Source organism: Schinkia azotoformans, from assembly GCF_035811335.1.
Lineage (GTDB): Bacteria > Bacillota > Bacilli > Bacillales > Bacillaceae_J > Schinkia > Schinkia azotoformans.
In genome coordinates this window covers 57,672-230,157 of the sequence record NZ_JARSMD010000010.1, presented here as the reverse complement: position 1 = coordinate 230,157, position 172,486 = coordinate 57,672, and the positions used below count along the sequence as shown (strand labels likewise).

Annotated in this window: 150 protein-coding genes, 3 pseudogenes, 3 riboswitches and 1 other annotated feature; of the genes and pseudogenes, 93 read left to right on the top strand and 60 right to left on the bottom strand. The window is 36.8% G+C overall.

From position 1 onward, the window contains the following. The 3 genes from P9E47_RS06250 to P9E47_RS06240 all read right to left on the bottom strand — a co-directional run. Positions 1–209, bottom strand: a 209-nt coding sequence (locus tag P9E47_RS06250) for a VTC domain-containing protein (protein ID WP_326162869.1), incomplete at its 3' end; no start/stop codon positions are given. A gap of 184 nt (positions 210–393) precedes the next feature. After that, positions 394–1,689, bottom strand: a complete 1,296-nt coding sequence (locus P9E47_RS06245; RefSeq protein ID WP_003330618.1) for a sensor histidine kinase — start codon at positions 1,687–1,689, stop codon at positions 394–396. Further along, positions 1,682–2,368 carry a response regulator transcription factor gene (locus P9E47_RS06240; protein ID WP_003330617.1) on the bottom strand — a complete coding sequence of 229 codons (687 nt, stop codon included), beginning with the start codon at positions 2,366–2,368 and terminating at the stop codon, positions 1,682–1,684. The genes P9E47_RS06245 and P9E47_RS06240 overlap by 8 nt, the downstream gene beginning before the upstream one ends. Before the next feature lie 184 nt (positions 2,369–2,552). On the opposite strand from P9E47_RS06240, the gene P9E47_RS06235 reads away from it, so the two are divergent. Continuing rightward, complete coding sequence (locus P9E47_RS06235) at positions 2,553–3,095, top strand: HAMP domain-containing protein (RefSeq protein WP_003330616.1); 543 nt, start codon at positions 2,553–2,555, stop codon at positions 3,093–3,095. 26 nt (positions 3,096–3,121) lie between these two features. Then, the gene (locus P9E47_RS06230) at positions 3,122–5,287 is read left to right on the top strand and encodes a carbohydrate-binding domain-containing protein (RefSeq protein WP_003330615.1); all 2,166 of its coding nucleotides are present in this window, start codon (positions 3,122–3,124) and stop codon (positions 5,285–5,287) included. An 85-nt stretch (positions 5,288–5,372) separates the two neighbouring features. On the opposite strand, the gene P9E47_RS06225 is transcribed toward P9E47_RS06230, so the two are convergent. After that, entirely contained in the window at positions 5,373–5,939 is a 567-nt protein-coding gene (locus P9E47_RS06225; RefSeq protein ID WP_003330614.1) for a thioredoxin family protein, read from the bottom strand. Between the two features lie 446 nt (positions 5,940–6,385). On the opposite strand from P9E47_RS06225, the gene P9E47_RS06220 reads away from it, so the two are divergent. The 5 genes from P9E47_RS06220 to acsA all read left to right on the top strand — a co-directional run bounded on the left by P9E47_RS06220 (position 6,386) and on the right by acsA (position 11,539). Further along, on the top strand, positions 6,386–6,511 hold the full coding sequence (locus P9E47_RS06220) for a hypothetical protein (protein ID WP_268869816.1): 126 nt from the start codon (positions 6,386–6,388) through the stop codon (positions 6,509–6,511). 176 nt (positions 6,512–6,687) lie between these two features. Next, positions 6,688–6,794, top strand: a riboswitch (SAM riboswitch). Positions 6,795–6,879: 85 nt separating this feature from the next. After that, positions 6,880–6,988: riboswitch (SAM riboswitch) on the top strand. 186 nt (positions 6,989–7,174) lie between these two features. Continuing rightward, complete coding sequence (locus tag P9E47_RS06215; protein ID WP_003330613.1) at positions 7,175–8,194, top strand: aliphatic sulfonate ABC transporter substrate-binding protein; 1,020 nt, start codon at positions 7,175–7,177, stop codon at positions 8,192–8,194. A 37-nt stretch (positions 8,195–8,231) separates the two neighbouring features. Continuing rightward, positions 8,232–9,071: an ABC transporter permease gene (locus tag P9E47_RS06210; RefSeq protein ID WP_326162868.1), complete on the top strand. Its 840-nt coding sequence runs from the start codon at positions 8,232–8,234 to the stop codon at positions 9,069–9,071. 13 nt (positions 9,072–9,084) lie between these two features. Continuing rightward, a complete protein-coding gene (locus P9E47_RS06205) occupies positions 9,085–9,816 on the top strand; it encodes an ABC transporter ATP-binding protein (RefSeq protein WP_003330610.1) in 732 nt (243 codons plus the stop codon). Positions 9,817–9,829: 13 nt separating this feature from the next. After that, complete coding sequence (gene acsA / locus P9E47_RS06200; protein ID WP_003330609.1) at positions 9,830–11,539, top strand: acetate--CoA ligase; 1,710 nt, start codon at positions 9,830–9,832, stop codon at positions 11,537–11,539. A gap of 70 nt (positions 11,540–11,609) precedes the next feature. On the opposite strand, the gene P9E47_RS06195 is transcribed toward acsA, so the two are convergent. Beyond that, complete coding sequence (locus tag P9E47_RS06195) at positions 11,610–12,296, bottom strand: YjjG family noncanonical pyrimidine nucleotidase (RefSeq protein WP_003330608.1); 687 nt, start codon at positions 12,294–12,296, stop codon at positions 11,610–11,612. A gap of 185 nt (positions 12,297–12,481) precedes the next feature. Here P9E47_RS06195 and P9E47_RS06190 point away from each other — a divergent pair, with 185 nt between their 5' ends. Further along, on the top strand, positions 12,482–14,323 hold the full coding sequence (locus tag P9E47_RS06190) for an SLC13 family permease (protein WP_326162866.1): 1,842 nt from the start codon (positions 12,482–12,484) through the stop codon (positions 14,321–14,323). Positions 14,324–14,341: 18 nt separating this feature from the next. On the opposite strand, the gene P9E47_RS06185 is transcribed toward P9E47_RS06190, so the two are convergent. The 3 genes from P9E47_RS06185 to P9E47_RS06175 form a co-directional block, all read right to left on the bottom strand. Then, entirely contained in the window at positions 14,342–15,493 is a 1,152-nt protein-coding gene (locus P9E47_RS06185) for an AbrB family transcriptional regulator (RefSeq protein WP_326162865.1), read from the bottom strand. 149 nt (positions 15,494–15,642) lie between these two features. Continuing rightward, on the bottom strand, positions 15,643–16,977 hold the full coding sequence (gene brnQ / locus P9E47_RS06180; RefSeq protein WP_003330605.1) for a branched-chain amino acid transport system II carrier protein: 1,335 nt from the start codon (positions 16,975–16,977) through the stop codon (positions 15,643–15,645). A gap of 51 nt (positions 16,978–17,028) precedes the next feature. Then, positions 17,029–17,270: a binding site (T-box leader), on the bottom strand. Between the two features lie 46 nt (positions 17,271–17,316). Beyond that, positions 17,317–18,687, bottom strand: coding sequence for an amino acid permease (locus P9E47_RS06175; RefSeq protein ID WP_326162864.1), 1,371 nt, complete (start codon positions 18,685–18,687; stop codon positions 17,317–17,319). Between the two features lie 114 nt (positions 18,688–18,801). Next, a riboswitch (glycine riboswitch) is annotated at positions 18,802–18,880 on the bottom strand. Between the two features lie 309 nt (positions 18,881–19,189). Between P9E47_RS06175 and tcuA (P9E47_RS06170) the strand changes: the two genes are divergently transcribed. Together tcuA (P9E47_RS06170) and tcuB are read left to right on the top strand one after the other, a co-directional pair. Beyond that, the gene (gene tcuA / locus P9E47_RS06170; RefSeq protein ID WP_003330602.1) at positions 19,190–20,566 is read left to right on the top strand and encodes an FAD-dependent tricarballylate dehydrogenase TcuA; all 1,377 of its coding nucleotides are present in this window, start codon (positions 19,190–19,192) and stop codon (positions 20,564–20,566) included. Continuing rightward, complete coding sequence (gene tcuB, locus P9E47_RS06165; protein ID WP_003330601.1) at positions 20,556–21,752, top strand: tricarballylate utilization 4Fe-4S protein TcuB; 1,197 nt, start codon at positions 20,556–20,558, stop codon at positions 21,750–21,752. The genes tcuA (P9E47_RS06170) and tcuB overlap by 11 nt, the downstream gene beginning before the upstream one ends. Positions 21,753–21,848: 96 nt before the next feature. Here tcuB and P9E47_RS06160 read toward each other — a convergent pair whose 3' ends face one another. Beyond that, the gene (locus tag P9E47_RS06160) at positions 21,849–22,709 is read right to left on the bottom strand and encodes a LysR family transcriptional regulator (protein WP_003330600.1); all 861 of its coding nucleotides are present in this window, start codon (positions 22,707–22,709) and stop codon (positions 21,849–21,851) included. A gap of 182 nt (positions 22,710–22,891) precedes the next feature. On the opposite strand from P9E47_RS06160, the gene tcuA (P9E47_RS06155) reads away from it, so the two are divergent. From tcuA (P9E47_RS06155) to P9E47_RS06130, 6 genes are all read left to right on the top strand, one after another. Beyond that, positions 22,892–24,409 (top strand): FAD-dependent tricarballylate dehydrogenase TcuA, encoded by a 1,518-nt coding sequence (tcuA, locus tag P9E47_RS06155; protein WP_003330599.1) that lies wholly within the window; start codon positions 22,892–22,894, stop codon positions 24,407–24,409. Positions 24,410–24,721: 312 nt separating this feature from the next. Further along, positions 24,722–25,801, top strand: coding sequence for a DctP family TRAP transporter solute-binding subunit (locus P9E47_RS06150; RefSeq protein ID WP_003330598.1), 1,080 nt, complete (start codon positions 24,722–24,724; stop codon positions 25,799–25,801). Positions 25,802–25,862: 61 nt separating this feature from the next. Next, positions 25,863–26,369, top strand: coding sequence for a TRAP transporter small permease (locus P9E47_RS06145; protein WP_003330597.1), 507 nt, complete (start codon positions 25,863–25,865; stop codon positions 26,367–26,369). Continuing rightward, a complete protein-coding gene (locus P9E47_RS06140; RefSeq protein ID WP_003330596.1) occupies positions 26,347–27,627 on the top strand; it encodes a TRAP transporter large permease in 1,281 nt (426 codons plus the stop codon). The genes P9E47_RS06145 and P9E47_RS06140 overlap by 23 nt, the downstream gene beginning before the upstream one ends. Before the next feature lie 78 nt (positions 27,628–27,705). After that, on the top strand, positions 27,706–28,794 hold the full coding sequence (locus tag P9E47_RS06135) for an isocitrate/isopropylmalate dehydrogenase family protein (protein WP_003330595.1): 1,089 nt from the start codon (positions 27,706–27,708) through the stop codon (positions 28,792–28,794). An 85-nt stretch (positions 28,795–28,879) separates the two neighbouring features. Further along, positions 28,880–30,019, top strand: coding sequence for an MFS transporter (locus P9E47_RS06130; protein ID WP_326162863.1), 1,140 nt, complete (start codon positions 28,880–28,882; stop codon positions 30,017–30,019). A gap of 51 nt (positions 30,020–30,070) precedes the next feature. Here P9E47_RS06130 and P9E47_RS06125 read toward each other — a convergent pair whose 3' ends face one another. Further along, the gene (locus P9E47_RS06125; protein ID WP_326162862.1) at positions 30,071–31,207 is read right to left on the bottom strand and encodes an AbrB family transcriptional regulator; all 1,137 of its coding nucleotides are present in this window, start codon (positions 31,205–31,207) and stop codon (positions 30,071–30,073) included. A 175-nt stretch (positions 31,208–31,382) separates the two neighbouring features. Between P9E47_RS06125 and yyaC the strand changes: the two genes are divergently transcribed. Next, on the top strand, positions 31,383–31,940 hold the full coding sequence (gene yyaC, locus P9E47_RS06120; protein WP_003330592.1) for a spore protease YyaC: 558 nt from the start codon (positions 31,383–31,385) through the stop codon (positions 31,938–31,940). A 79-nt stretch (positions 31,941–32,019) separates the two neighbouring features. Here the strand turns inward: yyaC and P9E47_RS06115 are convergent, their stop codons facing one another. Then, positions 32,020–33,339 carry a CitMHS family transporter gene (locus P9E47_RS06115; protein ID WP_326162861.1) on the bottom strand — a complete coding sequence of 440 codons (1,320 nt, stop codon included), beginning with the start codon at positions 33,337–33,339 and terminating at the stop codon, positions 32,020–32,022. 185 nt (positions 33,340–33,524) lie between these two features. After that, positions 33,525–34,403 (bottom strand): LysR family transcriptional regulator, encoded by an 879-nt coding sequence (locus tag P9E47_RS06110; protein WP_326162859.1) that lies wholly within the window; start codon positions 34,401–34,403, stop codon positions 33,525–33,527. A 144-nt stretch (positions 34,404–34,547) separates the two neighbouring features. Here P9E47_RS06110 and P9E47_RS06105 point away from each other — a divergent pair, with 144 nt between their 5' ends. The 7 genes from P9E47_RS06105 (at position 34,548) to P9E47_RS06075 (ending at position 43,025) form a co-directional block, all read left to right on the top strand. Continuing rightward, positions 34,548–35,675 (top strand): 2-methylaconitate cis-trans isomerase PrpF family protein, encoded by a 1,128-nt coding sequence (locus tag P9E47_RS06105; RefSeq protein ID WP_326162858.1) that lies wholly within the window; start codon positions 34,548–34,550, stop codon positions 35,673–35,675. 127 nt (positions 35,676–35,802) lie between these two features. Further along, entirely contained in the window at positions 35,803–37,404 is a 1,602-nt protein-coding gene (locus tag P9E47_RS06100) for a sensor histidine kinase (RefSeq protein ID WP_326162856.1), read from the top strand. 1 nt (position 37,405) lies between these two features. Beyond that, positions 37,406–38,101, top strand: a complete 696-nt coding sequence (locus tag P9E47_RS06095; protein ID WP_003330586.1) for a response regulator — start codon at positions 37,406–37,408, stop codon at positions 38,099–38,101. A gap of 142 nt (positions 38,102–38,243) precedes the next feature. Beyond that, positions 38,244–39,284 carry a Bug family tripartite tricarboxylate transporter substrate binding protein gene (locus P9E47_RS06090; protein WP_003330585.1) on the top strand — a complete coding sequence of 347 codons (1,041 nt, stop codon included), beginning with the start codon at positions 38,244–38,246 and terminating at the stop codon, positions 39,282–39,284. 179 nt (positions 39,285–39,463) lie between these two features. Next, positions 39,464–39,919 carry a tripartite tricarboxylate transporter TctB family protein gene (locus tag P9E47_RS06085; protein WP_003330584.1) on the top strand — a complete coding sequence of 152 codons (456 nt, stop codon included), beginning with the start codon at positions 39,464–39,466 and terminating at the stop codon, positions 39,917–39,919. Positions 39,920–39,931: 12 nt separating this feature from the next. Further along, complete coding sequence (locus P9E47_RS06080; protein ID WP_326162855.1) at positions 39,932–41,458, top strand: tripartite tricarboxylate transporter permease; 1,527 nt, start codon at positions 39,932–39,934, stop codon at positions 41,456–41,458. Between the two features lie 118 nt (positions 41,459–41,576). Beyond that, positions 41,577–43,025, top strand: a complete 1,449-nt coding sequence (locus P9E47_RS06075; RefSeq protein ID WP_326162854.1) for a DEAD/DEAH box helicase — start codon at positions 41,577–41,579, stop codon at positions 43,023–43,025. A 26-nt stretch (positions 43,026–43,051) separates the two neighbouring features. On the opposite strand, the gene P9E47_RS06070 is transcribed toward P9E47_RS06075, so the two are convergent. After that, entirely contained in the window at positions 43,052–44,614 is a 1,563-nt protein-coding gene (locus tag P9E47_RS06070; RefSeq protein WP_326162853.1) for a sensor domain-containing diguanylate cyclase, read from the bottom strand. A 131-nt stretch (positions 44,615–44,745) separates the two neighbouring features. Then, positions 44,746–46,503 (bottom strand): aminodeoxychorismate synthase component I, encoded by a 1,758-nt coding sequence (gene pabB, locus P9E47_RS06065; RefSeq protein ID WP_326162851.1) that lies wholly within the window; start codon positions 46,501–46,503, stop codon positions 44,746–44,748. 308 nt (positions 46,504–46,811) lie between these two features. Between pabB and P9E47_RS06060 the strand changes: the two genes are divergently transcribed. From P9E47_RS06060 to P9E47_RS06045, 4 genes are all read left to right on the top strand, one after another. After that, entirely contained in the window at positions 46,812–47,426 is a 615-nt protein-coding gene (locus tag P9E47_RS06060) for a TetR/AcrR family transcriptional regulator (protein ID WP_003330578.1), read from the top strand. 20 nt (positions 47,427–47,446) lie between these two features. Continuing rightward, positions 47,447–47,857: a transcriptional regulator Spx gene (gene spx, locus P9E47_RS06055; protein ID WP_003330577.1), complete on the top strand. Its 411-nt coding sequence runs from the start codon at positions 47,447–47,449 to the stop codon at positions 47,855–47,857. Between the two features lie 293 nt (positions 47,858–48,150). Further along, positions 48,151–48,795, top strand: a complete 645-nt coding sequence (locus tag P9E47_RS06050) for a PilZ domain-containing protein (protein WP_003330576.1) — start codon at positions 48,151–48,153, stop codon at positions 48,793–48,795. Positions 48,796–48,970: 175 nt separating this feature from the next. Next, entirely contained in the window at positions 48,971–51,400 is a 2,430-nt protein-coding gene (locus tag P9E47_RS06045; protein WP_003330575.1) for a Lon protease family protein, read from the top strand. An 80-nt stretch (positions 51,401–51,480) separates the two neighbouring features. Here the strand turns inward: P9E47_RS06045 and P9E47_RS06040 are convergent, their stop codons facing one another. Next, positions 51,481–51,660 carry a sulfurtransferase TusA family protein gene (locus P9E47_RS06040; RefSeq protein ID WP_035196371.1) on the bottom strand — a complete coding sequence of 60 codons (180 nt, stop codon included), beginning with the start codon at positions 51,658–51,660 and terminating at the stop codon, positions 51,481–51,483. 84 nt (positions 51,661–51,744) lie between these two features. Further along, a complete protein-coding gene (yedE, locus tag P9E47_RS06035; protein WP_003330573.1) occupies positions 51,745–52,989 on the bottom strand; it encodes a selenium metabolism membrane protein YedE/FdhT in 1,245 nt (414 codons plus the stop codon). A gap of 184 nt (positions 52,990–53,173) precedes the next feature. On the opposite strand from yedE, the gene P9E47_RS06030 reads away from it, so the two are divergent. Both P9E47_RS06030 and P9E47_RS06025 read left to right on the top strand, forming a co-directional pair. Next, the gene (locus P9E47_RS06030) at positions 53,174–54,427 is read left to right on the top strand and encodes a dicarboxylate/amino acid:cation symporter (RefSeq protein WP_003330572.1); all 1,254 of its coding nucleotides are present in this window, start codon (positions 53,174–53,176) and stop codon (positions 54,425–54,427) included. A 187-nt stretch (positions 54,428–54,614) separates the two neighbouring features. Further along, positions 54,615–55,901 carry an MFS transporter gene (locus P9E47_RS06025; RefSeq protein WP_003330571.1) on the top strand — a complete coding sequence of 429 codons (1,287 nt, stop codon included), beginning with the start codon at positions 54,615–54,617 and terminating at the stop codon, positions 55,899–55,901. 630 nt (positions 55,902–56,531) lie between these two features. Here P9E47_RS06025 and P9E47_RS06020 read toward each other — a convergent pair. Beyond that, complete coding sequence (locus tag P9E47_RS06020; RefSeq protein WP_003330569.1) at positions 56,532–57,428, bottom strand: sulfite exporter TauE/SafE family protein; 897 nt, start codon at positions 57,426–57,428, stop codon at positions 56,532–56,534. Between the two features lie 182 nt (positions 57,429–57,610). On the opposite strand from P9E47_RS06020, the gene P9E47_RS06015 reads away from it, so the two are divergent. Beyond that, entirely contained in the window at positions 57,611–58,021 is a 411-nt protein-coding gene (locus P9E47_RS06015) for an RrF2 family transcriptional regulator (protein ID WP_003330568.1), read from the top strand. A gap of 39 nt (positions 58,022–58,060) precedes the next feature. Here the strand turns inward: P9E47_RS06015 and P9E47_RS06010 are convergent, their stop codons facing one another. The 5 genes from P9E47_RS06010 to P9E47_RS05990 all read right to left on the bottom strand — a co-directional run bounded on the left by P9E47_RS06010 (position 58,061) and on the right by P9E47_RS05990 (position 63,153). Then, positions 58,061–59,971 (bottom strand): FtsX-like permease family protein, encoded by a 1,911-nt coding sequence (locus P9E47_RS06010; RefSeq protein WP_003330567.1) that lies wholly within the window; start codon positions 59,969–59,971, stop codon positions 58,061–58,063. Continuing rightward, positions 59,946–60,716 (bottom strand): ABC transporter ATP-binding protein, encoded by a 771-nt coding sequence (locus P9E47_RS06005; RefSeq protein ID WP_003330566.1) that lies wholly within the window; start codon positions 60,714–60,716, stop codon positions 59,946–59,948. Before P9E47_RS06005 ends, P9E47_RS06010 begins: the two co-directional genes overlap by 26 nt. A gap of 76 nt (positions 60,717–60,792) precedes the next feature. Beyond that, a complete protein-coding gene (locus P9E47_RS06000) occupies positions 60,793–61,785 on the bottom strand; it encodes a sensor histidine kinase (protein ID WP_326162850.1) in 993 nt (330 codons plus the stop codon). Next, the gene (locus tag P9E47_RS05995; RefSeq protein WP_003330564.1) at positions 61,786–62,484 is read right to left on the bottom strand and encodes a response regulator transcription factor; all 699 of its coding nucleotides are present in this window, start codon (positions 62,482–62,484) and stop codon (positions 61,786–61,788) included. Between the two features lie 69 nt (positions 62,485–62,553). Continuing rightward, positions 62,554–63,153: an undecaprenyl-diphosphatase gene (locus tag P9E47_RS05990; protein WP_003330563.1), complete on the bottom strand. Its 600-nt coding sequence runs from the start codon at positions 63,151–63,153 to the stop codon at positions 62,554–62,556. Positions 63,154–63,364: 211 nt separating this feature from the next. Between P9E47_RS05990 and P9E47_RS05985 the strand changes: the two genes are divergently transcribed. The 4 genes from P9E47_RS05985 (at position 63,365) to P9E47_RS05970 (ending at position 67,108) form a co-directional block, all read left to right on the top strand. After that, positions 63,365–64,171: an amino acid ABC transporter substrate-binding protein gene (locus P9E47_RS05985; protein ID WP_003330562.1), complete on the top strand. Its 807-nt coding sequence runs from the start codon at positions 63,365–63,367 to the stop codon at positions 64,169–64,171. Between the two features lie 65 nt (positions 64,172–64,236). Further along, a complete protein-coding gene (locus tag P9E47_RS05980) occupies positions 64,237–64,896 on the top strand; it encodes an amino acid ABC transporter permease (protein ID WP_003330561.1) in 660 nt (219 codons plus the stop codon). Between the two features lie 14 nt (positions 64,897–64,910). After that, entirely contained in the window at positions 64,911–65,657 is a 747-nt protein-coding gene (locus P9E47_RS05975; RefSeq protein ID WP_003330558.1) for an amino acid ABC transporter ATP-binding protein, read from the top strand. 149 nt (positions 65,658–65,806) lie between these two features. Next, positions 65,807–67,108: a putative bifunctional diguanylate cyclase/phosphodiesterase gene (locus P9E47_RS05970; protein WP_003330557.1), complete on the top strand. Its 1,302-nt coding sequence runs from the start codon at positions 65,807–65,809 to the stop codon at positions 67,106–67,108. Between the two features lie 19 nt (positions 67,109–67,127). Here P9E47_RS05970 and P9E47_RS05965 read toward each other — a convergent pair whose 3' ends face one another. The 5 genes from P9E47_RS05965 to P9E47_RS05945 form a co-directional block, all read right to left on the bottom strand. Beyond that, positions 67,128–67,727 carry a response regulator transcription factor gene (locus tag P9E47_RS05965; RefSeq protein WP_003330556.1) on the bottom strand — a complete coding sequence of 200 codons (600 nt, stop codon included), beginning with the start codon at positions 67,725–67,727 and terminating at the stop codon, positions 67,128–67,130. 11 nt (positions 67,728–67,738) lie between these two features. Beyond that, positions 67,739–68,860, bottom strand: a complete 1,122-nt coding sequence (locus tag P9E47_RS05960; RefSeq protein ID WP_003330555.1) for a sensor histidine kinase — start codon at positions 68,858–68,860, stop codon at positions 67,739–67,741. Positions 68,861–68,976: 116 nt separating this feature from the next. Then, on the bottom strand, positions 68,977–70,008 hold the full coding sequence (locus tag P9E47_RS05955; RefSeq protein WP_326162849.1) for a fatty acid desaturase: 1,032 nt from the start codon (positions 70,006–70,008) through the stop codon (positions 68,977–68,979). A gap of 250 nt (positions 70,009–70,258) precedes the next feature. Further along, on the bottom strand, positions 70,259–71,167 hold the full coding sequence (locus tag P9E47_RS05950; protein WP_003330553.1) for an EamA family transporter: 909 nt from the start codon (positions 71,165–71,167) through the stop codon (positions 70,259–70,261). 121 nt (positions 71,168–71,288) lie between these two features. Further along, complete coding sequence (locus P9E47_RS05945) at positions 71,289–72,206, bottom strand: ketopantoate reductase family protein (RefSeq protein WP_326162847.1); 918 nt, start codon at positions 72,204–72,206, stop codon at positions 71,289–71,291. A gap of 280 nt (positions 72,207–72,486) precedes the next feature. Between P9E47_RS05945 and P9E47_RS05940 the strand changes: the two genes are divergently transcribed. Both P9E47_RS05940 and P9E47_RS05935 read left to right on the top strand, forming a co-directional pair. Then, positions 72,487–73,812 (top strand): hemolysin family protein, encoded by a 1,326-nt coding sequence (locus tag P9E47_RS05940; RefSeq protein ID WP_003330551.1) that lies wholly within the window; start codon positions 72,487–72,489, stop codon positions 73,810–73,812. Positions 73,813–74,191: 379 nt separating this feature from the next. After that, a complete protein-coding gene (locus P9E47_RS05935; RefSeq protein ID WP_003332360.1) occupies positions 74,192–75,166 on the top strand; it encodes a proline dehydrogenase family protein in 975 nt (324 codons plus the stop codon). A 43-nt stretch (positions 75,167–75,209) separates the two neighbouring features. Here P9E47_RS05935 and P9E47_RS05930 read toward each other — a convergent pair whose 3' ends face one another. Together P9E47_RS05930 and P9E47_RS05925 are read right to left on the bottom strand one after the other, a co-directional pair. Then, the gene (locus P9E47_RS05930; protein WP_326151204.1) at positions 75,210–75,497 is read right to left on the bottom strand and encodes a YxcD family protein; all 288 of its coding nucleotides are present in this window, start codon (positions 75,495–75,497) and stop codon (positions 75,210–75,212) included. Next, positions 75,485–75,940 carry a hypothetical protein gene (locus tag P9E47_RS05925; protein ID WP_003332362.1) on the bottom strand — a complete coding sequence of 152 codons (456 nt, stop codon included), beginning with the start codon at positions 75,938–75,940 and terminating at the stop codon, positions 75,485–75,487. The genes P9E47_RS05930 and P9E47_RS05925 overlap by 13 nt, the downstream gene beginning before the upstream one ends. 213 nt (positions 75,941–76,153) lie before the next feature. Between P9E47_RS05925 and ftsH the strand changes: the two genes are divergently transcribed. The 3 genes from ftsH to P9E47_RS05910 all read left to right on the top strand — a co-directional run bounded on the left by ftsH (position 76,154) and on the right by P9E47_RS05910 (position 79,537). Continuing rightward, the gene (ftsH, locus tag P9E47_RS05920) at positions 76,154–77,971 is read left to right on the top strand and encodes an ATP-dependent zinc metalloprotease FtsH (RefSeq protein WP_326162845.1); all 1,818 of its coding nucleotides are present in this window, start codon (positions 76,154–76,156) and stop codon (positions 77,969–77,971) included. A gap of 219 nt (positions 77,972–78,190) precedes the next feature. Further along, positions 78,191–78,667, top strand: a complete 477-nt coding sequence (locus P9E47_RS05915) for a YjdJ family protein (protein ID WP_326162844.1) — start codon at positions 78,191–78,193, stop codon at positions 78,665–78,667. Between the two features lie 105 nt (positions 78,668–78,772). Further along, positions 78,773–79,537 carry an enoyl-CoA hydratase-related protein gene (locus tag P9E47_RS05910; RefSeq protein ID WP_003332366.1) on the top strand — a complete coding sequence of 255 codons (765 nt, stop codon included), beginning with the start codon at positions 78,773–78,775 and terminating at the stop codon, positions 79,535–79,537. A 45-nt stretch (positions 79,538–79,582) separates the two neighbouring features. Here the strand turns inward: P9E47_RS05910 and P9E47_RS05905 are convergent, their stop codons facing one another. Beyond that, entirely contained in the window at positions 79,583–80,488 is a 906-nt protein-coding gene (locus P9E47_RS05905; protein ID WP_326162843.1) for a TetR/AcrR family transcriptional regulator, read from the bottom strand. 189 nt (positions 80,489–80,677) lie between these two features. Between P9E47_RS05905 and P9E47_RS05900 the strand changes: the two genes are divergently transcribed. From P9E47_RS05900 to P9E47_RS05885, 4 genes are all read left to right on the top strand, one after another. Continuing rightward, positions 80,678–82,216, top strand: coding sequence for a DHA2 family efflux MFS transporter permease subunit (locus P9E47_RS05900; protein WP_326162842.1), 1,539 nt, complete (start codon positions 80,678–80,680; stop codon positions 82,214–82,216). Between the two features lie 510 nt (positions 82,217–82,726). Next, a complete protein-coding gene (gene dctA / locus P9E47_RS05895; protein WP_003332369.1) occupies positions 82,727–83,998 on the top strand; it encodes a C4-dicarboxylate transporter DctA in 1,272 nt (423 codons plus the stop codon). A 128-nt stretch (positions 83,999–84,126) separates the two neighbouring features. Beyond that, positions 84,127–85,752 (top strand): DcuS/MalK family sensor histidine kinase, encoded by a 1,626-nt coding sequence (gene dcuS, locus P9E47_RS05890; protein ID WP_326162841.1) that lies wholly within the window; start codon positions 84,127–84,129, stop codon positions 85,750–85,752. Then, entirely contained in the window at positions 85,730–86,443 is a 714-nt protein-coding gene (locus P9E47_RS05885; protein WP_326162840.1) for a response regulator, read from the top strand. The genes dcuS and P9E47_RS05885 overlap by 23 nt, the downstream gene beginning before the upstream one ends. A gap of 305 nt (positions 86,444–86,748) precedes the next feature. On the opposite strand, the gene P9E47_RS05880 is transcribed toward P9E47_RS05885, so the two are convergent. From P9E47_RS05880 to P9E47_RS05870, 4 genes and pseudogenes are all read right to left on the bottom strand, one after another. After that, positions 86,749–87,357, bottom strand: a complete 609-nt coding sequence (locus P9E47_RS05880) for a copper amine oxidase N-terminal domain-containing protein (RefSeq protein ID WP_326162839.1) — start codon at positions 87,355–87,357, stop codon at positions 86,749–86,751. Between the two features lie 356 nt (positions 87,358–87,713). Continuing rightward, complete coding sequence (locus P9E47_RS05875; protein ID WP_326162838.1) at positions 87,714–88,112, bottom strand: hypothetical protein; 399 nt, start codon at positions 88,110–88,112, stop codon at positions 87,714–87,716. A 54-nt stretch (positions 88,113–88,166) separates the two neighbouring features. Further along, a pseudogene (locus tag P9E47_RS22915) lies at positions 88,167–88,379 on the bottom strand (lipase family protein); the annotation flags it as partial. A 21-nt stretch (positions 88,380–88,400) separates the two neighbouring features. Next, entirely contained in the window at positions 88,401–90,926 is a 2,526-nt protein-coding gene (locus tag P9E47_RS05870; RefSeq protein WP_326162837.1) for a vWA domain-containing protein, read from the bottom strand. A gap of 317 nt (positions 90,927–91,243) precedes the next feature. On the opposite strand from P9E47_RS05870, the gene P9E47_RS05865 reads away from it, so the two are divergent. From P9E47_RS05865 to P9E47_RS05845, 5 genes are all read left to right on the top strand, one after another. Further along, entirely contained in the window at positions 91,244–91,927 is a 684-nt protein-coding gene (locus P9E47_RS05865) for a phosphoribosylaminoimidazolesuccinocarboxamide synthase (protein ID WP_003332374.1), read from the top strand. A 236-nt stretch (positions 91,928–92,163) separates the two neighbouring features. Next, positions 92,164–93,690 (top strand): acetyl-CoA hydrolase/transferase family protein, encoded by a 1,527-nt coding sequence (locus P9E47_RS05860; RefSeq protein WP_326162835.1) that lies wholly within the window; start codon positions 92,164–92,166, stop codon positions 93,688–93,690. A gap of 214 nt (positions 93,691–93,904) precedes the next feature. Then, positions 93,905–94,624, top strand: a complete 720-nt coding sequence (locus P9E47_RS05855) for a YebC/PmpR family DNA-binding transcriptional regulator (protein ID WP_003332377.1) — start codon at positions 93,905–93,907, stop codon at positions 94,622–94,624. Positions 94,625–94,838: 214 nt separating this feature from the next. After that, complete coding sequence (locus tag P9E47_RS05850; protein ID WP_003332378.1) at positions 94,839–95,048, top strand: hypothetical protein; 210 nt, start codon at positions 94,839–94,841, stop codon at positions 95,046–95,048. Between the two features lie 405 nt (positions 95,049–95,453). Beyond that, positions 95,454–95,858: a GyrI-like domain-containing protein gene (locus P9E47_RS05845; protein ID WP_326162834.1), complete on the top strand. Its 405-nt coding sequence runs from the start codon at positions 95,454–95,456 to the stop codon at positions 95,856–95,858. Positions 95,859–96,026: 168 nt separating this feature from the next. On the opposite strand, the gene P9E47_RS05840 is transcribed toward P9E47_RS05845, so the two are convergent. Beyond that, complete coding sequence (locus P9E47_RS05840; protein WP_326162833.1) at positions 96,027–96,164, bottom strand: hypothetical protein; 138 nt, start codon at positions 96,162–96,164, stop codon at positions 96,027–96,029. Between the two features lie 178 nt (positions 96,165–96,342). After that, positions 96,343–96,714 carry a hypothetical protein gene (locus tag P9E47_RS05835; protein WP_326162831.1) on the bottom strand — a complete coding sequence of 124 codons (372 nt, stop codon included), beginning with the start codon at positions 96,712–96,714 and terminating at the stop codon, positions 96,343–96,345. A 976-nt stretch (positions 96,715–97,690) separates the two neighbouring features. Between P9E47_RS05835 and P9E47_RS05830 the strand changes: the two genes are divergently transcribed. Both P9E47_RS05830 and P9E47_RS05825 read left to right on the top strand, forming a co-directional pair. Then, entirely contained in the window at positions 97,691–98,296 is a 606-nt protein-coding gene (locus P9E47_RS05830; protein ID WP_326162830.1) for a methyltransferase, read from the top strand. A gap of 128 nt (positions 98,297–98,424) precedes the next feature. After that, entirely contained in the window at positions 98,425–99,447 is a 1,023-nt protein-coding gene (locus tag P9E47_RS05825) for a hypothetical protein (RefSeq protein ID WP_326162829.1), read from the top strand. A 170-nt stretch (positions 99,448–99,617) separates the two neighbouring features. Here P9E47_RS05825 and P9E47_RS05820 read toward each other — a convergent pair whose 3' ends face one another. Continuing rightward, positions 99,618–100,034 carry an Hsp20/alpha crystallin family protein gene (locus P9E47_RS05820; protein ID WP_003332384.1) on the bottom strand — a complete coding sequence of 139 codons (417 nt, stop codon included), beginning with the start codon at positions 100,032–100,034 and terminating at the stop codon, positions 99,618–99,620. Between the two features lie 345 nt (positions 100,035–100,379). Here P9E47_RS05820 and P9E47_RS05815 point away from each other — a divergent pair, with 345 nt between their 5' ends. The 3 genes from P9E47_RS05815 to P9E47_RS05805 all read left to right on the top strand — a co-directional run bounded on the left by P9E47_RS05815 (position 100,380) and on the right by P9E47_RS05805 (position 107,420). Next, positions 100,380–101,828 (top strand): tryptophanase, encoded by a 1,449-nt coding sequence (locus P9E47_RS05815; RefSeq protein WP_326162827.1) that lies wholly within the window; start codon positions 100,380–100,382, stop codon positions 101,826–101,828. Positions 101,829–103,035: 1,207 nt separating this feature from the next. Then, positions 103,036–105,720 carry a YhgE/Pip domain-containing protein gene (locus P9E47_RS05810; protein ID WP_326162826.1) on the top strand — a complete coding sequence of 895 codons (2,685 nt, stop codon included), beginning with the start codon at positions 103,036–103,038 and terminating at the stop codon, positions 105,718–105,720. Positions 105,721–105,815: 95 nt separating this feature from the next. Beyond that, a complete protein-coding gene (locus P9E47_RS05805) occupies positions 105,816–107,420 on the top strand; it encodes a DUF5050 domain-containing protein (RefSeq protein ID WP_326162824.1) in 1,605 nt (534 codons plus the stop codon). A 64-nt stretch (positions 107,421–107,484) separates the two neighbouring features. Here the strand turns inward: P9E47_RS05805 and gdhA are convergent, their stop codons facing one another. Beyond that, a complete protein-coding gene (gdhA, locus tag P9E47_RS05800) occupies positions 107,485–108,870 on the bottom strand; it encodes an NADP-specific glutamate dehydrogenase (RefSeq protein WP_326153161.1) in 1,386 nt (461 codons plus the stop codon). A 172-nt stretch (positions 108,871–109,042) separates the two neighbouring features. Here gdhA and P9E47_RS05795 point away from each other — a divergent pair, with 172 nt between their 5' ends. Continuing rightward, complete coding sequence (locus tag P9E47_RS05795) at positions 109,043–109,945, top strand: LysR family transcriptional regulator (RefSeq protein ID WP_003331397.1); 903 nt, start codon at positions 109,043–109,045, stop codon at positions 109,943–109,945. Positions 109,946–110,470: 525 nt separating this feature from the next. Here the strand turns inward: P9E47_RS05795 and P9E47_RS05790 are convergent. After that, positions 110,471–111,826 (bottom strand): radical SAM/SPASM domain-containing protein, encoded by a 1,356-nt coding sequence (locus P9E47_RS05790; RefSeq protein WP_326162823.1) that lies wholly within the window; start codon positions 111,824–111,826, stop codon positions 110,471–110,473. A 132-nt stretch (positions 111,827–111,958) separates the two neighbouring features. Here P9E47_RS05790 and P9E47_RS05785 point away from each other — a divergent pair, with 132 nt between their 5' ends. The 6 genes and pseudogenes from P9E47_RS05785 to P9E47_RS05760 all read left to right on the top strand — a co-directional run bounded on the left by P9E47_RS05785 (position 111,959) and on the right by P9E47_RS05760 (position 119,736). Next, a complete protein-coding gene (locus P9E47_RS05785) occupies positions 111,959–112,189 on the top strand; it encodes an excisionase family DNA-binding protein (RefSeq protein WP_003331394.1) in 231 nt (76 codons plus the stop codon). Between the two features lie 131 nt (positions 112,190–112,320). Continuing rightward, a complete protein-coding gene (locus P9E47_RS05780; protein ID WP_326162821.1) occupies positions 112,321–113,520 on the top strand; it encodes an MFS transporter in 1,200 nt (399 codons plus the stop codon). A gap of 126 nt (positions 113,521–113,646) precedes the next feature. After that, positions 113,647–115,212 carry a peptide chain release factor 3 gene (locus tag P9E47_RS05775; protein WP_326162819.1) on the top strand — a complete coding sequence of 522 codons (1,566 nt, stop codon included), beginning with the start codon at positions 113,647–113,649 and terminating at the stop codon, positions 115,210–115,212. A gap of 138 nt (positions 115,213–115,350) precedes the next feature. Beyond that, positions 115,351–116,045 (top strand): annotated as a pseudogene (locus P9E47_RS05770) (pseudouridine synthase). Between the two features lie 78 nt (positions 116,046–116,123). Continuing rightward, positions 116,124–117,869: a WG repeat-containing protein gene (locus P9E47_RS05765; RefSeq protein ID WP_326162818.1), complete on the top strand. Its 1,746-nt coding sequence runs from the start codon at positions 116,124–116,126 to the stop codon at positions 117,867–117,869. 175 nt (positions 117,870–118,044) lie between these two features. Further along, on the top strand, positions 118,045–119,736 hold the full coding sequence (locus P9E47_RS05760; protein WP_003331389.1) for a formate--tetrahydrofolate ligase: 1,692 nt from the start codon (positions 118,045–118,047) through the stop codon (positions 119,734–119,736). 53 nt (positions 119,737–119,789) lie between these two features. Here the strand turns inward: P9E47_RS05760 and P9E47_RS05755 are convergent, their stop codons facing one another. Continuing rightward, the gene (locus P9E47_RS05755; protein WP_003331387.1) at positions 119,790–121,346 is read right to left on the bottom strand and encodes an ABC-F family ATP-binding cassette domain-containing protein; all 1,557 of its coding nucleotides are present in this window, start codon (positions 121,344–121,346) and stop codon (positions 119,790–119,792) included. 411 nt (positions 121,347–121,757) lie between these two features. On the opposite strand from P9E47_RS05755, the gene P9E47_RS05750 reads away from it, so the two are divergent. After that, positions 121,758–122,861: a PRK06851 family protein gene (locus tag P9E47_RS05750; RefSeq protein WP_326162817.1), complete on the top strand. Its 1,104-nt coding sequence runs from the start codon at positions 121,758–121,760 to the stop codon at positions 122,859–122,861. 52 nt (positions 122,862–122,913) lie between these two features. On the opposite strand, the gene P9E47_RS05745 is transcribed toward P9E47_RS05750, so the two are convergent. Both P9E47_RS05745 and P9E47_RS05740 read right to left on the bottom strand, forming a co-directional pair. Next, positions 122,914–123,135 carry a DUF1128 domain-containing protein gene (locus P9E47_RS05745; protein ID WP_003331383.1) on the bottom strand — a complete coding sequence of 74 codons (222 nt, stop codon included), beginning with the start codon at positions 123,133–123,135 and terminating at the stop codon, positions 122,914–122,916. 108 nt (positions 123,136–123,243) lie between these two features. After that, positions 123,244–124,599, bottom strand: coding sequence for an alanine/glycine:cation symporter family protein (locus tag P9E47_RS05740; RefSeq protein ID WP_003331382.1), 1,356 nt, complete (start codon positions 124,597–124,599; stop codon positions 123,244–123,246). Positions 124,600–124,854: 255 nt separating this feature from the next. On the opposite strand from P9E47_RS05740, the gene P9E47_RS05735 reads away from it, so the two are divergent. Both P9E47_RS05735 and P9E47_RS05730 read left to right on the top strand, forming a co-directional pair. Further along, positions 124,855–125,178, top strand: coding sequence for a YtxH domain-containing protein (locus P9E47_RS05735; protein WP_003331381.1), 324 nt, complete (start codon positions 124,855–124,857; stop codon positions 125,176–125,178). Positions 125,179–125,200: 22 nt separating this feature from the next. Further along, a complete protein-coding gene (locus P9E47_RS05730) occupies positions 125,201–126,040 on the top strand; it encodes a YihY/virulence factor BrkB family protein (protein ID WP_003331380.1) in 840 nt (279 codons plus the stop codon). A gap of 339 nt (positions 126,041–126,379) precedes the next feature. On the opposite strand, the gene P9E47_RS05725 is transcribed toward P9E47_RS05730, so the two are convergent. Both P9E47_RS05725 and P9E47_RS05720 read right to left on the bottom strand, forming a co-directional pair. After that, positions 126,380–128,311 (bottom strand): heavy metal translocating P-type ATPase, encoded by a 1,932-nt coding sequence (locus tag P9E47_RS05725; RefSeq protein WP_407697170.1) that lies wholly within the window; start codon positions 128,309–128,311, stop codon positions 126,380–126,382. 386 nt (positions 128,312–128,697) lie between these two features. Next, positions 128,698–128,859 carry a BH0509 family protein gene (locus P9E47_RS05720; RefSeq protein ID WP_003331378.1) on the bottom strand — a complete coding sequence of 54 codons (162 nt, stop codon included), beginning with the start codon at positions 128,857–128,859 and terminating at the stop codon, positions 128,698–128,700. 246 nt (positions 128,860–129,105) lie between these two features. On the opposite strand from P9E47_RS05720, the gene cax reads away from it, so the two are divergent. From cax to rlmD, 6 genes are all read left to right on the top strand, one after another. After that, complete coding sequence (gene cax / locus P9E47_RS05715) at positions 129,106–130,164, top strand: calcium/proton exchanger (protein WP_003331377.1); 1,059 nt, start codon at positions 129,106–129,108, stop codon at positions 130,162–130,164. A gap of 138 nt (positions 130,165–130,302) precedes the next feature. Further along, positions 130,303–131,070 (top strand): YfkD famly protein, encoded by a 768-nt coding sequence (locus tag P9E47_RS05710; protein ID WP_407697171.1) that lies wholly within the window; start codon positions 130,303–130,305, stop codon positions 131,068–131,070. A 126-nt stretch (positions 131,071–131,196) separates the two neighbouring features. After that, positions 131,197–131,379 (top strand): SE1561 family protein, encoded by a 183-nt coding sequence (locus P9E47_RS05705; protein WP_003331375.1) that lies wholly within the window; start codon positions 131,197–131,199, stop codon positions 131,377–131,379. 188 nt (positions 131,380–131,567) lie between these two features. After that, on the top strand, positions 131,568–133,115 hold the full coding sequence (locus P9E47_RS05700; protein WP_003331374.1) for a fumarate hydratase: 1,548 nt from the start codon (positions 131,568–131,570) through the stop codon (positions 133,113–133,115). 320 nt (positions 133,116–133,435) lie between these two features. Then, entirely contained in the window at positions 133,436–134,263 is an 828-nt protein-coding gene (pdaA, locus tag P9E47_RS05695; RefSeq protein WP_326162815.1) for a delta-lactam-biosynthetic de-N-acetylase, read from the top strand. Positions 134,264–134,480: 217 nt separating this feature from the next. Continuing rightward, positions 134,481–135,953: a 23S rRNA (uracil(1939)-C(5))-methyltransferase RlmD gene (gene rlmD / locus P9E47_RS05690; protein WP_326162813.1), complete on the top strand. Its 1,473-nt coding sequence runs from the start codon at positions 134,481–134,483 to the stop codon at positions 135,951–135,953. 360 nt (positions 135,954–136,313) lie between these two features. On the opposite strand, the gene P9E47_RS05685 is transcribed toward rlmD, so the two are convergent. Continuing rightward, the gene (locus P9E47_RS05685) at positions 136,314–137,387 is read right to left on the bottom strand and encodes a hypothetical protein (RefSeq protein ID WP_326162810.1); all 1,074 of its coding nucleotides are present in this window, start codon (positions 137,385–137,387) and stop codon (positions 136,314–136,316) included. Positions 137,388–137,880: 493 nt separating this feature from the next. Between P9E47_RS05685 and P9E47_RS05680 the strand changes: the two genes are divergently transcribed. The 3 genes from P9E47_RS05680 (at position 137,881) to P9E47_RS05670 (ending at position 139,905) form a co-directional block, all read left to right on the top strand. Then, positions 137,881–138,486, top strand: coding sequence for a TetR/AcrR family transcriptional regulator (locus tag P9E47_RS05680; RefSeq protein ID WP_326162809.1), 606 nt, complete (start codon positions 137,881–137,883; stop codon positions 138,484–138,486). 47 nt (positions 138,487–138,533) lie between these two features. Next, positions 138,534–138,650 carry an anti-repressor SinI family protein gene (locus P9E47_RS05675; protein ID WP_003333170.1) on the top strand — a complete coding sequence of 39 codons (117 nt, stop codon included), beginning with the start codon at positions 138,534–138,536 and terminating at the stop codon, positions 138,648–138,650. A gap of 292 nt (positions 138,651–138,942) precedes the next feature. Beyond that, a complete protein-coding gene (locus P9E47_RS05670; RefSeq protein WP_326162807.1) occupies positions 138,943–139,905 on the top strand; it encodes a tRNA dihydrouridine synthase in 963 nt (320 codons plus the stop codon). Positions 139,906–139,929: 24 nt separating this feature from the next. On the opposite strand, the gene P9E47_RS05665 is transcribed toward P9E47_RS05670, so the two are convergent. After that, positions 139,930–140,115, bottom strand: coding sequence for a hypothetical protein (locus P9E47_RS05665; protein WP_003333172.1), 186 nt, complete (start codon positions 140,113–140,115; stop codon positions 139,930–139,932). A gap of 392 nt (positions 140,116–140,507) precedes the next feature. On the opposite strand from P9E47_RS05665, the gene P9E47_RS05660 reads away from it, so the two are divergent. Next, entirely contained in the window at positions 140,508–140,888 is a 381-nt protein-coding gene (locus P9E47_RS05660; protein WP_003333173.1) for a DUF6933 domain-containing protein, read from the top strand. 80 nt (positions 140,889–140,968) lie between these two features. Beyond that, positions 140,969–141,958, top strand: coding sequence for a zinc-dependent alcohol dehydrogenase family protein (locus P9E47_RS05655; protein WP_003333174.1), 990 nt, complete (start codon positions 140,969–140,971; stop codon positions 141,956–141,958). A 152-nt stretch (positions 141,959–142,110) separates the two neighbouring features. Here P9E47_RS05655 and P9E47_RS05650 read toward each other — a convergent pair. Beyond that, a pseudogene (locus tag P9E47_RS05650) lies at positions 142,111–143,418 on the bottom strand (APC family permease). Between the two features lie 25 nt (positions 143,419–143,443). After that, complete coding sequence (locus P9E47_RS05645) at positions 143,444–143,854, bottom strand: DUF2000 domain-containing protein (protein ID WP_326162805.1); 411 nt, start codon at positions 143,852–143,854, stop codon at positions 143,444–143,446. A gap of 138 nt (positions 143,855–143,992) precedes the next feature. On the opposite strand from P9E47_RS05645, the gene pdxR reads away from it, so the two are divergent. The 6 genes from pdxR (at position 143,993) to P9E47_RS05615 (ending at position 148,489) form a co-directional block, all read left to right on the top strand. After that, a complete protein-coding gene (gene pdxR / locus P9E47_RS05640) occupies positions 143,993–145,390 on the top strand; it encodes a MocR-like pyridoxine biosynthesis transcription factor PdxR (RefSeq protein WP_326162803.1) in 1,398 nt (465 codons plus the stop codon). A gap of 544 nt (positions 145,391–145,934) precedes the next feature. Next, positions 145,935–146,207, top strand: a complete 273-nt coding sequence (locus P9E47_RS05635; protein WP_003333180.1) for a hypothetical protein — start codon at positions 145,935–145,937, stop codon at positions 146,205–146,207. 57 nt (positions 146,208–146,264) lie between these two features. After that, positions 146,265–146,624, top strand: coding sequence for an HIRAN domain-containing protein (locus tag P9E47_RS05630; RefSeq protein WP_003333181.1), 360 nt, complete (start codon positions 146,265–146,267; stop codon positions 146,622–146,624). Between the two features lie 169 nt (positions 146,625–146,793). Next, positions 146,794–147,162: a hypothetical protein gene (locus tag P9E47_RS05625; RefSeq protein WP_003333183.1), complete on the top strand. Its 369-nt coding sequence runs from the start codon at positions 146,794–146,796 to the stop codon at positions 147,160–147,162. A 142-nt stretch (positions 147,163–147,304) separates the two neighbouring features. Beyond that, positions 147,305–147,886, top strand: coding sequence for a DUF4256 domain-containing protein (locus tag P9E47_RS05620; RefSeq protein ID WP_326162802.1), 582 nt, complete (start codon positions 147,305–147,307; stop codon positions 147,884–147,886). A 102-nt stretch (positions 147,887–147,988) separates the two neighbouring features. Beyond that, positions 147,989–148,489 (top strand): YehS family protein, encoded by a 501-nt coding sequence (locus P9E47_RS05615; protein ID WP_326162800.1) that lies wholly within the window; start codon positions 147,989–147,991, stop codon positions 148,487–148,489. A 67-nt stretch (positions 148,490–148,556) separates the two neighbouring features. Here the strand turns inward: P9E47_RS05615 and cysK are convergent, their stop codons facing one another. Next, positions 148,557–149,474: a cysteine synthase A gene (gene cysK / locus P9E47_RS05610; protein ID WP_326162797.1), complete on the bottom strand. Its 918-nt coding sequence runs from the start codon at positions 149,472–149,474 to the stop codon at positions 148,557–148,559. 134 nt (positions 149,475–149,608) lie between these two features. Between cysK and P9E47_RS05605 the strand changes: the two genes are divergently transcribed. Genes P9E47_RS05605 through P9E47_RS05595 form a run of 3 tightly spaced genes read left to right on the top strand, consistent with a single transcriptional unit; the run spans position 149,609 to position 152,154 of the window. After that, the gene (locus P9E47_RS05605; RefSeq protein WP_326162794.1) at positions 149,609–150,394 is read left to right on the top strand and encodes an ABC transporter ATP-binding protein; all 786 of its coding nucleotides are present in this window, start codon (positions 149,609–149,611) and stop codon (positions 150,392–150,394) included. Beyond that, entirely contained in the window at positions 150,378–151,142 is a 765-nt protein-coding gene (locus P9E47_RS05600) for an ABC transporter permease (protein WP_326162792.1), read from the top strand. Before P9E47_RS05605 ends, P9E47_RS05600 begins: the two co-directional genes overlap by 17 nt. Positions 151,143–151,146: 4 nt before the next feature. Then, complete coding sequence (locus tag P9E47_RS05595; RefSeq protein WP_326162791.1) at positions 151,147–152,154, top strand: ABC transporter substrate-binding protein; 1,008 nt, start codon at positions 151,147–151,149, stop codon at positions 152,152–152,154. 125 nt (positions 152,155–152,279) lie between these two features. On the opposite strand, the gene P9E47_RS05590 is transcribed toward P9E47_RS05595, so the two are convergent. Both P9E47_RS05590 and P9E47_RS05585 read right to left on the bottom strand, forming a co-directional pair. Next, on the bottom strand, positions 152,280–153,491 hold the full coding sequence (locus tag P9E47_RS05590) for an MFS transporter (protein WP_003333191.1): 1,212 nt from the start codon (positions 153,489–153,491) through the stop codon (positions 152,280–152,282). Positions 153,492–153,495: 4 nt separating this feature from the next. Beyond that, the gene (locus P9E47_RS05585) at positions 153,496–153,882 is read right to left on the bottom strand and encodes a MarR family winged helix-turn-helix transcriptional regulator (protein WP_081585791.1); all 387 of its coding nucleotides are present in this window, start codon (positions 153,880–153,882) and stop codon (positions 153,496–153,498) included. A 285-nt stretch (positions 153,883–154,167) separates the two neighbouring features. Here P9E47_RS05585 and P9E47_RS05580 point away from each other — a divergent pair, with 285 nt between their 5' ends. The 6 genes from P9E47_RS05580 to P9E47_RS05555 all read left to right on the top strand — a co-directional run bounded on the left by P9E47_RS05580 (position 154,168) and on the right by P9E47_RS05555 (position 162,688). Beyond that, positions 154,168–155,415 (top strand): EAL and HDOD domain-containing protein, encoded by a 1,248-nt coding sequence (locus P9E47_RS05580; RefSeq protein WP_003333193.1) that lies wholly within the window; start codon positions 154,168–154,170, stop codon positions 155,413–155,415. A gap of 259 nt (positions 155,416–155,674) precedes the next feature. Next, a complete protein-coding gene (locus P9E47_RS05575) occupies positions 155,675–158,050 on the top strand; it encodes a polyprenyl synthetase family protein (protein WP_326162790.1) in 2,376 nt (791 codons plus the stop codon). 68 nt (positions 158,051–158,118) lie between these two features. Further along, the gene (locus P9E47_RS05570) at positions 158,119–158,310 is read left to right on the top strand and encodes a YwbE family protein (protein ID WP_003333195.1); all 192 of its coding nucleotides are present in this window, start codon (positions 158,119–158,121) and stop codon (positions 158,308–158,310) included. Positions 158,311–158,364: 54 nt separating this feature from the next. After that, positions 158,365–159,369: a carbohydrate kinase family protein gene (locus P9E47_RS05565; protein WP_003333196.1), complete on the top strand. Its 1,005-nt coding sequence runs from the start codon at positions 158,365–158,367 to the stop codon at positions 159,367–159,369. 69 nt (positions 159,370–159,438) lie between these two features. Next, the gene (locus tag P9E47_RS05560; protein WP_003333197.1) at positions 159,439–160,572 is read left to right on the top strand and encodes a zinc-dependent alcohol dehydrogenase; all 1,134 of its coding nucleotides are present in this window, start codon (positions 159,439–159,441) and stop codon (positions 160,570–160,572) included. A 139-nt stretch (positions 160,573–160,711) separates the two neighbouring features. After that, positions 160,712–162,688: a methyl-accepting chemotaxis protein gene (locus P9E47_RS05555; protein WP_326162788.1), complete on the top strand. Its 1,977-nt coding sequence runs from the start codon at positions 160,712–160,714 to the stop codon at positions 162,686–162,688. Positions 162,689–162,753: 65 nt separating this feature from the next. On the opposite strand, the gene P9E47_RS05550 is transcribed toward P9E47_RS05555, so the two are convergent. From P9E47_RS05550 to P9E47_RS05540, 3 genes are read right to left on the bottom strand one after another with little or no spacing between them, the layout of a single operon-like run. Further along, positions 162,754–163,848 (bottom strand): Ger(x)C family spore germination protein, encoded by a 1,095-nt coding sequence (locus tag P9E47_RS05550; RefSeq protein ID WP_326162872.1) that lies wholly within the window; start codon positions 163,846–163,848, stop codon positions 162,754–162,756. 22 nt (positions 163,849–163,870) lie between these two features. Then, positions 163,871–164,953: a GerAB/ArcD/ProY family transporter gene (locus P9E47_RS05545; RefSeq protein WP_326162787.1), complete on the bottom strand. Its 1,083-nt coding sequence runs from the start codon at positions 164,951–164,953 to the stop codon at positions 163,871–163,873. 8 nt (positions 164,954–164,961) lie between these two features. Then, on the bottom strand, positions 164,962–166,431 hold the full coding sequence (locus tag P9E47_RS05540; RefSeq protein ID WP_003333203.1) for a spore germination protein: 1,470 nt from the start codon (positions 166,429–166,431) through the stop codon (positions 164,962–164,964). A 204-nt stretch (positions 166,432–166,635) separates the two neighbouring features. Between P9E47_RS05540 and P9E47_RS05535 the strand changes: the two genes are divergently transcribed. Next, the gene (locus P9E47_RS05535; protein ID WP_003333204.1) at positions 166,636–167,439 is read left to right on the top strand and encodes an enoyl-CoA hydratase/isomerase family protein; all 804 of its coding nucleotides are present in this window, start codon (positions 166,636–166,638) and stop codon (positions 167,437–167,439) included. Between the two features lie 18 nt (positions 167,440–167,457). Here the strand turns inward: P9E47_RS05535 and P9E47_RS05530 are convergent, their stop codons facing one another. Next, positions 167,458–168,267 carry a hypothetical protein gene (locus P9E47_RS05530; RefSeq protein WP_003333205.1) on the bottom strand — a complete coding sequence of 270 codons (810 nt, stop codon included), beginning with the start codon at positions 168,265–168,267 and terminating at the stop codon, positions 167,458–167,460. Between the two features lie 146 nt (positions 168,268–168,413). On the opposite strand from P9E47_RS05530, the gene P9E47_RS05525 reads away from it, so the two are divergent. Together P9E47_RS05525 and P9E47_RS05520 are read left to right on the top strand one after the other, a co-directional pair. Then, entirely contained in the window at positions 168,414–168,980 is a 567-nt protein-coding gene (locus P9E47_RS05525; RefSeq protein ID WP_326162786.1) for a cupin domain-containing protein, read from the top strand. A 771-nt stretch (positions 168,981–169,751) separates the two neighbouring features. Beyond that, the gene (locus P9E47_RS05520) at positions 169,752–170,522 is read left to right on the top strand and encodes an SIMPL domain-containing protein (protein WP_326162785.1); all 771 of its coding nucleotides are present in this window, start codon (positions 169,752–169,754) and stop codon (positions 170,520–170,522) included. 117 nt (positions 170,523–170,639) lie between these two features. On the opposite strand, the gene P9E47_RS05515 is transcribed toward P9E47_RS05520, so the two are convergent. The 5 genes from P9E47_RS05515 to P9E47_RS05495 form a co-directional block, all read right to left on the bottom strand. Then, the gene (locus P9E47_RS05515) at positions 170,640–171,248 is read right to left on the bottom strand and encodes a transglutaminase-like domain-containing protein (RefSeq protein WP_003331343.1); all 609 of its coding nucleotides are present in this window, start codon (positions 171,246–171,248) and stop codon (positions 170,640–170,642) included. A 157-nt stretch (positions 171,249–171,405) separates the two neighbouring features. Next, positions 171,406–171,642, bottom strand: coding sequence for a spore germination protein (locus P9E47_RS05510; RefSeq protein WP_003331342.1), 237 nt, complete (start codon positions 171,640–171,642; stop codon positions 171,406–171,408). Positions 171,643–171,670: 28 nt separating this feature from the next. After that, positions 171,671–171,901: a hypothetical protein gene (locus P9E47_RS05505; RefSeq protein WP_003331340.1), complete on the bottom strand. Its 231-nt coding sequence runs from the start codon at positions 171,899–171,901 to the stop codon at positions 171,671–171,673. A gap of 13 nt (positions 171,902–171,914) precedes the next feature. Next, on the bottom strand, positions 171,915–172,172 hold the full coding sequence (locus P9E47_RS05500) for a hypothetical protein (protein WP_003331339.1): 258 nt from the start codon (positions 172,170–172,172) through the stop codon (positions 171,915–171,917). A 21-nt stretch (positions 172,173–172,193) separates the two neighbouring features. Then, the gene (locus P9E47_RS05495; protein WP_003331338.1) at positions 172,194–172,421 is read right to left on the bottom strand and encodes a hypothetical protein; all 228 of its coding nucleotides are present in this window, start codon (positions 172,419–172,421) and stop codon (positions 172,194–172,196) included. Positions 172,422–172,486: the final 65 nt, after the last annotated feature.

The window sequence follows — 172,486 nt, the reverse complement described above, 5'->3', positions numbered from 1 at the left end:
AAATACCCTTCTTTTTTCTGAGTTAAAACTTTATTATCAAAATTATCAAAGTAAACGCTACGAATCAGATACTTTCCATCGTGATCGGCATGGGGATCGATTTCCATCACATGTTTCAATTTACTGCTAAGCAGATAACAATCCATCTGAGTAATCTCATGTTTTAATTCATGTCGACCTTGGACACCATTTAAACTCATAGTTTTCATGCTGATAAGCCTCCTTTTTAACAGGTTGATCAACTCCTTGATTCACATTATTAGGGGCAAACCTTAAACAAACCTTAAAAGGACTTGGAAAAGCGGAAGCGCCTTGCTCATCGCCGTACAAACTGGAGGCGCTGGAGCTAGACAATGATGCACAATATTAAAAGAGGCCGCAGCATTGCGACCCCTACTTTGGGAATTTTACTATAAAGGTTGTTCCTTTTTGTTGATTTTTCAAAACTGAAATTGTTCCATGGTGTTTTTCAACAATCCATTGAGCAATGGATAATCCTAAACCAACACCACCAGTTTCTCTCGAGCGGGCTTTATCTTCTCGATAGAAGCGCTCAAAAATATTTTGGAGATTTTCTTCTTTTATGCCAATACCAGTATCAGTTACTTCAACAACAATCTGTTGATCTTCTATATAGGTTTTAACACCGATGCTATCATGTTCATTTGTGTATTTTAAGGCATTATCTAGCAAAATAACTAATAGCTGATGCAAGCGTTCTTTGTCTGCCTTTATGTTTATTTTACTGTTTAAACTTAACCAAAAATGTTTATCCTGTGACTCTGCGATTTCTATATAGGGCTCACTAACCTTTTGAACAAAATCATCAAATTGAAAGGACTCGAGAACTAACTGTGTTTCCGCTGAATCAGCCCTCGCTAACGTTAATAAATTTGAGGTGAGCTTAGATAAGCGTCTAGTTTCTGATAAGCTAAGTGCAATGCTTTCAAACTTATCGGCAATTTTTTCCTGCGGTGTCCTTAAGAGCAGCTCCAATTTATTTTGGATAACAGTTAATGGCGTTCGCAATTCGTGTGATGCATTTTCAACAAATTCAGCCTGTTTATTCCATGCAGCGATAATTGGTTGCATCATTTTTTTCGATAAGATGTAGCTGGCAGAAATGGAAAGGATAATAAAAATTAGCGAACAAATCATAATGAGTTTCCCAAAATTATGAATGATGGTTTGTTCAGCATCCGTGTTCATTAATAATTGTGTATAGGCAATATCATCATTATCATTACTATCTTCAAAGAGAAGATAACGAAAATGGTATTGCTCATTAATGGTGATATTTGTGATTGTATCCAAAACTTTTTCATCAAGTTTGAAATCTAGTAAATAATTTTCGTATAGCAATGTTCCAATTTCGCCTTGATTCACGATTTCTCCATCTTTATTCCAATGTAATACAATTATCCGAGGATTAGGTCTTTGTTTTTCTTTAGGAGCACCGTTTCGTTCAAATTCTTTATTGGGGGGATGGGGTTTTGTCTCCCAAAATAGATTTTCGGCAAGCATCTTATTTTTAAAGCCGATCAGTTCTTCGTCAGTTTTTGAAAATAATGTATTTTGTACTTGGCTAAAAATAATAATGCCGAAAATAGAAAAAATAATGGTAAAAGCAACTAGGTTTAAAACCATAAATTTTAGTTGTTGTTTTCTAAAAATCCTCCGTCTAGACATTTTCATCACCGTTTTCTGAAAGCATATAACCTAAGCCCCGAAAGGTTTTGATATATTGATCATAGCTCCAGCTTTTTAAATTTTTGCGCAAATTACTCGCGTATACCTCTACGACAGTTGTGGACGTATCTGATTCAAATCCCCAGATTCTATCAAATATTTGTTCTTTTGTAAGAATGGTATTTTTATTGTTAATAAGGTATTCTAGCAGGTCAAATTGCTTACCATTCAATTTTATAAGGTCTTCTCGAATGTGCACCGTTTTACTTTTAAGGTTCATTTTTAATTCTTTGAAGGTAAGGACGTTTTCTTTAAACTCTCCTCCAGCCCTTCTAACGATGGCCTCCAAGCGGAGTAGCAGCTCTTCGCGGTGAAACGGTTTTACTAAATAATCATCAGCACCAACCTTAAAGCCTTTTATTTTATCATCAATCCCACCTTTAGCTGTAAGCATTATGACCGGTGTCGAAATATTTTTGTTCCTTAAGTTTTGTAATACATCGTAGCCATTCATACTAGGCAGCATTATATCCAAGATAATTACGTCAAAAATATTTTGCTCGGCTAAAAACAACCCTTCCTCCCCGTCAAAAGCTTGTTCCGTTTCAAACAATTCTTGTGTGATTTCCTTTATTGTTTCAGAGATGAATTTGTCATCTTCGATAATTAATAGCTTCATCACAAGCTCCCCTTCTAAGTTTCCAAGTATCCATCATTCGATATGTTCGATTATAGGACGATTTGTCGTAATTGCAACTTATTTTCTATTTTAAGGTTTTGTTAAGGTTGATAATTTAATGTAAAACAAGCAAGCAGTGGAACAAGTACATAACCCAAATTATAAGTAAAAGGTGGATAAAACAATGAGGTTTACCATTAGAAAAAAATTAATGTTCAGTTATTTATTATTAATTTTTCTATTTGTTGCAAGTAATTTTATCGTAAATTCTAATTTGATAGCGGTTACGAATGACTCAAATCAAGAAATCATTGAATCTGTTCGGAGTTCTATTGATGATTTTACATATATTACGATTATTTTAGGCCTAACAATAGCCCTTGTAACCTCACATCTCATTAAGAAATCAATTAATGAATTTTCCATTGCCATTCATGCGATGGCAGAAGGGGATTTTACAGGTGATGATATCAAAATCAAGCAAAAGGACGAGTTTGGTGAACTTACTGAATCAGTAAACTATATGAAGAAAAACCTGAAGAATTTGATTTCCCAGGTAAATGAGACGGCTGAACAGGTTTCAACCATGTCAATTCAACTCTATGAAGGTGCAGAACAAACCAGTGTGGCCACGAAGGACATCGTTACCTCTATCCAAACTGTAACAGTAAATACGGAGGATCAATCAAGAAGGCTACAGGAATTAGTTTCACAATTTAAAGTTTAATTCACTAAGAAAAGGAGTTCAGTAAGATGACTAAGAAAACAAAATATTTTAAAGCTGCAGCAATTTTAGTGAGTACGTCACTCTTGTTTGCTTGCAGTAACAATTTAGATTCAGAGGCAGTTGAAGGTGCTCAAACTGAAAATGGGAGTTCTAGTGTTAGCGTTGTAAACGTTAGTGCTTTAATTAGTGAAAAGGTAAAGTATGATAAAGGCGACTTTTACAATGATTGGGAAAACGAAAATCCCATTCTAGTTAAATTGAATGGGACTGATGTTAGTTACGATTCAGCAACACCTGTGATTTATGATAATAATAGACTTACAATAAAAACAGGCGGCACTTATGTGATAAGCGGTGAATTGCTGGATGGGCAAATTGTGATTGATGCCGAAGATAAAAGTCCAGTTCGGCTCGTATTAAATGGGGCAAAGATTAACTGTAGCAATAGTTCAGCCATTTATGTAGCCAAGGCTGAAAAAACAGTGATCTCTTTACCGGAAGGCACAGAAAATTATCTTTCGGATGGACAACAATATGTTTTCGATGACTCATCAGAGGCTGAGCCTAATGCAGCACTGTTTAGTAAGGATGATCTTACTATTAATGGTACAGGAAAGTTAATTGTCCAAGGAAACTATAATAATGGAATTGCCAGCAAGGATGATTTGAAAATTACAGGCGGTGACCTTCACATAAAAGCTGTCGATGATGGGTTAATGGGCCGTGATTTACTTGCCGTCAAAGAAGGGAATATAGTGATTGAAGCAGGTGGCGATGGAATAAAGTCCACGAATGATAAAGATGCTTCTAAAGGAATAGTTGCGCTTGAAGGAGGTACATTTGACATAGCATCAGGTAATGATGGCATACAGGCGGAAACATCATTATGGATTGCGGATGGTTCTTACAAAATTAAGAGCGGCGGTGGAAGCCCAGAAGTGATAAATAATTCTGAAGAAAAAGCGAGGGGGCCATGGGGCGGCAGTGCTGTGCCTGTTAGCACGGAGGATACTGATTCAGAAAGTGCAAAAGGTTTAAAAGCAGGTACGGCAATTGCTGTAGGGGGTGGGTCCTTTACCATAGATTCTCTAGATGATGGTGTGCATAGTAATGATAGCATTGAGATAGGAAATGGTGACTTTATGATAGCAACCGGTGATGATGGTATTCATGCGGATTCATCGATTGTAACAACTGGTGGAAAAATAACAATTACAAAAAGCTATGAAGGGATAGAAAGCCAGCTCATCACGGTTAATGATGGTGAAATTCATGTAACAGCCAGTGATGATGGAATTAACATTGGCGGTGGTAATGATGGTTCAGGATTTGATGTGCCTCCACAGATTGAAGGGACAAGAGGGCCTGTTGGTGAAGCGAACAACGAGAATGCATCAAAAGCTAGCTCGAATAATGAAACAAAAACTGCTTCAGAGGAAAACAAGCTTACAATCAACGGTGGATATATCACAGTTAACGCAAATGGTGATGGACTTGATTCAAATGGATCAATAGCTATGACAGGTGGAACAGTTATTGTAAACGGACCGACATCTAATGGAAACGGACCTCTTGATTATGACAACAGTTTTGATATGAGTGGTGGATTTTTGATTGCAGTTGGAAGCTCAGGGATGGCTCAAGCAGTTTCCGAGGAGTCATCACAATACTCTTTATTAATGACCTATCCTGAAACACAGAAAGCAGGGGCGCTTGTTCATTTGGAGGACAGTAAAGGGGAGTCAATCGTAACGTTCGCACCTGAAAAAGACTATCAATCTGTTTTTATTAGTTCACCCAAACTAGAAAAAGGCTCTTCCTACACGCTATTCACCGGTGGGGCTTCAACTGGAAAAGATATTAATGGACTGTATAGCGATGGTGATTATCAAGGTGGAACAAAGGTTGTAGACTTTACCATTTCAGACTCTGTCACTTGGCTAAATGAAACAGGGATAACAACTGCCAGCAGTCATGGGCCTGGAGGATTCAATCCAGGTGGAGGTCAAAATCGACCAGGCGGATCAGGAGACAACCCGGGTGATATATTTAAGGATTTGGATGAAGCAACGATGGAAAAAGTAAGATCAATTATGGATCAAGAAAGAGCTGGTAGCATTACAAGAGAGGAAGCACAAGCTCAATTAACAGAACTAGGTGTGGAGTCCCCTAAAAGAGGGCCTAGACAATAAAAAACGATTAAGGGGAAGGTGCTTTTGCGTTATTGTTTAACCAAAAGCACCTTCCCCTTGCTTTAAGGATATTATTCTATAAAATTTACTGACATATTCGTGTTTCCAATCTTTTTCGAACATCTGAAACAACGGATTGCCAATACCTAGGCTCAGTTGTTACTGTTTTTTTGAATGATGCAAACATCGCTTTTTGTTTATCAGGAAAATCCGGAGCATCCTGTGGTGGCAATTCAGTTCTTTTTTCAGATACAAATTGTTGGACCTCCGGTGACCTTGGACCCCAAACAGCTTGTTCTTCACCCTTTTCATCAATAAAAATAAAGATTGGAATAGAGCGGGATGTCCCATTTGTTAAATATTGATCCATTAGCTCCAAATTTTCATCTCGAATAAGAAATCTCGTCTCGATTGAGGCAACTTCAGCCAGCCTTTGCAAAACAGGTACACAAAGTGCTGCATCTCCACACCAATCGGCAGTTAGAGTAATGATTCTAAGGTTCTTATTTTTTAACTCCGAAAAATACTGAACATCTTCGTGGTTTAGTTCTAATTCTTTATATACTCCCTCTAACTCAGGCCGATTTACTTGCATGTAATTCACGTATTCTGTAAAAGTCATTCCTTTTGAAAACCAATTGTTTAATGACATAAAAGACCCAATCCTCCTCGGAATTCCGGTTTTTCCCATCTTACCATATTATTATTAATTCCTAAATTTTTGTGCTCAAGGGAACACTTTTTGAAAATTTAGTGAAAGTGAAAAATTACCACCTTTATTTTACTAAAACTATATTGTGAAAATTCGATTAATTTAATATAATTTCACTAATACCTTCTTCTTTTTTATCTATGGGTTAGTTTCCAAATTGCACATTGTACGTAATGGTAGTCGTTATCGTTGAATATGTAGACACAAAACTTTAGAGACAAAACTGTATAAGTTAAGCAAGCCAGTATCGAATACTCCCGACGGAAGTTTTCAGAGGAGGAATGTAGGTTGGGTGTTTGTAAAGAATGTTCTTTAGAGATTAATGGTAACAGCAAGCAAGGAAGTAAGTTAACAAAATACCATAGATGAAAATTGGAGGAGAGAAGATGACAAAAAAGAAATTAAATAAGCGAGTTATTAAAATGATTAAGTCACATATGAAAGAGCAAGAACAAAAACAAGTAAATTGGCAAAAATCCGTATTACGTGAGGAAAACATAAGTTTCAAATAATTGTATTTGGAAAGCCCTTTCAAGGCAGATGAGTACAAGTTGATAAAGAAGAAGGTTGGACAGTTCACTCATTCTGGAGTGAACTGTTTATTTTTTTATTTATATAAAAAAGGTTGACGGTGGAAATAAATTACTCTATAATCCAAATTATCATAATTTTAAAAAATAAATAAATTTACTTATCAAGAGTGACGGAGGGAACAGGCCCGAAGAAGTCCGGCAACCACAAGCGATGCTTGTAAGGTGCTAAATCCTGCAGACAAAATTGTCTGAAAGATAAGGTTGAATGAGGCTACAAAACCCTTCTTCCTTATCGGATGAAGGTTTTTTTGATTTTGATTCAAATGAACAATTGAATAAAAGTAAATCTCTTATCAAGAGTGACGGAGGGAACAGGCCCGAAGAAGTTCGGCAACCACAAGCAATGCTTGTAAGGTGCTAAATCCTGCAGACAAGATCATGTCTGGAAGATAAGAGGAGGTGGCTCCTCTTCTTATGGAGAGGGGTTTTTCATTTTACAGAAAACCCCTCCCTTAGGCGTATAAATCTAAGTTTATACATCGAAATAGGAGGTAATAAAATGGCGAAAAAACATAATTGAAATAAAAATCTAACGACATAATCTTGCATCTAAAATATGACAAATGAAAAGAGGAAGAGAAAATGAAAAAACTAATTGGAATTATATTAAGCACATTATTATTGATTGGAGTTGTTGGTTGCTCAAGCAGTTCAAGTTCGTCAAATAATACCGGTGCTGAAGGTGAGAATAGTGGGGGAGAAGCCAAAAAGCCGAAAAAGATTGTTCTCGATTATGCTTACTATTCACCAACAAGCTTAGTACTTAAAGAATTCGGTTGGGTTGAAGAAGCATTCGCCCAAGATGATATAAAAATAGAGTTCGTATTAAGTCAAGGAAGTAATAAAGCACTGGAGTTTTTAAACAGTGGCAGCGCGGATTTTGGTTCGACAGCGGGTGCGGCAGCCTTAATGGCAAAAGCGAAAGGGGCTCCAATTGAATCCGTCTATATTTATTCAAAGCCTGAATGGACAGCATTAGTTACAGGTAAAGATTCAGCAATAAAATCTGTTGAAGAATTAAAAGGTAAAAAAGTAGCGGCAACAGTTGGTACAGATCCTTATATTTTCTTACTTCGTGCATTAGATGAGGTTGGGCTAACAGCAAAAGATATTGAAATCGTGGCTTTACAGCATAGTGACGGTGCTTCAGCGTTAGCAACGAATCAAGTGGATGCATGGGCAGGACTTGACCCACATATGGCAAGAGTTGAGGTTGAAACAAAGGCAAATCTGTTTTACCGAAATGTAGATTTCAATACGTACGGAGTTCTAAATGTTCGCAGCGAATTTGCAAAAGAATATCCAGAACAAGTGAAAAAGGTTATCGAAGTTTATGAGAAAGCAAGAAAATGGGCAATTGAAAATCCAGATGAATTAGCTGAAATCCTTGTAAAACATGCCCAAATTTCACCAGAGGTAGCGAAGAAGCAATTAGAGCGTAATGATTTCTCTGAACCAGTACCAGGAGAGAAGCAAATTGAAGCATTAAATGCTGCCGGAATAGTATTGCAAAAGGGAGACATTATCGATAAGAACACAGATGTATCAACGCTTGTTAATGAATTAATTAATCCTGAATTTGCGAAAGAGGTTATTAAGTAAAGGGTCCGACACCCACAAGAAAGGGGAATTCAATAAGATGGAAAGAAATAGTGCTTCAGTTGTTGGGAATATTGGAATAGGGAAGAAAACGAAAAAGTCCGTCCAACGATCAGGTAAACTGCAGCCCCTTATTTGGGGAAGTATCCTGCCGGTAATATTAATCATAGCTTGGGAGTTTTTAAGTAAGATCGGTGTTTTTCCAAAGCATTTATTACCTGCTCCGACGATTATTATTAGTAAGATTATTGAAATGGGACAGGATGGAACGCTTTGGGGCCATCTAGGTATAACGCTATACCGTATTTTCTTCGGATTTGTACTTGGCGTAGGGTTTGCAGTTGTCCTAGGAGCTATTGTTGGCTATTTGAAAAAAGCAGAGCTTTTACTTGATCCTATATTCCAGGCATTTCGTTCTATTCCATCGTTAGCATGGGTTCCTCTATTTATTTTATGGATGGGGATCGGGGAGCCATCTAAAATTGCGTTAATTGCAGTTGGGGTATTTTTCCCGGTTTATTTAAATATTGTTTCCGGGATTCAAGGTGTTGACCGCAAAATAATTGAGGTAGGGCGTATCTATAATTTTACAACCTATCAATTGATAAAAAGAATCATTTTACCTGCATCATTGCCATCATTCTTAGTTGGTATCCGCAGTGGTTTAGGATTAGGCTGGATGTTTGTCGTTGCCGCAGAATTAATGGGTGCAAGTAAAGGCATTGGATATTTATTAGTTTATGGACAAAATACGTATTCACCAGAGTTAATCATCGCTAGTATCGTCCTATTTGCAATAATGGGAAAACTAACAGATTCCCTTCTAAAAGGGCTCGAGGGAAAAGCACTGCACTGGCAAGACTCTTTTGTGAGGAATTGAGGGTGGAAAAATTATGTTAGCAATTGAGAATGTAACAAGAACGTTTGAAAATGGAGCAGGTTTTAAAAATATCGATTTGACAGTAAATGAAGGCGAGATTATTGGAATCCTTGGAACAAGCGGTTGTGGGAAAAGCACTTTGCTAAGGGTTTTGTCTGGTTTGGACCAAGGCTATAAAGGAACGATCAAAATTAATGATGAGGTTATCACTTCAGTTCACAAAAAAATTGGAATGGTGTTTCAGGAAGCAAGGCTAATGCCTTGGTTAACTGTTATTGAAAATGTTGGTTTTGGATTAAAAGTAAAGGATCAATCAGAACGGAAGAAAAAAGCGCAACAATTAATTCAATCCGTTGGGTTAACAGGTTTTGAAAATCAGTATCCAAAGGATCTATCAGGTGGTATGGCACAAAGGGTGGCAATTGCGAGGGCGCTTGTATCAGCTCCGGAAATATTGCTTTTAGATGAGCCCTTCAGTGCATTAGATGCTTTTACGAAAATGAAGCTGCAAGATTTATTGCTTTCAATTTGGAATGAATATAAATCTACATTTGTGTTAGTAACACATGATATTGATGAGGCATTATATCTTTGTGATCGGATTTTAATATTAAGAGGGCAGCCTGGCATTGTGTATGAAGAATTGAAAATTGAGGCGCCAAGACCAAGAGCCCGTGGAGATTTATTGCTTGCACAGCTAAAAGACAAAGTTTTAAGTCACTTGGACTTATCAAAACAAGAGTAAGGGGATTATAAAATTGATTACATCTTTAGTAAAATATCTAAATCCTGCCCGGGGAGACTATAATCTTTCTAATTATCAAAAGGTTCGTGAAGAGTTTTCTTGGGAGGAAGTGAAAAAGAATTTCTCCTGGTACAAAACGAACAAAGTCAATATGGCTTACGAGTGTATTGACCGTCATGTGGCGGATGGGTTCGGTGAAAAAATAGCCATTCATTATGTTAACGGGGAAGAAGAAATTAAATATACATTTAAAGAGGTTAAAGAGAAAACAGATCATTTGGCTACAGTTTTAAAGAAGCATGGGATTCACAAAGGTGATATTGTCTTCGTTTTTTTACCTAAACATCCTGATTGTTTAATAGCTACTTTGGCAGTGATTAAACTAGGTGCAATCGTAGGGCCACTATTTGAAGCTTTTATGGAGGAAGCAATCAAAGATAGAATTTCAGATTGTGAGGGAAGGTATCTCATTACCAACTTGGAATTAGGGATTCGTGTTCCAAGGGATGAACTGCCAACTTTAAAAAAGATTTTTTACACAGAAGATGTGGATCAATGCTTGAATGGAGAAATTTCATTAGTGGGGGAGTTAAGGAACACTGAAATAGATAACAACGTTTTGGAATGGGTCGATTTTGAACATGGTTTAAACATCCATTATACAAGTGGCTCAACAGGAAAACCGAAGGGGATCATCCATGCGCACCGGGCAATGATTCATCAATATTTAACCGGGAAATGGGTGCTCGATTTAAAAGAGGATGATGTGTATTGGTGCACGGCCCATCCAGGTTGGGTAACCGGAACTGTATACGGGATTTTTTCCCCATGGTTAAATAGAGCGACGATTGTCATTAATGGAGGACGCTTTGATGCGCATTCTTGGTATAAAGCGATTGAGCGAACTAAGACAACAGTTTGGTACAGTGCTCCAACAGCCTTTAGAATGTTAATGGCTGAGGGAAATGATCTTGTGTGTGAGTATGATCTTTCTTCATTGCGACATTTGCTGAGTGTTGGTGAGCCTTTGAATCCTGAAGTGATTTATTGGGGTCAGGAGGTATTAGGGAGAAGAATTCATGATACATGGTGGATGACTGAAACCGGTGCCCAGTTAATTGTGAATTTACCATCTGAAGTGATCAAGCCTGGTTCAATGGGGAGGGCTTTTCCTGGAATTGAAATTGCCGTGTTAGATGATGACGGCGAGCGCCTCCAGCCTGGTGAAGTTGGTCATTTGGCAGTAAAAGCGCCATGGCCAGGAATCATGAAGGAAGTATGGAGAAATAAAGAGAAATATGATTCCTATTTTAAATTTGATGGCTGGTATATATCCGGAGATTTAGCAACGATTGATGAAGATGGCTACATCTTTTTCCAAGGCCGCAGTGACGACATGATCAACTCATCAGGCGAAAGAATTGGCCCATTTGAAGTCGAAAGTAAATTGATCGAACATCCAGCTGTTGCTGAAGCGGGTGTCATTGGTAAGCCAGACCCACTTCGTGGTGAGATTGTAAAAGCATTTATTGTGCTGAGAAAAGGGTATGAAGCTAGCGCACATTTAATAGAAGAAATCCGTCTTTTTGTAAGACAAAAGCTTGCCGCCCATTCAGCTCCCCGCGAAATTGAAGTCTTAGATGAATTACCAAAAACAAAAATAAGCGGGAAAATCTTAAGAAGAGAGCTTAAACGATTAGAGCTGCAAAGATTAGGGGAATAAAATAGGAAGCAGGGGGTTCTCCTGCTTCCCGGGACAGAGGGACGGGTTCTCTGGTCCTTTTGTATATTTATTAGCTTAATATTTTATAAAGCTCATTAAGCTTCCTAATTTCATAGGTTGGCTTAATGGTTGTTTTATTCGGATTCTTTTCCGGGTTAAACCAACAGGAGTCGAGTCCCGCAAGTTCGGCTCCTTTTATATCAGAACCTAATGAATCACCAATAACTAAGCTTTGTTTTTCGGTGAATTTAGGAATCCGTGAAAAAACATAATCAAAGAATTCTTTCCTTGGCTTTTGATAACCGATATCATCCGAAACAAAAACATTCTTAAATAGAGGATGTAGCCCCGAAGCACGTAAACGTTTATCCTGAGTTTCGGACACTCCATTTGTGATAATATACAGATCAAATTCCTTCTCCAAGTCTTTAATCAATTCAAAGGCTCCATTAATTAGTTGGTACCCTTCCCTTAAGTAACTTCGAAATCTCTTTTCTAACAATATTCCATCGACTTCTTGACCGTATTCCCTAAAAAACTTCGAAAAGCGGGAATTCAGTAATTCATCCCGGCTGATCTCACCAGCCTCATAAGACCACCAAAGTCCTTTGTTGAATTTTTTGTAATGGGATTCTATTTCTGGCGTTAAGGTTAATTTCTGCTCCTTAAATAATTGACGCAATGCCGCACTTTCCGCAGCACCAAAGTCTAAGAGTGTATCATCAACATCGAATAATAGGGTTTTGTACCTTTTCAATATGCTCACCTCTGGATGGTTTCCTTTATGTTTTTACCTATTGTACTATCATTTGAAAAGAAATGGCTATATTATGACTTATTTTGATTTACAATGGATTAAACCTCAGAAGTTTCATACAATGAGGGGGGGATCTTCAACAAGTATTAATTGTTGCCCTAAAATCTTGGAGGAAAATTATATCAATGCAACTTATAATTACGTTTTTAATTCTGGGGATTACGATCGCCCTTTTCATGAGCAATCGAATTCGTGCTGATTTTGTTAGTTTGTTAGCTTTGTTAGCTCTTGTTTTGACAGGAATATTGGAACCAGCAGAGGCTTTGGCTGGATTTTCAAACTCAGTTGTTATCATGATTGCCGGTTTATTTGTTGTAGGAGCAGGTATTCTTCGTACAGGCCTTGCACAAAAGGCTGGTAATCTGCTTTTAGATTGGTCCGGTAACAGCGAGAAAAAATTATTTGTTTTACTATTATTAATAGTGATTTTTGTTGGGTCATTTATGAGTAATACCGGAACAGTTGCGATTATGCTGCCGGTTGTGATCAGCATTGCGATAAGTATTAAAAAAGATGTTTCAAAGTTTTTAATCCCACTTTCTTATGCAGCAAGCTTATCAGGGTTAATGACATTAATTGCTTCTCCACCCAATTTGATAATCAGCCAAACGTTGGTGGAGCATGGCTTTGAACGTTTGAAATTTTTTGATATAACCCCAATTGGGATTATTGCAGCGACAACAGGGATTATTTATCTTTTTTTAGTAAGAAATATATTGCTGCCGAATGGGCAAAACAAAAAGCAAACAGAAAACAATCAATTGTCCCCTAAGGATCTTATTCAAAACTATCATTTAGAAGGAATTTTACATCGAGTTCAAATTACGGAAGGATCTCCGATGGTAGATAAATTGTTGTCAGATTTAAAGATCCCGGCACAATATCAGCTATGTATTTTGAAAATTGATCGAAAAGCCGGAGAGGGCAGAAGTCTTTTGCCGATTACATATCAAGAGATGGCTGGGCCAGCAAGTGTAATCCATGCCAAGGACATTCTTTATATTCAAGGTTCTCGTGCGCAGGTTGAAAAATTAGTGAATGATTATCAACTCATATTAGAAACAGAAGAGCTTGAAAGTGATCATCTCGTATCTAGCCAACTTGGGGTTGCAGAGGTACTTTTAACTCCTTATTCAAAATTAATTAACAAAACGATTCGTGAAATTGACTTTCGGGAAAAATATAATTTAAATATTATCGGGATTAATCGCAAAGGTACATATATATTAAAAGAAATGTCGAATGTCCACCTTCGATTCGGTGATGCCCTTTTGGTGCAAGGATCGTGGGACGAAATTGACTTACTTTCTAAAGAAACAAAAGATGTTGTTGTTGTTGGTCAGCCGAAAGTGCATGCAAGTATGGCTTCCGCTAGTGGAAAAGCACCAATAGCCGGAATTATTCTACTTTTCATGGTCGTTTTAATGATTTTGGAAGTCTTTGCTCCAGTCATTTCAGTGTTAATTGGTGCCGTGTTAATGATCATTACTGGATGTTTGCGGAATATGGATGACGCCTATGGTCAATTAAACTGGGAAAGCATAGTCTTAATCGCTTGCATGCTTCCTTTAGCTACAGCATTAGAAAAAACAGGCGGAATGGTGTATCTGTCCGAAGGGATTATTCGTTTGCTCGGTGATTATGGACCGACTGGCGTATTGATTGGTATTTATTTAGTCACCATGGTGTTTGGGCAATTTATTAGCAATACGGCAACAGCTGTTTTGTTTGCTCCAATTGCGATGAATGCCGCAGTTGGTATCGGCGTTAGCCCGTATCCGTTTTTGATTGCAGTTGCGGTTGCAGCCAGTATGGCCTTCGCTACACCAGTTGCATCACCGACGAATGCGTTGGTCATGACAGCAGGTGGCTACAAATTCAGCGACTTTGTGAAAATCGGTATTCCAATGCAAATTGTCATGTTTATCGTAATGATGCTGGCAATTCCAATGATTTTTTCATTTTAAATAGAGGCTGACCTTAGGTCAGCCTCTTCCACTATGATTTTGAGCCAAAGAACCCGACCCTGTGTCCCGTTTTTGCTTTCTTCGATTATGTTGTAGTAAGACCCATTTAAGTATGGGTGGTACGGCGAAATAAATAAAAAACAATCTGAACAATTGATAGCCGGTTACCATAGATAGGTCTGCGTTCACCTCATGAGCAATGATGGCCATTTGTTCCATTCCACCAGGGGCTAGACTTAAGAAGGCTGTCGCGAGTGAAAATTGGTAGAAGTGCATAAATATAAAGCTAAGGGCAAAAGAAGCGCCAACCATTACCACCCCGTTTAGAAGGGCTAATGGAATGATTTTTGCTTTGTTTTGCAATTTTTCTGGTTTCAATAATAATCCAATATACCCGCCAATCATTAACTGGGAAAGATCTAATAATGAAGAAGGGGCTGCTGGCCCTCCAAAGCCCAAAACATTTAGGATTGCCGTGCCCAGAATAGGACCTACTAGATAGGCAGTTGGTAACTTAAGCTTTTTACCCATTTTGGCAAAAATGAAAGATAGGAACAAAAAGAAAACGAGTAATGTTACTGGAAATTCCTTAAGTGTCACTTCATTTAGAAGTGTTCCAGATGTTACTGGAATTTCTCCCATAGGAAATAAAGGGGAGAAAATAAGTAATGGAACAAAAATAACTATCATGAGCATTCTTGTAACCTGAAAGAAGGTGACTGTCGTTATATCAATCCCTTTCACCTCTTCCGCAAAAATAATCATTTGGGTAAGTCCACCAGGAATACTCCCGGTTAAAACGGTGGGGTAGTCCACCCCTGAAAGTCTAGAAACCAAGTAAGCACCAATGGCTGCGATGATGGTGATTGTCAAGGTTATTAGAAGCATGGAAGGAAGTTTGACAATCATTTGTAGGAGAGAGCTTTGGGTAAAGGATAAACCAATTGAATAACCAACTATGATTAATCCAGTATCTCTAATCCATCTTGGCCAAGTTAAAAATTGAACTGACCGGAAGCGAGATGTAATTAAAATAGCCGTCATCGAACCCAATAACCAAGGTATGGGCAATCCAAATAGGGTAAAGATGAACCCACCGATGCTTGCGATTACAAGTGTACCTAAGAATTGTATTGTTTTATGATTCGTCCGTAAACGCAATGTTGCCATTATAAAACCTTCTTTGTTGTAAGATACTTATATTATAAAATTATAATACAAGTAAGTGAATTGAACTACGAATAGGATTTCCCAATTCAATAGAAAATGGGCCGGAGAACCCGACCCTGTGTCCCAAAACCCCGACCTCTGTGTCCCGCTTATGAAGCCTTCGCCTCTAAATTCTCAACAACCTGAGGTTTTGCCCCGAATTTGTCTAATACTAACCCCGTAACAGTACCAACAAGAGCGGGAACAACCCATTCCATTCCGACAGAGGAAAGAGGAAGCATTTCTTTCATCGTTTGCAATGGTCCAAGATCAAGGCCGAATGCATTTAATCCCCCCATTACAGCAACAATTCCTGTAAATAACATCGCGCTGCCATAAACTTTTCTTTGGCTTCTATAGTAGCGGCTGAAGAAGGTTAATGTGATCAATACAATAGTCAACGGATAAGCCGTTACTAAGAATGGAACCGAAACTTTCAAGATTTGATTTAAGCCTAAATTTGATAATGTAAAACCAACCAATGTAACAACCAAAATAACTGTTTTATAATTGGCTTTCGGAATTAATTCTGAAAAATAATGGCCACATGCAGTAGTTAATCCAACAACTGTAGTAAAACAAGCAAGTGTAAAAATTAAGCCAAGTAACATCGTACCGTTTTGACCTAATAACAAAGTTGCAGCAGTAGAAAGAATTTCCGTCCCATTTTCAAATGTTCCTGTTCCAGCCATTCTTGCACCAATTACACCAAGACAAACATAGATCATTGATAGTAAGATTCCTGCAATTAAACTTGCTTTTAAAGTATAGTTTCTTAATTGTTTACTGTCTTTTACACCGCGTTTTTTGATTGCCGAAAGAATTACAATCCCAAAAGCTAGAGCAGCAAGGGCGTCCATCGTGTTATATCCTTCAAGAAATCCTGTGAAAAAGGCACCTGATGTATATTGCTCTGTTGGGTGTTGAAATGGCGAATCAAGCTTAACAAAGCCGACTACACATAATACAACCATTGCAAGAAGTAGAGTCGGGGTAATAAAACGACCCATATACTTTTCCATTTTAGTAGGATTTAAACTAACCATATAGACAAGTGCGAAAAATAATACAGAAAACAATAATAAAACTAATGTCTTATTCATTGATCCACCCATATAAGGGGCAAAACCCATTTCAAAAGCCACATTTGCATTTCTGGGGATTGCTAAGAAAGGTCCGATACATAAATAAACAGCAACTGTAAATACCGTACTAAAAACAGGATGTACCCGATTTCCTATTGTTTGTACACCGCCCTTTACTAATGAAATAGCTAAAAGAACGATGAAAGGAAGACCGACTCCTGTTACGATAAAACCTGCCATTGCCAACCAGTAGTTCACTCCCGAACTTGCACCAAGCACTGGTGGAAAAATTAGATTTCCAGCTCCAAAGAACATTGAAAATAGCATAAATCCGATAAATAAAGTATCCAGTTTTTTCATCATCAATCTCTCCTTTTGTTATTTTTAAAAAACAAAAAGACCCGTCCCAAAAATAGGGACGAGTCTATAGCTCGCGTTACCACCCTTATTCCGTATATATAAATATACGACACTCAGTCAACGTACCATCATACGTGTTCCATCGTAACGGCGGACAACCCGTCAAAGCTTACTGTTTTCAGCTTTGCATCTCAGAGATGATTTTCGGATAAAGCCTGAACGTCGATTTTCACCAAGCATCGACTCTCTGGGGAACGGGGATTTTATCTTACTCTTCTCGTCATTGATTTTCTTGTTTGATAGTATATTAGCAAAACTTTAAATTATTAGTCAATAGTTTTATTTAAATTTTTTCATTGGGACAGAGGGTCGGGAACTATGGCACGAATTGTAGATGAATGTCAAAATAATAAACCAAAGTGGTGTTAATAATAATGGAATTCGTGTATCCTTTGCAAAGAGCATAACTACTAAAATAAATGCAAATAAAGCTAAAACAACATAATTAATAAACGGTGTTAATGGAGCTTTAAAGGTTGATTTCGCTCTTAAATCTGGACGACGCTTCGTATAGCGTATATGTGAAATTAGAATAATGCTCCAAACCCAAATGAAACAGATGGCGCTGATCGTTGTAACGATCGTAAAAGCTTGCTCCGGTACAACCTTGCTCAATAGGGCACCGACGGAAAGAACAATCGCTGACGTAACTAAGGCATTGCTTGGAACATGATTCTTATTCAAAATCGTAAATTTGTGATGTGCCAATTTATTGGAACTCAAATTATATAAAATTCTGCTCGTTGAAAATAAACCACTATTGCACGCAGATGCAGCAGATGTCAACACGACAAAATTGATAATACCTGCAGCAACCGGGATACCAATCAATGAAAATACTTCTACGAAAGGGCTGCTTGATGCACTCAACTTATCCCAAGGATTAATACAGAGAATAACAAAAAGTGCTCCAACATAGAAAAGTAGAATCCGAACAGGGATTTTATTAATTGCGGATGGTATACTTTTTTGCGGATTAGCTGTTTCTGCAGCTGAAACGCCTACCAACTCCACGCCGACAAAAGCAAAGACTACCATTTGTAATGAAAATAAGAAACCCGTTACTCCGTGTGGGAACATCCCCCCGTGGCTCCAAAGATTTGTGACCGAAACAGTTCCAGTATTCGTTTGAAATCCTATAACTAATAGGACAATTCCAACAATAATCAAAGCAATGATGGTGATTACTTTAATGATCGCAAACCAAAACTCTAATTCTCCGAACAGCTTAACGGTTAATAAATTGAAACCTAATAAAATAACAAGACAGATAAGAGCAGGTACCCATTGTGGGATGTCAAACCAGTATTGCGTATAGACACCGACTGCAATAATATCCGCCATTGCGGTCATAATCCAGCAAAACCAGTAGGTCCAACCAGTTACAAAGCCCGCCCAAGGACTGATATAGTCGGTAGCAAAGTCAGTGAAAGACTTATAACCGGAATTAGATAAAAGCAACTCTCCCAGAGCCCTCATAACAAAAAACAATGCAATACCGACAAGTAAATAGGTGAAAATAATCGATGGACCAGCCAGTTGGATTGACTTTCCTGATCCTAAAAATAAACCTGTACCGATCGTGCCCCCAATTGCAATAAGCTGGACATGACGGTTTTTTAAATCACGTTTTAATTCCTTTGTAGCCAATTTTTACGCCCCCTGTAGATACTATTTTGATATTATTCACAAGGACATTAGGCAACAAAAAATGAGATTGGATACTTCCAATCTCATAGAATAGCAGAATAACAATTTTATTGTCGTTACTCTTCTGTTCTTTTGCCTGAGATTGTGAATCCTTCGGCGCTGTACTAGGTACAGTCTCTCCAGAAGCCGCTCCAACTATAGTGTTATCCATAGCTTTCATCGCAAACTAGTATTTAGTTTATATTGATATATTATATTTTAAAAATATAACAGAAATTTTAGCACTTATAGCTTATTTCGTCAATGCACGAATAAATAGATGTATCTTTTTGCCTTGAGTAAATTTTTTTGGTTTGAATTAGGTGCCTTTTCAATAATACTGTAAAACTAAGAGAAACATAGAATTATTTTATTGACATATATAAATTATTGATATTTCTTTTATTGATTAAAATATATTATTCTTATTTCAAGAGAATTATTGAAAGGAGCCCTTATATATATGGAAACAGAAGTTTTAGTAGTCGGTGGCGGAAACGCCGCTATGGCAGCTGCCCTGTCAGCCCGTGATCGCGGTGCAAAAGTGCTAGTGATTGAACGTGCTCCTCACTTTTACCGTGGAGGAAATAGCAGACTTACTCGCGACTATAGATGTATGCACTTGGAGGAAAGCGAGTATATGCAGGGCCAATATACGGAAGAGGAATTTATGGACGATTTAAAACGTGTGGCCGGAGGAGAAATAAATGAAAGTCTTGCTAGATTAATAGTAAGAAAATCGGCAGAGCTTCCTGATTGGTTAGAGAGTCAGGGTATTCGTTGGCAGCCAACACTTTCCGGAACACTTCATTTAGGTAGAACGAATATATTTCAGCTTGGCGGTGGGAAAGCCGTAATGAATTCTTATTATCAGACAGCCAAGAAAAAAGGTGTAGAAGTATTGTACGATGCCAAGCTTGAAGATGTGGTTATAGAAAATAATGAGTTCAAGGCTGCGAAGGTACTTATAGATAATAAAGTAGTGATAATCAAAGCAAAGGCGATTATTTTTGCGTGTGGTGGTTTTGAAGCAAATATTGAATGGCATAAGCGCTATTGGGGTGAAGCTGCTGATAATTTCATTATCCGTGGAACCCCATATAATACTGGTAATGTCCTTGAAATGCTATTAAATAAAGGGGCTGCCCAAGTGGGTGAAAAGGACGCATTCCACGCAGTAGCTGTTGATGGTAGAGCGCCTAAGTTTGATGGTGGTATCGTAACACGTCTTGATAGTGTACCGTTTGGAATTGTGGTTAACAAGAATGGTCAAAGATTCTATGATGAAGGGGAAGACTTCTGGCCAAAACGTTATGCAATTTGGGGTGGATTAATAGCTAGACAACCTGATCAAGTGGCCTACTCAATTATTGATAGCGAAGCCCGAATGAGATTCTTGCCTTCCGTTTGGAAACCTGTTGAAGCACCAACAATTAAGGAATTAGCTGGGAAGCTAGGCCTTAATCCGGAGGCTGTGGAGAAAACGGTGAAAGATTTTAATAACGCATGTCGTCCTGGAAACTTTAATCCTGCAGAATTAGACGATTGCAAAACAGAAGGTCTAACACCACAAAAGAGTCACTGGGCATTAAAAATTGAAAAGGGTCCGTTTTATGCTTATCCACTTAAAACGGGAATTACCTTCACATATCTTGCAGTGAAAGTGACCGAGGAAGCAAGAATGGTCATGGATGATGGAAGTGTTACTAAAAATATGTTTGCTTGCGGAGAAATTGCCGCCGGAAACGTACTGAGACGAGGCTATTTAGCCGGATTTGGACTTACAATGGGAGCTAGTATGGGAAGAATAGCAGGGGAGGTAGCAGCGAATGCAATCTAACGATTCTAAAGATTTAGATTTAGTGGAAGATGGAAAACGCCAAATGGAATTATGTAACGCTTGCCGCTATTGCGAAGGCTATTGTGCTGTATGGCAGGCTATCGAATGGCGTAGGGACTTCAGCGATACCGATATGACTTATCTGGCAAATTTATGTCATGATTGTCGGGATTGTTACTATGCATGTCCATTCACAACTCCTCACGAGTTTGGTATAAATCCGCCACAATTATTTGCAGGTTTACGTGAGGAAACTTATCGAAAATATGCTTGGCCTGGTAAATGGGCAAAGGCATTAGGGGATAGTGTTGCAGGATTTTGGGCAACTTTTGTTTTCGCAATAATATTTGTAATAGGTTTTGTTTTTGCGAATAGTGGATTTGATGGATTATTCCGCCCGCAAACTGGTGATGGTGCATTTTATGTATTTTTCCCAGAAAATTTAATGATTGGTGTATTTGTTGCATTAGGATTATGGATGGTTGCAGGATGGGGTATTGGAGCTAACAGATTTTGGAGTGATATACGATCTACCAAATCTGAAAAAGACAGAGTATTATTCAAGGATATTAAGAAGGCTACATTATATGCAGCAAGTCTCAAGTACTTAGATGGTGAGGGCGCGGGTTGTACTTATCCATCAGAAGAGCCGGCTAAGGCTCGCAGAACGTTCCATCATCTTGTAGGCTATGGATTCCTACTTGATTTAGCATCTACAACGCTAGCATCCTTTTATGCACACTTTTTACACATTCCAGCACCATATCCTTTATTACACCCTGTTGTAATATTAGGATCAGTTGGAGGAATTATGCTTATCATCGGTCTTTGTGGACTTCTTTATCTTAAATCAAAAAGTGATAAAGAAGTTAATGATGAAAAGGCTGTTAAGACAGGATCTGCTTTTACATGGGCATTGTTGCTTGTTGCGGTAACAGGAATGGTGCTATTAGCATTCCGTGAAACAGGTGCAATGACAATGTTATTAGCTATCCATTTAGGTAGTGTCGCTGCATTATTCTTCACAGCACCATATTCTAAATTCTCTCATTTTGTATATCGCTATTTATCCCTTGTTAATTTTGCACAAGAGGAACGTGTAGCGCATGAGGCAGAAGTAGCTCAAAAAGCGAAACCTGCTAAAAAACCTGTTGCTATCGCTGGGGGAATTGCAAGCAAGAATTAATAAATTAAGTGTTCCCAATCCTTTCCCCAAAGGATTTATTATAATAGAGTTTTTAGAAAAGAAGGAATCGTCATGATTCCTTCTTTTCTGCTTAATTCAATCGCAATAATCGCTTAAAAAGTCAATAAAAGCTTTAACATATGCTAATTGCAAGGTGTTTTCTCGATAGATAATCCAGGTTTTTCTTAACAGTGGTTTACCATCACTGGTTATTATAGGAGCCATATAAAGGGGTTCTTCCTCCTTCACACAAATACTTGGAAGAATTGCATATCCGAGACCGTTCAAAACCATTTGTTTACAGGTATCTATCCTATCCACCTCCATTGAAATTCTTGGTGGAACTTTATACTTTTCTTGCCACCAATTGTCAATAAGGCTTTTCAAAGACGGGTCTGTTTGATAATTGATTCTTGAAAGTGTAGGTAATTCGTCAAAGTCAATAGGATTTATCGATGCAATACAAATTTTTTCCTCGCGAAATAAAACCTTGTTTCCTTGCCAGTTATAATCACCACGAACAATTCCAAGATGCACTTCTTCTTTATGGAGCATTTGATTTATTTCAGAACTCCACCCGGTTTTTAAATTAATATCAACATTAGGGTATCGATAGAGAAAATTTTTCATAATGAAGGGCAATTCATAACGAGCGAACATCCCGGAAACACCAAGTCTTAATGTCCCTTTAATTGTATCTTCTAAATTTAGGATATACTCCTTTGCTTTCTGTAGTTGCATAAGCATTTCTTTTGAGTATTGAACAAGATACTCACCCTGAACTGTAAATTCTACGCCTTTTTGACCCCGAGAAATGATCGTAGCGTCAAATTCCTTTTCGAGTTGTTGAATCCTATATGTGAGGGATGGTTGAGAAGTGTACAGTCGTTGGGCTGCTTTTGTTATATTTCGTTCTTCATATAATGTCTGCAAAATATTCCAATCTTTTTCATCCAAAGCTTTTTCCTCCTTTCCAAAAAGTAAAGAATTATTTTATTAATTTAAAATGTAAAACAATATATGATATTTTTCAATAAAAATTTTTTATCGAATTATATAAAACAATGATATTTTATTTATTTATGAAATTTTAATAGGATAAAAGGAAGGTCATAATAAATAATCTTAGGAGGGAAAATATGTCTGAAAATTATTTATATGAAACAGATGTGATTGTTATCGGTGCCGGTAATGCAGGCATGTGTGCAGCATTGTCTGCAAAAGAAAATGGTGCGGATGTAATTGTATTAGAAAAAGCACCTAAAAAGGAACGAGGAGGAAACAGTGCATTTTCTGCTGGTACTATGCGCTTTGCTTATAACGGAATAGAGGATTTATTAAATGCAGTTCCAAATCTTACTAAAGAAGAGATGGCGAACTCAGACTTTGGAACCTATACGACAGAGCAATTCCTAGATGATATTACTAGGGTTACACAATCTCGCACAGAAATGAGTTTAGCTAACATACTAGTCCGTGAAAGCTTAAATGCAATGGTGTGGCTGCGTTCAAAAAAAATTAGATTTGTCCCGATTTATGGTCGACAGGCTTTTAAGGTAAATGGGAAATTTACGTTCTGGGGTGGATTAGCAATTGAGGTTGTTGGAGGAGGTCCTAAGTTAATAGAAACTCTTCATAAAACTGCTGAAGAAGAAGGGGTAAAAATTTTATACGATGCTGAAGCGACCTCAATATTACATAACGATGACACTATATGCGGAGTAGAACTAAAAATAAAGGGCAAGACAGTGAGGATAAAAAGTAAGGCAGTTGTCTTGGCTTCAGGTGGGTTTCAAGCAAATACCGAAATGAGAACACGTTACTTAGGTGCAGGCTGGGAGTTAGCAAAAGTTCGTGGAACCCGTTATAACACAGGTGAGGGAATCCAGATGGCCTTAGCAGTTGGAGCAAGATCCTACGGCCATTGGTCCGGATGTCATGCAGTTAGTTGGGATTATAGTGCGCCAGAGTTTGGTGACTTGGCAATAGGTGATGGTTTTCAAAAGCACAGTTATCCGTTTGGAATTATGGTTAATGCAACAGGGCAAAGATTTGTTGATGAGGGGGAAGATTTTCGAAACTACACTTATGCAAAGTATGGAAGGGTAATTTTGGAACAACCAGGACAATTTGCGTGGCAAATATTCGATCAAAAAGTTGTCCACTTATTAAGGGATGAATACCGGATTAAGCATGTGACTAAAGTTAAGGCTAAAACAATTGAAAAGCTAGCACAGAAATTAGACGGTGTTGATTCTGCAGAATTTTTGGAATATATAAAAAGATACAATGAGGCAGTTCGATTAGAGGTTCCATTCAACCCGAATATAAAGGACGGACGAGGAACAGTAGGGCTTGAGGTTCCTAAAACTAACTGGGCAAATACAATTGATGAAGGACCATTTGAAGCTTATAAGGTTACTAGTGGAATTACCTTTACGTACGGTGGGGTAAGAATTAACGAGAAAAGTGAAGTAATAAATACTTTTGAAAAACCAATTTCAGGATTATTTGCTGCGGGAGAACTTGTGGGTGGTCTTTTTTACTTTAATTATCCAGGTGGTTCTGGGCTAACAGCTGGCTCTGTCTTTGGTAGGATCGCAGGGGAAAATGCTGCGAAATTTGCAATTGCAAGAATGGAAGAAGTTACGGTTTAAACAAATTTAATAGTTTGTTTTTACTATAGCGAATGATGTTATATTAAGAAAATTTTTTATTTACTTATATATTTTTAAACTTTATCATATTAGATATATATTTTGTTTAAATATCTACCTTTACCATACTAATATAGCTAGCGAAAATATTTTTTAACTATTATAACTATACAGAAAAATTGAATCATTAAAAATTTTTATGGTAACAGATAAACAACTAGTATTTTTGTTATGGTACAAGCGGTGATAAAATCAGTTTTGTAGTAAGTTAATTTAAAAGATTTGCAATTTTAAGTAAAGGGGAGAAAAAAGTTGAGAGGAATTGAAAGGGGTTTCACCAAGAATAAAAAACTAATGAATATAGCGAAAATGTCGCTACTTTCATTAGCACTGCTATTTCCGTTAGCTGGTTGCGGAGGTAATGAAGCAAGTTCTACAGAAGCTGCTAAAGGAGATTCGGATGCAGGTTATCAAAAACTATCAATTAAATTGTCACACGTTGCATCAGATAATACTCCTAAGGGATTAGCGGCTCTTAAATTCAAAGAATTAGTTGAATCAGAAAGTGGCGGTAATATCGAAGTTAAGGTTTATCCTTCCGGTCAGTTATACGGTGACAATGATGAGATTGAAGCAGTTCAAGCGAATAACGTTCAGATCATCATACCTTCAGCTGCTAAGTTAAGTGGTTTCGAGGAAACATTTGAGATTTTTGACCTACCATTTATGTTCAAAAACGAAGAACACCTTCGTGCCTTTGAAGATGGTGAAGGTGGACAAGAGCTATTAGCTACACTAGACGAGTATGGTATGAAAGGTCTTTCATTCTGGCCTAATGGTTTCAAACATATTACAAATAATAAAGTAGCTGTTGATGATCCAAGCGATGTTAAAGGATTAAAAGTCCGTACACATGGTGGACAAATCATCAATGAAGTGTATGAGACAATGGGAGCTTCTTCAACAAAGATTGCATTCAATGAAACATATCAAGCGCTTCAATTAGGAACAATTGATGGTCAAGAAAATAGCATTGTTAATATTGAAACTCAAAAATATGGTGAAGTCCAAAACCATTTGACACTTACAAGTCATGCTAGATCTGAATACGCTGTTGTTACAAATAAACAATGGTGGGATGGACTTGAGCCAAAAACACAAGAGTTATTAACAAAGGCAATGAAAGAGGCTACTAATGAAGGTAGAAATCAAGTAGAAAAGCTTGAAACTGAAGCAATTGAAAAAATTAAAAGTGAAGGCAAAATGGCAATAGTTGAATTAACAGATGAACAAAAAGAAGCATTTAAACAAGCTATTCAACCTGTTTTTGATAAGTGGGCACAAAAAATGAACCAAGATATTATTAACAAAGCTATTGAAGCTGGAAATTAAGAAAGAGAGTTTACCTCTCTTTTTTAATAAATTAAAAGGTTTTCTGGAAGGTGGTTAGGGTATGAATGCTATAAAAAAAGTCTATTCATTTTTAGAGGATTTCTCCTCCGGGATTTTCTTTATTACTGGTCTTTTGTTAATGTTTTATGAAGTACTAATGCGCTACGTCTTTAATTCTCCAACGACGTGGATAAACGAGACTGCTAGTATAATAGTAGTCTGGGGAATTCTGTTAGGTTTATCTATCGGACTTCGTGATAATCATCATATTAGTGTTGATATTTTTTATGCAATACTCCCAAAAAAAATGCAAAAGTTCGTTGATATTTTCGCTAATCTTGTCGGAATTAGCTTCTGTATATTCTTTATCTATAATGGAATTGTTTTAGTCAATCATACTTTTGCAAGTGGCCAAGTGACAATGGATACGAGGATGCCATTTTGGATTTATTATCTAGTTATTCCTATCTCAGGACTAACATTTTTGATTCGTTTTATTGAAAGGATAGTAAATATAATTAAAAATAATGACGGGGGGCAACTAGATGGCAACCATTCTGCTTTTTAGTTCATTTGCAATTTTACTACTTCTCAGAGTCCCGATAGCTGTTTCATTAATAGCTGCAACAACATTTGTGTTTTGGATGGATGGAAGTTTTAGTATGTGGACAATTCCACAAAAAATCTTTACAAGTATGAACTCTGTTACATTAATGGCGATCCCGGGCTTCGTCCTAGCTGGAACAATTATTGCCAAAGGTGGGATTGCTAAATATTTAATTGAATGTTTAAGATCTTGGATTGGCCACGTATCTGGTGGTTTATCTGTAGTAACGATTGTGGCTTGTATGTTCTTCGCTGCGATTAGTGGTTCAAGCCCTGCGACAGCAGCTGCGATTGGATCTATTATGATTCCAGCTATGGTAAATGCAGGATATAGCAAGAGATATGCAATGGGGTTGGTTGCGTCAGCAGGTACACTGGGTATCCTAATTCCCCCTAGCATCCCTTTAATCGTATACGGAGTTGTAACAGAACAATCCATTGGAGCGTTATTCATGGCTGGTGTAATTCCAGGAATTGGATTAACAATATGTCTTATTATCTACGCAATAATCTACGCTCGTATTAAAGGCTATGGGAAATTAGAAAAAGCGAGCTGGTCCGAAAGAATTTCAAGCTCGAAGAAAGCTATATGGGGTGCATTTTTACCTGTATTAATATTAGGATGTATATACTCCGGTGCAACAACACCGACTGAAGCATCGATCGTATCTTCTGTATATGCCGTCATTATTTCATTATTTGTATATAAAGAAAGATCACTTCAAAAATGGAAAGAAATCCTTAATGAGAGTATTGGCATCACAGCAATGATAATGCTAATTATCGCAGGAGCAATGACGTTCTCATTGTTCATGACACAAGAACAAATTCCTCAAGCACTTGCTGCTAAAATGATGGCTATGGAATCACTTGATGTCGTTCTATTCTTTGTACTAACAGCAATTTTATTCTTTATTTTGGGTATGTTCTTAGAATCATCGTCTATTATGCTTATAACCTTGCCATTGTTGTTACCAATCATGATAACATTGGGCATCAACCCAATTCATTTTGCGATTGTCATGATTATAAATATGGAGATTGCACAAATTACTCCTCCGGTTGGTTTGAATTTATTCGTAATTGGCGGTATTGCTAAATCTAAATTAGATGAGGTATTTAAGGGAGCCTTTCCATTTATTATAGTTATGATCATCTATATGATCATAGTTATGGCATTTCCGGAACTCTCGCTTTGGTTACCAAACAGGTCAGTATAATTTAGCGTGATTGAGCAATAAGAAAGTGGAAAAACATCCACTTTCTTATTTTATTCTAAAAACTGAGGGGGATTACTTATGGCAAACTATAAAATTGGGGTTCTGAATGGTGATGGAATAGGACAGGAAATTACAAAGGCGACTGTCGAAGTAGTAAAGGCAGCAACAAAACTGGTAGGTTCTACACAATTTGAATTTATACAATTACCTATGGGATGGGAAGCAATTGAAAAATATGGTGAACCAATGCCGCAAATTGTTAAAGATACATTAGCGGAGACGCATGGATGGATCTTGGGTCCACACGATTCTTCATCATATCCAAAAGAACACAAGTTAAAACGTAATCCGAGTGGAGAACTACGACATTATTTTGATTTGTATGCGAATGTTCGTCCAGCAAAAACAATCACAGGGATAAATGGGGTTGTCAAGGAAGCGGACTTGGTTATTTTCCGCGAGAATACAGAAGGTTACTACCCAGATAGAAATATGTTCGTAGGTGAAGGAGAATGGAAGATAACGCCTGATGTTGTTATTTCAGCGGGTGTATTTACTAGAAAGGCTATTGAAAGAATAGCACATTCTGCTTTTCAAATGGCAGAAAAAAGGCGGAAAAAGGTAACGATTGTTCATAAAGCGAATGTCATCAAATTAGGCTCAGGTCTATTCTTAGATGTTTGTCGTGAGGTGGCTCAGAATTATCCAGATGTCAAAATAGATGATTACCATATAGATGCGATGACTGCTCATTTAGTGCGGCGGGCAAAGGATTTTGATGTAATTGTAACAGAGAATATGTTTGGGGATATTTTATCTGACTTAGCCGGAGAACTAGTTGGTAGTTTAGGGCTTGCGCCATCAATCAATAATAATGAAAATATGGCAATGGCTCAAGCAGCACACGGCTCGGCACCGGATATTGCAGGGAAAAATATCGCAAATCCAATGGGAATCATGTTATCAACGGTTATGTTATTAGATTGGTTAAGTAGTAGACATGAAGAACCGCGGCTTTCTGAAATTTCGCACATGGTTGAGAGTGGAATATTGAATGTTATTAATGATGGAATCAAAACAAAGGATTTGGGTGGTTCCGCGTCTACTACGGAGTTTACTGAGGCTATAATTGAGAGAATTCAACTCAAAGATAGGTTTGAAAGATAGTTTTGAAAAGCTAAAGGTGATTAGACATAGTTTTTAAGGTTGTTTTAATTATTACTGCTTTCTCTAATTAGTTGAGGGGATGAATATGATCTTACGAATTGTACTGATTATGATATTTGGATATATGACGATTATTAACCTTACAAGACCAGTAGTCACATTATTTGCAACAGAATTGGGTGCTTCTGTTTTTGAAATCGGCATCTTAACAGCCGCTTTTGCCTTTTTTCCACTCATCTTTGCGATTCATGTTGGGAAAATTGCTGATAAAATTGGAGATCGGCTGCCGGTTTTATTAGGATTTATTGGTTTAACAATCTCGATGGCTATTCCTTATTTTTTTCATACGATGTGGGCTTTATATTTAAGTCAAATTATTGTTGGAATAGCCAATATATTTTTAGTAGTATCCTTGCAAAATGTTCTAGGGAATGCATCAACTCTCGAAAATCGTGATAGTTATTTCAGTTGGTTCGGAATGGCGACAGCTTTAGGCGTACTAGTAGGACCTATTATTGGAGGTTATATTTCAGAGCATTTTTCATATGCCGATGCTTTTCTAGTTTCGGTATTTATTAGTATTTTTACGATGTTATTTTCTTTTAAAATACCAGTTATTATAAAAGAAAATAACACTGTAAAAGCTGGACTCTTGTCCTCCATTGGCCTCTTAAAAATGCCTTTATTACGAAGCGCATTATTTTCAAGTGCTTTAGTCCTATACTCAAGAGATATTTTTGTAGCATATTTTCCTTTATATGCAAAACAATACGATATTTCAGACTCTACAATTGGATGGATCATAGCTGTACAAGGGTTAGCCATGTTATTTATTCGATTTGCCCTGCCCAAAATTACATCCTTATTAGGAAGAGATAAAGTATTAAGCATTTCGATTATCGTTGCTGGAATCGCCTTTTCTCTAATGCCCTTTACAGGCAATATACTATTGCTAGGCTTTTACAGCTGTTTGATGGGCTTTGGTTTAGGCTGCGGTCAGCCTCTGTCGATGTCGACCACCTACAGCGCATCACCGAAAACCAGAACCGGTGAAGTACTTGGCCTAAGGGTTTCTACAAACCGTCTTTCTCAACTGATAGCTCCTCTCTTTTTTGGTCTCATCGGTACTTGGATGGGGGTAATATCTGTATTTTTAATTAGTGGAATATTTTTATTCGGTGGAACATATTTTCTTGGATTAAAAGATTTTAGTGAAGAACAATAATAAAAATTGACCAGGGGTCTCATTGGGGGCTCCCTGGTCAATTTTCCATTACTATGCCGAAATTTGGGTATGTGAATTCTTCTTTAAATCCCAGTAATTTAAAAGCTTAAAAACAGGAGGTAGAGTTACACATACAGCGATTATCCGCAGTACTTGCACGGCCACGACAAATGTAGGATCCCCTTTCAGGACAACGGCTGTAGTGGTCATTTCAGCGACACCACCAGGCGCAAATGCTAAGGCTGAGGTGATAAATGTTATCCCGGTTATAGTTGATACAATATATGCACAGACAAGTATAGAGAAAATGAGAATAATTGTGCACAAGGAAGATATAATTAAAGTTTTCTTTATCCCAATAAACATACTTTTAATGAAACGAGAACCTATACTTGCACCGATGAAAATTTGAGAAAAAATAATCAATTCATGAGGCCACCATGCCAAAAGATCGTGACCAAAAAATAGTGGGCTAAATGATTTGAAGATAGCTACACTTACCATACTCCCAATCAACCATGGAGCTGGGAATTTCAAATATTTTCCTAAAAAATACCCAACAACTGCTACAAGTACTAATATTATTGTCATTAATATTTGATTAGGCTCAAAACTGATAGTTTCACTAGAAATGATATTGCTAAATTCTGTGTTTACCTGATTGCTAAACCAAGATGATAGAAGAACAGGTATCGTAAGAATAACTAAAAATACACGGACTGTCTGAATGATACTAACAACCCCAGTGTTGGCACCTACTTCATCCGCAATGCCAGGCATCGTAGACATTCCTCCAGGTGCAGTAGCGAAAAAGCTAGTTAGCATATTCAAATTACTATATTTCCATAAAATAAACCCTGCAAGCAAGGAGAAAGAAATAGACAGGAGAAGCATGATAGAAATAGCCAGCCCATTATCTCTAAAAGTAAATAATACAGTGGTATTCATTTTCTGTCCTAGTTCAATTCCTAAGATACATTGCCCTATATATAGCCAATATTTAGGGATGCCTGCCTTATTATTGGGTATGCTCAAAAACTTCGGTCGTGTAAAAGAAAGAACAGTCGCCATAATTAATGTACCAATCATCCAACCGATTGAGAGGCCGGTGAGGGATAGAAGGAACCCACCGGCCCCGCTTAAGACTACAAATAAAAATATTCGTAAAAAACCTTTGCTGCCTTTCACTTACTTTACCTTCTTTCAAAACAATAGTTTAAGAAACCATTACTTTTTTCTGATATATAACAAAATGTTATTACACATATTGTATTATTTGGTCTATATTTAAAATATGGTATTAATTTTTTAACAAACACCATGTATGCTAAATTCCGATTCCAACGTAAAAAGGAGAATGAGGATGAGTCAATACAATAGAGAAGAGATACAGATATATTCTGTAGATTCCAATGATAAAAGTACTGAAAATTTAGCTTTAATAATGAAAGAGCTTATTCGCTCTTCTGGTTATAAAATAGAAGATATTATCATTCTCTGCATCGGCTCTGACCGGTCTGTCGGGGACTCGCTTGGTCCTCTAGTTGGAACTATGCTTAAAGAACATAAAGTACCATATCAAGTATATGGTACTTTAGAAACCCCTGTTCATGCTTTTAATTTGAAAGATACGTTAAAGGACATAAAAAAACAATTTAAGAAAACTCTTATTTTTAGTATAGATGCATGTTTAGGTGAACAAAACCAAGTAGGCCATGTTTTATTTAAGGAAGGACCACTTGTTCCAGGTAAAGCTCTAAAAAAAGTTTTGCCAGAAGTAGGGGATTATCATTTTTCAGGAGTAGTAAACTATATAGATCCATTACCAACTATGCAATTTCTAAATGATACCCGTCTATATACAGTTATGAATCTGGCCAAGAAAATTGTAACCATAATTGTTCAATCAGCAAATGAATAGATTGGATGAGGCTGACCCTTTAAGAGTCAGCCTCATCGCCAATATATGGAAGCTTATAATTATTTGACTAATTTATTTATTAAATAGCCCCTGTTAAGAAAGCAACTATAATAATGGCTAACGAGCATAATATAGCCCATTTAAATGCATATCTCTGCATTGTTCCGAAATCTGTTTTTAACATACCAACAAGTAAAAATGTTGATGCTACAAGTGGACTTAAAAAGTGAACCGGTTGTCCTAAAACAGAAGCTCTTGCAACTTCTAATGGATCAACACCATAAGCAGCTCCTGCTTCAGCCAAAATCGGCAAAACTCCAAAGTAATAGGCATCATTGGATAGAACAAAAGTTAGTGGCATACTCGTTAAAGCAACAACGGTAGGGAAGAATCCACCTAAGGACTCTGGAATGATAGATACCATGGAATTGGCAATAGCATCAACCATCTTTGTACCGGAAAAAATTCCTGCAAAAATACCAGCAGCAAATACTAATATTACAACAGTAATAGCGTTACCTGCATGTGAGGCAATGCGCTCGCTTTGTTTCTGTATACTTGGGTAGTTAACCATGGCAGCGATTACAAACCCAATTAAAAATATTACTGCTGCAGGTAATATTCCTGCAATTAAAACAACCATAACGGCAACTGTTAAAAGAAGATTGAACCAAATTAATTTAGGACGTTTAATATCATCCTGTACAGTAGCAGCTGCTGTTACTGCCGCTTCAGCAAAAGCAAAAGAATTCTTCTTAGCAGCAATATCTAAATCAATAACCCCAAGTCTTGCACGTTCCTTTTTCCCGATTAAAAAAGCAATGAATAGAATTGAAGCCATACCTGCTAGCATAGTAGGTAGAATCGGTACGAAGAATTCATTGGCATCTAAGCCTAAAGATACGATTGCTCTTGTTGCCGGTCCTCCCCAAGGAGTCATCCCACTCATGATACTGACAGATAGCAAAGAGATTGTAGCTAGTCCAAGTGGATTCATACCAATCCGCATATAAAGCGGTAACATAGCGGAAATCGTGATCATATGAGTTGTTGTTCCGTCACCATCTAATGCTACAGTCATTGCAATAATGGCCGTTCCTATCGCAATTTTGACAGGATCCCCTTTAACGATAGTTAATATTTTTTTAATAAGTGGATCAAATAGACCCGCATCGATCATAATACCGAAAAATAGAATAGCAAATAATAATAGAGCAGCTGATGATGCAACAGTTTTTATCCCATCGGCCATCATATCCCCAAGTTCTGCAATACCGAAACCGCCGAATAATGCAAAGATAATCGGAACGATTACAAGCGCCGCAACTGGTGATAAGCGCCTAGACATAATTAAGTAGGTAAATACAATTACCATTGAAGATCCTAGAAAAGTAAGCATAATGAAAAAATCCCCTCCTGTATCGAAATCGCTTACAAATAAGGAATAAAAAATAAAATAAGAAACCTACGATTTCTTGCATTATTTCTTAACTTCCTGTTTACTATTTTTAGAATATTATAAACCTACTGATAAGTGAAATAGATATTTTTTTAAGTTTTTTTAAAAAAAATTTTATAATCCCTTTATTCTACATCACCATTAAGATTGGTATGGTTGTTTAAAAAATTAACGAAAGTCTTTACAGAAGAGAGATTTAAAGAATCCTGGCTATACATTAACCATGTATTTCTTAATACCGGTTCCCCGTTTTTATAAGATAATCCATAAGTATACAAGTTATCAGAAGGCTGCATGCATATTTCAGGTAAGATGGAAACACCAAGATCATTTTTTACCATTTCCTTGCAAGTCTCTTGTCGGTCTGTTTCCATGGTAATTAAAGGGGGTTCTGGAAAACGGTCCTGCCACCATCCGTTTATTAAACCTTTTAGTGAACTGTCTGTCTTATAATTGATAAATGGAAGGTTGGGTAAATTACTTATCTGGACCTCTTTTTTTGAAATTAAACAGAGTCTTTCCTTGTGGAGAAGCGTTTTTATTCCATACCATTCATAATTTCCCCGTAATATTCCTAAATGAACTGTCCCACTATCAAGTAGCTGCATAATTTCCGTACTCCAACCTGTATTGACATTAAATTGTACATGGGGATATTTTGTTGAAAACTTCTTTAATATTTTGGGAAGCTTATATTGTGCGAAGTTACTAGATACACCTAGACGTAACGTTCCCCGCACTTCCTTTTGCATATTTAACATATAATCCTTCGTTTTTTGAAGCTTTTGAATCATTTCTTCAGCATAGTTTGCTAAATGTATACCTTCAGAGGTAAACTCTATGCCTCCTTTTATTTTATAAAAAATACTTGTTCCAAACTCTTTTTCTAGGTTTTTTAGTCGATAGGTTAAGGCCGGCTGTGAAATAAATAAACGCTCTGCTGCCCGGCTGATATTTTTTTCTTCATACAATACGCTAATTGCTGTCCAGTCTTTTTCATCCATATTTGCAGTTCTCCTTTTATTAGGTTATAAGTATTTTTTTAGATTTTAGTTAAAAAATATGTATTTCACTTATGATTGGAGCTATCATACTATATTTTTAAAGGAACTACTAGTGAGAAATTCCGAGCAAAGGTGGTTAGCGATATGAAAGTACCAGTAGTAATTATGCGTGGGGGAACAAGTAAAGGGGTTTTTATAAATTTTGAACATATGCCTGCAAACCGATTTCATTGGGAAGACTTCTTACTTGATATCATGGGCAGTCCGGACCGTAGACAAATCGATGGTCTTGGGGGGGCTAATTCCTTAACGAGTAAGGCAGCCATTATTAAGAAGTCAGATTCACCTGAATATGACGTCGAGTACACTTTTGCCCAAGTAAGTATTGATAATCAAATGGTAGATTTTAAGGGAAACTGCGGTAATATATCATCTGCAGTGGGCCCATATGCAATCGAACAAGGACTTGTAGCTGCTAAGGAACCAATTACAATCGTAAGGATTTTTAATACAAATACACAAAAGTTAATTACAGCGGAAGTTGAAGTTGAAAATGGACAAGTGAAGACAGAAGGAAGTTGTTCTATTCCTGGAGTTCCTGGGACAGGGGCACCTATTTATCTATCTTTTAATCGGGCTGAAGGTGCTGTAACAGGTAAACTATTACCAACTGGAAATCCAATTGATATGATCAAAACAAAGGATCGTCTGATTCCTGTTTCCGTTATTGATGCGGCTAATCCTTTAGTTTTTGTAAGAGCTCAGGACGTTGGTTTAATTGGAAATGAGTCACCTTCTGACTATACTGAAGAAAAACTTAATGAGTTAGAGGAGATCCGTTCGATTGCGGCTGAAATGTGCGGATTTGCTGATCGGAAATCTGCAACACTGAAATCCCCGGCTGTACCGAAAATGACGATAATTGCACCTCCAATGGATTATATTGATATTACTGGAACAAAAAGAAATGCTTCAGAAATGGATTTAATGATTAGGATGATGTCAATGCAAAAGCCACATCAAGCTTTGGCAATCACAGGTGCAATTTGTACATCGACAGGGGCTTTTTTGAACGATAGCATTCTTTCAGATATGATAAATATTAAGCATGATGTTTTGCGATTAGCACACCCAGGTGGAATTATGGAAACAAAGGTAGAATTTCTTGGAGGTCATATAAGTGCTATTAAAGTTGTACGAACCGCAAGAACGATAATGGAAGGCTATGTTTATACGAAAAAGAGTCATAAGTTCTCTTATCAATTAGCTTAACAGTGTAATAAACAACTACTAGAAAATGGACTACTCGCTCAGAGTGGTCCTTTTTTTAATCATTGAAATTTTCATACAACAGTATCTATAGTATAATTTAACTACTTCCGACTTAAGGATGGGTAAAATGAAAACGCTAAAAAACATAAAACTTCAATATCGAATTACAATTTTTACACTTACCCTAATTCTTTTTATAATTATTTTAACAAGCTTGTTATTCTATAAAATATTTTCTGAATCATTTGAACAGGAGCTTGGAGAAGATGCATTGCATGTAGCTACTACAGTTGCGTCAATGCCGGAAATTCGTAATGCCTTTGAAACAAATGAACCATGGAAGATCATTCAACCTGTGGTTGAAAAAATACGTATAGAGACAGACGCTGAATATATTGTCGTTGGTAATAATGAAGGGATCCGTTATTCACATCCAATTCCTGAAAGAATCGGAAAAAGGATGGTGGGAGGGGATAATGATAAAGCGTTAATTTATGGGGAGTCATACATATCGAAAGCAAAGGGATCCTTAGGATGGGCAATTCGTGGCAAGGCACCCATTAAAGACGATAATAATAACATTATTGGAATTGTTTCAGTTGGGTTTATGATGAACGATATCAAAAATGATGTTAAAGGTTATGTACCTTTTATTATTCTTATAGCTTTAGCTGGCTTGATCATAGGTACGGTAGGTTCAATCTATATTGCTAACAGAATTAAGAAAGGTATGTTTGGGCTTGAACCAGAGGAAATTTCAGCTCTGTATACTGTTCGTAATGCGGTCATTCAGTCTGTTCGTGAAGGAATTATTGTGGTTAATAAAGAAGGAATAATCGTAATAGTCAATCGTGTGGCTTATGATATTCTTTCACTTGAAAAGGGAAAAGTTGTCGGAAAACCCGTGTGGGAGGTTATTCCAACTACGGCGATGCTGGAAATCTTAAGTACTGGAGAAGAAAAACTCGATAAACAAGTGGAGTTTAATGGGAAAAAATTAATTGTCAATCAATTGCCTGTCAAGGTGAAAGAGGACGTAATTGGTATTGTTTCAAGCTTCCGATTAAAGTCGGAGATGGACCAATTAACAGAAGAATTATCACAGGTCAAAAGGTATACGGAAGCCCTTCGAGCGCAAACCCATGAGTTCAATAATCTTTTATATACAATATCAGGTCTATTACAGCTGGAAGCTTATGATGAAGCAATGGAACTGATTCATAAAGAAACAACTGTTCAACAAGGCATTGCCAAATTCATTATGGAAAAATTGAATGATCCTTGGTTAGGTGGAATTTTAGTAGGTTTTTATAATCGTGCCCGCGAATTAAAAGTTGATTTTATTTTGGACCAGGAAAGTAGTATAGAGCAAATGCCAAGCCATATAGACCAAAGCGATTTAGTTTCCATTCTCGGTAATTTAATAACCAATGCTTTTGAGGCAGTTGCAAAAAACGGTCCAACAAATAAAAAAGTAAGGCTTTTTATTACCGATATTGGTGATGATTTGTTGATTGAGGTGGAAGACTCGGGTCCTGGAATTGAAGATCATATGATATCCAGTATTTTTAAAAGAGGCTTTTCAACGAAGGAAGGCGGCAACCGTGGATACGGTCTGGCGAGGGTAAAAGAATTGGTTGAAGACTTAAATGGAACGTTGGCTATCGAAAGAGGGGACTGGGAGGGTGCTCTATTCATTATAGCAATACCGAAGGAAAGGTTGGAGTAAAATGTCCGATTTAATTGAAGTGTTAATTGTCGAGGACGACCCACGAATTGCAGAAATTCATCGTCGTTTTACGGAAAAAATAGAGGGGTTTAAAGTGATTGCAACAGCAACAACAGGGGAACAGGCAAAAGAGTGGTTAGAGGTTGTGCAGCCACATTTAGTCTTGCTTGACGTTTATTTGCCTGACATGAAAGGCGTTGAATTGATTAAGTTTATTCGCCAAAATTTTCAAGAAATTGATGTCATTATGATTACCGCTGCATCTGAAGTTGACATTGTCAGCCATGCTTTACGTGGTGGTGCTTTTGATTATATTATTAAACCTTTAACCTTTGATCGTTTTAAAGAAAGCCTTGAAAACTACCAACATAAGATAGCAAAATTAAAAGGAAATCAAGAGCTGACACCTGAACAAATTGAGAGTTTATGGAATACAAGGACCAAAGCCGGGACGAGTGAAGCAAATGATTCTCCAAAGGGAATTGACCCTTTAACATTAGAAAAAATTCTAAGATGTATTGAATCGATTGGTAAAGAAGGAATCACGGCAGAAGCCTTAAGTGCGGAGTCTGGTGTAAGTCGTTCAACGGCACGACGCTACCTAGAATATTTAATATCTAAGAAAAGTGTTTATGCGGAGCTTATTTACGGAAATGTTGGCCGTCCTGAGCGGAGGTATTTCCGTGTTCATTCGTGATTTTTATGAACAAAATGAAGTTTAAGTGGTTTATATAACTTATGACCTAATACTTCTAATATAGATAATGTTCTGATAATTTTAAGACAGCGCTTACAACGCTGTCTTTTTTCGATAAAAAAATACAAAGGGGGATTTAAAAATGAAGCTTAAAAAATTTTCTGCAGTATTTCTTTCAGGTATGTTGGCACTAAGCCTAGCCGCTTGTGGGGGCGGGGGAGAGAAAGCAAGTACAGACACTAAATCCGAAGGGGCTCCTGCAGCATCCGCTTATCCGGAAAAACCAATTACAATTGTTGCGCCATCTGGTGCAGGTGGAGGCTGGGATTTAACTGCACGTGCAGTTGCTAAAGTTCTTGCTGAAACAAAATTAGTAGATAAAACGATGACAGTCGAGAATAAACCCGGTGGTGGCGGCGCTGTTTATATGGCAGAGTACGCAACACAGGAAAAGGCTAATCCGTACAAGTTAATGGTAAGTTCACCACCAATCCTAATTAACAATGATAAGAAAGAAGGAAATAGTCCATATGGATATAGGGATACAACTCCTTTAGCACAATTAACTCGGGATTATGGTGCGATTGTTGTAAAAGCAGATTCTCCATATCAAGATTTAAAATCTGCTCTTGATGCAATTAAGGCGGATCCAACAAAAGTAACTGTTGCTGGAGGTTCAGCCCCTGGTTCAATGGACCACCTAGTGGCAGTTTTACCAGCATTTAAATATGGAATTGATCCAAAAGCAGTGAAGTATGTTTCCTATGATGGCGGTGGTGAAGCCATTGCTGCATTACTTGGCGGAAATGCCGACCTTATTGGAACAGATGCATCATCAATTACAGAGTATTTAAAGGCTGGTAAAGTTCGTGTCCTTGCCGTTAGTTCTACTGAGCGTTTAGGTGGAGATTTAGCTGATATTCCAACGTTTAAAGAAGAAGGAGTTGATGCTGAATTTACAATCTGGCGTGGAATTTTTGGACCGAAAGAAATGAAAGAAGAAGAATTGAAATTCTGGGATGAAAAATTAAAAGCTTTATCTGAAAATGAATTATGGTTAAAAGAGCTAGAAGCTAATGGTTGGGCAAGCGAGTATAAAAACTCAGCAGACTTCACGAAATTCTTAGAAGAACAAGATCAAGACATTATTGAATTATTGACAGCACTTGGAATGCAAAAATAATACGCCAAGGCGAATTTGATTAAACCAGGGGAAGAGATTGTCCTCTTCTCCTAATCTTTACTTTAAAGTAAAACCTCCGGCGGATGCCTCAGATTTTTAGAGGTAGTTTTTCGAGCAAGCTCGAAAAAATCTGGGCGCAAATACGCCAAGGCGCATTTGATTAGGTGGTGAGTATGAAGATGAGTAAGACATTTGATCGTTACTCCAGTATTATCTTCTTAGTATTAGGAATTGGAATTATAGTTGAAAGCACTAAGATTTCTACGTCTTCTTATGGAAGTAATGTAGGACCGGATGTTTTTCCGAAAGTTTTAGGAGCATTATTAATTATATTAAGCTGTCGGCTTTTCTATGAAACTTTTAAATATGTAAATAAGGGAAAAAATAAAGAGTCTCTTGATTATAAAAGATTTCTTGTTATTTTAGTTTCTGCGATTCTCTACGCTTTATTACTTGAAACATTAGGGTACGTCATTACGACCTTCCTATTCCTAACAATTAGTTTCCAAGTGATGCAGAAGGGTGGGTGGTTGAAAACACTATTAATTTCAGGTGCATTCTCTTATGGTATTTACTTCCTCTTTGTAGAGGTTTTAGAAGGTACATTACCGGGGTTTCCAACATGGTTCAGCTAGGGGGTGGAAATAATGGAAACGTTGCAATTTCTAGGTGATGGTTTTGCCCTTGCTATGCAGTGGCATAATCTGGTATTTGCATTTTTTGGAGTATTAATTGGAACAGCAGTAGGTGTACTACCGGGAATTGGTCCGATGAGTGGGGTTGCTTTATTGATACCGGTAACAGCCACTATAACATCGGGACTTGACCCGGAATCAGCTGCGACAAGTTCTATTATTTTATTAGCTGGTGTATATTATGGTGCGATGTATGGGGGTTCAACTACTTCCATTCTATTAAACACGCCAGGTGAGTCTTCGTCTGTTGTAACGACATTGGACGGCTACCAAATGGCGAAAAATGGCCGGGCTGGTGCGGCATTGGCCATTGCGGCGATTGGCTCTTTCGTTGCTGGGATTGTTGCATTAGTTGGACTTGTTATTTTAGCCGAGCCGTTGTCAAATGTCGCTTTATCCTTCGGTCCTGCTGAGTACTTTTCACTAATGATTCTCGGTCTTTGTGCCGTTAGTGGACTTGCCGGAAAGTCAATGACAAAGGCACTTATTATGACAATTGTGGGCTTGTTGCTTGCAACGATCGGTATGGATAATGTCTCAGGGGTAGCCCGTTTTACGTATAATATTCCGGTATTATATTCAGGATTAGAATTTTTAACAGTAGCGGTAGGTTTATTTGCTTTAGGAGAAGTATTTAAAACGATTCTCCACAAGGAAGATGATGATGGAGAAATTGCAAAGGTTGGACGTGTTTTTCCTACGAAAAAAGATCTTAAGGATAGCACAGCTCCGATTCTGCGTGGATCTTTACTAGGATTTTTTATCGGCGTTCTTCCCGGGGCTGGTGCAACATTAGCTTCTTTCTTCTCTTACATTACTGAGAAAAAGGTGAGCAAAAATCGTGAGAATTTCGGAAAAGGTGCGATTGAAGGGGTAGCTGCTCCTGAATCAGCTAATAATGCGGCATCGGGTGGAGCGATGATTCCATTACTAACATTAGGAATCCCCGGCTCAGGTACAACAGCAATCTTAATGGGCGCCTTGATTATGTATAATATTCAGCCAGGTCCATTACTATTTACAGATCATCCAAATGTTGCTTGGGGATTAATTGCCAGTATGTTTATCGGTAACTTGATGTTACTTGCATTAAATATGCCACTTGTAAAAGTATTTGCAAAAATTATTGAAACTCCTAAGAAATACTTACTACCGTTTATAATTGCAATTTCCATTTTTGGGGTATATGCAGTCCAATTTACTACATTTGACCTTTTGCTTCTTCTTGGCTGTGGTGTTGCTGGATATTATTTGACTAAGAATGACTTCCCGGTTGCACCGCTTGTATTAGGACTAGTATTAGGTCCAATGATTGAAAACAATATGCGTCGAGCATTGACGATTTCAAACGGTGATTTCATGATCTTTTTACAAAAACCGTTATCTTTAAGCTTCCTAATTATAGCAGTATTGTGGATGGTAATTCCAATGATTTTAAAAATGAGAGGAAAAAGTGTCATTATAAATGAAGAAGGTTGATCCTAAGGAAGAGGAGATGAGAGAAATCATCTACTCTTTTTCTATGCCTTGTTTTTGCTGATAAAATAGATTACCTTTATTTAATAGAAGAACACTGACGAATAGGGGTCTATAAATAATGGCGATAAATAAAAGCTTTAAGGACTATCAAATAAGTGAAGAGATTGTAAGAGCACTTGAAAGCTTGAACTATAAAAACCCGACTGAAGTTCAGGTTGAAGTAATACCGATTGCATTAGAAAAAAAAGACCTGATAGTAAAATCACAAACGGGTAGTGGTAAAACGGCCTCTTTTGGTATACCCCTTTGTGAGATGGTAGCGTGGGAGGAAAACAAGCCTCAAGCACTAATTCTTACACCAACCCGCGAACTGGCTGCTCAAGTGAAAGAGGATCTAACGAATATTGGTAGGTTTAAACGGATCAAAGCTGTTGCTGTATATGGAAAGCAGTCGTTTGCAAAACAGAAATTAGAACTAAAGCAAAAAGCACATGTAGTAGTTGGTACTCCTGGGCGGGTGCTAGATCATCTTGAAAAAGGTACACTTGTGGTGGGACAGCTGAAATTTCTAATTATTGATGAGGCAGATGAAATGCTAAACATGGGGTTCATTGATCAAGTTGAAGCGATTATTAAGAAACTGCCAACAGAGCGGATGACTTGTGTTTTTTCAGCTACCTTACCTGATGATATCGAAAATCTCTGCCATAAATATATGAAAAATCCAATCAAGATAAATATCCAGGATAAAGGGGTTACTATAGATAAAATTGATCATTCACTTTTAATAGTGGAGCGGGAAGAAAAACTACCCCTTCTTAAAGAAGTAATTACAGTTGAAAACCCAGACAGCTGTATTATTTTTTGCGGAACTCAAGAGGAAGTAAATAAGGTTCATAAGCAACTAAATCGATTTAAATTCCCATGTGAAAAATTACATGGAGGTCTGAACCAAGAAGAGCGGTTTGCAGTTATGAATGATTTTAAAAGAGGGAAATTCCGGTATTTAATCGCTACAGATGTGGCAGCTAGAGGAATTGATATTGAGAATATTACTCTAATAATTAATTATAACATGCCACGTGAAAAAGAAACCTATGTACACCGCACTGGGCGAACAGGGCGGGCAGGCAAGGTGGGAAAAGCGATAACATTTATAGATCCACTTGAAGAAAAGTACTTAACTGAAATTGAAAAATATTTAGGTTTTGAATTACATAGAAAAGATCCGCCTTCAAAGGAAGAAGTTAAGCTAAAAACGGCAGCGTTTAAAGCGAAGATTAACGAAAAACCTACGCTAAAAGAAGATAAAAGTGCAAAATTAAACAAAAACATCATGCGGTTATATTTTAATGGTGGCAAGAAAAAGAAGCTTCGGGCTGTAGATTTTGTAGGCACTATTGCAAAGATTGAAGGTATTAGTGTGGATGATGATATTGGAATTATTACGATCCACGAAAACGAAACCTTTGTTGAAATATTAAATGGCAAGGGACCACTCGTTTTACAAACAATGAGGACAACCACGATAAAAGGAAAGCTATTAAAAGTTCATATAGCCAAATAAGCGGGACATTAATTTGCCCCGCATTATTATGAACGGTAGATGGTAGTTCTATTTCTTCCATTATGCTTAGATTGATAAAGGGCTGTATCAGCTCTTTTTATGACCCTTTCAGGTAGCTGGTCTTTCTTATAGTATGAAGATATTCCCAAAGAGATATTGATAGCTTTTCCGATAGGGCTCGGCGTTTCCGCTATTTTAATCCGCAATCGTTCTGCTAGAGCAAAGGCTTCTTCCTCATTTTTTTCTTTAATGATGATTGCGAACTCTTCACCACCATAGCGATAACACAAATCTTCTCCCCGAATTATGTCAAGCATGATCGAAGCAAGAAATCTTAACACATCATCTCCAACTAAATGACCATGTTCATCATTAACTTCTTTAAAATGGTCGATATCAGCCATAATTAATGAAAATGGGATTTGTTGATCTATTAGTTTTTGGATATCTTGATCAAAAGCCCTTCGATTGGCTAATCCAGTTAGACCATCTTGATGGGCTTGATTCGTTAATACTTGAAAATGCTCTTGAATATGCTTTAACAACTGACGAACTTCATATATATATGCTCTCATTTCAATCAGACGAATGGATTTAGTGTCTTTATTAGGAAGAATGGCTTCTTCTGAAAATCTTGCTAACTTATTAATTGGACTAGTAATGTGACTTGAAATAATCCATCCAAGTACTAAAACGACTAATAAAAGCGGAAGTGATTGAATAATAGTTTTTTTTGTTAAGATGCGAAGCGATTCTTCGATAACAGAAGTGGGCGTTTGTGCAATGATTCCCCAACCAGTGTTTTCTACAAAGGCATAACCAGAAAAATATTCAGTGCCCCTGTTGTTAATAATTTGAGCAGAACCACTTTTCCCCTTCATGATATTTTGGACAAGAGGATGATCAGCAATGGATTTATTGATTTGGCCAGGATCAGGATGATAAATAATAGTCCCTGAACGATCAACAACAAAAACAGAGGACTTGTCCAAAAACTCATGATGATTTAGTAGTCTTTTAAGAGAATTATTACTTTCGAGATAGATTGTGCCGTCTACAACACCTTTATAAATTCCTTCGTCACTAAAAATCGGATAGGATATTAGCACCATTAAGTTCCCGGTTTGTGCCAAATAAGGATTTGAAATAAACGGTTTTTTCTCTTGTAAAGCCTGCTCCATAAGTGTAGATTTAATTTTCGTTCCAGGCTGTACTCCGCCCTTATTGTTTGGAACCGCCTGAGGGCTCATTAATTGAACAATACCGTTTGCATCTGTGATAAATAGTGAATTATAATAACCACTATTGCCGGTCCTCCAATTATCTAAATCAGTTTGATTGAATTCTTGCTGACCAATAATTTTAGCTAATGTACCAAGATTATGCTGAATATCATCAAGTAAAACATTTGTATTTATGGAAACCTTCTGTGCATAACGATAGTTATTTTCTAAATGATTTGCTGTTAAAGTATTTTTCAAGTCTTGATTTGATAAATACCAGTTTATGAGGGTAGTGCTAAAGACAGTAAAAACCACTAATAGACTTATCGCAAAGTTCAATTTTATCCCTTTTTTTAGTATAGTCATAATGATTTCCCCTTTTGCGATAAAAGTGAAGATCTTCATTCTAGTATAATTTTACCATATCAGTAAAATAATAATAGTTCTTTTGGCATATGTTCACTAAATAGCCATGGGGCGAGACCTTGTGGCTCACCCTAAATGATTTTGACCTCGACCCATTTGCGTACACTGTTTATAAACCACAGCTTGGTACATTTCTTTAAATCAGATAATGTCAATGACCTTTCTTGAATTTCTCCTTTATCGATTAATGATTCCCGAAAAGTGCCAGCTAATAGGCCGCTAGTAATCGGTGGTGTCCATAGTTGGCCATCCATTTCCAGAACAACATTGCCGTTCGTAAATTCCGTTAATTCCCCGGATTCATTCCACAAAAGGACATCGAAGACATCTGGGAATTTCTTTTGGAATTGAGTATATACATCTCTGTTCGTTGTTTTATGATACGAGAATGGATTATCTATTGTTATAGGTTTGTCAGCTAGCTTTACCTTCAATGGTTCTTCCGGTTGGATGATGGGGCTAGCTTCAATTGTCATCTTTCCACTTTTCGGTAAGAGGAAACGAACCTTCAACCTTCCTATATTATTTTCCTTTGCAAAGGCTTGCAGTACTTTTTGAATAACCTCTTTATTAAAGGGAAATCCACCAAAGTATTGAGCCGAATTTTGTAAACGATTGAGATGTTTCTCTAATAAGAAATACTCTCCGTCTATTAATAATAAACTTTCAAGTAGTTGAAACTCTGGGCGCTCCACCTCAAGGAAGCTAGCTTTCTCAAGTATTTCATTATACTCTCCCTCCACAGTTGAATCCCATGTTACACCACCGCCAACCCCGTAGATTGCCTCACCAGACCCTTGTTCAATTACAACCGTCCTTATCGGTACATTAAAGATTGCTTCTTTATGCGGTGTTATAAAGCCGATAGCTCCACAATATACTTCGCGTGGAGTTGATTCTAAGTCCTTAATAATCTCCATTGTCCTGATTTTCGGTGCGCCAGTGATGGATCCGCATGGAAAAAGTGCTTTAAAAATATCGACGAGAGTAGTGTTTTCAGATACCTTTGCCGTGATTGTTGATGTCATTTGATGAACGGTTGGGTATCGTTCAATTTCGAAAAGCTTTGGAACATGAACAGATCCAGATTCAGCAATCATTCCTAGGTCATTGCGAAGTAAATCGACAATCATGACATTCTCAGCACGGTTTTTTTCTGAATGATAGAGCCACTTGGCTATTGCTTCATCTTCTGTTATAGAATTCCCGCGTTTAGCCGTCCCCTTCATTGGACGTGTAATTATCCGATCTTCTTTTAAGTGGAAAAAAAGTTCAGGTGAAGCAGAAATTATACTATGTTCTCCTGTATTGATATAAGCGCAATAATTTGAAGATTGGGCCTTTTTTAATTTTTCAAAAAGGGCGATATCGTCTCCTTGAAATTGGGAGGTAAGCCGAATCGTATAGTTGACTTGATACGTATCTCCGCTTGCAATAAATTGCTTGATAGCTGAAATTGCAGTCTGGTAATCATCCATACTAATGGAAGGCTGCCATTGCGTGTGATTGTATGAGCCTGAACTGCTTAACGAAGAATGCTGGGGCTCAGAAAATAAGCCAAACCATAAAAGCGGCATAGAATGTCCTTCACTTACATTTAAAGCTTTATCAAAGGCTGGCGCACTTTCGTAGGATAGAAATCCTGCAGCATAGAATCCTTTGTTAACCGCATCCTGTACTAGTTGCAGGCTCGTTAACACTTCATCCATTGTATGGGCAACAATGATCTTTTGTGGATTGCAAAACGTAAGTGGTTGTATTTCACCGGAAGAATCAACATATTCAAAGGATAAAAGGGGTCCCAGTTTTGCTTTATTTTCTATTTGCATGTAGTTAGTTCCTTTTCATTAAATTTTCATTAAAGTTTTGTTTCTAATAATAACACATTTGAATCTGGGACAGAGAACCCGATCCTCTGTCCCAGGGGCAGACCCTATGGCTCAAAGTAAATGACATGTTGTCATTTATTTGTTGACTTGTGACATAGTGTCATTTAAAATTAAGTATAAAGGGCATGACAAAGTGTCATAATAATGAATAGAATAAAGAATTCAAGGTTTCGACATCGTTAGGACACATTTGTATATTACTATTAATGGAAAGGGTAAATAGTTCCGAATGAACAGGAGGTATTATTTTGCCCAAAATTACTTTTTTTAATTTGGCAAAGGATAAGAGACAATTATTGATTGAAGCACTTGAACAAGAGTTTTCCAGAGTTCCATTATATAATGCCTCAATTTCTAATATTGTTAAAGCGGCGAACATACCGAGAGGGAGCTTTTATCAATATTTTGAAGACAAAGAGGATGCGTACTTCTTTCTATTAAAAGAACAAATACTTAAAAATAAAGAGAATTTCATTTTGTCCTTGCAAAAGTGTGATGGTGACTTATTTGATACGATGACTGAATTGTACGGATTAACGGTAAGAGAACTATCAAAAGGTGAAAATATTAATTTTTTAAAAAATGTCTTTTTGAATATGACGCATGAAATTGAAAATAAATTTAATGAAATTTTTCATGCAGACGGTGATATCGAACATTTTAAAAAAATAAGCTTGCTTATTAAAAGAGATGATTTAAATGTTGCCAATGATCAAGAATTACTTCATCTAATGAAAATAGTCATAACGATTACACTACGCAATCTAATTGAAAAATTTGCACAAAATTTATCTGAAAAAGAAGCTATGAATAATTACTTAATTGAAATTGAATTATTGAAAAAGGGTTTAAAGAAAATCTAAGGCAGAAGGGATGTTGGTTGATGACTGTAACAATTTATGGATCCCCGTGTGAGTCGTTTCGAAAGGCGAAAGAATGGTTTGAAAAACATAGTATTCCCTATGTTGAAAGGAATATTTTTAAGAATCCATTAACAGTCCATGAACTTCAAGAGGTACTGTCATTAACATCAGAAGGAACAGATGAAATTATCGCAACTAGATCAAAAATCTATAAAGATCTTGATTTAGATTTTGAGGATCTTTCTCTAATGGAATTACTAAATTTAGTTGAAAGTCATCCTGGCTTATTACGAAATCCAATCATCATTGATAATAAAAAAATGGTAATTGGCTATAACGAGGATGATATACGGAAATTTCTTCCTAGAAAAGTTCGTAAACGCCAATGGCTTCAATTATATACGCAGCAATTATCGATGGTGGATGGTTAACAATGGTTGATCGTCCGCTTTTTTTTGTCTAGCTCCAGCACCCAGCGACTAGTAAACTTCGCCCACCTCCCTACGATAAGTCAACATCGATTCGCTAATGGCTCATCGTGTTTCCTTTACCTCAGTCGATGTGCTCCAGTTTATACGTCGCTGAACTAGCTTTAAGCTTTTCTATTTTGTCACGCAATGTCCATAATATGATACAGGAATATGAGTTTTCAAGATGAATTTATAATATAAATAGATATGATTTATAGCTGAAATCTCCATTTTATCGATAGGGGGGAAAACTAATGAGTTATCATTTGGAACCTCATCTTCTTGGTGAAATCTGCACTTTAAAGCATAAACATGAATTATGGATTGGTCAAATTGTGCTAATTAAGGATGAACTATTTGAGCTTCAATTATTGGAGGAAAAGGTAAAGTCCGTTCCCCTCGGAAAGCAGCCGTTATGGATTACAATTGAAACCATTGACCATGAGATTCATTTGTTGGATGTAGAAATAGTATCGGATAGTCTACGAGACAATGATCGAATTTTACTGTTGAAGGCGGTTTCTGATCTTAAGTTTCAGAGTAAGCGGCAAGATACTCGATTACCGATTGCAGATGAAATTGAAATGTTTTACCGCGAATTTCCACCAAGATACTACAAATGGGAGAAAGGCAGCTTTTTAAATATTAGTTTAGGAGGAGCACAGTTTACCGGAAGTAAGTATATCTCACAAGGAAATTTAATCGAAATAAAATTAGGCCCCCCTTTCTTTGGCGATGACGATGATGAAGTTGTGATTAGCCGTAATGTTCATGCTACTAGTGAAAATGGCGATTACATTTTTTCAGTTCAATTCTTAAATTTAATTGAATCGCATCAAACACAATTGAAGAAATACATTGAAAATATATATTCAGGATTGAAAACTCCCACTTTCTGATTCTAGGAAGTGGAATTTTTTGTATTTTGTACTGATAAGTATGTATTTTTATTGAAATCAGTATAAGAAAAAACATCGAAATTTGCATTAGTGGGCAAATTTCGTGTTTTTCTAAACAAATATCGATATTAAATATGATAGAATTTGGAAAAGACGGTAAAGCGAGGGGTTAAATATGAACATACAAGAATATGAAAATGTTTTATCGATTCACCGGGTACCTGCATCAAAACTTTGTTCTGAGTTTGAATCAGAAAATTTTTCATTTGAGACAACAGATGATCTTGAGAAATTGCCAAATGAAATGATAGGGCAAAAACGTGCTGAGAAGGCAATGAATTTTGGACTAGCCGTTGAACAATCAGGATATAACTTGTTCGTAGTTGGCCCTGCAGGTACTGGCAGGATGACGTACGCCTTAGATAGTGTTTCAAAGGTCGCAGAGCTGCGAGCAGTACCAACTGATTGGTGTTATGTCTATAACTTTGAAAATCCGGATATGCCGCTTGTGATCCCTTTTCCAGCTGGCATGGGGCAGAAATTTCAACGGGAAATGGAAGTATTATTAATTGATATTGAACGACTTATCCGCTCGTCTTTTACTAGTGAAGTATTTGAAAAAGAGAAACGGAGAATACTAGATGAATTTCGGGATGAAATAGAAGATCTTTGGGAACAGACTGATGCCTATGCCCTGGAAAATCAAATTAAAATAGAACGGACTCCAACAGGAATTGAAACCATCCCACTATTTTTTGGCCGTCCAATGGAAATAAAGGAGTTTGAACAACTAGCCGATACGAACAAAAAGATGATTAAGGACAGAGAAAATCTAGTTGAGAATAAAATTGATGAAACCATCTACCAAATTCTAAAAATAGAGGACCAACTAAAGAAAAAGGTAAATCAATTTATGATGGAAACAGCTGCTAATTCCATTCAGGAGCTTTTTCAACCACTTAGAGAAACCTATAAGGAGAGCAAAAAAGTGCTTGAATACCTTGAAGCCTATTTCCACGATGTAGTCACTCATTTTTCATTTTTCATCGAGGATAAGCCGCAAGATGAGCAGCAAAATATTATGAATGCTTTGATGGGTTCCAAGGAACAATACCTCCGTCGCTACACGGTCAATTTATTTGTTAGCCAAAGAAATTTGAACGGGGCACCAATCATTTATGAAACAAATCCAACCTACCATAACTTATTTGGAAAAGTAGAATACCATGGTTCATTGGGAAGCTGGGATACAGATTTCACTTTAGTGAAGCCGGGGGCACTGCATCTTGCTAATGGTGGTTACTTAATCCTGCAAGCAACAGAACTTCTGCAGCATCCAAATGCTTGGATTCGACTGAAGCGAGCCCTGCAAACGGGCAGTATTCAGATTGAAAATTTAAATGAGGACAATGTAGTGATTCCTACAAGCGGAATTAAACCGGAGCCGATTCCATTGAATCTAAAGGTTATTATTATTGGCTCCTATTATCTTTATGACTTTCTGGCAGAATTCGATGAAGACTTTCATAAGCTTTTCAAAGTAAAAGTGGAATTTGTTACGCTAATGGACAAGGATCAAGAAAACAGCTGGAAAATGGCACGATTCGTGAAAAACTTCGTGGACCAAGAAGGGCTGCTCCCATTCCACCGCCGGGCGATTGCAAAGGTAATCGATTACAGCTCCCGATTAGTGGATGAACAATCGAAGCTATCAACGAATTTTCATGAAATCACAAAGGTTTTAGTGGAGTCTAGCTATTGGGCGAAATTAGACAATGAATCTGTTGTTGATGGCCTGCATGTTGAAAAAGCATTATCTGAGAAGGCGCTTCGCTCTAATCATGTAACAGAACAGTATCGAGAAATGATCAATAACGGCACGATCATGGTTGAAACAGACGGTTCACGAGTCGGACAAATTAATGGTCTAGCTGTTCTAGGTACAAGGGATTCAGTATTTGGAATTCCAACGAAAATTACAGCTCAAACCTACGTTGGCAAAAGCGGGATTATGAATATTGAAAGAGAAGCTGCCCTAAGTGGTCAAATTCATAATAAAGGTATGATGATTTTAACAGGTTTCCTTTCCGGAGAATTCGCAAAAAATCGTCCAATTCCATTATCAGCAAGCATTACCTTCGAACAAACGTATTCAACAATTGATGGTGACAGTGCCTCCAGTACGGAATTATATGTTTTACTCTCATCTCTTGCTGAGGTGCCCATTTACCAAGGTATAGCGGTAACGGGATCAGTAAACCAATGGGGAGAAATCCAATCCATTGGCGGCGTAAACGAAAAAATTGAAGGCTTTTACCATATTTGTAAAGAGCGAGGCCTAACCGGTAAACAAGGCGTGATCATTCCAAAACAAAATATTCAAAATTTAATGCTTGAAGATGATGTTGTGGAAGCAGTCAACAAGGACCAATTTCATATTTGGGCAATCAGCCATATTGCTGAAGGCATTGAAATATTAACAGGCGTCAGTGCAGGAAATGTACGGAACGAAAAAGGAAAATATCCTTCCAATACAATTTTTGCAAAAGTTGAGGAACGTTTTAACAAAATGTATGAGTCAACGAAAAAAACAAAAAATGAATGAACCAGAGGGTCGGGAACTGTGGCTACTCTGAGTGAAGATATTTAAAAAGGCGGTTCACATTGACCGCCTTTTGTTTTTATCTATTTATTTACACGAATATAAAAATATAAATCCGGTCCTTGTTTTTCCGGTTCTTTCATCAATTCGTAGCCGTGCTTAACTACTTCCTCAGGCACGCTGATGAAAGATTGCGGACAATCGGCGATTACTTGTAATGTTTCGCCAGTTTTCATTGTTTGTAACGCATCCAGCGTATACATGACTGGATACGGTCAAGGTTCACCACGGATATCTAAGATAAAGTCTATTGCTTCTTCGTTCATGTTTTTTCACCCTCAATATCATTATTGTTTAACAGCAGGTTTTACAATATAGGTATCTTTTTCTGGGACTGTCAAACCTTTTCCATAACGATAATGCTTTTCCCACCAATTGGACAAGAAGAACCATGCAGCAAGCATAGCCATTGTGCCAAACAGTGCCTGATAAGGTCCCCATGCCTCGATTAAGTTCAATTTAGGCCATCCTTCTGTTAAAACGCTGTAAAAACCAAGATGATCCCAAGCATATGCGAGTATTGTTGCTCCTGTAATATTTCCTAAACCGACAACCCAAAAGAGAACTTGCCCTTCCATTGCACGGTACATCCATCCTGTTTCACAACCACCAGCAAGAACGATACCAAGTCCAAATAAAAGACCACCAATAAAAGTACTTGGTGCAGCTGGTTTAATAACAGCTTCCATTCCAGATTGAAGGAAGATAAATGTAAGAATTACACTTATGCCTACCCCTACAGCCAATGCTTTGGTCATAGTGGCACGTCCACTGACCCATAAATCACGAAATGCAGATGTAAAACAAATTTGTCCTCTTTCTATTAGAATACCAAATCCAGCTCCAAATAAGGCTGCAGCTGCTAATAACGCTTTACCATTTGCAACATATGAAACTAGTATAATAGCAAAAATGAAGGCAATGCCAATTCCAAGATAAACTTGAATATTACTATTTTTGGCTTGTTTTGGTACGGCATTACTTAAAGTAGGTTTCTTTCTTTGAAGATTTGGCTTTCCGCGCCACCATGTTGTATTAATAACTTTTACTCCTAAGTATGTTCCAATCCCAGTTGTCACCATGAAAATCCATGAGTGGAAAGAAAACTGTGGGATTCCTGTGAAAAATGCCGCTAAATTACAGCCTAAAGCTAAACGTGCACCAAATCCGGCAATAAGTCCACCGATGAAAGCTTGAACTAAACGTCGTTTTTGTTGTGGAACACGAATTTTAAAATTTTTACCTAGCAAAACGGTAATTAAGGCACCCACAAACATTCCAATGATAATCCAACCATCGGTGCGGGTAAAGGTTGTTCCATTCATGGTGACGAGATTAAAATATGCCCAATCAGAAATATCGACACCGAAAAATTGAAGTAGATGGCCTCCAAATCGGGTAAACTCCCCTGTGACCGCCCAAACAGTTCCGGTCAAGGCAAAATAAAAAGCACTAAGTACTCCGGCTAATCCAACTGCAACATATGGATTCCAGTAATTCACAAAGACTTTTGTATAAAATGATTTAAACACTTAATTATCACTCCTTGCGCTATTCCTAAGTCCTAATCTAATTATATGATTATTAACATACCTTATAATTATAATTAATAATTTTAATTTGTCGAATTAAAGAATTTTCCATGCTCCCTCTTTTTGGCTTGTATCCTTATGGTGTATTATTATCTTAAGATAAAAAATGGGGGAAGTGGCAATCTTGGGAAGATTGTTATCAAATTATAAGTTAACGATTTTATTATTGGCTGCGATCGTGATAGGTGGCGCTGCCGGAATTATTTTTGGTCCGAAGGCGACAGTTGTCAAACCGTTTGGGGATTTATTTTTAAATTTGATGTTTATGATTATTGTGCCTTTAGTCTTTTTCAGTATTTCTTCGGCTATCGCCCATATGGGCGGCATGAAAAGGCTAGGAAAAATTATGGGAAGTATCGTGATTGTCTTTCTCATAACGGCTCTCATTTCAGCAGTTTTGGGATTTATCGGGATATCTATTTTTGACCCTTTAAAAAATGCCGATGTTGAGTCGATTAAGAGTTTAATGGCGGACACTGGAGGAGACGAAGGGGCTGAAGAATTAACCTTACTTGGTCAGCTTGTAAAAACATTCTCCGTTTCCGATTTTAATTTATTGTTTTCAAAAAGTAATATGCTGCAGTTAATTGTGTTTTCGATTTTATTCGGTTTAGCTACAGCGCTTGTTGGCGAAAAAGGGAAGCCATTCGCTACTGTGTTATCTGCTGGTTCAGCTATCATGATGAAATTTGTAAAGATCATTATGTACTATGCTCCTATTGGACTTGGATGTTATTTTGCAACGATTATCGGTGAGCTTGGGCCACAAATTTTGGAAGGATATGCTCGTGTTTTCGCATTATATCTTGTTATTACTCTTGTCTATTATTTTGGTTTCTTTACACTTTATGCTTTTATTGCTGGAGGAAGAGAGGGTGTAAAAGTATTTTGGCAAAATGCAATTACCCCTTCCGTAACAGCAATCGCAACATGCTCAAGTGCAGCGTGTATTCCTATTAATCTTGATGCAGTGAAAAAAATGCGCGTACCGAATGATATAGCTGAAACAATTATTCCGCTTGGTGCAAATACACATAAGGATGGCTCTGTTTTCGGTGGAGTTTTTAAAATAGTTTTCTTGTTTAGTTTGTTCGGAAAAGATATGACAAGTATGTCGAGTATTCTAGCGATTTTAGCAGTTTCGTTCTTGGTTGGGGCTGTGATGGGGGCAATTCCTAGCGGCGGGATGATTGGTGAAATGCTGATTCTAAGCGTTTTTGGATTTCCTCCTGAAGTACTGCCAATTATTGCTGTAATCAGTACGATTATTGATGCACCAGCAACCTTGTTGAATTCTACTGGAAACACGGTTTGCGCGATGATGGTCAGTAGATTGGTGGAAGGAAAGAATTGGTTAAGACATGCTTTTACCAATTAAAAATTTTAATCAAGGAATCTGGAGGCTCTGCCTCTAGATTTTTTTTGTACTATAAGTATAAGGTTTTATAGATTAAAGTATAAGAAAATAGGGCCTTTAGGTACATCGTAATTTGCCATTATGGGCAAATTACGTGTTTTTCTTAGAGTATAATTAAGAAATATTATGAAACAGGAGTAGAGGTAAATTGGAAGATAGAGAGAACAGTAATTATAGATGGGTTGTTTTTTTAGCGGTATTATTCACATACTTTTTGATTGTTAGTCAAAGAACGGCGCCGGGATTAATCACGGATCAGTTAATGATAGATTTTCGAATTTCCGCTTCCGTTATCGGTTTACTGACAAGTATTCAATTTTTAGCTTATACGGGGCTGCAAATACCGATTGGGATTTTATCAGACCGTTTCGGTCCTAATTATTTTCTGATTGTAGGAACGCTTCTTAATGGAATCGGAACGATTGTCTATAGTATAGCTCCCAATGAATATGTCCTTATTTTTGCAAAATTATTGGTGGGCATTGGTGACTCTACGATATGGGTGAATTTGGTGGCGATCTTAAGCCAATGGTTTAAGCCTAAAGAATTTATTAAATTAATAGGGTTCGCTGGAATGAGCGGCAGTCTGGGATTTTTATTGGCAACCGTACCATTTTCAAAATGGATTGCTTTGACAGGATGGAGACCACCGTTTTTAACTGTAGGAATCATTTTATGTATTTGTGGACTCCTATTATATTTAATTCTTATAAAAAAATCAGAGCAAATTGGAAAAGATAATCCCGTCGTTTTTCCTAAAGCAGTTAAGCAAAATCGTGAAAAAACTTCGAGCCTTTTATTACGGGTTTGTAAAAACAGGCAGGCTTGGGCCGTGTTTCTATGTCACTTTGGATTAGTGGGAACGTATGTTGGATTTATTGGCTCGTGGGCAGTTCCTTACGGTATGGATGTCTATGGGTTAACGCGTTCTGGAGCGAGTCAGCTTGTCATGCTTGGTGTTTTTGGTGCCATAATCGGTGCACCATTAACAACTTGGGTTTCTGGGCGTCTTAATTCTATCAAACAACCATTTGTATTTATCTATTCGATTGTTTTGGTTGTTTGGCTAGCTTTAGTAGTATTAAATGGAAAGCCGTCTTTTTCTCTATTAATTATTCTTTTCTTTATATTGGGCTTCGGTAATGGTGCAAGTGCATTAACATTTGCAATCGTCCGCGAATCCTTTCCTGTAAACGAAGTTGGCGTAATATCAGGTTTTGCCAATACTGGGGGATTCCTAAGTGCCGTTTTACTTCCAAGCCTTTTCGGAAGGGTATTAGATCATTTTAGTATAACTGCAAGTAATGTTGGCTATCATTACGGATTTATAATTCCGGTAGCTTTTACGTTGTTGGGGTTAATTGGTAGTCTCCTAATAAGTAAAGAAGAAGAGAAAACAAGTAGTTACCCATCATCAAATCGTGCTGAGATATAATTTGGTGCAGGATAACTGCGTGTTATCTACCATCAAATGGCTCCCGAGCTCCGTTTGGTGAGGATAAAATCAAGTTATCTATCATCAAACGTCTCCCGAGCTCCGTTTGGTGAGGATAAAATCAAGTTATCTATCATCAAACGTCTCCCGAGCCCTATTTGGTGAGGATAAAATCAAGTTATCTATCATCAAACGTCTCCTAAGCTCTGTTTGGTGAGGATAAAATCGAGTTATCCATCATCAAAACTAGCCAATTCCCGACTCGGTTATAGAAACCGTAACCGGACTTATCATCAACAACAATCCCACCTCATTTGTCTATGGTCACCTTTTTGAATATCTGGCAAAAAGAAACGTTCAACAAATTACAAGTGCAAAAGTAGTTGAAATTAAAGAAGATAAAGTAATCCTTGAAGATCGTGAAATTCCAGTCAATCATGTCATTATTGCGGCTGGATACACACCAAACAATCATTTTATTGATGAATTAAAAGCAAAATACAATAATGTACAAACAATCGGAGATGTAAATCAACCGAGACGTATTATTGACGCCACCGCTGAAGGATTTTTAGTTGGGGCAACAATATAAAAAGCAAGGGAAGAGAAATAATGCCGGAGACGACTAAATCATAATGATTTTAGTCGTCTTTGTTGATTGCTGTAACTATTTTTCCTTATCTTCCAAACTACATTTCCTACAGCGATCATCCAAAGTGCGGCAAGCACAATGTAGGTGTAAAGGCTCCCTAAATAGGATACGTCTAATGCTGCTAATAATGTCCTAATATTAGTAATAATAATAATTCCGCCCACGAGAGTGCCTAATAGATTAGTCGGAATAATCTTTACTAACCAAGCAGCAATTGGGGCTGCAATAATCCCGCCGATAATTAAGGCAATAACCCATTGAATATTGATCTGTGACCATCCTAAAGTTATTAAAAATCCTAATGTGGAGGATACAGCAATGGCAAATTCGCTTGTATCAACGGAACCGATTACTTTTCTTGGTTCCATCCTGTTACTCGTTAATAACACCGGGGTAGCAATTGGCCCCCATCCACCTCCACCGGTTGCATCAAAAAAGCCCGCTATAAACCCTAAGGGTAAAAAATGTTTTTTGGGCATCGTTTTCTTTGATAGCTGCTGTGCGGGATTAAATTTAAAGAGGAACCGGTATATTACAAAAACGCCTAACAGTAGTAAAAAGAAGGATACATATGGTTTAATGACATCCCCGGGTATACTGCCCAAGAAACAGGCGCCTAGAAAAGCCCCGATGGAACCAGGTATTATTAATTTATAGACAACCTGTTTATCGACATTTCCAAAGCGGATATGGGAGACACCAGATGCAGCAGTTGTTACTACCTCTGCCATATGAACGGATGCCGAAACAACCGCTGGTGCAATTCCAAACATAAGCAGTAACGATGAGGATGTTACCCCATAGGCCATTCCTAAAGAACCATCAACTAATTGTGCTACTAAACCAATTAATGCGAGTAAAACTAACCTTCTCAAAATTTATCTCTCCTTTTTTTTACATAACCGAATAGACTAGAAATAAGATGGGGTAAAAACTCCTTAATTGTTGATTAAACTAATCAAGTTTCTAAATCTACAGTATGATGAATCCTATGGGTGGGTTCTTTAATTAACAAAAAAGGGCTACTATCACAAGGCCAACTAAGGGAGAGTGTGACATGAAAATTTCAAGTCGGGGAGAATATGCTTTGCGTGCTTTAATATATTTGGGCACAAAACATAATGAGGTTATTACAATCGAGGAAATTTCTGATAAAACACTAGTACCAGTCAATTATTTAGAACAAATTCTTTTACAATTAAAACGAAATGGATACGTACAAAGCAGAAGAGGTGTGAATGGAGGTTATAAATTAAGCAGAAGTCCTGATGAAATAAACATTGGAGAGGTTATTCGGAATTTAGAGGGCCCACTTGCTCCGATGGGGTGTGTAAGTGTTACTTCATATGAAAGTTGTCCGATTGAGGCGGGTTGTTTATTAAAACCTCTATGGGCCCTTGTAAGAGATACAGTTGCCAATTTATTAGATCATACTACTTTAAATGATTTGCTAAAGGGCGATCTATAGAAAAAAATCCATTCTCACAGAAGCAAGAATGGATTGCATTTAGATGATTAACGAATTTCTAAGACTTTGTAGATATCGAAATCGCATCACGAAAAAGTATACAAGCTGAGCAACTAGAAAGCTACCAAGTACAACCGCCATCTCCCCAGCAATTGATAATGTGTAAAGACTTTGCAATGCCATAAAGGCAAAAGAACTATGGACAATTGCTACAATAACCGGGATAAAAAACAGTAAGGCTAATTGGCGGGTAATGATTATATTCAATTCTTGGTCGGTTAAGCCCACTTTCTTAATCGTTAAATAATGGCGCAGATCATACTCTAAATCAGCATAAAGTCTAAAGTATAAGAAGCTTCCTGCCGCAATAAAGAAGACGGCGCCAATTAAGAAGGCAACAAATAGCATCATTTTATACATGTTTATTTGAATTTCGTAAATCGTTCCGCTGACAGTCATGGCAAAAGGGTTTTCTTTTGAAAGAAAGGCTCTTCCGTTTTCCGTAAGATTTGCTCCTATTCCCGCAGTGGCTTTAAGATCATTGGTATAAAAGCCGGTGAGTAAACCGGTCTTAACAGCCGAAAGCTTTTCAAATAACTCATCACTTACAATAAGTCCATCGTCCTGAATGATTGTAAATGGAGTGGTCACATGTTTTGAAAGATTCGTTGTTTGAAGCTGAAATTGGTTTTGCTTTAATGTATAAGTCGATGATTTAAAGCGTTCAAGTGTTGCTTGCCGCATAGCCAAAGCCTCCTCGGCAGCAGGTGGTTTTTCAGAATATCCGCCGTAGCCCGCCGCTTCCGAAATCTTTTTATAGCTAGAAAAAGAAAGAACAGCCAGCTGCTTCGAAGGATAAGCATTTGTTGTGGATGCAAACTCGATAAATTTTACCGGTACTTGATTGGTTGTGAACTCAATATTTTTATTAGTCAACTCATCTTCAATCTGCTGTAAATGTTGCTTGTGAACCGGTTGATCATCCATTGCCAGATATGTGACAGCAGCCGGATATTCACTTGCAATTTGCTTGTTCATCACATTCATAGATGCTAGAGCACCAACTGCACAAAAGGCAACGGTGGAAACAATAGTGACCATGAAAAACATTCGGGCATTATCCTTTAAGCGGTACGCTAGACTGGAGATTGTAAGTAAGTTTGTTTTTTTCCAAAACACCATCCGGTTTTTTTGTAGCATTTTTGTAATGAATACGGACAGTTGTGTGTAAAAGAAATACGTACCAATAACCGTCATCGTGATAACAGGCAACATGAGAAAGAATAAGGTCTGCAATGTGGCTGTTGCCGCTAAAATATAGCTGATTGTAAGTAAGAATGCTGAAAGAATCGATAGGAAAGTGGATACTTTCGGTTCTTTTTTTGGCCTTTCATTCGCTTGGAATAGATCAATTAACTTATTTGTTTTTACAAGGAATGTAGTGACAAATGAAATAGTTAAGAATAAAATTACAAATGCACAGATCGTAAGAAGTAGTGCTTTACCTGATAAATAAAAAGGTAAAGGTGGTATTCCGATCATCCTTGCCCCTATCATTAAAAATAGTTTGCCAGTCAACATGCCTGCGCCAATGCCGGCAACAATGGCCCCGATCCCAATTAACATATTTTCCAAAAAGACCATGGCATTTAATTGGCTTTTTGTCATCCCGTGTATCATCAGAATTCCAAATTCCCGTTTTCGTGATTTTAAAAAAGTGCTGACAGAATATAGAACAAACAAGAAAGAAAATACATACATAATGACTTCTGCTATTATCATTAACTGTATGGCAAGTGCCTGTGTAACCCCCTCTTTAATATCAGGGTGGAAAATAAAAAGGGCATAAACAAAGAAAATCAAGACAGAAAAGGCACTGCTAAAGAAATAGGCAGCATAAGTTCTTTTATTACGGCTGACATTTCTAAAGACGAACTGTGGAAAGGTCAAGACTATCCCCTCCTAATAGAGCCAGCATATCAATAATCTTTTGGAAAAATGCTTGGCGGTTATCGCCTCGGTAAATCTCGTTATAAAGCTGACCGTCTTTTATAAAAATGACACGGTGACAATAGCTGGCAGCAACAGCATCATGGGTTACCATTAAAACAGTTGCCCCATCCTCTCTATTAATAGAAGAGAGGGTTTCCATTACATCTTTGGATGCTTTTGAATCCAAGTTCCCTGTAGGTTCATCCGCCAAAATAAGCGAAGGATGATGAATAATCGCCCGTGCAATGGCCGTGCGCTGCATTTGCCCGCCGGAAATTTCATATGTCCGCTTTTTTAATATTTGCTCAATCCCCAGCTTTTTGGCTATGGTTTGTAATCTTTGTTCCATCTCACTAATCCTCTCCCCATCCAGTGTTAGTGGAAGGATAATATTTTCCTCAATCGTTAAAGTTTCTAACAGATTAAAGTTTTGAAAAACAAAACCAAGTTCATGTCGTCTAAACAAGGCGGTTTCTTTTCGATTTAAAAGATGAGGGTTTTTTCCGTTAATTACAATCTCTCCTGCAGTTGGTTGATCGATTGTTGCAATAAGATTCAGTAAGGTCGTTTTTCCACTACCCGAAGGCCCCATAATGCCAACAAATTCACCCTTTTCAATTGAAAAATTGATATTATTTAAAGCTTTATGGGCAACCTTGCCTTCATAAATTTTTTCGATATGCTTTACAGCTAAAATTGACAAACTCATCACTCCTAAAACCGTTTCTATCTTCATTTTATCCAGTGCAAGGAGGAACAACTATTTCTTAAACTTACAGTTAGCTTACAACTTTGTAAGAATTAAAATTTAGTTTTACAGTGGTCCCTTCATTAGGAGCCGATTCAATGTCGATATTAATTCCGAGTTTGTCGCATATTTGCTTAGTTAAATAAAGTCCCATACCCGTTGACTCTTGAAAATTCCGCCCATTCTCACCAGTAAAATAGGGGGCAAAGATTCGAGGCAAATCGCTTTTGGGAATCCCTACACCCTCATCTCGTATTTCTAAAATGACTTGGTTATTTTGTTTGTAGCCACGAAAATGAATTTTTTGATTCTCATGGATTGTATATTTAATAGCATTCGTAATAATTTGTGTTAAAACAAAAGAAAGCCATTTTTCATCGGAAGCAACCGTAATTTTTTCATCAAAATGGATGGACGGGAAGACGCGTTTGCGAATAAACAGACGTTTTTGATCGGAGGTGACAGAACGAACAATGGCCTCGAGATCAAGCGATTCCACATAAAAGTCGTGTTCAAAGGAATCCAAACGAGCAGTATACAATGCCATTTCCAATCCCTTCTTCAATTTGTCCAGTTCATCCCCAATTATCGTAAAGCGGGAATCATCTTCGTCTTGGATCAGCAGATGGATGACGGAAAGAGGTGTCTTCATTTGGTGGACCCACTGATTGATAAATTGGATATGGCCTTCTAACTTATATTTATAACGATGAATATCAGTTTTATAAAATCGAAATTGACTTGTCAGAAGTTGGTGCAAGCTTTTAGACAGCGGTGTTTTTTCCACCTTTTCAGGAAATTCATCCAATGATGCTAATGGTGTTTCAAGTCGTTTGTAAAAAAAACGATGTGTACGATAACGGATAAAAAGATAGAAAACGAGTAAAATGATGCTCAATAGGGCAGCATATAAGCTTATTTTTAAATTTTCGTAGCCATCTAGCCAGTAAACCCCTGTTATAATTCCGATTTGCATGAAATATACAAAAATAAATGGAAGTTGGTCACGAATAAAAAGCTTCATCTATTCTTCCTCCCAGTTTGGAAGCAGCCGATAGCCTTGGCCTCGAATGGTTTGAATGGCATCGTGAATACCTAATGACGTCAATTTCTTCCGAACACGTGTAATATAAACATTTAAAGTGTTGTCATCCACGAACACTTGATCATCCCAAATTTTTTCTAAAAGACGGTCCCGGCTCACAAGTCGTTCAGTTTTTTTCATTAATTCATCTAAAATTTTCGCTTCCGTATGGCTGAGCTCAATTTCATTCTCTTGTAGTGAAAGCTTCATTTTCTCCACATCAAGCTTCAATCCATTAACAGTCGTTGTTCTTTCATTATTGGATATCGCATAAGAACCGTAGGCCCTTCTTAGCTGGCTATTAATTTTTGCAATGACAATCTCATATTCGAATGGTTTTGTTATATAATCATCCGCTCCGTTTTCCAGAGCCATGACTTGGTCCATCTTACTATCCCGGGCAGAGATGAATAGAATCGGACATGTCGAGATCGTCCGAATTTGGCGGCACCAATAAAAGCCATCAAAATTAGGGAGATTGACGTCTAATAACACAAGATGGGGTTGATATTGTTCAAATTGTGCTCTTACTGTTTCAAAATCATCTACTGATTTTGTTTCAAACCCGAATTTAGTTAAATTATTATCCAATAAGCGTACAAGCTGTTTGTCATCTTCAACAATGAATATTTTAAACATGTGCATTCTCCTCATAGTTCCTTCTTTAAAAGTTTACCAAAAAAAGCTGGACAAAAATCATCCAGCTACTTAGAAATCTTTTGTTTTTATTTTTGGACGTGATACATAACGCTCGATTTTTTCATAGAGTTCAAGAGCATGATTGATAAACGTTAACTTCGGTAAAGTGAAGTAGACAACGATCGTAGAGAATATGCTAATCACTGCCCCAACGATAACGTCAGCCGGATAATGAACGCCGACCCAAATTCGAGAAATACCAACTATAATAGCAAGAAGCAACCATAGAAGTCCACTTCCTTTTTTGAATAGCCAAAATGTCATACAAAATGAAAAGAACAAAATCGTATGATCACTAGGAAATGAATTATCTACTGCCTTTTCTATTAATTGATTCACATTTGGCAGCTCGGAAAAGGGTTGATAGTTTGAATGAATTTTTCCAGCTATCTTTCCAATCATTTCAGAAACGATAAAAGTTGAACCGGCACATATGACCATTATTCTACTATGTTCGTTACGTCTAAACCAAAAATAGATAACAGACAATGCAAGGAAATAAACCATGTATTCGGCAATAAACACGAAAGACGAGTTAAAATGTGGATACTGTTTCCCTAAGTCATTGATTAATCTAAATAGATAAATATTTGCTTCTGAAAGAGCCATTTAGTTGTGCCTCCCCATTTCAATATATGATTCATTTTATTTTGGTTGAAACAAAATAAACATCGCTTTCCCTTACATAAACTTACAATTTTGTAAGGTTGTAAGATTCATGGTAATGATATTGTTTTATACGATATTATAGTGTTATAATGTGGTAGTGTATTAAAGCGAAATAATAAAAAAATAAACATAAAAAGGTGGTTTACTGAATATGAAGCGTTTTGCGTCTATTATTCTAGTAATGGCAGCAGTATTTTTAATTGTTACAGGTTGCTCCTCTAATACAGGTTCAACTACCGAAGAGAAAGAGGGAACTCCTGAACAAGAAACAAAACCGTTGGTGATCGGTATTGATGATAAATTTGCACCAATGGGATTCCGTGACGAGAAAAATGAAATTGTTGGTTTTGATATTGATCTTGCAAAAGCAGCAGCGGAAAAAATGGGACTAGAACCAAAATTCCAACCAATTGATTGGAAAACAAAAGAATCTGAGCTTGCCAGTGGACGTATCGACTTAATTTGGAACGGATACACTATTACTGATGAGCGTAAAGAGAAAGTTCTTTTCACAAAGCCATATTTAGCAAATGCACAGGTTGTTGTTACATTGGCTGATTCAGATATTGCAACATTAAATGACCTAGAAGGTAAAGTAGTTGGACTTCAATCACTTTCATCTGCATCTGATGCTTTAAGTGCGAATCCGATTGCGGAGAAAATTAAGACAGTAACAGAGTTTGCTGATAATGTGCTAGCATTGAATGACTTAAGAAGTGGACGTCTGGATGCAGTAGTTATTGATGAAGTTGTAATTGATTATTACATGGCTGAACAAGAGGGTACATTTAAAGTACTTGATGAAACGCTAGAACCTGAAGAGTATGGAATCGGTGTGAAAAAAGGGAATGAAGAGCTTTTAGAGAAACTTCAAAAAGCACTTGATGAAATGAATGAAGATGGTACAGCAGCAGAAATCTCAACTAAGTGGTTTGGAGAAGATAAAGTTCTTAAGTAATTTTGAATAAAAGCTAAAAAGGGCAGTCTACCTGAGACCGCCCCTTTTTTTGGAGGAATCCTTTCATGTCTTTAGATTATTTAATTACAATACTAAAGCCAATGCTCGAAGGGGCACAAATGACAGTCCTGTTGTTTTTTATTGCTATTGTTACTTCAATCCCGCTTGGGTTTGCTTTAACATTAGCTGTAAAAAGTAGATTCAAGCTTGTTTCATGGTTGGCTCATGCCTACATTTATGTTATGCGCGGAACACCGCTATTGCTTCAACTTTTGCTAATTTGCTTCGGACTGCCAATGCTGCCTGTCGTAGGTGAATATTTAGTATTAGACCGGTTCGTGGCTGCATGTCTAGGCTTTATCCTGAACTATGCCGCTTATTTTGCCGAGATCTTTCGCGGAGGACTCCTTGCTATTGATAAAGGACAATACGAGGCGGCTCAAGTTCTAGGATTGAATAAATGGCAGACAACTACGCGGATTATTTTACCGCAAATGTTCCGAATTGCTCTTCCGGCTGTAGCAAATGAATCCGTGACACTTGTTAAGGATACAGCACTTTTATACGCAGTTGCGGTACCGGAGTTATTGCACTTTGCCCAGACTGCCGTTAACCGGGACTTTACAATCGTTCCATTCTTCGTTGCTGGTATCATTTATTTAATTATGACACTACTATTAACATTGTTCTTTAAACGACTTGAACAAAGGTTTAAGTTTGAATAGGGAGGGGTGATGATATGGCAATCATTGAAGTATCCAACCTCAAAAAGTCGTATGGCACTTTAGAAGTACTAAAACAAATTACATTTGATGTAAATAAAAACGATGTTGTGGCCGTGATCGGACCTTCAGGTTCAGGTAAAAGTACAATGCTCCGCAGTCTTGTTCATCTTGAGGAAATAAATGGTGGCAGTATTTGTGTCGATGGGGACTATTTAGTAAAAGACGGTCAATATTCAAGCCCCCAAGAATTAAAAAGAATTTCAGCCAAAATGGGGATGGTCTTCCAGCATTTTAATCTATTCCCACATTTGACTGTGAAAGAAAACTTGGAAATGGCGCCACGTTTGTTAAAAAAAGAGTCGATTCAAGACATTCAAAAGAGAAGTGTGGAACTTTTAGAGAAAATAGGTCTTACAAATTGGGCTCAGTCCTATCCGGCGAGACTTTCCGGCGGCCAAAAACAAAGGGTGGCGATCGCCAGGGCGCTGATGATGAATCCTGATATTCTGTTATTTGACGAGCCAACCTCTGCTTTAGACCCAGAATTAACAGGCGAGGTTCTTCAAGTAATGAAGGATCTGGCAAAAGAGCATATGACCATGATCGTTGTAACGCATGAAATGGGATTTGCAAAAGAGGTAGCAAATCGCGTTGTTTTCATGGATAATGGCGAAATCGTTGAATCTGCCCATCCAACAGAACTATTTGAAAATCCTAAACATGAAAGAACGAAAGCGTTTTTGAATCGCAGTTTGAAATAAATATTAACATCAAACTCCTTATTGTTTTATTAAGGAGTTTTTGTGTTGAATTTTATATATTTAGTTTTCAATATCATTTAATATGTAGTTATAGCATGTAAAATATATAAAAATTAATACTTTTACCTATATGTGGGGTGAAGATTCTTGTGCTAAATAGGATTCATGAATTAGATGGTTTTGACCAATTAACAGGTCTGTTAAATAGAGAAAGATTTGAAAGTTACTTAAGAAAAGAATTATTCAGTACTAATGAAAATTTAACAATCATGTTTGTTGACTTAAAACGTGTAAAATTTATTAATGATGCCTATGGTTTTACTGTTGGTGATGTAGTTATAAAAAAAGCGGCAGAGCGATTAGTATACTGTGTTGGGGATGAAGGGATTGTTGCAAGACTGCATGGCGATAATTTCGGAATCCTTTTATTTAAAGAAAAAAATATTGAACAAATCGAATTAATCGCAAATAGGTTAGTTTTTAACTTTAGAGACCCAATTGAGGTATACGATGATTTACACTTACATGTGTCAATCAGTATCGGGATTAATCGCTGTGCAGCATCAGACAACCATGATGTTGAAACGATATTAAAAAATGCACATTTAGCCTTAAGCTTTGCCAAGGATAATCTCAGTAATGAGTTTTGTTATTATAATTCTTTTCTAGATAAAATTGCCAAAAAAGCAATAAGACTTGAGCTAGATATACAGAGGGCGATTGAAAATAATGAACTGCTTTTAACCTATCAGCCTAAAGTAAATTTGCAAAATAATAAACTCGCCGGAATTGAAGGATTGATAAGATGGAATCACCCATCTTATGGAATCGTATCACCAGGAGAATTTATTCCGATCGCTGAGAATACAAAGGAAATTATTCCAATTGGCAAGTGGGTTATTAATGAAGGGTTTAGACAAGCTAAAGAATGGAATAAACAAGGGGTTCATTTTAAAAAATTGGCATTAAATGTTTCCCCTCTGCAATTTTACACTTCCAATTTTGTCGATTTTATTAAAGAAATGCTTGATCTATACCAATTAGATCCGGAATTAATTGAGTTAGAAATTACTGAAAGCGTTATGAATAATATAGGCAGAGCCCTTGATATGATTAGCCAGTTGAAAGCGATTGGCATTACAGTAGCATTAGATGATTTCGGTACAGGTTTTTCATCATTAAATGTTTTAAATCAATTGCCTTTTGATTGTTTAAAAATTGATAAATCATTTGTCAAACAAGTTCTTACTGATAGAAAAACTGGGATTCTAACAAAGATGATTGTTCAAATGGGAAAAGAATTGGATATGGAGTTAGTTGCAGAAGGAATTGAAAGTAAGGACCAATTGACTTTTATGAAACAATGCAATTGTAATATTGGGCAAGGCTATTACTTTAGTAAGCCATTATCAGTGAAAAATATGGAGGCATATTTACGACTCCAGTGCTGAAAAAAGGCTGGAGTTTTACTTATTTAAACCAGCCCTTTTCCTTTGATTGCTTAATTGCTTCTATTCGATTTTTTACTTCAAGTTTATCAAGAATCGTTGAGATATAATTGCGAACGGTTCCTGCTTTTATGCTTAATTCATCGGCAATTTCCTTTGTGTTTTTTCCGTCAGCAACGAGGCCAAGGACTTCGATTTCCCGATCAGTCAGCGGGTTTCCTTCGCCATAAGCAACTTCGATTAACTCAGGTGCGTAAATCCGTTTACCTGCGACAACGCTGCGGATTGAGTTGGCTAATTCCTCGCTTGGGCTGTCCTTCAATAAATAACCATTTACACCTGCTTTTAAAGCTCGCTGAAAATAACCTGTTCGGGCAAAGGTAGTTAAGATAATAATTTTACAATCGGAGCCCTTAAGCTCTTCAGCTGCATCCAGTCCTGTTCTACCGGGCATTTCAATATCCATAATACAAACATCTGGCTGGAATTTACGAACAAGTGCTATTGCCTCGTCGCCATTTGAAGCTTTTCCGACGACCTTCATATCGTCTTCAAGTTCGAGTAAAGATCCGAAAGCTCCAAGTAATAGCTGCTGATCCTCTGCAATAACAATATTTATCATCTTCACCCCTCCTAATCGACCTGTTTTACATCATTAGGGACACGAATAATTAAAGTTGTCCCTTTGTTTTTTAAAATTTCTAGACTTCCGTTCACAAATTCCAGACGTTCCTTCATTCCGGCTAACCCGGACCCTTTCACTTCTGATTCGCAAGGTTCTTTAAAAGTGCCATTATCCTTTACCGTCATGATGATTTCCTTCCATGTTTGTTCAATCGAAATGGAGCATATCGTGGCACCGCTATGTTTAACAATATTCGTTACCGCCTCTTTTAAACACATACCTAAAATATTTTCGGTCAATAAATTTACATTGGTCAGCTTAAAATGGTTGACACCTTCAAAGTCAATTTTAGCAGCATTTAAAATTTGTGTAACTAATACAATCTCATCTTTTAAACTAACGACTCTCATTGAGGAAACTAATTTACGAACTTCATTTAATGCTGTCCGTGCAGTTTGTTGGACATCCTTTAGCTCTTTTCGAGCCTGCTCGGGATTTTTATTGACTAATTTTCGTGCAAGGTCACTTTTAAGGCCAATTAATGATAGCTTTTGTCCAAGTGTATCATGGAGGTCTCGGGCGATTCTTTGACGTTCCTCTATTTTACTTAGTTCCGCTAATCTTTTATTAGCATCCTGGAGCTTCTCTTCCAGCTGACCTCTCTGATTTTTATTGTGAATATTAAAGGGCAGAAGAATGACACTGATCCACACAATAATGACAAACGGCAGCTGCTTTAGAAAAAGACTGCCATGCTGTGTAATACTAAAATAAATCGAAACGGTAGTGCTTAATAGATGAACGATGTAGAGAATAAGGAATGTTGATTGTTTTTTTATATTTCCGATAAAATGTACCAAAAAAAAGGCGAAATATATATAGCTAAAGAAGCTAGTTGTGACCCCTGAAATCCCAATTAAAATAATAGTCCATATGTAGACGAGCCATCCTTTAGAATAAAAGGCAACTTGATAGATGGCAAAAAACAAGACCGTAAGTAATATACCAACAACTATTTCAGTAGTAGAATCTAATTGAAAAATATAATAAAACGGTAAGACATATAGAATTGTCCATATGTAAGGTGACATACCATGATTTTTGTGAAAGGTAATATACCTTTTGAACATAAAATAAACCTCTTGTCCTAAACTTATTTGATATTAGTATAATCCTATCATAAAAATCCTCAACTACTTACAAATATCTTTATGATAAGAAGTAGGAGAGGACATTTTTAACGAAACTATTTAGATTGAACGGAAATCTGATTTATTTTTGTTTTAGGCAAAGTCCTAAGATGTTTAAAAGAGACGAATCTTTTTCCTTGCTCATCCCAAAGGTGAAATTTTAAACAGCTAAGACTTGTTGATAATGTAATCGTTGGGACGTTTTGCAAAGCTTCAGTATTATTATGGGCCTCTTCAAGATGATAATTTGGAACCTTTGGGCTTAAATGATGAACATGATGAAAGCCGATGTTCCCTGTAATCCATTGTAAGACCTTAGGGAGTTTGTAAAAAGAACTGCCTTCTACTGCGGCTTTTACATAATCCCAATGCTCATCCGGCTCAAAGTAGGAATCCTCATAAGTATGCTGGACATAAAAAAGCCAAATTCCAGCTACCCCTGAGATAAAAAAGATAGGGCCCTGTACTAAGAGGAAGCTTTGCCATCCAATCGTAAGGCAAAATACTGTTACAATTGCTGCAATCGCAATATTTGTAATGTAAGTGTTCAGACGTTCCTTTGCTCTTGCATTTCGATGGTTAAAACGATTTTTTAGTAAAAAAACATAGATTGGGCCAAGAATTAGCATAATAAATGGATTTCGATAAAGGCGATAAGAGATTTTAGTCCATGTAGATGACTTTAAATATTCATCGACCGTAAGAACTGAAATATCACCCACACCGCGTTTATCTAGATTACCACTCGAAGCATGGTGAACAGAATGATCATGCTGCCATTTTCGATACGGGAATATTGTAATAATTCCCGTAATAGTCCCAAGAATATCATTGGCTTTTCGACTTTTGAAAAAAGAATAGTGACAACAGTCATGAAATATTATAAAAATTCTTGTTAATAGACCTGCACCAATAATCGCAAGTGCTAGAGTAAGGAAATAGGAAATGGATAAGCTTTTGTAAGCCAAAAACCACACTAGGAAAAACGGTAAAACTGTGTTTAATATTTGAAAAATACTCTTTTTCATTTCTGATTTCTCATAAGGAACCATTTGTTTTCTTAGCATCATTTGATTTTGTTTTGCCATTATTTTATTCCCTTTCCATATTTTTTGATTTAGTAATTATAATAATAAGGTCTTAAAAGGAGTTTGTGCAGACATACCTGTCATGTGGCAGATATGACAAATGTCATATTGCATGAAACTATTAATTGGGGGACAAATTAAAATTGTTATCATACGGAATTTGGATAAAGCGGAAGAAAGGAATTTAAAATGAAAAATACAGCCTGATTAAAGTAAGGATGCTTTCCAAAATACTTTAATCAGGCGTTTTTCATAGTTCATCTGCAATCCCGAGCAGAATAATTCCAAGCATCACAACGACAATAACTGCATAGTGCTTGTTGCTAAGCTTTTCCTTAAGAATCATTCGTGACAATATCACAGAAAAAATGCTATAAGAGGCAATAAGTGGCGCTGCAATAATAGCGTTTTTTGCCATTGCAAAAACATAGAAAAACTGCCCGGTTGTTTCTAAAATGGCCGCTAGCCCCTTATCACGTTCTTTAAAAATATGAAACTGCACCTTTTTAAATCCTTTTAAAAATATAAATGTAAAGACAGCACAAATGAAAAAGGTAAATTCGTAGGCAAGAAGAGCCGCCTCCTCACTTATCAGCTTCATTTCATCAAGATAAATTCCGTCGGCAAACGTTCCTAAACCATCTATAACACAATAGATAATTGGGAAGGTAATGGCCAAAAAGCCGATTTGATATTTTTTATCAATTTGAACGGCACTTAATTTGAGCGCCTCACCCTCTGCTTTCTTTTCTAAAAAGGCGAGACCAACGACGCCAAACGTTATGATTACAATTCCTGCAATATCAAAGAACCCGAGGTCCTGTGGAAAAAAGATAAATAATAAAATGGCAGTAACAGCTCCAGAAGAGTTTTGTACAGGAGATGCAATGGAAAGCTCAATATATCTTAAACCAATGTAACCGATGGTCATCGATAAAATATAAAGTCCGGAAACAGGCAAGTATCTTACCATGTCCATTGGATCGAATGTGAGGTCTTTAATAAGCATGTACCCAGTACCATGTACCCCCATCACTAAACCAACAATAGCTACGATTTTAAGATGACTGTATTTATCATGGCTATCGGATCCTTTTTTATAAAATAGGTCAGCACCGCCCCATGCTAATGCTGTTAAAAGTGCAAAAACAAACCACATAAATTGATCTCCTTGTGATGTATTTTCTGTTTTTTGAAAACAAAAATGGTGTGATATAAAATGGTGTGATATAAATCACACCTAATTATAAATGGAAAAATTGATTATTTCTATAACATGGTTAATATTCACTTTCAATTTTTGTAATCCTATCATAAAGCTCTTTATTTACAGGCGTGGGAATATCGTATTTCTTACCCAACTCCAAAACTGTTCCCGCAAATAAATCAACTTCACTGAAACGTCTAGCTTCAACATCCTGCGCCATTGATGGTTTTCCTTCAGGGCTTAATTTACTTAATACATCTAGCCAATATGTAATGTCATCTTCCGTTAAGGTGATCCCTTCTTTTTCAGAGAGCATAGCAACTTCTCTCATAGCTGCGATCATCATATCTCTTGCAGGGCCGTCCTTTTGAATTTCACCATAATTGCTCTCATAAACGGCAACTGTTTGATTGACCCCGACATTCAGCATGAATTTCCCCCACAATTTCTCCTTCATATCAGTCAGAACCTCATGGGCGAATTCCGTTTTTTCAAAAAACGCCTTAACTGCTTTTACTTTTTCAGAAATAATTCCCGGTTCCTGGTCACCAAAAACAAGCATTCCCATATTTGCATACGTAAGCTTGTTCCCTACCTTAACTGCATCCATGCCTTGGGCGACACAATATAACACTTTGTCCGTTCCATAAGCATCGCCGATTACTCCTTCACTGGAAATCCTATTAAGTGCAGAAATGATGATAGTATTTTCCCAAACATGATTTTTCACAGCCTTAATGGCATCTTGTAATCTATTAAACTTAACTGTAAAAATAAGCAAATCGGCTGGCTCGCAAGCCTCTTCTGGGGAAATATAGTTGAAATCACAGCGTTCATCATTGCAATACACACCATCGGTTTGGTATTTTTGGATTCGGTTTTTATCAGCGATAATTCTTAAATCTTCTTTTGGCATTCTTTTCGATAAATGATGTCCAAATAAAATTCCCAATGCACCTAAACCAATAATTGAAACTTTCTTGATTTCCATGGCAATTTCAAACCCTTTCTTTGTAATGTTGTTATGAAAATCTTATCATGAAATTATCAATCATATAAAATAAGTTGATTATATACATCGAAAGAAGGTGTAAATACATGGAAAATTAAGATGTTTTTGAAATAAGTCAACTTGCTATCCATATTAGAATGATAAAATTTTAAAAGTAAACACTAAAAGTAGTTATTTTTCGAAGTTGTCATTATACAATTTTACGTAAATCTGATAAAGTATTATTGATTACATTATACATTACCTGGAGGTAGATTATTTGGGCACCGAAATATTGGTACTCATTGTACTGATTCTTTTGAATGCATTTTTTGCAGCGTCAGAAATGGCACTGGTTTCCTTGAACGATAATAAAATAAAGTTGATGGCAGACAGTGGACATAAAAAGGCGAAAATGGTACAAACACTTTTAAATGAGCCAAGCCGTTTTTTAGCAACGATACAGATTGGTATTACACTTGCTGGATTTTTAGCGAGTGCTTTTGCAGCCGGTAGCTTTGCAGGAAGGCTTGCGGAATTTCTATATAATTTAGGGTTGCCGCTCTCGCAATCAACACTTGCGACGCTTTCTACAATCATTATTACATTAATCCTATCTTATTTTACATTAGTGCTAGGTGAACTTGTTCCAAAAAGGCTCGCATTACAAAAGGCTGAGCAAATCTCGTTTTTTGCCGTATCACCATTAACAGTGTTATCAAAAATTACATCACCTTTTGTAAAGTTCTTAACCTTGTCTACAAACTTAATGGTAAGAATGCTTGGGTTCGACCCAAATGCAGATGAGGAAGATGTAACGGAAGAAGAAATTAGAATGATGGTCGATGTTGGACAAGAAAAAGGAACCATTCTAGAAACAGAAAAACAAATGATCAATAATATCTTTGAGTTCGATAATAAAACGGTCTCGGATATTATGACTCATAGAACGAATATCGTTTCGATTCCTGTTGAAACGACTTTAAAAGAGGCACTACATGTTGCCAATGTGGAAAAATATACGAGACTTCCTGTATATGATGAAAAAATAGATAATATCGTCGGTATTTTACATGTTAAAGACCTGTTTCAATTTATTGAAAGCGGAGACAGGGAGAGTTTCAATTTACGTGAACTGGTTCGAGAGCCGTATTATGTGTTGGAATCAATCAAAATTGACCAACTATTTAGAGACATGCAGAAGAATAATGTCCATATGGCGATCGTAATTGATGAATATGGTGGAACGGATGGAATCATCACAATTGAGGATTTAATTGAGGAAATCGTCGGAAATATTTTCGATGAATATGATGAACCTGAGATGGACGTAGTAGAGATTGAAGAAATTGATGAATATCATTACATTATGGCAGGTACGACAAATCTTTATGAAGTTGAGGACATTCTGAATATTGATCTCCCGATACAGGATTATGATACATTAAGTGGATTTATGATTGGACAACTAGGCTATATCCCTGGCGTTGAGGAACGTCCTGCTATCGAATACAAAGACATTATTTTTGCAGTAGAGGAAATGAATGACCGAAGAATTGTCAAAGTAAAGGTAAGTATTAAGGAAAATGTTCCGGAAGAAGCATAGAAAAGCGGAAGCGCCTTGCTCATCGCCGTACAAACTGGAGGGCACAACGACAGCGATAAAGGAAACTTGAATTGCGTTAGCAATTCCTAGTTGACTTAGCGTAGGGAGGAGACCTGAAGTTTGCTAGGCGATAGGCGCTGGAGCTAGACAGTGGTGTAACAAAGGCAACTATACACATAGTTGCCTCTTCATTTGGTCTAAAGTAATATTGTGAATTCTCCACAAAAAATGACAGATATTTTGGTTGATTGTTACAAAGAAATTTCAAGTAAAATTTAATATAATAATAAGTGAAATATAAACTCTGGTTGACAACGGAGAAAATTGTCGAATATCGGGTTCATATATTCGAAAAAATTACGGTGGAGGGGTAATCGCTATGTTATTAAAAGATTTTTTCATTGGTCTTTCTCAAAATCAATTTTTAAATAGTGCTGCTAAAAAGTATGGATTAAAAATGGGGGCACAAAGTGTCGTAGCGGGTACAAATATTCCTGAAGTAATCAAAAGTATTAAAGAGCTAAATGCGCATGGCATTTCTTGTACGGTAGATAATCTAGGCGAATTTGTTTATCAAAAAGAAGAAGCAACTGAGGCAAAAAATAATATTCTTGCTGTAATCGAAGCTATCCACGAAAATAATGTAGACGCTCACATTTCATTAAAACCAACACAATTGGGATTAGACATTGATTATGATTTCGCACTGCTAAATCTTAAGGAAATCCTAGAAAAAGCAAGCGGTTACAATATGTTTGTTAACTTTGACATTGAGGATTCAGGGCACTTACAGCCTGCTTATGACATTCTTGATGAGTTAACAAGGGAATTTGATAACGTTGGAACGGTTATTCAGGCCTATTTCCACCGTGCGCAGGAATTTGTTGAAAAATATAAAGATATGCGTGTACGTATTGTAAAAGGTGCTTATAAAGAGCCTGCAGAGCTTGCATACCAAGATAAAAAAGAGATTGATGCTAACTTTATTCGTATTACAGAGTGGCATCTATTAAATGGAAAGTTCACTTCCATTGCCACACATGATCACCATATTATCAATCATTTGAAAAAGTTTATTAAACAAAACAATATACCTAAAGATAAATACGAATTCCAAATGTTATATGGCTTCAGAAGAGAGCTGCAATTAGAGCTTGCCAAAGAGGGCTATAACTTCTGTACGTATGTACCATTTGGTAAGGACTGGTATGGTTATTTCATGAGACGTCTTGCTGAAAGACCTCAAAATTTAAACCTTGTTGCCAAAACAGTATTTAATAAGAAAACAAATACAGTGTTGGGCTTAACAGCAGGTGCCTTTATTTTAGGAAGAATGTCAAAGAAGAAAAAATAAGAAAAGAAAACAAAGCCCCGTTTTGATTGAAACGGGGCTCCTTTTAATTAATTAATGCAATAATACCTTCTTCATCATCAAGAACCAACTGAATGCCTGCATATGGATCTCTGTTTAAAAACTCCTCAAGCCATAATCGCAAAGCTTCAATTAAATTTCCGTGGGTCAGTACTTGCTTTCGGTCATTTACAAAAACTTCTGCAGAAAAGCCATAGTCATCATCAAACATTAATTCAACTTCAACATCTTCCGGTTTTACTTGCCTTTTCCGAGCAATATAAATGCAGGTCGCATTAATAATATCCTGCTCTGTTAGTACTAGCTCCGCCATGGATTAACATCCTCTTTTTTCTTTTTGTTTTTGAAGTAAGTAAATATACCACGAACTAGTGAAATTAATACAATAATGGCTAGTACATTAATCATCAAACCAAGGATCTCACCTAAAAATCCCATGTTACCAAATAAGCCGCCAAATAGTAAACCGGCAAGACCACCAATCATTAATCCCTTCATTAAACCGCCTGAGAAAAATCCGCCTTTTTTCTGTGTATTTGGTGTAGCAGTAGATTTATTGGTTGTGTTTTGATCTGCTTTTTTGTTTTGAAATAAGGAATTGTTGTTTTTCTGTGTGTTGTTATTGAAGTTAAATCCTTTCTTACCTGAACTATACCTTTTGGCGTCAACCGTTGTAGGTTGGTCTTGGAAAATAGCTGTTCCAATCGGCGTAAACAAAAGTGCTGCAGTAATCACAGCTGCGAATAATTTTTTCATTTAATAAATTCCCTCCGTATTTCTTTTTTAATAGTTATATTTCATTCTATAGTATTTACGTTGGAAAATAAAATAAGTTTCACTTATGAATTATTTTTTTTATATACAAGATTTGTAAAAGGGTTCACATAAAGTACAAGTTTTTTGTGAGGTTTAGACTATTAAGAGTGTTAAAATATGGGTTAAAGAAAAGGCTTGAAGGGAGAACCAATAATGAAAGTACAAAGAAATTCTCGGAAGCCCATGATTTATTATTTCCTGATTGCAATGAGTGTTGTTATGCTTCTGAACGCATTTATCATGCCGCTGATTACGGAACAAAAAATAACGGAAGTTGATTATGGGACATTTTTAACAAAAATTGAGAAGGGGGATATTAAAGCGGTAAAGATTTTGCCTAATCAAATCACTTTTACTGCTAGTAACGAACAAGGAAATGAAGCTGCTTTTGTGACGGGACGTATGGATGATCCAGATTTAGTGAACCGTCTGTATAAAGCCAAAGTCCCTTTTACCTCCACGATTCAAAGCGATAATTCCTCTTTCATCAATTTTATTTTAACTTGGATCCTCCCACTGATTCTTTTTATTTGGATCAGTCAAATTTTCATTAGGAAAATGCAAACGAAGGTAGGAGGGGGAAATCGTACATTAAGTATTGGGAAAAGTAATGCCAGAATTTATGTGAAAGCAGAAACAGGGAAATCCTTTAAAGATGTCGCTGGTCAGGATGAGGCTAAAGAAGCATTGCAGGAAATTGTTGATTATTTACATAATCCAACGAAGTATCGATTTATTGGTGCTAAGATTCCAAAGGGAGTTTTGCTTGTGGGACCTCCCGGAACGGGGAAAACACTGCTTGCAAAAGCATTAGCAGGCGAATCCAAGGTACCATTCTTCTCGATATCTGGTTCTGAATTTGTGGAGATGTTTGTCGGAATGGGGGCTGCGAGAGTCAGGGATTTATTCAAACAGGCACAGGAAAAAGCTCCTTGCATCGTTTTTATTGATGAAATCGATGCGATCGGTAAAAGCCGCAATTCAATGGGGATCAGCAGCAATGATGAAAGGGAGCAAACATTAAATCAACTTTTGTCAGAGATGGATGGGTTTGATGCCGGTAAGGGGGTCGTTATTTTAGCGGCTACGAATCGACCGGAAACCCTTGATAAAGCGTTGCTTAGACCTGGAAGATTTGACCGTAGAATCCCGGTGGAATTACCGGATTTGCAGGGACGTGAAGCGATTTTGAATGTCCATGCCGGCAAGGTAAGAATGGGAGACGATATTGATTTAAATGCAATTGCAAGAGCAACACCAGGTGCGTCTGGGGCGGATTTGGCCAATATTATTAATGAGGGTGCATTGAGAGCGGTGAAAGAAGGCCGTCATCACGTAAACCAAAGTGACCTCGAGGAGTCTGTAGAGGTCGTTATTGCTGGATATCAGAGAAAAAATGCCGTGATTCCGATGAAAGATAAATTAACGATTGCCTATCACGAAATAGGCCATGCTCTAGTTGCGGCCAAACAAAACCACTCAGCACCCGTTCATAAAATAACGATTATTCCGAGAACCTCGGGGTCGTTGGGTTATACGATGCAGGTGGAGGAAGGGGAACAAGTACTGCTTACAAAAGAGCAAGTCATGGATAAAATCACCACCTACATGGGCGGCCGAGCTGCGGAAGAGATAGTTTTTAATACGATCACTTCAGGTGCAGCGAATGACATCCAACAGGCGACTAGGATAGCCAGAGATATGGTGACAAGATTTGGTATGAGTGACGAATTCGATATGATGGCTTTAGAAACGGTAAACAATCCTTACTTAGGTAGCGATACTACTCTGTTAGTATCTCCTGAGACATCCGCGAAAATAGATGCGGAAGTACTAAAAATTATTAAAATTGCTCATCAAAGGGCTATTGAAATACTTGAAGAAAATAAAGATAAACTACATGAATTGGCAAAATACTTGGTGGAGAAGGAAACGATCACTGGGGGAGAATTTATGGAGTTTTTAGCTTAAAAAGCAATCGCTGAATCTATGGGCTCCAATTCATAGATTTGGCGATTTTTTTGAATAAAATTATAATATTGCATATTGACTTAAATTACCGGAGTGGAGACTATAAGATGAGATATTAAGTAAAACACAGTAGGATCCATAAATGGTATATTCAGGTAATTAAGGCAATTTGCGGTGTAATTGTAAAAATGATTAATTAAAAAAAGAGAGTGATTTATTATGGTTTATATTTTACAATATTGTATTTTTATTACCCTATTTCTTTTTTTTACACTATTGGCTTGGTATGAGGGTAGTGCACTATTGGACGTACAATGGGAGTGGAAATATACTGCCTTTTTTTCAAATGTTATAAATGGAGCTGTTAAAAAAGAATCGGATATTTCACAATTAGATTTTTTTATATATGCTGCAAAATTTAGACCAGTATTCCCCATATTTATGGTCCTCACTTTAAGTTATATAGTAACCATATCAGCAAAGTTAGTTTTAAAAAACAGTTATAAAAAATTAATACTTTTTTATAGTCTTTTTGGGTTGCTTTTCTTTTTTCTAACTGTTTTCGTTTCTGATTCACCGACAATCGGAGGAAAATATTTTACTATTCTTTTTATCATTTTATCAATCATTAATTTTACAATATCGCTTTATCACTACATATTTAGAGTAAGAGGTATGGACAATACCAAAATGTGATAATGTTGCTGTTGACTAAAGTTAGCTGAACATTCAAACTATAATTATGACAGCAAGAAATTAGCAAGGGTTTTTGATAAAATCACTAAATGGGGGAGTTGGAGGATGGAGTTTTTATCAGTAAGACAAACAGAGGACATTGCTTATATTACTTTGGAAAATATTAAAGAGTTTAACACTTTAACATTGCAGGTTCTTCGTGAAATGGATCAATTGTTAAAAGAAATTGGTACGAAAAGAGAAGTAAAAGTCGTTGTGATCGAGGGATCTGAGCGAGTATTTTGTGCAGGACATAGCTTAAAAGAAATTGAAGCAAAAAATGAAACGGAAGTATTGGCGCTTTTCCGAGAATGTTCGACGATGATGCGGACGTTACGCGAGATTCCGCAGATCGTTATTTCAAAAGTTCGCAGTGCAGCTGTAGCTGCCGGATGTCAATTAGTTGCCGCTAGTGACTTAGCGGTTGCTAGTGATGTCGCGAAATTTTCAACACCTGGAATAAATAGCGGGCTATTCTGCAGTACGCCAGCTGTATTTTTAAGTAGAAATATTGGACGGAAAAAGGCTGTAGAATTACTATTCACTGGTAATTTCATGTCAGCACAAGAGGCGCTGTTGCATGGCCTAGTCAATAAAGTTGTCCCGGTTGAGGAGTTAGATGCCGAAACGGAAAAACTGGCTAAAGATATTACGAAACAAAGCCTAAACATTATCGAAATAGGAAAGCGTCAGTTTTACCAACAAATTAATATGGAAGATTTCCAAGCCTTAAATTATTCAACAGAAGTTATTTCTTTAAATAGTAAACATCCAGATGCCCAAGAAGGAATCCGTGCCTTTATTGAAAAAAGAAAGCCAGTTTGGGATTGAAAGAGAAAAATCGGAGTATGAGTCATAAACATACTCCGGTTTATTTTATATTTTTTCGGCATTTTCACCGGGGGCTAAATATTCCAAGACAAGCTTTTCAAATAATTGCATTTCCTCGTTTTCTGAAAGCGCAATGTCTGTTTTTAATGAATGAAGTGCACTCTCTATAAGAAATTTCCGCGGTTCACGTGAATGCAATACTTCATCCAAAACAAAGTTAAGTAATTCAAGTGGTTTCGTTTGATCAACACTATCACTTAAGGTCATTTTAATTTGGAATACAGTATGACAAAGTTTTTCTTTTAAAGTCTTATCTGTTTTATTGCTTGGCAGCCAGTTTTCTAATACTTCGGGTCTTATTAACTGATCTTCTGCTGCCGAAACCTCCTCGACGATTTTTACAATCCGCTCTACACTGTATCGAACAATCCTCTGAATACTGGTGTTTTCCTCTTCATAAGCCATTGCGTTAAATTTAAAGTTATGTTGGAGAATTCCTAAAAACATAATTGCGCAATCTAATAAATAAGGTTTTTTCTCGTCCCCAAAAAGATCAAGAAATCGAGTATATACCCAATCAATGAACAGGAAATTGCCACGTTTCATGAAGTTGTTGAGTTCAGGATCATTTAAGACAAGCACTTCTTGAAATAGAGACAATAGTTTATTTCTTTTGTTCGTATTCATATGTAATTCAACTTGTTTTATAAAAACCTTAACATCAGAGGGGTCTTGGCCAATGAGCAATTCATTTCTCTCTTGTTCGAGTTTTTTAAAAATGGATTTAAATAATGCCATTAATAATTCACTTTTTGAGGAAAAATAATTATAAAATGTTCCCTTCGAGATCCCGCTGCTTTCTAAGATATCTTGAATAGATGTAGCTTGATATCCTTTTTCAATAAATAATTGATGAGCAATATTTAATACTTTTTGTTTCCTAATGTTCATAATTATCACCCGGAATTTTATTGGACTGCTTGTATAAAAATCATAGTACATTAATTTTTCGAAATATACAAACCTTTTAAAATAGGGAGTATTTATCAATTGAAATATTTAAACTTATGGTATAAGATATAGTTCATCTGAAATGTAAGTATAAATAATTGAACTTAGTGTTCATAGGAGGAAAGATCAATGAATCAAGACGTTAAAGAGACACATCGTCCACCCTATGGGATAATTTCAGTCTTAATGATTGGAGCATTTATCGCATTTTTAAATAATACATTATTAAACATTGCCTTACCTTCCATTATGACAGAATTAAAAATTGAGCCGGCAACTGTGCAATGGTTATCAACAGGATTTATGTTAGTAAACGGGATTCTAATTCCAACTACTGCATTTTTAATTGAAAAATATTCGGTACGCCGCTTGTTTTTAGTGGCAATGGGGTTGTTCACAATTGGGACTATCATTGCCGGTGTAGCCCACGTCTTCCCGATTTTATTAACCGGTCGTATGGTTCAAGCAGCAGGGTCGGCCATTATGATGCCGCTTCTAATGAATGTCATGTTAGTAAGCTTCCCAGTAGAAAAAAGAGGAGCAGCGATGGGCGTGTTTGGTCTAATATTAATGGCCGCACCAGCGATTGGTCCAACATTATCAGGTTGGATCATCGAACATTATGATTGGAGAATGCTTTTCCATTTCGTTACACCCATTGCAGCCGCAGTATTAATAATTGGATTTTTCTTGCTTAAGGATAAAAAAGAAAAGGTTAATATCCGTCTCGATGTCGTATCACTTTTATTATCAAGCATCGGTTTTGGCGGTTTAATGTATGGTTTTAGTTCTGCCGGGAATAAAGGCTGGGATAGCCCGCAAGTGTATGGAACAATTATAGTTGGAATTATTTCATTCGTTTCCTTTGTTATTTTGCAATCAAAAAAAGAGCGTCCGATGCTAAACTTCTCTATATTTAAATATCCAATGTTTGCTTTATCATCTGCCATTACAATGGTTATCAATATGGCGATGTTTTCCGGAATGATTCTTTTGCCAATCTATGTGCAAACACTACGTGGAATCTCTCCAATGGATGCAGGGTTAATGCTTCTTCCAGGAGCATTAGTAATGGCCTTTATGTCTCCTATCACTGGGAAATTATTTGATCGGTTTGGCGGCCGTATATTAGCTGTAATAGGGCTTACTATTTTAACGGTAACAACCTATTATTTCAGCAAACTAACGTTGGAAACCGGGTATACGCACTTAATGATCTTACATGCGATAAGGATGTTCGGCATGTCTATGGTCATGATGCCTGTATCAACAAATGGTTTAAATCAATTACCGGCTCGTTTCTACCCACATGGTACAGCGATGAACAACACGTTAAACCAAGTGTCAGGCGCTATTGGAACTGCACTATTAATTACAATTATGACGAATAAGACAGAATCAACTGCAACGAAACTTACACAAGAAGCTATGAGTCATGCAAGTGCAACAGGAGGTCAACCAACTGGGGCTGCAATAGCGGCTATTAAACAACAAATTGCAGCGCAAGCGATGTTGGAAGGAATTAATTTTGCTTTCTTAGTAGCGACTATTTTCTCTGTTATTGCCCTTGTCCTTGCTTTATTTATCAAAAGGGCAGCACCAGCAAAAGACCCAATCGAGCAAAAAGTGACTTCTCCAAAAGTTGCACCTAAATTAGCGGAAAATTAATTATGAAAATTACTTCAAAGTGAGAGGCTGCATGATGGGCCTCTTCTTTTTCGTTTTCAAGTCTAGAATTGCCTGCTTAAATAACTTTCAAAAGCCTCTATTAAAAACAAAAATATCACTTGAACCTTCCAAGAATATACGATTTTGGTCAATAAGTTTTTTGGTTGCTCCGCGTTTCTGATATACTATACTATTTCATTCCGCCAATTGTTATATAACATATTAAAGGTAAAAAACCTTTTAAAATCAACTATTACCGATCAATTTTCAGTTGGTGTACTAATAGAAAACGCTTACCTGTATACACCCTTTTGAATAGTAAAAATAATAAGAGTAAATAGATTATTTTTGAATATAACTCTTAATTTAATTACAAAATTATTTTATATAGTTACAAAATATATCAAAATCCGACAATAGTTCATATAATGTTCACATAAAGACAAAATGATTACGCTTTCAATTAATGAAATCTTTCTAAGAATTTTAAGAATAAGAAGGGGTGGAAAAATGAAAAAGTTTTTAAATTTTAAGAGTTTAACATTTCAGGTTATTAGCGGTATTATCCTCGGTATTATTTGTGGAGCATTATTTCCAAAGTTCGGTGCAGAATTAAAGGTTTTAGCAGATATTTTTATTAAAATGATTAAAATGATCATCGCACCAATCATCTTCCTAACAATCGTTGTTGGTATTGCTGGTATGGGTGATATGAAGAAGCTTGGTCGTATCGGTGGTAAGGCATTACTTTACTTTGAAATCGTTTCAACCATTGCTTTGGCTATTGGTATCACAGTTGCAAACGTTTTTAAACCAGGTAAAGGCTTTGATACAAGTGCTGCTTCAGCAGATGCTGTTGCCCAATATACGAAAGCTGCAGAAGAGACAAGCCATGGCTTAATGAACTTTATCTTATCGATTATTCCTGATACATTTTTAGGTGCTTTTACAAATGGTCAATTATTGCCGGTATTATTCGTTGCTATTCTTTTTGGAATTGCTCTTGCTCAATTAGGTGAAAAAGGACAGCCAATTTTAAACTTTTTTGAAAAAATTTCAGAAGTTATGTTCGGTATCGTAAACATTATTATGAAGGTTTCTCCAATTGGGGCATTTGGTGCCATGGCTTATACAATTGGTAACTTCGGTCTAGGTTCTCTAGTTTACCTTGGTAAGTTAATGGGTTCTGTTTATACAACTATGTTCCTATTTATCGTCCTAGTTCTTGGTGCAATTGCTAAGTTTTATAAATTCAATATTTTTAAATTCATTGCTTATATAAAAGAAGAAATTTTCCTAGTAGTCGGTACTTCTTCATCTGAATCCGCTTTACCACCAATGATGAAAAAGCTTGAAAAATACGGTTGCTCAAAATCAGTAGTAGGTCTTGTTCTTCCGACTGGTTATTCTTTCAACCTTGATGGAACCTCTATTTACTTATCAATGGCAGCATTATTTATCGCACAGGCCTTTGGTGTGGATCTATCATTAGGTGATCAGTTATTGCTTCTTGGTGTATTAATGTTAACTTCTAAAGGTGCGGCTGGTGTAACTGGTTCAGGTTTCGTAACTTTAGCTGCAACTTTAGCAGTGTTCCCATCAGTACCAGTTGCAGGTCTAGCGTTAATTCTAGGTGTTGACCGCTTCATGTCAGAAGCTCGTGCCGTTACGAACTTAATTGGTAATGGTGTGGCAACAGTAATCGTTTCAAAGATGGAAGGAGAGTTCACTCCACAATTACAAGGGGTTCCTTCAAAGAAAGACGAGGAAGTTTCAGCTTAATATAATTCAGCATAATAGAATATAGGAAATATCGATTGCAAAGGCTGTTCTACTAGAATAGCCTTTTTTGCATTATAATAGAAATATTGGAATCGGAAATACGACCATGCAATTATTGGAGTGAGTTTATGTTTTTGCGAAAACTGAAGCTAAGTACGATGATTACTGCGCTAGTCTGTCTAGTTGTCCTCGTCTCGTTGCTCATTACTGATATATTATTTAATTCAACTATTAAAGATACTATTGAGGAAAATCTGGAAGAGCGAGCAATCATTCTTTCTAATATTGTCGCAAGGTCAGACGAGGTCATTAATGGATTAAAAAATGAAGAACATGTTGACGATATTCAGGAATATGCCAATGAGATTCTAGAGGCAACGAACGTTCTGTATGTTGTAGTTATGGATATGAACGGTATACGTTTATCGCACCCGATACCTGAGAGGATTGGTGGGCTCTATAGTACAGAGGATCACAAGGCAGTGTTACACGGAAAGCAATATGTTTCTGTTTCTAAGGGTACGATGGGGAATTCTTTAAAAGCATTTACTCCTATTTATGATGAAAATAAGGTACAAATTGGGGCGGTTTCAGTAGGAATTTCTTTAGAACGAATTGATGATGCTGTCAATCAGGGACGTAAGAACATCCTTATTGCAACAAATTTTGGTTTATTAGTAGGGATTGTTTGCGCCTATTTTGTGGCAAGGTTTATTAAACAAATATTGTTTGGGCTTGAACCCCTCGCGATTGCAAAAATCCTTGAGGAACGTAATACCATGCTGCAATCTGTTCGTGAAGGGGTCATAGCGGTTGATCAGGATTCAAAGATTACACTCGTCAATAAATCGGCAAAACGAATGTTTAAGAAGGCAGGTTTGTCTGAAATTCCAATTGGATTGTCTATTCAGGAATATATGCCTTCGTTTAATGTGGAAAATGTTTTGAAAACCGGGAAGTCCGAGTTGGACGAGGAGTATAGCATCAATGGTGTTTCGATTCTATTAAATAAAGTACCTCTTATTGTAAATAAAGAAGTTGTTGGGGCGATTGCAACCTTTAGAGATAAGACAGAAATTAATCAATTGGCCGAGCAATTAACAGGTGTTAAAGCTTATGCAGAAGCATTGCGGGCCCAATCGCATGAATTTATGAACAAGCTTCACGTTATCCTTGGTATGGTCCGAATGGGGATGTATGAGCAGTTAACAATGTTTATCAATACACTCGTAGATCATCGCAATCATGAAGTGGGAAATGTAACTAAAAATATCAAGGACCCAGCATTGGCCGGTTTCATAATGGGTAAACTTAGTTATGCCAGAGAGAAAAAAGTAGACTTGTCCATTGAAATTGAGACAGTTCTACCTGAACCGAAAAGTTTAAGCGCAACCCATGAAATTATTACTATTTTGGGGAACCTAATTGATAACGCAATAGAAGCGATGGAGGACTCTCCGACAAAAGAGATAGAAGTCCTACTAAACTACTTTCATAACTCATTGAAAATTATTGTTTCAGATACGGGCCCTGGCATTTCCAAAGATGTTACCCGGCATGTCTTTGAAAAAGGCTTTTCAACAAAAGGACAAAACAGGGGCTATGGGCTATACTTAATACGGCAAAGTGTTGACCGGCTAGGCGGAGAAATCAATGTCCATTCAAGATTAAATAATGGAACAGAATTTGTTGTTGTAGTACCTTTTGAAACGAAAAAAGGGGATGATGCTCATGATCAGAGTTCTAATAGTTGAAGATGATCCAATGGTGGCCGAAATTAATAAAAGGTATCTCGAGGAAATTGCGGGTTTTGCACTTGTGGGTGTAGCTCATTCTGTCAATGATGCTCTAACATATATTGATAACGAACAAATTGATCTAGTTTTATTGGATGTATATATGCCCGGGAAAAGCGGGATAGAGCTGCTTACCTATATAAGAGAGCGAGAAAAAAGCATTGATGTCATCCTTATTACAGCTGCATCAGATGTAGAGAAAGTACAAACGGCCTTACGATTTGGAGTAGTTGATTACTTAATAAAGCCATTTGAATTTGAACGGTTTAAAGCAGCTATCTCTTCTTACAGCGAACAATTTACGTTGCTACATAATCAACGTCATGTTAATCAAAAAGACATTGATGAAATGTTGCTCAGTAAGGAAGCGAAGTCATCTGGCGCACCTGTTCACTCACTACCAAAGGGCTTAACAAAAAGCACACTACAAATCGTTGTTTCGGCAATTGAAGAAATGGGAAAGACCCCATTTTCAACGGAAACGATTGCGGAAAAAACGGAAATTTCTAGGGTCTCAATCGGGAAATATTTGAAGTTTCTAAAAGAAATAAAAGTTTTGGAAGAGACGATTACATACGGGATTGGAAGGCCTGTTTCTTTGTATATTTATAAAGAAGTGAACCGTTCTATTCTAAATAATTTGTTATAGGGACAGGGGATGGTGCTCTGCTTCCTTCTTGTTATTTCGGGGGAATATTCCATAAGAGGATTTTGCCTCCTAAAGTAATTGGACATTACATTGGATAATACTTACAGCAAGTCTCTAAGCAGACACGAATGAACATCTGAATATTTCAAGAAGTGAGACTACTTTCGTGTTTTTCCGCATAGAGACTTGGAATTCATTTAACAATTATTTTTGGTACGGCGTCCAATCATACTTGATCGCACTAATCACTTATGGAATAAATACTATTGCTAGAAAGGGGTATCCTAAAGAAATATTAATAATGGTCAAAGTGTAATATAAACTGAATTTGTTCCAATTTCTTTTTCAACTGTCTTATTGAATAGTTTACCAATCCATTCAATTGGAACAATAACCTCTGAATCCATTACTTGAGCAGGAACCTCCATTCTTATTTCTTTATTATTGTAATATGCAATATTTGAACCAATTTCTATTTCTAGTCTTTGCTCATCCTTAACTGCAATAATCTTATTATTTTCTTTATCCCATTCTGCTTCTGCACCAAAAATTAAAAATGTTAATTTGTAAGGGACTAAAGTATAATCTTTAGCTACTATTGGAACAAGATTAAATGTAACTTTGTCATCGTTAACATAGACAGTACGTGAAGTGTCTTTTACCAAATTAAGACTTTCTACTTCAGTAGTTATTGTAATTACATCTTCTGTTGTTACTTTTGATAATTCTTTAGTCTCCTCATAAATTAATGTGTCATCTTGTGTTTCCTTTTCATTAAAAGGCATAACCATCTCTAAATTATTAGGTAATTCATTAATTTTGGCTGAATCATTCAATACTTCTATTGCCGAAACCATAGAAGAATGGATAAAAACTAAGGCAATAAATAAACTAATCATAATTTTTAAATTCATAATTCTCCCCCTATATTAAATCAAATTAATTAATGTTAAATCTATTAACTAAACAAATATGGCGATAAAAGTAATCAGACAAATTGTTATTAATAAAAACAATTTTAAATTTTCCCTTTTGTCAATTTTTAATAGGTCACTAAAAAAATATAACACAGTAAATAATAATAAATTGGGACTAAGAGTCATTAGATAAAAATTTAAATAATCCCAAATTCCCCCTGATTTGATCTTTATTATCTCGTTAAATGTAATTCCTATAAAAACAAAAATATACAATGGGGATAAAAGAAGATTGAAAATGATATATGTTAGGTAAACTTTAATAAAATCTCCCCCATAAATAGCTTGATTTTTTATTTAATGTTTTCAATATAATCATAAAAATGGATTAAAGAATGAGCATTATTTGCATCAACTAGTCTTTTATCAAAGATTTCTTTTCTACTTTTAAGATTTTGATCCGTTGGAGCTACGTTATTTATAGCATCATTTAATTGAGCAGCAACATAAACTCTATTTTTATCAGAAATTTCTCCAATTTCTTCCTCATACTTTTGTATTGCGTCAACTAGAAATTGAAAATCGAAATCTGTTGGTGTTAAATTTTTGTAATAAAACGTATAACCCGCTCCTTCAGCACCAAGTTTAAATGCATCCTCATTTAAATGATGATCCAGAAGGTATAAAATATCAAAAGACATTGCATTATTAAAAATCTTATCATCATAACTAGAACTCGTAGCGACATTCAACGGGACTACTGGATTCCTTGAAGTATCAATATTTATCCCTATCTTTCGTAATGCTTTTGTTCCAAAAAATGGAGCTGCGTTGAATGTCCTTGTGTATTGATAATTTCCAATATTATTATTCTCTAAATGATAAGAAGCTACTTGTGCTAGCCACCCACCTAAAGAATGACCATTAATAAATATTTTTTTCTTTGGATACTTCTTAGCAATACTTTCTGCAAAACTTTTTGCATATGTCGCTTGCTTACTATTTCCTTCAAATAGTATTCCGTTAAGATTACCAAAAATTCAGTCGTTAATTAGATTTAGTGATAAAATATTATCTGAGCCTCTAAAAGTAATAACAATTTTATCTCCATGTAATACAGCAAATGCTCCAAACCCGCTATCAATCCAATTACTATCTTCGGCGCTAATCAAATACCAATCATCAAGTTTATTTCCATAAGTATCACTTTCATAATGAAAGTTTCCATTATTAATCTGAGCTCTTTTTGTATAAATGACATTTTTAAAATCTATACTTTTTGATTGAGTTCGGCTCATGCTTTCTAAATCATCTACATAAGATAGTTCTGACAACATTAATGCGTGCTCTGGTGTAAAATCATATACCAATGGATCATATTTAGTTCTTTGACTGCTTACTGAATTAATCGAAAATAGATTTATTGGGTCAGAATTATTATGTCTGACTTCATTAAAATCGCTTAATCCATCTCCATCTGTATCAATCACTGTAGGATCTGAGATCATTGTAAAATAAATTTTGTTTTCTAAACTTTTATATTGCACTAAAATTTCTTCACCATCTAATAATCCATCACCATCTGTATCACTATTATTTGGATCCGTTTTAAAGAGTGTTCCAGCTCCATTTCTTATTCCTTCAATTTCCAAGTAGTTAGGAATGCCATCTTTATCATCATCCAAAGTATAATCAACTGTATCACTAGCAGTATTTTTTAGTGCTTCTTCAAGTTTATTTGCATCTGTTGCAAAAAAGTACTTTCCACCTGTAGTTGTTGCAATTTTCTCCAGTAATGTTTTGTTTACCCCATTTCCTAATCCTACGGTATAGATACTTATTTTGTTTTCATTTGCAAGTTGTAAAACACTATCACTCCAAGATCCATCTCCATCTGTCAAAAAAATAATATACTTTGAATGATCTGTCTTACCGTTAGCCACTATTTCATCAATGGCTGCCTTAACACCATTATATAAATTTGTTCCTCCAGAACGATCAATAGAATCAATTGCATCTTTTATTTCTTGTTTATTTGTTGTTAAATGTACAAGAATTTTAGCTGTATCATCAAAATCCACAACTGCAGCTCTATCAGCATCACTCAATTTCTCTACAAAGTCTTTTGTAGCTTGTTTTCTTAAATCATAAGGATCCATCCAACTCATACTACCGGAGGAATCAATAGAAAAAACTACTTCGATATTTTTAATCTGTCCATTTTGATCCAAATCCGGTGGTCTTATATCTTTTTCCCATGCTTTTTCATATTCTTTTCCATTTAATAAAATATACTTACTAAAATGATTAACCGTTCCGGTTACTGTTCTACTATTTGGATCATGAACTTGATTATTAATTTCCTCTAATCTTTGCTCTTCTTCATTAAAGTAGTATATTTTTGGCTCAAAATCTTCAGATATTAATGATGAATCATAGCTAAATACTATCGTTGCTTCAGAAAATTGTACATCCGTTTCAAATTCATAAGCTTCACCTAGATATCCTGGAATTTTTTCATTCAAAATTCCGTTTCCCTTTAAACTTGTAACTGTAGTGGTAGAGGCTTCTGAAGCTATTGTATTAAGAGTAACGCTGGCGTTAACCATACTTTCACTATCTTCCATAATCGGGACCGTTGTAACAGGAATAACTTCATCACCATCGATTATTCCATTACCATCAGTATCAGTTAATGTAGGATTAAAACCTAGGTCTCCTTCTTCTCCATCTGATAATTTATCATTATCAGTGTCATATTCAAATGGATTAGTTTTTTGATTTAATTCATCACTATCACTTAGTCCATCAAAATCCGTATCATATAAATTAGGGTCAGTACCTATTTCGAGTTCTTTTATATTTGAAAGATTGTCCCTATCCATATCTTCCTCTGAATCATTAATTCCGTTTTTATCAGAATCAATTATTAATGGATCAGTTCCAGTTGCAAAGATTTCATATTGATCTGGTAATCTATCATCGTCCGTATCAGATTTTAAAGGATTAGTTTTATACATTAATACTTCTTCTCCATCACTTAAACCATCCTTATCAGTATCACTAATTGAAGGATTCGTACCAAGATTCATTTCCTCCTGATCTGTTAATCCATCATCATCGCTATCAGACATTGGATCTAATACTTTTATGATATATTCTTCACTTTCTGAAACGTAACGGCGATTTTCACTAGAAGGTTTTGGCCATAAAATTCTCACTTTAACTTTATGATCTCCAGGTTCACTGATTTTAGCAGTAAAGTTAAACTCAATTCGATCATTTGGTTTTAAATTCCCAAATATATAATGATCTAATTCGGTATTATCAATTAATAACGTAGCTACTAACCCCTTATTACCGGAGTAAGACGGGACATTTTGATAAATAACATTAATGTCAAATTCTTTATCTATAGTGGCATTTACTGGTAATTTTATTGTAGTGTTTGGAATATTGGGTGTTTCCTTTGTTTTACTTTGTGCAGACGTTGAAAGTGGATGAAAGATTGTTGTAAGAACTAATAAAATAATAATTAAAAGATTTCTATTTTTTAAGTTAACCAATTAAATCACTCCCTTATTATCCACTTTGCCATTTCCCATAAATTTACCTATTATGGTGGGTAATGGGTTATATGTAAATTTTAGTTGTTTCTTGATTATAGGTAAACAAAATATTGAAATATTCACGGGAATGTAACAAAATGGATAATTGATTTAAAAGGTTATAATTTTAGAAGAATTATAATTTATAAGAAGCAGCGATATCTTCCACTTCTGTTTTTTCATTTTATATAAAAAGCTTTTATTGATTTTTTCGGAAAAATCAATACATAATAAAGGTAAGTAATAGAAAACTTTACTAGGAAAGGAACAATGATATGAAACTCATTTATACTGGGAAAACGAAAGATGTTTATGCTCTTGAAGACGGAAATTATTTGCTGCAGTTCAAAGATGATGTAACAGGTGAAAATGGAGTCTTTGATCCAGGTGCCAATACTGTAGGTTTAACAATGGAAGGTGCTGGAAAAGCGGGACTAAGATTAACGAAGTTCTTTTTCGAAAAATTAGCAGTGGCTGGAATTCCAACTCATTATATCGATGCCGACATTGAAAAAGCGACAATGACAGTAAAACCAGCAACTGTATTTGGTCAAGGTCTTGAAGTCATTTGCCGTTACCGTGCTGTTGGCAGCTTCCTACGTCGTTACGGTATGTACGCTGAAGAAGCTCAGCCACTCGATGCTTTTGTAGAAGTTACAATTAAGGACGATGCACGTCAAGATCCACCAATCAGCGAGGACGCACTTGATATGCTTGGAATCCTTACCCTCGGCGAATACAAAGAATTAAAAGAGTTGACTCAAAAAATAGCAGCGATCGTAAAGGATGAGCTAGCTAAAAAAGAAATCGAGTTATATGATATTAAATTTGAGTTTGGCAGATTAGCGGATAAGCAAATCGTACTCATTGATGAAATTTCAGGCGGAAATATGCGTGCCTACAAAAAAGGTGAATATATCGAGCCATTAAAACTGGAACAATTAATGCTTGAAGATTAATTTTTTATTTATTAAATAAGAGCGAGCACCCACACTGGAACGTATTGTGTGGGTGTTTTTTTCTATTTTTTGAACCGCTCTGAATTGTTTCTATAACAGTGCCTAGAAAAAATATCTGCTTTAGTACAGGATTTAGCTTGTTTGTCACAAAGTTTCGTTTTTTGTCGTAAAATAAAATTTTTGTCCAATTTTGAATATATAATTAATTTATAAAACCATTAAGGTGGGGTAGAAATATGAAAACACATATAGAGAGAATTAGAGACCCAAGATTACTGGATCGTGTAGTTACAGCAGAAGAAGCGGCATCGTGGATACAGGACGGAATGACAATCGGAATCAGCGGTTTTACTAGAGCTGGCGATGCCAAGGCGATTCCATTTGCATTGGTGAAACGTGCCGAAACAGAATCTTTTAAAGTAAATTTATTTACTGGAGCCTCCATCGGTTCAAATATCGACAAAATGTTTACGGAAGCTGGGATTATTAGAAAACGTCTGCCGTATCAGGCTGACAAAACGATGAGAGATGGAATTAATAAAGGTGATGTATTATTTGTAGATGCCCATCTTTCACATGTGGCTGAATTAGTACGGAATAAGGCATTGGAGCCCATAGATTTTGCCGTTATTGAGGCACTCTCTATTACTGAAGATGGAATGATCATCCCGACAACATCAGGTGGAAACTCACAGGTTTTTGCTAATCATGCAAAAAATATCATCATTGAGCTTAATGCTGCATTTCCATTGAGCTTAGAAGGTTTACACGATTTTTATGACCCAGGTGAACAGGGGAAAAGACAACCAATTCCATTAACAAAGCCATCTGATCGAATTGGAATGATTGGAATTCCATATGATCCAGATAAGGTAAAAGGAATCGTATTTACTCATTATCCAGATACACCTTCACCAATCGTACCACCAGATGATGAAACTGTAACGATGGCCAATCATTTGCTAGACTTTTTACGCAATGAAATTGCTGCTGGTAAATTGCCTGAAAAACTGCCAACTTTACAATCAGGAGTGGGTTCAGTAGCGAATGCTGTTCTTCATGGATTACTAGAATCAGAATTTGAAGATTTACAGCTATATTCGGAAGTACTTCAAGATGCAGTTTTTGACTTAATGGATGCAGGAAAGGTTACATTTGCTTCAAGCTGCTCGTTAGGTTTATCAGAAGCTAAAATGGATGAGGTATATTCCAACTTTGATAAATATCGTGATCGTATCATGTTACGTCCACAGGAATTATCGAATAATCCGGAAATCATTCGTCGTCTCGGCTTAATTTCTATTAATGCAGCATTAGAATTCGACATCTATGGCAATGTAAACTCCACCCATGTAATGGGAACAAAAATGATGAATGGAATTGGTGGTTCTGGCGATTTTGCGAGAAATGCCCGTTTGGCTATCTTTGTCACAAAATCAATCGCAAAGAATGGAAAGATTTCAAGTATCGTGCCTTTCGCTTCACACATTGACCATACCGAACATGATGTAGATGTAGTAGTAACGGAACAAGGTTATGCAGACCTTCGCGGCTTAGCACCACGTGAGCGGGCAGAATTGATTATTCATAACTGTGTACACCCAATGTATCGAACTCAGTTGTGGGACTACTATACAGAAGCTTTAACAAGAGGCGGCCAAACACCTCATATCTTGGAAAAAGCTTTATCATGGCATATTAATTTACAAAAATACGGAACAATGCAACCAAAGGTCGAAGAAAAAGTAAAAGAAACTGTTTAACTATTAAATACGGCTGTTTAAACTATTAAGTTTAGCAGCCTTTTTTTATTTCAACGAATTTTAATCTTGACTTTTTTCAAAGGCTATTTTTAAATTCGGACTTTCCATGTATAATAATAGAGTTATACGATACAAATTATACTATTGGGTATAATAGTGAAATGAATGATGTTTGCATTTTTTTAGATTCAATGTTGAAAGAGAGTGGAACAAAATGGGTCGTAAGTGGAACAATATTAAAGACAAGAAAGCATCAAAGGATGCCAATACTAGTCGAATTTATGCGAAATTTGGCGTAGAGATTTATGTGGCAGCTAAACAGGGCGAGCCTGATCCAGAGTCTAACCAAGCTTTAAAGTTTGTTCTAGAACGGGCAAAAACATATAATGTACCAAAACATATCATTGACCGCGCAATTGAAAAGGCAAAAGGCGGATCAGATGAAAACTATTCCGAGCTTCGTTATGAAGGCTTTGGACCAAGTGGTTCAATGGTAATTGTTGATGCACTAACAAATAACGTAAACCGTACTGCTTCAGAAGTTCGTGCAGCGTTTGGTAAAAATGGCGGAAACATGGGTGTAAGTGGCTCTGTTGCCTACATGTTTGATCAAACTGCTGTTATCGGTGTTGAAGGAAAATCTGAGGAAGAAGCACTTGAAATTCTGATGGAAGCTGACTTGGATGTCCGTGACATTATGGAAGAAGATGATTCAGTGATTGTTTATGCACTACCTGACCAATTCCATGCTGTTCAAGAAGCGTTCAGAAATGCAGGTGTAACTGAATTTACAGTAGCTGAAATCACAATGCTTGCACACAACGAAGTAACTCTAGATGCAGACGCACAGGCTCAATTCGAAAAAATGATTGATGCAATTGAAGATTGCGACGATGTTCAACAAGTGTACCATAACGTTGATTTAGGAGAATAAGTGGGATAGAGGACAGGAAAACCCTTGGTGTTTCAGCATTTTTCGTCCAGTGGTAAGTCTTTTGATTGTCAAAAATCTGGAATGTTTCAGTGGTTTTTCTAGTGAACGATGATAAACATGTTCATTTTTTACCGAAACTACTGTGATATACCTTCAAGTACCAATTAACTCACTTTTTGTATGGGAAATTAATTCATGCAAGGAGTGATTTTTTTTGTTATTAGAAGACATTTACAAGGAATTTTTATTTGATTTGGAGATTAAAAACTATTCTATTCGCACTATTAAAGGCTACAGAAACAACAATCAAGCATTTTTTTCGAAAGCAATGGATGATGCAAAACTTGCAGACGAAATTATCAAACTGCAATTTTGGATTATTCATTATGAAAAAATAGGATACAGATTTGCTTTACCATGTTAATTATTATTTAACGGTTGCAGATCTAATAATAAGTTTCTTTTGGGAAGGTTATTTGGATTCAACTAATGTCTTTGATGTACTATTAAATATCATCATAGATGTAACTTACTTTTTATGGATAAATTTTCATTTTAAAAAGATAGCTTCTACAGAATAAAGTTTTCATCTGATTCTGTAGCGTATAGGTGGAGGTAACGATAATATTTGATGAATATGAACGAGAAAATTGGGCGTCTAATGGACAACTTCATTCAATAAAATTTGGTGATGGCTTTGGTAAGCAAGGAACACAATGAACTTAATATAATATTTTACTGGGGGATAGTTTTTGCTGAATAATAATATCTCACTAGTGGGTAAATCATGGCTAGGAAATAAAAGAATTGTTGAAAGGGATGACTAATTTTGAAACTGTATTTAATCAACAGCATTAGAACAAATAATTTTAATGATGAGCAAATGTTGGGGAAAATCAAAACCTTGTGGGGAGAAGCCACTCGCAAACTAGAAAACCACCAAAATAGTGTATATGGAATTTATTATGATTATGAAGATGACTATAAAGCTGATTATTCGTTAAGTGTTGCAATTGAAGATAATAATGGGAACACTTTTATTGAGATACCGAATAACGAGATATATGAAGTCTTTAAAGTAGATACTACTGACGAACAAGGTATCATTAAAGCTTGGAGTAAAATATGGGAACAAGAAGAAGCAGGCTCTTTAAAGAGAGCTTACTCATATGATTTTGAAAAATACAACCCTAATGGGGAAATTGAAATTCACATAGCAATTAAGCAATCTTAAAGACAATCTACAAGATTAATTAACATAGCCTATTTTGAGATAAAATAAGAGTTTCATCTACAGCACATAGGCTATTATCGTTAATAGCCAAAATTAAGGGAAGCCCATATTTCAAAGGGTTTCCCTGTCCTTTTACAAAATTTGCGCTTCTGTTTACTGGTGGAAATATTAGTCTTTATCTCTTATTTCCTCCAATACTTTTATTATTTGGTTATTTTGATTCTCTATAGATTTCAATCTTTTTTCAACTACACTGGAAGAAGAAAACAATATAAGTATAATAGCAATTCCGATGATGATTTCCAACCTAATTTCCCTCCCACTATTTTCTTTATTTAAGCACACCTGTTAGTTCATCAAAGAAAAGGTGTTTTCCAAAAATTTAAGAGTTAGTTTTCAAATAAATGACTGGGCATGTTCCGCAATCGTATCCATGTGAAAAATTCTACCTATTGGGCAAACAGATATAATAAATAATTTTCCATCAAACTTCATTAACTTTGTTTTTGAGTTTTTTAGCAAAATTAGTAGCGAGAAACTGAGGAATCAAATTTAAAAAACTAACCAAGATTAATAATTGATATGGAGTTAATGGCTTAAAATAGCCACTCCAATGTTCGTTCCCCACCATTCCGTTGATAAAATAAAATGAAATTATTACAGATAACAAATTGCCGATAATAGGAAATAACGAATTGATAAATAGTTTTCCGAAGAAAGCAAGAAGCGAAGTGGCTATTATCATAATTAAATAGCCAAGCATTGAATGGTTGGCATAATCTTGATACATTGAAATATAAACAAAAGGAAAGCAGTACAGACAGATTATTACAATACCGATTCCTATTTTCCCCATTCTACCACCTCTTTTACTTATAAAACCAGTAATAATAACTCAAGATTAAAATGCTTATTATCATTATAATTCCAAAGTGTTTTTTCCTTGGCTTTTCCGCAGAACTACTTCCACCAAAGAAGAAATACAGTGAGCCAAGAACGAAAATTATGTAGGCTAATATTTTTAGAAAAAAGTCCATAGTACCTCCTTGTTTCCCATTTGGAACTATACACCAAGCAAGTTCAATTTCACAATATGGAGTGCTTTTCTCAAAAACAATTTGACTATTGAAATGAAAAAATACACGATTAACACTATCATGCCAAAATTAACCCAAAATATTGCCCACCAGTCCTTATTTCTTATTGGATAAAACTTCAAAAGGAATAGATTAACTATTTTTCTCTTATTTTAATCACCTTTTTTAAATATTTATTTAAGTAAAATTAACACAAGTCCCTTTAAATGGTAACACATATTTCCATATTTATGTTATTTTACAGTTAAATTGTCATTTAACGTTAATCCAGAAATTAAAAAAGAGTACAACTACAAATGTACTCTTTATGCAAATCCTTTGGTAATTCATGAAGGAATTGTTTTAATTGTGGTTGGAAAAGAATATGTTGTAAAAAAAGAATGAGTTGAATAGTAAAAATTTGGTTGATTAATAATAATAAAGCAAAAATAAGAGTAGAGGTGTACATTTTTGAACTTTAAGAAAGTCATATTAAATATACTTTCTCTTTCGATCCTATGGGGTTACGGATTGTATTGTCTAATTCACAAAAATGATGATGTGATGGCAATACTATTACCCGTTTTCACATATATGTGGTTTAGAAAAAAATAATAGTAAATAACCCATATATCCCGCTTAAACAATGATGTACATAGACTGAGTTATGGTAAAATGCACAAAAATATAGTATGATATGCTAATAATTTCATATTTTATGTACGGAATGTGGTTATCAAATAGGAGATAGATCCCATGAAGGAACATTATTACGATAAATTGCTCAACATAAATACAAGGGGAAATCAAAAAGAAACCAGCGGGTCGATCCACTACCATCGCTATGAACCAACCCAATACATCGCGCTAGAAGCATTATTTAACGAATATAAATTAAAAAGTAGTGACCATGTCGTTGACTTTGGGTGTGGTAAAGGGCGATTAAACTTTTACATACATTATTTTTTTCATGCATCCGTTGTCGGGATAGAAATGAACGAAGTATTTTATAAAGAAGCCATTCAAAATAAAACGAGTTATCAAAAGAAACATAAGAGAGATAGAGATAAAATTCAATTCCAATGTTGCTTAGCGCAAGATTATGAAATTAATCCATTGGACAATCGATTTTATTTCTTTAACCCATTTTCGATACAAATTTTTATTGCTGTGCTTATAAATATTATAGTTTCGGTTGGAGAAGCCGATCGGGAAGTTGAACTAATTTTGTATTATGCGTCCGAGGATTATGTCTATTTTTTAGAAAATCATACTGGATTTGAATTAAAAAAGGAAATTATTGTACCTGGTTTATATGAAAATGACCCGTATGAGAGGTTTTTAATCTATCAATTGGGATAAGGGGGCGGAGGTTCTTTTGACCCAAAGTGAGCCAGAGTTCCCGACCCTGTGTCTCCTGCTATTAATCTGAAAATACTGACAACGATTCAGCTAAATGATATATTGATAGGGAAGGGGGCAATAGAACTATGGAATTTAGAAGAGAAGAAGAATGGTTTACGTTTTATGATGTTCAAGGGAATTTGATCGAACGGAAGACGGAAGTGCGGTTTGACCCATTGACTGGGGAAACTTCCCGGCTTATTTTTGATCCGGGAATGCCAATTACACCGCCTGATTATAGTGAATTAGCTGAACAGACTGGTGGGGCAAAATGTCCGTTTTGTCCGGAAAATCTATACAAGATGACACCGGTTTTTCCAAAAGAAATTTCTCAAGATGGTAGAGTGGCACAAGGAGAAGCGGTGGCATTCCCTAATCTATTTCCATATAGCAAACATAATGCTGTGGTTATTTTTTCGGGTCAACATTATGTGAGATTAGAAGAATTTACGGTGGAAATGATTAAGAATGCGTTTATGGCTGCGCAAACCTATACTCAAAATGTAATTGTCGTAGATCCAAATGCACAGTATGCTTCTATTAATTGGAACTATTTACCTCCATCTGGGGGAAGCATCCTACACCCACATATTCAGGTGATTTTGTCCGAGTCAGCAACGAACACTCAAACGTTGATAAGTGAAAAAGCGAAGACCTATGAAGAAGAACATGGCAAGGAATATTTTACGTCATTATATGAAACTGAAAAAGAGCTTGGCGAAAGATGGATTGGTGAGTTAGGAAATGTGGCTTGGATGCATGCCTATGCACCGAAAAGCCATAATGATTTTGTGGCAATCTTTACAGAGTCCCGTTCTATTTTTGATATTACTGAACAAGATTGGTTGAACTTTGCAACAAGTATCAAAGCCATTTTTGCGACGCTTTCTGAACAGGGATTTGCAAGTTTTAACCTACTGCTTAACGCATCAATTGATCGTGACTCAAAGCAGCCTGTACATATTCGACTCATACCCCGGATTACAATAGGGGCTCTGAATACCAGTGATATCAACTCTTTCCAAGCTTTACATCAAGAACCGCTTTCATTGAAAATACCGGAAGAGGTAGCAGACAAGGCTCGGAAGCATTTTGAAAAAATAAAATAATTGATTAGAAAAACACGTAATTTGCCCATGATGGCAAAATACGATGTACCTAAAGGTATGACCTGTGGCCCTTTTTCTTATACTATAATCCATAAAATCTTATATTTTATAGTATAAAAGAAAAGGAGAGTAAGACACCACATATCCGGCGGTGTTGCTCTCCTTTTAGCTTATTCTATTGGAATATGTTTACGATCCGGCAATGATGGATTTTTCTTTTCTAAAGTAATTGTTAGAACTCCATCTTCATATTTTGCTTTGGAAGAATCACTAATTACTTCAGCAGGAAGTGGAATCGTTCTTTCTACTTTTCCATAAGAACGCTCCTGCTTATAATACTTTTCGCCTTTTTCTTCTTTTTCGGCGGTACGAGAAGCCTTAATAGTAAGAGAATATTCATCTAAAGCCAACTCAATTTCATCTTTGCTGAATCCAGGAAGATCTGCATGAATCGTGATTGTTTTTTCATTTTCTTTTACATCCACATCAAACATCTTGCTCCATGGCCATGGATTATCAAAGAATTCCTCCAGCTCCTGACTTCTCTTGTTCCAAAATCTAGGTAGTAAATCATGTAGTGTTGCCATAATGATCAACCTCCATTTTGAAATATTTAACTTCCACATCTATTTTAATACATTTTATTAGAGTTGGGCACATTTTCCATTACTGTTCATGGAATTGTAAAAATTACTTTTGAACATCAAAAAAATATTATTCTATTTTTCGTGTTTTAATTTTTAGCATTTTACCGCGAAAAAGCATTATGGCGTTAAATTAATAAAACCTAGCAAAATTTCACCCACTTTTACAAATATTGTTGTCTTTTGTCGAAATAGTCTGTATAATCCCTTTAATCAAAAATGAAGATCCAATCTGTGTTGGATTCTCGGAAATTATATTTAAAAAGCATTTGAAGGAGTGGTTGTAAAATGTCTACTGTTAAGTTTTTTTATGGTGAAAATATCCCGTTAGAGATGCACAAAGCCCGTATTGTCCAAAAAATTAATCTTCAACCAATTGAGCGCCGTTTGGAAGCGATAAAAGAAGCAGGATACAATACATTTTTACTAAAAAATACAGATATTTTTATGGACATGCTGACTGACAGCGGTGTAAATGCGATGAGTGATAAGCAGCAGGCGGCGATGTTGGAAGCAGACGACAGTTATGCAGGATCTGTTACTTTTACTAAATTGGAGAAAAAAATTAAAGAGATTTTTGGGAAAGAATATTTTTTGCCCGCTCACCAAGGTCGTGCTTGTGAAAATATAATATCGCAAGTCTATGTGAAACCAGGCACAATCGTTCCAATGAACTATCATTTTACAACTTCTAAGGCACATGTTGTTTTAAATGGTGGTACCGTAGAGGAAATTTTTACAGATGAAGCTTTGAAGATTGATAGTGATGTTCCGTTCAAGGGGAATATGGACACTGGTAAATTAAGAGATTTAATTGAAACAAATGGTGCAGATAAAATTGCTTTTGTGCGTCTTGAAGCAGGTACCAACTTAATCGGGGGCCAACCGCACTCCCTTGAAAATATGCAGGAAATCCGTAAAGTGTGTGATGAATATGGAGTCATGCTAGTATTTGATGCGAGTTTACTAGCGGATAATTTATATTTTATAAAAACACGCGAAGAACAATGTAAGGATATAAGCATCCGTGATATAACGCGTAAGCTTGCTGATTTAGCTGATATTATCTATTTTTCGGCTCGGAAATTAGGTTGTGCTCGTGGTGGCGGTATTTGTACAAACAGTAAGGAAGCCTATTTGAAAATGCGCGAGTTAATCACTTTATATGAAGGCTTCCTAACTTACGGCGGGATGTCAGTTCGCGAAATGGAAGCGATGGTCGTTGGATTAGATGAAACAATGGACGAACATATGATTAATCAAGGGCCGCAATTTATTGAATATATGGTAAATGAGCTTGTGGAAAGAGGAGTTCCAGTTGTTACACCGGCAGGCGGATTAGGCTGTCATATTAATGCGATGGAATTTGTTGGTCATATCCCACAGGAAGAATACCCTGCAGGTGCGCTTGCAGCAGCATTTTACCTAGTCAGCGGTGTCCGCGGCATGGAGCGAGGAACATTATCGGAACAACGCGACGAAAACGGCAATGAAATTTTATCACATATGGAGCTATTGCGCTTAGCCATGCCCCGTCGTGTATACTCACTTTCACACGTAAAATATGCAGTAGACCGTATTACTTGGCTTTATGAAAATCGCCACTTAATTGATGGCTTGAAATTCGTTGATGAACCAAAAGTATTGCGTTTCTTCTTTGGAAAACTTGAATCAACAACGGATTGGGAAACAAAGCTTGTTGAAAAATTTAGAGCGGATTTCGGTGATAGCTTGTAATTAACGTAAATAAGGTAGTAAAAGTCAGGGACCGCAAACTAAGTAGTTCAGTTTTGGAGTACAAATTTTTAATTTACACTCCAAAACGGACTGCTTTTTTTATTATCAAATCGTTATATTGTTCAAGCAACAAATCATAAGCATTTTGAAAGGTATTTTCGTTTTCCTGCAGAATCCTCAATATGATGTAGTATTATTTGTATATGCTCTTTTCAGCGAAGAAAGCAGAATACTGGAACAAGACAGAAGAAAATATACTTTTGCTTAATTCGCAATAGAGTTAAATTCCGCTGTAAACATAAAATGAAGACCAAAACACGCGAGGTTTTCGATATTGCGGACAGGAAGTGTGGATTCGGCCCTTGGTGTGGCCGCATTTTTCGGTTTTGCGGACAGGGAGTGAGAGTTCTGCCTTTGGCGTGGCCGCATTTTTTGTTTTTGCGGACAGGGAGTGAGAGTTCTGCCTTTGGCGTGGCCGCATTTTTCGGTTTTGCGGACAGGGAGTGAGAGTTCTGCCTTTGGCATGGCCGCATTTTTTGTTTTTGCAGACAGGGAGTGCGGGTTCCGCCTTTGGCATGGCCGCATTTTTCTTTTTTTGCGGACAAGGAGTGTGGATTCGGTCCTTGGTGTGGCCGCACTTTTCAGTTTTGCGGACAGGGAGTGTGGGTTCCAACCTTGCTGTGTCCGCATTTTTTGGTTTTGCGGACAAGGAGCCCGGGTTCCGCTCTTGCCATGGCCGCATTTTTTATGAGAGTAGAAGAAATGGTCTTCACACGTGTTCTATGATTCCCGTTTTCTTGGTCTTCCTCAGGTTTCGGGAATCATACACCTTCTATGATTCTCGTTTTGCTGGTTTTCCCGAGATTTTGGGAATCATACGCCCTCTTTGATTCCGATTTACCTGGACTTCCTTAGATTCCGGGAATCATACACCCTCCATTGATTCCCATTTGCCCAATCTTAGACATCCCCATGGAAATCTAACGCACATTCGCCCCCAATTGTGAAAAGGTTGCACTTAAGGAAACAGAAGCCTTAGTAAGCAACAGGAAGCAATTCCCGACAAATGGGGACAGGCACCACTGAAGGCACCGCTGAATGCACAACTGAAGTACCAAAAAATAATTAAATCCCACAAAGCACATACTAACATTTAGCAAACCTACATAAATGACGAACTAAAATCTATTTGTGATGTGGTGATTCCATGAAGAATATTTTACATATTTATAAAACAGATTGGCTGAATATATTTAAGGTTCCAATTGCAACTATGTTGATTATCGGATTAATGGTATTGCCTTCCTTGTATGCATGGGTCAATCTGATTGGAGCCTGGGACCCTTATGGAAATACATCACGTGTTCCGATTGCGGTAACAAATGAGGATGAGGGAACCGTTTTAAACATTAGGGATATTCATAAAGAAATAAAAATTGGGGACGAAATCGTTAATAATTTAAAGGAAAATACGAAATTGGATTGGACATTTGTTTCGAAAGAAAAGGCTGAAAAAGGTGTAATTCACGGTGATTACTATGCAAGTCTTTTGATTCCAAAGGATTTCTCTGAAAAAGTCGCCACGATTATTAGTGATCACCCAATTAAGCCAGAGATTCAGTATACCGTTAATGAAAAAGTAAATGCCATTGCACCTAAAATAACTGCAAGCGGTGCCTCTGGAGTTGTAGCGCAAGTAAATGAAAATATTATTAAAACAGCTTCTGAAGCAATTTTTACAGTTTTTAATAAGGTCGGGATTGAACTTGAAAAAGAACTTCCTACTGTTAGAAAAATTGAACATCGTATTTTAGAGCTTGCCCAGCATATACCTGAAATCGATCAGGCAGCAAACAAGGCACTTGAAATCGAAAAAAAGATGCCCGAAATTAATGAAAAGGCTAATAAAATTGTCGAGGTTGAACAATATCTGCCAGAGGTTGAAGCGGCCGGCGACAAAATCCTTTTATTAGAAGAGAATATTCCAAAATTGAAAACTATCGGCGATGAAATAGTCGCCATTCAAAAAAGACTACCTGAAATCGAAAAGGCTGCTAATCGAGTAGTTGAAATCGATCAAAATTTTTATAAGGTAGAAAAGGAACTAAACACGGCTTTAGCTGATGCAAAAAAAGCGGAAGAGATCATTAATGAAGCGATCACGGCATTACCAAAGATTGAACAAATTACGGATACAAGCTTAAAGTATATTAATGCCTTAAATAATTTTTTAACAGAAAATGAGGGTGCTTTTGATCAAATCGCTCCAGTTATAAAACAAAATTTGTATCTTTTACAGCAAACAGCGGATGCAGTAACACAATTTACAGAGGTGTTAAAACAGGTTAATTTCGATCCAGAGTTAGCTGCAAAAATGCTCACCATCCTCCAAGGTCAATTGACAGTGGGAGTAAATGTAATAGATCATACCGAAAGTTTGCTAACATCATTAAATAATTATGTACCGAATAAAACTCTTACCAATAATATTGATGCTTTAAATAAGCTAAAAACAAATTTTATTAATCAAAAAAAGACATTAGCGGGGCTGCAAACTGTAATTGAAAACGGAGAACGACCCATTTCAACCGCGATTGAAAATGTAAATGAACAGGCCAAGCAAGCAAGCAATATCCTTGGGGGCATTATAGCGCGCTATGATACAGAAATTGTACCAAAAGTGAATCAAGCCCTTGATGACATTAGATTAACAGCCCAAAATTCGGCAGATGTTCTTGAAGGAGCCAGAAACAGATTACCTGATATCGAGAAAATATTGACTGATTCAGCAAAAGTAGCATCTTTTGCCGTCGACCAATTGACAGAGCTCCAACAGAATTTACCGGCAATTGGTGCACGGCTTCACGAAGCAGCCACAACAATTCAGTCAAAAATGGGAGATTTGACGAAAGCGGTCAATGAAGCCGTTAAATTTGTACAAAATGATTTTCCAAAATTAGAACCGAAAATACATCAAGCAGCTGACTTCGTTAGAAATGACCTTCAAGGCGTGGAGGATGATATTCACAGGGTTTCAACTTTTGTCCAAACACGTCTCCCGGAGATAGAGGATCGTATTCACAAGGTAGCTAATTTAATCCGAGAAGATTTACCTGGGCTTGAGGATGCATTAGCAAAAGCAGCGAGGGAAATTCGCCATTTTCAACAAACAGGCGATATTGGTGAAATTATTAAGCTTTTGAAAAATGACATCCAAGAGGAAAGTGACTTCTTGGCTCATCCGGTGCTTATGAAGGAAAATAAAATGTTTCCGATCCCAAACTATGGGTCGGCGATGTCGCCATTTTATACGACACTTGCTTTGTGGGTAGGTGCTTTAATACTAGCTTCCTTACTTCGCTTTGATGTGAAAAATCAGGAGCAATTTAAAAGCTATGAAGTTTATTTCGGAAGACTTTTTACGTTCATGACGATAGGAATTTTTCAGGCGCTGATTGTCACATTGGGCGATATGTATTTGCTTGGGACTTATGTTGCCGACAAGCTACTGTTTGTATTGTTCGGTATTTTAATAAGCCTAGTATTTATGGCGATTATTTACACATTTGTTTCAGTGTTTGGAAATATTGGGAAGGCATTGGCTATTGTTTTTCTTGTTCTTCAGTTATCGGGTTCAGGAGGAACTTTTCCGATTCAAGTGGCACCACCTTTTTTTCGTCTTATAAATCCGTTTTTACCATTTACGTATGCGATTAGCTTGATGCGCGAAGCGGTAGGTGGAAGCATTTGGGACATCGTCTTGCATGATCTTACTTTCTTAGTGCTGTTCCTGTGCTTAGCATTTATAATTGGCGTCCTTTTGAAGAAACCGCTAAGCCGATTTGTCGAACGGACCGCACAAAAGGCGAAGGAAAGTAAAATCATTCATTAAATAGGATTACAATTATTTTACATTTTTTCAATTTCTCTCTTTTCCGTCATAGTTTAAAGTAAAATTAAACTAATGGGCGAAAGGAGAGGATTTTTTTGATAAAAGCGTTTTTAAAATTAACTATTGCCATGGGGCTTTGTCTTAACATATTATCCGCACCAGTTGGTCATACTTTTGCGGCGGATAAAACGGTACGGGTTACGTTGCCAAACTTCACAGTGCAGTTAAATGGAAACAAGGTTGACAATCAATATCGGCAATATCCACTGATCGTGTACAAAGACATGACATATGTACCAATGACATGGTTCGATTCAAGATTGTTAGGATTAAAAACGGGATGGTCCGAAAAGGATGGATTAACAATCTCGGAAGATAAGGTAACTACATCATACGAACCATACAAAACGAAGCAAAAAAATTCAAAAAGCCAAAATGCAACAATACCAACATTCAAAATCACAGTGAATGGTAAACGAATTAATAATTCAAAAGAGGAATTCCCACTCTTGAATGTTAGAAATGTAACGTATTTCCCACTCACATGGAAATTTGCCCATGATGAATTTGGTTGGGAATATGTTTGGGATAAATCGAAGGGGCTAATTATTAATTCGAACAACCCTAAAGTACAAACCGTAAATCTACCTTCCTATGCGGGGGAGAATGATGTCGCGCTGTTTGATGGTTATTATTACTTTGTGGAAACAACGAAAGACAAAAATAACATATACAGAGTACCCGAAACTAATCCAACGAAGAAACAACTAGTCTATTCATATAATGGAGAGAGCACCTATGGTTTTCCAAAATGGGTGAACTTTGAAGTCAGGGATAATGCGCTTTGGTTATCATACCATGTGGGCGGGGCGACAATGGGATATGATATCTATGCTAGAATAAACGCTGATGGAAAAGCGACCGTCGAGCAATCCGGTTATCGTGATTTTAAATATTCACCAAAAGGAACGCTCATTATTAATCAATCTGTGCCACCAGGGGGCAATAATCTAACGTTTATTCCAAACGGACAGGCAGAAGAAGCTGGTATACAGATCGGGGATCCAAATCTTATTTATGGTTGGTACATTAAAAAGGACAAAGAAAGCACCGGTTATGGGCCAGTACAATCCACGACGATACTCGGTGATGATGTTTATGTACTTGCATCATCAAGTGAAATAGAAAACAATGACCTTAATAAAATTTACAAAATAAATTTAAACACAAATGAAACAACGCAAATTACAAATTTTTCGGTAAGAAACTTTAAAATCAGTGGTAACAAGCTTTTTTATGTAAAAAATAGCGATCAAATCCTGTACTCCTCAAATTTAGATGGATCAAGTGAACAAAAATTATCGGATAACAACAAAGTCGGTTGGTTTGGCGAAATCGAAGGGAATGTGTTTTATACATCTGAGGTCGCTTCAGGACAATATAAGCTTTATAAAGTCGACACGACAAAAGAAGATACACTTATTATGAAGGAGCCGGTTGCGTTGATTCAAATCGCGAACGGTAAAATCATTTGCCAGCTTCCACTACAAGAAGACTATGGGGTTAAAGTATTTAATAAGTCCGGGCAGCTTGATTTAGCAATAGTCGATCATACTGAAAACCTATTTGTTCATAATGATCAAATTCTAATCATCTCCGCCAAGGACAAAACCATTAAGACAATTCACTTGGAAAAATAAAAAAATGAGTGGCTAATCAACGTAGCCACTCTAACTATATGTTAATGGAAGGATCATGTATCAATTAGATAATGCCATGGAACAGCATTGCATCGGCAACTTTTAAGAAGCCTGCAATATTTGCACCATAAACAAGATTTCCAGGGTGACCGTACTCAACAGATGCTTTCATGCTTTGTTGGTAGATGTTAATCATGATTTCATGTAATTTTGCATCCACTTCTTCAAATGACCAAGAAACACGTGCACTGTTTTGAGCCATTTCTAATGCTGATACAGCAACACCACCAGCATTGGCGGCTTTAGCTGGGCCGAATAGTACGTCACTGTTTAAAAATACATCAATTGCTTCTAACGTTGAAGGCATGTTTGCACCTTCACCAACTGCGATAACACCATTGGCTACAAGTGTTTTTGCACTTTCTTCATCAATTTCATTTTGAGTAGCACAAGGTAATGCAATATCACATGGAATGGACCAAATTCCTGAACAACCCTCGTAATATTCAGCATGTGGATGTTCTTTCACATATTCAGAAATTCTTTTTCTTTCAACTTCTTTTAAGCGTTTAACAGTTTCAAGGTTAATGCCATTTTTATCATAAACATATCCGTTGGAATCACTACATGCAACAACAGTTGCACCGAATTGATGTGCTTTTTCGATTGCATAAATTGCAACGTTTCCTGATCCAGACACAACAATTGTTTTACCTTCGAAGTCTAATCCTTTATCCTTAAGCATTTCGGTTACGAAATATACTGTACCGTAACCAGTAGCTTCTGTTCTTGCTAAGCTTCCACCGTAGCCAACACCTTTACCAGTTAAAACACCAGCTTGGAATTGGTTCTTGATGCGTTTGTACTGTCCAAATAAATAACCAATTTCTCTGCCGCCGACACCAATATCACCTGCAGGAACATCAGTATCATGATCAAGATGTCTGTATAACTCTGTCATAAAGCTTTGGCAAAATCTCATGATTTCATTATCTGATTTGCCTTTTGGATCAAAATCAGATCCACCTTTACCACCGCCGATCGGCTGGCCAGTTAATGCATTTTTGAAAATTTGTTCAAAGCCTAAAAACTTAATGATACTAGAGTTTACAGATGGGTGGAATCTTAGTCCGCCTTTATATGGACCAATGGCACTATTGTATTGAACACGGTAGCCGCGATTAACGTGTACTTTTCCGTTGTCGTCAACCCATGGTACTCTAAACATAATTTGACGTTCAGGCTCAACAAGTCTTTCTAAAATTCCCGCTTCCATATATTTAGGCTGCTTTTCAAAAACTGGAACAAGTGAATCAAGAATTTCTTTGATGGCTTGGTGGAATTCCGGTTCATTAGGATTACGCTTTTTAACCGTCGCAATTACCCCATTCACGTAATCCTTTGCGACCTGTGTCTGTGTATCACTTGGTGTTGGTTGTAAAATTGTCATATCTCTCAATCTCCTTTAATATAGTTTTTTATTTTAAAATTTTGTTTGTTATCAATTTTGAATATTTTAATTTGTTAATCTTATTGTATACTCGAAAACCAATCTGTTCCAATATATAATTTAGATAATATCAATGCCAAAATGATATGATTAAAGAAAGAGGGTGATTTTTATGGAATTGAGACAGCTGCAATACTTTATAGAAGTAGCGAAACGGGAACATGTTACGGAGGCTGCTAATGCTCTCCATGTTGCCCAGTCTGCTGTAAGTAGACAAATTTTTAACCTTGAGCAAGAGCTAGGGATCGACCTATTTGTTCGTGAGGGCCGAAATGTTCGATTGACGCCAATCGGCGAGGTGTTTTTAAAGCATGTGGAAGATGCGATGATGGTTTTGGAAAAGGCAAAAAGGGAAGTAGATGAATTTTTGGACCCGGAGCAGGGGACGGTCCGAATTGGTTTTCCAAGTAGTATGGCTAATTACACACTACCGACATGCATTTCTGCCTTCCGTGAGGAGCACCCGAAGGTAAAATTTAAGTTTCGCCAAGGGTCTTACCACTATTTAATTGACGCTGTAATAACTGGAAAAGTGGATATGGCATTAATTGGACCGCTGCCAAAGGATAATAATAAAGTAAAAGGCGAGATATTATTTTTAGAAAAAATTGTAGCATTACTGCCGGAGGACCATCTACTTGCAAGTCAAAAAGAAATTAAATTGAATCAGCTGCGCAATGATCCATTTGTATTATTTCCTGTGGGCTTTGGCTTACATGATCTTGTAGTAAACGCCTGCCGCCAAAATGGTTTTGATCCCGATGTCGCCTTTGAAGGGAAAGACATTGATGCAATTAAAGGCTTAGTATCAGCGGGACTTGGTGTTACGCTAATACCGGAGATTAGTTTGATAGATAGCAAGCCCCGTGCTACAAAGAAAGTGTTCATCGTGAACCCCGAGGTTACGAGAACGGTTGGAATTATTACTCCAAGTGATCGGGAACTCTTGCCGACTGAAAAAGTTTTTTATGAATTTCTAAAGGACTTTTTCAAAGTTTTAGACGGATACTATTAACTTTATTCAGCGGAAATCCCTCATATTCATAAGTGGTGGGATGAATATGCAACTGGTATGCAATTCAAAGGCGGTTTACCCCCCAACTGAATAAAGTTAAAGCCTCCGGCGGATGCCACAGATTTTCAAAGGTAGTTTTTCGAGCAAGCTCGAAAAAATCTGGGCACAAATACGCCAAGGCGCATTTGATTTTAATTACCAAACCTAGCTTCATATGATTATGAAAAACGTAAAAAGGCTCTCGATCCATTTTGGATTGAGAGCCTTAATATTAGTTTGTGCATCATTGTCTAGCTCCAGCACCCAGCGACTAGCAAACTTCACACTCCTTCACTACGATAAGTCAACATCAGCTCGTACCTCGCTGTGTTTCCTTTATCTCATTGCGGAGTGCTCCAGTTTGTTCGTCGCTGAACGGGTGCTTGCGCTTTTCTTACTTTAAGCTTCCAGGAACTGATTTTGAAATTCGACCTGAATTTGTAGCTTGTTGTGGTGAAATTGCTGGTTTCAATATACGCATTTTTATCAACTCCTTTCAATAGGTTCCAAGTCTTCAAGTTTCGTGTTTTGCTTCCAAATTAAACGAAGCACCTGCTTGATTTTCTTTTTCTCGAATGTACAAGGACGTTTGCCTGTTCTTATTCTATATAATGGACAATGATTTCCTTGGCAGGCAGGACGGAAGAAGCAGGCCTGACAGCCGGTATCTTTGTCCTCACCGCCAGTCACCCAAAAGGCAACCTTATCATAATCTATATCCATAGTACCATCAGGTAATAATTGTCCTACATGGTTAAATTCTTCATTAAAAGAACACGTACATTTATAAAGTTGACCATCCGCACCAATGACAAAAGAATGTGGTTTGGCTGCATAACAAACCGAACCTGAAGGCATAATGGCCGATTCAATAATCGAGCTCATCCCAAGTCCCTTGTCTAAACCGTATTCAGTGAATTCCCAAATTTTCGTTTCGGCCACACGGTGGTCGCAGATTGGTAAATCATCGTCATTTTCTCCACCCCAACGGCCGACCGGACGACAAAATGTTTGGAAACGGGAATCATGCCCAAACTGATCACCAAGAAAATCAAGAAATGGCTGGATATTACCAAGATTATCCTCATCGAAATTAATACGTATATAAATCTCGAATTCTTCATCAATCTCTTTCATAGCTTTTAAGTTTCCGAGAATTGTATCAAATGTTTCTCCACCGCCAGCCAAGAATCTGCGGGAATCATGGAATTCTTTCATACCATCAAGAGTGATCATAAAGCGGCGAACATTCCAACTTAATAAAGAACGGAACTTTTCCGGTGTTAGAAAATAACCATTTGTCGTCATTTCGGCTGTATAAGAAATATTATGTTCTCGAACCGTGTCTAGAATTGATTTACTTAATTCTCCGATGACATCAAATGCTAGCATTGGCTCTCCGCCAAACCAACTAATACTTAAATTCTGCAATGAATGGCCTTTTTGGGCGATAAATTGTTTGACCCCTTCCCGTATTTCTGGTTTCATATTGCCTTGGGGAAAGGTTTGGTAGCAATAGGTACAACGAAAATTACAAGCCTCTGTTGGCATTACAATAAGGTGCATTGTATCTGTCCGATGAAGAGATTGGTGTAAAAAACGTGCCCTGGCATCTTCATCTACATTATCACCAACGAGAAATCCAGATTCAACCAATGGTTGTAATGTCTCAGTTAGATCCCCCGAAACACCCTCCCGTTTTAACGCCGACAATACGATCGGTTTTTCATCTACGGTAAAAGAAGCGATTGCCCCTGAATAGCTATTGTATAAAATAAGTTCTCCATTATCTGCCTGTGACATCGCATTATAGCGGGAAGGAAGCCATCGTTTTGTTTCCATTCTCTGCACCCTCTCCTTTTAATCCGCTTATTTCATTTAGCAGGTTAATTATATATAATTAGGCTAGAATTAGCAATTGGAGACAAACTATAATAATATTATTTGATTATCATATTTAAGGAGAATAAAGTGATGTATTTATCCATAAAAGAAACAGCAGACCTGCTATCGATGACAGAATCACATATAGAAAGTTTAATATTGCAAAAGAGAATTCGAGCTATTCACGATGGGCAGCAATACCTAATTAATAAGGAGCAGTTTAATACACATTTTGAACAATTAGAAAAGGTTAAGAAACTAATAGAGGAAATCAATAATGAACCAATACCTGAAGATATTGATATTAAAGATGAGGATTAGGTTGAAACATACTGCTGTAGAAAAGGTCTTAAACCATTAGGTTTAGGGCCTTTTATTTTATGAAATGGTTTCAATATGCTAATATGTAAGGATGCTAAATATATAGTTATAGTGTAATTTGGAGGAAACTTATGAACCCAAAAAGTAAAGAACAACTATGGTCGAGATCCTTTGTTTTATTAATGTTCGGGAATTTTTTCTTATTTATGTCTTTTCAAATGCTTATCCCCACTTTACCCCCATACATTAAATCAATAGGTGCTTCGGGTTTAGAGATTGGTTTAGTTACAACCTTATTTTCGGTTGGGGCCGTTTTTTGTCGGCCATTTGTAGGTTATATGCTTCAGTATAAAACAAGGAAACCACTGGTGCTGACTGCTGCTGTGGCGCTGCTTTTTTTCACCCTACTTTATCCGTTGACACAAATTGTTGTACTGTTTTTGGCTATTCGATTGTTTCATGGTATCGCATGGGGGTGGTCGACTACAGTAAACGGTACCGCTGCAGTTGATGTTGTTCCGAATTCCCGGATCGGAGAAGGAATGGGGTATTTCGGACTTTCAACAACAATTGGAATGATCATTGCCCCGAGTCTAGGAATTTATCTATATCAGGTTACAGAATTTAAATATTTAATATACATATCAGGTTTATTAGGTGTAATCGCAGTTGTTCTGTTTGCAGCGGTTATCTATCACACTCCGGATGCTGTAAAAAATGCGAATAAAAAAGAACTGAAATTTTCTTTTTTAGATTCATTAATAGAAAAGACAAGTTTTGGTCCGGCGTTGATTATGTTAATGGTTACTTTTGGTTATGGTACAATTGCAACCTTTATCGTTATTTTTAGTGAGGAACGTGGAATCGATAAAGTTTTCCTCTTTTATTTATGTAATGCTATTATGGCGACAATTTGCAGGCCGGTAACAGGAAAATGGTTTGATAAAAATGGTCCAATAGGACTTACGTTATTTTGTATATTTTTTACCTTCGCAGCAATTTGGGTCCTTTCATTGGCGCATTCAAATTTCTTAATTGCAATCTCCGGCATTCTATTTGGAATTGGCTTTGGGTCTTTGATTCCAACTCTGCAGTCCTGGGCGCTTTCGTTGACACCACCTAGCAGGCGCGGCGTTGCGAACGGTATGATTTTTTCTTCGTTGGATTTAGGAATAGGACTTGGTGGGTTAGTGTTCGGATTTTTAGCTGAGTTTTTTGAACTTGGGATTCTTTTTCAAATTTCCAGCTTATTTTTAATAGTAGCTTTTGTAATAGCCTTAATTGAAAAGAAGAAGGCAAGAGAAAAACGCCGGCAGCTGCCAGTGGCGTAATACAGCTTAATTGCAAATTTACCTGATTTACCTAGTTTCCAAACGATTGCTCCAGTATTTGCTCTTTTCCTCCTTATTTTGAGTGTGATATAGTAAGAAAGTGAAAAATAAGAGGGGATATGAACGATGAGTGTAAAAGAACAAGTTAATAATAGACGAACATTTGCAATAATCTCCCATCCGGACGCAGGGAAAACAACCATGACTGAAAAATTGCTCCTTTTCGGTAACATTATTCGTGAAGCGGGTACTGTTAAAGGGAAAAAGTCAGGCAAGTTCGCCACATCTGACTGGATGGAAATTGAGAAAAAAAGAGGAATCTCTGTTACATCAAGTGTAATGAGCTTTCCATATAAGGATTACTACGTAAATATTCTAGATACCCCTGGCCATGAAGACTTCAGTGAAGATACGTATCGTACATTGACTGCAGTTGATAGTGTTGTGATGATTATCGATTCAACTAAAGGGGTTGAGCCGCAAACGATTAAGCTTTTTAAAGTTTGTCGGATGAGAGGGATTCCAATTTTTACATTTATTAATAAGCTTGATCGCGAAGGAAAAGACCCGCTTGAGCTGTTAGCAGAAATTGAAGATGTTCTTGGCATTGAATCTTATCCAATGAACTGGCCGGTTGGAATGGGGAAACGATTTGAAGGGATTATTGACCGTTTTAACAATCAATTTGTTCGTTTTCTAGGTGATGAAAAAGAAGAATTTACGCCACTTGAACAATTGGATAAAGCCGGAAATCCGACAATCAAATCTGTTTTTGATGAGCTTGAGCTTCTTGATGAAGCAGGAAATGAATTTAGTGAAGAGCGTGTTATGAAAGGTGAGTTAACACCTGTCTTTTTTGGAAGTGCACTCGCAAACTTCGGTATACGGACATTTTTTGATACGTTTATTCGTTTTGCGTCACCACCAAAACCTAGGAAAACAGATGATGGTCTTGTCAGCCCTGATTCCGAAACATTTACAGGCTATATTTTTAAAATTCAAGCCAATATGAATCCGGCCCATCGTGACCGCATTGCTTTCTTAAGGATTTGTTCTGGAAAATTCACTCGCGGCATGAATGTGCGTTTAACAAGGACAAATAAAACGATGAATCTTAATCAAACCCAGCAGTTTTTGGCGTCTAGCCGTGAAACGGTAGACGAAGCCTATGCTGGAGATATTATCGGACTATATGACCCGAATATGTATCAAATTGGAGATACAATCACAGCTGGGAAAGAGGACATCCACTATCGTGAGCTGCCGCAGTTCCCACCGGAAATGTTCCGAAAAGTACGTGTGAAAAACGTAATGAAATCCAAGCAATTTAAAAAAGGTATTGAACAGCTTGTGCAAGAAGGAGCAATCCAGCTCTTTAAACAAGAATCAAATGATGATACCATTCTAGGTGCAGTTGGACAGCTGCAGTTTGAAGTATTTGAATATCGAATGAAGGCTGAATATAATGTTGATATCGAGTTTACACATCTAGGTGACCGGATTCCAAGATGGCTTGCTGAACCACCAAAGGACCTCCGATTATTTGATTCAAGAAGCTTACTTGTAAAAGACCGTTACGACAGATATGCCGTTCTTTTTGAAAATGATTTTACACTTCGTTATTTTAAGGATAAAAATAAAGATGTGGAACTTATTGATTTGTTTGAGGCAAATGATTATAAAAGTGTATAAATAATTTAAAATAAGGGGATTCAGTTGTAGAGACTGGGCCCCCTTTATTTTTTGGTAGTTGGATAATATATAATTGAAACTGGATAATATATTAGCAAAATCGGTCTGATCTAAACCAATTATAGAAAGGAACAGCCAATGAGGATTAATAAATATATAAGTAATTCAGGGTTTTGCTCTAGAAGAGAAGCGGAACGCTTAATTCGGGCAGGGAGAGTAACTGTTAACGGGGAATCACCAGAACAAAATTATATAGTAACTTCAGATGATGTGGTCTTTATCGACGGAAAGCCATTACCTTTTAAGAAGAGTGACCTCTCCTCTATATTGCTCTTAATAAACCAGTTGGGGTCATTTGCACAAACGCTAAATCAGTTAAAAATAATATTGCAGATTATATGAACTACCCCGAAAGAATTTTTGCAATAGGAAGGTTGGATAAGGATTCCGAGGGGTTGATACTGCTTACGAATGATGGTGAAATTGCCCATAAAATACTCTATTCAGAGCACGAACATGAGAAAGAGTATATTGTTACAGTTGATAAGCCGATCACAAATGCATTTATCAACGAAATGAAACAAGGCGTTGAAATATTAAATACGATTACAAAGCCATGTAAAGTCCAGCCAATTAACGAAACGACCTTCAGAATTATTCTGACTCAGGGATTAAACCGACAAATTCGGAGAATGTGTAAACAGTTAACTTATAAAGTTGTTCGTCTCCAACGAGTACGAATCATGAATATTAACATAGATGAACTTGACTATGGAAAGTGGCGGAACCTGACAGATAGCGAGGTTTTCGAACTTAAATCACAGCTAAATTAATCCTACAAAAAGAACGGCACAACTCCAATCATTTCCCATACTATAATGGTAAAAATGACCAGGGAGAATGCTGTTAATATGAACATTTGGATTAGTGAAGGACTATTTAACCAGATCATGACAAGCCTTTATCCAGTGTCGTCGAAAACGATACCTGGTGTGAAATGGGGCTATATGAATCCAAGAGGGAAGATTCAAATTAAACTAATATTTGATGATGCCATGGAATTTCAAGCGAACGGCTTAGCGGTTGTCGGATTAGATGGGAAGTATGGCTTAATTAATCATGGAGGCAACTTTGTTGTCCAACCTATTTATGATTCGATTTCGGAGTTTTCTGAAGGGCGTGCCCAAGTTATTGGTAAAGAAGGGTTTAAGGTAATAGGTGCAAGTGGAAAAGTACTTACTTCCAAGGCTTATAGCTTTATTGGCTCATTTGAAAATGGGAGAGCATTGTTTGGTGAGTTTTTGGAAGATAGTCAGTATCTTTATGGGTATTTAGACCGCCAAGGGAAAGAGGTTGTTCCAGCAACATTTTTGACGGCAAATGAATTTCAGGATGATAAAGCTGTTGTCCAATTTCAGTCAAAGGAGTATGCATTAATAAATAAAAATGGCAAAGCTTTGCAAAAGTACCCCTATCCGTTTGTTGGAAATGTGGGGGAAGGGTTATTAGCTTTTAAAGAAACTGAGGATGGTAAATTTGGTTATATAGATGTTAAAGGTACAATTGTTATACCACCAAAATTCACTTCAGCGATGCCTTTTGAGCATGGAAGGGCAATAGTCAATATGGCTGAGGACTATGGGAACGAATATGGTCTTATTGATAAGGAAGGAAATTTTATCTATCCTCCGGTTTATAACGATATTCATCATTTAGGAAAAAATAGGGTAGCAATTGGAATGGCTATAAAGGAAGGGTCCCCGTTTTATGGATCCAACTATGCACTAGGAATGACCGATGGAACGGTTTTAACTGAATTCAAGTATTTAACAATCCTAAATTTTAAAGAAGGAGTTGCATCAGCCACAACGGGAAAAGAAACTTATTTTATTAACAAACTAGGAAAAATGGCAAAAGGATTGCCCATCGTAAATGGAGAAGGGACATTAACACTTGAAGGTAATTTAATAAAAGCAAATATCGATCAGCGAATTACGTATTATGATGGTTCCGGAAATATTGTGTGGAGACAAAATAAAATCATTCCTATTAGTCAACGATATAAAGTAATTGAGAAAAAATATAAGCCAAACAAGGATTATCTTGTCTATTATCCGCAAATAGAGGGCATGTTCGATTTAGGTGCCAAGCAAAAGGTAAATGAAGAGTTAAAGTCTCTTTCTCAAGTGAAACCGGTCCAGTCAGGTATTCAATTAGAGTCAAGTTATACTGGGGATTTTTCAATTAAATTTTACAAGGACCAATTACTTGTAATCGAAATAGAAGGCTATGATTATCCATTTGGTACAGCACACGGCATGCCTTATCGAGTGTATGCCCATATCAATTTAATAAATGGAGCCATATATATACTTGCAGATTTGTTTAAAAAAGATAGTGATTATGTAAAAGTTTTGAGTGATATTATTGCTAAACAAATTAAAGAGGATGATCAATATTCCTATGTTTTCCCTGATAGTTATAAAGGGATCAGCGTGGATCAACCATTTTTTGTAGATAATAAAACACTATATATTTATTTTGAGCCTTATGAAATTGGTCCATATGCTGCGGGATTTCCGACTTTTAAAATACCATTAGACGAGATCATGGATATTATTAATACGGAAGGTGAATTTTGGAAATCCTTTCATTAATTTACAGCACTAATAATAAAGAAGGCTGGAGTCGCATTGGATCCTGTCTTCTTATATGCTTGTAAAAAATTTGTCGTAAAAAGTTGAAATTTTATTAACATTTTCTAAAATTGGATGTGTTTATAAAAAATTTCCTTTAAAATAATAATAATAAATAAAAACTAGGAGACCGAAAATGAGCGTACAATCAAAAAAGGTAAAATCAGATATTGAGATTGCCCAAGAGGCGGTCATGAAGCCTATTAAAGAAATTGCTGAAGGGTTGAATTTACGCGAAGATGAATGGGAGCCATTTGGACATTATAAGGCCAAAATTTCTTTAGATGTCATGAAACGACTTCAGAATGCACCGGATGGAAAAGTAATTTTAGTAACGTCCATTAACCCAACTCCTGCCGGGGAAGGGAAATCTACGGTCACAGTCGGACTTGGACAAGCGTTAAATAAGATCGGCCATAAAACCATTGTTGCATTGCGGGAACCATCATTAGGACCAACGATGGGAATTAAAGGTGGTGCCAGTGGTGGAGGCTACTCACAAGTCATGCCAATGGAGGATATCAACCTTCATTTTACAGGTGATTTCCATGCAATTACTACAGCAAACAATGCACTTGCAGCATTTTTAGATAATCACATTCATCAAGGTAATGAATGCCAAATTGATACGAGAAGAATTACGTGGAAGCGGGTCGTGGACTTAAATGATCGTGCATTAAGACAAGTTGTTGTTGGACTGGGTGGACCATTACAAGGGGTACCAAGAGAAGATGGCTTTAATATTACGGTTGCCTCTGAAATCATGGCCATTCTTTGCTTAGCAAAGGATCTAACTGACTTAAAAGAAAAGCTGTCCAATATCGTTGTGGGCTACAGTTTTAATAAGCAGCCTGTTACGGTTAGAGATTTAGGCGTTCAAGGTGCCTTGACATTATTATTGAAGGAAGCGGTTAAGCCGAATTTAGTGCAGACATTAGAAAATACACCGGCGATCGTTCATGGCGGTCCATTTGCCAATATCGCCCATGGCTGCAATAGTATTATTGCAACTAAATTAGCTAGCAAGCTGGGCGACTATGTAATTACTGAAGCTGGCTTTGGTGCAGACCTTGGCGCTGAAAAGTTTTTAAATATTAAATCCCGCTTAGGTAATATCGATCCTAAAGCGGTTGTCATTGTTGCAACGATACGTGCTTTAAAAATGCATGGCGGTGTTGATAAAGCTAACCTCACAGTGGAGAACTTAGATGCATTAAAAACAGGCATGCAAAATTTACAAAAGCATATCGAAACAGTCCAAAGCTTTGGACTGCCATTTGTTGTGGCTATTAACCGATTCATCACCGATACAGACAAAGAAGTTGAGTATATCGAGAAATGGTGTGAAGAAAAAGATTACGATGTTGCTTTATCTGATGTATGGGAAAAAGGCGGAGAAGGTGGAATTGACCTAGCTGTAAAACTATTACGGGTTTTAGAAAAACAGGAAGGCAACTTTAAACCATTGTATGAGTTAAATGATTCAATTGAAGCTAAAATTGAAACAATTGCTAAAAAAGTATATGGTGCAGTAGCTGTTGATTTTATCCCTAAAGTAAGAAAACAAATTGAAGAATACAAGTCTTTGGGATGGGATAAACTTCCGGTCTGTATGGCGAAAACACAATATTCACTATCTGACGACCCGGCAAAGCTTGGAAGACCAGAAGGATTTACGATTACAGTAAGGGAGCTTCGTCCATCTATCGGAGCGGGATTCTTAGTTGCTCTAACAGGTGATGTGATGACAATGCCAGGTTTACCGAAAAAGCCGGCAGCATTAAATATGGATGTTGACGCTGATGGTAAGGCGATAGGATTGTTTTAATTTTATTTCGATAAAAAAGGGAGCTCCCTAAATTGGAAGTTCCCTTTAATAAATTAAAACACCTTCGTTGTCCAAGATTCACAATTCCATACGTCTGTGGCTACTTCGTTATAAAATTCAGGCTCATGGCTGATTAATAAAATGCTGCCTTTATAAGCCTTAAGTGCACGCTTTAATTCTTCTTTTGCGTCAACATCAAGGTGGTTTGTTGGCTCGTCCAATACAAGTAAATTCGTTTCGTTATTAATCAGCTTGCATAATCGAACTTTAGCTTTTTCTCCACCGCTCAATACTTCTACTTTACTTTCAATATGCTTCGTAGTCAGGCCACATTTCGCAAGGGCAGCACGAATTTCATATTGATTGAAATGAGGAAACTCATTCCAAATTTCTTCAATACATGTGTTATTATTGGAAGATTTTACTTCTTGTTCAAAATATCCGATATATAAATATTCGCCGCGTTCTACAGTTCCTGAAATTGGCTTAATTTCTCCAAGAATGCTTCGTAACAATGTTGTTTTACCAATACCGTTTGCACCAACGAGGGCAAGCTTTTGGCCACGTTCCATTTTCAAATTTAACGGTCTTGAAAGTGGTTCATCATAACCAATAATAAGATCCTTTGTTTCAAAAATAAGTTTGCCTGATGTACGAGCTTCTTTAAAATTAAATTCGGGCTTTGGTTTTTCTTTTGCTAATTCAATAACTTCCATCTTATCCAGCTTTTTCTGACGGGACATCGCCATGTTTCTTGTGGCAACACTTGCTTTGTTACGAGCAACAAAGTCTTTAAGCTTTGCAATTTCCTGTTGTTGCCTTTTATAAGCAGATTCTAATTGTTGCTTCTTCATTTCATAAACAGACATGAAATTATCGTAATCCCCGACATAGCGATTTAGCTCTTGGTTTTCCATATGATAAATCAAGTTAATGACGCTATTAAGGAATGGAATATCATGAGAGATTAGGATGAACGCATTTTCATATTCTTGAAGGTAACGTTTTAACCATTCGATATGCTGCTCATCCAAATAGTTTGTCGGCTCATCCAATAGCAAAATGTCCGGCTTTTCAAGCAATAATTTGGCGAGTAGGATTTTTGTTCTTTGGCCACCACTTAAATCGGTAACATCACGTTCAAGGCCGATATCCTGCAATCCAAGACCACGTGCAACTTCTTCAACCTTGGCATCAATAATATAAAAATCATTATTTGTTAAAAGGTCTTGAATTGTCCCAACGTCTTCAAGCAATTTTTCAAGCTCTTCAGGTGTAGCATCCGCCATCTTTTCATAAATTTGGTTCATTTCAGCTTCAAGGTCAAACAAATATTGGAATGCACTTTTCAGTACATCACGGATCGTTAATCCTTTTTCAAGCACTGTATGTTGGTCAAGATAGCCAACACGAACATTCTTCGACCATTCCACATCCCCAGCGTCTGGTTCAAGTTTTCGAGTAATAATATTCATAAAGGTGGATTTACCTTCACCATTTGCACCAATTAATCCGATATGCTCTCCTTTTAAAAGACGAAAAGAGACATCATTAAAAATGGCACGGTCTCCAAAGCCATGGCTTAAGTTTTTGACAGTTAAAATACTCATAATTTCCTCACTTCCGGTCAATTAATATTTTATTTATGTCTAGCTCCAGCGCCCAGCGACTAGAGGACTTCGCCCGCCTCCCTACGATAAGTCAACATCGACTTCGACTCATTTCTTTCGTCGTGTTTCCTTTATCTCAGTCGACGTGCTCCAGTCCTTACGTCGCTGAACGGGCGCTTCCGCTTTTCCTTTAAAACACATATTTTGATTATATATGACACAGCGAGCGGATGAAAGAAAACTTTTTTCCATATCGAGACAGATTGCTTCTATATAATACGCTATTTCCCGGGGAATCGACATTTAATAGCTGCTTCCTTTCTAGTGTTGGGCATTCACCTATCTGCAACTGTTAACATATGGTATTAAAGGAATATTTCCAAATCCGTTTGTAGGGAGTGTAAAAAGAATATGGCTGGAACTGTTAAAAATTATTATGCTGGAGGAAATACAGCTAAAGGCTTCCATAATTTATTTGATTCAAACCTAAAAGACTTGGAACGGTTATTTATTTTAAAGGGTGGTCCTGGAACGGGGAAATCATTTTTAATGAAAAAAATTGGGGAAGAATGGCTAAATAAAGGTTTTAATATTGAATACATCCATTGTGCTTCCGACAATAATTCAATTGACGGTGTCATTATTAGAGATTTGCAGGTTGGAATTGTTGATGGAACAGCTCCACATGTGATCGAGCCAAAAGTACCGGGTGCAGTTGAGGAATATGTGAATTTGGGAGATGCTTGGGATTCCAAAAAACTTGCTTTCCATAAAGATGAAATTGTGAAACTATCAAGGCAAATTTCCGACTCCTTTCAAACTACCTATTCATTATTTGCCGAAGGGTTAAAAATTCATGATGAGTGGGAAGTGTGTTATATAAAAAATATGGATTTTGTTGCGGCCAATAAATTGACTGAAGAGCTTATTGAACAATTCTTCGGTGGAGTAAGCTTGAATAAGAAGAGTGACATCATCCATCGCTTTTTAGGTGCAGCTACACCGAAAGGTCCAGTTGACTTTATTCAAAATTTAACAGCAGATATCGAAAATCGCTACTTCCTTAAAGGGCGCCCTGGTTCAGGCAAATCAACAATGCTGAAAAAAATTGCAGCAAATGCAGAAAAATTAGGGTATGATGTGGAGATTTACCATTGTGGTTTTGATCCGAACAGTCTGGACATGGTCCTTTTTAGAGAAATTGGTGTTGCCATATTTGACAGCACTGCCCCACACGAACATTTCCCTGATAGAGAATCTGACATAGTTGTAGATATGTACACAAGAACAATCAAACCAGGTACGGATGAAAAATATGCTGATAAAATTAATGACATCAGAGAAAGATATTCAGCCAAAATGAAAGAAGCCACTTCGTACCTTGCTAAGGCGAAAGAACTACACGATCAATTGGAGCATATTTATATCGCGGCAATGGACTTCAGCACCTTGGATAGAAAGTATGAAGAAATAAATAATGAAATTACTAGTTTTGCAAAAATAAAAGAAATGTAAAAATCAATGGTAAAAAATGCTTATGAGGATGGACCTCATAAGCATCTCCCGTTTACTTTCTAATATTCCCCAACTCTGCGGCAATGGCTTGCATTTCACTTATGCTGAATGTTGTTTTAGTTTTAACAAGATCATAAATGTCTTTTAATTCCTCATACATTTCTTCATTAAAATTGTCAGCCTTAAACGCATCGACATTAGCCATGCGCAGTTTATCTTTGATTGCTTCTACCATATATACGATATTTTCTTTTGATTTTTTTGTTAAGTCCATATCCGTCTCCCTTTCAAAACTTTTCGAGTTCATTTATTAACCATCGTACCATATGAAAAAAAGAGATTGCAATTTTGCAATCTCGATATTGTTTTTCCGCTTTCTCTTTTAAGCCCCGACGTTCGGAGATTTAGCTTTTTCTTCTTGCATAACCTTTTTAAATCGTCTTGTTTCAGCCACAACTACACCTGAAAGTCCAAGTAACCCAATTAAGTTAGGGAAGGCCATTAGACCGTTCATGATATCCGCAATTCCCCATACAGCATCAAGGGTTGAAACTGCTCCTACAAAAACAGCTAAAACAAATACAACGCGATAATATTTGATTGCTTCATTACCAAATAGATAGGAGAAGCATTTTTCTCCATAATAGGCCCAACCAAGAACCGTTGAATAGGCAAAGAAAATTAATCCGATAGCAACGATGATTGGTCCTGGTGCACCGATTAGTTTTTCGAAGGTCGCGGTTGTTAATTCTGCTCCTTTAAGTCCATCGTGGTAAATACCTCCCATAACAAGAGTTATGCCAGTAATTGAGCAGATGATAATTGTGTCGATAAAAACCTGTGTCATGGATACTAACGCTTGACGAGCAGGAAAGTCTGTTTTTGCAGCTGCAGCGGCAATTGGAGCAGAACCTAAACCAGCTTCGTTAGAGAATACCCCGCGTGCAACCCCCCAACGAATCGCAGCTCCGATTGCACCTCCTGCAGCAGCATCACCTGTAAAGGCTTGTGAGAAAATTAGACTAATAGCCGCTGGGACTTCATTAATGTTGGTAACCATAATGACTAAACCAGCGATTAAGTAGAAGATGGCCATGACTGGTACGAAGTAAGCTGTAACTTTACCAATGCTCTTGATACCTCCTAGAATTACAAGAGCAGTAAAAATAGTTAAAACAAGGCCTGTTACCCAAGTTGGTACATGGAATGTTGCATCAACTACGGAGGAAATCGAGTTTGACTGCACCATATTTCCAATTCCAAAGGCAGCGATTGCACCGAAGAAAGCAAAAAGCATCCCTAGCCACTTTTGACCTAATCCACGCTCCAAGTAATACATTGGACCGCCGGCCATTTCACCGTTTTTATCCTCTACACGATATTTTACGGCAAGAATAGCCTCTGCATATTTAGTCGCCATACCAAATAGAGCAGAAAGCCACATCCAAAAAACAGCACCAGGTCCACCCAAAACAACGGCAGTAGCAACCCCAACAATGTTACCGGTTCCAACTGTTGCTGCTAAAGCAGTTGTTAAAGCTTGAAAGTGAGATATATCCCCTTCAGAGGTATTATCCTGCTTTTTGCTAAAAGCTTGCTTGAGAGCATAAGGTAGGGCTGTAATTTGGAGAAAGCCCAGTCTAATAGTTAAATAAATTCCGGTTCCAACTATTAAAATTAATAACGGAGGTCCCCAAATCCAATCGCTGACGGTACTAATCACATCTAAAAAAGTCATTCATTACCCTCCTATTTTGAAATATTACTATTATAACAATAATATAGAGTATTCAGAAAACTAGGTCAATCAAATTAAGGAAAAAGTAGGATAATTTATAATATTGGTATAGCTTATATACAAAAATATTAAATTTGGAAATAAAAAATAAATATGGTAACAAGTTCTCACAACTAGTTTCAGTTGGCTATAATAAGGTAGAAGTTGGTTTTTTATACAATATAATGGGTATACATATAAAAAGGAGCGTATCAGATGGAAAAAAATAATAAACTAATTAAAGGGATCCTATACGGTGCTTTAGCCGGCGCGGTCATTTCCTTATTAGACCGTGAAACAAGAGAAAACACGGTTAATCAGGTAAAGGATTGTGGAAGAACTGTATGGCATTATAGTAAAAATCCTACTGAATTAATCGAGGGCGTTTCCGATAAAATTTCCGTTGCAAGACAAAAAATAGAAGAGGTTACGGAAGATATAACGTTTATTGTTGAAAAGGTAAATGATATTAGGCAGTCAAGTGATAAGCTGCTCTTATCCAACAATATCGAAGAGGGAAGGGAATTGGACGAAATATAAGAACTTTTAATGGGGGTTAAAAATGGCACAAACCGATATCTCAACATTAAAAGGTTTTATTAAAGAATTTTATTATCGTTTTATGCATGATGAAGTTGTAGGCTTATCTGCACAATTAGCTTATTTTTTCCTATTGTCTTTATTTCCGTTTTTAATTTTCATCATTACACTTATAGGTTATTTGCCCATTTCTTTGGATGATCTTTTAGGACTGGTAAGCAAGTTTGCACCTGGTGAAACAATGCATCTGATCGAAACGAATTTACGGCAAATACTTGATGAACCTAGGGGTGGTCTGCTTTCATTTGGTGTCATTGCTACTATTTGGTCAGCATCAAATGGAATCAATGCAATCATTCGGGCGTTAAATCGCGCCTATGATGTTCATGAAAATCGATCTTATATCATATCACGACTAATCGCTATTTGTTTGACAGTTGCTATGATTGTCGTGATCATTATAGCGTTGTTATTACCAGTATTCGGTAAGGCAATCGGTCTTTTTCTATTTACTCATTTCGGTATATCAAAGTCATTTATGGCAATTTGGGACTTTATCAGAATTTTTATTAGTTTTTTTGTTATGGTTGTCGTATTAGCGATGCTGTACTATTTTGCACCAAATAAAAAACTACGTATAAGTGAAGTGTGGTATGGGGTCTTTTTTGCAACAATCGGTTGGCAGCTTGTATCGCTTGCTTTTTCTTATTTTGTATTGAACTTTGGTAATTATACTGCAACGTACGGTAGCCTTGGGGGAATCATTGTTCTTATGATCTGGTTTTATTTATCAGCGATGGTTATCATTTTAGGTGGAGAAATTAATGCAATCTTGAGGATGGCTAAAATGACTCGTAATTAATGCCAAGTTTGGTTGACTTTAATAAAAATATATTAGACCTGTCGAACCCATACTATGTTTGAAGAAGGCGTTAAGCTTTCATCCTGTAAAGGAGGGGTCAACAATGGGCAAAACTAAACAAAAGAAAAGTGGTTCTAATCCTAAGCAAAAAACATCTAGTGGTGCTAATAAATCGAATAGCTATCACTAACTAGAAAAGCGGAAGCGCCCGTTTAGCGACGGATAAACTGGAGCTCATCGACTGAGATAAAGGAAACACGACGAGTAAATAGAGTCGATGTTAACTTATCGTAGGGAGATGAGTGAAGTTTACGAGTCGCTGGGCGCCCTTCAGAATATTTACTTTAACAATCGCAATCCATTTAATATTACTAATAATGTACTTCCCTCATGGCCGATAACCCCATACGGAAGGTCAAGCACTTGAAGAAAATTCGAAGCAATTAAGAGCATAATCACTAAGATGGAAAAAACAATATTTTGTTTAATGATTTTGTTCATTCGATTTGATAATGAGATCGCATCAGCAATCTTTGTTAAATCGTTTTTCATTAAAACAACATCTGCAGTTTCTAATGCAACATCTGAACCTTCCCCCATTGCAATTCCAACACTTGCAGTAGCGAGTGCTGGGGCGTCATTGATACCGTCTCCAACCATACCAACATTTTGGTACTTTTCTTGAAGCTGTTTCAAGTGTTCAACCTTAGTCTCAGGCAAACATTCCGCAATAAAATGATTAACTCCACTTTCTTTAGCAATAGACTGGGCTGTGGTTTCGCTGTCACCGGTAAGCATGATCGTATGAATACCGATTGAATTTAAAGTGTGGATCGCTTGCTTTGAAATATCACGGACAACATCCTTCAAAGCTAAGATTCCAGCGATGCCCTCTTCATCTTTAACGTAAACAATCGTCTTCCCTTCTTCTGCTAATGTCTTTGCAATATTGTTTTGAAATCGTTTGATCTCATCTAAACCAATGAAATCTTTTTTACCTATTTTCCATTGTTTATCAAGTAAAGAAGCTTCAATCCCCCAACCAGGAACATCCTTAAATTGAGAGGGTTTTTCAAAAGTTATTGAATATCTTTCCTTCGTATATTGCACAATGGCTTGTGCTAATGGATGGTTTGAATGGCTTTCAATGGAGGCTGTTATTAATAAAAACTCTTCCTCCGTAATATCAGGGCGAATGATAATGTCAGTAATTTCCGGTTTTCCTCTAGTTAATGTTCCAGTCTTATCAAAGGCTATCGCTCTAAGGGCATTCAGATTTTCAAGATGAACACCACCTTTGAAAAGGATCCCCTGTTTGGCACCATTTGAAATCGCTGATAGTGTCGCCGGCATGATGGCAGCCATTAAAGCACATGGCGATGCGACAACTAATAAAATCATGGCACGGTAAAAAGTTTCCTGCCAGTTCCAACCTAACAGATAATGAGGAAGAAACATCATTAAAATAACGACAGCTAAAACAACCTTTACATAAGTTCCTTCAAATTTTTCAATGAATAACTGTGATGGTGCTTTTTCACTTTGGGCATTTTGAACAAGATTAATAATCTTCTGGAATAAAGATTCGCTGCTCTTTTTTGTGATTTCAACAATGATGGAGCCGTTTAAATTTACAGTCCCAGCAAAAACATCATCTTTATTCCTTTTACTAACGGGCATGGATTCACCTGTGATCGCTGCTTCATCCAGTGTTGTTTCCCCGCGAATGATGATCCCATCAGCGGGAACACGTTCACCCGGTTTTACTAAAATCTGATCGGCGATTTCCAACATGGAAACATGCACTTTTTCTTCTCTACCATCAATAATACGCAATGCTTCTTCGGGCTGAAGAGTCATTAAGCTTGAAATTTCCTTTTTGCTTTTATTCATTGTATAAGTTTCAAGAGCACCACTTAAGGCAAATATAAAAATTAAGATGGCACCCTCGGCCCAGTAGCCGATTATGGCAGAGCCAATAGCTGCAAAAACCATTAACATCTCTACATTAAGGTCTTTCTCCTTTAAAGTTTCTGTTATACCTTCTTTGGCTTTAGCGTATCCTCCAATTAAGAAAGCTAAGACGAAAATCGTTACCGATGTGGATTCCATTCCGTATTTTGAAAAAACCCAAGCAGCAACAATAAGAACACCACTAAGTAAGGCGGCGATTAATTCCCAATGCTCAGTCATTTTATAGATAAAACTTGATTCTCTTTGGTTTTCATCTAATTGAGAATTTTTCTCTATTACTTTAGCTTGAAGTTCCAATTTATATCCCTCCCGATAAAAGCAATTGATAATGAAAATCAGCTATTATTCTTAAATTCTTAAGTAGTATATGCTTTGTTTCCCTAAAATTGTTTAAAATTATTTTTACTATAAGATTAAAATAATTCTAAATAAATTATAACATGGAAACAGGAAAGTTCAAAGAAAGAGTTATTTATTTTTAAAAATATAATTGGAACTTTTTTGTTGGAGGCATAAAATCAGGGGTTGAATCCTTGTACAATATGAGGGGAAGAGGACATATCGGGGGCAGAGAAGTTTTTACTACAAAGGCAGAAAAAACGCCCCTGTATCATAACAGAGGCTACTTTACTCTATTCCATTGTTAGTCAATGAACTTCAACCCCTGCGTCATCTTATTCTAATTACTGGATAATATTGTCTTCGATAAATTCCTCGAAATAATAGTATGTGCTGTTGTAAATGTGCTCAATTTCTTCATCTGTCATATACATAAGATTTTCGTTATCAAACCTTCTGTTTCTAGTAATAAACTCAATCATGTTTCTCCGTTCTTGTCGACTCATTTTAAAAGCCCCCTAAAATTTTATTTTTCTGTAGTATTACAGATGTTTAATTGTTAATTGTATTATATAACAGTAGTGTTAATTTGGTCAATGAATTTTAAAAAAATTTTGTAAAAAGGGGCGGATGCGGAATTGAGCCACAGTTCCCGACCCCGTGTCCCACGGCCTTGTGGTTCGATTACTTTTGAATGAATTTGGAAACTATAATGAGGAAGTTCATTTTTGTAGAAGGGTTGGTTTATTTATATGGTAAATAAAATATTCCTCATCATGGCTGTGATTGGGGTGCCTTTATCTGTAATTGGAAGTTTGCTTCATTTCCCAACAATAATTATGTTTGTCATATATTGTTTAACGATTATCGCGTTAGCAGGCTTTATGGGTCGAGCAACAGAAAGTTTAGCAGTTGTTGCTGGGGAGCGAATTGGTGGATTGTTGAATGCGACCTTTGGAAATGCAGTGGAATTAATCATTTCAATTTTCTCATTAAAAGCCGGGTTAGTTGGTGTTGTCCTTGCTTCTTTGACCGGTTCGGTTTTAGGTAACTTATTGTTAGTCGCCGGCTTATCCTTTTTTGTTGGCGGTGTAAGGTATAAACGCCAGAAGTTTAATGTATATGATGCTAGGCATAATTCAGGACTTTTAGTTTTTGCGGTAATCGTAGCATTCGTAATCCCGGAAGTATTTACCCAAGGGATGGGTGAGGGGCATAAACTTGCTCTAAGTTCAGGAATTTCAATTATATTAATTCTCCTTTATTTAGCTGCCCTATTCTTTAAGTTGGTTACTCATCGTGGTGTATACCAGTCTACCTCTGAGGGGGCAAGTGAACATGAAGAGGTAGCGGAGTGGGGGATGGGTAAAGCCCTTGCTGTTTTACTTATAGCAACACTTGCAGTTGCTTATGTATCGGAAAAACTTGTACATACATTTGCAGAGGTGGCAGAAACCTTTGGCTGGAGCGAATTGTTTATCGGGGTAATCATCGTTGCCATCGTAGGTAATGCCGCAGAACATGCATCTGCCATTATAATGGCTTATAAAAACAAAATGGGGGTGGCTGTTGAAATTGCAGTTGGTTCTACCCTACAGGTTGCGATGTTTGTTGCACCAGTTTTAGTATTGATATCGCTGTTTTTCGAAAAGTCAATGCCATTAGTATTTACAATGCCGGAACTGATCTCCATGGTGACAGCAGTATTACTAACGATTGCAATTGCGAATGACGGTGAAACAAACTGGTTCGAAGGCGCAACGCTCCTTGCTGCTTACATGATTATGGGAATTGGGTTTTATTTGCTGTAGACATCCATAAATTTCCAATATGGTCTATGGATAAACAAGCAATTCTTCGAAAAAAATACAAATAAGTATTTCGAAGGAGGTCTCTATGTGAAAGCGCTAAAAAGTACATTAGTAATAGTAGCTACACTTGTTCTAACATTGTTCAGTTTTCAAGGATCTATAGGCGCGGAAAATACAAAACAAGCTAAAACACACAAAATAAAAGTGCCAGACGCTGTCCTTGATATTTCGAAAGAGAATACGTATCCCAATCCAACTCAGGATTTGCCGTATCTTCAACCAAGTGACTTAGCAAAAACATTGCTCGAAACTGCGGATGTGCCAATTCAAAACCCGGACCTTATACGTATACTGAATGAATCTTCCATTAACACAACACCAACTGCAGTTGGTTTCCGGGCTACAATTTATCTAGGGCAGTGGCCATTAAGCTACGAGTCGACAGAAACCAATATAAATTGGGAGTATAAACCTGCCAATACGAACAAGTTTGATAACCGGGGCGGAAAAACTCCTCAAAAAATCCATTATCAACAAGAAGAAGAAACGGTGATCAAAGGCGGTCTAACCTCAAGAATCAATAATGCGGAAGAAGTTCAAAAAATGATGATGCTAACAGCTATGAAGAAAACAGAGCTGCCATTAGCATTTGATACAGTAATAGGACAAGGCACGAAAAAGGAGCATGTGTATAATGTAACTCCTAAAAAGCTTGGTTACTTATATGCATTTGCCCCAGCTGTGAATGAAAAAGGGAAGGTCACATTTGGTGAAGTTTATCTGGAATTCAAAGGCAGCAAAGCTAAGCTCAAAATTAAAAACGTAACTCAGCAAGGGATTGGGGCATGGATCCCGGTTCAAGATCATTTGTCATTTAAATTCGTTACAACTGATACACCTAAATGAATAACAACAATACAAAAGGACTTGTAGTGGATTTTAATATTCGATACAAGTCCTTTTATTTTTCTATTTGTCAAAATATCGGCAATTGGATTAAGATTAAAAGCAGATGAGAAGGGAGCTAACAATATGGGAAATGCGATACATGACAAAAAACAACAGATCGAATATTTAACGAATCGTCTAAATCTTTTACTAAAAGTATTGGACTCACTTGATCCGGAAGAGGCGGATGTAAATGATATTGATCGACTTTTGGAAATGCTGGATGATCTTCAAGGGAAAATAAATCAATTTAAACCGGATTGGTAAGCGAACTGGCTCTGTTTCCTTTATCTCAGTCGAAGCCCCTCCAGTTTGTACGGCAATGAGCAAAGCGCTTACGCTTTTCTTATTATAGGGTTTCGAAAAAATAGGACTAGTATTATAATGGGGAGTGGAAGTTAATTAGCGTATTCAGAATTGTTTATTTTTCAAAAAAGAGGGGAATGGGGAACAGTATGAATCAATTATTTGAAAGCATGTACAATTTAGTTGTTGAAACATCAACAAAGCTGCCAAAAGATGCTCGTCGCGCTATTTACCAAGCTAAACTAAGCGAAAGTGCCGGTACAAGAGCGGCGATGTCTTTAGACACGATTTCAAATAATATTGTGATGGCTGAGGAGAATATTTCACCGATTTGTCAGGACACAGGTCTTCCTACTTTTAAAGTTAAGACTCCTGTTGGTGTTAATCAGTTAGAAATTAAAGAGGCAATCCGTAAAGCGGTTGTAGAAGCAACTAAAAACGGAAAACTTCGTCCAAACTCAGTTGATTCATTAACTGGCGCAAACAGTGGGGACAACCTTGGTGATGGAGTACCAGTTGTTAAATTTGAACAATGGGAAAAAGATTATATCGATGTTCGCCTCATTTTAAAAGGTGGCGGCTGTGAAAATAAAAATATTCAATATAGCTTACCATGTGAATTAGAAGGTCTTGGACGTGCAGGACGTGACTTAGACGGTATCCGTAAATGTATTATGCACTCTGTATACCAAGCACAAGGTCAAGGCTGTTCTGCTGGATTTATTGGAGTTGGAATCGGTGGAGACCGCAGCTCAGGATATGATCTTGCAAAAGAGCAACTGTTCAGAAACGTTGATGATGTAAATCCAGTTGAAGATCTACGTAAACTTGAAGAATATGTAATGGCAAATGCCAATAAGCTTGGTATCGGAACAATGGGCTTTGGCGGAGAAACAACATTATTAGGCTGTAAAGTTGGTGCTATGCACCGTATTCCTGCAAGCTTCTATGTATCAGTTGCTTATAACTGCTGGGCATTCCGCCGTCAAGGTGTGAAAGTTGATCCTGTAACTGGCGAAATTAAAGAATGGCATTACCAAGAAGGTGATGACGTTGATTTTGCAAAAGAAGTCGGGCAGGAAGTTGCTGCTGCATCTGAAACTGCAAGTGAATCACGTGAGGTAGTTCTTCAAGCACCAATTACTGAAGAACAAATCCGTTCACTAAAAGTTGGTGACGTTGTAACAATCAATGGCAGAATGTACACAGGCCGTGATGCGATTCATCATTACTTAAATGAGCATGATGCACCAGTTGATCTAAATGGTCAAATCATTTATCACTGTGGTCCAGTAATGCTTAAAGATGATGAAGGCAAATGGCATGTTAAAGCTGCAGGACCTACAACAAGTATTCGTGAGGAGCCTTATCAAGGCGACATCATGAAGAAATTTGGTATCCGTGCTGTTATCGGTAAAGGTGGTATGGGGCCGAAAACATTGAAAGCATTAGAAGAGCATGGCGGTGTATACTTAAATGCTATCGGTGGTGCTGCTCAATACTATGCAGATTGCATCGAATCTGTTGACGGCGTAGACTTAACACAATTCGGTATTCCCGAAGCAATGTGGCATCTAAGCGTTAAAGGCTTCAAAGCTGTTGTAACAATGGATTCACACGGAAACAGTCTACATCAAGACGTTGACAAATCATCTCTTGAAAAGCTTGCACAATTCAAAGAAAAAGTATTTAACTAAAATACATTTTAAAGGAAGGGTATCTTTTTCAAGGTACTCTTCTTTTTTTTCGAATTCGAGCCAGAGGTCGGGTTCTCTGTCACGGTTCTATGTCTAGCTCCAGCGACCAGCGACTAGTGAACTTTGCCCACCTCCCTACGATAAGTCAACATCTAATCGCTTCGCTCTTAGTGTTTCCTTTATCTCAGTCGATGTGCTCTAGTCCATACGTCGCTAAACAGGTCGCCTCCGCTTTTCTAATGGAAAATGATGTTTGGTATGAAAGTATCCACCTTTCAAAAAATATAGATATAGATTTGCCAAATAAGGAGGCATTTTTAATGAAAGGTGCAAAAAAAGCTGCATTCCAAATCGTTACAATTATTGTATTTCTTTTTGGTGGTTTTAATACGATACAGGCTGAAACACCTCCAAACAACCCGATACATTGGGGGATGAAAAAAAGCCGCAACCATGAACCTGCAGATGCGGGTGAATTTTTTAAATCCATCCTTGCAAAATATGGATCATTCTATTTAGGGGATACATCAAAAAAAGACATTTACTTAACCTTTGACAACGGCTATGAAAATGGATTTACAGCCGATATTTTAGATATATTAAAAAAGAAAAAGGTGCCAGCAACGTTTTTTGTTACAGGTCATTACTTAACTGAAAATGCCGATTTAGTAAAAAGAATGGTGAATGAAGGCCATATCGTTGGAAACCATTCTTGGCACCATCCTGATTTAACGCAAGTTAGTGATATTCGCTTGAAAAAAGAATTACAGCTCGTAGAGGAAGAATATAAAAAAATTACTGGAAAATCAGATATGATGTACCTACGTCCACCAAGAGGAATTTTTAGCGAAAGAACATTAAAGCTTTCAGGTGACCACGGATATGTAAACGTATTTTGGTCGTTAGCCTTTGTTGATTGGCATATAAATAATCAAAAAGGTTGGAAATATGCTTATGATAATATCGTGAATCAAATCCATCCTGGGGCGGTTATCCTTCTGCATACAGTGTCTGAAGATAATGCCAAAGCGCTGGAAAAAGTGATCGATACCCTCCGCCAACAGGGCTACACTTTCAAAAGTCTAGATGACCTAATGCTAGAGAAAAGTATGCCAAAACCGTTATTGTATCAGAATTATATGGACTAAATTGGGCCGCGGGGTCGGGTTCTCCGTCCCATGAGCCAAGCCACGGGGTCGGGAACTCCGGCTCAGTGTGCCATAGGATGATGTTCTTTGTCCCATTATTGAAACCAGTACTAGGCATGAACCTAATGCTGGTTTTTTGCATTTTATCCAACCATTTGCCTGAATGCAAAAAATAAAACATAATAGGAACTGAGAATATTGAAATGGAGTAAAAAAAATGGCTAACCAAAAGCAAAAACATACCCAAAATAAACAAAAAGAACCAAGATTCCAAAATCAAAGCCAAAGCAATCAACGAAACGATCAAAGATCAGATAAAACGTCCCAACTACAAGTCGGGCAGGAATTTCCGCTCACAATTAAAAGACTTGGAATTAACGGGGAAGGTGTCGGCTTCTTTAAAAAGCAAACCGTATTTGTCCAAGGTGCATTACCTGGGGAAATCGTCGTAGCAGAAGCAACAAAGGTTCAAAAAAATTTTGCCGAAGCAAAAGTGAAAAAGATTCGTCAAAAATCCCAATATCGGGTCCAACCATTATGTCCGATTTACGAAGAATGCGGTGGCTGTCAGCTTCAACACTTAGATTATAAGCAGCAGTTAAAAGAGAAGCGAGATATTGTGATCCAAGCCCTCGAAAGACATACCAACCTAAATATTGAACAGCTTGATATTCGTGAAACGATTGGTATGGAAAATCCATGGGGATACCGCAATAAAAGTCAGCTCCAGGTTGGTCGTGATGAGCAAAAAGTGTTGGCAGGTTTATACGGCTTAAATTCCCATAAGTTAATAGATATATCTGACTGTATGGTTCAGCATCCGAGTACAAATAAAGTGACTCAAATTGTTAAACAAATTTTGGAAGACTTAAATATTCCAATCTATAATGAAAAGAAACGGAAAGGCTTTGTTCGTACAATCGTAACAAGAGTGGGATTTGCGTCTGGACAGATTCAATTAGTCCTTGTTACGACAAAACGAGAATTTCCTGAAGTGGATAATTTCATTGCGGAAGTTAACAAACGCCTTCCAGAAGTAAATTCAGTACTTCAAAATGTAAATGGGGATAAGACCTCAATAATCTTTGGTGATGAAACGATTCATCTGCAAGGCGAAGAATTTATTCAAGAAACGTTAGGAGACCTATCGTTTGAACTTTCTGCCAGAGCATTCTTTCAATTGAATCCGGTTCAAACTGTGAAACTCTATAATGAGGTCAAAAAAGCTGCACAGCTTACTGGAAAGGAAAAATTGGTAGATGCATACTGTGGTGTAGGAACAATCGGACTTTGGTTGGCGAAAGGTGCATCTGAAATTCGCGGGATGGATACGATTGAAGATTCTATTGTCGACGCTCGCGAAAATGCTGCCAAACATGACTTGGAAAATACTTATTATGCAGTTGGCAAAGCGGAATACTGGCTGCCAAAATGGGAAAAAGAAGGCTGGCACCCGGATATCATTGTAGTTGATCCACCACGAGTAGGTTGTGATCAAAAATTTCTAGAAACAGTTTTTAAAATTAAACCAAAACGAATGGTCTACGTATCCTGCAATCCATCAACACTTGCTAAGGATATACAGTTTTTAAGTAAAGCATACAAGGTAGAATATATTCAGCCGGTAGATATGTTTCCGCATACGGCTCATGTGGAGTGTACAGTGTTGTTAAAATTAAAGTGTAACTAAGCAATAGAAACTTTCCATTTATAAAATAAACTTTTTCCACAACTTATCAACAATTGGAATAAAGTTTGTACAAAAAAAGTAGGAAAAACAGCCTGTCAGGGCTGAACCACTGAACCATCAATATTTGTGAAAAAGGCATGAGGGAAACAGTCTTTTTTAACTTGATCAAAAACATGAAAAAATCTGTGGAAAAAACCTGAAAATATTTGATGAACCTATTTATTTGATCGTTCACTGCACAAAAAACTCATGCTGTAAAAGAAAAAGATTAAACCACTTGTATTTTTTCATAAACTGAAATATGTCAAAGGAATGAGCAGGGATCTACTAGTATCCCTGCTTTAAATATGAATCCCAATATTATTTGGGTTTGGGATAGAAGGCACCATTATTAAATTCGAATTGTTTCCCATTTAGCAGAAAAGGTATACTTAAATCAAGACCTATGTTAACTGCGAATTCTTCAAAGTGCTGGCTATATTGCGATTGGTTCAAGTAATCTGTTGTTACTTTTCCGTTTGCAAGATCGTACAGAACACTGAAAACACTCGTCCTTCGTTGTGCTTCGTTATGTTCTTCTTTAGAGTAAGACAGCTTTATTTTTAGTGAATTTATTTGTTCGGGGGTAACCTGTTCGCCAAAATTCGGACCTTTAAATATTTTAGGTCTAAAATTGCTCTCAATCCCTCCTCCTTCCATCAATAGTGCTTGTAATGGTTTTCCGTTAATATTGCCTAAAGCATACGAGATCCCTTTTAATATTGTAATTGAATTTTCGTTAATATTAACCAACTCAATAGGTTTTGCATCCAATATAATTGATGAATCTGATTTGACAAACTCATCTACTTGTTCTAAAAGGGTAGGGTTGGGGTTTTCTTCACCCCATTTTGTAGCTAAAGGATTATAATAATTAGGACCTATATTTTGAATAGGATGCTTGGAATCAATTTTCAAGGGATGCTCTCTCCTTTCTTTTAACTTCTTGTTATTCAAACCTTTCCCTTCTGAATAATGTTGTTTTTTGTTAGAAGCAACTTCAATCGTTCCGCTTTGTAGACTTTCAGGATCAAACCAAGTCATCGTCAAGGTTGGTTGGATATAACTTAATGCCTGCAAAGGCTGAGTTACTAGAAAGCTTGTTGTCCACAGTTGCTTTATTGGCTCACCCCTAAAGCTGTAGTTTAAAATACCTGAATCCAGCCACTCTCCATTTCCGTTCCGATTAAACAAGGTTGCATATATATTGGAAAAATCCAATCTATTATTTTGGGGAAAGTTCCAATGTATTCCTACTGCTTCAACAATTGCACTATTAGGAATAGATTCTGCTTTAGTAAAATCCCAATTTTCTTCTTGAAACCAATTATTTGTTACATATGCTGGATCAATCGAAGATGAACTTGAATCAGTTTTGAATATTGAAGAAAGCATAGTATTATTTGTACCCCCTCTTCCGAAGTTTTCCTTATACTACTAATATCGTACATCCCTTTAAAGAATTGAAGCACATGAACCATTTCTGGGCATTATATATTGTTATGAGTGTTAATTACCTTTAAGACGAAAGTAATATACTTTTGATATTGAAGTAAATCCCAAGGCGGTGATTCAGCAGGGAACACCTAAAATACCTATTCTGTATAGGAGTAATAATTTAACTGAAACTACCTTTACCTGTATTTCTTAATTCATCTTTGTTTTTCCTATTTCACTATCAATTGGTAATTCAAAATACATGGTTCAGGTGTCGATTAAGAAAAGCATAGACTGCTTTCCCTTTCTAGGAGGTAGTCTTTTTATATTGTTGAAGTTTGTCATTTTTTATAGAACGAAAAAGAAGCCGGACCGCTTGACGGTAGCTAATTTCCTATAAGATAATACTGGTTAGTAATATAATGATTATAAAGTCAAGGGGCGGCATATAATGGGACAGCGGGGTAGACGAAAAGGGTCCATTGGGATCAAAAGCAAAGAAGCAATCCTTATGGTTGCAGCAGAAGAATTTGCGGAACATGGATTTCATCAAACAAAAATTAGTACCATTGTCAAAAGGACTGGTTTAACACAACCAAGTTTTTATCTTTACTTTTCCGGTAAGGAAGCTATCTTTCAAGAACTTGTACATACGTTCCGCAACGAATTAATCAATCTAACGAAAGATAGTAGACTCGAATCTAGTCTGGATAATAGTGTACTTCCTTCCAACATTGTTAGTGGTCTAATTAAGCTTTTTGAATTTTTTTACAACCATCAGCACTTGACGAGGATAGGCTTTTACATTGCGGACGAATCTGAAGAAATTAAACAGGCGATGAAAGAGCATTTAACTGAGAATTTATTAGCGGAACAACGAGATAACTACTTTCGAGAAGACTTGGATATGGAAACTGTTGCAGAGTGTATAATCGGTGCCATTGGACGACTCATCATCAAGAAGCTATTTACAAACGAAAAAAGTCCTCAACAACTAGCAAATGAAATTGTAGATATCTATTTTTATGGCTTGCAAAACCGCGAAACTATGCATTAATTTATCGGGAGTTGAGGAAAATTAATACAGTAAAAAAGTGCAATCTGGTGGATATTGATGAGGAATGGGTAAAATTAATCATTGAAGCTAAAAACATTGGTTTAAAACTTGAAGAAGTGAGAGATTTTTTGAAAAATGGAATGAAAGATAGAAACAATGAGTAGAAAGTGAGTAAGTTATTTTGGGGCTACAGAAATTCACTTTCTTAATTCATCTTACCCCTATCTGTAATCACATCATGATGTAAAAGACACTTTGCATATGCGGTTAAACCTAGTCAAATATTAATTTTGACTTATCAAGAGAGGATGGATGAAAGCCTCGACGATTAAATATTGATTTGAGAGGTCCATAATAAGTTATTATGATATAAGTGTAAAAGAAGTGGAATATTTGGCTTTATATTTCTTGGAAGAGAGTTTAAAGTTGTATACATAATGAGAGGATTTGAGTTTAATGGTAGATAATTTTTGGCGTGATTTACCACGACCATTTTTTGTACTTGCACCTATGGAAGACGTGACGGATGTTATTTTTCGTCACGTAGTAAGTGAAGCTGGTCGACCGGATGTATTTTTCACAGAGTTTACAAACTCGGATAGCTATTGTCATCCGGAGGGCATGGAAAGTGTGCGTGGCCGTTTGGTTTTTACAGAAGATGAACAGCCCATGGTGGCACATATTTGGGGAGATAATCCCGAATATTTCCGTCAAATGAGTATGGGCATGGCAAAACTAGGATTTAAAGGCATCGATATTAATATGGGCTGCCCTGTACCGAATGTAGCATCGAGAGGGAAAGGTAGTGGTCTTATTCTACGTCCACACGTTGCGGGAGAACTTATTCAAGCAGCAAAAGCGGGCGGATTACCTGTTAGCGTGAAAACACGACTTGGCTATAATGATGTAAAGGAGTGGGAGGAGTGGCTAACGCATATTTTAAAACAGGATATTGCGAACCTTTCTATTCATTTACGTACGAGAAAAGAAATGAGCCAAGTAGATGCACATTGGGAGCTAATTCCTGAAATCAAAAAATTACGTGACGGTATTGCACCCAATACGCTACTAACAATCAATGGTGACATTCCTGACCGTCAAACTGGGCTGCAGCTTGCTGAACAATATGGTATTGATGGCGTTATGATCGGGCGAGGTATTTTTAAAAATCCTTTTGCTTTTGAAAAAGAGCCAAAAGAGCATAGCAGTAAAGAATACCTTGATCTTTTAAGACTACAGCTTGATCTTCAAGATCAATATGCGGAAGTACTGCCACGTTCGATCACAGGGCTTCATCGCTTTTTCAAAATTTATGTTAGAGGTTTCCCTGGAGCTGCTGAATTAAGAAATCTATTGATGAACACGAAATCAACAGATGAAGTGCGTGCATTACTTGATAACTTTGGAAAAGGCAACTAACCCATTGGGCGTTGCCTTTTTGCGTTACTTTGGAGCAAATAGCATAATATCATTTTTAATAAATCCAGAAGGAGGAGTTTTTGCGCGTTCAGCATATTCCTCGTCTATTTCTTGATGTTCTTCTTCACTTAATTTTTCTGGATCTTGATCAGCTTTTTTTATAAGGTTAACGGACAGAATATCTCTAACCGATTTTAAAAGGAGGGCCATTTTTTAAAAATCGGATTGATTTAAACTACTAATTAACATCCATTAATTCAATCTTACTTTCTTTTTCTAAGGCATCTATAAAACGATCTACCTTGTCTACCGTCTTCGTATATCTCACCTCACCCTATTGTTTTTCTTATTTCATTTTACGGAAGGTATTGACTTTTAAAAAACTTCCGGTCATAACGGTGACTGGAGGTAGAGCTCTAATGTATAATATATAAATATTATAAAATAATGTTAGTTATCAATAAGAGACTTAAAATATGTCAAAGCAAGGGAATTAATAAAAGTGGTTTGGCGATTGCAAAGGATAAGATGGATATTGAAGCAATAAAAGACAGGCTTGAAGATATTATAGAAAGAATTGTAAAAATGATAGGGCGATTCTAATGTTAATTCAATGTACAAAGGCTTTGCTTGATAGGATAGGAATAAAGGGAAGTGAGTTGGCCTCCCCTGAAGACCATGAGCAACTCCCAGATAGTTTAGTGGCCTGGCATGCCAATTTTGGCATTAACAGAAGAAAGGCTATCATTTTGATGAATAATGAAACAAGATATCCTATCGTTATATATCGTCCGAGTATAAAGGACTTTTCTAAAATAAAGGAATTAATTCGTGAAGCAATTATGGAGGCCTTACGTATGGAAGGTGTCCGTAAAGAAGTGATTGAAGCTTATTTGGCTAAAGCCGGGGAGATTTCCTTGTGTGAAAGGTTAGGTAAACACTACTACATCAATATGTCTGTGATCAACACTCAAGCCGCGTAGAAAATGTTGCGTTGTTGGAATTAATAGATGTTTTTTTTCTTCCATAAATAAAACTTAATTTTTAAAGGAGACTTATTGTATTGGAGGCAACATGTATTAAATTTTATGAGTTCGGAAGTCCAGAAAGTGTTTTAAAAGTTGAACGTAAAAATATACAACCACCTACGAACGGAGAAGTTCTAGTTCGTATGAAAGTTCGCCCTATCAATCCATCTGACTTAATACCAATTAGAGGGGCATACTCCCATCGGATTTCGTTGCCTAATATTCCTGGCTATGAAGGAATTGGAATTGTAGAAGACGTAGGGGCTTCTGTTTCACAAGAACTGATTGGTAAACGTGTTTTGCCTTTACGTGGGGAAGGGACTTGGCAGGAATTTGTTAAAACATCTGCTGAATTTGCAGTGCCAATTCCGAACTCCATTGATGATTATACAGCTTCACAGTTATACATAAATCCGGTAACAGCATGGATTATTTGTACAGAGGTTTTAAAGCTGGCACCAAATGATGTATTATTGGTGAATGCTTGTGGTTCTGCCATTGGTCGTATCTTTGCTCAATTATCTAAAGTTCTCGGTTTTCGGCTTATTGCTGTAACGAGAAACAACAATTATACAAAAGACCTGCTCCAACTTGGTGCTTCCTATGTAATCAATACATCAGAGACAGCATTACACGATACTGTTATGGAATTAACGTATGGACTGGGTGCAACCTCGGCAATTGATTCAATTGGAGGTATTGATGGTACTGAATTAGCATTTTGTGTTCGCCCTAATGGGCTTTTTTTAACTCTTGGTTTATTATCAGGAACGCCTGTAGACTGGCAAAGAATTTCACTACAGGCAAAAGTGAATACTAAGTTATTTCATTTACGTTATTGGAATCAACAAGTATCAGTGCAAACTTGGCAAGAAACATTCCACCGATTGATTACGCTCATAAATGATGAAAAATTAACACTTATGCAGAAAGACTCTCAATACGATTTGTTGCAAGTAAAAGAAGCTGTTCTTTTTGCTGAATCTTCTAAAAAAAATAAAGGGAAAATATTTTTAACAAGCTGAATAGGACTATAGTTAAATAAGCTAAGAATTTAAATGGACAATGGAAAGTAGTTTTTCGTCCTTCTCTAACGAATTCTGCAATTCCTTCAAGAGATAAACTTATAGAAATAAACTGATGTTTTCATAAAGGCAGGTTCGACATTTGAACCTGCCTAAGAATTTGTTGCTTGATTACTAAGATTAACTTTTTCAGTATTTGTAATAACTCTTAATCTTAGTAGATAGATACCTATTCCAAAGGATAGCCATAGGAGTCCTGTTAAAAAACCAGACTTCCCAACGGGTATCAGTAATCCTAAACAGATAAGCAATGCCGAAATTGGAATGAAAGGATAAAAAGGAACGTAAAATTGTGCCTCTTTGTCTTTTATAGTAGCTCTTTTTCTTGAGATGAAAAAGGCAATTATCGTAAAAATAAAAGTTAATAGATATAAAAATCCTGTAGCTGTTACAGCAATATTTATCGAACTTATCAGTGTAAATGCAATTTGAATGCCGACCCCAAGTGTAATCGCCCAAATAGGTGTTTGAAAGCGTGGATGAATATAGGCTATCTTCTTCGGTAATAAGCCATTTCTTCCCATCGCAAATGCAGTTCTCGAAATCGTAATGATAAATGCATTGCATGTAGCTGGTAATGCCAAAACAATGATTAAACTAATAAAGATTGGACCAAGGTCTCCTAAAAATTGTTGACTGGCTAAAGCTACAGGGACTTCAGAAGCTCCGAACTCTTACCAAGGAATAACCCCAATGGAGACAAATAAAAGCCCTAAATAAAGAAATAAAACAACCATTATGGAAGTAATAATGGCTAATGGTATCACCTTTTTTGGATTTCGTATTTCCTCTCCAGAAGCAACAATTGCATCCCAACCGACAATTGATAGAAATCCCACTAAGGTTGCTTCTAATATTCCAGAAAACCCATTAGGAGAAAAAGGTTGATAATAAGAAAAATTAACGTTTTTAAACCCGAAAATGAAAAATCCTATGAGTACAGCAATGACTGTACATACAATACCTACTTGAAGTTTTCCACTGAATTTAATTCCAACTATATTTAACATTCCTAAACCAATAAGTAAAAGCACTGCACTTAACTTTGGGGGAGCACCAGTAAGAGCGTTCAAATAATGTCCAAACCCTTGTGAGACGAAGCTGCTGGCGGCCAACCAAGCTCCCCAGTATGCCCAGCCAACAATCGTTCCAATGAAACCTCCCATCGTTTCTCGTGCATATTCATATGAACCACCAGCCCTTGGATATCGTGAAGCTAACTCACCATAACATAGCCCCAATAATATGGCGAGTAAAGAGGCTAAAATAAAAGAAACCATAACTGCGGGTCCTGCCTTGCCTGTTGCAACCCCACTAAGAACAAATATCCCTGCTCCGACCATTGCACCAATTCCAAGAGAAGTCGCTTCTTTCCAACCTAATGTTCTTCGTAACTGCATTCAAATGCCCCCTCAAATTATCAGATTATCGTAAAAGCGGAAGACTCCCAGTTAATTTGTTAACGTGTTTTTTATTTCCGTAAACCGCAATCCCCAGGTATTCAAAATCATTAGAAGTAAATGAAGCTATCTTATTCATATATTCATCGTAGTTCTTAGTGATTTGAGCCACATTGGAAAAATCGACAAGAAATAAGTCTGGATAATTGGAGGATATAGTTTCCCTTAATTCTTTAATCATAGCTCCTGAACCTTTTAATATTGGGATAGGAGTAGTTGTTATCCCTTCATGAGTTTGACTATCTCCATCGACTACAACAGAGCCAATGATTCCCTCAATTTTCTTCCCTAAAGTTAAAGCTAACACTGCTGAAGTATTGGCAATTAACCCAAGTGGCAGTTCTGAGTCAATTACCATTACACATTTTTTCTCCATGATTGTTATGTACCCCCTATAATGTGTTCAATCGTTTTTAATTTGTCATGCACCTTTACGGTATCATGATAAAATGGTTAGAATAAGAGCCAATTTAGAGTGATTTTTTGAGTACCAATTTTAAGGGAGGGAAAATGAATGCTTTGGATTCCAATTGATCGTACACTGGATATTCCTTTAAAGAGACAAGTTTATGAATACATACGAAAGCTAATTTTAAATGGAGAGCTAAAAGCAGGAGAAAAGCTACCAGCTACTCGTGAATGTGCTTCCCAGTTGGGAATCTCACGCAATGTTGTAATTGAAGCGTTTGAGCAATTATTGGCGGAAGGATATATTGTTGGACAGCAGGGTTCAGGTACTTTTGTAGCTGAAGGAGCATTTTTGGAGCAAATACAGGATGAACGAACGACAACCTTGGAAATTTCAGAAGAGTGTATCCAGGAAAAAGGTGTGATTGATTTTCGTTCAGGGATACCTGCCTTAGATATATTTCCAAGAAAGGATTGGGGCAGATTGGCAAAAGACGTATGTTTAGAAGCTCCTGATTATGCCTTTGGATATGACCATCCTGAAGGGCGTTTGGAATTAAGAAAGATTCTTTCACAATATCTAAGAAGAACAAGAGGGGTAAATTGCCATGCAGACCAAATTGTCATTACATCAGGAGCAACTCAAGCCTTTTCTTTAATAACGAAGCTACTGCTTTTGCAGGGAGATAAGGTGATTATTGAAGACCCCATTACAAATGAAATTCAAACTATTTTTACATCGACTGGAGCTACTTTAATTCCGATTCCTGTTGATGAACAAGGGATGCGAACAGACTTGCTTTCAGATGGGGAAAAACCAAAGTTTATTTTTGTAACACCATCCCATCAGTTTCCATTAGGCAGTATTTTGCCTATTCAGCGGAGAATTCAACTCATTCAGTATGCAAGAGTAAACGAGTGTTATATTGTTGAGGATGATTACGACAGTGAATTTCGTTATGATGGCGAACCTATCAGCTCCCTTCAAGGATTGGATTCTGAAAGAGTCATTTATGTTGGAACATTTAGTAAAAATCTTTCTCCAGCCTTACGAATGGGCTATCTGGTGCTTCCGCAGGCTCTCATTGAGCGTTGTAGAAGCCTTAAATGGTTTCATGACCTTCATACTCCATCACTGAATCAAATGCTCCTTGCGCGTTTTATTGAAGAAGGTCTGCTGGAACGTCATATTCGCAAAATGAGAAAAGTTTACATGAAGAGGCGGGAAGTATTAAGGGAAGCGTTGATTCGTGAGTTTGGACATTCAGGAGAAATTTCGGGTGATTCTACTGGTCTACATCTCATAGCGGAATTTAAAGGAATTGAGTTTACAGAGGATTTAATAGAAAGACTCTATCAAAACCATGTAAAGGTTTATCCTGTAGAACATCACACCATTCATAAAGGCAGACATGTAAATAAGGTGATACTCGGTTATGGAAATTTAAGAGAACAAGAAATTGAAGAAGGGATTCGTAATTTACGTAAAGTATTAGGAAATTGAAAAGTGACTTGCCTAAATGATTAGGATTTTACAATACATATTTGGTTAATTCATGTGCTTTGGAGGTGTTTAAGTACAATAGAAATTTATCCTAGCACGTAATTAATCAGAGGGATTTATCATCTATTGTCGAATAAAGACAGTGGGGGTTATGAGATGAACAAAGTTTTGTTTTTTACTGATATTGACAAACAAAATTTTCTTATCAAAAAAAAGCTACTTTACTCATATTATCCCTAAACATAATGAGATATCATTAGAAATCATTGAAAAGGTTCTAATTTTACCTACTTATATTTTTAAGCCTTCTAAAAGTAGCAAGGATTTTTATTACGAGAAAAATATAGATGGTAAAGAGTATAGGGTAGTTGTGACTTCAAAAAACGTGACAAGCGATATTTTAATAGAGTTAGAATAATTACGGCGTATAAAATAGCAACCCAATATATAACAGATCTAAGAAGAGTATATTGTATTTATAATGAAAATGAACCTTATATTAGTAAACAAAAACAATTACAATCGGAATCTGAAAAGGAATACTTTGAAATCATTTTTTCAGATTGATGAAATGATATCTAAAGAAAAAGCGAAGTATGGAAAACAGTTTTGGCGCCTGTTAAACCGTTTGAAAAATCCAGAAGAACTTGAAGTTGAACGGCCTGATTCATTACAGGCTGAATTAAGAGACTATCAGAATTATGGTTTTCAGTGGCTCAAAACACTTCATTATTATCATCAAAAACTATTTATAACAAGGGACCAACTTCTCCCTGAATTCATGTCAGGTGAAACTCACGTACTATTAGAAGACTAGCGTTATTAGGTAAAAGTGTGGCTTGATAAAGTTCTTTTGATTAGGGGTTGGTGGGTATTGTATGAGGAAGTGTTTGTCACGATTGTTGGCAGTAGACATTATAAAGGTTCGGAGATTTTTCGTGTCGGACAAATTGTAAGATTAGTGAAGGATTTTGAAAATTCCTATGATGATGAGGCAATTGCGGTGGAGTTGGAGCCTTTCGGAAAGGTTGGCTATGTTGCCAATAGTACGTCGACAGTGGCACGCGGAACGAAAAGTGCAGGGCGTATTTACGACTCATTTGACGATGAGCGGTACGGATTGATTCGTTTTATTTTAAAAGGAGATGCAATCGTTCAGCTCATTGATTACCATGAATTTTCACTGCTACAAGGAGAGTACAAAGTAATTGCTAGTTTTTTTAATCTCCCTTAATGGGTTCTTTTTCTTTCAATCATTACTGTTAAATATCAAATAAAAGATTACTACAAACATTGTAAACTTTCATTATTACAGTTGAATCAATCTCATACAAAAGATGTAAAAAACTTCTATGATAAGGATAGGAAGGTATGCAGGTATTTAAAGGAGGCGGGAGAGGAAAGTGAACCTTGTTCTTACATATATGGTAAATGTAGTTGTGATTGCAATGTCTATCTTTTTTTTACTTTATTTTGGCTCTGAACGAAAGCGGAAATTTGAAGAAAAAAATGCGATGGCTTCTTTTCATATATGTAACGTGCTTTTTATCATAATGACCTCTTCTGCGGCACATGTTGTAATGACGGTATATATCATTGAGGATATGAGTAAAATAATCTTTCAAATAGCCTTTCTTCTTTTCATAACACTATCACTTTATCTTTTGGGGAATATAGTATTTGAACATTATAAATTCATGCTAAAAAGATACGTAAAAGCTGAGAATGGGAAGGTTCTTGTTCTTAACAAAGCGTATTTAAAAAGAAAATAACATTTCTTATTGTAAATTTGTTACCTTTTAGATAAATATAATAAATACTATTCGATTATCTTGTGAGGATACGTGATAAACTGAGACATGATCGGGTAAGCTTTTACTATTACGAGTAAAAATATTTAAGGGAGATATTAACATGAGCAAGGAAAGTAAAACTAGCAATAGTAAAGAGTTGTCACCGGAACAACATGAAGAAATACTCGGAAAATTAAAGGCTCGGTTCGAGAAAAATATGGATCGCCATAAAGATCTTGAATGGGCTAACATACATGCAAAACTCGAAGCAAATACTGAAAAACTGTGGTCGCTTAGTGAAATGGAAAGAACTGAAGGTGAACCGGATGTAATTGGTCATGATAAAGAGACTGATGAATACATTTATTGTGATTGTTCAAAGGAAAGTCCAAAAGGTCGCAGAAGTGTTTGTTATGACCGTGAAGCGCTGGAGTCAAGGAAACAACATAAACCAGAAAATACTGCTATTGATATGGCTGCTGACATGGGGATTGAGATTTTAACGGAAGAACAATACCGGGGGCTGCAGAAACTCGGCAATTTCGATTTGAAAACATCGAGCTGGGTGAAAACCCCTGATAATATTAGAAAACTTGGAGGGGCTATCTTTTGTGATCGTCGTTACGATACTGTCTTTGTATACCACAATGGAGCAGAATCCTACTACGCAGCCAGAGGCTTTCGTGGCTCGCTAAGGGTCTAATTTTTTTGTGTAATATATGATATAGTTGACAAAGCATCTACAAACGTAGATGCTTATTCAAATTGTACGAATTAAGCGACAATTAAAAAAGGAGATTCAATAATGGACAATAACGATATATTAATCCGATTAAGATACGCGCTAGAAATAAAAAATAAAGAAATGGCGGAAATATTTAAACTTGGCGGCGTGGAAGTTTCAGTGCCGGATGTAATTAAGATACTTACAAAGTCTGCTGAGGATGAAGACGAGTATAGCGATCAAATTAAATGCAATAACAGTATGCTAGATTCATTTTTAAATGGTCTTATCATCTTCAAAAGAGGGAAACAAGAGACTAAACCAGGGCAGCCTGATACACCATCAGAACCTTCAATAAATAAAAGCGCCAATGTTAATAATCTCCTATTAAAGAAGGTTAAAATAGCTCTGGCATTAACGACAGAGGATATGCTTGAAATATTTGATGAAGCTGGAATAACGGTAACAAAAGGAGAACTTGGTGCTTTGTTAAGAAAAGAGGGACATAAAAACTATAAAGAATGCGGGGACAAGTTTGCCAGAAACTTCTTAAAAGGACTTGCGATCAAATATAGGGGATAGTTCTGATATGATCAATACTCCCCCGCCTCAAGCTATTTGGCTAGTGGGGGAGTATTATTTACAGTTATCAAAATAAATCAGTTGATAAGTAACGTTCCCCTGTGTCTGGGGCTATACAAAGAACATTTGCAGATGGATCAAGGTTTTTTGCTACCTGAACTGCAAAGTGGGCAGAAGCTGCTCCGGATGCTCCGACAAAAATTCCTTCTTCTTTTGCAAGCTGGCGTGCCATAAATTGGGCATCAGCATCATCTATGAGTAAAATTTCATCGTAAATAGTAGAATTTAATATTTTTGGAATAAATCCAGGTCCGGTTCCCGGGATTTTATGGGGGCCTGGTTTTCCGCCTGATAGAACAGGTGACCCTTTTGGCTCTACTACATAAATTTTAATATTGGGTATGTGTTTTTTTAATTCTTCACCAACTCCTGTGACAGTCCCGCCTGTTCCTGCAGTTAATACAAAGGCATCTAGTTTTCCATCAAAAGCTTTGATGATTTCTACAGCGGTGGTTTTCCTATGCGCATCAGGGTTTGCGGGATTTTCGAATTGCATAGGTATAAAGCTATCGGGAATCGTGCTTGATAACCTTGATGCTTCATCAATCGCGCCTTGCATACGTAAGCTTGCGGGCGTTAAAATGACTTCTGCTCCATATGCCTTTAAGATTTTTACGCGCTCCTCTGTCGCATTATCAGGCATTGTAATCATACATGGATACCCTTTTGCAGCACTTACCATGGCAATCCCGATACCAGTGTTACCTGATGTCGGCTCTATGATTGTACTTGTCCCCGGAATCAGCTTGCCTTCTTTTTCTGCACGTTCGATCATATGAAGGGCTGCGCGGTCTTTCACACTTCCTCCAGGGTTGAATGATTCAAGTTTAATAAAAACATTCCCGCCGTTTTCATCTGGTAGTTTATTTAGTTTCACAATCGGTGTTTTCCCAATTAAATCAAGAATTGAGTTATAAATTTTCATTTTCAATCCAACCTTTATTGTACTTATTTTCAAAAAATTGTGTTGACTTTCCATATCTTAGTAATATAATAAACTATAATTCCGATTAAAACAATGTGAATTATATAAATTGAAATTAAAGTTGGGGTGAACTTATGTTTCTTCATATATCCAATATACAAAAGAGTTTTAAAAATCATGGGAAAGTGGAGCAAGTGTTAAAAGATATTGATTTGCATGTGAATGAAGGTGAATTTGTTTCTTTTTTAGGTCCCTCCGGATGTGGAAAATCGACTTTACTATCAATTATTGCTGGTCTAGTGAAACCAAGTGAAGGAAGTGTTTACCTAAATGGTCAAAAGATAACGAAACCCGGAAAGGATCGAGGGATGGTGTTCCAAGCGGCTGCTTTATTCCCATGGTTGACAGTGGAAGAAAATGTTATATTCCCATTACGAAAAGAAGTCAAAAAGAAGGAAGCGAAAGAAATTGCTCAAAAATATTTAAAACTCGTACAGCTAAGCCCTTTTACCAACCATTACCCCCATGAATTATCAGGAGGAATGCAGCAAAGAGTTGCAATTGCGAGAGCATTGGCAATGAATCCACGAGTTTTATTGATGGATGAGCCATTTGGTGCATTAGATGAACAAACAAGAATGCGTCTTCACCTTGAACTTGAAACCATTTGGCTGGAAACACAAAAGACTATTCTTTTTGTAACCCATAGCATTCAAGAAGCGTTAAAATTGTCAGACCGCATTATTGTGATGGGAACCCATCCAGGCGTTATTTTGGCAGATATTCAGCTAAAAATTGAACGGCCACGTGACAAACATATTCACCAGCTTACAATGTATGAAAAAACGATTATGGAACTGCTTAAAGCTGAAATTGACAAAGTAGTAGATGAGGAGCAACGGTATGCGGCTAGCTATTAAACGAATTGTTTTTTTTGCTTTATTATTTGGGATTTGGGAACTTGTCGTTCGATTGTTTAACATACCAAAGGTACTTATGCCTGCTCCAACAGATGTTGTCTTAAGTTTACAGGAAAGTTTGGCAGATGGCTCATTATTACATGATTTGAGAGCAAGTTTTACTCGCTTATTAATTGGACTTGTGATTGCGCTCATCATTGGGGTTTTGCTTGGTGTCTTTCTTGCTAAGTCAAAAACAGCAGATGAAACACTGGGGGCCTTTATCTTAGCTCTGCAAAGCATCCCAAGTATTGTCTGGTTGCCGCTAGCGATTATGTGGTTTGGGTTAAATGAAAAATCGGTTATTTTTATCGTCGTTTTAGGTGCCACCATTGTCATGACAATCAATATGAGAATAGGAATAAAAAATGTTTCTCCCCTCTATATTAAAGCAGCGCAAACGATGGGATCAAATGGATTGGATTTGTTTTTTCGAGTTGCTTTTCCGGCATCAATCCCTTATGTCGTAACTGGAGTAAGGTTGGCATGGGCGTTTGCATGGCGGGCATTAATGGCCGGGGAATTATTAAGTACGGGACCTGGTCTTGGGTATACATTGAAATTTGCTTCTGACTTTGGCCGTATGGATATCGTTCTAGGAATTATGGTAGTGATTGGGGTGATTGGTGTCACCGTTGATTTAATTGTATTTCAACGGATTGAAAAACGTGTAATGACAAAATGGGGACTTGTAGAAAGGAATGGATAATACAATGAAAAAATGGAAATTAGCGTTTGTCTTATTATTCACAATCGCAGTTTTAACTGCTTGTGGAACAAATAGTACTACAAAGAGCACTGGTGATGGGGCTAAAAAGGAAAAAATTGTGATTGGTTATTTTCCGAACATTGACCATGTTCCAGCTATGGTTGCCCGTGAAAAAGGCTATTATGAACAAGCGCTTGGTGAGAATTTTGATATTGAATATAGAACTTTTCCTGATGGAGGCACATTCATGACGGCGTTAAAGTCAGGTGATATTGATGGTGGGCTAGTTGGACCGGCTCCAGTTATGAACAATTTTGCAAGTGGAGCAGATGTGAAAATTGTTTCCGGAGCATCATCAGGCGGAACAGTTGTCGTTGCAAGTGCTAACAGTGGGATTACTAATTTAGAAGACATCGAAGGGAAAACATTTATCACCCCTGGAATTGGCTGTACACATGATGTTCAATTTGAAACGTATTTACAGCAACAAGGAAATGATAAATTAACATCATCACGCATCGGTGGGTCATTACAACATGTCACTGGCAATCCAGCCCAATATCAAGGTATGTTCGAAACAGGGAAAGTAGACTTAGCAACCGTTCCTGAACCATGGGCATCAATTCTCGCCCAAAATGGAGCAAAAGTAATTGTTAGCACAGATGAAATTGCCTATGGGAATACCCTGCCAAACACTGTATTTGTTGTAAATGGAAGTTTAATTAAAGAAAAGAAAGAGGTTGTTAAAGCGCTCGTTCAGGCACAGCAACAAGCAGTTGATTTTATTAAAAGTCAACCAGACGAAGCACAAAAAATTGCCATTCAATCAATCAAGGACCTAACGAAACAAGAGGTTGATGAAGATATCGTTAAACAAGCAATGGCACGCATTACCTATACTACTGAAATTAATGAAAATGTAATTAAAGAGTTTGCCCAATCATCGTTTGAGTTAGATTTCCTCAAAGAAAATCCTAAATTAGACGGATTAGTAGATTTGTCCTTTCAATAATGAATGAAAAGCATCGCTATGCCGGTGCTTTTTCCTTATGAATCTGAGAAAAAAACTTCTAAAGTGTTCATTGAATCTACCTGAAATAATCCGAGAGGCGAAAGATATTCGCCTCTTACCTATATTTAGGCTACTGATTTAATATTTTCTCGTAATACATGTTCCTTTTTACCATGCAAGAAATAGTACAGAACCGTAGATACTAGAACGGTCAATCCGAGGATCACATATAGTGAGCGATATCCCGTAACTGGAATGACAAATCCAAGTAAATATGGTCCAAAGCCAAGTCCGGCGTCAAGGGCGATAAAGAATGTTGAAGTGGCCAATCCGATCCGGTGTAATGGTGTTAATTTGACGGCAAGGGCCTGTGTGCTTGACTGCATATTACCAAAGCCAAGCCCAATCAATGCACCGGCTAGGAGTAATAGATATCCAGAGGTAACTGCACTTAAGAGCACCATTCCGCCTGCTAAAATGACAAATCCAGGGTACATAATATAGTTTGCACCTTTTGAGTCCATTAAGCGACCGGTGAATGGACGTGAAAATAAAACAGCAATCGAATAAACAAGAAAGAAAAAGCTTGCCGCACTAACTAGGTTAATCTCATTCGCATAGAATTTGATAAAGGATAGAACACTTGAATAACAAAAAGCAATAACGAATGTTATGATGGCTATTGGCACAGCTTTTGGCTCAATATAGTTTGAAAGCTTAAAGCCCTCTCCTTGCGTTTCGTGAGGTTGTTTGGTTGTTGTTGTAACAGCAGGAATATTGATAAACAATGATGGAATGAAGCTAATAATCCCTAGGAAAATGGAAAAAATAAAAATTGTTCGGAAAGCAGTATGCTGCGTCATATAAAGACCGATAAACGGACCAATTGCCGTTGCTAGGGTAGCACTCATGCTGAAGTAACCAATTCCCTCTGCTTTTCGTACTGCCGGAATAATTTGGGCAGCAATCGTTCCAGTAGCTGTTCCAACCATACCAGCTGCCACGCCATGTAATAAACGAGTAATCAGCATGATGCCAATATTAGAGCTCATTAAATATAGAAGTGTTGTTAAGATAAAGAAGACTAGTCCAATAAATAACGTTCTTCTGCGCCCAAGCGACTCAATGTAACGACCGGTAAAAAGTCTGCCAATTAAAGAACCGATGATAAAGATGCCTGTAACAAGACCTGCCTCACTAGTGGATGCATGAAATTGATCAACCGCGTACTCCCCAATAATGACGATTAAAAGATAAAACACAAGGTTTATTAAAAAGTTAATACCTGACACAATAATAAAATCCTTTGTCCATAATAATTCTCTAGATGAATTCACTTTATTACCCCTTATTTGTTATATTATCTCGAATGATTCCCATGATACGGATGGCATTAATTTGTTCCTTCTCCGTGATCCCTTCTAAAATTTCCTGTTCAAATTGATCAATTGTTACTCGTATATCTTGATATATCTTTTGTCCAGCTGCTGAAAGCTGCATTCTTTTTTCACGTTTGTCCTTGCCTACAACATGCTCGACATAGCCAAGCTCCTCTAAGCGAGTCATTGTTCTAGTAACAGTGGGCTTTTCGACACTCATATAATGGGAAAGTTCTACAAGTGTAGCGGTTCCGTTATTGGCCAAATAGTACAAAATTGTCCATTGTGCTCTATATAGCTGATGTTCAGCGAGGTGAACATTAAGTCTGTTTTCAAATGGCCGGTACATCAGAAGCAATTGATGAAAGAATTTTTGATAAGTTTGTATTGCAAACACCTCTTTTTTTAAAAAATATAGTTAGCTAAGGTAATGGTTACTGTGGGAAACTATATTATGCTACCACATTTATTTGTATTATGTCTAGGCTAAATAAGCACAATATCAGTTAAAGGTTCATTTGTCCAATTTTCAAAACTAAAATATTAAAACATAGAATAAGGATTTTGTGGTAAAATTTAGGTAAATCGTTATTATGCCACTAAGAAGTAATAAAGGAAAGGAATTCAAACAAAAATGGAAGTATACGTTGCCAAACAACCAATTTTTGATTCCAGAGAAAATGTGATCTCTTATGAATTGCTTTATAGAAGTGGTAAAGAAAATGTTTATAATGCATCAGATGGAGATAAAGCAACATCTGAAGTTATTATTAATAGCTTTTTAAATATAGGAATTAAAGACCTGTCAGAGGGTAAACCATGCTTTGTGAATTTTACAGAGAATCTATTAAAGTTGAAATTGCCTACGTATTTTAGTCCTCTTAATCTTGTAATTGAAATATTGGAAGATGTGCCAATTACAGAAGAATTAATAGAAATTTGTAAAGAGCTGAAAATGTTAGGGTATAGGATTGCCCTTGATGATTTCTTTTTGATGCATGGTAATGATTTAACGATGGAATTACTAAAGATTATTGATATCGTTAAAATTGATTTCCTTGCTACATCAAGAAAGGCACGTCTCCAGATGATGGAGTATCTAGTTCCCTATGACATTATTTTTTTAGCTGAAAAGGTTGAAACTAGAGAGGAATATGAACAAGCTAAAGAAGATGGTTATTCCTACTTTCAAGGATACTTCTTCAGTAAACCAATAATACTACAAAGTCATGATATTCCGTCCTATTTTCAATCGTATTTTACCGTGCTGGAGTATCTTGATTCTCCAGAGCCTGATTTAGACCAGATTACAGAAGTAATAGAGACGGATATTTCACTTTCTTATAAATTATTGAAATTAATCAATTCACCAGTTATTAGGCCTAAATATGAAATTAGCTCTATTAGACAAGCCATTGTGTTGTTAGGCTTAATAGAAATTAAAAAGTGGATCTATGTTCTCGCGCTTAAAGGGTTACAGGAGGAAAAAAATAATGCTACCCTAGGTGAACTTATCCATCTCAGTTTAACAAGGGCTAAGTTGGGAGAATTCCTAGCAGTAGTTGAAAACAATAAGCAGAATAAATCAAAATATTTCTTATTAGGGTTATTATCGTGTATTGATTCATTTTTACATTTGCCAATGAGTACTATTCTTGAGGGACTTCCTATTACAAAAGAAATAAAAAGTGCTTTATTAGGGGAAGAAAATCATTATAAGTTGGTATTAGATTTAATGGAAAGAGCCGAACGTCCTAGTAAGAAGAATCAGTCTTTAACAAAATATCCTTATGATTTAACCGAAGCCCAATTATTTGAAATGTATTTAAAATCCAGTACTTGGACTAGCCAATTTGTTAAACAATTAAAAAGGGAGATTTAACAATTTGCATATAGAATATAATATGAAAATTTATTACGTCAAAATCACCCCGGCTCTAGTTATCGGAGCGAATAAGGGGTGATTTTCTTTCGTTAATGGTTAACACTTTGTGTTGTGTTAAGATAAGAAATAAAACAAGGAAGTGGTAGGGGAATCTATGATCTATTTAAGATATGGAATTTGATTTTTTCGGGTGCTAAAATTTGCCTCTATTATAATATAAATAAATATAAGAGAAAATGAAGCAGAGGTAATGTTTATGGAACGGGAATTAATAATTAATGCTGAAGCATCCTATCGGTTGGCGGAGCAGAAGGCTTCCCATTATTTTAAATTACTTCATGAGCAAGTCACACAAAAAAAGTACGTTCCTACCCTAACAAATGATTTTCAATCATGGAAACAAAATCATATTCATCATTCGTTTCTATCCCTTTTTTTACAAGGAAGGAGAAAACCAGCCCCCAGAGAGTATTACAATTATATCCACTGGCTTAATAAAAATGGGAAATTAGACCACTATTTGAATCGGAGTGTTTCTTATATATTTTTGAGGGATCTCGGCAAAGCCTTGGATTCCCCTGATACAAAGAAAAAGATTCAACGTGTAGTTGAAAGTATAAAAAATCATCTAACTAATTCCACCACAAATCAAGGGGATAAAATTGAGGTATTTAGCATTGCGGGGTTGTATCGGTGGGCACAGAAGGAAGGTGTAGAATCAACCATCATCTGGTTGATAAATAAACTAAAGACTGTTTCCATATTGATTCCAGAGGGGATGGATGCGGAAAATGCCCAGCGAAAGTTGATCAAAATCATAGCTGGAGTGTTGATGCACGAGCTTGAAGAGAAGGGCAATGATATTTTACAAGAAGACCGCTCTTGGAAACTAAACAGAGCTATAAGGCTCGGCTATTCCTATGGTCTAACCTATCCTTTCATTGATGACCTTTTGGATGCCAACGTGCTATCAGTTGATGAGAAAAAACAATATTCCGATTTGATACGTTCAAGTTTATTAACAGGCTCTGTATCTGAGATAGGGGAGTGGACTGGAGATAATTCAGACTTGATTAAAGTCATTTATTCGGAGCTAAAAGATGCTTTTGAATATATTAGGGATAACCAGAGCCCGGATACAACAAAAAAATTTTTCGAGCAATCCTATATTTTTTTTAATTCCCAGGAGGAAGACCGTGAAAAAGATTTATCACATCCGCATTACACCAATGAGGAGCTTTATATACCGATCATACTAAAATCTTCGACTTCAAGATTAATTGCACGTTCAGTAATCAGCGCTCATGAGGATAAGGATTTTGAAAGCCGAACATTCTATTACGGGATATATAACCAGTTGGCTGATGATTTTGCCGATATGTTTGATGACATGGGTAACGGTATGGTTACACCGTATACTTATTATTTAAAATATCATGATAAGCGTTCTGATCTACTTAATCCTTTTGAATTATACTGGACGGTCATCTCTTATTTAATCCATAATGTGTATGACTCCGAAACCAAAACCCGTGAAGTAATTTTGGACCGTGCCATTAACGGTCTGAAACGATTTAAAGAACGGATGGGAGAGAACAAGTACAATGAAGTTATGGGGGTATTTGCTTCTGGCAATCCCAGTTTTAATCGTATCATCCAAAAGATGGTTCAAAAAGCGGGGGATGTAGATTTTTTTGATAAATTGCTTCGTGACCATATCATTACCGATCTAAGGAATGAACGGAAAGAGCAGGAAGACTTTCTAAATACGATCGAAACAGCTCGCAATCAAATTGACAACATCTTAAGGATTCCTAAAGATGACCATTTAGCTTTGCATGAGCCAATAACTGATGCAGCAAATTACATTCTTGAAGGGGACGGAAAGCGGTTGCGACCAATCATAACTTGGGTCATGGCAATTGATGGTTATGGACTGAAAAGTACCTTAATCGCACCACTATTAAGATCATTGGAATATATGCACACTGCGTCGCTAATTTTTGATGATTTACCATCCCAAGATAATGCGTCCATCAGGAGGGGGCGTACAACCTTACATCAATTGTATAATATCGCAACAGCTGAATTGACAGGGCTATTTCTGACCCAAAAGGCGGTAGAGGAACAAGCCTCTCTCGCTCAGTTCGATTCGAAAGCCGTGCTTCACTTGATTCGATATTCGGCCAAAACGGCGGCGGATATGTGTAAGGGACAAGTGATAGACTTGGATTCCAAAGGAAAACAATTGACGCTTGAGCAATTGAACTGGATGTGCTTTTACAAAACCGGGCTGGGATTTGAAGCTCCCCTCATCATGCCTGCTATTCTTGCTAATGCAAATGAATCAGAAATTAAATCTTTGAAAACATTTGCCAAACATGCGGGTATTGCGTTTCAGATTAAAGATGATTTACTAGATGTTGAGGGTGAATTAGATTTACTTGGAAAACCCATTGGAAAAGATGCCAAAAACAACAATTCGACTTTTGTATCAATCCTGGGTCAGGAGGGTGCAAAAAGAGCGATGTGGGAACATTATTGTCTTGCAATGGAGGTATTGGAGAAAGTACCACGCAATACTCTTTTTCTAAAGCATTTATTGAATTATCTAGTAAATCGGGATCATTGAGTTGAGCCACGGGATTAGCCCCCGTGGTTTCTAATGTTTTGTTTATTGAAGTGAAAGGAAGGATAATTATGAATGGTAAAAATAGAGCAGATATAAAAATAGGAGCACAGGTCAAAATAATTCTAAAAGCAGACCAGAAAACGGGAAAGCTTACAGAGGGAACAGTAGCCAAATTGCTTACGAATAGCCCTACACATCCCCATGGAATTAAAGTAATGCTGGAAGGTGGGCAGGTTGGAAGAGTGCAGGAAATTTTGTAGACAAAATGACTGTATAGGAACCGGGTAGAACCAATGTAATTTTGAGGTGACAAAATGGGCAAACTTTTTTGTATTGGTGAAGTATTAATTGATTTTATCCCTTGTGAAAAGGGGGTCCCATTGAAGGATGTATTATCCTTTGAAAGAACTCCAGGTGGTGCACCGGCCAATGTCGCAGCTACCGCTGCCAAATTTGGTCAGAAATCATTAATGATTTCGAAATTAGGCAATGATGCTTTTGGCGACTTTTTAGTGGAAAAGCTTGTTCAGTCTGGAGTTAATACAGATTATATCCTTCGAACAGACGAAGCAAATACGGCCTTAGCATTTGTTTCCCTTAAAAATAATGGTGATCGGGATTTTTCTTTCTATCGAAATCCATCTGCTGATTTGCTTTTAGAAGCGGATGAATTGGATGAAAATATCTTCAATAAAGGCGACTATCTTCATTTTTGTTCTGTTGATCTTGTTGAGTCTCCGATGAAATATGCCCATCAAAAAGCAATTGAAATTGTGAAATCAAAGCAAGGTATTATTAGCTTTGACCCCAATGTACGACTGCCTTTGTGGGATGATGCTCAGGATTGCCGCGAAACCATCTTGGAATTTATTCCATTGTCCCATATTGTGAAGATATCTGATGATGAGTTGGAGTTTATAACAGGTATTACTGATGAAAAAGAAGCTTTACGATCATTGTTTCAAGGTGATGTCAAGGTGATCGTTTATACCCAAGGAGCAAAAGGTGCTTTGGTATTAACAAGAGATTCCGAGTTTGATAATCGCGGATTCAAAGTAAATGTAGTAGATACAACAGGTGCTGGGGATGCATTCATCGGTGCTTTTTTATCTATTTTATTAAAAAATGAAGTTAGTAAATCAAATCTTAAGACCTTTGTTGAAGAACATGCCCATGAATTGCTAACATTTGCGAATGCCTGCGGTGCCTTGACTACTATGAAAAAAGGTGGAATCAGTGCCTTGCCGACTTTACAGGAAATTGAAGCATTTCTATTAGATAAGAAGGGACATAGTTCCCGACCCTGTGTCCCATTTTAGAATAAATAAGTTATCATTTACAAAGAATAAAGCCGTTAATGATAATTTTTAAAACCCAAGGGGGCTATCATGAAGGCTGTTACATACCAAGGTAAAAATGAAGTTGCTGTAAAGGACGTTGAGGAACCAAAAATACAGGACCGCGAGGATGTCATTATTAAGGTGACTTCAACAGCAATATGTGGATCAGATCTCCATCTGTATCAAGGGAATTTCCCGTTACCGATCGGCTATGTTATCGGACATGAACCGATGGGGATCGTTGAGGAGGTGGGGCCTGATGTTACGGAAGTGAAGAAAGGCGATCGTGTTGTTATTCCTTTCACTGTAGCATGTGGTAAATGCCATTTCTGCCAGCATGATTTAGAAAGTCAGTGTGACAATTCTAATCCACATTATGATTCAGGTGGGTACTTTGGGTATTCTGAAAAATTCGGTGATTATCCTGGAGGACAAGCTGAATATTTAAGAGTCCCTTTTGGGAATTATACTCCTTTTGTTATTCCAAAAGATTGTGAATTAGAGGATGAATCGCTCCTTTTTTTATCTGATGTCCTTCCAACTGCTTATTGGAGTGTTGATAATGCAGGGGTAAAAAAAGGCGATACTGTTATTATATTAGGCTGCGGTCCTATTGGCTTAATGGCCCAACAGTTTGCTTGGGCAAAGGGAGCGGAGCGTGTAATTGCTGTAGATTACATCAGTAATCGGCTTGAACACTCCAAAAAGATGAATAAGACTGAAATTTTTAATTTCACTGAGTATGAAGATATGGGTGAAACCTTAAAGGAGCTAACAAAGGGTGGAGCAGATGTCGTCATTGATTGTGTTGGGATGGATGGTAAAAAATCTCCCCTAGAGTGGGTCGAACAGAAGTTAAAGCTTCAAGGTGGAACTTTGGGTCCGATCCAAATCGCAACAAAAGCTGTCCGGAAAGGGGGAACGCTGCAAATTACAGGAGTATATGGTGGTTTATACAATATGTTCCCATTAGGTCCCTTTTTCACACGAAACATAACAATAAAAATGGGGCAAGCACCTGCGCGGCATTACATGCCGTTCTTGTACGACAAAATTAAAAGTGGAGACATTGATCCAACAAAAATCATTACGCACAAAATGCCTTTAGCGGAAGCCGCTCATGGATATGAAATCTTTAATAATAAGGAAGATAATTGTATAAAGGTTGTATTAAAACCTTAATCTATTTTTTGAAAAGAGGCCATTAGGTCTTTTTTTTATAAGCAAAACTTAATAATACATTATTAAGATATACCTATAAAATTATCCTAAAATAAGTGTATAATTTAAATAATAAAAAAATCAAGAAGAGGGAGTTTTGATGAAAAATAGTTTTGGTAAATTTAATACAATTAGGAAAAAACTTATTATCGCGTTTTCAATAATATTAATAATACCAGCTTTAAGTATTGGTATATTTGCCTATTCAACTGCTAAGAATGCAGTTGAACATGAAATAATGGACGGAATTGATGAAAATATTAATCTATTAAATACCTCTATCAATAATGCCATAGAACCTAAATTACAGAACATTGATATTTTTTATCAAGAAATTACATTAGATTTGTATAATGGTGAAAGTAGCCCTGAATTAAGGGGGAAGTTTTCTGGATTTGTAAAATTACATCCCGAAATACAAAGTGTATATATAGGAACAACTACAGGGTTATTTATTCGGGAACCGTACATAAAAATGCCGGATGGCTATGATCCAAGAGCTAGAGATTGGTATAAGGAATCAATGGAGAAAAAAGGTGAAACGATTATTTCGCCACCATATGTTTCGGCAAGTACAGGGAAAATGGTTGTCACTATTTCACGTGCGAGTAAAGATAATTCTGGTGTAATTGGAATTGATATTTTATTAGATTCAATCCAAGATATAACGAATCAAGTAAAGATTGGTGATAAGGGATATGCGGCTCTGTTAGATCGAGACAGGAAGTATATAGCTCACCCGACCTTAAATTGGGGGACTGAAGCTAAAGAGTCATTTTTTGACATGGTTTATAGCCAAGAAAAAGGATCATTTAGTTATAATTATGAAGGTAAAGAGAAAAAGATGAGTTATGTAACTAATGATTTAACTGGCTGGAAAATAGTTGGAACATTTTATTCAGAAGAAATTAATGATGCGGCCGCTCCTATTTTCAAAAACACAGTTTTAGTTATAGTCTTAGCTTTGATAGTGGGAAGTGTAATCATCTATTTTATCGTTAGGTCTATCATTAAACCAATTAGAATGTTAAAAGAACAAGCTGTTACAGTTAGCAACGGTGACTTAACAGAGATTATCGAAATAAATACTAAAGACGAAATTGGTGATTTGGCTCATGCATTTAATGATATGGCACACAAACTTCGGGAGGTCATCCAACAGATTAATACTAGTGCCGAACATGTAGCAGCTTCATCTGAGCAATTACAGGCAACAAGTGAACAAGCAACGAGAGCAACAGAACAAATTTCAGCGGCTATTCAAGAAGTAGCAAATGGGAGTGAAATCCAGGTTGCAAGTTCACAGCAAAGTGCTATTGCGATGGAAGAAGTTTCAGGTGGCATCCAACGGATTGCTGAATCTTCAAGTGTAGTCAAGGATTCTATCAATGAAACGAAGTCCTTATCTGAACAAGGATATCAATCACTGCAAGCGGCAATTCATCAGATGGACTCCATCGAAAAAGGAACAAAGGCTACAACAGTAGCTATAAGGAAATTGAGTGAGCGATCAAAAGAAATTAGTAATATAATTGATATCATTACCAATATTGCTGAACAAACAAATTTGCTTTCTTTAAATGCTGCCATTGAAGCAGCGCGGGCAGGAGAACATGGAAAAGGCTTTTCTGTGGTAGCCGATGAAGTTAGAAAGTTGGCAGAACAATCGCGGACTTCGGCCAACCAAATCGTTACATTAATTGAAGAGATTCAAACTGATACAGAAATAGCTAATAAAGAGATGGATGGAAATAGTAAAGAAGTTGATTTAGGTAAGACTGTCATTCAGAAGACCAGAGAAGCCTTCAACCTTGTAATGAATGCTGTCAGACAAGTTGATGTTCAAATCCAAGAAGTATCAGCTACAACTGTACAAATTTCTGCAAATACTGAAGAGGTTACTGCTTCTGTTGAAGAGTTGGCACATATAGCTAAAGCCGCTTCAGAAGAATCACAAAATGTGGCTGCATCGTCAGAAGAACAATTAGCATCAATGGAGGAGATCAGTGCTTCCAGTGAAGCGTTAAGCAAGTTAGCTCAAGATCTTCAAGAATTAGTTTCTAAATTTAAAGTATAATGATTAACTAGAACAACGATTTAATGAATGGACAGTTCCTCGTTACCTATCGTAACAGGGAACTGTCACGATTCAGTTCCTTTTAATATTAGATCAACAGATACATTTATATCAATGATCGGAGATTTAACCATGTCAGCAAATTCAGGTTTAATTTTTTCCCACATTTTCGGCTGATCTTTTTCAAATATACTTTGAAGATTTAATACATCTTCACCTGTTCTTTTGTATATCGTTGCTAATTTTTCGTAAACATCCTTTTTTAATATTTCGGTAAACTCATTTTCTAATTTATGTAATGTAGTTTTCCCCTGAATACTGCCATTGCCACAAGTGTATTCAGCTAAATAGCCTTTAGCCTTCAAATGCCCCCCGATGATTAGAGCTCCATTCTCCACCCTAGGTTTTAAGGAAGAAGATGTATGAATCATATCCATACTGACAGAGCCATTTCCTGATTGTGGGCAATCCATATGTAAACTTCCCGATTCAGTGTTTTCTTTAAGATAGGCTACGATGGTAGTTTCATGTTCATTTAAGCTACCTACTATTTTTCCTTTTTTTAAAAGAGATGTTCCATTAACCTCAATTTCATGTTTATTTTTTTGAATTTTAATATTGGGGATGAATTCGATATTATTTTCATGGATGGCCCTAGAAATGGACCCGATATCTGTAGTGATTGTTCTACCTGTTTCCTCCGTTAATTTTATCAGCTCTTTAATATATTCTGAGACAAAACGCTGATCCTTTTGTTTTACTTTCATTAAATCAATAGGATTATCCGAAAACACGACAGGAGTTGTTCTTCTCATATCTGGATCCCTTAGAAAGTGGCTAATGATTCCGGAGATTCCATCCTCTGCCTGCCTTTTCCCGATAATCAAAACTTGAATATTGGAGTAAAATGGATCACCATTCACCTTCGTTTGCAAAGAGTGAAGCGGTATTTCTATAGACTGGTAATTCACTTTTTCGATTGTGACTTTTGATTCGTTTTCATTACCTTGTTGTTGACCGGCGCCGCCTCCGCTATGCAAGTTTAGGCTTTCAACTCCAACTATGTACCCATCATCCTCTTTGTCTACAGCGATTCCGGAAATAAACATCCTGTCTCGCATTCGTTGGAAATCCCAACAACCGCTTAATAAAAAGGTCATCATTATAAAGAAAAATAGCCTCTTAATTTTGTTTCACCTTCCTTTTTACGGTATCAATCAGAACAATCAATGGAAAAATAAAAAAAAGTATGACAGTAACTACTAATTGTATAACCCTGGCAAGATGGCTGGTATGTTCGATATCATTTGGATAGATTGCTACTAAAAATACGATTACTCCCACAAAAATGACCCATCTGCTAAACGGAGTTTTTGAAAACAATGTTTTAAATCCAACAGAAGCTGATAGAAGTGTGAGATGATTAAGTGAAAAACCGTATAGAATCCAACTAGTTAAAAATACAATTTCTATCCGTTCTAATATCGGAATTTCAACTAATCGGGCCATATCAATACTTGGATATTCAATGTAGTTAATTTCTACTGGCCCAAATAAGGAAATAGCCATGATAAATAACAATCCAACAGTAATAGTTAAGAAAACTAAACCTTGAAAAACTCCTTTTTTAAGTATGTCAAAATTGGGCATTAACGGCAAAAAGAAGAGGAAGACCCAGCTAATTAAATAAGAATAAAGGGATGTAAATAATCCTTTATCAAAGATGATTCCTTTTGCGACGATAGGCTTTAAATCAGAAAAGTTAGCTTTATTAATGACAAGCAAAAAAATTGTAAACAGTGTTAAGATAAGCAAAGGCTGAATCAATTCATTGAATCGGGCCAATGTCTCTTCTTTTTTTGTTGCAGCATACATGACAATTAATAGTTCGGACAAAATGATACTCCACCCTGGAGTATGGAATAAAATATGAACAATGATTCCATCCGACAATAAGCGCATGCCTAATCCAGTTAAAATAATTGAAATTGCAATAAGAGCAACAAATAATAACCGACCTAACCACTTTCCGATGATGTTTTCCAAAATGTTCAATAAGGAGCAGCCAGGGTATCGTTCAGGCAGGATTAGGAATATCCTTGTAAAAAGAATTATTATAGCTAAGGACAAAATAATAAATAACCATCCGCTTTGTCCGGTATATTGATTGATTTCTCTTGGTAAGGTGGATAATCCTATTGGAGAACTTGCCATAATAAGCCAAAAAATTTGATTTTTTGAGAAAGTGAAGGTTTTCTTTACCATGTCTGCCCCTATCCTCTTTTTAATGGCTTCCATTTTCTTTGTTTTTTCTTATCTGCTAAATAAGTTGGCCTCATTGTTCGATAACGAATTGGAAATAAAATGAAGAGGTCAATCCAGTTCCGAAATTTTGTTGGTGCAAATGGTACAAGATAAGGAACACCAAAGCTTTTCAGGCTACTTAAATGCAAAAGTACGAAACTAAAGCCTAAAATTAACCCGAATAATCCAAAGAATCCGGCCCCGATAATAAGCAACAAACGAAGAAGCCGAAAACTAAAGGCCATTGAATAATGTGGTGTACTAAAGGAGGCCATCGCTGTAATTCCAACGACGATTAATGTGATCGGACCAACTATATTTGCTTGAACAGCTGCCTCTCCAATTACAATTCCGCCGACAATACCAACGGTTTGCCCTAAAGGTTTTGGTAAACGGACACCGGCTTCTCTAAAAATTTCAATCATAAGTTCCATTAATAAAAGCTCCCATATCGCTGGAAAAGGAACCTTTACACGGGTATGCGCTATTGCTACAAGCAAATCCGACGGGATCAGCTCGGGATTAAAATGAATTAATGCTACATAAAGTGATGGAAGAAAAATACTTATCAACATGGCGATAAGTCGAACAATCCGTACCATCGAACCGACGTACCATTTTTCATAATAATCATCCATGTTCTGCAAACTCTCGAAAAAGGTAAAGGGCACAAGTAAGGCCAACGGAGAGTTATCTACAAATAAGATGACCTTACCGGAATTAAGCGATTCTACTGCTACATCAGGACGGTCTGATAAGCGGACAAGCGGGAATATAGACCACATATTATCTTCCGTCCATTGTTCAAGTTCACTGGCAGAAATCATTTTATCTGTCTCAATAGAAGTAAGCCTTTGTCTAACCTCTTCCAGTACATCCTGATTTACAATTCCATCAATAAAAAGCACGGTTACCTTTGTTTGTGATAAAGAACCGATTTTCATATCTTGAATTTGGAGTTTTGGACTTTTTAAGTATTTTCGTATGATCGAAACATTAACACTAGATGAATCTACGAATCCTTCCTTCGTACCCTTAATTGTTGTTTCAATAATAGGAGATTCAGGGCTGCGGTCCGGCTTTTTCTCTGCATTTAATAAACAAAAGGTATCAAGCTTTTCAAATACAATCACAATGTTCCCTGTAAGAATTCCATCAATGATTTCATTTTTAGTTGAAGATGTTTTTAATTGGCAATATGGGAAGGTTTCTAGAAGAAAGGCTTCAGTAATTTTTTCTTCCTTTCCTATTCTAAGTATTTGTGGAAAGATATTTTCATTAATTTCTTTTTCGTCCGAAATGCCTTGTATAAAAAGAAGAGCGCCATTTTGACCGGAAATAGTTCTAAATCTACGTACATAAAGATCATTGCAATTTTTCAGTTCATCCAGAATGGTTTCTATTTTTTCTTCAATTGTCTTTAAAATAGACTTATGCAAATTTATTGCCTCCATCAGCATAATCCTAAAGGAAAATTATATTTAGTTTGTATAGATTTGGAGGGATTTATGCAACCAAAGTGATACCTAGTCATTCGTAAAGAAATACTTATTTATAGAGATTCCCTTTCCTATTTCTGTTAATATTAAGATAGAACTAATATACATACACGTTAAAAATATCCAGATAGGAGAGGGATCAGTGTGAGGGTTACAATCAAAAATACCGAAAACGATGGTAATATTTCACTACAAGAAAGCGGCGGTTTTGCCATTGTTACGATTAATAGACCGGAGTTGAAAAATGCTTTAACAAATAGAATGTGGGTCGACCTGAAAGCGGTTGGTAAGCGCATCACACAAAATCCAAAGAATAAAGTTGTGATTTTACGAGGAAGGAAGAAGCTTTTTTCTTCAGGCTCGGACTTGAAACAATTTAATGAATTATCGATTGATGAAGCGAATGATGCTTTTCGAATGATGGAGGAAGCGATTTCTACATTTGAGAGAATTCCGTTGCCAACGATTGGGGTTATCAATGGACCTGCCATGGGAGCTGGCTTTCAGCTTGCCTTAGCCTGTGATATTCGCATTGGCACAACCAATACATTAATGGGCTTTCCGGTTGGAAGATTAGGAATTACAATAAATCAAGCGTTTGCGAAAAGAATTGCCGATTTAATTGGAAAAAGTAGGACAATGGACCTTGTCTATACAGGCAGGCTCTTAAAACCGCAGGAATGCTATGATTTAGGGCTAATTAATTATTTATTGGACGATGATACGGATGTGAACCACTATGCCATTCGGTTGGGAAAAAAGATTATCGAGCAATCTTCGGCATCTGTTTTAGCGGTCAAAAGGGCCGTATCTTTTAATAATCCAACCGTTTCTATTCCATGGGAAACAGGACTTAGTGAAAGTGTTGACCCTGTTGATTTTCCAGAAGGAGTCCGTTCTTTCGTTGAAAAAAGAAAACCAAATTTTAAGGGAAAAGGGCACCAATAGGATGCCCTTTTTGCATAGTTATCGATCGGGAGAAATGGCTGCTAACCGAATATGAACAGCATACATTTCAATTTTAAAATAAGAGAACATGGCTTCATTCACTTTTTGTTGGACTTTTTTCAAAAGTTCAACGATATTCTGTTCAAGGGGGCAGTTCAGTTCAATTTCAATCGTTACGCTTTGAAAAGTGGTGAAATCGTAGTCGAGAATTTTTGCGTTCTTAACGTACTTTATTTTCTTGCAAGTGTGTGTGATGATTTCCTTATACACATCCTCATTTATCGTAATCGTTCCTTTTGTAAAATGAGGCTGAATAATCGTTTCTTCCCCAATATATTTCGCTTGTTTTGAGAAAAGCTTTTTTCCTTTTTGGAGGATCTTTTTTAATCTATTGTGCTCTACTTGCATATACGGAATCGGAATTACGTGCTTCCCTTGTGTGTTCCGCATGTAGCGAGCCATATTAATTTCCTTGCTAGTACGAATTTCAGATACATCAATATATGTATCGATTTTCCCCAACTTCAATTTATCTGCGATTAAGTTAACCATTTTTACGGAGGTTCCAACAATTAAAATTTTGTCTAAAGCAGTCATGCGGATCACATTCGCAACTTCCTCGCGGTGATCATCATAAAAGAAAGTGGCCCGCTTAACTGCTTTTATATAATTATTTTCATACTTAGCGGAAGTTCCCGCAATTTTCTTCCCATTTACAATTAAAATCCCATCATCGATAATCGCTGGAATGTTGTGTTCGTCGCAGAAATGTAAAACACTTGTACTTTTTCCGGTACCACTTTCCCCAACTAATGCATAAACCTTCAAAAAAATACCCCCTTCTCTCGGAACAGTGCTTAGTTCAATTATAAAACTGATGGAATGTTAAACCAAGACAAAAAAAGTAACTTAAAGTACCCTAATCCAGCATAGTGCATAGGATATCTCGTAAAACTGTGAAGGGATTGATTTACATGTACTATGCACCATGCATGTGCCAGTACTCACTACAATATCAATATCCATATTATTTTAATAATCCCGTGTATTATAGTGGGGGCTGGTCTGAAGGAGCTATTTCACAAGATGAATTGGAGCACCTGAACCGAATGGCTTTTTTACAATCACTAAATGGAAAAGTAAAGGATCATGGACCACATCCTTATGTTGTTAATATTAATGATGCTGCAAAAGAAAACAACACCTATCGCACCGCCATATGGACGGGTCCTCATTTGCAAGTAACGTTAATGAGCATTGATGTTGGGGGTGATATAGGCTTGGAGGTTCATCCTAATAACGATCAATTTCTCCGTATTGAACAAGGTCGTGGGGTTGTTCGAATGGGAAATAATAAAAACAATCTAACCTTTGAAAAACAAGTGAGAAAAGATTCGGCCATCATGGTACCAGCCGGAACATGGCATAATGTCATTAATGCCGGCAATGTCCCTCTAAAGCTTTACTCCATTTATGCACCTCCGCATCATCCATATGGAACTGTTCACAGGACTAAAGCTGAAGCTATGGCAGCGGAATAGTGGATTGAATCACAATTATCAATGGCGGTGGTGTAAATTAAATACCTGCACATTACTGGCAGCCCGACGATCTGAGGTTATTTAGTTTGTTAATTTTTGGATTATGTTAAAACGTGGAGAGGATATAAGAACGGAACAAGCAGAGGAATTAGAAGTTTTCCTCTGCTTGCTTGGTTATGGCATTATTTTTTGTAGTGAATAAAAGAGGTGTATTGTGCAGTAGGCATAGCAGGAGGACCGAAACTGGCTTTCCAACATTGCGGTGCGGACAGCGAGTATGTGTTCCACCCTTGGCATGGCCGCATTTTTCATTTTTGCGGACAAGGAGTGCGGGTTCCGCCCTGGGCATGGCCGTATTTTTTTGAAGAATAAAAGAAATGGTCTGCTGTGATTGCCATATTCCTGTTCATCCTTAGACTCCGGGAATTACCCCCCTCTATGGTTTCACATTTTTCTAATCTCAGAAATTTTAATGGGAATCTAATACGCATTAGCCTCCCATCGTGATATAGGGAAACAAGAAAGCTTCATATAAAACATCGTTGTTCAAGTGAAGAGAATAATCAACGCAAGTGCATGCTGTCACTTGTCGATAGTCAGGAATTACAACAGAAAATTCCCTAAAAAGCACATAACTTTCACATTTAAGTATGGAGTTAATTGGTATAATAAGGTTAAGTATTTAATTGTGCAATCATCCGTGGCTATGCTAGAAGAAGCAGAGCCTTTTTTAATTGATTTGGCAAAAAAATTGCAAAGGGAGGACGATCTATGGTGAAACATAAAATTAAGAAAACAGTGCTTTTTTTATTCGTATCCTTTTTAACTTTTGCTTCTTACGCATTTTCGGAGAGCAATACCGCTTATGCAAATGAAGGGAATTTTACAAAAAGGACAATCAGTGTAAGCGGTGCATATACCGTAAAAGTAGCTCCTGATATAGCTTATATTGATATAGCTGTTAACACACTTGATGTTGATGCAAAAAAAGCACAAGAGATTAATAAAGAAAATATGAACAAAGTGATGGATCAATTGAAAAAAATGGGTATTCAAGATAAGGATATTCGTACAGTCGATTACCGTATTCAGCCAAGATATGAATGGATAAATGTAGAAACAAAAAGAGAACAAAAACTTTTAGGGTATGAGGTTACAAATAACCTCAAAGTGACAATTAATGATTTTCAAAAAATAGGAAATATCATTGATATGACTGTAAAAGAGGGGGTTAATGAGGTCAATAATATCGCTTTTGGATTAAGTGAAGCCAAAAAAACGGAGAAGTACTTGGAGGCACTAAAAGGTGCTGTGAACGATGGAAAAATCAAAGCAGAAAATATTGCAAGTATGTATGGAATAAAATTATCTATTCCTTCAATGATTACTGAAGCTGGGTCCTATATTCCGTCTCCGATTAATTATGCAGGCCTTCAAAAGGCATCGTTAGGTGGAACTTCTTTTGATACTATTGAATCCATTCCAATTTCGGGTGGAGAAATGGAAATACGTGCAAATATAAATATTGTTTATGAATATTAGTGAATAGTTGGGCTCTTTCACAACTTTTTTTGGAGAATGAAAAAGTGCATTAATAAGTGCTGCCTCCCATTGTATTAAAGTGAAACAGTGTGGGAGGCAGGGCCAAAAAATTGATAATTAGATAGACTCAGGACGGTTAATAAATAACTCTTTACAATCATTAGACTGCTTCATTCCTGAAATAACTTCGACTAAAGGCTCACTAAAAACATGTGGATAATCGATTTCATCCATTTCAGTTCTGATCGGATAAGCAAGCTTTTCGGGAGTGATGCTGAATTCAGAAGAAACTCCAGGCTTGTTTCCGCGCGGGTCTACACGGAACCACTTATCCATTTCTTCAAAATAAACTGCATTTAAGCCGTGCAAGGCATAGCCGGATTCTGGGGTTCCTTTTCTAGTGACCCGTTGATAGCAAAAACCAGTAGGAATGTTCATTCCTCTTAAAAACGCAGCAAGCAAATGTGCCTTTGCAAAACAAATTCCTTCCAGTTTATTTAAAGCGTCTGAAGAGGTAATTGTAATAACTTTACTATCTTCAAGATCAAAAGAGTGTTTTATTTCATCTCGTACAAAATTGAAAGCTAACTGTGCTGACTCAAATTTAGTTTTTCCTGATTTTTGGAATTCCTGTATCTTCTCCTGTATGGCAGGATGGCTGAAATTGATAACGTCTGTTTCTTCTAAATACGCTTGTAAATTTTCATTCCTAATTTTCAACTGCAAAAAAATCCCCCCTAATTTTAACTTTAAGCTAATTTTAATTGGAGGATTACTATATATCTGTGATAAAGGTTAAAGATCGGCATGTTTAAATCTATAAAATGAAATAAAAAACACCCTAACTTCCGCCAACGTGGTGAAGTAAGGGTGTTTTTTTATGTTAGACAACGCTGTTTTTAATAGCATTACTATCACTTGCATCTGGATCAAAAACAGCAGAGTTAGGGAAGGTAATAGGGGATAAATCTCCATTTACTTCTCCAAACGCTTGATTTCTTTTATAGGTTACTAATTGGTCAATCAATTGAAAGGGCCCCATATTAGCGACCGCTCCATTGTCAATTGTATTAATTTTAAACCCGAGGACATTAATGGCCATTGGCGAGAAAAATACCATGTCACCACTCCTAACTTAATTATGAAAGTTAAAAGAAACCGGATTTGGAGGATGGATTGTCAATCCAATCCATATCCGATACCCAAGACTGGGAAAAAGCGTAATTGCATAAATCTCCGTTCATTTCTCCAATGCCCTGGTTCCGCTTATACGAAACAAATTGATCCAAATGTTGACTAGGTCCAATATTGATTACAGCTCCATTATCAATGGCATTGACCTTAATTCCAAGAAGATTGAGTGCAACCGGTGCAAACACTTTGCTTCACTCCTTAAAGGGTAGGCGGCAAATTTGCCGCTTCAAAACTGGAATTAGAATCAAGCTGGTCGCGATCATCAACAAAGCTTCTAGTTCCAAAGAAATTGCTGCCGTCTCCCATATTTTGTCCCAAGCCCATATTCTTTTTGTCAGAATTATGCCATTCTGCTAACAGGTTTTGCCCAACATTAATAGCTGATGCATTTTCAAAGGAATTCACTTTAATAATATTAATATTTATATTGATATAAGGTACAGGACCAACGACCATTGTCACCCTCCTAACGGTACATTATTTTCTTTTAATTGAAATCGAATCGATCGGCTCATCATCGATTACATAAGTTACGGAAGACACCCTTTTTACACCATCTGCTAATTGTTGGCCAAATCCTTGGCTTTTCTTGGCATTTACATTTCTATTCTGTTTTATTGTGGAACTAAAAGATACTGAGGCTAAGTGGTCAACATTATTGAGTTTAAGAGTTTGGATATTAATGTTGGTTGGTAAAAAGAACATGGCTTTTTCTCCTTCCTTCCCGTTTTTTCGCATCCCGGTGTATTTAAAGATATGCCTATATTTGA

What these genes read in the sequence shown, in the direction of transcription:
- P9E47_RS05745 (WP_003331383.1), bottom strand. Translation starts at nt 123,135, where the DNA reads ATGGACTTAACAAAAAAATCAAAAGAAAATATCGTATATATGGTAGAA.
- P9E47_RS05525 (WP_326162786.1), top strand. Translation starts at nt 168,414, where the DNA reads ATGTACTATGCACCATGCATGTGCCAGTACTCACTACAATATCAATAT.
- P9E47_RS05750 (WP_326162817.1), top strand. Translation starts at nt 121,758, where the DNA reads ATGGCTGGAACTGTTAAAAATTATTATGCTGGAGGAAATACAGCTAAA.
- tcuA (WP_003330599.1), top strand. Translation starts at nt 22,892, where the DNA reads ATGTCTGAAAATTATTTATATGAAACAGATGTGATTGTTATCGGTGCC.
- P9E47_RS05820 (WP_003332384.1), bottom strand. Translation starts at nt 100,034, where the DNA reads ATGGCAACACTACATGATTTACTACCTAGATTTTGGAACAAGAGAAGT.
- P9E47_RS05910 (WP_003332366.1), top strand. Translation starts at nt 78,773, where the DNA reads ATGGAGTTTTTATCAGTAAGACAAACAGAGGACATTGCTTATATTACT.
- P9E47_RS05605 (WP_326162794.1), top strand. Translation starts at nt 149,609, where the DNA reads ATGTTTCTTCATATATCCAATATACAAAAGAGTTTTAAAAATCATGGG.
- P9E47_RS05740 (WP_003331382.1), bottom strand. Translation starts at nt 124,599, where the DNA reads ATGACTTTTTTAGATGTGATTAGTACCGTCAGCGATTGGATTTGGGGA.
- P9E47_RS05615 (WP_326162800.1), top strand. Translation starts at nt 147,989, where the DNA reads ATGGACAATAACGATATATTAATCCGATTAAGATACGCGCTAGAAATA.
- P9E47_RS06110 (WP_326162859.1), bottom strand. Translation starts at nt 34,403, where the DNA reads ATGGATGAAAAAGACTGGACAGCAATTAGCGTATTGTATGAAGAAAAA.
- pabB (WP_326162851.1), bottom strand. Translation starts at nt 46,503, where the DNA reads ATGCAAATAGAAAATAAAGCAAAACTGGGACCCCTTTTATCCTTTGAA.
- P9E47_RS05735 (WP_003331381.1), top strand. Translation starts at nt 124,855, where the DNA reads ATGGAAAAAAATAATAAACTAATTAAAGGGATCCTATACGGTGCTTTA.
- P9E47_RS05915 (WP_326162844.1), top strand. Translation starts at nt 78,191, where the DNA reads ATGGTTTATATTTTACAATATTGTATTTTTATTACCCTATTTCTTTTT.
- P9E47_RS05980 (WP_003330561.1), top strand. Translation starts at nt 64,237, where the DNA reads ATGTCTTTAGATTATTTAATTACAATACTAAAGCCAATGCTCGAAGGG.
- pdaA (WP_326162815.1), top strand. Translation starts at nt 133,436, where the DNA reads ATGAAAGGTGCAAAAAAAGCTGCATTCCAAATCGTTACAATTATTGTA.
- P9E47_RS05900 (WP_326162842.1), top strand. Translation starts at nt 80,678, where the DNA reads ATGAATCAAGACGTTAAAGAGACACATCGTCCACCCTATGGGATAATT.
- P9E47_RS05585 (WP_081585791.1), bottom strand. Translation starts at nt 153,882, where the DNA reads ATGTACCGGCCATTTGAAAACAGACTTAATGTTCACCTCGCTGAACAT.
- P9E47_RS05790 (WP_326162823.1), bottom strand. Translation starts at nt 111,826, where the DNA reads ATGGAAACAAAACGATGGCTTCCTTCCCGCTATAATGCGATGTCACAG.
- P9E47_RS05990 (WP_003330563.1), bottom strand. Translation starts at nt 63,153, where the DNA reads ATGGCTCTTTCAGAAGCAAATATTTATCTATTTAGATTAATCAATGAC.
- P9E47_RS06015 (WP_003330568.1), top strand. Translation starts at nt 57,611, where the DNA reads ATGAAAATTTCAAGTCGGGGAGAATATGCTTTGCGTGCTTTAATATAT.
- P9E47_RS05935 (WP_003332360.1), top strand. Translation starts at nt 74,192, where the DNA reads ATGTTATTAAAAGATTTTTTCATTGGTCTTTCTCAAAATCAATTTTTA.
- P9E47_RS05550 (WP_326162872.1), bottom strand. Translation starts at nt 163,848, where the DNA reads ATGACCTTTTTATTAAGCGGTTGTTGGGATTTCCAACGAATGCGAGAC.
- P9E47_RS05705 (WP_003331375.1), top strand. Translation starts at nt 131,197, where the DNA reads ATGGGAAATGCGATACATGACAAAAAACAACAGATCGAATATTTAACG.
- P9E47_RS05950 (WP_003330553.1), bottom strand. Translation starts at nt 71,167, where the DNA reads ATGTGGTTTGTTTTTGCACTTTTAACAGCATTAGCATGGGGCGGTGCT.
- P9E47_RS05700 (WP_003331374.1), top strand. Translation starts at nt 131,568, where the DNA reads ATGAATCAATTATTTGAAAGCATGTACAATTTAGTTGTTGAAACATCA.
- P9E47_RS05810 (WP_326162826.1), top strand. Translation starts at nt 103,036, where the DNA reads ATGAAGAATATTTTACATATTTATAAAACAGATTGGCTGAATATATTT.
- pdxR (WP_326162803.1), top strand. Translation starts at nt 143,993, where the DNA reads ATGCTTTGGATTCCAATTGATCGTACACTGGATATTCCTTTAAAGAGA.
- P9E47_RS06245 (WP_003330618.1), bottom strand. Translation starts at nt 1,689, where the DNA reads ATGTCTAGACGGAGGATTTTTAGAAAACAACAACTAAAATTTATGGTT.
- dcuS (WP_326162841.1), top strand. Translation starts at nt 84,127, where the DNA reads ATGTTTTTGCGAAAACTGAAGCTAAGTACGATGATTACTGCGCTAGTC.
- P9E47_RS05500 (WP_003331339.1), bottom strand. Translation starts at nt 172,172, where the DNA reads ATGGTCGTTGGTCCTGTACCTTATATCAATATAAATATTAATATTATT.
- P9E47_RS06085 (WP_003330584.1), top strand. Translation starts at nt 39,464, where the DNA reads ATGAGTAAGACATTTGATCGTTACTCCAGTATTATCTTCTTAGTATTA.
- P9E47_RS05680 (WP_326162809.1), top strand. Translation starts at nt 137,881, where the DNA reads ATGGGACAGCGGGGTAGACGAAAAGGGTCCATTGGGATCAAAAGCAAA.
- P9E47_RS05760 (WP_003331389.1), top strand. Translation starts at nt 118,045, where the DNA reads ATGAGCGTACAATCAAAAAAGGTAAAATCAGATATTGAGATTGCCCAA.
- P9E47_RS05985 (WP_003330562.1), top strand. Translation starts at nt 63,365, where the DNA reads ATGAAGCGTTTTGCGTCTATTATTCTAGTAATGGCAGCAGTATTTTTA.
- rlmD (WP_326162813.1), top strand. Translation starts at nt 134,481, where the DNA reads ATGGCTAACCAAAAGCAAAAACATACCCAAAATAAACAAAAAGAACCA.
- P9E47_RS05560 (WP_003333197.1), top strand. Translation starts at nt 159,439, where the DNA reads ATGAAGGCTGTTACATACCAAGGTAAAAATGAAGTTGCTGTAAAGGAC.
- P9E47_RS05830 (WP_326162830.1), top strand. Translation starts at nt 97,691, where the DNA reads ATGAAGGAACATTATTACGATAAATTGCTCAACATAAATACAAGGGGA.
- P9E47_RS05965 (WP_003330556.1), bottom strand. Translation starts at nt 67,727, where the DNA reads ATGATAAATATTGTTATTGCAGAGGATCAGCAGCTATTACTTGGAGCT.
- P9E47_RS06000 (WP_326162850.1), bottom strand. Translation starts at nt 61,785, where the DNA reads ATGAAGCTTTTTATTCGTGACCAACTTCCATTTATTTTTGTATATTTC.
- P9E47_RS05685 (WP_326162810.1), bottom strand. Translation starts at nt 137,387, where the DNA reads ATGCTTTCTTCAATATTCAAAACTGATTCAAGTTCATCTTCGATTGAT.
- P9E47_RS05885 (WP_326162840.1), top strand. Translation starts at nt 85,730, where the DNA reads ATGATCAGAGTTCTAATAGTTGAAGATGATCCAATGGTGGCCGAAATT.
- P9E47_RS05815 (WP_326162827.1), top strand. Translation starts at nt 100,380, where the DNA reads ATGTCTACTGTTAAGTTTTTTTATGGTGAAAATATCCCGTTAGAGATG.
- spx (WP_003330577.1), top strand. Translation starts at nt 47,447, where the DNA reads ATGACTGTAACAATTTATGGATCCCCGTGTGAGTCGTTTCGAAAGGCG.
- P9E47_RS05595 (WP_326162791.1), top strand. Translation starts at nt 151,147, where the DNA reads ATGAAAAAATGGAAATTAGCGTTTGTCTTATTATTCACAATCGCAGTT.
- P9E47_RS05865 (WP_003332374.1), top strand. Translation starts at nt 91,244, where the DNA reads ATGAAACTCATTTATACTGGGAAAACGAAAGATGTTTATGCTCTTGAA.
- P9E47_RS06185 (WP_326162865.1), bottom strand. Translation starts at nt 15,493, where the DNA reads ATGGCAACATTGCGTTTACGGACGAATCATAAAACAATACAATTCTTA.
- P9E47_RS05565 (WP_003333196.1), top strand. Translation starts at nt 158,365, where the DNA reads ATGGGCAAACTTTTTTGTATTGGTGAAGTATTAATTGATTTTATCCCT.
- P9E47_RS05670 (WP_326162807.1), top strand. Translation starts at nt 138,943, where the DNA reads ATGGTAGATAATTTTTGGCGTGATTTACCACGACCATTTTTTGTACTT.
- P9E47_RS05660 (WP_003333173.1), top strand. Translation starts at nt 140,508, where the DNA reads ATGTTAATTCAATGTACAAAGGCTTTGCTTGATAGGATAGGAATAAAG.
- P9E47_RS05795 (WP_003331397.1), top strand. Translation starts at nt 109,043, where the DNA reads ATGGAATTGAGACAGCTGCAATACTTTATAGAAGTAGCGAAACGGGAA.
- P9E47_RS06220 (WP_268869816.1), top strand. Translation starts at nt 6,386, where the DNA reads ATGACAAAAAAGAAATTAAATAAGCGAGTTATTAAAATGATTAAGTCA.
- P9E47_RS06095 (WP_003330586.1), top strand. Translation starts at nt 37,406, where the DNA reads ATGTCCGATTTAATTGAAGTGTTAATTGTCGAGGACGACCCACGAATT.
- P9E47_RS05600 (WP_326162792.1), top strand. Translation starts at nt 150,378, where the DNA reads ATGCGGCTAGCTATTAAACGAATTGTTTTTTTTGCTTTATTATTTGGG.
- P9E47_RS05930 (WP_326151204.1), bottom strand. Translation starts at nt 75,497, where the DNA reads ATGGCGGAGCTAGTACTAACAGAGCAGGATATTATTAATGCGACCTGC.
- P9E47_RS06225 (WP_003330614.1), bottom strand. Translation starts at nt 5,939, where the DNA reads ATGTCATTAAACAATTGGTTTTCAAAAGGAATGACTTTTACAGAATAC.
- P9E47_RS06230 (WP_003330615.1), top strand. Translation starts at nt 3,122, where the DNA reads ATGACTAAGAAAACAAAATATTTTAAAGCTGCAGCAATTTTAGTGAGT.
- P9E47_RS05575 (WP_326162790.1), top strand. Translation starts at nt 155,675, where the DNA reads ATGGAACGGGAATTAATAATTAATGCTGAAGCATCCTATCGGTTGGCG.
- P9E47_RS05855 (WP_003332377.1), top strand. Translation starts at nt 93,905, where the DNA reads ATGGGTCGTAAGTGGAACAATATTAAAGACAAGAAAGCATCAAAGGAT.
- P9E47_RS06145 (WP_003330597.1), top strand. Translation starts at nt 25,863, where the DNA reads ATGAATGCTATAAAAAAAGTCTATTCATTTTTAGAGGATTTCTCCTCC.
- cax (WP_003331377.1), top strand. Translation starts at nt 129,106, where the DNA reads ATGGTAAATAAAATATTCCTCATCATGGCTGTGATTGGGGTGCCTTTA.
- P9E47_RS06050 (WP_003330576.1), top strand. Translation starts at nt 48,151, where the DNA reads ATGAGTTATCATTTGGAACCTCATCTTCTTGGTGAAATCTGCACTTTA.
- P9E47_RS06130 (WP_326162863.1), top strand. Translation starts at nt 28,880, where the DNA reads ATGATCTTACGAATTGTACTGATTATGATATTTGGATATATGACGATT.
- P9E47_RS05495 (WP_003331338.1), bottom strand. Translation starts at nt 172,421, where the DNA reads ATGTTCTTTTTACCAACCAACATTAATATCCAAACTCTTAAACTCAAT.
- yyaC (WP_003330592.1), top strand. Translation starts at nt 31,383, where the DNA reads ATGAGTCAATACAATAGAGAAGAGATACAGATATATTCTGTAGATTCC.
- P9E47_RS05570 (WP_003333195.1), top strand. Translation starts at nt 158,119, where the DNA reads ATGAATGGTAAAAATAGAGCAGATATAAAAATAGGAGCACAGGTCAAA.
- P9E47_RS05620 (WP_326162802.1), top strand. Translation starts at nt 147,305, where the DNA reads ATGAGCAAGGAAAGTAAAACTAGCAATAGTAAAGAGTTGTCACCGGAA.
- P9E47_RS05905 (WP_326162843.1), bottom strand. Translation starts at nt 80,488, where the DNA reads ATGAACATTAGGAAACAAAAAGTATTAAATATTGCTCATCAATTATTT.
- P9E47_RS05785 (WP_003331394.1), top strand. Translation starts at nt 111,959, where the DNA reads ATGTATTTATCCATAAAAGAAACAGCAGACCTGCTATCGATGACAGAA.
- P9E47_RS06215 (WP_003330613.1), top strand. Translation starts at nt 7,175, where the DNA reads ATGAAAAAACTAATTGGAATTATATTAAGCACATTATTATTGATTGGA.
- P9E47_RS05765 (WP_326162818.1), top strand. Translation starts at nt 116,124, where the DNA reads ATGAACATTTGGATTAGTGAAGGACTATTTAACCAGATCATGACAAGC.
- P9E47_RS05975 (WP_003330558.1), top strand. Translation starts at nt 64,911, where the DNA reads ATGGCAATCATTGAAGTATCCAACCTCAAAAAGTCGTATGGCACTTTA.
- P9E47_RS06040 (WP_035196371.1), bottom strand. Translation starts at nt 51,660, where the DNA reads ATGTATACGCTGGATGCGTTACAAACAATGAAAACTGGCGAAACATTA.
- P9E47_RS06075 (WP_326162854.1), top strand. Translation starts at nt 41,577, where the DNA reads ATGGCGATAAATAAAAGCTTTAAGGACTATCAAATAAGTGAAGAGATT.
- P9E47_RS05825 (WP_326162829.1), top strand. Translation starts at nt 98,425, where the DNA reads ATGGAATTTAGAAGAGAAGAAGAATGGTTTACGTTTTATGATGTTCAA.
- P9E47_RS05945 (WP_326162847.1), bottom strand. Translation starts at nt 72,206, where the DNA reads ATGGAAATCAAGAAAGTTTCAATTATTGGTTTAGGTGCATTGGGAATT.
- ftsH (WP_326162845.1), top strand. Translation starts at nt 76,154, where the DNA reads ATGAAAGTACAAAGAAATTCTCGGAAGCCCATGATTTATTATTTCCTG.
- P9E47_RS05995 (WP_003330564.1), bottom strand. Translation starts at nt 62,484, where the DNA reads ATGTTTAAAATATTCATTGTTGAAGATGACAAACAGCTTGTACGCTTA.
- P9E47_RS05645 (WP_326162805.1), bottom strand. Translation starts at nt 143,854, where the DNA reads ATGGAGAAAAAATGTGTAATGGTAATTGACTCAGAACTGCCACTTGGG.
- tcuA (WP_003330602.1), top strand. Translation starts at nt 19,190, where the DNA reads ATGGAAACAGAAGTTTTAGTAGTCGGTGGCGGAAACGCCGCTATGGCA.
- P9E47_RS05880 (WP_326162839.1), bottom strand. Translation starts at nt 87,357, where the DNA reads ATGAATTTAAAAATTATGATTAGTTTATTTATTGCCTTAGTTTTTATC.
- P9E47_RS06135 (WP_003330595.1), top strand. Translation starts at nt 27,706, where the DNA reads ATGGCAAACTATAAAATTGGGGTTCTGAATGGTGATGGAATAGGACAG.
- P9E47_RS06205 (WP_003330610.1), top strand. Translation starts at nt 9,085, where the DNA reads ATGTTAGCAATTGAGAATGTAACAAGAACGTTTGAAAATGGAGCAGGT.
- P9E47_RS05925 (WP_003332362.1), bottom strand. Translation starts at nt 75,940, where the DNA reads ATGAAAAAATTATTCGCAGCTGTGATTACTGCAGCACTTTTGTTTACG.
- P9E47_RS05775 (WP_326162819.1), top strand. Translation starts at nt 113,647, where the DNA reads ATGAGTGTAAAAGAACAAGTTAATAATAGACGAACATTTGCAATAATC.
- P9E47_RS05835 (WP_326162831.1), bottom strand. Translation starts at nt 96,714, where the DNA reads ATGGGGAAAATAGGAATCGGTATTGTAATAATCTGTCTGTACTGCTTT.
- P9E47_RS05960 (WP_003330555.1), bottom strand. Translation starts at nt 68,860, where the DNA reads ATGTTCAAAAGGTATATTACCTTTCACAAAAATCATGGTATGTCACCT.
- P9E47_RS06100 (WP_326162856.1), top strand. Translation starts at nt 35,803, where the DNA reads ATGAAAACGCTAAAAAACATAAAACTTCAATATCGAATTACAATTTTT.
- dctA (WP_003332369.1), top strand. Translation starts at nt 82,727, where the DNA reads ATGAAAAAGTTTTTAAATTTTAAGAGTTTAACATTTCAGGTTATTAGC.
- P9E47_RS05780 (WP_326162821.1), top strand. Translation starts at nt 112,321, where the DNA reads ATGAACCCAAAAAGTAAAGAACAACTATGGTCGAGATCCTTTGTTTTA.
- cysK (WP_326162797.1), bottom strand. Translation starts at nt 149,474, where the DNA reads ATGAAAATTTATAACTCAATTCTTGATTTAATTGGGAAAACACCGATT.
- P9E47_RS06190 (WP_326162866.1), top strand. Translation starts at nt 12,482, where the DNA reads ATGCAACTTATAATTACGTTTTTAATTCTGGGGATTACGATCGCCCTT.
- P9E47_RS06140 (WP_003330596.1), top strand. Translation starts at nt 26,347, where the DNA reads ATGGCAACCATTCTGCTTTTTAGTTCATTTGCAATTTTACTACTTCTC.
- P9E47_RS05730 (WP_003331380.1), top strand. Translation starts at nt 125,201, where the DNA reads ATGGCACAAACCGATATCTCAACATTAAAAGGTTTTATTAAAGAATTT.
- P9E47_RS06240 (WP_003330617.1), bottom strand. Translation starts at nt 2,368, where the DNA reads ATGAAGCTATTAATTATCGAAGATGACAAATTCATCTCTGAAACAATA.
- gdhA (WP_326153161.1), bottom strand. Translation starts at nt 108,870, where the DNA reads ATGACAATTTTACAACCAACACCAAGTGATACACAGACACAGGTCGCA.
- P9E47_RS06105 (WP_326162858.1), top strand. Translation starts at nt 34,548, where the DNA reads ATGAAAGTACCAGTAGTAATTATGCGTGGGGGAACAAGTAAAGGGGTT.
- P9E47_RS06080 (WP_326162855.1), top strand. Translation starts at nt 39,932, where the DNA reads ATGGAAACGTTGCAATTTCTAGGTGATGGTTTTGCCCTTGCTATGCAG.
- P9E47_RS05510 (WP_003331342.1), bottom strand. Translation starts at nt 171,642, where the DNA reads ATGGTATTTTTCTCGCCAATGGCCATTAATGTCCTCGGGTTTAAAATT.
- P9E47_RS05580 (WP_003333193.1), top strand. Translation starts at nt 154,168, where the DNA reads ATGGAAGTATACGTTGCCAAACAACCAATTTTTGATTCCAGAGAAAAT.
- P9E47_RS06045 (WP_003330575.1), top strand. Translation starts at nt 48,971, where the DNA reads ATGAACATACAAGAATATGAAAATGTTTTATCGATTCACCGGGTACCT.
- P9E47_RS06210 (WP_326162868.1), top strand. Translation starts at nt 8,232, where the DNA reads ATGGAAAGAAATAGTGCTTCAGTTGTTGGGAATATTGGAATAGGGAAG.
- tcuB (WP_003330601.1), top strand. Translation starts at nt 20,556, where the DNA reads ATGCAATCTAACGATTCTAAAGATTTAGATTTAGTGGAAGATGGAAAA.
- brnQ (WP_003330605.1), bottom strand. Translation starts at nt 16,977, where the DNA reads ATGAAAAAACTGGATACTTTATTTATCGGATTTATGCTATTTTCAATG.
- P9E47_RS05860 (WP_326162835.1), top strand. Translation starts at nt 92,164, where the DNA reads ATGAAAACACATATAGAGAGAATTAGAGACCCAAGATTACTGGATCGT.
- P9E47_RS06070 (WP_326162853.1), bottom strand. Translation starts at nt 44,614, where the DNA reads ATGACTATACTAAAAAAAGGGATAAAATTGAACTTTGCGATAAGTCTA.
- P9E47_RS05665 (WP_003333172.1), bottom strand. Translation starts at nt 140,115, where the DNA reads ATGGCCCTCCTTTTAAAATCGGTTAGAGATATTCTGTCCGTTAACCTT.
- P9E47_RS05755 (WP_003331387.1), bottom strand. Translation starts at nt 121,346, where the DNA reads ATGAGTATTTTAACTGTCAAAAACTTAAGCCATGGCTTTGGAGACCGT.
- P9E47_RS05955 (WP_326162849.1), bottom strand. Translation starts at nt 70,008, where the DNA reads ATGGCAAAACAAAATCAAATGATGCTAAGAAAACAAATGGTTCCTTAT.
- P9E47_RS06115 (WP_326162861.1), bottom strand. Translation starts at nt 33,339, where the DNA reads ATGCTTACTTTTCTAGGATCTTCAATGGTAATTGTATTTACCTACTTA.
- P9E47_RS06090 (WP_003330585.1), top strand. Translation starts at nt 38,244, where the DNA reads ATGAAGCTTAAAAAATTTTCTGCAGTATTTCTTTCAGGTATGTTGGCA.
- P9E47_RS05520 (WP_326162785.1), top strand. Translation starts at nt 169,752, where the DNA reads ATGGTGAAACATAAAATTAAGAAAACAGTGCTTTTTTTATTCGTATCC.
- P9E47_RS05545 (WP_326162787.1), bottom strand. Translation starts at nt 164,953, where the DNA reads ATGGTAAAGAAAACCTTCACTTTCTCAAAAAATCAAATTTTTTGGCTT.
- P9E47_RS05555 (WP_326162788.1), top strand. Translation starts at nt 160,712, where the DNA reads ATGAAAAATAGTTTTGGTAAATTTAATACAATTAGGAAAAAACTTATT.
- P9E47_RS06235 (WP_003330616.1), top strand. Translation starts at nt 2,553, where the DNA reads ATGAGGTTTACCATTAGAAAAAAATTAATGTTCAGTTATTTATTATTA.
- P9E47_RS05720 (WP_003331378.1), bottom strand. Translation starts at nt 128,859, where the DNA reads ATGAGTCGACAAGAACGGAGAAACATGATTGAGTTTATTACTAGAAAC.